The sequence below is a fragment of the Dialister invisus DSM 15470 genome (assembly GCF_000160055.1).
GTDB lineage: Bacteria > Bacillota > Negativicutes > Veillonellales > Dialisteraceae > Dialister > Dialister invisus.
On sequence record NZ_GG698602.1, the window covers coordinates 1 to 230,686 of the forward strand.

The 230,686-nt window shown below is 40.0% G+C and carries 214 protein-coding genes, 5 tRNA genes, 1 rRNA gene, 2 other RNA genes, 1 pseudogene, 1 riboswitch and 1 other annotated feature (1 of these 225 cut by a window edge); of the genes and pseudogenes, 175 read left to right on the top strand and 48 right to left on the bottom strand.

The annotated features are described in order from the left end of the window. The first annotated feature begins 116 nt into the window (after nt 1–116). From rrf to alr, 9 genes and pseudogenes are all read left to right on the top strand, one after another. Nucleotides 117–232 (top strand): 5S ribosomal RNA (gene rrf, locus GCWU000321_RS00005). Nucleotides 233–549: 317 nt separating this feature from the next. Next, complete coding sequence (locus GCWU000321_RS00010; protein ID WP_040381010.1) at nt 550–2,628, top strand: TonB-dependent receptor plug domain-containing protein; 2,079 nt, start codon at nt 550–552, stop codon at nt 2,626–2,628. Then, on the top strand, nt 2,628–3,563 hold the full coding sequence (locus GCWU000321_RS00015; protein WP_050754506.1) for an ABC transporter substrate-binding protein: 936 nt from the start codon (nt 2,628–2,630) through the stop codon (nt 3,561–3,563). Before GCWU000321_RS00010 ends, GCWU000321_RS00015 begins: the two co-directional genes overlap by 1 nt. Further along, complete coding sequence (locus tag GCWU000321_RS00020) at nt 3,560–4,954, top strand: radical SAM protein (RefSeq protein ID WP_007069004.1); 1,395 nt, start codon at nt 3,560–3,562, stop codon at nt 4,952–4,954. The genes GCWU000321_RS00015 and GCWU000321_RS00020 overlap by 4 nt, the downstream gene beginning before the upstream one ends. Before the next feature lie 8 nt (nt 4,955–4,962). Beyond that, nucleotides 4,963–5,480, top strand: a pseudogene (locus tag GCWU000321_RS09760) (flavodoxin family protein). A 133-nt stretch (nt 5,481–5,613) separates the two neighbouring features. Continuing rightward, the gene (locus GCWU000321_RS00030) at nt 5,614–6,507 is read left to right on the top strand and encodes an EamA family transporter (RefSeq protein ID WP_040381015.1); all 894 of its coding nucleotides are present in this window, start codon (nt 5,614–5,616) and stop codon (nt 6,505–6,507) included. Nucleotides 6,508–6,590: 83 nt separating this feature from the next. After that, nucleotides 6,591–8,387, top strand: a complete 1,797-nt coding sequence (gene lepA, locus GCWU000321_RS00035; RefSeq protein ID WP_007069008.1) for a translation elongation factor 4 — start codon at nt 6,591–6,593, stop codon at nt 8,385–8,387. Then, nucleotides 8,380–9,519, top strand: coding sequence for a radical SAM family heme chaperone HemW (gene hemW, locus GCWU000321_RS00040; RefSeq protein WP_040381016.1), 1,140 nt, complete (start codon nt 8,380–8,382; stop codon nt 9,517–9,519). Before lepA ends, hemW begins: the two co-directional genes overlap by 8 nt. 129 nt (nt 9,520–9,648) lie before the next feature. Next, the gene (alr, locus tag GCWU000321_RS00045; protein WP_040381017.1) at nt 9,649–10,749 is read left to right on the top strand and encodes an alanine racemase; all 1,101 of its coding nucleotides are present in this window, start codon (nt 9,649–9,651) and stop codon (nt 10,747–10,749) included. A 129-nt stretch (nt 10,750–10,878) separates the two neighbouring features. On the opposite strand, the gene GCWU000321_RS00050 is transcribed toward alr, so the two are convergent. Next, nucleotides 10,879–10,953 (bottom strand) — tRNA-Arg (locus tag GCWU000321_RS00050). A 393-nt stretch (nt 10,954–11,346) separates the two neighbouring features. Between GCWU000321_RS00050 and GCWU000321_RS00055 the strand changes: the two genes are divergently transcribed. The 17 genes from GCWU000321_RS00055 to GCWU000321_RS00135 all read left to right on the top strand — a co-directional run bounded on the left by GCWU000321_RS00055 (nt 11,347) and on the right by GCWU000321_RS00135 (nt 32,265). After that, a tRNA-Lys gene (locus tag GCWU000321_RS00055) sits at nt 11,347–11,422 on the top strand. Between the two features lie 191 nt (nt 11,423–11,613). Next, nucleotides 11,614–13,122, top strand: coding sequence for a threonine synthase (thrC, locus tag GCWU000321_RS00060; protein WP_007069011.1), 1,509 nt, complete (start codon nt 11,614–11,616; stop codon nt 13,120–13,122). Then, nucleotides 13,115–13,822, top strand: coding sequence for a TVP38/TMEM64 family protein (locus tag GCWU000321_RS00065; RefSeq protein WP_007069012.1), 708 nt, complete (start codon nt 13,115–13,117; stop codon nt 13,820–13,822). The genes thrC and GCWU000321_RS00065 overlap by 8 nt, the downstream gene beginning before the upstream one ends. A gap of 278 nt (nt 13,823–14,100) precedes the next feature. Continuing rightward, on the top strand, nt 14,101–15,462 hold the full coding sequence (locus GCWU000321_RS00070; RefSeq protein WP_040381019.1) for an ISLre2 family transposase: 1,362 nt from the start codon (nt 14,101–14,103) through the stop codon (nt 15,460–15,462). 143 nt (nt 15,463–15,605) lie between these two features. Next, entirely contained in the window at nt 15,606–17,237 is a 1,632-nt protein-coding gene (locus GCWU000321_RS00075; protein WP_007069014.1) for an ATP-dependent nuclease, read from the top strand. A gap of 108 nt (nt 17,238–17,345) precedes the next feature. Then, nucleotides 17,346–18,311: an aspartate carbamoyltransferase catalytic subunit gene (locus GCWU000321_RS00080; protein ID WP_007069015.1), complete on the top strand. Its 966-nt coding sequence runs from the start codon at nt 17,346–17,348 to the stop codon at nt 18,309–18,311. Then, a complete protein-coding gene (locus GCWU000321_RS00085; RefSeq protein ID WP_007069016.1) occupies nt 18,295–19,584 on the top strand; it encodes a dihydroorotase in 1,290 nt (429 codons plus the stop codon). The genes GCWU000321_RS00080 and GCWU000321_RS00085 overlap by 17 nt, the downstream gene beginning before the upstream one ends. Further along, entirely contained in the window at nt 19,581–20,645 is a 1,065-nt protein-coding gene (gene carA, locus GCWU000321_RS00090; RefSeq protein WP_007069017.1) for a glutamine-hydrolyzing carbamoyl-phosphate synthase small subunit, read from the top strand. Before GCWU000321_RS00085 ends, carA begins: the two co-directional genes overlap by 4 nt. Further along, nucleotides 20,642–23,845, top strand: a complete 3,204-nt coding sequence (carB, locus tag GCWU000321_RS00095) for a carbamoyl-phosphate synthase large subunit (RefSeq protein WP_007069018.1) — start codon at nt 20,642–20,644, stop codon at nt 23,843–23,845. Before carA ends, carB begins: the two co-directional genes overlap by 4 nt. Nucleotides 23,846–23,847: 2 nt before the next feature. Next, nucleotides 23,848–24,612: a dihydroorotate dehydrogenase electron transfer subunit gene (locus tag GCWU000321_RS00100; RefSeq protein WP_007069019.1), complete on the top strand. Its 765-nt coding sequence runs from the start codon at nt 23,848–23,850 to the stop codon at nt 24,610–24,612. Further along, the gene (locus GCWU000321_RS00105; protein WP_007069020.1) at nt 24,609–25,520 is read left to right on the top strand and encodes a dihydroorotate dehydrogenase; all 912 of its coding nucleotides are present in this window, start codon (nt 24,609–24,611) and stop codon (nt 25,518–25,520) included. The genes GCWU000321_RS00100 and GCWU000321_RS00105 overlap by 4 nt, the downstream gene beginning before the upstream one ends. Nucleotides 25,521–26,021: 501 nt before the next feature. Beyond that, nucleotides 26,022–27,050: a DNA polymerase III subunit gene (locus tag GCWU000321_RS00110; protein WP_007069021.1), complete on the top strand. Its 1,029-nt coding sequence runs from the start codon at nt 26,022–26,024 to the stop codon at nt 27,048–27,050. Continuing rightward, nucleotides 27,038–27,880 (top strand): PSP1 domain-containing protein, encoded by an 843-nt coding sequence (locus tag GCWU000321_RS00115; protein ID WP_007069022.1) that lies wholly within the window; start codon nt 27,038–27,040, stop codon nt 27,878–27,880. The genes GCWU000321_RS00110 and GCWU000321_RS00115 overlap by 13 nt, the downstream gene beginning before the upstream one ends. Further along, a complete protein-coding gene (locus GCWU000321_RS00120; RefSeq protein ID WP_007069023.1) occupies nt 27,873–28,622 on the top strand; it encodes a tRNA1(Val) (adenine(37)-N6)-methyltransferase in 750 nt (249 codons plus the stop codon). The genes GCWU000321_RS00115 and GCWU000321_RS00120 overlap by 8 nt, the downstream gene beginning before the upstream one ends. Beyond that, nucleotides 28,600–29,475 (top strand): 16S rRNA (cytidine(1402)-2'-O)-methyltransferase, encoded by an 876-nt coding sequence (rsmI, locus tag GCWU000321_RS00125; protein WP_007069024.1) that lies wholly within the window; start codon nt 28,600–28,602, stop codon nt 29,473–29,475. The genes GCWU000321_RS00120 and rsmI overlap by 23 nt, the downstream gene beginning before the upstream one ends. Before the next feature lie 73 nt (nt 29,476–29,548). Further along, nucleotides 29,549–31,492 (top strand): methionine--tRNA ligase, encoded by a 1,944-nt coding sequence (gene metG, locus GCWU000321_RS00130; RefSeq protein ID WP_040381022.1) that lies wholly within the window; start codon nt 29,549–29,551, stop codon nt 31,490–31,492. Continuing rightward, nucleotides 31,492–32,265, top strand: a complete 774-nt coding sequence (locus tag GCWU000321_RS00135; protein ID WP_007069026.1) for a TatD family hydrolase — start codon at nt 31,492–31,494, stop codon at nt 32,263–32,265. The genes metG and GCWU000321_RS00135 overlap by 1 nt, the downstream gene beginning before the upstream one ends. Before the next feature lie 77 nt (nt 32,266–32,342). On the opposite strand, the gene GCWU000321_RS00140 is transcribed toward GCWU000321_RS00135, so the two are convergent. Further along, nucleotides 32,343–32,927: an SGNH/GDSL hydrolase family protein gene (locus tag GCWU000321_RS00140; protein WP_007069027.1), complete on the bottom strand. Its 585-nt coding sequence runs from the start codon at nt 32,925–32,927 to the stop codon at nt 32,343–32,345. Between the two features lie 193 nt (nt 32,928–33,120). Between GCWU000321_RS00140 and glpX the strand changes: the two genes are divergently transcribed. The 5 genes from glpX to sfsA all read left to right on the top strand — a co-directional run bounded on the left by glpX (nt 33,121) and on the right by sfsA (nt 38,438). Beyond that, entirely contained in the window at nt 33,121–34,086 is a 966-nt protein-coding gene (gene glpX, locus GCWU000321_RS00145; RefSeq protein ID WP_022027139.1) for a class II fructose-bisphosphatase, read from the top strand. Between the two features lie 125 nt (nt 34,087–34,211). Further along, complete coding sequence (gene lepB, locus GCWU000321_RS00150; RefSeq protein WP_007069030.1) at nt 34,212–34,766, top strand: signal peptidase I; 555 nt, start codon at nt 34,212–34,214, stop codon at nt 34,764–34,766. A 115-nt stretch (nt 34,767–34,881) separates the two neighbouring features. Beyond that, nucleotides 34,882–36,126 carry an LL-diaminopimelate aminotransferase gene (locus GCWU000321_RS00155; protein ID WP_040381647.1) on the top strand — a complete coding sequence of 415 codons (1,245 nt, stop codon included), beginning with the start codon at nt 34,882–34,884 and terminating at the stop codon, nt 36,124–36,126. A gap of 4 nt (nt 36,127–36,130) precedes the next feature. Continuing rightward, nucleotides 36,131–37,237 (top strand): redox-regulated ATPase YchF, encoded by a 1,107-nt coding sequence (gene ychF / locus GCWU000321_RS00160; protein ID WP_007069032.1) that lies wholly within the window; start codon nt 36,131–36,133, stop codon nt 37,235–37,237. A 52-nt stretch (nt 37,238–37,289) separates the two neighbouring features. Beyond that, nucleotides 37,290–38,438, top strand: a complete 1,149-nt coding sequence (gene sfsA / locus GCWU000321_RS00165; RefSeq protein ID WP_040381027.1) for a DNA/RNA nuclease SfsA — start codon at nt 37,290–37,292, stop codon at nt 38,436–38,438. Between the two features lie 39 nt (nt 38,439–38,477). Here sfsA and lgt read toward each other — a convergent pair whose 3' ends face one another. Further along, entirely contained in the window at nt 38,478–39,266 is a 789-nt protein-coding gene (lgt, locus tag GCWU000321_RS00170; RefSeq protein WP_007069034.1) for a prolipoprotein diacylglyceryl transferase, read from the bottom strand. Between the two features lie 77 nt (nt 39,267–39,343). Here lgt and GCWU000321_RS00175 point away from each other — a divergent pair, with 77 nt between their 5' ends. After that, entirely contained in the window at nt 39,344–40,738 is a 1,395-nt protein-coding gene (locus GCWU000321_RS00175) for a glycosyl hydrolase family 18 protein (protein ID WP_050754507.1), read from the top strand. 136 nt (nt 40,739–40,874) lie between these two features. After that, the gene (gene leuS, locus GCWU000321_RS00180; protein WP_040381650.1) at nt 40,875–43,343 is read left to right on the top strand and encodes a leucine--tRNA ligase; all 2,469 of its coding nucleotides are present in this window, start codon (nt 40,875–40,877) and stop codon (nt 43,341–43,343) included. 109 nt (nt 43,344–43,452) lie between these two features. On the opposite strand, the gene GCWU000321_RS00185 is transcribed toward leuS, so the two are convergent. After that, nucleotides 43,453–44,343, bottom strand: coding sequence for a fumarylacetoacetate hydrolase family protein (locus tag GCWU000321_RS00185; RefSeq protein ID WP_007069037.1), 891 nt, complete (start codon nt 44,341–44,343; stop codon nt 43,453–43,455). 156 nt (nt 44,344–44,499) lie between these two features. Between GCWU000321_RS00185 and GCWU000321_RS00190 the strand changes: the two genes are divergently transcribed. The 14 genes from GCWU000321_RS00190 to rnpB all read left to right on the top strand — a co-directional run bounded on the left by GCWU000321_RS00190 (nt 44,500) and on the right by rnpB (nt 57,350). Beyond that, complete coding sequence (locus GCWU000321_RS00190; RefSeq protein ID WP_007069038.1) at nt 44,500–46,188, top strand: glutamine--tRNA ligase/YqeY domain fusion protein; 1,689 nt, start codon at nt 44,500–44,502, stop codon at nt 46,186–46,188. An 8-nt stretch (nt 46,189–46,196) separates the two neighbouring features. Beyond that, nucleotides 46,197–46,856 (top strand): hypothetical protein, encoded by a 660-nt coding sequence (locus GCWU000321_RS00195; RefSeq protein WP_007069039.1) that lies wholly within the window; start codon nt 46,197–46,199, stop codon nt 46,854–46,856. 113 nt (nt 46,857–46,969) lie between these two features. After that, a complete protein-coding gene (locus GCWU000321_RS00200; RefSeq protein ID WP_007069040.1) occupies nt 46,970–47,398 on the top strand; it encodes a flavodoxin in 429 nt (142 codons plus the stop codon). Between the two features lie 59 nt (nt 47,399–47,457). Beyond that, nucleotides 47,458–47,892, top strand: a complete 435-nt coding sequence (locus tag GCWU000321_RS00205) for a flavodoxin domain-containing protein (protein WP_007069041.1) — start codon at nt 47,458–47,460, stop codon at nt 47,890–47,892. 46 nt (nt 47,893–47,938) lie between these two features. After that, on the top strand, nt 47,939–49,108 hold the full coding sequence (locus GCWU000321_RS00210) for a pyridoxal phosphate-dependent aminotransferase (RefSeq protein ID WP_007069042.1): 1,170 nt from the start codon (nt 47,939–47,941) through the stop codon (nt 49,106–49,108). Between the two features lie 119 nt (nt 49,109–49,227). After that, on the top strand, nt 49,228–50,343 hold the full coding sequence (locus GCWU000321_RS00215) for a hypothetical protein (RefSeq protein WP_007069043.1): 1,116 nt from the start codon (nt 49,228–49,230) through the stop codon (nt 50,341–50,343). Nucleotides 50,344–50,387: 44 nt separating this feature from the next. Further along, nucleotides 50,388–51,179, top strand: a complete 792-nt coding sequence (locus GCWU000321_RS00220) for an undecaprenyl-diphosphate phosphatase (protein ID WP_022027125.1) — start codon at nt 50,388–50,390, stop codon at nt 51,177–51,179. Nucleotides 51,180–51,250: 71 nt separating this feature from the next. Then, nucleotides 51,251–51,982, top strand: a complete 732-nt coding sequence (locus GCWU000321_RS00225; RefSeq protein WP_007069045.1) for an ATP-grasp domain-containing protein — start codon at nt 51,251–51,253, stop codon at nt 51,980–51,982. Nucleotides 51,983–52,077: 95 nt separating this feature from the next. Further along, nucleotides 52,078–53,871, top strand: coding sequence for a DNA primase (gene dnaG, locus GCWU000321_RS00230; protein ID WP_007069046.1), 1,794 nt, complete (start codon nt 52,078–52,080; stop codon nt 53,869–53,871). A gap of 36 nt (nt 53,872–53,907) precedes the next feature. Next, the gene (gene rpoD / locus GCWU000321_RS00235) at nt 53,908–55,047 is read left to right on the top strand and encodes an RNA polymerase sigma factor RpoD (RefSeq protein ID WP_040381029.1); all 1,140 of its coding nucleotides are present in this window, start codon (nt 53,908–53,910) and stop codon (nt 55,045–55,047) included. A 52-nt stretch (nt 55,048–55,099) separates the two neighbouring features. After that, a tRNA-Ile gene (locus GCWU000321_RS00240) sits at nt 55,100–55,176 on the top strand. 59 nt (nt 55,177–55,235) lie between these two features. Then, on the top strand, nt 55,236–55,931 hold the full coding sequence (locus tag GCWU000321_RS00245) for a tRNA (adenine(22)-N(1))-methyltransferase (protein WP_022027121.1): 696 nt from the start codon (nt 55,236–55,238) through the stop codon (nt 55,929–55,931). Continuing rightward, nucleotides 55,916–56,962 carry a Nif3-like dinuclear metal center hexameric protein gene (locus GCWU000321_RS00250; RefSeq protein WP_007069049.1) on the top strand — a complete coding sequence of 349 codons (1,047 nt, stop codon included), beginning with the start codon at nt 55,916–55,918 and terminating at the stop codon, nt 56,960–56,962. The genes GCWU000321_RS00245 and GCWU000321_RS00250 overlap by 16 nt, the downstream gene beginning before the upstream one ends. Before the next feature lie 40 nt (nt 56,963–57,002). Further along, nucleotides 57,003–57,350, top strand: an RNA gene (rnpB, locus tag GCWU000321_RS09315) — RNase P RNA component class A. A gap of 117 nt (nt 57,351–57,467) precedes the next feature. Here the strand turns inward: rnpB and putP are convergent. Beyond that, nucleotides 57,468–58,958 (bottom strand): sodium/proline symporter PutP, encoded by a 1,491-nt coding sequence (putP, locus tag GCWU000321_RS00255; RefSeq protein ID WP_007069050.1) that lies wholly within the window; start codon nt 58,956–58,958, stop codon nt 57,468–57,470. Between the two features lie 94 nt (nt 58,959–59,052). Next, on the bottom strand, nt 59,053–60,213 hold the full coding sequence (locus GCWU000321_RS00260; protein ID WP_007069051.1) for a tRNA(Met) cytidine acetate ligase: 1,161 nt from the start codon (nt 60,211–60,213) through the stop codon (nt 59,053–59,055). A 135-nt stretch (nt 60,214–60,348) separates the two neighbouring features. On the opposite strand from GCWU000321_RS00260, the gene GCWU000321_RS00265 reads away from it, so the two are divergent. The 42 genes from GCWU000321_RS00265 (at nt 60,349) to GCWU000321_RS00470 (ending at nt 99,870) form a co-directional block, all read left to right on the top strand. Continuing rightward, on the top strand, nt 60,349–60,930 hold the full coding sequence (locus GCWU000321_RS00265; RefSeq protein ID WP_007069052.1) for a hypothetical protein: 582 nt from the start codon (nt 60,349–60,351) through the stop codon (nt 60,928–60,930). A gap of 17 nt (nt 60,931–60,947) precedes the next feature. Beyond that, nucleotides 60,948–61,214: a DUF4321 domain-containing protein gene (locus GCWU000321_RS00270; RefSeq protein ID WP_007069053.1), complete on the top strand. Its 267-nt coding sequence runs from the start codon at nt 60,948–60,950 to the stop codon at nt 61,212–61,214. 64 nt (nt 61,215–61,278) lie between these two features. Further along, the gene (gene radC, locus GCWU000321_RS00275) at nt 61,279–61,962 is read left to right on the top strand and encodes a RadC family protein (protein ID WP_007069054.1); all 684 of its coding nucleotides are present in this window, start codon (nt 61,279–61,281) and stop codon (nt 61,960–61,962) included. Between the two features lie 40 nt (nt 61,963–62,002). Continuing rightward, the gene (locus GCWU000321_RS00280; RefSeq protein WP_022027115.1) at nt 62,003–62,344 is read left to right on the top strand and encodes a hypothetical protein; all 342 of its coding nucleotides are present in this window, start codon (nt 62,003–62,005) and stop codon (nt 62,342–62,344) included. Between the two features lie 223 nt (nt 62,345–62,567). Further along, the gene (locus tag GCWU000321_RS00285; protein WP_007069056.1) at nt 62,568–63,194 is read left to right on the top strand and encodes a MotA/TolQ/ExbB proton channel family protein; all 627 of its coding nucleotides are present in this window, start codon (nt 62,568–62,570) and stop codon (nt 63,192–63,194) included. Continuing rightward, the gene (locus tag GCWU000321_RS00290; RefSeq protein ID WP_007069057.1) at nt 63,191–63,610 is read left to right on the top strand and encodes an ExbD/TolR family protein; all 420 of its coding nucleotides are present in this window, start codon (nt 63,191–63,193) and stop codon (nt 63,608–63,610) included. Before GCWU000321_RS00285 ends, GCWU000321_RS00290 begins: the two co-directional genes overlap by 4 nt. A 13-nt stretch (nt 63,611–63,623) precedes the next feature. Continuing rightward, nucleotides 63,624–64,439 carry an energy transducer TonB gene (locus GCWU000321_RS00295; protein ID WP_156777718.1) on the top strand — a complete coding sequence of 272 codons (816 nt, stop codon included), beginning with the start codon at nt 63,624–63,626 and terminating at the stop codon, nt 64,437–64,439. 132 nt (nt 64,440–64,571) lie between these two features. Beyond that, the gene (gene cobI, locus GCWU000321_RS00300) at nt 64,572–65,279 is read left to right on the top strand and encodes a precorrin-2 C(20)-methyltransferase (RefSeq protein ID WP_040381032.1); all 708 of its coding nucleotides are present in this window, start codon (nt 64,572–64,574) and stop codon (nt 65,277–65,279) included. Nucleotide 65,280: 1 nt separating this feature from the next. Next, the gene (locus GCWU000321_RS00305; RefSeq protein WP_007069060.1) at nt 65,281–66,660 is read left to right on the top strand and encodes a cobyrinic acid a,c-diamide synthase CobB; all 1,380 of its coding nucleotides are present in this window, start codon (nt 65,281–65,283) and stop codon (nt 66,658–66,660) included. Next, complete coding sequence (cobO, locus tag GCWU000321_RS00310; protein WP_007069061.1) at nt 66,657–67,208, top strand: cob(I)yrinic acid a,c-diamide adenosyltransferase; 552 nt, start codon at nt 66,657–66,659, stop codon at nt 67,206–67,208. The genes GCWU000321_RS00305 and cobO overlap by 4 nt, the downstream gene beginning before the upstream one ends. A gap of 89 nt (nt 67,209–67,297) precedes the next feature. After that, entirely contained in the window at nt 67,298–68,527 is a 1,230-nt protein-coding gene (locus GCWU000321_RS00315; RefSeq protein ID WP_007069062.1) for an aspartate kinase, read from the top strand. A 79-nt stretch (nt 68,528–68,606) separates the two neighbouring features. Further along, the gene (locus tag GCWU000321_RS00320; protein WP_007069063.1) at nt 68,607–71,534 is read left to right on the top strand and encodes an insulinase family protein; all 2,928 of its coding nucleotides are present in this window, start codon (nt 68,607–68,609) and stop codon (nt 71,532–71,534) included. Continuing rightward, a complete protein-coding gene (gene gluQRS, locus GCWU000321_RS00325; protein WP_007069064.1) occupies nt 71,534–72,472 on the top strand; it encodes a tRNA glutamyl-Q(34) synthetase GluQRS in 939 nt (312 codons plus the stop codon). The genes GCWU000321_RS00320 and gluQRS overlap by 1 nt, the downstream gene beginning before the upstream one ends. Nucleotides 72,473–72,702: 230 nt before the next feature. Beyond that, nucleotides 72,703–73,134, top strand: coding sequence for a division/cell wall cluster transcriptional repressor MraZ (gene mraZ, locus GCWU000321_RS00330; RefSeq protein WP_040381033.1), 432 nt, complete (start codon nt 72,703–72,705; stop codon nt 73,132–73,134). Between the two features lie 14 nt (nt 73,135–73,148). Then, nucleotides 73,149–74,081 (top strand): 16S rRNA (cytosine(1402)-N(4))-methyltransferase RsmH, encoded by a 933-nt coding sequence (gene rsmH / locus GCWU000321_RS00335; protein ID WP_007069066.1) that lies wholly within the window; start codon nt 73,149–73,151, stop codon nt 74,079–74,081. A 21-nt stretch (nt 74,082–74,102) separates the two neighbouring features. Continuing rightward, nucleotides 74,103–74,474, top strand: a complete 372-nt coding sequence (locus tag GCWU000321_RS00340; protein WP_007069067.1) for an FtsB/FtsL family cell division protein — start codon at nt 74,103–74,105, stop codon at nt 74,472–74,474. Nucleotides 74,475–74,576: 102 nt separating this feature from the next. Continuing rightward, nucleotides 74,577–76,076: a UDP-N-acetylmuramoyl-L-alanyl-D-glutamate--2,6-diaminopimelate ligase gene (locus GCWU000321_RS00345; RefSeq protein ID WP_007069068.1), complete on the top strand. Its 1,500-nt coding sequence runs from the start codon at nt 74,577–74,579 to the stop codon at nt 76,074–76,076. Between the two features lie 3 nt (nt 76,077–76,079). Beyond that, nucleotides 76,080–77,459 carry a UDP-N-acetylmuramoyl-tripeptide--D-alanyl-D-alanine ligase gene (locus GCWU000321_RS00350; protein WP_007069069.1) on the top strand — a complete coding sequence of 460 codons (1,380 nt, stop codon included), beginning with the start codon at nt 76,080–76,082 and terminating at the stop codon, nt 77,457–77,459. Nucleotide 77,460: 1 nt separating this feature from the next. After that, on the top strand, nt 77,461–78,423 hold the full coding sequence (mraY, locus tag GCWU000321_RS00355) for a phospho-N-acetylmuramoyl-pentapeptide-transferase (protein ID WP_007069070.1): 963 nt from the start codon (nt 77,461–77,463) through the stop codon (nt 78,421–78,423). Nucleotides 78,424–78,498: 75 nt separating this feature from the next. Further along, nucleotides 78,499–79,845, top strand: a complete 1,347-nt coding sequence (murD, locus tag GCWU000321_RS00360) for a UDP-N-acetylmuramoyl-L-alanine--D-glutamate ligase (protein WP_040381034.1) — start codon at nt 78,499–78,501, stop codon at nt 79,843–79,845. A gap of 11 nt (nt 79,846–79,856) precedes the next feature. After that, the gene (gene murG, locus GCWU000321_RS00365) at nt 79,857–80,972 is read left to right on the top strand and encodes an undecaprenyldiphospho-muramoylpentapeptide beta-N-acetylglucosaminyltransferase (protein ID WP_007069072.1); all 1,116 of its coding nucleotides are present in this window, start codon (nt 79,857–79,859) and stop codon (nt 80,970–80,972) included. After that, entirely contained in the window at nt 80,969–82,378 is a 1,410-nt protein-coding gene (murC, locus tag GCWU000321_RS00370) for a UDP-N-acetylmuramate--L-alanine ligase (RefSeq protein WP_007069073.1), read from the top strand. Before murG ends, murC begins: the two co-directional genes overlap by 4 nt. Beyond that, nucleotides 82,362–83,297 (top strand): D-alanine--D-alanine ligase family protein, encoded by a 936-nt coding sequence (locus GCWU000321_RS00375; protein WP_007069074.1) that lies wholly within the window; start codon nt 82,362–82,364, stop codon nt 83,295–83,297. Before murC ends, GCWU000321_RS00375 begins: the two co-directional genes overlap by 17 nt. A gap of 234 nt (nt 83,298–83,531) precedes the next feature. Beyond that, nucleotides 83,532–84,188, top strand: coding sequence for a cell division protein FtsQ/DivIB (locus GCWU000321_RS00380; protein WP_273011921.1), 657 nt, complete (start codon nt 83,532–83,534; stop codon nt 84,186–84,188). A gap of 132 nt (nt 84,189–84,320) precedes the next feature. Continuing rightward, on the top strand, nt 84,321–85,346 hold the full coding sequence (gene ftsZ / locus GCWU000321_RS00385; protein WP_022027096.1) for a cell division protein FtsZ: 1,026 nt from the start codon (nt 84,321–84,323) through the stop codon (nt 85,344–85,346). A gap of 56 nt (nt 85,347–85,402) precedes the next feature. Continuing rightward, nucleotides 85,403–85,894 (top strand): transcriptional regulator NrdR, encoded by a 492-nt coding sequence (gene nrdR, locus GCWU000321_RS00390; protein WP_022027095.1) that lies wholly within the window; start codon nt 85,403–85,405, stop codon nt 85,892–85,894. Beyond that, a complete protein-coding gene (gene gmhA, locus GCWU000321_RS00395; protein WP_007069078.1) occupies nt 85,881–86,456 on the top strand; it encodes a D-sedoheptulose 7-phosphate isomerase in 576 nt (191 codons plus the stop codon). The genes nrdR and gmhA overlap by 14 nt, the downstream gene beginning before the upstream one ends. 2 nt (nt 86,457–86,458) lie before the next feature. After that, on the top strand, nt 86,459–86,974 hold the full coding sequence (locus GCWU000321_RS00400; protein WP_007069079.1) for a D-glycero-alpha-D-manno-heptose-1,7-bisphosphate 7-phosphatase: 516 nt from the start codon (nt 86,459–86,461) through the stop codon (nt 86,972–86,974). Between the two features lie 8 nt (nt 86,975–86,982). Next, nucleotides 86,983–87,972 (top strand): glycosyltransferase family 9 protein, encoded by a 990-nt coding sequence (locus tag GCWU000321_RS00405; protein WP_007069080.1) that lies wholly within the window; start codon nt 86,983–86,985, stop codon nt 87,970–87,972. A gap of 94 nt (nt 87,973–88,066) precedes the next feature. Beyond that, nucleotides 88,067–88,837: a TrmH family RNA methyltransferase gene (locus tag GCWU000321_RS00410; RefSeq protein ID WP_420919630.1), complete on the top strand. Its 771-nt coding sequence runs from the start codon at nt 88,067–88,069 to the stop codon at nt 88,835–88,837. Nucleotides 88,838–88,908: 71 nt separating this feature from the next. Beyond that, on the top strand, nt 88,909–89,784 hold the full coding sequence (locus GCWU000321_RS00415) for a ChbG/HpnK family deacetylase (RefSeq protein WP_007069082.1): 876 nt from the start codon (nt 88,909–88,911) through the stop codon (nt 89,782–89,784). After that, nucleotides 89,781–90,236: a hypothetical protein gene (locus tag GCWU000321_RS00420; protein ID WP_007069083.1), complete on the top strand. Its 456-nt coding sequence runs from the start codon at nt 89,781–89,783 to the stop codon at nt 90,234–90,236. Before GCWU000321_RS00415 ends, GCWU000321_RS00420 begins: the two co-directional genes overlap by 4 nt. Next, nucleotides 90,233–91,519, top strand: coding sequence for a homoserine dehydrogenase (locus GCWU000321_RS00425; protein ID WP_007069084.1), 1,287 nt, complete (start codon nt 90,233–90,235; stop codon nt 91,517–91,519). The genes GCWU000321_RS00420 and GCWU000321_RS00425 overlap by 4 nt, the downstream gene beginning before the upstream one ends. 1 nt (nt 91,520) lies before the next feature. Next, nucleotides 91,521–92,459 carry a homoserine kinase gene (gene thrB, locus GCWU000321_RS00430; protein WP_007069085.1) on the top strand — a complete coding sequence of 313 codons (939 nt, stop codon included), beginning with the start codon at nt 91,521–91,523 and terminating at the stop codon, nt 92,457–92,459. A gap of 33 nt (nt 92,460–92,492) precedes the next feature. After that, a tRNA-Pro gene (locus GCWU000321_RS00435) sits at nt 92,493–92,569 on the top strand. Nucleotides 92,570–92,641: 72 nt separating this feature from the next. After that, nucleotides 92,642–93,505: a zinc metalloprotease HtpX gene (locus GCWU000321_RS00440; RefSeq protein ID WP_040381666.1), complete on the top strand. Its 864-nt coding sequence runs from the start codon at nt 92,642–92,644 to the stop codon at nt 93,503–93,505. Nucleotides 93,506–93,518: 13 nt separating this feature from the next. After that, nucleotides 93,519–93,935 (top strand): nucleoside-diphosphate kinase, encoded by a 417-nt coding sequence (gene ndk / locus GCWU000321_RS00445; RefSeq protein ID WP_007069087.1) that lies wholly within the window; start codon nt 93,519–93,521, stop codon nt 93,933–93,935. Nucleotides 93,936–93,949: 14 nt separating this feature from the next. Next, nucleotides 93,950–94,453 carry a cob(I)yrinic acid a,c-diamide adenosyltransferase gene (locus GCWU000321_RS00450; protein WP_007069088.1) on the top strand — a complete coding sequence of 168 codons (504 nt, stop codon included), beginning with the start codon at nt 93,950–93,952 and terminating at the stop codon, nt 94,451–94,453. A gap of 155 nt (nt 94,454–94,608) precedes the next feature. Next, on the top strand, nt 94,609–96,960 hold the full coding sequence (locus GCWU000321_RS00455) for an endonuclease MutS2 (RefSeq protein ID WP_156777719.1): 2,352 nt from the start codon (nt 94,609–94,611) through the stop codon (nt 96,958–96,960). Between the two features lie 80 nt (nt 96,961–97,040). Then, a complete protein-coding gene (locus GCWU000321_RS00460; protein WP_007069090.1) occupies nt 97,041–97,403 on the top strand; it encodes a hypothetical protein in 363 nt (120 codons plus the stop codon). An 18-nt stretch (nt 97,404–97,421) separates the two neighbouring features. Next, the gene (locus GCWU000321_RS00465; RefSeq protein WP_007069091.1) at nt 97,422–98,252 is read left to right on the top strand and encodes a DegV family protein; all 831 of its coding nucleotides are present in this window, start codon (nt 97,422–97,424) and stop codon (nt 98,250–98,252) included. A 16-nt stretch (nt 98,253–98,268) separates the two neighbouring features. Then, a complete protein-coding gene (locus GCWU000321_RS00470; RefSeq protein WP_040381036.1) occupies nt 98,269–99,870 on the top strand; it encodes a DAK2 domain-containing protein in 1,602 nt (533 codons plus the stop codon). Between the two features lie 201 nt (nt 99,871–100,071). On the opposite strand, the gene fba is transcribed toward GCWU000321_RS00470, so the two are convergent. Continuing rightward, nucleotides 100,072–101,004, bottom strand: a complete 933-nt coding sequence (gene fba / locus GCWU000321_RS00475; protein ID WP_007069093.1) for a class II fructose-1,6-bisphosphate aldolase — start codon at nt 101,002–101,004, stop codon at nt 100,072–100,074. A gap of 265 nt (nt 101,005–101,269) precedes the next feature. Between fba and GCWU000321_RS00480 the strand changes: the two genes are divergently transcribed. The 11 genes from GCWU000321_RS00480 to GCWU000321_RS00530 all read left to right on the top strand — a co-directional run bounded on the left by GCWU000321_RS00480 (nt 101,270) and on the right by GCWU000321_RS00530 (nt 109,994). Then, nucleotides 101,270–101,761 carry a YajQ family cyclic di-GMP-binding protein gene (locus GCWU000321_RS00480; RefSeq protein ID WP_007069094.1) on the top strand — a complete coding sequence of 164 codons (492 nt, stop codon included), beginning with the start codon at nt 101,270–101,272 and terminating at the stop codon, nt 101,759–101,761. A 34-nt stretch (nt 101,762–101,795) separates the two neighbouring features. Then, nucleotides 101,796–102,896: a cobalt-precorrin-5B (C(1))-methyltransferase CbiD gene (gene cbiD / locus GCWU000321_RS00485; protein WP_244835019.1), complete on the top strand. Its 1,101-nt coding sequence runs from the start codon at nt 101,796–101,798 to the stop codon at nt 102,894–102,896. After that, nucleotides 102,881–103,507, top strand: a complete 627-nt coding sequence (cbiE, locus tag GCWU000321_RS00490; RefSeq protein WP_007069096.1) for a precorrin-6y C5,15-methyltransferase (decarboxylating) subunit CbiE — start codon at nt 102,881–102,883, stop codon at nt 103,505–103,507. Before cbiD ends, cbiE begins: the two co-directional genes overlap by 16 nt. Further along, the gene (gene cbiT, locus GCWU000321_RS00495; protein ID WP_007069097.1) at nt 103,507–104,088 is read left to right on the top strand and encodes a precorrin-6Y C5,15-methyltransferase (decarboxylating) subunit CbiT; all 582 of its coding nucleotides are present in this window, start codon (nt 103,507–103,509) and stop codon (nt 104,086–104,088) included. The genes cbiE and cbiT overlap by 1 nt, the downstream gene beginning before the upstream one ends. Before the next feature lies 1 nt (nt 104,089). Continuing rightward, entirely contained in the window at nt 104,090–104,866 is a 777-nt protein-coding gene (gene cobM / locus GCWU000321_RS00500) for a precorrin-4 C(11)-methyltransferase (RefSeq protein ID WP_007069098.1), read from the top strand. Then, nucleotides 104,863–105,924 carry a cobalt-precorrin 5A hydrolase gene (locus GCWU000321_RS00505; RefSeq protein WP_007069099.1) on the top strand — a complete coding sequence of 354 codons (1,062 nt, stop codon included), beginning with the start codon at nt 104,863–104,865 and terminating at the stop codon, nt 105,922–105,924. Before cobM ends, GCWU000321_RS00505 begins: the two co-directional genes overlap by 4 nt. A gap of 29 nt (nt 105,925–105,953) precedes the next feature. Further along, a complete protein-coding gene (gene cobJ, locus GCWU000321_RS00510) occupies nt 105,954–106,643 on the top strand; it encodes a precorrin-3B C(17)-methyltransferase (RefSeq protein ID WP_007069100.1) in 690 nt (229 codons plus the stop codon). Next, nucleotides 106,640–107,440, top strand: coding sequence for a precorrin-6A reductase (cobK, locus tag GCWU000321_RS00515; RefSeq protein WP_007069101.1), 801 nt, complete (start codon nt 106,640–106,642; stop codon nt 107,438–107,440). The genes cobJ and cobK overlap by 4 nt, the downstream gene beginning before the upstream one ends. Further along, on the top strand, nt 107,427–108,086 hold the full coding sequence (locus GCWU000321_RS00520) for a precorrin-8X methylmutase (RefSeq protein WP_007069102.1): 660 nt from the start codon (nt 107,427–107,429) through the stop codon (nt 108,084–108,086). The genes cobK and GCWU000321_RS00520 overlap by 14 nt, the downstream gene beginning before the upstream one ends. A 169-nt stretch (nt 108,087–108,255) precedes the next feature. Then, nucleotides 108,256–109,209, top strand: a complete 954-nt coding sequence (locus tag GCWU000321_RS00525) for a FecCD family ABC transporter permease (protein ID WP_050754536.1) — start codon at nt 108,256–108,258, stop codon at nt 109,207–109,209. Continuing rightward, on the top strand, nt 109,209–109,994 hold the full coding sequence (locus GCWU000321_RS00530) for an ABC transporter ATP-binding protein (protein WP_007069104.1): 786 nt from the start codon (nt 109,209–109,211) through the stop codon (nt 109,992–109,994). The genes GCWU000321_RS00525 and GCWU000321_RS00530 overlap by 1 nt, the downstream gene beginning before the upstream one ends. Nucleotides 109,995–110,078: 84 nt before the next feature. Here the strand turns inward: GCWU000321_RS00530 and GCWU000321_RS00535 are convergent, their stop codons facing one another. Next, complete coding sequence (locus tag GCWU000321_RS00535; protein ID WP_007069105.1) at nt 110,079–111,008, bottom strand: ABC transporter substrate-binding protein; 930 nt, start codon at nt 111,006–111,008, stop codon at nt 110,079–110,081. Between the two features lie 102 nt (nt 111,009–111,110). Next, entirely contained in the window at nt 111,111–112,100 is a 990-nt protein-coding gene (locus GCWU000321_RS00540; RefSeq protein WP_007069106.1) for a sirohydrochlorin cobaltochelatase, read from the bottom strand. A gap of 373 nt (nt 112,101–112,473) precedes the next feature. Here GCWU000321_RS00540 and GCWU000321_RS00545 point away from each other — a divergent pair, with 373 nt between their 5' ends. From GCWU000321_RS00545 to rpmA, 27 genes are all read left to right on the top strand, one after another. After that, entirely contained in the window at nt 112,474–113,508 is a 1,035-nt protein-coding gene (locus GCWU000321_RS00545) for a rod shape-determining protein (protein ID WP_007069107.1), read from the top strand. Beyond that, the gene (gene mreC, locus GCWU000321_RS00550) at nt 113,508–114,425 is read left to right on the top strand and encodes a rod shape-determining protein MreC (RefSeq protein ID WP_007069108.1); all 918 of its coding nucleotides are present in this window, start codon (nt 113,508–113,510) and stop codon (nt 114,423–114,425) included. Before GCWU000321_RS00545 ends, mreC begins: the two co-directional genes overlap by 1 nt. Then, nucleotides 114,418–114,909 (top strand): rod shape-determining protein MreD, encoded by a 492-nt coding sequence (gene mreD, locus GCWU000321_RS00555; protein ID WP_007069109.1) that lies wholly within the window; start codon nt 114,418–114,420, stop codon nt 114,907–114,909. The genes mreC and mreD overlap by 8 nt, the downstream gene beginning before the upstream one ends. After that, nucleotides 114,909–116,774: a penicillin-binding protein 2 gene (gene mrdA, locus GCWU000321_RS00560; protein ID WP_007069110.1), complete on the top strand. Its 1,866-nt coding sequence runs from the start codon at nt 114,909–114,911 to the stop codon at nt 116,772–116,774. The genes mreD and mrdA overlap by 1 nt, the downstream gene beginning before the upstream one ends. A 2-nt stretch (nt 116,775–116,776) precedes the next feature. Then, nucleotides 116,777–117,631, top strand: a complete 855-nt coding sequence (locus GCWU000321_RS00565) for an AAA family ATPase (RefSeq protein WP_007069111.1) — start codon at nt 116,777–116,779, stop codon at nt 117,629–117,631. Between the two features lie 3 nt (nt 117,632–117,634). Further along, nucleotides 117,635–118,750: a rod shape-determining protein RodA gene (rodA, locus tag GCWU000321_RS00570; RefSeq protein ID WP_040381045.1), complete on the top strand. Its 1,116-nt coding sequence runs from the start codon at nt 117,635–117,637 to the stop codon at nt 118,748–118,750. Nucleotides 118,751–118,761: 11 nt separating this feature from the next. Further along, a complete protein-coding gene (locus tag GCWU000321_RS00575) occupies nt 118,762–120,657 on the top strand; it encodes a TIGR03960 family B12-binding radical SAM protein (RefSeq protein WP_007069113.1) in 1,896 nt (631 codons plus the stop codon). Further along, nucleotides 120,623–121,333, top strand: a complete 711-nt coding sequence (locus tag GCWU000321_RS00580) for a TIGR03936 family radical SAM-associated protein (protein WP_040381046.1) — start codon at nt 120,623–120,625, stop codon at nt 121,331–121,333. Before GCWU000321_RS00575 ends, GCWU000321_RS00580 begins: the two co-directional genes overlap by 35 nt. 33 nt (nt 121,334–121,366) lie before the next feature. Then, nucleotides 121,367–122,785 (top strand): Rne/Rng family ribonuclease, encoded by a 1,419-nt coding sequence (locus GCWU000321_RS00585; protein ID WP_007069115.1) that lies wholly within the window; start codon nt 121,367–121,369, stop codon nt 122,783–122,785. A gap of 10 nt (nt 122,786–122,795) precedes the next feature. Beyond that, nucleotides 122,796–123,131 (top strand): thioredoxin family protein, encoded by a 336-nt coding sequence (locus tag GCWU000321_RS00590; protein ID WP_007069116.1) that lies wholly within the window; start codon nt 122,796–122,798, stop codon nt 123,129–123,131. A 141-nt stretch (nt 123,132–123,272) separates the two neighbouring features. Beyond that, nucleotides 123,273–123,524: a type B 50S ribosomal protein L31 gene (locus GCWU000321_RS00595; RefSeq protein ID WP_007069117.1), complete on the top strand. Its 252-nt coding sequence runs from the start codon at nt 123,273–123,275 to the stop codon at nt 123,522–123,524. Between the two features lie 144 nt (nt 123,525–123,668). Further along, the gene (gene prfA / locus GCWU000321_RS00600; protein WP_007069118.1) at nt 123,669–124,751 is read left to right on the top strand and encodes a peptide chain release factor 1; all 1,083 of its coding nucleotides are present in this window, start codon (nt 123,669–123,671) and stop codon (nt 124,749–124,751) included. Beyond that, entirely contained in the window at nt 124,741–125,607 is an 867-nt protein-coding gene (gene prmC / locus GCWU000321_RS00605; protein WP_007069119.1) for a peptide chain release factor N(5)-glutamine methyltransferase, read from the top strand. The genes prfA and prmC overlap by 11 nt, the downstream gene beginning before the upstream one ends. Nucleotides 125,608–125,609: 2 nt before the next feature. Next, entirely contained in the window at nt 125,610–126,644 is a 1,035-nt protein-coding gene (locus tag GCWU000321_RS00610) for an L-threonylcarbamoyladenylate synthase (RefSeq protein WP_040381047.1), read from the top strand. A gap of 111 nt (nt 126,645–126,755) precedes the next feature. After that, nucleotides 126,756–127,214: a ribose 5-phosphate isomerase B gene (gene rpiB / locus GCWU000321_RS00615; RefSeq protein ID WP_022026863.1), complete on the top strand. Its 459-nt coding sequence runs from the start codon at nt 126,756–126,758 to the stop codon at nt 127,212–127,214. Then, nucleotides 127,199–127,759, top strand: a complete 561-nt coding sequence (locus GCWU000321_RS00620; protein ID WP_007069122.1) for a TIGR01440 family protein — start codon at nt 127,199–127,201, stop codon at nt 127,757–127,759. Before rpiB ends, GCWU000321_RS00620 begins: the two co-directional genes overlap by 16 nt. Then, entirely contained in the window at nt 127,756–129,003 is a 1,248-nt protein-coding gene (glyA, locus tag GCWU000321_RS00625; protein WP_007069123.1) for a serine hydroxymethyltransferase, read from the top strand. The genes GCWU000321_RS00620 and glyA overlap by 4 nt, the downstream gene beginning before the upstream one ends. A 266-nt stretch (nt 129,004–129,269) precedes the next feature. Continuing rightward, the gene (locus GCWU000321_RS00630; protein ID WP_007069124.1) at nt 129,270–130,358 is read left to right on the top strand and encodes an efflux RND transporter periplasmic adaptor subunit; all 1,089 of its coding nucleotides are present in this window, start codon (nt 129,270–129,272) and stop codon (nt 130,356–130,358) included. 2 nt (nt 130,359–130,360) lie between these two features. Further along, on the top strand, nt 130,361–131,077 hold the full coding sequence (locus tag GCWU000321_RS00635; protein WP_007069125.1) for an ABC transporter ATP-binding protein: 717 nt from the start codon (nt 130,361–130,363) through the stop codon (nt 131,075–131,077). Further along, a complete protein-coding gene (locus GCWU000321_RS00640) occupies nt 131,074–132,288 on the top strand; it encodes an ABC transporter permease (protein ID WP_007069126.1) in 1,215 nt (404 codons plus the stop codon). Before GCWU000321_RS00635 ends, GCWU000321_RS00640 begins: the two co-directional genes overlap by 4 nt. A gap of 167 nt (nt 132,289–132,455) precedes the next feature. Then, nucleotides 132,456–133,592, top strand: coding sequence for an acyl-CoA dehydrogenase family protein (locus GCWU000321_RS00645; protein ID WP_007069127.1), 1,137 nt, complete (start codon nt 132,456–132,458; stop codon nt 133,590–133,592). A 561-nt stretch (nt 133,593–134,153) separates the two neighbouring features. Continuing rightward, the gene (gene pheS / locus GCWU000321_RS00650; protein WP_040381676.1) at nt 134,154–135,167 is read left to right on the top strand and encodes a phenylalanine--tRNA ligase subunit alpha; all 1,014 of its coding nucleotides are present in this window, start codon (nt 134,154–134,156) and stop codon (nt 135,165–135,167) included. Nucleotides 135,168–135,182: 15 nt separating this feature from the next. Further along, entirely contained in the window at nt 135,183–137,654 is a 2,472-nt protein-coding gene (gene pheT / locus GCWU000321_RS00655) for a phenylalanine--tRNA ligase subunit beta (protein WP_007069129.1), read from the top strand. 127 nt (nt 137,655–137,781) lie between these two features. Beyond that, nucleotides 137,782–138,282, top strand: a complete 501-nt coding sequence (gene speD, locus GCWU000321_RS00660) for an S-adenosylmethionine decarboxylase (RefSeq protein WP_007069130.1) — start codon at nt 137,782–137,784, stop codon at nt 138,280–138,282. A gap of 89 nt (nt 138,283–138,371) precedes the next feature. Then, nucleotides 138,372–138,445: a sequence feature (ribosomal protein L21 leader region), on the top strand. Between the two features lie 16 nt (nt 138,446–138,461). Beyond that, nucleotides 138,462–138,770, top strand: a complete 309-nt coding sequence (gene rplU / locus GCWU000321_RS00665; protein WP_007069131.1) for a 50S ribosomal protein L21 — start codon at nt 138,462–138,464, stop codon at nt 138,768–138,770. Further along, complete coding sequence (locus GCWU000321_RS00670; protein ID WP_007069132.1) at nt 138,770–139,096, top strand: ribosomal-processing cysteine protease Prp; 327 nt, start codon at nt 138,770–138,772, stop codon at nt 139,094–139,096. The genes rplU and GCWU000321_RS00670 overlap by 1 nt, the downstream gene beginning before the upstream one ends. Nucleotides 139,097–139,101: 5 nt before the next feature. Beyond that, on the top strand, nt 139,102–139,386 hold the full coding sequence (gene rpmA / locus GCWU000321_RS00675; RefSeq protein WP_007069133.1) for a 50S ribosomal protein L27: 285 nt from the start codon (nt 139,102–139,104) through the stop codon (nt 139,384–139,386). Nucleotides 139,387–139,780: 394 nt separating this feature from the next. Here the strand turns inward: rpmA and GCWU000321_RS00680 are convergent, their stop codons facing one another. The 3 genes from GCWU000321_RS00680 to GCWU000321_RS00690 form a co-directional block, all read right to left on the bottom strand. Beyond that, the gene (locus tag GCWU000321_RS00680) at nt 139,781–141,502 is read right to left on the bottom strand and encodes a DUF4127 family protein (protein ID WP_040381048.1); all 1,722 of its coding nucleotides are present in this window, start codon (nt 141,500–141,502) and stop codon (nt 139,781–139,783) included. Nucleotides 141,503–141,614: 112 nt separating this feature from the next. Further along, nucleotides 141,615–141,703, bottom strand: a tRNA-Ser gene (locus tag GCWU000321_RS00685). A 12-nt stretch (nt 141,704–141,715) separates the two neighbouring features. Beyond that, nucleotides 141,716–142,171 carry a nucleoside deaminase gene (locus GCWU000321_RS00690; protein ID WP_007069135.1) on the bottom strand — a complete coding sequence of 152 codons (456 nt, stop codon included), beginning with the start codon at nt 142,169–142,171 and terminating at the stop codon, nt 141,716–141,718. A gap of 143 nt (nt 142,172–142,314) precedes the next feature. On the opposite strand from GCWU000321_RS00690, the gene GCWU000321_RS00695 reads away from it, so the two are divergent. The 27 genes from GCWU000321_RS00695 to GCWU000321_RS00820 all read left to right on the top strand — a co-directional run bounded on the left by GCWU000321_RS00695 (nt 142,315) and on the right by GCWU000321_RS00820 (nt 173,218). Further along, nucleotides 142,315–142,761, top strand: a complete 447-nt coding sequence (locus GCWU000321_RS00695) for a hypothetical protein (protein WP_022026873.1) — start codon at nt 142,315–142,317, stop codon at nt 142,759–142,761. A gap of 217 nt (nt 142,762–142,978) precedes the next feature. Further along, nucleotides 142,979–144,982: a single-stranded-DNA-specific exonuclease RecJ gene (recJ, locus tag GCWU000321_RS00700; protein WP_007069137.1), complete on the top strand. Its 2,004-nt coding sequence runs from the start codon at nt 142,979–142,981 to the stop codon at nt 144,980–144,982. A gap of 227 nt (nt 144,983–145,209) precedes the next feature. Beyond that, on the top strand, nt 145,210–147,375 hold the full coding sequence (locus GCWU000321_RS00705) for a RelA/SpoT family protein (RefSeq protein WP_211204399.1): 2,166 nt from the start codon (nt 145,210–145,212) through the stop codon (nt 147,373–147,375). A 1-nt stretch (nt 147,376) separates the two neighbouring features. Beyond that, on the top strand, nt 147,377–147,826 hold the full coding sequence (dtd, locus tag GCWU000321_RS00710) for a D-aminoacyl-tRNA deacylase (RefSeq protein ID WP_040381051.1): 450 nt from the start codon (nt 147,377–147,379) through the stop codon (nt 147,824–147,826). Nucleotides 147,827–147,861: 35 nt separating this feature from the next. Further along, the gene (locus GCWU000321_RS00715) at nt 147,862–148,497 is read left to right on the top strand and encodes an MBL fold metallo-hydrolase (RefSeq protein ID WP_007069140.1); all 636 of its coding nucleotides are present in this window, start codon (nt 147,862–147,864) and stop codon (nt 148,495–148,497) included. Between the two features lie 2 nt (nt 148,498–148,499). Next, nucleotides 148,500–149,552 (top strand): AI-2E family transporter, encoded by a 1,053-nt coding sequence (locus GCWU000321_RS00720; RefSeq protein ID WP_040381055.1) that lies wholly within the window; start codon nt 148,500–148,502, stop codon nt 149,550–149,552. An 11-nt stretch (nt 149,553–149,563) separates the two neighbouring features. Further along, nucleotides 149,564–150,025, top strand: a complete 462-nt coding sequence (locus GCWU000321_RS00725) for a Fur family transcriptional regulator (RefSeq protein WP_390888852.1) — start codon at nt 149,564–149,566, stop codon at nt 150,023–150,025. Nucleotides 150,026–150,139: 114 nt separating this feature from the next. Then, complete coding sequence (gene hisS / locus GCWU000321_RS00730) at nt 150,140–151,399, top strand: histidine--tRNA ligase (protein WP_040381056.1); 1,260 nt, start codon at nt 150,140–150,142, stop codon at nt 151,397–151,399. Nucleotides 151,400–151,449: 50 nt separating this feature from the next. Then, nucleotides 151,450–153,252, top strand: a complete 1,803-nt coding sequence (gene aspS, locus GCWU000321_RS00735; protein ID WP_007069144.1) for an aspartate--tRNA ligase — start codon at nt 151,450–151,452, stop codon at nt 153,250–153,252. A gap of 118 nt (nt 153,253–153,370) precedes the next feature. Beyond that, nucleotides 153,371–153,549, top strand: a non-coding RNA gene (gene ssrS / locus GCWU000321_RS09325) — 6S RNA. Nucleotides 153,550–153,603: 54 nt separating this feature from the next. Beyond that, a complete protein-coding gene (locus tag GCWU000321_RS00740; RefSeq protein WP_040381687.1) occupies nt 153,604–154,908 on the top strand; it encodes a replication-associated recombination protein A in 1,305 nt (434 codons plus the stop codon). 143 nt (nt 154,909–155,051) lie between these two features. Further along, a complete protein-coding gene (locus GCWU000321_RS09765; protein ID WP_420919631.1) occupies nt 155,052–157,253 on the top strand; it encodes an FtsK/SpoIIIE family DNA translocase in 2,202 nt (733 codons plus the stop codon). 38 nt (nt 157,254–157,291) lie between these two features. After that, entirely contained in the window at nt 157,292–158,329 is a 1,038-nt protein-coding gene (locus GCWU000321_RS00750; RefSeq protein WP_007069147.1) for an ABC transporter substrate-binding protein, read from the top strand. Further along, nucleotides 158,330–159,691, top strand: a complete 1,362-nt coding sequence (gene rimO / locus GCWU000321_RS00755) for a 30S ribosomal protein S12 methylthiotransferase RimO (protein ID WP_040381057.1) — start codon at nt 158,330–158,332, stop codon at nt 159,689–159,691. Beyond that, entirely contained in the window at nt 159,688–160,938 is a 1,251-nt protein-coding gene (locus GCWU000321_RS00760; RefSeq protein ID WP_007069149.1) for a CinA family nicotinamide mononucleotide deamidase-related protein, read from the top strand. The genes rimO and GCWU000321_RS00760 overlap by 4 nt, the downstream gene beginning before the upstream one ends. Nucleotide 160,939: 1 nt before the next feature. Next, nucleotides 160,940–162,010, top strand: a complete 1,071-nt coding sequence (gene recA, locus GCWU000321_RS00765) for a recombinase RecA (protein WP_007069150.1) — start codon at nt 160,940–160,942, stop codon at nt 162,008–162,010. Further along, a complete protein-coding gene (locus tag GCWU000321_RS00770) occupies nt 161,976–162,440 on the top strand; it encodes a regulatory protein RecX (protein ID WP_007069151.1) in 465 nt (154 codons plus the stop codon). The genes recA and GCWU000321_RS00770 overlap by 35 nt, the downstream gene beginning before the upstream one ends. 94 nt (nt 162,441–162,534) lie before the next feature. Next, nucleotides 162,535–163,056 (top strand): CtsR family transcriptional regulator, encoded by a 522-nt coding sequence (locus tag GCWU000321_RS00775; protein ID WP_244835021.1) that lies wholly within the window; start codon nt 162,535–162,537, stop codon nt 163,054–163,056. 1 nt (nt 163,057) lies between these two features. Beyond that, nucleotides 163,058–163,549 carry a UvrB/UvrC motif-containing protein gene (locus GCWU000321_RS00780; protein WP_007069153.1) on the top strand — a complete coding sequence of 164 codons (492 nt, stop codon included), beginning with the start codon at nt 163,058–163,060 and terminating at the stop codon, nt 163,547–163,549. Nucleotides 163,550–163,591: 42 nt separating this feature from the next. After that, nucleotides 163,592–165,997, top strand: a complete 2,406-nt coding sequence (locus tag GCWU000321_RS00785) for an ATP-dependent Clp protease ATP-binding subunit (RefSeq protein ID WP_007069154.1) — start codon at nt 163,592–163,594, stop codon at nt 165,995–165,997. Nucleotides 165,998–166,077: 80 nt separating this feature from the next. Then, nucleotides 166,078–167,478 carry a DNA repair protein RadA gene (gene radA / locus GCWU000321_RS00790; protein WP_007069155.1) on the top strand — a complete coding sequence of 467 codons (1,401 nt, stop codon included), beginning with the start codon at nt 166,078–166,080 and terminating at the stop codon, nt 167,476–167,478. Nucleotides 167,479–167,590: 112 nt separating this feature from the next. Further along, nucleotides 167,591–168,697 carry a PIN/TRAM domain-containing protein gene (locus GCWU000321_RS00795; RefSeq protein WP_007069156.1) on the top strand — a complete coding sequence of 369 codons (1,107 nt, stop codon included), beginning with the start codon at nt 167,591–167,593 and terminating at the stop codon, nt 168,695–168,697. After that, nucleotides 168,687–169,865 carry a 2-C-methyl-D-erythritol 2,4-cyclodiphosphate synthase gene (gene ispF / locus GCWU000321_RS00800; protein ID WP_007069157.1) on the top strand — a complete coding sequence of 393 codons (1,179 nt, stop codon included), beginning with the start codon at nt 168,687–168,689 and terminating at the stop codon, nt 169,863–169,865. Before GCWU000321_RS00795 ends, ispF begins: the two co-directional genes overlap by 11 nt. Then, nucleotides 169,858–171,318, top strand: coding sequence for a glutamate--tRNA ligase (gene gltX / locus GCWU000321_RS00805; RefSeq protein ID WP_007069158.1), 1,461 nt, complete (start codon nt 169,858–169,860; stop codon nt 171,316–171,318). Before ispF ends, gltX begins: the two co-directional genes overlap by 8 nt. A gap of 220 nt (nt 171,319–171,538) precedes the next feature. Next, the gene (locus tag GCWU000321_RS00810) at nt 171,539–172,177 is read left to right on the top strand and encodes an amino acid ABC transporter permease (protein ID WP_007069159.1); all 639 of its coding nucleotides are present in this window, start codon (nt 171,539–171,541) and stop codon (nt 172,175–172,177) included. Nucleotides 172,178–172,179: 2 nt separating this feature from the next. Next, nucleotides 172,180–172,917, top strand: a complete 738-nt coding sequence (locus tag GCWU000321_RS00815) for an amino acid ABC transporter ATP-binding protein (protein WP_007069160.1) — start codon at nt 172,180–172,182, stop codon at nt 172,915–172,917. 100 nt (nt 172,918–173,017) lie between these two features. After that, entirely contained in the window at nt 173,018–173,218 is a 201-nt protein-coding gene (locus GCWU000321_RS00820) for a cold shock domain-containing protein (protein WP_007069161.1), read from the top strand. A 118-nt stretch (nt 173,219–173,336) separates the two neighbouring features. On the opposite strand, the gene GCWU000321_RS00825 is transcribed toward GCWU000321_RS00820, so the two are convergent. Beyond that, the gene (locus GCWU000321_RS00825; RefSeq protein ID WP_040381062.1) at nt 173,337–174,461 is read right to left on the bottom strand and encodes an IS256-like element ISDin1 family transposase; all 1,125 of its coding nucleotides are present in this window, start codon (nt 174,459–174,461) and stop codon (nt 173,337–173,339) included. A gap of 416 nt (nt 174,462–174,877) precedes the next feature. Here GCWU000321_RS00825 and hpf point away from each other — a divergent pair, with 416 nt between their 5' ends. From hpf to GCWU000321_RS00920, 19 genes are all read left to right on the top strand, one after another. Continuing rightward, entirely contained in the window at nt 174,878–175,411 is a 534-nt protein-coding gene (gene hpf / locus GCWU000321_RS00830; protein ID WP_007069163.1) for a ribosome hibernation-promoting factor, HPF/YfiA family, read from the top strand. 133 nt (nt 175,412–175,544) lie between these two features. Beyond that, nucleotides 175,545–177,989: a preprotein translocase subunit SecA gene (gene secA / locus GCWU000321_RS00835; RefSeq protein WP_040381064.1), complete on the top strand. Its 2,445-nt coding sequence runs from the start codon at nt 175,545–175,547 to the stop codon at nt 177,987–177,989. 41 nt (nt 177,990–178,030) lie between these two features. Next, nucleotides 178,031–179,138 (top strand): peptide chain release factor 2 gene (gene prfB, locus GCWU000321_RS00840; RefSeq protein ID WP_374043407.1). Its coding sequence is split into 2 segments (ribosomal slippage): nt 178,031–178,099 and nt 178,101–179,138, totalling 1,107 coding nucleotides; the frame shifts between segments, so codons are not numbered across the junction. Nucleotides 179,139–179,170: 32 nt separating this feature from the next. Further along, complete coding sequence (locus GCWU000321_RS00845) at nt 179,171–181,204, top strand: DUF5693 family protein (protein ID WP_007069166.1); 2,034 nt, start codon at nt 179,171–179,173, stop codon at nt 181,202–181,204. After that, nucleotides 181,191–182,282 (top strand): polysaccharide pyruvyl transferase CsaB, encoded by a 1,092-nt coding sequence (csaB, locus tag GCWU000321_RS00850; protein WP_007069167.1) that lies wholly within the window; start codon nt 181,191–181,193, stop codon nt 182,280–182,282. Before GCWU000321_RS00845 ends, csaB begins: the two co-directional genes overlap by 14 nt. Nucleotides 182,283–182,285: 3 nt before the next feature. Beyond that, complete coding sequence (locus GCWU000321_RS00855; RefSeq protein WP_022026899.1) at nt 182,286–183,119, top strand: transketolase; 834 nt, start codon at nt 182,286–182,288, stop codon at nt 183,117–183,119. Further along, nucleotides 183,119–184,051 carry a transketolase family protein gene (locus GCWU000321_RS00860; RefSeq protein WP_007069169.1) on the top strand — a complete coding sequence of 311 codons (933 nt, stop codon included), beginning with the start codon at nt 183,119–183,121 and terminating at the stop codon, nt 184,049–184,051. Before GCWU000321_RS00855 ends, GCWU000321_RS00860 begins: the two co-directional genes overlap by 1 nt. Nucleotides 184,052–184,053: 2 nt before the next feature. Continuing rightward, a complete protein-coding gene (gene ftsE, locus GCWU000321_RS00865; RefSeq protein WP_007069170.1) occupies nt 184,054–184,740 on the top strand; it encodes a cell division ATP-binding protein FtsE in 687 nt (228 codons plus the stop codon). Next, on the top strand, nt 184,733–185,617 hold the full coding sequence (gene ftsX / locus GCWU000321_RS00870; RefSeq protein WP_007069171.1) for a permease-like cell division protein FtsX: 885 nt from the start codon (nt 184,733–184,735) through the stop codon (nt 185,615–185,617). The genes ftsE and ftsX overlap by 8 nt, the downstream gene beginning before the upstream one ends. Before the next feature lie 3 nt (nt 185,618–185,620). Then, a complete protein-coding gene (locus tag GCWU000321_RS00875) occupies nt 185,621–186,757 on the top strand; it encodes a murein hydrolase activator EnvC family protein (protein ID WP_040381066.1) in 1,137 nt (378 codons plus the stop codon). 23 nt (nt 186,758–186,780) lie between these two features. Then, nucleotides 186,781–187,905 (top strand): S41 family peptidase, encoded by a 1,125-nt coding sequence (locus GCWU000321_RS00880; RefSeq protein ID WP_169303242.1) that lies wholly within the window; start codon nt 186,781–186,783, stop codon nt 187,903–187,905. Nucleotides 187,906–188,041: 136 nt separating this feature from the next. Next, the gene (gene obgE / locus GCWU000321_RS00885) at nt 188,042–189,358 is read left to right on the top strand and encodes a GTPase ObgE (RefSeq protein WP_040381700.1); all 1,317 of its coding nucleotides are present in this window, start codon (nt 188,042–188,044) and stop codon (nt 189,356–189,358) included. After that, entirely contained in the window at nt 189,352–189,642 is a 291-nt protein-coding gene (gene yhbY / locus GCWU000321_RS00890; RefSeq protein WP_007069175.1) for a ribosome assembly RNA-binding protein YhbY, read from the top strand. The genes obgE and yhbY overlap by 7 nt, the downstream gene beginning before the upstream one ends. After that, nucleotides 189,629–190,765, top strand: coding sequence for a glutamate 5-kinase (proB, locus tag GCWU000321_RS00895; protein ID WP_007069176.1), 1,137 nt, complete (start codon nt 189,629–189,631; stop codon nt 190,763–190,765). Before yhbY ends, proB begins: the two co-directional genes overlap by 14 nt. Nucleotides 190,766–190,906: 141 nt before the next feature. Next, the gene (gene nadD, locus GCWU000321_RS00900; protein ID WP_022026903.1) at nt 190,907–191,518 is read left to right on the top strand and encodes a nicotinate-nucleotide adenylyltransferase; all 612 of its coding nucleotides are present in this window, start codon (nt 190,907–190,909) and stop codon (nt 191,516–191,518) included. Further along, nucleotides 191,515–192,087: a bis(5'-nucleosyl)-tetraphosphatase (symmetrical) YqeK gene (gene yqeK / locus GCWU000321_RS00905; RefSeq protein WP_007069178.1), complete on the top strand. Its 573-nt coding sequence runs from the start codon at nt 191,515–191,517 to the stop codon at nt 192,085–192,087. The genes nadD and yqeK overlap by 4 nt, the downstream gene beginning before the upstream one ends. After that, nucleotides 192,084–192,977 (top strand): LCP family protein, encoded by an 894-nt coding sequence (locus tag GCWU000321_RS00910; RefSeq protein ID WP_007069179.1) that lies wholly within the window; start codon nt 192,084–192,086, stop codon nt 192,975–192,977. The genes yqeK and GCWU000321_RS00910 overlap by 4 nt, the downstream gene beginning before the upstream one ends. A 14-nt stretch (nt 192,978–192,991) precedes the next feature. Beyond that, nucleotides 192,992–193,345 (top strand): ribosome silencing factor, encoded by a 354-nt coding sequence (rsfS, locus tag GCWU000321_RS00915; protein ID WP_007069180.1) that lies wholly within the window; start codon nt 192,992–192,994, stop codon nt 193,343–193,345. A gap of 1 nt (nt 193,346) precedes the next feature. Next, entirely contained in the window at nt 193,347–194,222 is an 876-nt protein-coding gene (locus tag GCWU000321_RS00920) for a CvfB family protein (protein ID WP_040381706.1), read from the top strand. A 65-nt stretch (nt 194,223–194,287) separates the two neighbouring features. Here GCWU000321_RS00920 and lexA read toward each other — a convergent pair whose 3' ends face one another. Then, nucleotides 194,288–194,923: a transcriptional repressor LexA gene (gene lexA, locus GCWU000321_RS00925; RefSeq protein ID WP_156777721.1), complete on the bottom strand. Its 636-nt coding sequence runs from the start codon at nt 194,921–194,923 to the stop codon at nt 194,288–194,290. Between the two features lie 248 nt (nt 194,924–195,171). Here lexA and GCWU000321_RS00930 point away from each other — a divergent pair, with 248 nt between their 5' ends. Further along, nucleotides 195,172–195,435, top strand: a complete 264-nt coding sequence (locus GCWU000321_RS00930; protein ID WP_156777722.1) for a LysM peptidoglycan-binding domain-containing protein — start codon at nt 195,172–195,174, stop codon at nt 195,433–195,435. A gap of 90 nt (nt 195,436–195,525) precedes the next feature. Here GCWU000321_RS00930 and GCWU000321_RS00935 read toward each other — a convergent pair whose 3' ends face one another. The 22 genes from GCWU000321_RS00935 to dapF all read right to left on the bottom strand — a co-directional run bounded on the left by GCWU000321_RS00935 (nt 195,526) and on the right by dapF (nt 218,252). Then, complete coding sequence (locus GCWU000321_RS00935; RefSeq protein WP_007069184.1) at nt 195,526–196,518, bottom strand: site-specific integrase; 993 nt, start codon at nt 196,516–196,518, stop codon at nt 195,526–195,528. 158 nt (nt 196,519–196,676) lie between these two features. Continuing rightward, a complete protein-coding gene (locus tag GCWU000321_RS00940; RefSeq protein ID WP_007069185.1) occupies nt 196,677–197,957 on the bottom strand; it encodes an amidohydrolase in 1,281 nt (426 codons plus the stop codon). A 10-nt stretch (nt 197,958–197,967) separates the two neighbouring features. Beyond that, nucleotides 197,968–199,212 (bottom strand): adenosylhomocysteinase, encoded by a 1,245-nt coding sequence (locus GCWU000321_RS00945; protein ID WP_007069186.1) that lies wholly within the window; start codon nt 199,210–199,212, stop codon nt 197,968–197,970. After that, nucleotides 199,205–200,260: an S-methyl-5-thioribose-1-phosphate isomerase gene (mtnA, locus tag GCWU000321_RS00950; RefSeq protein WP_007069187.1), complete on the bottom strand. Its 1,056-nt coding sequence runs from the start codon at nt 200,258–200,260 to the stop codon at nt 199,205–199,207. Before mtnA ends, GCWU000321_RS00945 begins: the two co-directional genes overlap by 8 nt. Beyond that, nucleotides 200,257–201,051 (bottom strand): S-methyl-5'-thioadenosine phosphorylase, encoded by a 795-nt coding sequence (gene mtnP / locus GCWU000321_RS00955; RefSeq protein ID WP_007069188.1) that lies wholly within the window; start codon nt 201,049–201,051, stop codon nt 200,257–200,259. Before mtnP ends, mtnA begins: the two co-directional genes overlap by 4 nt. Continuing rightward, nucleotides 201,048–201,914 (bottom strand): Hsp33 family molecular chaperone HslO, encoded by an 867-nt coding sequence (locus tag GCWU000321_RS00960; RefSeq protein ID WP_040381068.1) that lies wholly within the window; start codon nt 201,912–201,914, stop codon nt 201,048–201,050. Before GCWU000321_RS00960 ends, mtnP begins: the two co-directional genes overlap by 4 nt. 146 nt (nt 201,915–202,060) lie before the next feature. Next, nucleotides 202,061–202,702: a ribulose-phosphate 3-epimerase gene (gene rpe, locus GCWU000321_RS00965; RefSeq protein WP_007069190.1), complete on the bottom strand. Its 642-nt coding sequence runs from the start codon at nt 202,700–202,702 to the stop codon at nt 202,061–202,063. Nucleotides 202,703–202,727: 25 nt separating this feature from the next. After that, nucleotides 202,728–203,594 carry a ribosome small subunit-dependent GTPase A gene (gene rsgA, locus GCWU000321_RS00970; RefSeq protein WP_007069191.1) on the bottom strand — a complete coding sequence of 289 codons (867 nt, stop codon included), beginning with the start codon at nt 203,592–203,594 and terminating at the stop codon, nt 202,728–202,730. 4 nt (nt 203,595–203,598) lie between these two features. Further along, nucleotides 203,599–205,455, bottom strand: a complete 1,857-nt coding sequence (gene pknB, locus GCWU000321_RS00975; RefSeq protein ID WP_007069192.1) for a Stk1 family PASTA domain-containing Ser/Thr kinase — start codon at nt 205,453–205,455, stop codon at nt 203,599–203,601. After that, entirely contained in the window at nt 205,455–206,204 is a 750-nt protein-coding gene (locus GCWU000321_RS00980; protein WP_007069193.1) for a Stp1/IreP family PP2C-type Ser/Thr phosphatase, read from the bottom strand. The genes pknB and GCWU000321_RS00980 overlap by 1 nt, the downstream gene beginning before the upstream one ends. 99 nt (nt 206,205–206,303) lie before the next feature. Further along, complete coding sequence (rlmN, locus tag GCWU000321_RS00985; protein ID WP_007069194.1) at nt 206,304–207,341, bottom strand: dual-specificity RNA methyltransferase RlmN; 1,038 nt, start codon at nt 207,339–207,341, stop codon at nt 206,304–206,306. Further along, nucleotides 207,331–208,695, bottom strand: coding sequence for a 16S rRNA (cytosine(967)-C(5))-methyltransferase RsmB (rsmB, locus tag GCWU000321_RS00990; RefSeq protein ID WP_007069195.1), 1,365 nt, complete (start codon nt 208,693–208,695; stop codon nt 207,331–207,333). Before rsmB ends, rlmN begins: the two co-directional genes overlap by 11 nt. After that, nucleotides 208,676–209,623, bottom strand: a complete 948-nt coding sequence (fmt, locus tag GCWU000321_RS00995) for a methionyl-tRNA formyltransferase (protein WP_007069196.1) — start codon at nt 209,621–209,623, stop codon at nt 208,676–208,678. Before fmt ends, rsmB begins: the two co-directional genes overlap by 20 nt. Next, on the bottom strand, nt 209,616–210,080 hold the full coding sequence (gene def, locus GCWU000321_RS01000) for a peptide deformylase (protein ID WP_040381069.1): 465 nt from the start codon (nt 210,078–210,080) through the stop codon (nt 209,616–209,618). Before def ends, fmt begins: the two co-directional genes overlap by 8 nt. Before the next feature lie 28 nt (nt 210,081–210,108). Further along, nucleotides 210,109–212,484, bottom strand: coding sequence for a replication restart helicase PriA (gene priA / locus GCWU000321_RS01005; RefSeq protein WP_007069198.1), 2,376 nt, complete (start codon nt 212,482–212,484; stop codon nt 210,109–210,111). A gap of 190 nt (nt 212,485–212,674) precedes the next feature. Beyond that, nucleotides 212,675–213,859, bottom strand: coding sequence for a methionine adenosyltransferase (gene metK / locus GCWU000321_RS01010; RefSeq protein WP_007069199.1), 1,185 nt, complete (start codon nt 213,857–213,859; stop codon nt 212,675–212,677). A 54-nt stretch (nt 213,860–213,913) separates the two neighbouring features. Next, nucleotides 213,914–214,017: riboswitch (SAM riboswitch) on the bottom strand. Between the two features lie 111 nt (nt 214,018–214,128). Then, nucleotides 214,129–215,328 (bottom strand): bifunctional phosphopantothenoylcysteine decarboxylase/phosphopantothenate--cysteine ligase CoaBC, encoded by a 1,200-nt coding sequence (gene coaBC / locus GCWU000321_RS01015; RefSeq protein WP_007069200.1) that lies wholly within the window; start codon nt 215,326–215,328, stop codon nt 214,129–214,131. A gap of 50 nt (nt 215,329–215,378) precedes the next feature. After that, on the bottom strand, nt 215,379–215,579 hold the full coding sequence (rpoZ, locus tag GCWU000321_RS01020; protein WP_007069201.1) for a DNA-directed RNA polymerase subunit omega: 201 nt from the start codon (nt 215,577–215,579) through the stop codon (nt 215,379–215,381). Next, nucleotides 215,576–216,217 carry a guanylate kinase gene (gene gmk, locus GCWU000321_RS01025; RefSeq protein ID WP_007069202.1) on the bottom strand — a complete coding sequence of 214 codons (642 nt, stop codon included), beginning with the start codon at nt 216,215–216,217 and terminating at the stop codon, nt 215,576–215,578. The genes rpoZ and gmk overlap by 4 nt, the downstream gene beginning before the upstream one ends. Before the next feature lie 6 nt (nt 216,218–216,223). Next, nucleotides 216,224–216,499 (bottom strand): extracellular matrix/biofilm regulator RemA, encoded by a 276-nt coding sequence (gene remA / locus GCWU000321_RS01030; RefSeq protein ID WP_007069203.1) that lies wholly within the window; start codon nt 216,497–216,499, stop codon nt 216,224–216,226. 10 nt (nt 216,500–216,509) lie between these two features. Next, complete coding sequence (locus tag GCWU000321_RS01035) at nt 216,510–217,400, bottom strand: YicC/YloC family endoribonuclease (protein ID WP_007069204.1); 891 nt, start codon at nt 217,398–217,400, stop codon at nt 216,510–216,512. 24 nt (nt 217,401–217,424) lie between these two features. After that, nucleotides 217,425–218,252 carry a diaminopimelate epimerase gene (gene dapF / locus GCWU000321_RS01040; protein WP_040381070.1) on the bottom strand — a complete coding sequence of 276 codons (828 nt, stop codon included), beginning with the start codon at nt 218,250–218,252 and terminating at the stop codon, nt 217,425–217,427. Nucleotides 218,253–218,392: 140 nt separating this feature from the next. On the opposite strand from dapF, the gene GCWU000321_RS01045 reads away from it, so the two are divergent. Then, nucleotides 218,393–220,114, top strand: a complete 1,722-nt coding sequence (locus tag GCWU000321_RS01045) for an Rqc2 family fibronectin-binding protein (RefSeq protein WP_007069206.1) — start codon at nt 218,393–218,395, stop codon at nt 220,112–220,114. 93 nt (nt 220,115–220,207) lie between these two features. Here the strand turns inward: GCWU000321_RS01045 and dapA are convergent, their stop codons facing one another. The 12 genes from dapA to nusB form a co-directional block, all read right to left on the bottom strand. Continuing rightward, nucleotides 220,208–221,116, bottom strand: a complete 909-nt coding sequence (gene dapA / locus GCWU000321_RS01050) for a 4-hydroxy-tetrahydrodipicolinate synthase (protein WP_040381071.1) — start codon at nt 221,114–221,116, stop codon at nt 220,208–220,210. Nucleotides 221,117–221,155: 39 nt separating this feature from the next. Further along, entirely contained in the window at nt 221,156–222,190 is a 1,035-nt protein-coding gene (locus GCWU000321_RS01055; protein WP_007069208.1) for an aspartate-semialdehyde dehydrogenase, read from the bottom strand. 10 nt (nt 222,191–222,200) lie between these two features. Further along, a complete protein-coding gene (gene dapB / locus GCWU000321_RS01060) occupies nt 222,201–222,992 on the bottom strand; it encodes a 4-hydroxy-tetrahydrodipicolinate reductase (protein WP_007069209.1) in 792 nt (263 codons plus the stop codon). Nucleotides 222,993–223,084: 92 nt separating this feature from the next. After that, nucleotides 223,085–224,749 (bottom strand): DNA repair protein RecN, encoded by a 1,665-nt coding sequence (gene recN, locus GCWU000321_RS01065; RefSeq protein WP_007069210.1) that lies wholly within the window; start codon nt 224,747–224,749, stop codon nt 223,085–223,087. 8 nt (nt 224,750–224,757) lie between these two features. Further along, entirely contained in the window at nt 224,758–225,213 is a 456-nt protein-coding gene (gene argR / locus GCWU000321_RS01070) for an arginine repressor (RefSeq protein WP_022027069.1), read from the bottom strand. 231 nt (nt 225,214–225,444) lie between these two features. Next, entirely contained in the window at nt 225,445–226,317 is an 873-nt protein-coding gene (locus GCWU000321_RS01075; RefSeq protein WP_007069213.1) for an NAD(+)/NADH kinase, read from the bottom strand. Beyond that, complete coding sequence (locus GCWU000321_RS01080) at nt 226,314–227,141, bottom strand: TlyA family RNA methyltransferase (RefSeq protein ID WP_007069214.1); 828 nt, start codon at nt 227,139–227,141, stop codon at nt 226,314–226,316. Before GCWU000321_RS01080 ends, GCWU000321_RS01075 begins: the two co-directional genes overlap by 4 nt. Nucleotides 227,142–227,193: 52 nt before the next feature. Then, nucleotides 227,194–228,072, bottom strand: a complete 879-nt coding sequence (locus GCWU000321_RS01085) for a polyprenyl synthetase family protein (RefSeq protein WP_156777724.1) — start codon at nt 228,070–228,072, stop codon at nt 227,194–227,196. Then, on the bottom strand, nt 228,047–228,289 hold the full coding sequence (gene xseB / locus GCWU000321_RS01090) for an exodeoxyribonuclease VII small subunit (protein ID WP_007069216.1): 243 nt from the start codon (nt 228,287–228,289) through the stop codon (nt 228,047–228,049). The genes GCWU000321_RS01085 and xseB overlap by 26 nt, the downstream gene beginning before the upstream one ends. Then, complete coding sequence (gene xseA, locus GCWU000321_RS01095; protein WP_007069217.1) at nt 228,270–229,379, bottom strand: exodeoxyribonuclease VII large subunit; 1,110 nt, start codon at nt 229,377–229,379, stop codon at nt 228,270–228,272. Before xseA ends, xseB begins: the two co-directional genes overlap by 20 nt. Next, a complete protein-coding gene (locus tag GCWU000321_RS01100; protein WP_007069218.1) occupies nt 229,357–230,316 on the bottom strand; it encodes a tRNA (adenosine(37)-N6)-threonylcarbamoyltransferase complex transferase subunit TsaD in 960 nt (319 codons plus the stop codon). Before GCWU000321_RS01100 ends, xseA begins: the two co-directional genes overlap by 23 nt. Then, on the bottom strand, nt 230,309–230,686 hold the 3' portion of the coding sequence (gene nusB, locus GCWU000321_RS01105; protein WP_007069219.1) for a transcription antitermination factor NusB. 24 nt of this gene lie beyond the right edge of the window; the window shows 378 of its 402 coding nt (coding positions 25–402); its start codon lies beyond the right edge, outside the window; the stop codon is at nt 230,309–230,311. The genes GCWU000321_RS01100 and nusB overlap by 8 nt, the downstream gene beginning before the upstream one ends.

A 230,686-nucleotide genomic window follows, 5' to 3' on the forward strand; every position in this document is an offset into this window, starting at 1 on the left:
CAAGGCTTGGAGCGACATAAAACTAATAGGTCGAGGTCTTAACTTAGGAACACCGAGACAAGCGAATAACTTCAGGACTTCTTCTATATGGTTTTGAGAGAACAGACTCTCAGAGAAACAGTGGCGACAGCTGTGAGGATCACCCGTATCCATGCCGAACACGGAAGTTAAGCTCACAAACGCCGAAAGTACTTGGCCGGAAGCGGCCCGGGAGGATAGGAAGCTGCTGATAAAGGAAAAGACACTTACAAATGTAGGTGTCTTTTTTCATATGCCGGGGCTTCCTATCCGTACGGGTTACCCGGGATAGGCGGAGAACATCTTTTGAAGGAGCGAAGGGACGCGAAAATAAAAATTGACTCACAAACTCATGTATGTTAATTTGATATTAAATAAATAATATAAAATCATAAAAGAACTGACAATAAAATCATGAGAGGATTTACATACAGATATATGAAAAAGGAAGGGGTGGTTTTACTTGTCTGTTTGTGGGGATGGGAGTTCTATAGTATTTTATTTAAGCATTTAAAGGAAAGAGGAGTTTGTATGAAACAGGGAATGAAAAGTATTTTAGTTGCTGCTGTTGTGTTGTCTATTTCCAGAGGAAGCTATGCTGCTGAGTATCCTCATTATTATGAGTTGCCTGGGGTGGTTATAACAGCGACTCGCACGAAGAATACAATAGAAAAGGTACCTGCATCAATGCAGGTGATTACTGAAGCGGATATCCGGAGAAGTGGTGCTCACAGTATGCGGAATTTACTTACAGATTTTGCAAATATTTTTCAAAAAAGCAAAGTTCGTGGTGGCGGTCATGATATTATTATTCGCGGTATGAGTACGGATAAATCTCTTATTATGATTAATGGACGGCGTGTGGCTAATGAAGCGGATGCGAGCGGTCTTGGAAATGCTATGGCACTAGATCGTATCAATTTAAGTAATGTGGAAAGGGTAGAAATTGTCCGTGGTCCCTCAAGTGCTCTTTATGGCTCGGAAGCGATGGGAGGCGTGATAAATATTATTACAAGGCCAAGTATGAAAATATCTCTTGTTACTGGATTGGAACAGACTTCAAATGATACGAGCCATTGGTGGCATGCGGATACAGGAAGAATCGGAAAGTTTTCTTCTACTTTTGATATGCGGTTTAATAAAATCCGCAGAGATATGGAACCGGAAGCAACGGAGTCCAATTCTTATGGAACGGCACAGACATATAACGCATCTTTAAATTATTATTTTAATAATAATAATTATATTAATGTGTGGGTTGATTATTATAGTCAGAATTTAGAAAGCGACAGCGGAAATCCGATGTTAAGGGAATTCCCTGTATATATGGGAATGAAGAAACTTTCCGGACAAGCGATGATTTCTGGTGATGGGATGAAAAGGTATAAACAGCAGAATTATGGAATCAGCTGGAACGGGAAAACAGATCGGAATGATTGGCAATTGCGCGCATATATGAGCAAGTTTGATTGGGATAGCAAAAGAAATCAAAAAGTAATCAAGGCAATTCCTGGTGCTGATAGGTTGTCTAAAATGGCTTATGGAGCTGTTTTAAAAAAACAGTATAATACATATGATTTTAATTATAATTTTCATAATATATGGGCTATAGATGGGAGAAACACGATTTCTTTGAATGAGCACCATCGTTTGACTTTTGGTTCGGAATATGTTCGCGAGAATATATCTGGTACCGATTTAGGGGTTAATGGAGATGGTATCAGTGAGTTGACTGAAAATGGAATAACGAAGAATCGTTCCAGAAAATCTTTTTCTACATATGCCGGCTATATCCAAAATGAAATGGAATATGGGAAATGGTTTATTGTTCCTGCAATTCGCTATGATCATCACAGTATTTATGGCAGTCATGCATCTCCGAAATTAGGGGTGACTTACAGCGCAAATGAAAATTTTCGTGTGAAAGCCAATTATGGCAAAGGGTTTAAGGCGCCCACGGTATTCCAGCTTTTCTATGATTTGGACAGAATGATGGGAACGACATGGGTGCATCTTACTGGTAATTCAAATTTGAAGCCAGAAGAGTCTACCAGTTGGGATTTGGGGATTGAAGCAAAGTTTGGAAAAGGGTATGGTTCAATTACATACTTTGACAGTGATGTGAATAATCTGATTAATAGCCGATTTGTAAAAATAGAAAATAATGGACATCGCCTGTATCGTTATGAAAATGTGAATACTGCCCGTATCAAAGGTGTGGAAAGCACGTTGGGATATAAATTTAATGATGTATTGGAATTTAAAGTGACCTCTACATGGTTGAATGCCAAAGATACGACAAAGCATATTGATTTGACACAGAGGGCAAAATTATCTCAAGTGTACCAGTTTATTTATGATGACCATAAAGATAAGGGATGGAGTGCGATGCTTTGGAATCAGTTTGATTATAAATTTGTAACAGATGCAAATGGTGATGGTATGCCTGATGATAAAAAGAGTTATAGTTTGACCAGTTTTGTGCTTACAAGGAAAATTAACAAAGATACTCGCATTTATGGCACGGTACAAAATGTTTTTGGAAAGAAAGACACAAACTGTGACTTGGATGGACGTTTTTGGTCGATAGGATGGGAGCATACTTTTTGATGAAAAGAAATTTTCTATTTAGCTTTTTTATAGTGGCTGAGGTTATTTTATCCAGTGGCTGTGGAACCCAGCAGGAAATTCCCAAAACTACGGCTTTTTATCAAGTAGTTGACAGCGCGGGGCGTACAGTGGAATTGGAAAAGAAGCCAGAACGGGTAGTGCTTTTGGCGACTGCTTTTCCGGAAATTCTTCTTGCTGTAGATGGTGATTTTGAAGCATGGGCTAATAATCCGAGTATAAAAGAACCTGCATGGGCAAGGGGAAAAAAGACAGTGGGATATGTGTACGATATCAACATAGAATCTGTTGTTGCAATGAACCCGGATCTTGTGGTTGGGCTGGTCGGACTCCATAATAAATTGGAAGCTGTCTTCAAGACCAATAACATACCTTTTCTGCTTTTGTCTCTTTCGCGTTATGAAGATGTGGAAAATGCGATACAAGTACTTGCAGATAGTACAGGACATCATGAGAAAGGGATAAAAGTGGTTACTGCGATTCGAGAACGTATGGCGATAACGGAAAAGAAAATGCCTGATAAAGGACTTACCTGTGCAATTCTTCATGGAACGGCGCGATCGTTAACATTTGAGGGGGAAGAGACAATTGCAGGAGAGACTGCAAAACGTCTCCATATTAGTAATGTTTTTGCTGGTATGTTTATAGATGGTACTAATATGGTGCCTTTTAACTTAGAGGCATTGGTAGAAAAGAACCCAGATATCATTTTTCTAACAACAATGATGCTGCCGGGAAAAGAGGAAGAAGCTTTTAAAGTTTTTTTTGAACAGCCTGCCTGGGCAGGTTTAGAAGCGGTGCAAACGGGAAGGGTATATTTTCTGCCACAGAATTTATTTTTGTCCAGTCCTGGAATTCATTATCCGGAAGCATTGGAAATAATGGCAAATCTTGCATATGAGGGGGATTTGGAATGAACCATTTTGAAGAATATATTGCTGAATGGTATGATACGATTCCTGAAGGAGGTGGTACTGCAGCAAGTCCATGGAAGATCGAATGGAACGATGTTCCCTATAAAGAGCGGGATACAAGACCTTTGTCCCGGTTAAAGGTACTGGGAGCAATGAAGGAAGTTTTATTTAATGGTACACCTACGCAAAGGGCAGCAGTTTACATCCATATTCCTTTTTGTCGTTTATCATGTACCTATTGTTCTTTTTTCAAAAAGAAGGGAGATAATAAGGCACAGCATGAATATGTGGAGCTTTTACTGAAAGAACTGGAATCACTGTCCGATAAGCCTTATGTTAAAAAATCAAAAATATCTGCCGTCTTTTTTGGTGGTGGTGCACCGGGCATCCTTTCAGCAGGAGATATGGCGGATATACTTTGCGCTATAAAGAAAACGTTCCTTTTGGCAGAGGATGCGGAAGTCACCATGGAATCAAGTTTGTCGGATATGACAGAAGAAAAGATGGACGTGGCCATAGCTGGTGGGGTAACCCGTTTCAGCTTTGGCATACAGTCATTTAACAGCCAGGTAAGAAATACAGTTGGTCGGCCTTATTCACGAGAAGAGGTGCTGAAACAGCTTTCCATTTACTCAAAGAAAAAAGCAGATATCATTATTGATCTAATTTATGGTTTGCCCTATGAAACAGAAGAAACGATGCGTCAGGATATTCGGGATGCCGCTGCTTGCGGCATTGCTGGATTAGATTTATACAAGCTTCAGCTTCTTCCTGATTCTCCTTTGGGGAAATCTTTTGCAGCAGCAGGAAAGTGTTTGATAGAATCGGAAGTACAGGTCTTCTTTCAGGTAGCGGAAGAAGAATTGAATGCGATCGGGGCAGAGAATATTTCCTGTTCTCATTGGCGGATGAAACAATCCGAAAGAAATTTGTACAATACAATTGCTTCTGGCAGTGATGATCTTTTTGCGATTGGAATGGCCTGCGGCGGACGAATCGGAGGGGTCAGTTTTATGAAACCTATTCCTGATGCTATGTATCATTCTGTGGTTAAGATGGGAATGTATTGCCCTATGGCAGCAGAAAAAGAAGGGAAATACCATGCTTTCTTTTCCGCACTTCAATCAGCAGGAAACCGGGGAATTATTGATTTATCTGCTTTAGAAGAAATGTTTGGATTGCCTGTTGCAAAATTATTGATGCCGCTTTTCCAAACTTGGGAAGTTTGGGGGCTTTTGGAACTGATAGAAAATCAATGGAGAATGACATCACCCGGAAGATATTGGTATCGTACAATGACACGTCTTATACTCCGTGCAGCGGATTACATGTGTTTTGGATTACCAGAAAATACCAAGAAAGCAGATTGGCACGGCATGATTAATATGAAGTAGGAGGGAATATGAAGTTTTTAATTGTATATTCCAGTAAAACAGGGAATACAAAAAAGGTGGCAGAGGCTTTGACACGGGTTGCACCAATAGGAAGCGAAATTCATTCCATAGAAGAGGCGGGAGATGCTGATGGATTTGATGTGATTTTTGCAGGGTACTGGTTAGATAGGGGCGGTGTTGATGAAAAGATGAAGAAATATCTGCGTACATTGCATAAAAAGAAGATTGTCCTTTTTGAAACAATGGGGCAGACTCTGAATCGGAGCATGCTATTATAGGATTTGCCAATGCAGCCATGGTTTTGCCTGAAGGAAATACAGTAATTGGTGTTTTTGCTTTACAAGGTGAAATCAATCCTGCATTGTTGGAAACAATGAGAACCATGGGGATAACTACTCCCCATTGTGGGCCAGAAATGGAAAAATGCGCGGCTCAAGCGGTGGGGCATCCGAATAAGGTGGATTTGGAAAAGGCGGAAACCTATATGAAATCTTTTTCAGAAAAATGTCAAAGGTATTTTGTCTAATAATAGCCAATGAAATAGTACTAAACAAAACTGTTTTCCTGACATCCTTGCAGGAGAACAGTTTTTTGTTAAAATTAAAGAATAAATTTAAAAATAAGTTTGTGCGTGTATGTTTGATACGCAAGGAGACGCTATGAAATTCTTTGCAGTTTTTTTAGTGGTAATTGCCGGAACCATGTGGGCGGGAAGCGGGCTTGCGGCCCAGCATTTTCTTGCACATAATGATCATACCGCTATGGACCTGACTGTTTTCCGTATGATTTCTACGGCACTTATTATTTTCGTGATTGCTTTTATGCGGGGAACCTTGGGGCGGTCTATGCGGATACTTAAGGAATATCCTACATTATGGATCAAACTTATTTTTTACGGTCTGGGGCTCATGCTTATGCAGCATACTTATTTTGCGGGAATTGGTGCGGGAAACGCGGCTGTGGCTACAGTGATTCAGTATATATGCCCCGCACTTGTTATCTGCTGGGTGGCTCTGCGAAGAAAAAAGGTACCGGGGATGGGTGACATGTTTGCTGTAGTGCTGGCGGTAGGAGGTGTATTTCTTCTGGCGACAGGGGGAGATCCCCGGACATTGTCTGTTCCTGCGGAATGTATCTATTACAGTATTTTGTCCGCCGTATTTTATGCTTTTTGTTCCATTTATCCAAAGCAATTGATGATGACACTGGATAATTCATTTCTTCTTATGTTCGGCATGCTTTTCGGCGGTATAATGGGGTATATGGCTGATCCTGTTACTGATTTAGGCACGTTCTTTCATGATGATGTACTTTTTGATATGTTTATGATTATTATTTGCGGTACGGTTATCGCCTTCATTTGCTATAATGTCGGACTTGCATGGTTGACTGAAGAGCAGACATCAGTGACCGCGACCGTGGAACCGGCCGTTTCTGTCATCGCATCCTATTTCCTTTTTGGAACGACGTTCGGTTTGTTTGAAGGAACAGGGATCATTATGGTTTTACTTGCTATTCTTATGCCGGTCATGAGAAAATGGCATGGAAATTAGTTTTCCCCGCTTTGAGGTTCTGCTATAATGTGTACTGAATGAAATACGAATAATTGTCGATAAATAACCATGCAGGAGAGACTATGGATACGAACCATATCAGGAATTTTTCTATTATTGCCCACATTGATCACGGCAAGTCTACACTGGCGGACCGTCTTATTGAGATGACGGGAACCGTGCAGAAGCGCGATATGGAAGCGCAGATACTGGATACAATGGAACTGGAACGGGAAAGAGGTATCACGATTAAAGAGCAGTCTGCCCGTTTAATGTACAAATATAAAAATGGAGAAATGTATGAGCTGAATCTCATTGATACTCCGGGGCATGTAGACTTTAACTATGAAGTGTCTCGAAGCCTTTCTGCCTGTGAGGGAGCCATTCTTATCATTGATGCGACACAGGGCGTACAGGCGCAGACTTTGGCCAATGTATATCTGGCGCTTGATAATAATTTGGAAATTATCCCGGTTGTTAATAAAATTGATTTACCCAGCGCCGATGTGGAACGGGTAAAGAAAGAAGTGGAAAATGTTATCGGGCTGGATATGTCAGAAGCGGTTCCAGTAAGTGCTAAAACCGGTCTTAATGTAGAGAATGTGCTGGAGCGGATTGTGGAATTAGTTCCGCCGCCGGAAGATCGTTCCGATAAACCGCTCCGCTGTCTGATTTTTGATTCCATCTTCGACCCTTACAAAGGTGCTATTGCTTATGTCCGTATTATGGATGGGGAGATCCGGCCAGGTATGGAGATAAAGATGATGTCTTCAGGGAAAGTGTATACGGTTACAGAAGTAGGATACTTTACGCCTCTTCCCAAAGTTACTGCTGCTTTGACCTGTGGATCTGTGGGATATGTAGCAGCGAGCATAAAAAATGTAGGAGACTGTGCAGTAGGTGACACAATTACATCCGCTGGAAATGGTGCCAAAGAACCTCTTCCCGGATACCGTAAGGCGCTGCCTATGGTTTTCTGCGGCCTCTATCCTATTGAAAGTAAAGATTATGATCAGCTGAAGATGGCATTGGAAAAGTTGCAGCTCAATGATGCAGCGCTTGAATATGTGCCGGAGACGTCACAGGCACTTGGTTTCGGATTTCGTTGCGGTTTCCTCGGGCTGCTCCATATGGATGTTATCCAGGAACGTCTGGAACGGGAATATAATTTGAAATTGATTACAACGGCACCGTCGGTTATCTATCATGTATTCAAGACAGACGGGGAGATGATAGCCGTGGATAATCCGGCGGAATTGCCGCCTATGACAAAAATTGAGCATATAGAAGAACCGATTGCCAAGGTAGAAATACTTGTGCCTTCTGACATGGTGGGTAATGTAATGGAATTGGTGCAAAATCGTCGTGGTGAATTTCAGACGATGACTTATCTGGATGAAACACGTGTGGATTTATCTTATAAAATTCCGTTGGCGGAAATTATTTTTGATTTCTTTGATAAGTTGAAGTCGGCAACGAAGGGGTACGCTTCTTTGGACTACCAGATTTCCGGTTACCAAAAAACAGATGCCGTTAAACTGGATATTCTACTGAACGGGGATCTTATTGACGCGTTGTCTATTATTGTCCACAAAAGCAATGCAGCATCCCGTGGTAGAGTATTGGCGCTCCGCTTGAAAGACATTATTCCGCGCCAGCAGTTTGAGGTGCCGATCCAGGCAGCGGTAGGAAGTAAGATTATTGCAAGAGAAACGATTAAAGCTTATAAAAAAGATGTCCTCGCCAAATGCTATGGCGGTGACGTAAGCCGGAAGAAAAAGCTTCTGGAAAAACAGAAGGCGGGGAAAAAGCGTATGAAACAGGTGGGAAGCGTAGAAATTCCCCAGGAAGCCTTCATGGCGGTATTAAAAGATGACTGATTCCAAAACGCTTGGCCTTTACTTACATATTCCATTCTGCCGAAGCCGCTGTCATTATTGCGGCTTTTATTCTGTAGGCAGTAAATTGACAGACAGTTTCCTTGATGCATTGGCGCAGGAAATGGAAAATAAAAGCAAACTTTTTGAGGATAAACTTTGTGATACGGTTTATTTAGGCGGAGGGACACCCTCCGTGTTGTCCGGAAATCAATTAAAAAGCATTATAGAAGCATTGCACCGATATTTTCATATCTATGAGAATGCAGAAATTACGATGGAAATGAATCCTTGCGATATGACGGAATCATATTTAAAAAATGCTTTGGTACAGGGGGTCAATCGTATTTCTGTGGGGGTACAGACTAATCGTGATGAACTTCTTGTAAAAATTGGGCGCCGCCATACGGCTGCTGAGGCGGAGAAAGCTGTCAATCGGGCATTCAAACTCGGTTTTAGAAATATCAGTATTGATTTGATGTGCGAACTTCCCAGGCAGACAGTGGATGATTTTGAAAAGACATTAAAGTATGCTGTTCACTTGCCGGTTACTCATATGTCGGTATATAGTTTGATTTTGGAGGAAGGAACGAGATTTTCCCAAATGGCGTCGCGCGGTATTCTGGCGCGTCCGTCAGAAAATGACAGTTGGGCAATGTATCAGGCGATGTGTCGGATACTTCCTCATTACGGATTTGAGCGGTATGAAATTTCCAGTTTTGCGCGGACAGGGTTTCAATCTGCCCATAACAGGAAGTATTGGAAATTAGAAGACTATTTAGGGTTGGGGCCCTCTGCCTGTTCCCGCATTGGGCATGAACGGTGGGAAAATATTTCTAACTTAAGGCTGTATGAAGAGCGGTTGGCGGCAGACGAGCCTGTAGAAGAAAAAATTTCTCTTTCCCCAAAAGAAGAAATGGAAGAATTTGCATTTCTTGGACTTCGTATGAAAGAAGGCATCAATAGCAGGAAATTTTATCAGCGGTATGGGAAAGAAATAATGGAAGTTTATGGCAGTGTGGTGAAAAAGCTGGTGAAAGAAAAGATGATTTTCCTGAATAATGGGAACATTCAAATGACCTATAAAGGGGCGGCACTTGGAAATTATGTGTTTGAACAATTTCTTTTGGATTGAATCTGTTGGCAGGGAAGTATCCCTATCAGTTTTATTTTGTGAATGTTTTTACTTTTTACAGTTAATGTTTTTACTTTTTACAGTTATTGCATTAAAATAAAAAGAACTTACTAAAAAGGAGGGAGCCACATGCCGGTATCATACATGGAAATTGATTTAAGAGCGTTTCGTCACAATCTGCGGGTTATCCGCAGCCATTTAAAAAACGTACCGGCGCTTGCTGTAATCAAAGCAAATGCTTATGGACATGGGGCGGTAGAGTGCCTGCGTGCAGCTTTAGAGGAAGGCTGCGTCGGTGCTGCGGTAGCCCGAGTGGAAGAAGGCCGTGTCGTTAGGGCATCCGGTTTTGATTGTCCGGTTTATGTCCTTGGGCTGCCGCTTCCGGAAGAAATGTCCGTGGGTGTTAATGAAGAACTTATTCTTCCTGTTGATGATACGACTAATTTGGAGGCGTTGGAGATAGCCGCGTCCACTTTAAAAAAAATGGTGGAAGTGATGCTTCCTATTGATACGGGAATGAATCGAATCGGTACACATGCAAAAGATTTATCTGCCTTTCTGGAAAAATTAAAAAGATATCCCCACCTGCATATTCATGGGTTGTTTACCCACTTGGCAACAGCTGATGCAAAAAATAAGAGTAAAACGTATAAACAACTGGCAGAATTTGAAGAGGCCCTTTCCGCTATGCCGTCATTGGAGAATTTGGTTATTTCCGCAGCAAGCAGCGCAGGGGTCGTGGATATTCCTGAAAGCTGGTACAATCTGGTGCGCCCGGGGATTATCCAGTACGGGCCTTCTCCCTCAAATACAATGCTGAATTATCTGGATTTAAAGTATATGATGACTGTAGTAAGCCATATTACCCATGTGCAGGTGGTGCATAAGGGAGAAACCGTAGGGTATGGTGCTACATATACAGCAGGAAAGGATATGAGAATCGCTACGATTCCTATCGGATATGCAGACGGATATCCCCGTGCACTTTCTAATAAAGGAGCAGTTCTTATTGGAGAGAAACGCTGTCCTATCGTGGGGCGTATCTGTATGGATCAGCTTATGGCGGCTGTTGATGATACCGTAATGCCTGGTGATGAAGTCGTTCTTATCGGAAAACAGGGGGATGAAGAAATTAAAGTGGATGAGCTGGCAGAACTGGCCGGTACAATTCATTATGAAATTCTTTGTGGGCTAAGACGGATTCCACGGATATTTATTGATGAAAAATGATTATAAATACTGATTGATGAAATAAAAAAGAAGGCGCATTATTAATTTACGACCTTCTTTATGTGCTATATGCCGACATTTAGCGTTTTGTGCAACTTTATGATTATAACGAGAATGTTTTAATATAAATGGAGCGCCTAGAGGGATTCGAACCCTCGCACCTGGTTCCGGAGACCAGTGCTCTATCCCCTGAGCTATAGGCGCCTGACGAAAGACATTATAGCATATTCGCTGAGTTTGCTCAATTGCGTGGCGCTAAAATTGAATGGATCGGAAAATATTTCTTTTGATGCTGCCGCAAGAACTTATTTGGAGGGGGAATATCGGAAGAATTGATGAGTGCTTATAAACGGGAATTAGCTCATGTTTATAGGATGGCAAGTGCTAAAAGGATGCTGTTTATAAAGCGTAAAGGCACTCATTAAAAAATGGTGCTGAATGAGTGCAGCCGTGATATGCGCGGAGATATTGGTGAACTGAAAAAGAAGTATGGAATCTACTATTGATGATTATTTTACAATTTCGGATAATGCCGGAATACTTGAAGAAAAGCGTTTGACAGGATATAATCGTGATGATATAATGTTTTTCGTTGACGGATCATTAGCTCAGTTGGTAGAGCACCTGACTCTTAATCAGGGTGTCCGGGGTTCGAACCCCTGATGATCCACCAGACATGATACCCGAGGTTATGATGGCTTCGGGTTTTTGTTTTTTCATAATTTGTTGGAGTTTTTAATATCTTTGTAAAAGGTTTTGGCAAAGTTAATAATTGCTGCGGAGGGATTTGCGAAGGAAGGGGTCTTTCTGCATTTATGCAGCAGGTATGATAGAATATAAAAAATATTTCGGAAGAGGTGCGGTATGAGATACAGAAGTACACGAAGTGAAGAAAAAATTTCTGCGCCCCAGGCATTGCTTCAGGGATTGGCAAAAGATGGCGGGCTCTATGTTCCTGAAATGCTGCCGGCGCCTTTTATTGAATATAATTCTTTAAGGGATTTGTCATATAAGGAATTGGCCAGCTTTGTTCTTAAACGTTTTTTGACAGATATTCCTGAAAATGATTTGAAGAAACTTACAGATGCGGCCTATACGGGAACATTTGACGCAAAAGAAATTGTGCCCGTAAAACGTATGACAGATGCTTTTTCTGTGGCGGAAATGTTTTATGGCAGGACTTGTGCTTTTAAGGATCTGGCGCTTTCTTTGTTCCCTTATCTGCTTGTATGGGCAAAGGCGCAGGAAAATGATGGAAAGCAGATTTTAATCTTAACGGCTACTTCAGGTGATACAGGGAAAGCAGCGTTAGAGGGATTTCGTGACATTCCCGATATCAATATTATGGTATTTTATCCGTCTGATGGAGTGAGCCCTCTTCAAAAGGATCAGATGCAGAAGCAGTCCGGTAATAATGTAAGGGTGGCAGGTATTGATGGTAATTTTGATGATGCCCAGAGTGCATTAAAACGCATTTTTATGAGTGGCTTGAGAGAAGAAGCATCAGAAAAGGGTGTTTTGTTTTCCAGTGCTAATTCGATTAATATTGGCCGGTTGTTGCCGCAGATCATCTATTATGTATGGATCTGGCTTCAGTTGAGAAAGAACCATTCGATTGGAGAAAATGAGCGGTTTAATGTGGTAGTTCCTACAGGAAATTTTGGAAATATTCTGGCCGGGTGGATGGCAAAAGAAATCGGTGTTCCCCTTGGACAGCTGATTTGTGCTTCCAATGAAAATAAGGTACTTACAGATTTTTTCGAAACAGGCGTGTATGACATCAATCGCGAGTTTTATCTGACGGAATCACCATCTATGGATATCCTTATTTCTTCTAATTTTGAGCGTTTCCTGTACTATGTACTTGGTTCTGCTGATAAAGTGGCAGCAGCCATGAAAGCATTGAACAAGGAAGGGCGATATGCGGTATCGGAAGAAGAATTAGCAGACGCTCTTGGTGAAATTACAGGAGGATGGGCCTCTTCCGAAGATATGAAACGGGCGATAAAAGCAGTTTACGAATCTTATGACTACCTTATGGATCCTCATACTGCAGTGGCTTATGCAGTTTATCACAGACTTCGTTGCGAAGGGAAGATAGAAAGACATTCTCATACAGTCATCATCAGCACAGCACATCCATATAAATTTCCCGGTATAGTAGCGGAGATTCTCGGTTTAGATGAAACAGGTACACCCTATGATGTTCTTCGGCGTATTGAAAAGAAAACAGGGATTCCTATTCCTTTTCAGTTGGGAGATTTAGAAATGAAGGAAAAACGTTTTATCGATATAATTGGAAAAGATGATGTGGCTGATGCAGTTAGTGAATACATGGATGATATTATGAATATAAGGATGCGAAATGAATAAGGCGGATTTGGAAGAGAAGCAGGAAAGACGGATGCGTTATGGATTCTTGGCACTTTTGCTTTTGGTGTTGGGAGGGATCCATTTTATGGATCCTGCTTTTTATCCAACAGTTTATCAACTGTCCAAAAGTGGAGATTTGGGCGGTACTATTACCTATTTAAGAGGGTTTGGTGTTTATGCCGTTTTTGTCAGTTTTTTTATTGATGTCGTTATCAATATTGTTGGATTTCTTCCGTCTATTTTTATTTCTACTGCCAATGGCCTGATTTTTGGTTTGTTTTGGGGGACGATGATTTCATGGCTGGCAGAAACATTAGGCGTCATGATTTCTTTCTGGGTTATGCGTGTTCTTTTCCGAAGTCTGGCAAAGCGGGTGATTGAACAGAGTAAGACTTTAACTGCTTTGGATTCCTACGATTCTTGGCAGGCGGTGGCGGCAGCGAGAGCGATTCCTTATATGCCCAATGGCCTTGTCACAGCAATCTGTGCTTTATCCGGCATGTCATTTCGCTCTCATATGGCGGGTAGTTTGCTTGGTAAGTTGCCGTCAGTGGCACTTGAGGTGATTGTCGGGCATGATGTGGTCCATCTGGGGGAACATTCTTTGCGTCTGACTATCATTATTATTGTTGTTTCCGCCGTGTATGGAGCCGTATGGTGGTATATGAAAAAGAGGAAGCAGAGGGAGAGGGATATATAAATTTGTTTTAAAGCAATCTAAATGAAAATTGAATTGAACTGTAAAAGCCAGACATCCTTTAAAGGTATATAAAATAATATTGAGACAATGAAAAGTTTTCTTTGATTAACTGCTGGCAGTTTGCGAACTGTGGCTTCATATTGATCATAAGAAGACTTTTTGATATTTTAGCTGTAAGTTGGTATAAAGTTTTAGTGGGTGTTTTATACAGTAGAAAAGAAGATCTCTTTTGCAATACAATAAAGTTGCTAATTCAAGAAAGAAAAGAGGTCTTCTTTATGAATATTATAGAACTTGAACCGTATCTTAGTCCAATAGAAGATGAGATTTCTGAAATACTTCTTAAGGACATCATCAAAAAGGAAATCTTACACACTTCCATGAGTAAAATCATGAACTCTATCAACCGGATCCTAAGTAGGATAGGAGCCACTGTAGCCAAAAAGGTGTTGGAAGGATTAGATGAACGAATTTATGAACAAGAGAAAGAAACGAAAAGATACCGGATAAAAGCGAAGAATAAGGCAAGAAACCTTGTCACCTCTTTTGGGGAAATTTCTTTCAATCGGAGATATTACGAAGATAAACAGACAAGAACCTATGTAGCACTGTTAGATCAGATCCTCGGCATTCCTGCCTATGCAAGAGTAGAAACCTCCTGTGCGGCGGCCATGATTACCAATGCAACCAAGGAATCCTATGAACAGGCGGCTGCCCACTCTACCATAGCCGCCGTATCAGGACAGACTGTGAGCAATTGCTTGAAGAAAATGGGACATATAACAGGAGAAGAACTCCCCTATCCGGAAAGAGAAAGCAGCGCAAAAACAATCTATATAGAAGCCGATGAAGACCATATTTCTATAGCGAATGGACAAAATCGTGAAATGAAACTGGCCTATGTATATGAAGACAAAGTGGAAGTATCAAGAAACCGAAGGAAGACTGTCGGATTAAGAACCTTTGTCGGCTATGAAAAAGCGGGACGATTCTGGAGCCGTGTAGCACAATATATTTACAGGACCTATGACTCCGACGTGAAGATATACCTTATTGGCGATGGAGGGAACTGGATAAAAGCCGGGCTGGATATACTGGACAACTGCACATACATATTGGACCGGTTCCATTTAGAAAGATATATACGCCAGATAGGGAAAGAGAATATAAAAGTGATCAAACGGATTCACCATGAGCTAAGAGAAGATGACTACGAAACCTTTAAGAAAGAAGTAGAAATCCAAATAAGGATGCATGCGGAACGGAAAGAAGTCATAGAGAAAAGCTACGTATATATGAAGAGAAACTGGGAATATGCAGTAAACAGCATGAGGCATCCGGAAATAAAGAGCAGCACAGAAGGCCATGTAAGCTCAATCCTTGCAGCAAGACTGACAAGCAGGCCAATGGCGTGGAGTGAAGAATGCTCAAACACGATAGGGCAACTGAGAGGGTGTGCGGCCAGCGGAGGTAACGTACGAAACTATATAGAAGAAATACTGGAGAAGAAAAGCCATGCTCATACACAAGCCATACAATTAAGAAAGAATGGAATGGAACGAAAGAGAGGGAATAAATATATGCTGCCTGCCGGGATTGGAAAGTGCCAAATACCGGTCTTTAAGGAACTATTTGGGTAACGGATTTGATTATTGGAATTGAGAGGGATTTTGTGAAAGAGATTTTTACCCACAACAACTTGACACCGTCCCATGCAAAGGCAGGTGTAACGGTGAATTAGGAAAATGGTATAATAAAAAAGGAATTTAAGGCAGGTGAGGATATGTATATTTCTGATGTGAGGATTGAGAATTACCGTACATTCCAAGATGTGACATTTCATTTTGACAGTCGTGCCAATTATATCGTTGGAGATAACAATATCGGGAAGTCCAATTTTTTAAGTTTTTTAAAAACAGTTACTCATGGATATGGATTCCGGGAAGCGGATTTTCTTGATGAGAATAATCCGATACGTGTCTTTTTTACTCTTTCCTCTGCAGATATGGGAACAGGGGAATTTGCACATATCGAACTTCGCCAGTTAGTGAGCGAAGTGGTACCGACTCTGATCAATTCTGATACGGGCGAACGATTACCGCTCGAATATATGCGCTGTCTGTTTTATATTGATTATGCCTTAGATGATGTGCCGCGCAACATGGTTACGGATGAAGAGCTTCTACAGATATCTTCCTTATATAAGGATTATCTTTCTGCAGGAGAAGAGACGATTCGAGAGGCGGAAGAACTTTTGGCAAAAAAAGGGCTTCCGGTCAGCTTACCGTCCGATCCTAACTTGGCAGTGGTTAAAATATTGAAAGTTATTTTCACATCAGATAAAGATGCGGCACCGTCCGGTTTTACAATTCGTTTAATGTTTGCGATTGCCTCACATCTGTTGGTTCAGCTTGTGGAAAAAAGAAACAGTAAAGCAATTCCTTTTGAAAATATCATTGTATACAATAAATGGGGAAAACGATTTTTTCCCTTGGTGTTAAGCATCGATGAACCCGAATTGCATCTTCATCCATATCTGCAGAGAGCGGTATTGGCCTTTTTGCAGTCCATTTTAAATAATGAAGAACCTTTTTTTAAAAAACTGATACAAAGAACATTAGGGGTTGACGGACTTGACGGGCAGCTTTTTGTAGTAACTCATTCCACAGATTCTCTGGTAAATGACTATCGGCAAATCATCCGTTTATATTGGAATGAAGAAAAGAAAGTACAGGTGTCTTGCGGAACTACTTTCCATTTCAACCGTGAAATAGAGAAGCATTTGATAATGCATTTTCCCGAGGTTAAAGAGGCACTGTACTCGCGGTGTACTATTTTAGTAGAAGGTGAAACAGAGTATGGTTCGTTTCCTTATTTTGCGAAGACTTTAGGCATTAATTTTGATTATTATGGAATCTGCCTGATCAATGCCCGTGGTGAAAGCTCTATTACAAAAATTTCCCAGTTGATCCGACGTTTTCATATTCCTACAGTTTGTCTTTATGATAAGGATGTAATGGTTGAAAATCCGAAACCTTATGTTTTTTATACTGACTATATTTGTTATGAAATGGATGTGGTACAGGCTTGTATATCCAGTGGGAGTATTGGCGTTTTGAATCGGGTGATACATTCTGTGGAAGACAGTTCCGATGTGGTAAATTCTTCTCTTGTGAAAAAAGCGGGACAAAAACTTGGCATGGCTCGTGGTTCTTATCCGCCGAGAAAGCTGTCTAATATTTCGAAACGGGATAATCGTTCACTGCAGTTCTACTACTTTGCCTGGCTTTATGGAAATAAAGGGGTCATTGTTGGAAGAGCTATTGGTGAATTTTTAACAGGGAAGGAAATCCCGCCTGCATTTAAGACTGTGATTGAAGCAGCAGTTTCTTATTCAAAGGGAGAAATACTTTAAGGGAAACGGATTCACCAAAATTTAATCGAGTTTATGTTGAAAAAAAGAGTTTGATATTTTAGAATCATAAAGATAACTATTTAGCTGTTTTAATTTAAGGAGGCCGGAATGGGTACAGTTTCGCTACAAGGCCGATCAATTTTAGGGCTGGAAGATTTTAAAGCTGGAGAGATTGAACGGGTGCTTGATGTGGCGGCACAAATGAAAAGAATTGTGTTGTCCGGGAATAAGAAAAAGGATTATCTTAAAGGGAAATCTATTGTTACCGTATTTTCCGAGGCTTCCACCAGGACGCGCAGTTCTTTTGAACTTGCCGGCAAGTATTTGGGGGCGGATGTTGTTAATATTACAAAGAGCGGCAGCTCAATGACGAAAGGTGAAAGCCTGCGTGATACATTGCTTACTGTTTCGGCAATGGGAACAGATGCGGTGATTATTCGTAATTCGTCAGAGGGGGCCGCTCTTTTTGCATCCAAAGTAAAAAGCCCGAAGGTAAAGACACCTTTGATTTTTAATGCAGGTGATGGGGCGCATGAGCATCCCAGTCAGACGTTACTTGAACTTTTTACACTTCGTGAAGCGGGAAAGAAGATCAAGGAAATGAAGTATGCAATTATTGGAGATATTCTTCACTCCCGCGTGGCGAGGAGCGATATTTACGGATTTACGAAATTAGGTGCGGAAGTTCATTTAACAGGACCGCGTACATTGGTGCCTAAAAAGTTAGAGGCCATGGGAGCGATTGTGGATGATAAATTGGAAGATGCTTTAAAAGACGCTGATGCTATTAATATCCTGCGCATTCAGCTTGAAAGAGCAGCAGGCGGTTTTTTCCCGACTACCCGTGAATATGCCCGCTTGTGGGGAATTAATCGGGAACGCTTAGCACTTTGCAAACCTGATGTGGCAATCATTCATCCGGGACCGATGAACCGGGGAATAGAAATTTCTCATGATGTAGCTTATGATGAACAGTCTTGGATTCAGGAAGAAGTGCGGAATGGCGTTGCAGTACGTATGGCATTGTTATATTTAACGCTGACGGAGGGAAAAGACATTGAAACTGATTATTAAAAATGGAACCATTATAAATCCTGTCCATCATCAACATGAGAAGGGTGATGTGGTGATTGAAGATGGAAAAATCGTGTCTTTGGGAGGCATAGCTGATGTGTCCGGCGCAGAAGTATATGATGCGGAAGGTTTTTTTGTAACGCCCGGCCTGATTGATATGCATGTCCATCTTCGTGAACCTGGGCAGGAAGCAAAAGAAGATATCCATACAGGAACACAAGCAGCCGCCGCAGGTGGGATCACTCATGTGGTGACAATGGCAAATACAAAACCGGTTATTGATAATATGGCTGTCCTTCGGGCAGTACAGAAGCGGGTTGAAGAGGATGGTGTAGTAAAAGTCAGCATTATCGGTTCCGTATCGAAGAGACTGAAAGGGGAGCAGTTGTCTGAAATGGGGGATTTATCTGCTGCTGGCGCGGTGGCGTTCTCTGATGATGGACATTATGTGGAAAATGCCAATTTCATGCGGCGTGCGATGGAATATGCAGGGCAGCTTGGAAAAATGATTATCGACCATGCAGAAGATATGACGATGTGCGGTGATGGATTTATGAATGAGGGTATCATTTCTTATCAGATGGGAGTGGCTGGGAGGCCGGCTGTAGGGGAGGATATCGCGGTGTCGCGAGATTTGCTCCTTTCACAGTTAACGGGATGCCATATCCATATTGCTCACGTAAGTTCCGCAAAAGCGGTGGAATTGATTCGAGATGCAAAAAAGAAAGGGATTGATTGTTCTACAGAAGTGACAGCGCAGCATTTATATTTCACTGACGATTATTTGAAAAATTATGAATCCGCTTTTAAGATGGCGCCTCCTATACGGACGGAAAAGGATCGGCAGGCATTGATTAACGGACTGCTTGATGGAACGATTGACGCTATTATGACGGATCATGCGCCTCATGCTGACGAGGAAAAGGATGTGCCTTTTAACTGCGCGCCGAATGGAATTGCAGGGCTGGAAACATCTTTGGCATCAACATTGACCGTCCTTTATCATACCGGTAAGATGTCTATCGATCGCATTGTCGAACTGATGGCGGTTAATCCTGCGAAACTTCTCCATATTTCCGGTGGTGTGCTGGAAGAAGAAGGAACAGCGGATATAACTGTTATTGATCCTGACAAAGAGTGGGTAGTCCGTGGAAATGAGTTATATACAAAGTCTCTCTTTACGCCATATGAAGGGATCAGCCTGAAGGGAAAGGCTGTTCTTACGATAGTGGATGGGGAGATTGTTATGAAAGGAGGAAAGGTGGTTAAATGAGGGGCCTGCTGGTTTTAGAGAATGGCGTTCGATTTAAAGGGGATTTGTTGGGGTCAGCAGAGGGAATTGGCGAACTTGTTTTTAATACGGGAATGACAGGATATCAGGAATGTTTTACCGATCCTTCTTACGAAGGGCAGATTCTTGCGTTGACGTATCCCTTGATTGGCAATTACGGCGCTAATAATGAATTTATGCAGAACAGCAAACCTGCAGCTACTGGGTATGTCTTGGATCAAATTACGATTCATCCGAGCAATTGGGAATGTAAAGAAACAATTGCTGATTTTATTGAAAGATATAATGTGCCGTGTCTCTACAATGTGGATACTCGTGCAGTTACCCGTGCCGTACGAAAATACGGTGTCATGAAAGCGATTATTGTCAGAGCCGATACTGATGAAAAAATAATTCAGGAGAAATTGGCGAAAGAGCTTCATCGGGATCAGGTTGAAAGAGTAACGGCTGATAAGCCTTATATCTATGGTCATGGGACACATAAGGTATCTTTGCTTGATTGCGGTCTTAAGAAAAACATCTTAGTCAGCCTTGCTAAAAACGACTGTACTGTAACCGTATATCCCTGCCATACCACTGCAGCAGAAATGCTTGCGGATAACCCTGATGGTATATTTCTGAGTCCTGGTCCGGGGGATCCTCTCGATGTACCTTATGTCATCAGTACGGTTAAGGAATTGATCGGGAAAAAACCGATTTTCGGCATCTGCCTTGGTATACAGATGCTTTCTCTGGCATTGGGAGCGCATACTTTTAAGCTGCCTTTCGGGCACCGCGGATCAAATCATCCGGTGAAAGATCTGCGTACAGGGCGTGTCTATATTACCAGTCAAAACCATGGGTATGCTGTTTCTGATGAGGAACTGCCGGAATGTATAGAAGTGACCCACAGAAGTGTCAATGATGGAACGATTGAAGGGTTCTGCCATAAAACTCTGCCGATTCAGGCAGTACAGTACCATCCGGAAGCATCACCGGGACCGACGGATAATTTTTACCTGTTTAAAGAATTTGTAAAGGCAATGGAGGATGCAAAAAGATGACAAAAAAGAATGTAAAGAAAGTCTTAGTCATTGGTTCCGGTCCTATTGTCATCGGGCAGGCAGCTGAGTTTGACTATGCGGGAACGCAGGCTTGCCGTTCTTTAAAAGAAGAAGGAATAGAAGTTGTTCTTGTCAATAGCAACCCATCAACCATTATGACAGACGTAGATATTGCAGATCGTGTATATATTGAACCGATTACGCTGCCTTTTGTAACGGAAGTCATAAAAAAGGAACGGCCTGACGCGCTGCTTGCCACCTTGGGCGGGCAGGTCGGCTTAAATATGGCGGTGGATCTTTCAGAGGCAGGCGTCTTAGAAAAATATGGTGTGGAATTGCTTGGCTCTTCACTCCATGCTATCAAGCATGCGGAAGATCGTGAGCTGTTCAAGCGTGCGATGAATGAAATCCATCAGCCTGTTCCTGAAAGCGGTATTTTTGATGAACTGGAACCGGCAGTAACTTTTGCTGATAAAATCGGCTATCCTGTTATTATTCGTCCTGCATATACGCTCGGGGGCACAGGCGGTGGTATCGCTCATGACCGCTATGAAATGGAGGAAATTTCCAATCGTGGTATTAAATTATCCCCTATTAATCAGATTCTGGTAGAACGCAGCGTGGCTGGTTGGAAAGAAGTGGAGTTCGAAGTGATGCGTGACAGTGCAGATAATTGCATTATTGTCTGTGCTATGGAAAATATCGATCCTGTCGGCGTCCATACAGGAGACTCCATCGTTGTGGCGCCGACACAGACACTAACAGATGGTCAGTACCAAATGTTGCGTACCGCTTCTTTAGATATTATTCGTTATCTCCAAATTGAAGGCGGCTGTAATGTGCAGTATGCGCTGGATACGAAAACAAATAATTACTATGTAATCGAAGTGAATCCCCGTGTCAGCCGTTCTTCCGCGCTGGCATCCAAGGCGACGGGCTATCCGATTGCGAAAGTGGCGGCGAAGATTGCTTTGGGGATGCATCTTGATGAAATCACGAATAGCATTACAAAGCGTACGAAAGCATGTTTTGAGCCGTCTATTGATTACATAGTCGTTAAATTCCCCCGATGGCCTTTTGAAAAGTTTACCCTGGCGGATCGTTCAATTGGGACGCAGATGAAAGCCACTGGGGAAGTCATGGCACTTGACCGTACTTTGGAAGGGGCTCTGTTGAAGGCACTCCGGTCATTGGAGGTAGGAGAAGGTTACCTTCACTTGAAAAAATTAGATGGGCAATCCTTATATGATATCCGTTGTCTTTTGAGTCGAATTGATAATGAACGTCTCTTCGTCCTGGCAGAAGCACTTCGTCGTGGTATTGAACCGGAAGAGATCAATAGGATCACCAAGATCGATTTGTTCTTTATTTACAAAATCCAAAATATTATCAGGATGGAACGCCGACTGCTTAAGGAAGGGCTGACGGAAGAAACATTAAAAGCGGCCAAACGCATACAGATGCCTGACCCGGCTATTGCCCACTTTGCAGAAATCTCCATAAAAGATGTAGAAAACTTCCGGAAGAAATTTAATTTGCATCCTGACTATAAAATGGTAGATACTTGTGCCGCTGAGTTTGAATCTTACACTCCTTATTATTATTCTACTTATAGCAGTGAAGATGAGGTGAAACCGCAGGGAGAAAATGCGGTCATTGTTTTTGGATCCGGACCGATCCGTATCGGACAGGGAATCGAATTTGACTATTGCTCTGTTCATGCTTCCTGGGCATTGCGAGGGGCGGGGAAGAAATCTATTGTTATCAATAATAATCCTGAAACTGTATCTACGGATTTTGATACATCAGACTCTCTGTATTTTGAACCGCTCTCGGAAGAAGATGTACTGGAAATTATTGAAAAAGAAAAGCCGGAAGGCGTTATTTGCCAGTTTGGGGGACAGACAGCAATCAATTTAGCAACGCCTATGGCAAAAAGGGGAATCCGTATTATTGGCTCCTCTAATGAAAGTATAGATATGGCGGAAGACCGTGAACGCTTTGATACACTTATGGGACAGCTCGGTATAGCAAGACCGAAAGGCTGTCTTGTAGAAAGTGTGGAAGAAGCTATGGAAAAAACGCAGGATCTGGATTATCCGCTTATTGTACGGCCCAGTTATGTGCTTGGCGGCCGTGCGATGCAGATCGTTTATGATCAGGCTGAACTGCGCCAGTATCTGAAGGAGGCCGTTGTAGCTTCTCATGAACATCCGGTCCTTATTGACCAGTACATGGTTGGCCGAGAAGTAGAAGTGGATGCGATTTCTGATGGTATTGATGTATGCATCCCGGGAATTATGGAACAAATTGAACGTTCCGGTGTTCATTCCGGCGATTCTATTGCTGTTTATCCGCCTCAGCATCTAACACAGGAAACGATAGAGACTTTGACCGATTACACACGGAAAATTGCGCGAGCGATGAATGTTAAGGGCCTTATCAACATTCAGTTCATTGTTGTCGGTAATAAAGTTTATGTTATTGAAGTGAATCCGCGTGCCAGCCGTACGGTTCCCTTCATGAGCAAGATTACAGGAATCAACATGGTGGAGCATGCAACGCGAATTGCGCTTGGCGAATCTTTGGAATTGCAGGGACTGCCGCTGGGTCTTGTTCCTGATAAAAATTATGTAGCCGTTAAAGCACCGGTATTTTCATTCTCTAAGTTGGGACTTGTGGAAATCAAGCTGGGACCGGAAATGAAATCAACCGGTGAGGTTATGGGAATCGGGCATACATACCAGGAAGCACTCTATAAAGCCGTTGTTGCCGCAAATCTTATGATTCCTGCCAAAGGAAATATTCTTATTACTGTTAGTGACAGGGATAAACCGGAAACGGCGGAACTGGCAAAGCGATTTGTAGAACTTGGTTATCACCTAATCAGCACGTCCGGTACAGGCGAGTATTTCAAGAATCGCGGTATTCCGGTAGAAATAATCAGGAAGATTCATGAGAAGGGAGAAAACTGTGAGAAGTATTTGAAGTCAGGAAAGGTAGACATGGTACTGAACACTATTTCTTACGGAAGTCAGATTGAACAGGAAGGCTACGACCTGCGGCGCATTGCGGTCGAATTGGCGATTCCCTGTCTTACCTCTTTGGATACGGCAAGAGAAGTACTCCGTGTTATGGCAGAGGCGGCCGGTGAAAACCAAAATGTAGAAGCCATCCAGGATTATATCGGGGAGAATTAATTATGGCCGGTTATGTAGAAAAGGGTGTTATTCGTCTTCATGAAAAAGTGGGGCATGATATCTGGAGAATGCAGATTGAACTTCCACAGACTGCTAAATCGGCACTGCCAGGACAATTTATTCATATAAAAATTAACGATCCCAGCAAATTGTTGCGGCGGCCTATTTCTATCGCAGGCATTGAACCGGGAAAAGGCCTTGTGGAAATTATTTATCGAATTGTTGGTAACGGGACGGAAGCCATGGCTCATATGAAAATAGGGGATGTTGTTGACAGCCTTGGGCCATTGGGAACCTCTTTTTCCATGGATAAAGGACATATTGTAGGGGTTGGCGGTGGTGTAGGAATCGCACCGATCCTTTTCATGGCACGTTGTGCAAAACGGGGACAAATGACAGTTGTCATCGGTGGAAGAAATAAAGAAGAAGTATTCTGGAAAGACCTTTTCCCTAAAACTTTGAAACAATTAATTGTAACAACAGATGATGGTTCTTATGGGATTAAAGGATTCTCCGTATCTGTTCTGCCTGAACTTTTTGCAGAAGAACGGGTAGATGAGGCCTGTATCTGCGGTCCCGGTATCATGATGAAAACAGCGGCGCAAATGGCAGCGGATGCAGGAATATACTGTGAGGTTTCCATGGAACGCCGGATGGGCTGCGGCACGGGAACATGCTTGGCGTGTGTTTGCGATAAAGCTGACGGCGGGCATTACAAAGTCTGTCTTGACGGACCGGTATTCAATGCACAGAAGGTTTGCTTATGAGTACTGATCTGAATGTGAATTTCCTTGGTATAAGGATGAAAACACCTATTATTGCGGCGTCAGGGACTTTTGGATTTGGCGTGGAATACAAGGATTACATGGACTTATCCCAAATTGGAGCAATTTCCTGTAAAGGGATTGCTATTACGCCTTGGGACGGTAATGAAGGCGTTCGTATCGCAGAAACGCCATCAGGGATACTGAACTGCATTGGCCTCGAAAATCCCGGTACTAATGTTTTTAAGAAAAGGTATCTGCCTGAGTTAAAAAAGTACGACGTACCGGTGATTTGTAATATTGTAGGAAAGAACCCGGAAGAGTATGGCATGGTTGCAAAAGCATTGTCTGTGGAAGGCGTAGATGCTTTTGAAGTCAATATTTCCTGTCCGAATGTAAAATGTGGAGGGATTGCTTTTGGTTCTGATCCCCATATGGCGGCAGAAGTGACGAGAGCCGTAAAAAGAAATACTGATTTGCCTGTCATCATGAAACTGTCTCCCAATGTGACGGATATAGTTTCTATAGCCAGAGCGGTAGAAGATGCTGGGGCGGATGCAGTGTCGCTCATAAATACGCTTCTTGGTCTTGCAATTGATGTCAAAACGCGGAGGCCGATACTTGGTAATGTGACTGGCGGATTATCAGGCCCTGCGATAAAACCTGTGGCGCTTCGTATGGTATGGCAGGTGGCACATGCTGTTCACATCCCTGTTTGTGGAATGGGGGGGATCATGACTGGTACTGACGCAGTGGAGTTTATGATGGCCGGTGCGGATACTGTGCAGGTGGGAACAGCATCATTGGCAAGTCCCTATGCAATTCCAAAGATCACTGATGAATTACGTATGTGGTGTGAAAAAAATAATATTTCTGATGTAAATAGCATAGTAGACACGTTACAAGTCTGAAAGAGGTGACAGAGGGATATCTTTGCCACCTCTTTTGATAGGCTAAAATATAAATTTATTTTGATGATATATTACACATGGACATCATATGTAGAGGAAATTATGGAAAAGTCATATTTGGTGTAGATGAAGTTTTCTTCCGCAATGAACAGATATTTTAATGTACCTATGAAAACGGTTCTTCGTCAAAACTTACGTGGAATTTCCATAAGAGAGAAGATCGTGATGTTACCCATATCACTGAAGGATAAATTACTTCCGACAGGAATACCGTATAGAATAGAGGAAATTAAAATTTTATACTGAGAAAAACGCTATACTAATTATTCAACACTATTCTTGTTGATACATGATATATAAGGGAGATTAATTTTATAAAATATCAGGAGAATAAAGTATATGTTTTATATGCGGGGAACATATAAGTTCCTGTACTTTTGCTATGTTCGGGTTTAGATGATAAAATAATAAAATAAGTTTTTATAGGTGTGGGATATCAGAATGAGCCAATTTCTTACTCACGTATATGGACAGGAAAAATTAAAAAGGGAGCTGAAGCTTTTGATGGAAAATCATAGGTTACCGCATACTATGATTTTTTACGGTGATGATGGGCTGGGAAAAACAACAGCTGCTTTTGATTTTGCAGATTTTCTCACGGGGGCATCTGAAAAAATATGGGTGGAAATTAAAAAGATAAAAAGCAGTAAAAATGAAAAGCTTCTGGAAAATCTGAAAGGAGACCGTGTTTGGTATATCCGGCCGATGGGAATGGAACTTAAAATTGACCAGTTCCGCGCCTTTATGGAGGAAATGGCTTCCTTTGATGAAAAATTGCGTGTATGTATTATTGATGATGCGCAGAAAATGAACCAATACGCGGCGAATTCTTTCCTGAAAACCTTGGAAGAACCGGTAGAAAATCTATATTTTATTCTTGTTACTTCTGATATAAATGCACTTTTACCGACGATTGTTTCACGAGGGGAAAGATTTCCTTTCTTTCCGTTAATGGAAAATGAGTTTTATTACTTAGTGGAGACAGTGGCTGAAGAATTTAATTTTGACGGGACAGTAGGGAAGGAAACAGCGTTCAAGGTTTCTGAAGGTAATCCTGGCGTTGCTAAAGATCTTTGTGGTGAAAAAGGGATGATGCAGTTGGACGTGGCCATGAGGTTTTGGGAAACAGTCACAACATCTTCAACAGCATTTTCTTCTTTATCCGCATGGACATTTAAGGAACGGGAGGATTTTTTGGTTTTGCTTCGATGGGTTATTATCATCGGACGGGATCTCATGATTGGCGCTGAAACTACCGATGATCAGCTGGAGAAATGTATGCAATGGTCTGATCGGGAGAAACGGCTGTTGAAATATTGGACTGACGGCCGTGCGATAGAGGCATTAGCTGTCTTGCAAAAAGCAGAATCGGCGTGCCGGCGTTATATCTCTACTAAAAATATATGGGATATGATTTTAATTCAATTACAGCACATACAGAAAGGCGATTATATATTATGGAACAGGTAGTGGGGGTTCGTTTTAAAAAAGCTGGTAAAATTTATTATTTTGCGCCTAATGAATTACATTTACAAATTAATGACGGGGTTATCGTAGAAACATCCCGTGGTATGGAATATGGGTACATCGTAACGATACCGGCGGGAGAAAGAGTATACGAGGATAATGGACCGCTAAAACCGGTTGTTCGTAAAGCAACTGTAAAAGATATGGTACAACTGGAGCGAAATCGGGAAAGAGAGAATTCGGCTTTTGCTGTTTGCATTGAGAAAATTGAAAAGTTCAAGGTACCGATGAAACTCTTACGTACAGAATATACTTTTGACAGAAGCAAGATTGTATTCTTTTTCACAGCAGAAGGCCGCGTTGATTTTCGTGAATTGGTAAAAGAGTTAGCTTCTGTTTTTCATACGCGCATTGAATTAAGGCAGGTGGGGGTCAGGGATGAGGCGAAACAGGTCAGCGGTATTGGTTCCTGCGGAAGACCGCTTTGTTGTGCGACTTATTTGGGGGAATTTGCCCCGGTTTCTATTAAAATGGCAAAAAACCAGGGATTATCTTTGAATCCTGCTAAAATATCCGGCGTTTGCGGGCGTCTTATGTGCTGCCTTCGATATGAAAATGACCAGTATACAGGAGATCATTCACGAAAGAAATGCTGCTGCGGCGCGCAGGAGTCCTATAAAATGTTTCGTGTCGGGATGAAAGTTATCACTGACGAAGGTGAAGGACAGGTTGTCTATGTAAATCTGCAAAAACACAGTGTGAAAGTACAGTTGGAAGGAGGACGGACGAAAACGATGCAATGGGATGTGGTGGAACCGGTGGAAAATGAATAATTGGGTTTTAAATGAGGGAGAACGGCTGGATGATTTGGTTAGGGGCGATATGAAAATTATCCAGAGGCCGGATCAATTTTGCTTCTCCTTGGATTCCATATTGGCAGCCCACTATGTTTCAATTCGCAAAAAAGACAGGATTGCCGATTTGGGAACCGGTACGGGAGTTATTGCGCTCTTGCTTTCCGCACTTGGCGGTGAAGATATTACTGCGTTTGAAATTAATCCGGTAATGGCGGATTTAGCTCGTAGAAATGTGAATGGGAATAACAAATCAGATTGTATAAAAGTCGTGGAATATGACTGCAGGAATGTAAAGAAGATTTATCCGACGGGAAGTTTTAACTCTGTTGTGGTAAATCCGCCTTATCGGGAAATAGGAACCGGTCGAATGAACCATTGCGAAGGTGTAGCCAGCGCCAGTTATGAATTAAATGTAACCTTGGAAGATATTTTTCATACAGCACAGTATCTTTTGAAATATGGCGGCCGTCTGACTATGATCCACCGTGCGGATCGTTTAGTCGATTTGATTACGCTTGGCCGCAGGTACAAAATGGAAGCCAAACGGATACGCCCCGTATATGCCCGAATAGGCGCTTCGGCAGTTCGTGTCTTACTGGAGTTCAGATATGGTGGACATACGGAATTAATCTTGGAACCGCCGTTATTAATCCATAATACTGATGGATCTTACACACAGGAGATTATGGAGATATATGGGAAGAAAACAAATGAATGAGGTGGAAGCGGGTACATTGTACCTTGTGCCTACTCCTATCGGAAATTTATCTGATATGACAGAGCGGGCAGTAGGCATTTTACGGCAGGTTGATTTAATCGCGGCAGAAGATACACGACACACAAGAATATTACTGAATCATTTTCAAATTTCCGGGCATGTGGTTTCCTATCATGAACATAATAAAAAAGAATCTGGCAATAAATTAATTGAAGCATTGAAAAGCGGTCGTTCCGTGGCTCAGTGCAGTGATGCAGGAATGCCTGTCATTTCTGATCCTGGGTCAGATCTGGTACGGCTTGCCATAGAGGCGGAGATTCCTGTTGTGCCTTTACCGGGACCTAATGCGGCATTGACAGCGTTAATAGCATCCGGACTTGATGCCCGGCAGTTTGCGTTTATTGGCTTTTTGCCTAAAATTAACGCAAAGAAAAAGAAGTTATTGTTTGATATGTCTCATATACCGGTTACTTTAATTTTTTATGAAGCCCCCCATCGGTTGAAAGAAACATTAGAGACGTTGATACGGGAATTGGGAAACAGGAAAGCGGTTCTTGCAAAAGAGCTGACAAAAAGATTTGAAACCTTTAAAAGAAGCATGCTTCAGGAATTGTTGGATGACTTAGAAACGGAAACACCACGTGGAGAATATGTTATTCTTGTGGAGGGATGGAATGAAATTTCTGCGGAAGAAAAGGAACAGAAAACTGGCTGGCGTGAAGAGGCAGTATCTTTTGCGCTGAAGATGCCGTTAAAAGAAGCAGCAAGGCAAGTATCTTTTAAACATCATTTATCTCGTCGAGAAGTGTATCAGTACCTTTTAAATCAAAAAGAAGCTGATGCGAATAAATGATTTGGGAAATAATTGCTCCCGGTTATATAATGGAAAATACAAGGAAATAAAGACTTTTACAGGGGGAGTTACAATGACAGAAAAACCAAAATACTATATCACAACGCCGATTTATTATCCAAGTGCCAAACTTCATATCGGACATACATACTGTACGTCCATTGCGGACAGTATGGCACGGTTCAAACGCCTTGATGGATACGAGGTGATGTTTCTGACCGGTTCTGATGAACATGGGCAGAAGATTGAACAGAAAGCGGAAGAATCTGGAGTTACGCCGATTGAGTATGTGGATAATATTGTTGCTCTTTTCAAGCAGCTTTGGAAAGAACTAAATATTTCCAATGATGATTTCATCCGCACAACGGAAGAACGTCACCGTGAAGTGGTGCAGATGCTTTTTCAGCGTGCTTATGACAATGGAGATATCTATCTTGGGAAATACGAAGGATGGTACTGTATTCCTGATGAAACTTTCTGGCCGGAAAATAAGCTGACACCGGAGCATCTTTGCCCTGACTGCGGACGACCATTGCAACGTATCAGTGAAGAGGCCTATTTTTTTAAGATGTCAAAATACGCGGATAGATGGATGAAGTTTATCGAAGAAAATCCGGATTTTATCCAACCTGCATCTCGGAAAAATGAAATGATTCAGTTCGTTAAGGGCGGCCTGGAAGATCTTTGTGTGTCACGAACCAGTTTTACGTGGGGCATTCCTGTACCATTTGATCCCAAGCATGTTGTTTATGTGTGGTTTGACGCGCTTGTTAACTATATAACGGCAGCGGGTATTATTGATAATCCTGAAAAATTTAAAAGATTTTGGCCGGCTGATGTTCATTTGGTAGGGAAAGAGATTGTCCGGTTTCATTCTATTATCTGGCCAATTATGCTTATGAGTCTCGGGATAGAGTTGCCGAAAAAAATTTATGGTCATGGATGGCTGATTGTTGACGGAGAAAAAATGTCCAAGTCTAAAGGAAATGTAGTGGATCCTATTCCCTTGCTGCAAGAGTTCGGCTCAGATGCTATTCGCTACTATCTTTTAAATGATATTCAGTTGGGACAGGATGGTAATTTCAGTAGAGAAAGGCTTATCAACCGTATTAACTCAGATCTTTCCAATGATCTTGGCAATTTGCTCCACAGAAGTTTATCCATGGTGGAAAAATATAGAAATGGGGTTCTTGTGCATGGTGACGCGTCTGTTGATCCCAGCATAAGAAAAGTATCTGCAGAGATCGAAAAAAATGCAGAAGCTACTTTACAAAAGTTTCGAAATGGAATGGATAATTGGAAAATCAATGACGCTATTAAATCGGTATGGACCTTTATCCGTTCATTAAATAAATATATTGATGTGACGATGCCTTGGGTACTGGCAAAGGATAAAGCAAAAGATCCTGCACTTGATGCTGTGCTTTATCATCTTTGCGAGGGTATGCGTTTTGTTTCTCTCATGGTAGAGCCTGTGATTCCAATTGCTGCGAAAAAGATTTGGTCGCAGTTGGGATTGGTTAATTTTGAAAAAGCAAACTATAAAGACTTGGTATGGGGTGGTATTGTTGATGGTACAAAAGTTGCTAAGGGACTGCCTATTTTCCCGCGTATTGAAGTAGAGAAAGAAGACTTGAAAGCGGAAGTAAAGTTGGAGAGAAAGCTCAATGTGAAGAAAACAGAAAATGACACAAGTGTTTCACTCATTACAATGGATGATTTTTTAAAGACGGAATTGCGTGTTGCAGAAATATTGACGGCAGAAAAAATTGAAAAATCAGAAAATTTGATCAAGCTGACAGTGTCCTTAGGCGAAGAAATTAGAACAGTTGTCAGTGGTATTGCTAAATACTATAAACCGGAAGAACTTGTCGGCAAGCATGTGATTTTTGTGGCGAATCTTAAACCGGCGAAGTTGATGGGGATAGAATCGCAGGGGATGGTTTTGGCAGCGTCCAAAGATAATGATCTTGTACTTCCCTTCGTTGATATGCCTGCGGGCAGTTGTGTGAAGTAATGGAGCTTTTTGATACTCATGCGCATGTGTATGACAAACGTTTTGATGATGATAGGGAGCAAGTTCTGTCAGACGTATTTGCACATTTAAAATATGTGGTTTGTCCTTCTGAAAATTTGGAAACGAGCAGGAAAACGACAGTTCTTGTAAATAGATATCCCCGGCTTTATGGAGCAGTCGGTATTCATCCTCATGAAACCTGTCATGCGACGGAAGACAGCTTGCAGGAGCTCGAATCTATGGCGCGAGAAAATCATAAAATCGTTGCTATCGGTGAAATCGGTCTGGATTATCATTATTTCTATAGTGATAAAGAAATGCAGCAGAAATGGTTTCACCGACAGATAGAATTGGCAGGGAAGTTAGATTTGCCGATAATTATTCATGACAGAGATGCGCATGGCGATACACTCCGGATTTTGCGGGAACATAAACGGGATTCTCTGCGGGGGATACTGCACTGTTACAGCGGCAGTTTAGAGATGGCCAAAGAATTCATTCGTTTGGGGTTTTATATTTCCTTTGCGGGACCGGTAGTATTTCCTAAAAGTACCAAACTGAAACAGGTGGCTAAAGGAATCCCTTTGAATAGATTGTTAATTGAAACGGACAGTCCTTACCTGGCACCACCGCCACATAGAGGAGAACGGAATATGCCGCGTAATGTAATTTATGTGGCGGAAGAAATTGCACGGTTGAAAGATTTGAGCGTGGAGGCTGTTGTTTTTCAGACAACGACAAATGCCTGTAACATTTATAAAATTGAGCAATAAATATAAACAAGCCGCTTTGTGCGAATCAAATCGCCAGGCGGCTTTTGCATGGGGAAAGTATGAAAGTGGCAGATTAATTATATGGACATATAAGGGGTAGCGATATCCGCAAATTTGGAATATCCCTTTTCATTGGGATGGATACCATCGGAATACCAGGCATTATCAAGAGGGAAGGCAGTTGAAAAATCAATAAAGAGAATATCTAAGTCAATGCAATTTGCTTTTAAAAAGCTCCCATAGTCTTTCAAATATTTATTATTTTTCGTAAAAGCAAAGTGCGTCTGCCATCCTGTGGTAATGCTGAGTGGTGTCATTAAAGGAGGGATACCGATGCAGAGAGGGATTTTCTTATTAAGTTTATTAATCTCGGATAACATCATTTTTTCCAAATGAGTTACTCTGATTCCGGAAAGTATGTCGTTGGTACCACCCATCATAAAAAACAATGTATTTTCATGGGGGCTGCTTAGAAACAGAGAGAGGGAATCAAAAATGTCTTCAAGTCCTGCACCGCATAAACCGTGATTGTAGTATTGGATGGCAGGGCAGCGTCTGGAAATTTGGTAAATCCAGCCATACTGCGGTAAGGTGCCGTATCCTGCAGTAAGACTGTCCCCAAAGAAATGAATTGAGTTTGCATTTTGAATATCCCAGTCCATGATGCTCCTCCCATGTTATATGACTAATGATAGAAATAGCAAGGTCCTTTTGTCAAATCGGCAAAAGGTTAAAAACCGTTTGCTATATGCAAAGATAATAGTCAGATTTCTTTTTAAATGGCTGCTTCATGGAGCTTTCAAAAGTGATATAATATTTCAAGATGGAAGATAGTATACTATTATGGAGGCTGTAATGGATAGACAATTATCATTGGAGTTTGCACGTATTACAGAACAAGCTGCATTGAAAAGTGCGCGGCTCGTAGGATTAGGTGATAAGGAGGGCGCCGACCAGGCTGCTGTTGATGGTATGCATGAGCAGTTTGCTTTAACGCCTGTTTCCGGTACCGTGGTCATTGGCGAGGGTGAGATTGATGAAGCCCCCATGCTGTACATTGGTGAACATGTAGGACAGGGTGGAGAAGAAGTGGATATTGCGGTGGATCCTGTAGAAGGAACAAACCTTGTAGCGAAAGGAAAAAATGGTGCTATTGCTGTTCTTGCTATCGCTCCTAAAGGGTGTCTGCTTCATGCTCCGGACATGTATATGCAGAAAATCTGCGTGGGTCCTCGTGCGAAGGGGAGGATTGATATCCGTGCCTCGGTTACTGAAAATCTTAAAAATGTGGCAGATGCGATGGGACGTGAAGTTTCCGATCTGACGATGGTTATTTTGGACAGGGAACGCCATGAAAAGATTATTCGTGAAGCGAGGGAAGCCGGGGCCCGCGTATACCTGATTACTGACGGAGATGTAGTGCCTTCTGTCGACTGCGGTATCCAGGGCAGCGGCATCCATATGGTTATGGGGTCGGGCGGAGCGCCGGAAGGTGTTTTATCCGCAGTAGGATTGAAATGTCTTGGCGGTGATATGCAGGCAAGACTGCTTCCGCAGACGGAACAGGAGATCCAGCGGCTGCACACAATGGGGATTGATGATCCCAATAAAGTGCTGACATTGGATGATTTGGTAAAAGGAGATGACTGTATTTTCGCGGAGACAGCTATTACAGACTGTGCTATGCTTCGCGGTGTCCGTTTTTTTGGCGGCGGGGCAAGGACAAGTACTTTAGTTCTTCGTTATAAGACCGGTACTGTCCGTTTTATTGATACAGTTCACCGTTTTGGAGAGGATAAACCCGGTGTAAGAATGTTTTAATAACAGTATATTAGAAGAACCCTCGACAAATGCTTATGATGTTCAAGTGAGGCGGGGGTTTTTATATGGAATTTTTTTATTGTTTGCAGTAAAATATATTGTATTACAGATGAAAGGGGAGACTTATGCACGAATTGTTTGATTGGATTTATTCTATCGTGGTCGCTTTATTTTTAGCGATGATTATCCATATATTTCTTTTTGTCCCTACCAAAGTGGCAGGTTCATCCATGTATCCTACGTTAGAGGATGGACAGTATTTAATTGTTTCCAAGTTAGGGCATGTTTTCCGTCAGACACCTGATTATGGTGAGATTGTTATTATTGACAGCCGTACGCAGAGAATGCGGTCGTGGGCGGATGATTTATCTGAACCTGCTTTAAACTACGTGGCGCTTTTCAGCCGAAGCGGTCAGGGACACAATGTTTGGGTAAAGCGTGTGATCGGTAAGGGCGGGGATAAGCTGGAGTTTCATGATAATGCGGTATACAGAAATGGCACAAAATTGAATGAACCCTACATCAATGGCGTGATGGAGTTCTCAATGCCCGGTTCGTTTACGGTGCCCGAAGGAACAATTTTCGTTATGGGCGATAATAGAAATCATAGCTCTGACAGCCGATTTATCGGGCCGATTCCAATTGACCACGTACTTGGAACTGTAGTGGTTGAGTTATGATGGAAGACCGTTTCCTGGAAGCAGGAGCGGTTTTTATTTGCGACAAAGGATAGGAGTATTATGTTATAATAACTTATATTTTATGTTCAATGATGGGGAATGAGGGGTGATTATTTTGGCACATTGCAATGAAAATTTTAATGATTTGCAGGGAGCGTATTTGTTTGCAAAAATAAGAAAGGAACAGGAAACATACAAAGCGAATTACCCGGATGCTGATATTATCTCTCTTGGCATTGGTGATGTAACGCAACCGTTAGTTCCGGCTGTTGTTGAGGCCATGATGAAAGCTGTTGCGGAAATGGGAGAAGCGGAAACTTTCCGTGGTTACGGTCCGGAACAAGGATATTTATTTTTGCGTGAAGCTGTTGCCCTGCACGATTTCAAAGACAAGGGATGTGATGTTTCACCGGATGAAATTTTTATTAGTGATGGCGCAAAATGTGATATAAGTAATATGCAGGAAATATTTGCCACGTCGGATATTGTGGCAATTATGGATCCTGTATATCCAGTGTATGTGGACAGTAATGTTATGGCGGGACGAAGTGGGAAATTTGTGAATGGATCATATGAAAAATTTGAGTACCTGCCGTGTTATGAAGAATGTGATTTTAAAGCAAACCTGCCATCCCATGATCCCATGATTATTTATTTATGTTCACCCAACAATCCGACAGGAACTGCATTAAATAAAAAGGAATTAACTGTTTGGGTGAAGTACGCAAAGCAGACTGGATCAGTTATCTTCTTTGATGCTGCCTATGAGGCATTCATTACGGAAGACATTCCGCATAGCATTTATGAAATTGAAGGGGCCAAAGAGGTGGCAATTGAGTTCCATTCATTCTCTAAGACAGCCGGATTTACAGGGGTACGCTGCGGATATGTCGTTGTCCCGAAAGAATTGAAGCTGGAAACAAAGTCAGGGGGATTAATCAGTGCAAATGAACTTTGGTATCGCCGACAATGTACGAAATTTAATGGATGCTCTTATGTTGTGCAGCGCGGGGCGGAAGCTGTATATACAGAAGCCGGACAAAAGCAGATACAGAAGACTTTGGGGATATACAGAAAAAATGCCCTGGCTATTTTGGCAGGGGTAAAAGAAGTCGGGTTACGGGCTTCCGGTGGAATAAACAGCCCTTATATATGGGTGTCTGTACCTGATGGAATGAGCAGCTGGGATTTTTTTCACTTCCTTCTTCGGGAAGCGCAGGTTATATGTACGCCGGGATCAGGATTCGGTCCATGCGGGGAAGGGTATGTCCGTCTGACCGCATTCAATACATCGGAAAAGACGGCAATGGCTGTGAAACGTTTGAAAACTGCTGTTAAAAAATATACAAATAAAGGATGAAGATATGAGCACAAATTTACAGATCGGTATTGTCGGGCTTCCTAATGTAGGAAAGAGTACGCTTTTTAATGCGATTACAAAAGCAGGTGCGGAGGCGGCCAATTTTCCTTTTTGTACTATTGAACCTAATGTGGGTGTTGTGGAAGTGCCGGATCATAGAATTTATGATTTGGCAGGTATATTTAATCCGAAAAAAACGACGCCTGCATTTACCCGTTTTGTGGATATTGCAGGGCTGGTGGCAGGAGCATCGAAGGGGGAGGGGCTGGGGAACCAGTTTTTGAGCCACATTCGTGAAACCGATGCTATCGCTCATGTTGTCAGATGTTTTGATGATGAAAATATCACTCATGTAGAAGGCGGAATTAATCCTGTTCGTGATATGGGCATCATTAATACAGAATTATGTCTGGCGGATCTGGAGAGCGTCGATAAGAAAAGAGTGAAGACTGCCAAGTTGGCTCAGGCGGGGATAAAAGAAGCAAAAGCGGTTTTACCAATTTATGAAAGGGTTTTTCAGGTTTTGCAGGAGGGAATACCGGCAAGAACTTTGGATTTAGCTGAGGATGAACTGGCGGTTCTTAAGGAATTAAATTTGATTACATTGAAGCCGGTTCTGTATGTATTGAATACGGCGGAAGATGATATTGCGAATCCCATAGATAATCCTTATGTGCAGGCGGCAGCAGCGCAGGCGGAAAAAGAAAATGCCAAATGGGTACCTGTTTCAGCAGAGATTGAGCAGGAAGTATCGGAATTGGAAGAAGGGGAAGCCAAAGCGTTTCTGGCTGATTTGGGAGAAACGGAACCGGGATTGAATCGTTTGATTCGTACGGCGTATGCAATGTTAGGCTTGATTAATTTCTTTACTGTAGGTGAAGATGAATGCCGTGCATGGACGGTTCATTCTGGGACAAAGGCGCCTAAAGCTGCGGGGAAAATTCATTCCGATATCGAACGTGGATTTATTCGTGCGGAAATCATTACCTATGATGAATTGATAAAATGCGGTTCTTTTGCAGCTGCCCGTGAAAAAGGACTGCTGCGGGTAGAAGGGAAAGAATATATTATTAAGGACGGAGATATCGCGTATTTCCGCTTTAATGTATAGTGGTAAAATAATTGAGCCTCCGATAAGGGGGCTTTTTTGCGGAGAAGTACTAATGAAGAAACTTTATGGAAATATTGTCACCGGTGCATTTGTTATGCGGATGAACAGATTTGTAATTCATGCGGAGATAGATGGGAGAATGGAAATCTGCCATATGCCTAATCCCGGAAGAATGAGAGAGCTTTTATTTCCGGGGGTCAAAATGTATTTTGTAAAAAGCAGGAATCCCTTGAGTCGCACGGCATATCGTGTTATCGGCGTGGAACGTGATGGAGAAGTTATTCTTCTGGATACATCTAAGTGTAATGATGTGGCGCATTACTTAGTGAGCCGTCATCTGATTGCTGGTTGGGAAGAATATTCCGTAGTACAGCGAGAAGTCACAATGGGTGACAGCCGATTTGATTTACTGCTGGGAAATGAAGCGACAGGAGAAGTATTTCCTGTAGAAGTGAAATCGTGTACTCTTTTTGGCGAAAAGGGGGCAATGTTTCCTGATGCAGTCACTGCAAGAGGAAAGAAACATGTTGATCATCTTGGGCAAATAGGACAGATCGGACGCGCAGGCATATTGATCCTTGTGCAATGGAATCGGGCAGAATGGTTTTTGCCTGATTTTCATACGGATATTGAGTTTGCAAAAGCATTCCGTGTTAATATGGAGCGTATTGATTGGAAGGTGGCAGCGCTTCATTGGACACCTGAATTTGATTATCCCGATCATGTAAAGCTTCTTCCCACTTCCATAAAGGCCTTGGATGAGGAGATGGGAAATTGTGGTGACTACTTACTGATACTTTATTTGGATAAAGACAAATTAGTGGAAATAGGAACCAAAGGGATTATGAACTTCCCTCAGGGGTATTATGTATATATCGGGTCCGCAAAGAGAAATTTAGAACAGCGGATCAGACGGCATCGTCATCTGAGAAAGAAAATGCATTGGCATATTGATTACTTACGGCAGGAGTCTGAGTTTATCGGTGTTATTCCGATTAGAACAAAGCGCGATTTTGAACATCTTTTGGCAGCGGCCATATCTGATATTGCAGATTGGGAAATTAAAGGATTCGGCTGTACGGACTGTTCCTGTAAATCTCATCTGTTCGGTTTTTATGAGAATCCTCTGCATATAAAAGCATTTACAAAGATTGAAGAAAATTTTGAAATCAATGTATTGAACTCTTATTTTGATGCGTAAGAAAAGTGCCGATTGATGTGAACTGGCACTTTTAAAGTTTTATTCAGATATACCACTTTTGCTCTTGCATTCAAAATGGAAATATAGAAATAAGATGAACGCTCCGGCAAAAGCAGTCAGACTGGTAAGTTGTGCACTTTTTAAGCCGAGAGCGAGTGTTCCGTAATCGCCTCTGTAATTTTCAAGGAAGAAACGAAGAAGAGAATAAAGCATAATATAGAGACAAAAGGTGGTTCCTTCTGCTCGTGTTTTGCATCCATACCAGAGAAGCAAAACAAAAATTAAAAGATCTCCTTGGCATTCCCATACTTCTGCCGGCCAAAGCGGTTGGGCTCCATATGTATGATAAGCAAGAGTTGTGTCAGGATAGAGCAGTCCGAAATCTTGTCCAGTGGGATGTCCAAAAGCGTCTCCATTCATAAAATTGGCGATACGTCCGATAGCCTGTCCTAAAATAATTCCCGGTGTGACAGTATCAGCAAAGGGAAGAACTGGGATCTGATGTTTCTTTAAATAAAAATATGCGGCAATACACGCAAAAATAATGCCGCCTTGGATAGCCATCCCGCCTTGCCAGATATAGGGGATTTCCAATAGATGATTATGATAGTATTCCCAATCAAAAAAGAATACGTCCCAAAGCCTTCCGCCAACGATTCCTGCAAAAGCGATGACAAGTCCTAAATCAAACATGTGGGATTCCCATCCCCGCCTGTCTTTTTTTAGTAAGAAATAAGCGGTAATACATCCTGATATGATACCCAGAGAGAAGAAGATCCCGTATAAGCGGATAGGGAAATTACCGATAAAAAATAAATATTGATGCATAATTGGCCTCACTCAATTATAATGATAACAATATTATTTTATTATACTCTAAAAAAATGAAAACAGGTGGGGTTTTTATGTTTAAGATTTTATTCGCAGGATTGTTGTTTCTTATATTTACACAAAATATTTACGCCTTTACGAAGGTGAATGTGAAATATAAAGAAGTGAGTGAGACTGCTTATGAAGAAGGTGAACAGATATTTACGAGACCGTATTTCCTGGAAAAAGGAAATCAATGGAAGATTATAGAAAACGGGAAGAAAATCTATGCAAAAGTTAATCTGGGAATACATGAGGATCCAGTTGATGTAGAATTGCCATTGACGGAAATTAGAGGGGAGCCCTATATTAATTTTACGTTTTTTTCTAAACAGGCAGGTTTTGAATATATTTTTGATAGAAAGAAAATGGAAATATGTGCAAAGGAATATAAAGCGGAAGAAAAATCACAGAAAAATAAAAGGATCATTCTTATGTGGGATCCGGACTTGATATTTGATACGAGTAAAAATTATTTCACGGAACATGTGGGAGAAAGAGTTTTAGCGCCCACATGGGGTGGCTATAAGGATATGAAAGAAATACCGCTATCGCTTTCATATCTGCAGGAAGCCAAACGTGCAGGAATGAAGATTACACCGCTTTTACATAATGACTTCGACTTACAGGAAACAAAGAAACTTCTTCATGATTCGGGAGCAGTTCAAAATCTGGCAAGACAAATTACTGCGACAGCACTGGTTTATGATTTCGATGGATGGAATTTGGATTTTGAAAATATGGATGAGGCGGATAAGTTTTTATATACGAAATTTATTAAAACAGTATCTGAAAAACTTCATATGCATGGAAAGGAAATTTCCGTTGATATTACGGTGAACAGTAATAGTCCGAACTGGAGTCTCTGTTATGATCGTAAAGGAATGGCAGCCTATGTAGATTATGAAGTGATTATGGGATATGACCAGACGCCGGGGAGAAGTCGATATTCCGGGCCAGTATCGTCCTACTCATGGCTCAAACATCATATTGCTATGCTTTTAAAACAGGTGCCTAATAATAAACTGGTGCTGGGGTTACCTTTTTATACACGCATTTGGACGGGAAAAGAAGGGCAGGCGGCTTCTTCCGTCCTTATGATGAAGCAAATCAAAAATTTGTTGGGGCAGAATAATATCGGATTGTTTTGGAACCCTGAAGATCGCCAGTATGTAGGGATATGGGAAGAAAATGGACAGACGAGAAAAGTTTGGTTTGAAGAAAGACGCTCTTTGCAAGAAAAGGTTTCCTTGGCACATGATTATAAACTGGCAGGACTGGCATTTTGGCGATATGGTTTTGAAACAGAAGATATATACGATCAGATAGAAGGTGCATTTCTGAATAAAAAGGATGAATCGGTCAGGTATAAGAACAGAAGTGAAGATATACTTATCAAATTCAGGGAGAGGCTGAAAAGGGCGCAGTGAATACTTGCTCATTCAGCGGGAATCATCCGTGAAGTAACGGGCAGTTTGTTTGACGTTAATATGCTAAAAATATATAATATTGGATAACGGTTTTAGAAGAAATTTCTTTGATAAAATGCTCATGGAAGGTGACGGTATGCAGGGGAAATATATTCCACAGCAAATTGAAAAAAAGTGGCAGCAGATTTGGGAAGAGACGAAAGCATTTGAGACTCATTTTGATCCGAATAAAAAGAAATACTATGTTCTTGAGATGTTCCCGTATCCTTCGGGCAATCTTCATATGGGGCATGTGAGGAATTACTCTATTGGTGACGTGGTAGCCCGCTTTAAATCCATGCAGGGGTTTAATGTTATTCATCCGATGGGATATGATGCTTTTGGCATGCCGGCGGAAAATGCCGCTATCCAGCATGGAATTGCTCCGGCTGAATGGACATATGCGAATATTGAGAATATGACGCGTCAGCAGAAAGAGCTCGGGCTTTCTTATGATTGGGAAAGAGAAGTCCTGACTTGTCGTGAAGATTATTATAAACATACGCAGAATCTTTTTGAGATTTTTTATAAGAGGGGGCTTGCGTATAAAAAGGAAGCAAAAGTAAACTGGTGTGACCATTGTCATACGGTTCTTGCAAATGAACAGGTGGAAGAAGGGAAGTGCTGGCGCTGTAAGAATCCAGTTGTTAAAAAAAATTTGTCTCAATGGTTCCTGAAAATTACAGATTATGCAGATCGTCTGCTTGCTGATTTGGATCATATGCCCGGTTGGCCGGAACGCGTAAAGATCATGCAGCGCAACTGGATTGGCCGTTCTATCGGGACACAGTTCTTTTTTCATGTGGATGGCATGGAAGATACAATTCCTGTTTACACTACTCGTGTAGATACAGTATATGGTGTTACCTACATAGTGTTAGCACCTGAACATCCTCTGGTAGAAAAGTTAATTTCCAATAATCCTGAAAAAGAAAAGATTCAGGCATTTATTCAGGAAATCAAAAATCAGAACGACATCGACCGCACGTCTGAAGATACACCTAAATTGGGAATGCCCACAGGCAGTTATGCTGTGCATCCGCTTACAGGCGAACGTGTGCCGATTTGGATTGCCAACTATGTTCTTTATGAATATGGTACAGGTGCAGTTATGGCAGTTCCCCAAGGTGATCAGCGTGATTGGGATTTTGCGAAAAAGTATAATCTTCCCGTAAAAATCGTTATCCAAAATAAAGCTCATGACCTAAAACTTGATAAAATGGATCAGGCCTACTGTGAAGATGGGGAGCTGGTCAATTCATCAGAGTTTGATGGCCAGCTTTCCGCGGAAGCAAGAATCAATATTACGAAAAAATTAGAGAAAATGGGAATTGGTGAAGAAAAGGTCAATTATCGCTTGAGAGATTGGCTTATTTCTCGTCAACGCTATTGGGGATGTCCGATTCCGATTATTAATTGCCCGCATTGCGGCAGCGTACTTGTGCCGGAAGAAGAACTGCCGGTTGTATTACCTGAAGATGTCAATTTTGTTGCCGGTGCTACATCGCCTCTTGAAACAAGTGAAAGTTTTCTTCATTGCAAATGTCCGAAGTGCGGAGCGGATGCCGTTCGTGAAACGGATACAATGGATACTTTTATTGATTCATCATGGTATTTCCTGCGGTATTGCGATCCGCATAATGAACAGGAACCGTTTAGTAAGGGTAAAACAGACTATTGGATGCCGGTGGATCAGTATATCGGCGGTATTGAACATGCGATTCTTCATTTACTATATTCCCGTTTCTTCATGAAAGTATTGCAAGACGAGGGGATGGTTGATTATCCGGAGCCGTTTACCAATCTGCTGTGCCAAGGGATGGTGCTCAAGGATGGCGGGAAGATGAGTAAATCCGTTGGTAATGTGGTGAGTCCGGAAGAAATCGTTGGAAAATATGGAGCGGACACGGCCCGGCTCTTTATTCTTTTTGCCGCGCCGCCGGAAAAAGATTTGGAATGGAGTGATCAGGGCGTAGAAGGCTCTTATCGATTCCTAAAACGTGTTTGGACGATTGTTGGCAAGTATCAGGAATTGGGAAAAGAATTAAAAGGAATGTTATCACCTGATGAGGTGGCTCTGCGTCGCCGGCTGCATCAGTCTATTGCTAAAGTTACAGAGGATTTAGATGGGAAATTTGCCTTCAACACGGCTATTAGTGCGATTATGGAACTCGTAAACGAGATGTACAGGTTTGGAGAAAAGCACAGTACGATTGAAGACAGTTTTGCAAAGGAACTGCTTCGTGATTTGTTAATTCTGCTTGCGCCTTTTGTTCCACATATTACGGAAGAACTTTGGCAGGGTATCGGAGCGGAGGAAGTCAGTGTACATGCTGCAGCATGGCCAAAGGTTGATGAGGCTGCGCTTGCCGTAGATTCATTGGAAATGGCAGTGCAAATTAACGGCAAGGTTCGCACAACAATAAAAGTACCTGTTGACATGGATAAGGATAGTATCGAAAAACTTGTGAGAGCATTGCCGGAAGTACAGAAATTTACGGAGGGTAAGATAATTATCAAATGTATTGTGATTCCCGGAAAAATTATAAATATTGTCGCTAAGTAATCAGCGGTACAAAAAAGTGATGCCTCAAGTTAAAAACTCAGTTTGTGCAATTCCGCAGAGGGAAAGCCTTGAACTGAGTTTTAATCATTTTAGATATTTACTTGATTACCTATTTTACTGGGTTACGGAGTGTACCAATGGGGTCAATCGTAATTTCCACAACATCTCCGGGACAAAGGAATTTTGGCGGGCTAAAACCCATTCCGACACCTTCCGGTGTTCCAGTGGCGATGATATCACCTGGAAGCAATGTCATGCCGGAAGAAAGAGTAGAAATCAGTTTGGCAACAGAAAAGATTAAATCCGTAGTATTGCCTTCCTGGCGAAGTTGGTCATTTATTTTTGTGTAGATTGTGAACGGAAACGGCCAGCCGCCAATGAGGACAGTGGGGCCTATGGGGCAGAAAGTATCCAGGCTTTTTCCTCGGAACCACTGGGCGTGGGATTTTTGTAAATCTCTGGCGGTTATATCGTTGATGATGGTATAGCCATATACATATTTCAGAGCATCTTTTTCGAGGACATCAATGCACTTTCTGCCAATGATTACACCCAGTTCACCTTCATAATCAACCTGGGATGTCACATCCCGATGAAGATCAATTTCTTCATTTGTACCGATGACAGAAGTGGTTGCTTTTGTAAAAAAAATGGGATGCAGCGGATTTTTCGCATTTGTATTTTTTTCGAATTCCTTGACATGGGACTGGTAGTTCTTTCCTACACAGAAAATATTACGTTTTGGATAAAAAGGAACTGCGATTTCTACCTCTGATAAAGAAACAGGGGGGATAGACTGATCTTCTTTGTTCATTTCCAGTACTTTCGCAAGGTTAAGCAGTCCTTCATCGCCAGTTTCAATAAATTCATCCATCGTTTCGCCTAAGGGAATGAAATAAGTTTCTTCCAACAGTTCAGCGGGAATAATGGACTTGCTGTCTTGTGTAAGGACGCCCCATTGGCGGAGGCCCTTATGATTATATGAAATAAGTCTCTGCATAGATATCCCTTCTTTCTGTTAAATTATGGCTATTATAACATAAAAGTAAGTGAGTTATTCATATTTTATTTCACAAAAATAGTATCTATGGTAGAATGAATTTGTGCCAATTATTGAAATCATTCTTGATTTTAGAAATAAACAGAGGGATAAGTAATGGAAGAAAGACAAGAAGCGGCCAATTTTATCGAAGCAGAGATTAACAAGGATATTGCTAATAATGTATATGAAAATGGACGGGTATTAACGAGATTTCCTCCGGAACCTAATGGGTACCTTCATATTGGACATGTGAAAAGTATTTGCCTTAATTTCGGCCTTGGTGAAAAATATCATGGTGAAACTAATGTACGTTTTGATGATACCAATCCTGCCAAAGAAGAGGTCGAATATGTTAATTCGATTTTAGAAGATATAAAATGGCTCGGATTCAAATGGAAAGAACCCGTACATTATGCATCTGACTATTTTCCGCAGCTTTATGAATTTGCCTGCAAATTGATTCGTATGGGATTGGCTTATGTAGATGACCAGACCAGCGAGGAAATTCATGATACCCGCGGTGATTTTTTACATCCCGGTAAAGAAAGCCCATGGCGTAACCGCAGTGTGGAAGAAAATCTGCAGTTATTCCAGGAAATGAAGAATGGAAAATATAAAGATGGGGAAAAGGTTCTTCGTGCCAAGATTGATATGTCGGCACCCAATGTGGTTATGAGAGATCCGGTTATTTATCGGATTCTCCATTCTACACATCACCGTACAGGCAACACATGGTGTATCTATCCGCTCTATGATTTTGCGCATCCTCTTTCTGATGCTATTGAAGGAATTACCCAATCTATCTGTACGTTGGAATTTGAGGAAAGACGCCCTTTATATAATTGGTGTCTTCAGGCATTTGACGGGAAGGAAAAACCGAGGCAGATTGAATTTGCGCGATTGAATGTGACTACAATGATTACGAGTAAGCGTAAACTGCGTAAGATGGTAGAATCGGGTGTTGTCTCCGGATGGGATGATCCCCGTATGCCAACTATCAGCGGCATCAGAAGAAGAGGATATACGCCGGAATCTTTACGACGCTTCTGTGAATTGATTGGTGTGGCTAAGGCAGATAATGTAGTAGATATTTCTTTTTTAGAATACTGTATTCGTGAAGACCTTAAGACTAAGGCGCCTCGAATTATGACTGTTATTGATCCTGTTAAAGTTGTTCTTACGAACTATCCTGAAGATAAAATGGAATATGTAACGATTGAAAATAATCCGGAACAGGAAACTATGGGAACACGGCAGGTTCCTTTTGGCAGAATTATTTATATTGAACGGGAAGATTTTATGGAAACGCCGGTGAAGAAATTTTTCCGTATGACACCGGGAAAGGAGGTTCGGCTTAAAGGGGCATACATTGTGCACTGTGATGAACTTATTAAGGATGAAAAGGGTAAACTCAAAGAAATTCATTGCACGGTTGATTTTGATACACGCAGTGGAACACCCGGTGCAGATCGTAAAGTGAAGGGGACGCTTCATTGGGTATATGCTGATACAGCAGTTGATGTGGCAGTGCGTCTGTACGATTATCTGATTTCCCCGGATGATGTAGATGATGGCCGCGATTTCATGGAAAAGGTGAATACAGATTCACTTGTAGTAATGAATGGCAAGGCTGAACCGGTAATTAAGGAATATGATGTAGGAAGCCGTTTTCAGTTTTTACGCAAGGGATATTTTATTATTGATAAAGACAGTACAAAAAAACAGATTGTGTGCAATCGGATCGTCGGGCTTCGGGATACTTGGGCTAAGTTGCAAAAAATAATGGGGAAGGGAAACGGATAAGGGAAAATATGAGATATAGATTATGGCTTAGTATATTATCTGTGATATTTACGGTATCACTGACAGCTAATGTTTCAGCGGAAAAATGGGAATTACCTGATATTGGAAAGATGGAGGTGCCTCCGCATGTTCATTTTGAGGAAGGCGAGCAGTCTGCTTTACCTTTTTTACAGGATAAAGGGATAAAGCTGTATTTTACGCGGAAGGGAGCAGTAAGTGGAAGATATTATACGATGACTTATTCCAATCCCCCTGATTTTTCCTATGGCTGGGCAACCAGCCAAAAGCTGGGAGTTCCCTTTTTATTGGAGATAGGAGAAATCACACATAAAACAGATTCTATAGAGAAGCAGATGGATATCATTGCGGGGCATTTGAATAAGTGTATTATGGAAAGTGGTGCTGTTTATACAGGAAAAACACCTTTGGTGCGGATAAATGATAAGAAGAATCCTCGCTGGGAAGGATCGTTTGAGATAAGAATAAAAGAAAAAGATATCGTTTATCATGAAGCATATCAAGTTGTACTACAAAATGACGGTTATTTCATTTCCTTAGGAATTATCAATTCTGACGCGGAGCAATTTGAATTAACCAGTTCTTTACGGGAGATGATGGGGAAAAGGAAAATTGTCAAGCAGAAGAAATTGCTTGATTTAAAAAAGTAGATTTTGGAATAAAAATTTGTAATAAAAAGTGGCAAATTGACAAGGCATGTTTTGATAAGTAATATAAAGAGGTAGTAATTCATTATGTAAGAATTTGACAGGAGGAGTTTTACATGGCAAAGGTAGCAATCGTATATTGGTCCGGCTCCGGAAATACAGAAGCTATGGCACAAGCAATTGAAAATGCAGCAAAGGATGCGGGTGCAGAAACCACATTGAGCTTTGTAAGTGATACTACTGCATCTGATGTGGCAGCTTTTGATCGTATTATTCTTGGCTGCCCGGCGATGGGGAATGAAGAGTTGGAAGAATATGAATTTGAACCATTTTTTGCTGAACTGTTGCCACAGCTCAAAGGTAAAATAGTTGGTATTTTTGGTTCTTATGCGTGGAATCAGGGCGATTGGATTGTGACGTGGAAGCAGCGTTTGAATGATGCAGGTGTTGAACTTATATCCGAACCGGTTAAGGCTTACAGCTATCCTGATGATGAAGCACTGGCTGCTTGTGCCGCTTTAGGAAAAGCGGTGGCGAATGCGTAATTAAATCGTATTGAAGAGGCGTCTTAAGAGAGGCGCTTCTTTTTTACATAGGGGGACTTATGGGAAGTAAAGTTGCAATTATTTATTTTTCAGCAACAGGGAATACAGAAGCGATGGCAGAGGCCGTGGCCGTGGGAGCTCGTAATACGGGAGCTGAAGTTTTACTTGCTCCCGTTTCAGATGTAGATCCTATTGAAATTGGTAATACCTGTCATCACATTATCTTAGGGTGTTCAGCTTGGGGAGTCGAAGTGATTGAGGAGATGGAAATGAAGCCATTTTGTGAGAAGTTGAAACCTTATTTAAAAGGGAAAGAAATGGGGGTTTTCGGCTCTTGTGGCTGGAGCCGCGGCGCATGGCTGAATTCCTGGTATAATGAGCTTCATTTCGCAGGGGCGCATTTTGCTGCCAAACCGGTTTTAGCTTATGGATATCCTGATGAAGAGGCTCAGAAGAATTGTGAAGCTCTTGGGGCAGCGGTTGCTAAAGCATAATGACTGTATTGTATAAAAGATGATAATTACTAAAGGTGGGATTTGAATGGAATGGAATAATAAAATTTCTGAAAATGTACAGGCAGTTCCTTTTTCTGGAATTCGTAAATTTTTTGATCTGGCAAGCACAATGAAAGATGTTATTTCTTTAGGTGTGGGAGAACCAGATTATGCGGCACCTGATAGAGTTATTGACGCATGCATTGAAAGTCTGAAAAACAAAGAAACTTCTTATACCTCAAATTGGGGTCTTTTGGAACTTCGCGAGGAAATCAGCGGCCTTTTTAAAAAGCGTTATGGATTGGAATATGATCCAATGAATGAAATTATGATTACCGTTGGTGTATCGGAAGCTATTACTGTTGTCATGCAGACGATCCTGAATCAGGGAGATCAGGTTTTAATGCCTGACCCTGCCTATCTCGCGTATCCTGCATGCGTAAGATTGGTTGGAGGGACACCTGTTCTTGTACCGACATTTTCTGATGATGAATTCAGATTAAGAGTGGATAAGTTGGAGGAAAAACTGACGACCAAGACGAAAGCGTTACTGATCGGTTATCCAAACAATCCAACGGGGACGGTAATGGATCAGGCAGCTCTTGAAGAAATTGCGGCATTTGCCCAGAGGCATGACTTGATCGTAATTTCAGATGAAATTTATTGTGACCTGACTTATGAGGGGAAACATACCTGTTTTGCTTCCATCCCCGGTATGAAGGAACGCACTCTTGTCATGAATGGGTTTTCAAAATCTTATGCGATGACAGGATTACGTATTGGCTATATTTGCGGACCGAAAGAAGTCATGCAGTCTTTGTACAAGGTTCACCAGTATGAGATTTTATGTGCTGCATCTACCAGTCAGTATGGAGCAATCGCTGCGCTGAGGAAATGTGATGAAGATGTAAAAGTGATGTTCGATGAATATAAGATTCGCAGAAAGATAGTGTATGATGCTCTCGCGAAAATGGGGCTTAAAGTATTTAAGCCGAAAGGGGCCTTCTATATTTTTCCGGATATCAGCTGTACTGGAATGAACGATGAAGAGTTTTGTGATAGGCTGCTGATGGAAGAAAAAGTGGGAGTGGTTCCTGGTACTTGTTTTGGGCTGCAGGGGAAAAATCATATTCGTATTTCCTATGCGGCAAGTCGAGAAAATTTGACAGAGGCGATGAAACGCATGGCACATTTTGTGACAAAATATAAAAAATAAAGTGTTGGTAAAAGAGGGGGGACGTGATTGTGCCTCCCTTTTTATTTTGTTTCTTGACAGAATAGTGATGCGAACTTCATAATAAAAAATATGTAAAATTATTGGACAGGAGAGATCTGATGAGGTATGAATCTTTGCAGAAAATGACTGTGATAACAGGGCTGCTCGTATTTTCCTTGGGAATATGTTCTTATGCGGAAGATAAGGTATCCATGATGAAAGAAGCCTCTCTGCCGAAAGAAAAAGCTTCCGAAGTAAAATCGGGAAACGTATCAGATGATAAGGAACGAGTATCTTTAATGGCGGTGGATGGGCATCCGTTAGATGATGATGACTTTATACTCAGTAATGTTAAAATGGGAGATGAACCGGAGCGTATATTTCGTCTTAATGGAGTTCCTGACATGGTTTCCCATGGAACTATTAGTGATGAATATCATTGGAAGAATGCAGGGCTTACTGTAGTAGTGAATAGGAAATTACCTTATGCTTATGTGCAACGAAAAGATGTACAGCTGAAAAAAGGGGAGGGATTTTCCGGGGTCTCGCGTCTTTATATAGATGGCAAAGCAGCGATCACCAAAAGAGGTATCACGGTGGGGTCCTTGAGGGAAAATGTTTTGCGGGCATATGGTGCACCTGAAGAGGTCTTATGGGATGGTACAGACAAATCATTTTATTTTATTTACAAAGCAGGGCAAAAAAAGATTAAGTTCATCATAAAGGGAAATAAGGTAAAGGCATTTCAGTTTTCTGTTGAGGATTCGGGAAGAGCTGCCGGGAGTTTCCAGTCATTGACGCAAAAGATGAGGAAAGACGGACTACTTCCGGATAAAGACTTTGGGATCGCCGGGTTTAAACTGGATACGAAATTTAGGGCTCATTCGTGGGATACATGGCAAAGGAAAATGTCTAATCCCAAAGAAGATGTGTGGTATTTTTCCGGATATGCTGTTCGCGCTACGGCGAGATCGGGAATAGTACAGGGGTTGTTCCTGACGGATTCTGATATGGTGACCACTCGAGGCATAACCTTGGGAGATGATTTAGAAACGGCAGAGTTAATTTATGGGGCGCCGTATAAGGTAGAAATGGATACCTCGTCAGGGCATCTGAGAACTTCCTACATATATTTTTCGAAGGATAAAAGAAATATATTGATCTTATTTCTTACAAAACAAAAGATAGATGGAATCGTTTCTGCAAAGAATCCACAGTTTAGTGAAAAGAAATAGATTGCAAGTAGATTTTGTATGGTTATTGTGAAGAGGTTATATAAGTGTACGAGTATTTTTGTGCGTTAATTATTGGGATTGTTGAAGGTTTAACAGAGTATATTCCTGTGTCGAGTACGGGACATATGATCATCGTTGGGAATATGATTAACTTCACAGGTGAGCTGGCCAATGTTTTCGATGTATTTATCCAGCTTGGCGCCATTTTATCCGTAGTTGTCGTATACCGACAGAAGTTTCTTTATATACTGGATACCCATCATTGGTTTAGAAAAAAAGGTCCATCTTTGATGAATCTGGGAATTGCCATGCTTCCCGCCTGTGTTTTAGGCTATCTGTGCCACGGTATGATTAAACAATATCTGTTTGGTCCCAAAACCGTTATCATCGGTCTTGTTATTGGAGGCCTTTTCATGATTTTTGCGGAAAAGAAGAGAAAATACTTTTTGGTTGAAAATATAGATCAGATTACTTCACAACAGGCATTTAAAATAGGCCTTTTTCAATGTCTTTCTCTGTGGCCGGGGTTTTCCAGAAGCGGAAGCACTATTGCCGGAAGTCTTTTAGTTGGCGTATCAAGAAAAGCGGCTGCCGATTTTTCCTTTATTATGGCAGTTCCGTTGATGTGCATTGCATGCCTGTATGATTTGATAAAGGTGGCAAAATATTTATCTATGGGTGACTTTGGCATTCTATCAGTGGGATTTATTACGTCTTTTGTTGTTGCATACGTTTCTATTCTTTGGTTTTTGAAGTTTTTGGCTACATCGACTTTGACAGGTTTTGCTTTCTATCGTTTTATTGTAGCGTTTGTTGCGCTAATTTACTTTTGGTGAAACTTGCCCGCTTGCTTTGAACATGTTATCATTAATCCCATAGCGGTAAGATTTTAGTTTGGAGAAAGTTCATGAGAGCATTTATTCGTATTCAGCATTCTGGAGACTTCTATGATCAGAATTGCTATTCTGTTTATCATGGATGCTCTAAATTGGATATTCCCATTGTTAGGTATAAAGCAATATATTCAGTGACGGATAATGCACCGACAGATTTGGTCGTTGGTGCTTTTTCGGATGTGAAGGTTGCGTTAGAGCGGTTAGGTGTAATTTTACTGCCGATTGATTATCCGGATGAATTATTACCTTTTACAGGAAGAAAAATTTGGAAATCGACACTATTTACGATTACCAGTCATCCCGATTATTGGCATGTGTTTGTAAAGCCGGTAGAAGATGTAAAACGTTTTCGCGGAACGATTTTAGATAAATCGGAAGATTTGATTAAATTAGGCGGCGGACTTGAAGATATTGAAGTATGGTGCAGTGAAAAGGTAAATTTCCTTGCTGAATGGCGCATTTGGATTTTAGATGGGAAAATTATAGGTATAAATCCGTATAGAGGCAGATGGGATTTATATCCTGATCCTAAAGTGCTTCAACAAGCTGTCAATGCTTATCATTCCGCGCCTCGTGCATATGCTCTTGATTTTGGGATTACGGATAAAAGAGAAACTCTTTTAGTAGAAGTAAGTGATGCATATGCTTTGAGCAGTTTTGGCCTCGATTCCGTTTTATATACTAAAATATTAATAACTCGTTGGCAGGAACTGACATCTACAATTAAAATTTCTGTTGAATAAAGGATGCTTGATTTTACGGAAAGGAGAAACGCTGACAAATATTTCCTTGTCAGTTTTTTTGTCTACTTTCTGCTTTTTATAGATAAGGAGGAACTGTGAGAAAATTTAATAATGAGTTCCTTCAGCGGGTAAAAGACAGCACAAATCTTATTGATGTAATACGTGCTTACGGAATTGATGTAAAAAAGAAGGGAAGTAGATATTGGGCATGCTGCCCCTTCCACCATGAGAAAACGCCCTCCTTTTCTATTTCACCTGAAGATGGATTTTATTATTGTTTCGGTTGCCATGAATCAGGTGATTCCATTAAATTCATAGAGAAAATGGATCAAATTACATTTCCTGATGCTGTAGAACGTTTAGCCGAAATGGGGCATGTGGAATTGCCGCCGGATGAAATATCCGAAGAAGATAAAAGAGAAGCAGCACTGGTTCATAAGTTGTATGAAGTAACTGAACTTGCGGGAAATTATTTTCATAACTGCCTGTTGCGGACAAATATAGGAAAAGACGGGCTGGCTTATTTTAAAAAGAGACATTTAGATGATAAAACCATCGAAACATTTAAGCTGGGTTTTGCTCCACCCGAATGGGAACGGCTTTATTGCGATTTTACCAAAAGGAAACACATAAGTCCGGATATTTTACTTCAAGCGGGGCTGGTGGGCCATAAGAACGGAAAATATTATGATACTTTTCGCAATAGATGCATGTTTCCTATTATGGACTTAAAAGGAAGGATTGTTGCATTCGGCGGCAGAATTATGCACAGTGAAGAAAGTGCTGCCAAATATTTAAATTCTCCGGAGACGGTTATATTTAATAAACGCAGGTTGTTATTTCCCATCTATCAGGCACTTCCTGAAATTCGGCGGAAGCGTCAGGCAATTATGGTGGAAGGTTATATGGATGCCATTTCTTTACATGCTCATGGAATTAAAAATGTGGTTGCATCATTGGGAACAGCCTTTACTGTTGAGCAGGCAAGGCTCTTAAAAAAGTATGCTGATGAAGTTATTTTCAGCTATGACATGGATGCTGCCGGACAGAATGCGACACGTCGTGCGCTTGAGATAGCCGGTTCAGTAGGGCTAAAATTAAGAGTAGCACTGCTTGGGGAAGGAAAGGATCCTGATGAATTTGTAAATCTTCATGGCGGAGATGAATACCTAGAAGTTATTGATCAGGCAGTACCTGCTCTTGACTACTTATTTCAGGCTTTGCGGACTCAATATGATGGTGCCACTTTAGAAGGGCAGCAAAAAATTTTAAATGAAATGTTTGCAGTTCTTACAGTACAGGATAATACATATCAATTCAATTCGTTTATCAGGAAGATGGCACGTACGCTTCATATGGATGAAGGCCTTATACGCAGTGAGGCAATTCGGTATACGAAGAAAAATAATTCCCATGTATATATATCACCCAATGTATATGGCGAGGAAAGAACTGGTACCGTCAGCTCCAATGATGGGCGTCAGCGAAGGCTGGAACAGGAACTGTTGAAGTACTGTTTAGTTTCACATATATTGCCGGAAGGCTTTGATAGTTTGGAGAAGTATTCCTTTGCCGATGAATTTATTGGAAGATTATATGACGTATTGAAGCAGGCGGGCAAAGGAAATATTACTGTAGAGTATGCAGAGGCACGGTTGGAACGATCTGATCTGGAACAGTTGGCACAGCTGATGATGACAGATTATCATGGTGTGGCAGAACCATATGAAGAGTATATCCGCCCTATGCGTAAAATTTATCTGCAGAACGAGTATAAATTTCATACACAGCGGGCGGCGGAATTAATGGAGAGTGATCCGCAAAAGGCAAAAGAAGAGCAGTTAACCTGTATTCGATTAAGTGAGGAAATTCGATTGATCGGCGGGTGAAAATGCAGTATGAAATTTATGATAAAGGGGGGGCTTATGAAGAAGAAAAGGCAAAATTTAGAGCTTTGGATGGGAGAACTGAGAGATAAGGTAAGGAAAGATGGGACAATTTCAAATAAAGATATCATGCTTTTCTTTACCGAAAAGAATCTGGGACAGGATGATCTTTCAGCGGTATATGAGCTGCTTCATGAAAGCAATATCGACATCAATTTCGATGAAGATGCATCCGATGAGGACCTGGAAATTTTAGAAGATGAAGAAACAGATGATGAAAAGGATATTGTCGAAATTTCTGATGTCATGAATACTTCTGATTCTATAAATATAGATGATCCGGTAAAGATGTATTTGAAAGAGATTGGAGCTATTAAGCTCCTTACAGGATCACAGGAAATAGAGCTTGCCAAGTTAGTGGAAAAAGGAAGCTTTGATGATGCAACTGGTCGGGATAAGATGGCTGCTGATGAGGCGAAAAAAGCGCTTTCTGATGCGAATTTAAGACTTGTTGTTTCTATTGCAAAAAAATATCTTGGCAGAGGACTGCAGTTCTTAGATTTAATTCAGGAGGGGAATTTGGGGCTCCTCAAAGCTGTAGATAAATTTGATTACACCAAAGGTTTTAAATTCAGTACATATGCAACATGGTGGATAAGGCAGGCAATTACGCGGGCTATTGCGGATCAGGCGCGTACGATCCGCGTACCTGTCCATATGGTGGAGACTATCAATAAGTTAAATCGTATTTCTCGTCAGCTGCTTCAGGAGAAAGGCCGGGAGGCTACCAACGAAGAGTTGGCAAAAGCCATGGGAGTAAGTGTTGCGAAAATTCGGGAAGTAAAAAAAATTGCCCAGGATCCCATTTCGCTGGAAACACCAATTGGAGAAAAAGAGGACTCCCATTTAGGCGACTTTATTGAAGATCATGAGGCAATTGCTCCCGATGATGCGGCGGGTTCCATTTTACTTCGGGAACAGATTGATGAACTGCTGCGAGAATTGACAGATCGTGAACGACAGGTACTTGAACTCCGATTTGGATTAAAAGATGGAAGGCCACGAACTTTGGAAGAAGTAGGAAAATATTTTGATGTAACCCGGGAGCGTATCAGGCAAATTGAGGGGAAAGCATTAACAAAACTGAAGAAGTCTGCAAAATCATTGGCCAATGTATAGAAGTATTGACGGTATTCCTATTTGCTGATAAAATATCATGTATTGGTGAAGGGGGCCTATAGCTCAGTTGGTCAGAGCCGGCGGCTCATAACCGCCTGGTCCCAGGTTCGAGTCCTGGTGGGCCCACCAATAGATATTTAAGGTTGAGCTCAATGCTTGGCCTTTTTTGTTACAGAAAAGGAATTGGAATGAAACTTACACCTCGTCTGCGGGCTGTAGCGGGATTGGTTCCATGTGGTTCGTGTATAGCTGATATAGGGACAGATCATGCGTATGTACCTATTTCTTTGATTCATAACGGAAGAATTAAATATGCTATAGCGGGAGATATACATGCAGGTCCTGCGCAGCGGGCTCGGGAACATATAAAGAGGGAAGGTCTTTCAACGAAGATTAAGGTGCGCGAAGGTGCCGGATTATCTATTTTGGAAGAGGATGAAGTAGATGGTGCGGTGATCGCAGGGATGGGCGGATTTATGATTCGTGATATTTTAAAGCAGGAATATGTTATTGCTGAAAGTATTAAGTGGTTTATCCTGCAGCCACAAAACCATACATCCGATTTATATATTTGGCTGCAGCAAAATGGATATAAAATTGAACAGGAAGTTCTTGCTGAAGAAGGAACGCAGCTTTATGAGATCCTTTATGTGACACATGGGCATATGGACCCTTTTTCAGAGATAGAAGCTGAAATAGGAGTTACTGAGAGCCGATATAAAGATAAACTCTTTGTTAAACATTTGAAAAAACTTATCAATCAAAGAAAAATGATATTGAATGGCATTGATATTGAGAGTGCAAATGTCGTAAATACGGCAAAGTACCAAAAGGCATTAACGGATGAGGCTATTCTGGAGGAGATATTATGGAGATTTATGTAAAAGATATTATGCAATTGATGGAAGATTGGGCACCCTCCTCATTGGCGGAATCATGGGATCATCCCGGTCTTCAGGTGGGAAATCCGAATCAGCCTGTACATAAAATTCTGGTAGCTTTGGATATGACCGAACTGAATATATCCTATGCAATTGATCATGGAGTGGATATGGTCATATCGCATCACCCATTTTTATTTAAACCTATTCATGACATAGACCTTTCCACTTGTAAAGGACGAATGATTGAAAACTTGATCAGACATCGGATCACTTCTTTTGCAGCACATACCAATTTAGATTCAGCAGTACAAGGCGTAAATGATGCATTGGCTGAAAAATTGGGATTACAGGAATGCAAGGGATTTGTTCCGGTAATGACGTATTCATCTTATAAGTTCACTTTATACATAACTGCTGCGCATGCTAAATTATTGAAGAAGAAATTAGATAGTTTAAGAGGGAAAGATATTGAGAGCTACTATGTTGTTGATGATGCAGATGATTTTACAGAAAATATACGAGTCGAATTCCGCGTGCCCGGTCAGTTGGTAAAACAGGTGAAAGATATGATTTCATCTTTAGATAAATCAGCTAAATATGATGTATATAAGCTTGTAAATCATGGTTATAAGGAAACCATGGGGCGTATCGGAAAGTTTCCGTTCCCTATGTCGGTAGAGGAAGCGCTCTCTTATATAAAGAATAAATTGGAGATTCCTGTATTGCGGTATGCCGGTAATAGGGATCGTTTGGTAGAAAAAATAGCTATCCTTGGCGGGGCAGGTGCCGAGTTTGCAGGGGTGGCAAAATCAATGGGGGCAGATCTGTATTTGACGGGGGATTTAAAATACCATGAGGCACAAGATGCGGCGATGAATGGATTAGTTATCGCTGATGGCGGGCATTTTTATACGGAACGTGTGATTATTCCGTACTTAGCAAAACGTTTGCGTGATGAATTTAAAACCCGTGGTTGGAATGTTGGAGTTTTAGAAGATGTTAGGGCAAAAGATATATTTCATTGTGTATAAAAGTTGAAATAAGATATACAGGATGGTATACTGTTACTTGCGAGCAGGAAAGATGATTGCGGGCCGAAAGGCGTGAGGAAAGTCCGAGCTTCGCAGGGCGAGATGCCGGATAACATCCGGCGGGGGCGACCCTAGGGACAGTGCCATAGAAAAGAAAACCGCCGTGAATAACGGTAAGGGTGGAAAGGTGCGGTAAGAGCGCACCAGCAGGCGGGAGACCGTTTGGCTTGGTAAACCCCATCTGAAGCAAGACCGAATAGGGAAGGAATGACGTTGCCCGCTGACCTTCCGGGTTGAGTCGCTTGACCGATAAAGTAATTTACTCGGCTAGACAGATAATCATCACCATGAAAATGGTACAGAACTCGGCTTATTGATTGCTCGCAAAAAAAATAAAGGATCGCTTTTAGCGGTCCTTTTGTATTACAAAAAAATATGACAATTTGACAATGTACTTTGAGGGTAATAAATTGTGTTATTCGTAATGAGATTTGTATTCAATCAATTATTTTTCATTGGAAAGAGATACTACTTTATTAAAGTTATTCAAAATTGTTTGTGATGGTTTTTCATCCATAAGGCTGATTAAAATGATAGAGATTGTAGAAAAGAGAAATCCTGGGATTAATTCATAAAGACCAAACCAGTTAAACTGTTTCCAAATGAGGACGGTGATGCCGCCAACAATGATGCCGGCATAAGTTCCTTTTAAAGTCATACGTCTCCAGTAAAGTGAAAGGAGAACGACTGGTCCGAAGCAGGCGCCAAATCCTGCCCATGCATAAGATACTATGGAGAAAATATAACTGTTCGGGTCGGACGCAAGATAGATTGAACATAGGGAGATTAACAAAACCGTAACACGGCTTATAATAATAAGCTCTTTCTCAGAAGCATTTTTATGGAAGAAGGGCTGATATAAGTCTCTTGCTACAGCAGAAGCCGTTACGAGAAGCTGAGAAGAGGCGGTACTCATAATTGCTGCCAGTACGGCCGACCATATAAGTCCCGTGATGAACGGAGGGGAAAGTGTTTCCGCCATAATGATGAATACACGTTCAGCATTGGCATTTTCGAGAGGCATAGGCAGGTAGGCTTTTCCTACGATACCAATAGCAACAGCGAAAGTCAGGGACAAAAGAACCCAGGACACCGCGATTTGCGTAGACTTTTTTAATTCTTTCGGATTGCTGATTGCCATAAAGCGGACTAGGATATGGGGCTGCCCAAAATAACCGAGTCCCCAGCCCAATGAGGAAAGAATCATGATAATAAGGGACATTCCTCCCAGTGATTCAGGGAAAAAGGAGAAAAAGTCTTTCCCTTCTCCCGCGAGAGAAGCCATTGTCGGTGCTGGCCCGCCTAATACGATCGTTGCGGCAATAGGGATATATATGACGGTGAAGAACATCATCGTTCCCTGAATGAAATCTGTCATGCTGACAGCGGAGAATCCACCTAAAAAGGTATAAAATACGACAACAAACGCTCCAATAAGAAGTGCGGTAAAATAGGGCAGCCCCAAAATTGTATTAAAAAGTTTCCCTGCAGAAACGAATCCGGAAGACGTATAAATAATAAAAAATAATATAATAAAAAGCGCGCAAATAAAGCGAAGTCCGCTTTTGTGATCTTCAAAACGGTTGGAAAGGTAGTCGGGAATTGTTAGGCTATTATTGGCTACTTCTGTATAATGGCGGAGTCGTTTAGAAGTCAGTACCCAGTTTGCCCAAGTGCCTACTATTAGTCCAAATCCGGTCCAAAATGCGGAAAGTCCATTCAAATAGGCAAAACCAGGAAGTCCCATAAGCATCCATCCGCTCATGTCAGAGGCTTCAGCACTCATGGATGTCACCCACGGGCCGAGTTTGCGGTCACCTAAAATAAATTGAGATAATTTCTTTTGTCGGCGTGAGTAATAAATGCCAATCCCCATCATGGCGGCTAAATAGAGCATGAATGCCGCCAAAATTCCCATATTGTTCTGCAAATTCATATACAGAAGCCCCCTTCTATTCTGCAGTTATAGCTTATATCTATTATATTGTTTATTCATGATACTGGATAAGAAAAATAATGTAAAGTATCAATTACCTTATAACAGGTGAATGATAGAAATCCAATCTGCCAGTTCTGTATGATTTATTTTTCATGCAATAGGATTGGATATCGGTTGCCCGCAAATCGATGTTAAAAGACTCTAAGGCCTTTTCTTCTTGAAAAGTACGCAGAGCTTTTGCTGCGCCTGTGATTACAGGGAGATTTGATTTGTTGAGGATAAAACTTTTTGTGTTTCTCAAAGCAAGGAGCCTGGCATATTTGGGGAAAGAGGAATGAGAAAAGGGAGAAGGTACCAGTTCTGATGAAAGTAAAAGCGATGCTGCAATTCGTTTAAGACGGCTATAAAGGTAGCGCTTGCTTTTTATTGCCTCAAATACATCCGGAAGAGACGCCTGCTGGATTTCTTTGTACCATTTATTTTCTAACCCTTCAGAAAAGAGCCGGGAGTCTCTCAGTGACTCTTTTTTTGTTAGCCGCCCTAATAATAGACATGCGTCTTCGTAACGGGCGTAAGAGAGAATATGCCCTGTGTTCATAAGGGTATGGATTTCAGTTTGTATTTGTTCAGGAAGCAGAGGATAAGACTCGCCTGCTATAAAATGCTTTCTGGCAGTTGTGGCAGAGGCGGGATAATGCGTATTTCTTTCTATGACGATAAATGATAAAGGCAGGTTTTGCTTTAATGCGGCCTGTACATAAAGGAATCCAAGCAAATTATTGGGGCGTGTTAATTCTCGTGAGATTTCAGGATATCGGATTTCCATGGATTTGGTGACAGCAGAGGCGTAAGAAAGTCCCTTTCCTAAAAATTGGTGAAAATATAGATTGAAATCGGGCTGCAGGGACCATTGCGCAGCGTTATAAAGTGTATCCGAATTTAAGGATTCAGCGCCAAAAGCAATATGGGTACACCCCATATTGTGAAGCAGTGAAACCGATGAGGCAGCAAATTTGTCGGCGCTTTGCAATACACAAAGTACAGGAAGTTCGATTACGGCATCCACACCAAACATAAGAGCCCATTTTGCACGTGTCCATTTATCAAAAATAGCAGGTTCTCCACGCTGTACAAAAGAACCGCTCATCGCGGAAATTATAGGAGCGTCCGGAAATAAATTTTTAAGGCTCCGGAGCATATGGGCATGGCCGCTGTGGAAAGGGTTCCATTCAGCAGTAATTCCAATATACATGATGTACCTCCAATGTATTTATTGACTATTTTACCATAAGTATGTGGGATTTCCTGTAATCAGGGGAATGGCATATGCTATAATTATTTAATGAAATAATAAATCGGGATAATTTTATTTATAGAAAAGGAATAAATGGATATATATCATTTTGTTCAGAGGAATAGTTTAGGTTTTCTTATATGTTTTGTCCTGCTTTTGTCGGGGTGTAGCGGTAATAATGTGAGAGATAAGTTTGTCTTTGGGAAAAATAGAATTAGTTGCAATAATACAACTATTACAGTATTAACACCTTTTGAACTAATTGCAAATGGAAAACAGGCGGAAATCTCAGACAGAAATGCTGATAAAATAATGGCAGAAGGGCATAATCAACATATACGCATCTTTGTTATGGGGGATAAGAATACAATAAATGAGAGCATATCTGCTGCGGCAGAAAGTGCAGAAACCCTTTTGCGGAACAATAAGCGAGTTACTAATTTGAAGGTAGAAAAAGCCGACGATAAATTTAATAATGAAGACGCTAAAGTTTTGAGATTCTCTTATGTGGAAAAAGCAAGAGAGGAGAAGACTGCACTAACGGTTAATGAATATATTTTTTTACAGGATGAAGTTATTTGGCGTGTAATTTACCAATATCGGACAGAAGATCCGATTGGGAGAGAACTCTCCGCACAGCTGGCAGGGAGAATACAGATTGGGGCAGTATTTTAGGAAATGGGGGAAATGTGATGCGTTTCGGTGGACACGGATTATTTTCTTTGTTACTCTTTTTGGTATGCGGAGCTTTGATTGGTGGGATTATTGGGCAAGTGCTCAGCCAGGTCAGCTTATCCGGAATGATACCGTATTTGACGAAAACATATGAGATTTTTGATTTTAAGGATATTTATTTGAATTTAGCGGTCATAGATGTTCATTTTGGTATCCGATTTGCGCCCAATTTAATTAGTATTTTCGGGATACTTTTGGCAGCTTGGGTATATAAAAGATTTTAATGAATTTATTGTTATTACCCGGTCTATATTATGTTATTTTGGCCGATCAAAGGAGGGGCTATAAATGATGATTAAAGAAATGCGGAGCGAAGATAAACCGCGCGAAAGATTTGCCAAGGCTCCCGATACGGCTAGCATGGTAGATTTGGTTGCTATCCTGTTGCGAACCGGTCGCCATGGGTGTTCTGTTATGGATATGGCGCAGGAAGTGGTAGAGCAAATTCGGTTGTCCACGGATGTCAATGGATTTGATAATTTGGATTGGCGGGATTTAATCTCTGTGAAGGGTGTTGGACAAGATAAAGCGATTACCGTATGTGCAGCAGTAGAGTTAGGGCGAAGGCTGGCGCAGTTTCATAATAAGAAACAGTTGGAGAATTTTAGTTTCCCCGAAGCAGTGGCATCATATTTTATGGAAAAATTAAGACATGAAGATCAGGAACATTTCATTGTCTGCTTTTTAAATACCAAGAACAGATTGCTTGGATATAAAGAAATTTGTGTGGGAAGTTTGGATGCTGCGCCTGTGGATATAAAGGAGGCTATGAGATGGGCTCTTCGCTTTAAGGCCCACGGTATGATACTCGTACATAATCATCCGTCAGGATATCCGGAACCTTCAGATGCGGATATTAATTTAACGAGACAATTTAGAAGGGCTACTTCGTTTTTTGATATACGGTTATTAGATCATGTTATAATCGGTGATGGAGAATTTGCCAGTTTAAACAAAAATGGACTGGTATAGAAAACATAGTTTAAGAATTGTAATTAAAGGAGTGCATATTATGGCAGATAGGGAAAATGAAAAGAAATATTCCGCGGAGACGAAAGGGTATACGGATAAGATTTATGAAGTAAGGTTCATGCCGGTACTGGAAAGGAGTGAGTATCAAGCTGGACCGGAACGTGAGGGACTCATTAAGTTACAAGGAATTATGGAAGAAAAAGATTTCGAGAAATATATTAATAATGGATTAATCCGTATTACACAAGATGGCGATCGGCTTATGATGATCAGCAAGAGTGAAATGTATCGTTCCATGCTTATGGGGAAGTTTTGGAGTTCCATTTGCGAAGCTTTTGGTGTAGATGATTTTCGTGTGGTAAGCCAGACAAACGGATATTAATGATATTAATAATAAATATTAATAATGAGGGAGGGGTGCTTAGTCCCTTCCTTTTTTCATTTGTTCTTGACTTATATAAAATTTACATTAATCTATAATGATAGAAATTATGATATAAAAGGAAAATATTTGACTAGAATATATGTAAATGCTATTCTTTTTGTAATAAGTTTTATATACACTCTTTTATTAATTTGTGAATAAAGTGTATGGTTGCTAAAATGTGAATTGGGAGGATGTTATGTATTTTTTGCACTTATTTCATGCTGGCGGATTTATGATGTACCCGCTTTTACTTTGTTCGATTATAGTTGTGGCGATTTTTTTTGAAAGATATAGATACTATTCTTCCCATCGTTCTGATACAGAAAGGTTGTCAGCGGTGATGACTGACAGCTTGGACCGGGGAGATATAGAAGGATTAAAAGACGCTTTAAAAGCTGATGGTGGAATTCCGGCCGGGGTCCTTCTATCTGCAGTCAATGTATATGGAACTAAAGCACATCAGGCGACAATTATTGAAGGCGCTGCAGCACATGCGGCAGGTCTTTTGAAAAATTACCTGAATTATCTGGATGTTATTGTGACACTTTCCCCTTTAATGGGATTGCTTGGCACTGTTATCGGAATGATAGGTTCCTTTGATGTCTTGTCCACTGCGGATGGTCAGCCTTTTGCTATTACCGGTGGTGTTGCGGAAGCATTGGTGTGTACGGCAACGGGTTTATTCGTTGCCATTATAGCGTTAATTGCTTATACTTACTTATCCCAGCAAGTTAGCCACTATATTTCTTCTATAGAAAAATTATCTTCTGTTTATCTTGCAATAGCGGAAGGTAAAGAAAAATGAGATTACAACAACTGGATGTAGATAAAAAGCCTAAAATAATGATTATCCCCATGATTGATATCATATTTTTCTTACTTGTTTTCTTTATGATGAGTATGTTAACCATGGTGGTGCAAAAATCAATTAGTTTAAATTTACCGCAAACGGTGACTTCGAAATTGGATATAGAAAAGGCCTTACCGGTAGCGGTTACTTCAGATGGGCAGATTTACGTAGAGCAGGAAAAGATTCCCCGTGAAACGTTCCGCAGAAGAATGGAAATTGAAAAAAATAGAAATCCGAATTTGAGTATTGTTCTTCGGGCGGATACGAAATCAGAACATGGGGATTTCGTATTTGTTCTGGATCAATTGAAATCGGTGGGAATTAGTAAGATTGGTATTGCAACGGAAGCAAAATCACAGAGTAAGGAATAAGGGGGGCGGCGCTATGTTTACATCTAAATACAGATGGATGGCTGCCTTTGGAACATCTATTGCTTGTCACGTTGTAGTGTTTGTTGTGATTGGGGTGGTTGTGGCACTATTTCCTTCTGCTCCCGTTGATAAAGGACCTATTGAGGTAGATTTGGTTTCATTATCTGGCGGCGGCGGTGGCGGCGGCGGAAGTCCTGATGCAGATAATGGCCCTGCCATAGCGCCACCTTCAGCCGAACCGACAGAAGTTGCACCGCCTCCTCCGGCTCTGGCAGAAGATATGCCGGAAGATGCCATGAATGATGTTCATGAAATTGCTGATTCAGTAACAGAATCTAAAGAGGCTGCAACAAAAGACAATATGGGGAAGCAGGTTTCCGGAGAAGGGGAATCTTCAGGAAATCGTGGGTTTGGCAGCGGTACGGGTTCCGGAGGCGGTCATGGATCTGGACATGGCACCGGAACGGGGTCAGGTACGGGTTCCGGCAGCGGTACAGGTTCCGGTGGTGGAAATGGTTCAGGAGCAGGAACCGGTAATGGTGATGGAAATGATGGCATCACCATGGGTCCGCAAATATTAAGCGCACCATCTCCTTCTTATCCTGAGTCGGCTCGTGCGTCAAATGTAGAGGGAACGACGGTGGTCGGTCTTATCATCAGCGTTAATGGTAATGTGACAAGTGCCTGGGTTGAATCATCATCAGGAAACAGCATACTTGATCAAACTGCGGTGAATGCCGTTTACGGATGGCAATTTGTTCCTGCAAAGCAAAATGGAGTAGCTGTTGAAGCGCAATCACGAGTCCCAGTATCATTTACACTAAAGTGATTGTTATATATGGTTTTGGTAAGTGTAGGAACTAATCTGTGGAGATTTCATATTTTCACAGATTTTTTTTAAAATAGATGATAGAATAGGAATCGTATAGTATATTCTAAAATTTTTATGAGGAGGATAGTTATGTCAAAGGGGAAGTTATATGGAATCGGTGTGGGACCGGGAGATTCCAAACTTTTAACTGTAAAAGCGGTAGAAACGATTCGAAATGCGGATATGATTATTACACCAAAAACAGAAAAAAAAGAAGACTCTGTTGCCTATCATATTGCAACTCCCTATATTTCAAAAAAAGCGGAAATCTTACCTCTTGTGTTTCAAATGGTAACTGATATGGAAGTTGTATCGAAACAGTGGGAAGAAAATAGAAGAATTATTGAAGAAAAGTTAGATGAAGGAAAAAATCTGGTTTTTCTTACTTTAGGTGATCCGATGCTGTATAGTACATATATGTATATTTTCCGGGCATTAAAAAGAACAGAATATACTGTGGAAACGATTCCGGGGATTCCTGCTTTTTTAGGAATTGCTTCTTATATCGGAATGCCGGTGACCGAATGGGAAGAAAACGTACTGATCATTCCTGCAACTGCAGATCCTGAAAAAATTGACAGAGCACTTTCCGCTGCTGACAATGCGGTAATTATGAAGGTGTATAAGAAGTTTGCATTTATCCAGGAAGAACTGCGTAAGCATCACATGATAAAGAATGCGGTCATGGTATCACGCGCGGGTTTGCCTGATGAAATAATAGAGCGGGATCTGGATAGTTTGCCTTCAGATTATCGACCGAATTATTTAAGTACAATTATTGCCAAACGAGGGAACTGATATGACGGAGTTTATACGACCTCGGATTATCGTTGCAGGTACGAACAGCGGTGTCGGGAAGACAACGATAGTGACCGGCCTTTTATCATATTTTAATAGAGAGGGGTACAGAGTCCAGCCCTTTAAAGTGGGGCCTGACTATATAGATCCCGGGTTTCATGCGGAAGCGGCAGGACATAGCTCTTATAACCTGGATACATGGATGACACCTCCAGATAAGTTAAATGAGACCTTTATTGCTTTATCTAAAAATGCAGATATATCAATTATAGAAGGGGTTATGGGTCTCTATGATGGAGGGGAGGATGGAATCAGCAGTACTGCCGCCATTGCAAAACAGTTAAATGCGCCGGTCATATTGGTATTGGATTGTAAATCCGTTGGGTACAGTATCGCGGCTACAGCGTTAGGCTTCCGTGAATATGATAAGGGAGTAAATATCGTCGGGGTCATATTGAATCGCCTTGGTTCCGACCGCCATGAGGCGATGGTTCGAGAAGTTATGGGAAAAATTCATATGCCTGTATTTGGCGCGTTCCATCGGGATGATGCATTAAAAACGCCGGAACGCCATTTGGGACTGACACCTGTTACGGAAGTAGAAACACGAGTGTTAATTAAGCATATGGGGGAGGCTGTCAGTAGATGGGTAGATACGGATGCCTTCCTGAAAGCAGCGCAGCAGGCACCTTCTATGTTTGTAGACGTACGGAATGATTTTTCAGCTAAGAAACGGGTTTGTATTGCCGTGGCGAAAGATGAAGCGTTTTCTTTTTATTATCCGACAAGCTTAGAATATCTTGAAAAAAATGGAGCAAAAATTATTGAATTTAGTCCTCTTCGGGATAAAACTGTACCGGAAGCGGATGGCCTAATCTTTGGCGGCGGCTTTCCGGAGATGTTTCTGCAGCAATTAATGGGGAACATTTCCATGAAGGAGTCTATACGCCGGTGTGCTGAAAGAGGAATGCCGATTTATGCGGAATGCGGCGGATTGATGTATCTTTGCAAGGCTATACAGGGATTTAATGGAGAATGTTATGAAATGGCGGGAATTGTGCCGGCTGTTTGTAAAATGCAGAAGAGTCTTCAGCGCATTGGCTATGTGAAAGGGGAAACGCTTTTATCTAGTATTATTGCTGATGCGGGTGATACTCTGAAAGGGCATGAATTTCATTTTTCTACTTTAGAATACGGCGAAGGGTTTCCCTGGGCATATAATCTTCAGGGATCCCGACAAAAAGAGGGGCATTTGGAAGGATATAGCAATAAAAACATATTGGCATCATATCTGCACCTTTCTTTTGATGGGAATCCCAAAGCTGGAGAAAAGTTAATTGAATCCTGCGAGCGTTATCATTGTAGCAAGGAGGGAAAATGACAGAACAAAAGGGCTTGATCCTTATTAATACAGGAACGGGTAAAGGGAAAACCACAGCGGCGTTAGGTACTGCAATCCGTGCTTGGGGTAATGGACAAAAAGTTCTTATTTTACAATTTATTAAAGGTGCATGGAAATATGGTGAACTTAAAGCAATTGAAGCATTGGAAGCATGTAATGGAAATATAGAGATTCGACCTATGGGTGATGGCTTTGTGTTTCACAATCGCAAAGAGGATGAAGCTGCTTATCAGAATAAAAAAGAGTTGGCAGCCAGGGCTTGGGAAACTGTTGTTGATGAAGTAATGAGTGATAGGTGGGATTTGGTTGTTTTAGATGAGGTTAATTATGCGATTCATTTTGAGATGCTTGAACCGGAAAAACTTTTAAAACTTATTAAAGAACGGCCTCCGCGGTTAAATATGATTTTAACCGGGCGCTATGCCAGGCCGGAGATTATTGAAGCTGCTGATACGGTAACCGAAATGACTTTAATTAAACATGCTTTTCAAAATGGGATACATGCACGCAAAGGTATAGAATTTTAAATCGGCTGCAGCAAGATAAATTCCTTTACATAGATTAAAATGCATGATAAAATCTCTAAATAAATATAAAAGTAAATGAGGGATGCGGAATGGCACTCTATGTAAAAAAGTTTGGCGGATCATCTGTTGCGACAACAGAAAGAATGAAGAATATAGCATCGCGCATTCTTCGCGAAAAACATGATAATGATAAGATTGTTATAGTAGTTTCCGCCATGGGTGACAGTACGGATGATTTGCTGGCGTTAGCTGGTCAGGTTCCATCATTGAGACATGGCCGAGAGATGGATATGTTGCTGTCTACAGGAGAACAGGTCTCGATCTCTCTTTTGGCGATGACCTTCAAAAGCTTAGGAGCACCTGCAATATCTTTGACGGGGATGCAGGCAGGAGTTTTTTGTAGCGGGACACATGGCAAGGCGCTGATTGACGATATAAAACCGGAAAGAGTATTTTCTGAGTTAGAGAAAGGGAATATTGTCATTGTTGCAGGTTTCCAGGGGGTGTTGCCGAATGGAGATGTTGCCACTTTGGGGCGCGGTGGGAGCGATGCAACAGCAGTTGCCCTAGCCGGTGCAATGCATGCGGATGTGTGTGAAATTTTCACTGATGTAGATGGTGTTTATTCGGCGGATCCCAGATACTGTCCGCATGCTGTAAAAATGCAGGAAATCACGAATATAGAAATGCTGGAATTGGCACGTCTTGGCGCAGGCATTATGCAGCCGCGCAGTGTTGAATTAGGGATGCATTACCACATACCAATTCATGTCAGATCTACATTTACGGACGATGAAGGAACAATTATCCAGGAGGAATGCGTCATGGAAAGAAAACGCCAAATTATTAAAGGTGTTGCGCAAGATACACATACGGCCAGGATTTCTGTATTAAACGTGAAAAATGTTCCCGGTGTTGCGCATATGGTGTTTGAAGCTCTTGCTGATGAACATATTGATGTTGATATGATTGTACAAAGTGTGCAGCGGTCTAATGATGATCTGACCGACATTATTTTTACTATTACCGATACGGATTTAGAGGATGCGAGGCGTGTTCTTGGCGAATTGCAGTCGCAAGAGAAATTGACGACTATTATTTATGATGATAATATGGCGAAAGTATCTATTGTGGGTGCAGGCATGCTCGGTACGCCCGGGGTTGCTGCAAGAATGTTCGGCGCACTGGGAAGGGTCGGCGTTAATATCTTGATAGTTAGTACATCAGAAATTAGCGTATCCTGTCTGATTAACCGGGACGATGTGGCAAAAGCTATACAGGCTATCCATAAAGAGTTTTGGGGAAATAAAACGGCCTGATCGTTAGACTATTTAGAAAGCACAGGATAAAATTGCCTGCGCTTTTTCTATTAATGATGAAATAATATGGAGGTTGACCATGAAATGGAATAATGGAGATGTAGTGCATGGATTCAATATTATGAAAGTGGATCATGTTGAAGAGGTAAATTCTGATGTATACATGATGGAGCACATAAAATCCGGTGCAAAATTAATGTATTTAGATTCAGCAGATGATAATAAGGTTTTTTATATCTGTTTCCGCACGACACCGGACAATTCAAAAGGAACGCCGCATATTATGGAACATTCTACTCTTTGTGGCTCAAGAAAGTTCCCTTTAAAAGAACCCTTTGTGGAACTTGCAAAAGGCTCTTTGAATACCTTTTTAAATGCCATGACTTGGCCTGATAAAACTATGTATCCTGTTGCCAGTAGAAATTCTACAGATTTTCATAATCTGATGGATGTGTATTTAGATGCGGTGTTTTATCCGGACTGTTTGCAGAATCCCCAAATACTGATGCAGGAAGGATGGCATTATGAACTTGATAAGAAAGATGGAGAACTTACCTATAATGGGGTTGTTTATAATGAAATGAAGGGAGCACTTTCTTCCCCTGATGCATTATTGAACAACGCTGCGATGGAAAAGCTTTTTCCTGATACGACATACAATGTAGAGTCAGGGGGAGATCCAGACGTTATTCCTACTCTTTCATTCCGTGAGTTTACTGATTTTCATCGTCGTTTTTATCATCCGTCAAACAGCTATATTTATTTATATGGGGATATGGATATAGAAAATACCTTAAAATATATTGATGAAGAGTATTTATCAGCTTTCGATAGACGGTGTGTCTATTCTGAGGTGGGAACACAGAAAGCGTTTGCCAAACGTGTCATAACAGAAAAGAATTACAACATAGCAGATGGAGAGAATATCGCTAATAAAGCGATTCATGCTTTATATGCTGCTATGACGGATTGTATGACAACAAAAGAGTCATTGGCCATTCGGATATTAAATTATGTATTGATTGATATGGATGGCGCTCCGTTAAAAAAAGCTCTCCTTGATGCGGGTGTTGGAAGTGATGTGTCGGGAGCTTACGAGGATAGTTATAAACAGCCGGTCTGGTCTATTGTTGTGACCGGTTCGGAACCTGAACGGCAGGGAGAATTCTCACAAATCGTAGATCATACACTTAGAAAACTTGCGCTTACGGGGCTTGATAAAAAGATGTTGACTGCCGCATTGAATCGTACGGAATTTATTTTAAGAGAAAACGATTATCAGGGGAGGCCTAAAGGCTTGTTTTACGGAATACGGGCTATGGATATGTGGCTATATGACCGTGATCCAATAGAAGCTCTGCGGTATTACGATGATATAAATGGATTAAGGAAAGCTATTGAAACGGATTATTTTGAAGGCCTGCTTCTAAAATATCTTATTAAGAATTCTCATCAGGTATTGATTACCATGAAAGCTAAAAAAGGGATTGATGAAAAGAAAAGAATTGAAGTTGCGGAACAACTGGACGCCTATAAAAAAAGCCTTTCAGAGAATCAGATTACGGATATCATAGAAAAGACACGGGTATTAAAAGAGCGACAGGCATCTGTGGATTCAGAAGAGGCTTTGACTGCTATTCCTCTCCTTCGACGGGAAGATTTAAATCGTGAAATTGAGAATGATGAAATCGAGAATGGCAGAATTGAGGAAATCCGTCATTTTCACTATGACATCAATTCAAACGGTATTGTTTATCTAAATTTATATTTTAATTTAGAAGGATTGTCAAAAAAGGATATCTTTTATGCCAATATATTGACAAGACTGCTATTATCGATGAATACCGTAAATTATGAATATTCTGAATTGGTTAGACAGTCTAATGCGTATACTGGAGGAATTAACTTTCAAGTGGGGTCGATCAGTAATATCGATTCAGATCAAAAATGCACGCCGTATTTAATCGTAAAAGGAAAAGCACTCGTATCTAACGCAGACAAAATGGTTCGACTGCTGAAAGAGGTAATCCTGCATACCGATTATACTGACAAAATTCGGTTAAGAGAGATTTTAATGGAAGAAAAAGCAAATTGGGATATGACAGCGTTTGCCCGCGGACATACTCTTTGTATAAGCCGATTATTATCTTATTTTTCTGAAACAGGTAGATATTCAGAGACGACAGGGTTGTCTTATTATTATTTTTTGAGTGATGTGGTTGCAAGATTTGATGCAATTAGCGATGAAATGATTTCTTGCTTGCAACGGCTGGCAAAACAAATTTTTACACGGCATAATCTTTTTATTCATACAATTGGATCTGAAGAAGAAAAAACGGCAGTCAATAAGTTTTTACCTGAAATGGTTTCAGAAATGCCCGAAGAGCTGGGCCCTGCCAACCGAGAAACGACCTGCTCCAACGTAGTAATAAATGAGGCTTTTCAAACAGCAGGTAAAGTACAGTATGTAGCAAAAGGCGGAAATTTTAAAAGACATGGTTTTGCGTATACTGGAGCACTCCGGGTGATGGAAACTATTCTTCGATATGAGTATTTGTGGAAAAAAGTAAGAGTCCTTGGTGGAGCATATGGAGCGTTTACCCAGTTTATGCGAAATGGTAATGCCGTTTTATGTTCTTACCGTGATCCTAATTTAGCGGAAACTTTAAAAGTTTATGAGGAATTGCCTGACTATTTAAGCGCACTCGTCTTATCTGAACGCGAGATGACCAAGTATGTTATTGGGACGATGGCTGCTGAAGAAATTCAATTGACACCATTTATGAAGGGAGAAAGAGCTTTAGCATACTACCTGACAGGGAATACACGAGAAAGCCGAAGGAAGATAAGGGATGAAATTGTTAACTGTACAATTGACAATATCAGAAGTTTAGCACCGCTTGTCAGAAGTGTGATGAATGATCCTTATATTTGTGTAATGGGAAACGAAGAAAAAATAAGACAAAATAAAGCGCTATTCACATCTATTCTGTCTATGCCGAAGTGATGGGGATAAAAACAAGATTTGCACCAAGTCCAACAGGTTATTTGCATTTGGGAAATGTATGGGTGGCGTTTTTAAACTGGTTATGGACGAGGCAAAATAAAGGGCGAATTATTCTGCGAATAGAGGATATCGATCAAAGCCGGTGCAGGGCAGACTATATCTCAGCAATTAAAGAAGATTTATCTTGGCTGGGGTTAGATTGGGATGAAGAACCCGGGCATGCATATGCATATGGAGAGCCTATACAAAGTAAACGGTTCTCTATATATGAGGGTATTAAGAAGCGGTGGGAAGCTGAAGATTCCATATACCCTTGCTTTTGTTCGCGGGCAAGAATACATGATATATCGTCAGCTCCCCATTTAGGGGAAAACAAACCTATATATGACGGGCATTGTCGAAACTTATCATGGTCAGAACGGGGACAAACCGACAAAGAGCCATCTTGGAGAATCCGCATGAAAAAGCAAGAAATTTCTTTTTGTGATATGTTCTGCGGGAATCAGATAAAGACTTTAGAAGAGGGGAAAGATGATTTTATTATTTTTCGGGCAGATGGTGCCGTATCATATCAATTGGCGGCTTCTGCGGATGACGGGATAATGCAGGTAACTCATGTTTTCAGAGGAAATGATCTATTGTCTTCAACGTTTTATCAAATTTATCTTTTGAGAAAGCTTGGCTATCAAATTCCCTTATACGGACATTTACCTCTGCTGGTAGATAAGTATGGTATACGTTTGTCTAAGAGGCAAGGCGGAATTACCATTCGGGAACTGAGGGCAAACGGGAAGTCACCTGGCGAGATTATAGGTAGGATGTTATACTGGTCTGGCGCAGTGAAAACGCCACTGTCTGTAAATGCGAGGGCGGCTTTGATAAATATTCCGTTTAATACATGTACCAGGCTGGGTAGTGCGTATATCGTAGCAGAATAGGAAACGTGATGAAAGAGATTTTCATCACGTTTTTTTGTGTGAATTTTATTCTGTTTTACACAGTATAAAGACAAAATGGGAGTTAAAAATGTCTGGCATTATTAAAGCGAAGAAAGAGATGGTAGGAAATATTGGTGAATAATAGTTATATGAGAATAAATGTTCCGGATTGTATATAAGTGGGGGATTGTGGTAGAATGTGGCTAAAAGTGGAGGGAGGTGGAAGAATCATGTTTATGTCAGAATATTCGCACAGTATAGATTCGAAAGGGCGGATGATTCTTCCTGCCAAATTCCGCGAAGAATTGGGGGATCATTTCGTTTTAGCTCCAGGGTTGGATTCCTGTCTCTGCATCTATACGATGGAACATTGGAATAATCTTATTTCTAAGTTTGAGCAAATGTCGGCAACACATCAAAATGTAAGAAAGGTAAAAAGATATCTGATTGGAAAAGGAAGTGAAATGGAGTGCGATAAGCAGGGGCGGATATTGATTCCTGCACATTTAAGGAAACTTGCTGATTTAAAAAAAAATGCAAGAATTATCGGTGCGGGAAGCACGATTGAAATATGGGATCCTGAGCTTCTTGATCGGGATTTAAATGAAGAAGAATCTATTACCGATTTGGCGGAATCGTTAGAACTTCCTCTGAATTTCTGATATAAGAGGTATCTATGAAATTTAGCCACACTACTGTTTTGCAAAATGAGATGGTTAGTCATGTATTGACGAATACAAACGGTACTTATGTGGATTGCACATTGGGCGGTGGAGGCCATTCTTTGGCTCTTGCTGAAGGGCTTTCAAATCTTGGCTGCATAATTGGTGTAGATCAGGATGGGGAGGCTATTGAGGCGGCTAAAGAACGGCTCCGTGGAGCCCAGTGTAAATTTATATCAGTAAGAGACAATTTTTCTAATATCAATGGAATTTTAAAAGAGAATGGAATAGAAAAAGTTGATGGTTTTATTTTTGATTTAGGGGTATCATCGCATCAGTTGGATGATGGAGCCCGTGGATTCTCATATATGAATAATGGAAAACTTGATATGAGAATGGATCAAAGGAACTCGTTGACTGCATATGATGTGATAAATACATATACGAAAGAGCATTTAAGAAATATTATTCGTGATTACGGGGAAGAACGTTGGGCGAGTCGTATTGTTGATTTTATAGATAGAGCCAGGATGCGCAGACCAATCTCTACTACAGAAGAACTTGTCCATGTCATTAAAGCGGCAATCCCTTCTGCGGCAAGAAGAGATGGACCGCATCCAGCGAAAAGGACTTTTCAGGCCATTCGCATTGAAGTAAATAATGAACTTGGTATTTTGCGAAAAGCCATGGAGGATTGCATAAATCACCTGAATAAGGGAGGACGGTTAGGAGTCATCACTTTTCATTCATTGGAAGATCGTATTATCAAAAATACCTTTAGGGACATGTCTAAAGACTGTATTTGTCCGTCGGAAATTCCGATTTGTATATGTAATCACAGAAGACAGGTCAGAAGTGTGGGGAAAGCAATAAGGCCGTCCCCGCAAGAGGTTAAGGAGAATCCAAGAGCACGAAGCGCTGTGCTTCGTGTGGTGGAAAAAGTGTAATAAGGGATAGGGGAAGTTCAAATGACATCACAGAATGTGAATATGATGAATTATATATCTGAAAACGTAGCAGTAGCAGGACAAAGTGGCGTCATTGAACGCAGGAACTTTTATCAAGTATTTATAAGCCTTTCCTTATTATTTATTCCTGTGTTGGCATTGTATTTTTTTTCGGGAATGAATGCACAGCAAGAATATAAAATGCAAGTTCTTCGTTCTGAAGTAATTTCTATTGCAAAAGAAAATGCAACTTTACAGCTGGATGTTGCCAAGCTTGAAGCACCGGCAAGAATCCAAAATATTGCGGAAACACAACTTGGTATGCAAGTTGCTACAAGTGCTATTTATGGACGTATGGAGACAGAAGGCGGAAAGCAGAAAATAAGAGATTGAGTTAATAGCGGCCCTCATAGGACCGCTATTGTGCTTGTATATAAATTGTTATACTATATAAGGCAATGTACAGGATTATGATGACAAGTAGAAGGTATTGGTGTGAAGCAATTAATTGATTTATTAAAGGCAACTCCTATCGAGAGAATGGAAGGTAATTCCCAAGTTAGAATAATTGATGTAACTGCGGATTCCCGTGCGGTAGAAACAGGAAGTTTATTTTTCTGTTTGCGTGGAGAACACGTAGATGGACATAATTTTGCAAATATGGCGGCTGAAAATGGAGCGGCAGCTATTATTGCGGAAAAGAAAATCGATGTGGCCTCAGATGTTACAATTATCTATGTTGCCGATACACGGAAAGCGATGGAAGATATAGTTCCATATTTTTTTGACTATCCCTCTAAAAAAATGAGAATGATTGCTTTGACGGGAACAAATGGAAAAACTACAACAACCCATGTTATATCCCATATCCTGCATCATGTCGGATATAAAACCGGTGTCATTGGAACGGTGCATGCTTTGATTGGGGATAAAGAGATCCCGACACATAATACAACACCGGATGTTATAGATCTGCAGCGTATTTTGTATCAGATGCTGAAAGAAAATGTAACCCATGTTTGTATGGAAGTATCTTCTCATTCATTAGTTATGGGGCGTGTTATCGGATGTGAGTTTGATACAGCGGTTTTTACAAATCTGACAGAAGATCATTTGGATTATCATAAGACTATGGATAATTATGCCAAGGCAAAATCCATCCTTTTCAAAATGGTTTCTGACAAAGATCAGATTAAAGATGGGAAATCGGCATGGATTAACAGTGATGATCCATATGCAGCCGTAATGAGTAACGCAATTTCAGACCCGGATTTTTGCCAAGTATCAACTTATGGCTTTAATGGTAATCCCGATCTAAAAGCAAGTGATGTTCATTTTAGCGGAAAATCCTCATCGTTCAAAATTCAGCTTGGTGAAAAAAGATACGTTATAAAAACTAAGCTTATCGGCCGTTTCAACGTATATAATGTAATGGCAGCTATTGGTGCAGCTCTGTCAGAAGGTGTGGATATCAAAGACATACAAGCTGCTCTTTCTGATTTCGTATCAGTGGCAGGACGGTTTGAACTTATTGAAGAAGGGCAATCTTTTTCCGTCGTCGTAGATTATGCACATACACCGGATGGGTTGGAAAAAATATTAACAACTGCGAAAGAGATTGCGAAGGGGCGTCTTATAACCTGTTTTGGCTGTGGCGGAGACAGGGACAAATTGAAACGTCCTATTATGGGGCGCATCGCTGCCAATTATTCTGATGTTGTTGTTATTACTAGTGATAATCCAAGAACAGAAGACCCGGAAGAAATTATTAGGGAAATAGCTGCCGGGGTACAGGATATTTCCCAACATAAGAGTAATTTACTTTATAAAACGGTAACTGACAGGCGTGCTGCCATACAGTATGCTCTGTCGATAGCACACAATCAGGATATTGTATTGATTGCGGGTAAAGGGCATGAAGATTATCAGATTTTGAAAGATAAAACGGTTCATTTTGATGATCGTGAAGAAGTAAGGAAGGCATTAAGAGGTTAGGAAATGGCATCATTTACGCTGGGGGAAATTTTAAAGGCAGTTAGTGGTGTTTTACTGCAGCAGGGGAGCCATGAATATTGTACAGGGGTAAATACTGATACACGCACTATTTCTCCCGGAGAACTTTTTATTGCTTTGCAAGGGAATACATTTGACGGACATCATTTTTTAAATGATGCATGTATTAACGGTGCATCAATGGTCATTATTTCCGAAAGATCTTCTTTTAAGGCTGTTCCTCGAACAGTTTCCGTTATCCTGGTAAAAAATACCCAAACAGCCCTGGAAGCATTAGCACATTTCTATCGGATGAAGTTTGATATTCCAGTGGTGGCGGTAACGGGATCTAATGGAAAAACGACGACAAAAAATATGATTGCGGCTTTAGTTGCTTCCAAATTGAATGTATGTGCAACGCAGAAAAATTTTAATAATGAAATTGGACTTTCGTTGACTCTTTTATCCATGACGCCGGAAACAGAAGCGTGCGTGGTGGAAATGGGAATGAGAGGTCTTGGGCAAATTGCAGAACTGTGTCGAATTGCAGCGCCTACTATCGGTGTTGTAACAAATGTAGGGACTTCGCATATAGGAATTTTAGGGAGTCAGGAGAATATCGCGAAGGCGAAGGGAGAGCTAATTGAATCACTACCTGATAAGGGGATTGCCATATTAAATGAAGATGATCCTTATGTAATTAGAATGGGCGATACTTTTAGCGGAAATATAATAGGGTATGGAGTAAATGGGAATTATACTGTCCATGGGAGTAGAATTCAATATGAAAATAATTGTACCAAATATGTTTGTACCTGCTTTGATGAGGCATTTAAAGTTAAGCTGAATATGCTAGGTATTCATAATGTATATAATGCATTGGCGGCTACGGCAACGGCAAGAGTGCTTGGGATTGATGTAAATCGTATTCAAAAAGCACTTTCTGAGTTTTTACCTGGAGCGCAAAGACAGTTTTTCACAGAGATTAATGGCGTAACTGTGATTGATGACTCTTATAATGCCAATCCATTATCAATGGAGATGGCTTTTCATGCTATGCGTCAGGTCAATGGAAAGCATTATTTCCTTGTGTTAGGGGATATGGGAGAGTTGGGGGAAAAAGAGGAACAATTTCATTATGAACTGGGGAAAATAGCCGCAAATATAGGGTTTGACGGAATGATTACGGTGGGGAAGCTTAGCCGCCATATAGCTATGGGGGCTCGCGATGCGGGAAAAACGAACATCATGGAATGCACAACTTGTGAGGATGCTTGGCAGAGATTACAAAAGATGATCCAGTCTGGAGATGTTGTTTTAGTCAAAGGATCCCGTTACATGCATATGGAAACGATACTGGAACTTTGGAGGAAATCTTTAAATTAAGATGGAATTTACTTATATACTTTACATGGGGGAAGCAATTGCATTAACAGTTATGCTTGGGGTAATTGCAATTCCCCTCGCACGAAAATATAAGGCGCAGCAGTCTATTCGAGAAGAAGGACCCAAATCGCATCGCTTAAAGGCGGGAACTCCCACAATGGGGGGGCTATTTGTGTGCTTGTCTGTAGTTCTTGTCGTTATTTGGAACAGATTGGCAGACCCATCGGTACTTTGGCTCCTGTTTCTGACTTTGGGACATGGCTTGCTTGGTTTTTTAGACGACTTGATAAAAGCGGAAAAGAAAAGGAATTTGGGGTTAACCGCTAAGCAGAAAATCGCGGGACAATTGATTTTAGCGGCCTTTTTTTGCTGGGGATGTGTAGAGACGCTTCATCTGCCATATTCAATCTCAATTCCATTCTCATCAATGGAGATCGAGATTGGAGCGCTGTATTATATTTTTGCAGTATTGGTTGTTGTAGGGGCTTCCAATGCAGTGAATCTGACTGATGGGCTGGATGGCTTGGCTTCAGGATGCAGTGTTGTAACATTTTTAGCTTATTCAGTTTATTGCTATGTAAACGGGATACATGACATTGGTTTGTTTTCTGCAATCTTAGCGGGGGGCTGTGTGGGATTTTTATTTTTCAATTATCATCCGGCTGAAATTTTCATGGGAGACACCGGCTCTTTGGCTTTAGGAGGGGCAGTTGCAGGAATTGCCATAGTGACAAAAACCGAATTGCTTCTCATTTTTTTAGGGATGGTTTTTGTGCTCGAAGCACTTTCTGTGATTTTACAGGTTGTATCTTTCCAATTAACAGGAAAACGAATATTTAAAATGAGTCCACTTCATCATCATTTTGAGCTTTCCGGCTGGAGTGAAGTTAGAGTGGTTTGGTCATTTTGGATTTTTGCTTGCATTATGGCATGTGTCACACTCATGATTTCATTTAAAGCATAGAAAAATATAGACATATATTCATGCATTAAAGTGAAGCAATAAGTGTAGTAGTTGTTTTTATTTGAGGCGGTAAAAGTGAAAAATGTATTGGTGATTGGCGCAGGGATTAGCGGCCTAGGGGCAGCGCATGTATTGCTCAGACATGAATGTAATGTTATTGTTTCAGATTTAAAAGACAATATAAAAGATAAGAAAGAAAAAGAAATACTTCAATCGTTTGGGGTCGTATTTGAATTTGGCATGCAATCTGTTGAGTTACTGGATGGAATCGATACGGTTGTGGTTTCACCAGTTATTTCTGCTGAGAATATAGTCGTGATGGAGGCTTTTAAGCGTAGAATTCCTGTAATTAGCGAAATTGAACTGGCATATAGAGTAACGAAGGCTCCTATATTGGCGGTTACCGGTACAAATGGGAAAACAACTACAACAACTTTACTCGGCAGCATGATAGGCCATTCATCAATACCTTTTGCAGTAGCAGGAAACCTAGGAATTTCACTTAGCCGTGAAGCAGAATTGGTAGCTGAAGATGGAGTGATTGCGGCAGAGGTATCCAGTTTCCAGCTGGAGTTTATTAAAGATTTTTGCCCTAAGGCAGCAGTGATCTTGAATATTACTCCAGATCATATAGAACGTCATCATACGATGGAAAGATATGTGGCAGCAAAAGCAAGAATTTTTGAGAATATGGGAAAGGATAATTGCTTGTTATTAAATGCGGAAGATGAATATACTCCGATACTGATGAAAAAAGCTAAAAATACTACTGTATGTTTGTTCAGTATAAGCCGTGATGTAGAAGAAGGCGCCTGTCTTAACGGAGCAGACTTGGTGATTAAGCGAAGGGGGAAAGTTCTTAAGGTGGCAGGTATAGATGAATTGCAGCTGACAGGAAATCAGAATTACCAGAATGTCTTAGCAGCAGCATTTTTAGCATATGAAGGTGGAATCCCGCTTGAAGCCATTCATGATGGAATAATTGAATTCAAAGGCTTACCGCATCGTATCGAATTTGTTCGAGAGCTGGATGGAGTTTCATATTATAATGACTCAAAGGCAACAAATACAGATGCGGCGATTAAGGGAATGGAAACATTCAATCGTCCAATCATTCTTATTGCAGGCGGATATGACAAGCACACAAAACTTGATAAGTTTATGAAAACGGTGAAAGCGCGTGTCAAATGTTTGATTTTGTTAGGCAATGCAGCAGCAAGATTTAAAGATGAAGCAGAGAAAGCCGGGATAAAAACTATTGTTTTGGCTGATGATATGCGGGGCGCTGTTGAAAAAGGGAAATCCATTGCCTGCAGCGGGGATGTTGTATTGCTGTCTCCGGCATGTTCAAGTTTTGATATGTATGCTAATTATGAAGCGCGAGGCTTTGATTTTAAAAAGATTGTAAACAGGCTGAAGTGATGGGAGTATAGATGAAACGTATTATTTTATCCGGAGGCGGAACAGGTGGACATATTTATCCGGCAATTACGATTGCCCGCGAGATTCTAAAAATAGAAGAAGCAGAGATTTTATTTATCGGAACTCCGGATGGGATGGAGTCTAAAATTATTCCGGAAGAGGGATTTGCTTTTGCATCAATTCCGGTTTCGGGATTAAAAAGGAAAATCACATTTGATAATATAAAAATTTTAATGCAGGCAATACATAGTTTATTTAAAGCAAAAGCTGTTTTGAATAAGTTTAAACCTGATATTGTGATTGGAACGGGCGGATATGTGTGCGGACCTATTTTAATGGCTGCAGCATTGAGCCGTATTCCGACTCTTATCCAAGAGCAAAATGTGATTCCCGGTATTACAAATAAAATTTTAAATCGAGTGGTTGATAAGGTTGCCTTAGGCTACGAAGAAGCGAGAATACGCTTTCCCAAACCGGAAAAATGTATTTATACGGGGAATCCGATTAGGCCGGATGTAGTATCTGCACAACGGGCGGAATCCAGGAGAAAACTAGGGATATCACCTGAAGTGTTTATGGTAGTAATTACCGGCGGCAGCCGTGGTGCAAGAACGATTAATCGTGCAATGATTAGTGTACATGAACATTTTAAGGGAGATAAAGGAATCTGTCTTTATCACATAACAGGGAATCTTGAATACGATAAAATTGTTCGAGAGTTAGGACTTACAGACGGTAAGTCCTTTGGGGAAGGCAGTCGGATTATTAAGTATGAGTATGATATGCCGGCGGTATTAGCAGCTGCGGATCTAATTATCTGCAGGGCGGGGGCAGTGAGTCTTGCGGAACTTGCTGCACGGGAACTCCCTTCTATTCTGATACCATATCCCTACGCGTCAGGAGATCATCAGACATTCAATGCAAGAGTTTTTGTTAAAGCTGAGGCTGCAAAAATGATTGCGGATAAGTATGTGACTGAAAAGGAACTTATTCAGGATATTAATGATTTCAGACACCAGCCTGAAACCTTGGAACGGATGTCTGAAGCAACAAAAAAGATTAAAAAGATCTATGCAGGGGCAGATATTGCGCAATTGGCGCTTGAAATGACGGAGAATAAGAAATGATGGAATTGGAAAATTATCATGCGTTTCATTTTGTTGGGCTTGGCGGTGTGGGAATGTGTGCGCTTGCCAGAATCTTAATTGAAAAAGGTATTACTGTTTCTGGTTCTGATGTGTCGGATTCAGCTGTTTTACAGGAACTTAGGAATAAAGGAGCTGCCGTCTTTATTGGGCATAAGCGGGAAAATATAAACAATGCGGATGTACTGGTAGTTTCTTCAGCCATTGGCATGGATAATCCTGAGCTGCAGGAGGCCAAAAGTAGAGACCTGCCGATTTTCCATCGATCTGATGTATTGGCGGCCATTTTCAAATGGGGAAAAGGCATTGCAGTAGCCGGTGCACATGGAAAATCAACCACGTCAGCAATGATCGGGCAGATTTTTCATGTGGCAAAGATGGATCCTACAATTGTTTTAGGCGGATTCACGGATTATCTTAAAGGAAACTCATGTTTGGGACATGGTGAACATATCATCGCGGAAGCTGATGAAAGTGATGGCTCCTTTTTAAAATTCGCTACGTTTCTTTCTGTAGTAACTAATATAGAGGATGATCATTTAGACCACTATGGGACAGTAGAAAATATAAGAAAGGCCTTTGTTGAGTTTCTTAACCATGTTACTTATAAAGATGGGGGAGCAATTGTTTGTATCGATAGTGAAGGTGTACAGGCTATACTGCCGCAAATAAAGAAAAAGGTTATTTCTTTTGGCATAAATGATTCTGCTGAATATCGTGCGGTGAATAAAAGATATAAAAAGCAGAATATGCTGTTTGATGTGTATCACTATAAAGAAAAACTTGGAACGGTATCTTTGCAGATTCCAGGGATTCATAATGTCAGAGATGCTTTGGGAGCCATTGTGGTAGCATTATATTGTGGAATTTCTTTTGAAACAAGTGTAAAAGCGTTATCAGTGTTTTCCGGCGTTAAGCGTCGGTTTCAGACAAAAATGAAAGAGCATGGGGTTTGGATCGTAGATGATTATGCCCATCATCCGACTGAAATAGCAGCAACGTTAAAAGCAGCCAAAGAGATGGGAAGGCATCGAGTTATTTGTGCATTTCAGCCACATCGATACTCTCGGACAAAATTGCTGCAAGAAGAGTTTTCAGAAGCATTTATTGATGCTGATGTCTTGTTTTTTACTGATATTTATGCAGCCGGTGAATCCCCTATTCAGGGAATAGATGGAACATTGATTCCAAATCTTGTGAAAAGGCGGTTCCCGGATAAACCAATTAATTACGTGAAGAATGTAGAAGATTTGCCCAAAGAGCTTTATAAGGTCATCAAACCTGATGATATGCTGATTACTATGGGCGCAGGGAATATATATATGGCAGGCGAAATGCTTGCGAATCTTATGAAAGGAAAGGGGTTATCCAGTGATTACAAAAAATAATACAGTAGCTGTTTTAATGGGAGGCGTATCTCGTGAGGCGGATATATCCAGGAAAACAGGAACGGCTATTCTTCAGGCGCTGTTGTCTTTGGGGTACCATGCGGTAAAAGTTGAATATAATCCGTCTTGTGTCCTTAAACAGCTTAAAGCAGTCGGGGCGGAAGTTGTTTTTATTGCACTTCATGGGAAATATGGGGAAGATGGAACAATTCAAAGTATACTTGAGTTAAGCAAGATTCCGTATACAGGATCGGGAGTTTCCTCAAGTGCTATTACGATGGATAAGATTATCAGCAGTAGAGTTTTTAAAGATGCCGGTGTCCGGATGGCTTTTTCAAAACCGTATTATTTAAAAAACGGAATTGATACCGTGGCGGAATCCATTGAAAAGAATTTTAAGTTTCCAGTTGTGTTGAAACCGGCATGTGAGGGATCTACGATTGGGCTCGAAATTGTTTATGAAAAAGAGAAATTAAAAGAGGCATTAAAAAGAGTGTTTGCCATTGAATCCAGAATTTTGGCAGAAGCTTATTTAGATGGAAAGGAATTTACCATAGCGGTCCTGAATGGTAAAGCTTTGCCGATTATTCAGATATGCCCTCATTCAGGACAATATGATTTTCACTCTAAATATACGAGTGGTGCAACCGATTATATAGTACCTGCACCATTGCCGGGAGCCGCGGCTGATGAAATGACTCGTATGGCGATTTTAGGATATGAGGCTGCAGAGTGCAGCGGGGTGGTCAGATTTGATTTTCGCACCGATAAAAGAGGAACGCCTTTTCTGCTTGAAGCGAATTCTATTCCGGGAATGACGGAGACAAGTCTTGTACCTAAGGCTGCTGCGGCAATCGGTATGGATTTTCCGTCTTTGTGCGAAAATATTTTGCTGAAAGCTGGTGTTGGTAAAGTATAATACGTGTCAAGGTGGTTTAGAATCATGGGTGAAAAGAAAGCTTTTAAGAAGTTCCCAAAGAAGCAGCACATAAAAAATGACACCCCATCTGTTCAAGAGAGGGTTGAGGAAGTTTATGATGATGGCCGAGTGCTGTTAAAAGAGAAACCTCATAGAAACGGCAGGCATCCAGTATCCTTTTATGGAGCCGGAAAAATTAGAATGTATGCCATGTCAGTGTTTGCGTTATTTTTTATGATATTTTTAACACTGCTATTATTTCCGATACCCTTTGGGCAAATCCAGATCTCGGGAACACGGAGCATCACGTTGGAAGATGTCCTGTTTGAGGGAAATGTTTCCACACCGATTAATATATTGCAAATTAGCACAACTAATCTAGAGGAACGGCTTACCCATGATATTCGAATTCAAACCGTTAGGGTGAAGAGGAGCTCGCCTTTCACCATTTCTGTGGAGATTACGGATAGAAAAGTAGTGGCTGTCATGCAGGGGGAATATGCCTACATATTTCTGGATAAAGAAGGAACAGTCGTTCAAACAGAACCGTCTATTAAAGGAATGGTTTTTCCAATGATAACAGGAAAGAAATTGGGAAATGTCCTTCTTGGGGATAAACTCGATGATGCACAAATCCATACAGCATTAGAATTCATTAACGGGCTTACTGAAGACGGCATCAAAATATTTTCGGAAGTGAATGTGGGAAATACGGATAATCTGATGGCCTATACAAGAGGTGGGATATCCGTCCATTTAAAGAATGGAACGGATATGGAAAAAAAGGCGGCGCTTGCGGAAAGTATGGTGAACGATGTCAAGGCGAGAGGATTGTCTGTTGAGTATCTGGATGCCAATTTGGCAGCACCCTTTATTAAATTGAAAAGGTAGTGTAATATTTTGGGAACATATACAATATATATGGCGAATCTTTTCAAAGTATTGTAGAATATAAAATATATTATTATGAAACAAATTGAACATAATTGTAGTATATCGCAAGTACCAGAAGGAGGAGCGAAAATGGGAGATTCTGAAATCGCAAAAATTAAAGTCATCGGTGTAGGTGGCGGTGGAAATAATGCCGTTAACCGCATGATTGAGGCAAATATATCCGGTGTAGAATTTATTGCTGTAAATACGGAGCTTCAAGTGTTGAATCAGTCCAATGCACCGACAAAGATACAGATTGGCGAGAAGCTGACACGCGGTCTGGGGGCAGGCGCTAAACCTATTGTTGGTGAACAGGCCGCAGAAGAGTCGCGTGAAGATTTATCAAAAGCCCTTAGTGGTGCCGATATGGTATTCGTTACCGGAGGAATGGGGGGGGGCACAGGAACCGGTGCGGCTCCTGTAGCAGCTCTTTGTGCCAGGGAACTTGGCGCATTAACCATTGCCGTAGTTACAAAACCGTTTAGTTTTGAAGGTAAGGTTCGTATGAAAAATGCACTGGAGGGCATTGAGAAGTTAAAGGGAAATGTAGATGCCATTTTGGTTGTTTCTAATGATAAATTACTTCAGATTTTTGATAAAAAAACACCATTGAGAGATGCATTTAAAACGGCTGATGAAGTGCTTCGTCAGGGGATTCAGGGGATTTCTGATCTGATTACTGTCCCCGGGGTTATTAATCTTGACTTTGCAGATGTCAGGACGATTATGAGTGATCAAGGTGAAGCACTGATGGGAATTGGCATGGGGACAGGTGATAATCGTGCAAGCGATGCGGCAACCATGGCTATTAACAGTCCGTTATTAGAACGTAGCATTGACGGTGCCAAAGGTATTATTATCAATATCACGGGAAATGAAGATCTCGGGCTTTTTGAAATCAATGAGGCGTCTCAGATTATAACGGAAGCCGCCGACCCTGATGCAAATATTATTTGGGGAACATCTGTCGATTCGACACTTGATAATGATACCGTTAAAATTACGGTTATTGCAACAGGATTTGAAGAAAGAGCAAAAACTGCGGCAGGAACCAGTACGTTTAGAGGCAGCATTCATACACCCGGTATTGCGGTTCCTGAATTTTTGAAAAAATGATAGTAAGCAGGGCCACACCGCAATCGCAGTGTGGCTTTTTTTGTAAGGAGAATGTTATGAGATGTCCTTTTTGCAGCAGTCTTGATACAAAAGTGACTGATTCACGTGATACAGATGATGGTGCGTCTATTCGCAGAAGGAGGCAGTGTTTATCTTGTAATCGTCGGTTTACAACCTATGAAACTGTTGAACAAGCACCATTACGCGTAGTGAAGAAGAACGGATCCCGTGAAATGTTTGATAGGAATAAGTTGAGAAATGGCCTTGTCAGAGCTTGTGAAAAAAGAAATATTTCATCCCGTCAGATCGAAGAAATCGTTAATTCTGTAGAACGAACTGTCAGAAATGAATTGAAACAGGAGGTTCCTACTGAAGTTATCGGTAATCTTATCATGGAAGAACTGCGTAAATTGGATCAGGTTGCCTATGTCCGCTTTGCATCGGTATATAGGGAGTTTAAAGATTTAAGCAGTTTCATGAGCGAACTCGAAACGCTAATGAAAAATGGTAAAACAGAAGGAACCGATAGTAAAAATGATCAAAATTAATACGATAGAAACGTGTTTTAATGCTCACGAAGAAACTTTATTGGCAACGAAAAAACTTTTCCCTGTAATTCGCCAAATGGCTGAAATATGTCAAGATGCAATGATAACCGGACATAAGATTCTTATCTGTGGTAATGGCGGCAGCGCTGCTGACGCGCAGCATATTGCTGCGGAGTTTATTGGAAGGTTTCATAACGAGCGGCGGGCGCTTCCTGCAATTGCCCTTAGTACAGATACATCTATCTTGACATCTATCGCAAATGACTATAACTATTCCCAAGTTTTTTCCCGGCAGGTACAAGGACTTGGGCGCGCTGGAGATGTATTCTGGGGGATATCCACCAGCGGAAATAGCGAAAATGTGAATAAAGCGATTATAGAGGCTAAAAACAAGAGGATGATAACTATTGCCTCAACTGGTAAGACTGGAGGGGAGATGGTTGATACTTGTGATGTTGCACTTGTGATTCCCAGTGATAGTACGGCGAGAATTCAAGAAATGCATATATTATGTGCCCATATCATTTGTCAGTTGATTGATGACCTTGATTGGGGTAAATAATAATGCGTATTGGGAAAAAGGCGATACTTTTTGATCGGGATGGTGTTCTTAATATTGATTCCGGATATGTATACCGATATGAAAATATCCGCTGGATTGATGGTGCGAGAGAAGCGGTTGCCCGGTTAACGGAAGAGGGATGGCTTTTGTTTGTTGTTACCAATCAAAGCGGTGTGGCGCGTGGTTTCTATACGGAAAAAGATGTGATGAAACTGCATAAACAAATGAATAAAGAATTTAGGAAATATGGTGGAAATATTACTGAATTCTTTTTTTGCCCACATCTGAATGGTGCAGAAATTTCCCGCTATAACATGGACTGTAACTGCAGGAAACCTAAGCCGGGGATGATTTTACAGGCGATTAACAAGTATGGGTTGATTAAAGAAAACACATTTTTGGTCGGTGATAGCAGAAGAGATATAGAAGCAGCAGCCCGTGCGGGTATAAAAGGTTTTTTATTTGAAGGGGATAATTTAAATCTTTTTCTGAAAAATATTTTTCGGGAAAAAGGATAACTAGATAGATGAAAGATTACAAAAATATACTGGTTATTAAAATGAGCTCATTGGGGGATATAATTCATGCATTGCCTTCACTTTATGCTTTAAGGGAGCTCTTTCCAGATGCGTGCATTACCTGGGCGATACATGAAAGTTTTGCGAAGATACTTCCGGGAAAACCGTGGATCGACAATGTATATGTTATTGATCGAAAACGAATAAAGAAAATAAATTATTTGCTCCAGGTAAGGAAGGATTTGCATAAAAAACAGTTTGATCTTGTGATTGATTTGCAAATGATTGCGAAGAGCGAATTAATTTCATTTCTAACGGGCTGTCATGAACGGATTGGCTATAATGATGCACGGGAATGCAGTGGATTATTTAGCCGTGCCATTTCCGGCAAATATAAAAATGGGCATATCATTGAACAGCTTTTAGATGTAATACGTTACTTGGGATGGCAGGGAAGCGGAATCCATTTCCCGCTCCATGACTACAAAAATGAATTGTCAGTTGTGAGAAAAAAGCTTTCTGAGGCAGGTGTAATTGGGAAATATGTACTTCTTGTGCCTGGAACAAGAGGTGAAAATAAAAAGTGGCCCATTGGATATTGGGGAGAGCTGGCAAAACGATTGGCCAAGAAGGGAATTTTCTGTATTATATCCGGAACTGTGGGTGAAAGGCCTATGGCAGATGAAATCCGCAGGATAGCACAGTCGAAATATGTAGTAGATTTCATGGGTAAAACAAATTTATTGGAATTGATAGCATTGGAAAAGATGGCTGCTGTCCATGTATCATCGGACACAGGACCGCTCCATATTGCCAATGCTGTTGGAACTCCTATTATTGCGTTATTTGGCCCCACGCCTCCTTATCGAAACGGTCCCTATGGAAATCGTTATAGTGAGGTTCTTTTAGCGGAAAATCCCGGCCATGGAGTTACAAATATGGGTACAATTTCAGTAGAGGCTGTTTATGATTCATGTATGAAAAAACTATCGTTGTGAATTGTTTGTGCATCAGATTGTTGGAGAAACAAGTGATGTATAAGGAGAAATTTGGTTGGAGCATATCACAAGCAAAAACAACCGCTGGATCAGATTGGCAATCCGTCTCAAACAAAAAAAGTACAGGGATAAGAATAAAATGTTTCTGATGGAGGGGCTCCGTAATGCGGAAGATGTTCAGAATCAAGAGATAAGTGATATTGTATGCCTGGTTCAGTCGGAAAGAGCAGAGAATGGATCAGTGCAGCACATTTTTGAACGGGGGGAAAATCTGCACTGGCTATTTTGTGAAGTTGAAGAACCGCTGATGCGTTTAATTTCGGGTACAGAAAATGGACAGGGAATCATCTTATTGGTGAAACAGCCATATGTTATGGATTATCCCCAGTTATTAAATGGTTTGCATGGTAAATATGTTTTGTTGGATACAGTCCAGGATCCCGGAAATGTTGGGGCGATTATCAGGACGGCCGCCGCGGCTGGGTGTAGTGGAGTTCTTTTGACAAAGGGGAGTGCAGATCCATATTCGGAGAAAGTGGTAAGGAGTTCTATGGGCAGTATTCTTAGACTTCCGATATATCATGATTTGGACATAGAATTTTTAAAAGAAATTAAATCTTTTTCGAAGGTTCCTTTTATTGGAACATCACTTAGTGCTTCCCAAAATTATCGCCATGCCAAGTTTGTGACAGAGGGGGTTTTTATCTTTGGAAATGAAGGAAGTGGAATAAGTCCGGAAATATTAGACTTGACGGATTGGAATGTGTTTATCCCTATGGCAGGTACTGTGGAATCATTAAATGTTTCTTCGACAGCGGCAATCATTTTATTCTATTATTTAGATGATAATGAATTTAATAATTAATAGTATTTAGTAGAGTTTGGACATATTAATTCAAAAATGCTTGATTATAGTGTGTACGATTGAAAGGAAAGATGATGAAAAAACAGCTGATAATTAATGCCGATGATTTTGGGATACATGAGGCTGTGAATCTTGCTGTTTATAGAGGTTTTGAGTCAGGGATTTTAACCAGTACTTCGATTATGGCAGGTGGGGATGCTTTTTCCTCAGCGGTGAGGCTATCTCGCGAAATGGGAAATATTGGGATAGGAATCCATCTAACCTTGGTAGGAACACTGACAACAGTTTTACCTGCTGAAGAAGTTCCGACGCTAACTTGGGAGAAAGGAGTCCTTTGTAAAGATTATTTAGAATTAATTCTCCGAGATATGAAAGGCCTTATTAGTCTTGATGACGTTTACAGGGAGTGGGATGCACAAATCCGTAAGGTTCTTGATGCAGGAATTTCGATTACGCACATTGATGGGCATCAACATCTTCATATGTGGAATAAATTTTTTCCTATTGCCCTTGCATTAGGGAAGAAATATAAAATTCCATGTATGAGAGTACCTGATGAAAGCTTTTTTTTTGATATAAGCGCAAAAAATATTTTACGATCAATGGCAGGAACCGGATTGGCCTTTATTGCCCGAAGGCATAGAAGTGTATTAAAGCAGATGAATGTGAAAACGAATGATTATTTTTACGGAATGCTCTACGGGGGACATTTGACGGAAGATAGAATAATCAATTTATTGAGCAGGGTTAAGTCTGGCGTTACAGAGATTATGTGCCATCCTTCATCGAATGAACAGGAAATGGATAGGCAATTTCGGTGGGGATATCATGGGGAATCGGAACTACAGGCATTATTATCGACAACGGTAAAGGAAAAGATTGATGAAGAGAGTATTGATTTAATATCTTATCGGGATGTGGCAATAGAAGGGATTTCTGCAAAATGAAAAATAATGAAAAGCAGTTTTATTTGGTGGATTTTCAAGTATTACCGGAAGCAATAAAAAAAACAATTCGCATTAAAGAATCTTTGAAAAATGGAAGGGTGAAGACAATAAATGAAGCATTATCTGCGATGAATATAAGCAGGAGTGCTTATTATAAATATAAAGATCATGTGGAACCGGTAACGGGAGCCGTTAAAGAACGCAGTATCACATACTTTATAATGATGCAAAATGATTTTTCTCTTTTAAATAAAATAATGAGAAAAATAAAAAAGGAAAATAATGATGTGCTATCCATAAATAGCGGGGTAGCTTTTGGCGAAAATGTTCCGACTATAATTTCATTTAAGACAAAGATGACCCTGGCGGATATAAATTTATTGGCAGAAAGTATTCGCAGGATTAAGGGGATCATACGAATCGTCGTTTCAGAAGAGGAAGGTAGCCGATGAAAAATATAAATATCGCTTTACTCGGATTTGGTACGGTTGGAAGCGGTGTGGCAGAAACGATTAAGAGAAATTCCGACATTATCAAAGAGCGGCTGGGCGTGCATTTATTGATAAAATATGTTCTGGTTCGAGAGGTAAACAAATATACTAAATTTCCCGTATTGAAAGATATTCATTTAACCGATAACTTTTCGGAGATAATAGAAGATGAATCCCTGGATATCATTGTTGAAGTGATGGGAGGGATTACCCCAGCCAAGGAGTATATTTTCAGTGCATTGGAGCATGGATTGAGCGTCGTCAGCGCAAATAAGGATTTAGTAGCTTTATATGGCCCGGATATTATCCATAAGGCGATTGAGAACCATGTAAATTTCAGTTGTGAGGCGAGTGTCGGCGGAGGAATTCCTATTTTGATGCCACTCCATCAGTCACTTGCAGCAAATCAGATTGAAAGTATCGTGGGCATATTGAATGGAACAACAAATTATATATTGTCACAGATGACAGAAACCGGTGTCAACTATGCAAACGCATTGGCAGATGCAAAAAAACAAGGATTTGCCGAGGCTGATCCGACAAATGATGTGTGTGGTTTTGATGCGGCCAGAAAACTTGCTATTTTATCCTCTATTGGATTTAGAGCTAATGTAACCTTTGATGATGTTTTGGTGGAAGGCATTGAAAAGATAGATAAAAGTGATATTCAATATGCGAAAGATATGGGATATACAATTAAACTTTTAACGGTTGCGCTCAGACAGGAAAATGGGATTGCACTAAACGTTTATCCGGCCTTTTTGCCCGATAATCATCCATTGTCTTCAGTAAAGGGGGCATATAATGCGATTTATGTAACTGGAAATATTGTTGATGATGTTATGTTTTATGGCAGAGGAGCCGGCGCATTACCTACGGCAAGTGCAGTGATGGGGGATGTTATCAGCACGGCACAGCATATATTGAATGGATCAACAGGAACCGGCATGATAATGACTGATACAAAAAGAATTCCATTTTATTCATCATTAAAACTTCAAAATTCATATTATTTTCGTTTAGATGTTGATGATGTTACCGGTGTGCTTTCTCAAATTGCGGCGGCTTTCGCAGAAAATGACATCAGTATTTGCGAAGTCGTCCAAAAACGAAAAACAAAAGGTTTGGCGGAGTTGGTGCTTATTACGGAACTGGCGAGCCGGGAAAGCATATTGCAGGTGGAGAAAGCTCTCCAGGTACTTCCTTGTATGCGTAAGGTTGCTAATGTGATAAGGGTTATGTGAGATGAAAATACATAAGAAATACGGTGTGCGTGTCCCTGCAACTACGGCCAATATAGGAAGCGGATTTGATACGCTGGGAATGGCGCTTGGATTATATAACGAAGCTTATTTTACGCCTGTAAATGAGTTATCACTTATGAAGTCTCATATTGATATTCAAGGAGAAGGTGCCGGCAAGATTAAACATGGTGCTGATAATATGGTTTTACAGGCCATGCAGGCAGTGGCGGGAAAAGTAGGAAAGGAAATTCCCGGCGGTGAACTGAAGCTTATTAATCAAATTCCTTTGGCACGAGGAATGGGAAGCAGTTCTGCAGCACTTGTTTCCGGCGCGTATCTTGCCAACCAATTGTGCGGAAACGTATTAAACAGACATGAAATCTTAAATATCGTTACTGAATTGGAAGGTCATCCTGATAATGTTGCTCCTGCTATTTTTGGTGGATTTTGTTTCTCCATTGTTAAAGATAAATTTGTTCTTACGGAGCAGTGGAAAATCCCGGACACTTGGAAGGCGGTCGTTGCTGTTCCCGATTTTGAACTTAGAACAGAAGATGCACGGTGTGCATTGCCGGATACTTATTCCAGAGAGGACTTAGTGCAAAACATAGGGGCGGTTTCCTTTTTAATGGCAGCTGTTATGATGCGGAGAGGTGAATTACTGAAGGTAGGATTGGCGGATCGTATCCATGTACCTTATCGTTTGCCATTAATCAGTGGGGCTGAAGAGGCGATGAAAAATGCTGATAAAAAAGGATGTTACGGTGTAACAATAAGCGGATCCGGTCCGACGATTATTGCTTTCTCTTCAGCGGAGAAAGCATATGAAATTGGTGCTGCGATGGTAGACGGATTCAAGCTGCATCATGTAAAATCAAAATTTATGGTTTTGGATTTTGATCAAGAGGGCGTACGGCTAATACAGCTTGACAATTACTGATAACATGTGTATTGTATATAACGTAGTAAATGTCGGGACGTAGCTCAGTTTGGTAGAGCGCTACCTTGGGGTGGTAGAGGTCGCATGTTCGAATCATGTCGTTCCGACCATTTTTATTGCATGATATTATTCTAAAAATAAGCTTTTTTGAATAAGTATTTGTTATAAAGCGAGGTTTTATGTTGAATAGAGTAAAATCAGTCATGCTTATGACACTGCTCGGTTTGATTCTGGTATCAGCTGGCGGATATGTGGGCGGGCAAAATGGGGCGACAATGATGTTTATCATTGCTCTCATTTTAAATTTTTACAGTTATTGGAATTCTGATAAAATAGTGCTGAAAGCATATAATGCAAAAGAGTTGTCGGAGAATCAAGTGCCGGAATTATTTTCACTGGTAAAAGGATTATCAAGAAATGCGGGAATCCCTATGCCGCGATTGTATATTATTCCCACAGAAATTCCGAATGCTTTTGCTACCGGCCGGAATGAAAATCATGCCGCTGTGGCTGTGACAGAGGGATTAATATCGTTGCTTGACAGAGATGAAATTGCGGGTGTAATCGGTCATGAATTGTCCCATATCCGTCATCATGATACACTTATTATGACCCTGGCAGCTACCTTTGCGACTGCTATCAGTTATCTTGCGCAAGCCGCACAATGGGCCGCTATATTTGGAAGTGGACGTGACAGCGAAGGAAGAAGTAATAATCCATTTGCGTTGATTGCTACCATTATTATCGCTCCTTTAGCTGCATCACTGGTTCAAATGGCATTATCGAGGTCACGAGAATTTATGGCAGATGCTTCCGGGGCAGAAATAAGCGGTAAGCCTTTAGCGCTTGCCCGTGCATTACAGAAATTGGACAGTTATTCACGTCAAAAAGTTATGCCTTATGCAAAACCGGCTTCCTCTGGATTATTTATTATCAATCCGCTTGCGGCTGTTGGCGGTTATGCAACATTGTTTTCTACGCATCCTTCTACAGAGGAGCGTGTTAAAAAGCTGCATGAAATAGCAGCCCAAAAGAATTTATTCTAAGGAGGATAATAGTATGGCTAATGTAGAGAAAACTCTTGTATTGGTGAAACCGGATGGTGTAAAAAAACACATTTGCGGTGAAGTAATTTCTCGTTTTGAGAGAAAGGGACTCATTCTTCATTCCGTAAAAATGATACAGGTTCCGGAAGAATTAGCGAAAAAACACTATGCAGAACATGCAGGAAAAGGCTTCTTCAATGATCTGATTTCTTTTATTACATCCGGACCTGTATTGGCAATGGTTATTGAAGGGGAAAATGCAGTAGCAGCCGTCCGTCAGATTAATGGCGCAACAGATCCTATTAAGGCAGTCCCGGGGTCTATCCGTGGTGATTTTGCCACTTCTATTGATGAAAACGTTGTTCATGCATCTGATGCTCCGGAAACTGCAGCAAGGGAAATTGCTCTGTGGTTCCCTGAATTAAATTAGCAGGGAGGGCTGTTATGGCAAAAGTTTATACTCGTACCGGGGATAGAGGACAAACCAGTCTATATACCGGGGAACGTGTGTCCAAAGGAAGTCTTCGCGTTGAAACGTATGGCACAATTGATGAGGTAGACTCTGTCTTAGGAAGCGCTCGTGCTTTTGTTGTTCATCAGAATGTAAAAGAAACCATTTTTAAGATTCAGAAAGATCTTTGGCTGCTGATGGCGGATGTTGCCAGTCTTGGGAAAGAACCTAATATTGGCAGTGATCATGTGAAAGACTTAGAGCAGACTATTGATAAGTATACGGAAGAATTAGAACCTTTGGATCATTTTTTGGTTCCCGGAGAAACACAGGGGGCCGCGTTTCTTGATGTAGCCCGTGCCGTAGTCCGTCGTGCTGAGCGGAGTATGTGGAGACTTTCTGAAACGGAAGAGGTTCATGAATCGGGGATTCGCTATCTTAATCGGCTTTCTGATTTATGCTTTACTTTGTCCCGTTATGAAACAGAAGTGAAGTAAAAGTTATTCGATAAATATGCTAAACTAAGAGGAGATATTCGGATTGATGGGTATCTCCTCTTATGTTTTTCATTAAAATTTATATTCGGAACAGAAGATATTTAATGGATATTATAATACGAATGAATTTTGTTAATATTTTGGAGTGTTACAGGATGGAACAAGATATATTGCAGATTCTTGAATTTAATGAAATCAGGCGTATGCTTGCCCAATTATGCCCTTCTTCTTTATCAAAAGCAAAAGCTATGGATCTGCAGCCGTCTTCGGAACCACGGATAATTGCAGAACATCTGCAGGAAACGGAAGAGGCTTCAATTTGTTTGCAAAAAGAGATATCATCACCCTTGGGAGAGGCCTATGACATCATTCCATTTATAGATAGGGCGGAGAAAGAAATGATACTTCTTGCTGGAGAGTTTATGGAAATTTCTTCATCGCTTGAAACCTATCAAAAGATGCATGAGTATTTTAGTGGGGAAAGACATTTACGCTATCCGATTTTGGAAGAAAAAGCGTCTTTAATCCTTCCCTTGGATGGTTTGCTCAACAGAATCCGGCAGGTTTTTGATGATAAAGGCGATATACGGGATAAGGCATCTATGAAGCTGTCCCGTATCAGAGGAGATATAGAAACAGTTAAAAGCAGGATACGGAAATCTTTCAGGCAGATACTGCATGATAAAGATACCGCATTATACCTGCAGGATGCGATTATTACACAGCGCAACGGGCGGTATGTAGTGCCTGTCAAAGAAGAGTATCGATATAAATTTGATGGAATCGTTCACGATCGTTCCTCTACCGGGCAAACACTCTTTATGGAGCCGATGATTTCCGTGCGTCTGAATAATGATCTTATTGAGCTGATACTGGCAGAAAAGCAAGAAGTGATGGAGGTTCTGAGGGAGCTTACACGGCAGATCAAAAATAATAGTGCAGTTATTCGAAAAGATTGCCATATTGTTTCGGATATGGAGTTTATCTTTGCGCGGGGACAATTGGCGCTTGCCATGAATGGAGTTCGGGCGACTTTCTCAGCTGCCGGTATATTGGATTTAAAGGACGCGAGACATCCATTGATTCCTGCGGATAGAGTTGTTCCTATTTCGCTTACATTAGGGAAAGCTTTCAAAATACTTGTCATAACAGGTTCCAATGCCGGCGGGAAAACAATTGCTATCAAAACGGTGGGCATATTGGCATTGATGAATCAATCAGGTTTATTTATCCCTGCTGCAGAAGGCTCAATGATGCCTGTATATAACCACATTTATTCGATTATTGGTGATGACCAGAGTATTCAATATAATTTATCGACTTTCTCCAGCTATATTACGCAGTTGGTTTCATTTCTACCTTATGTGAATGAAAAGGATCTTGTACTTTTAGATGAATTGGGAGCAGGGACGGATCCAATTGAAGGTGCCATGTTGGCACAGGCGGTTACGGAATATTTGGTAAACAAAAATGTGAACTCTATTATTACGTCACATTTTAGCGAGATGAAGAAGCTTGCCTATGAATTGTCAGAAGTTGAAAATGCGTTTGTTGAATTTGATAAGGAAACGTTATCACCGACTTATCATTTGATTATTGGAGTTGCCGGAAACAGCAACGCATTTAATATCTGTCGGCGGCTTGGTATGCAGGAGAGTATATTGAATCGGGCAGTTGGGCTTCAGCAAAGATCACCTTTTCATAATATGGAGATGGTGATGAATCATCTAAATGAGCAGCGAAAAGAATTGGAGCAGGAGAAAGAATCTATCCGTATCATTCGGCAAGAGTCAGACAGAGTAAAAGCTCAATTGCAGGAGGAGCAGGAGGAGTTTTTATTGAAGAAAAATGCCATACTGTCAAAAATGCGGGAAGAATCCTCTGATATAAAACGTAATTTGAGGATTCAGGCTGAAAAAATAATTAGAGATGTTAAAAAGGCATCAAGTCTCGATAAAGATGCTTTTATGAAACATGTGGGAACTACAAGAAGTGCCATTGAAAATATGAAGATTCCGGAGAGTCGGTCGAAGCGGGGGCTTGTTGCTAATGAAATCAAACGGGGAGATATTATTTATATAGATACGTTAGGCAGTAATGGAAAGGTGATTTCTGTAACTGGTAAGAAAATCACGGTTGCCTGTGGAGTAGCCAATATATGTGTAGATATAAGCCATTGTTTTGCTGCAGAACAGTTGGTGAAGATGATTCCACAAAAAATATCACACCAAAAGAAAAATGTATCAAATTTACGACATGAGGAAGTAAGTACATCGGTAAATGTGATTGGCAAAACTGTATATGAGGCAATTCCTGAAATAGATAAATTTTTAAATGATTGTATAATGGCGGGAGTTTCCCCTGTGCAAATCATTCATGGAAAAGGGACGGGAAGCTTGCGGAAGGGAATTCATGATTACTTGAAAACGCTTCCGTTTATAACTGATTTTCGGATGGCAGAACCTCAAAATGGAGGAGCAGGCGTTACAGATGTATATTTTAATTGATTCATATGCTTGACCAAATGTTTATGTAGATATATATTTAAATACAGTGGAAAGTTGTATAAAAATATGGGCAGGCAAATATGTTTAATTTACCGGAAAAGTTTGTAATTGTAGATGGTTATAGAATTCCCGCGGACAAAGCAGAAGAGTATAGAAAAACAAAGGAACGGATGGAAAAAGAAGCAGAGAAGTTTTTCAAAGGCTTTTGTGAAATTGTAAAGAAAGAGCCTCTTCTTGATCTTTTAGGACATGGGGTTGTTGGATATTCTTCTACGGGGGAACAGTTGGCTCGAATTTCTTTAGATCCCTTTGAAATTTCAGCTATGAATGTCGCTTTAGGCCGTAACAAATTGAAAGAATATATCCTTGCCACCAATGGATATGATGAATATGCATATCAGCAGCTATTGAAAGAATATAAAATAAGGCACGAAAATAAATAACAGGAAGGATTGTATTGTATGATTCATATCATTGCGGACAGCACATCTGCTATTCCTCAAGAAATGTTGTCTAAATATTCAAATTTGCATGTTATCCCTCTTAGTTTATCTATTAAAGGAGAGTATATTCCTGAGAATGAAGCAACAATCAGGCAGGTTATTGAATACTCTGAAAAGACAAATCAAGCAATACCTACAAGCCAGCCGAGCACGGGAGATTTTTTAAATGCATTTAATTTGATTCCCGAAAAAGATGACATTATTGTTTTATGCATCACAACTGCAGTCAGTGGTACATACAATGGTGCGGTTTTGGCTGCAAAACAATCTGGAAGGGGAAATATATCAGTAATTAATACCAAGACGACGGCTGTTGGAATGCTCCAAATGGTTCAGGATGCTTTGGAATTCATTGAAAGTGGCAATTCTTTTGCAGAAATCACGGATAAATTGACGGAAGTTGCTGAACATATGAGGACAACTTTTACTGTGGATACCCTGGATTACCTTCGTCGTGGAGGAAGAATTGGTAAGGCTGCGGGGTTAATTGGAAGTATATTAAAGATAAAACCCTGTATTTATCTAAATAAGAACAATGAAGTGGATGTTTTGGACAAAGTGCGTACAAGGAAGAAAGCGGTAGCCAGTTTAATAAAGTACTTAGATGAGAATGCTCCTTGCAAACGTATCGGTATCGTCCATATTGAGAATCCGGAAGGCGGAAAAGAATTACAGTCTATCGTTCAGGAAAAATATCCTGATATTGATGTCACTTTGACGACAGGGACACCAGTATTGGCTTGCTATTTAGGACCGGGACTGGTAGGTATTATTTTTGAGAGCGCCTGAGATGGGGGAGAATTGCATGTATACGATTATTGATGGTGGTTGTTTTAAGAATATGCTGATTGGCGCATATCAGATGTTTGAACAAAAATATGAAATATTAAATCAGCTGAATGTTTTTCCTGTTCCTGATGGGGATACAGGAAATAATATGCTGAATACGCTGAAATCGATGTATAGTATGATCAGTGATGTCAGTGCGGATGAGCCGGTAGGTATGATTGCGGAAAAGGCTTCCGCCGGTGCAATTATGGGGGCAAGAGGGAATTCCGGTGTTATCCTTTCTCAGATTATTCATGGGATAAGCCGTGGATTACGTGGTAAAAAGACAGCATCGGGAACCCAAATGGGAAAGGCTTTTCAGTATGGTATTTTATATGCTTATCGTGCAGTAACCAAGCCGGTAGAAGGGACTATTCTTTCCGTTGCAAGAGGAATTGCCAAAGGAACATATGAAGTGATCAGGCAGGAACCTGATTTCAGCAAGGTTTTGGAGTCTGCCATTGGTCATGGCAATGATGCTTTGGCAAAAACGCCGGAGCAGTTAAAAATCTTAAAAGATGCAAATGTTGTCGATGCTGGAGGACAAGGTCTGATATTCTTCCTCATAGGATGCCTTAACGGATTGACCGGAAAAGTAAGCGAAGTAAATTTGGAGATTAAACCGGTAATCAGTCGGTTGGAAGCAAAAGGAGAATCTTTTTCTATCGAGTATCCATACTGCACGGAGTTTATTATCAGTCCTTGTAAATTGGCGGCAAAAGAAATACGCCAGAAATTGGGAACCTGGGGTGAATCTATGATTGTGGCGGAAGGAGATAATCTTATCAAAGTCCATATTCACGCCCAACGGCCGGGGCATGTTTTAGATATGGCTGCCTCTTGGGGGACATTGCATGATATTAAATGTGACAATATGGTTGACCAGTTTCATAAAAATAAAGAAAAGCAACAAGATGAACCTAAACGTCCGTTAGGGGTTTTAGCAGTTGTATCCGGTGACGGTTGGACAGAATTATACCAAAAACTCGGTTGCGATGTTGTATCTGGCGGGCAGTCGATGAATCCTTCCGTTCAGGAATTGAATGCAGGTATAGAAAATGGAAGGTATGATAAATATATCCTATTGCCTAATAATAAAAATATTATTTTAGCGGCACAGCAACTCCAGAAAATGCTTGGTGAGAAAATACACATCGTGCCATCTGTTAATCCTATGGAAGGGTTAGCTGCTGCGATGGCATTTATGGATAATATCGGTATTGAGGAAAATTTGAATGAAATGTCAAAGAGAGTGCAGCAGATAAAAACAGGAATGATTACTGCTGCAGTGAGGGATAGCCTTATTGGGGATATTGTTATCCATAAGGGGGATTACATGGGGATAACAAAAGGTCACCAGATTTTTACAGAAAAAGATTTCAATAAGTGTTTTCGGAAGTTACTGGAATCCCTTATTGATGAAGATACGGGTGTGGTTACTGTATATTATGGAAAAGATATGTCGAAAGATGCATGTGGTCGTGAGTTGGCAGCAGTGGAGAAAATTTATTCAGATATAGAGTTTGAGATGTATGATGGCGGACAACCGCTATATCCGATGTTTATTTCAGCAGAATAATATATTTTGAGAAATTTAAAACGGTGCAGTGATTTATATCACACATAGCACCGTTTTCTTGTAGTATAAGATCTTTTTAACTAATTGGGTTATAGGACATTTTGTGTTGATTTTAATACCGATGAAGTTAGACATTGTCTGGCTTCATCGGTATTAAAATCAACACGTTCTGTCCTATAACCCCAGTTTAGAATGAAGATATTAAATGGTATTAGCCGAACCCACAACAGCTTCGATTTTATGCATGACCATTTGCCTTACAGCCTCTCTTGCCGGTTTCAGGTATCCGCGGGGGTCAAAATTTTCCGGATTTTTAAATATGCTTTCTCGAATAGCGGCTGTCATAGCAAGGCGGATATCTGTATCAATATTAATTTTACAGACGGCCATCCGGGCAGCCTTACGGAGCATCTCCTCCGGCACACCTTTGGCACCTAAGACTTTTCCTCCAAATTGATTACATTTTTCTACGAATTCAGGGATAACCGTAGAGGCGCCGTGGAGAACGATCGGATAATCAGGGAGCAGTTGGCCGACTTTTTCAAGACGTTCATAATCAAGATAAGGTTCTCCACTATATTTATAAGCGCCATGACTTGTGCCGATAGCGATAGCGAGTGAGTCGCAACCTGTCAGTTCAACAAATTCTGCCGCTTGATCGGGATCGGTAAAAATAGCATCTTTGGTGTCAACACTGACCAGATCTTCTACACCAGCTAAACGTCCCAGCTCAGCTTCTACTACGACGCCTTTATCATGGGCATAAGCTACGACTTCTTTTGTAATACGTACATTTTCTTCAAAAGAGTGTTTAGAGCCGTCGTACATAACAGAAGTAAATCCGCCATCAATACAGGCTTTGCAAATCTCAAAAGAGGAGCCGTGATCAAGGTGGAGCGCGGTGGGAATTTCAGGGTAGTCCTGAAGAGCAATTTTGATAAGCCCGACGATATACTCTTGACCTGCATAATTTCGAGCACCTTCTGATGCTTGGAGAATAACAGGAGATTGTTTTTCTTTTGCGGCTGCCATAATTCCTTGAATGATTTCCATGTTATTGACATTGAATGCGCCAATTGCATAATGACCATCATATGCTTTTTTAAACATTTCAGTAGTTCCTACAAGTGGCATCTTAAATACCTTCCTTTCCTTATCGGAATAAAATTATATAATAAAATACTTTATTTTATTATACTGTACTGAGGATATGATTTCCAGATGAAAGCATTTATCATTTAAATAGGGAAAACGTATATTGAATAATGTAAATGTGATATACTAAAAGTGTTAAAACATTCTTTCTTTTAAAATATAATTCTTTGTGGTATGGTAAGATAATTAGTAATTTATTCTTTTTATTATTATGGCATGTTAATGATTTATCAAGGAGACAATTATGGCTAAAGATTATTCTTTTGATGTGGTATGCCGTACTGATTTACAGGAAGCCGCAAATGCGGTGAATCAGGCCTCTAAGGAAATTGGTACGCGTTATGATTTCAAAGGAAGTAAGAGTTCGGTATCTTTTGATGGCAGTTTAATTACTCTCATAGGGGATGATGATTTTAAGCTGCGTCTTGTTCGTGAAATCGTTAATGGGAAGTTGGTAAAGCGAGGTATTTCTTTGAAAAATATAGAAGAAAAGAAAAAGGAATCTGCTGCGGGTGGTACCGTAAGGCAAATGCTTGAATTAAAGAACGGTATTTCTTCAGATTTGGCAAAAGATATTGTAAAACGGATTAAAGGATCGAAAATCAAAGTGATGGCTAAAATTAACGGGGATGAGCTTCGTATAAGTGGTAGAGATAAGGATGATTTGCAGGCTTGCATTGCATTTTTAAAACAAGAAGATATTCCTGTAGATCTGCAGTTTGTAAATTATAGATGAAGGGACATTCTATATATTTATGAATACAGAGGAAATGATGGGGAAGGTATTGCGGGAGGGGTATACAACCGGTGCAACAGCAACGGTTGCAATGAAGGCTGCAATTCTTGCCATTAAAGGAGAATTTCCCAAACAGGTAACGGTTTTATCGCCGCAGCGTACAGAAATTACACTGCCGGTGCAAAGCGCATCCGCTGAAAATAACATCGGGACAGCAACTGTATTGAAAGATGCTGGCGATGATTTGGACTGTACGAATGGAACTCCGATTGTGGTGACAGTGGAGTTGACTGATAAGTCAGGAATGGAACTGCGAGCCGGCAAAGGTGTAGGCACAGTTACTCGTCCGGGGCTGCAAGTGCAGGTTGGTCGCCCTGCTATTAATCCGGGACCGCAAATTATGCTTAGATACGTGTATGAGGAATTGATTGCCCCGGCTCATGGCTGTATCGTGACAATTAGCATTCCTAAGGGGGAAGAGTTAGCAAAACAGACCCTGAATCCCGCACTTGGAGTGGTTGGCGGAATTTCTGTTTTAGGAACTACGGGAATCGTTAAACCGATGAGTGAAGATGCATATAAAAGGTCGTTGGCCCCCCAGGTTCCTGTAGTCTGGGCCAGCGGGATCCGTACGGCGACTTTATGTCCCGGACGAATTGGTGAGCATGCAGCACAAATTATGGGAATACCTAAAGAATCGATTATAGAGACAAGTAATTATATCGGCTATATGATGGAACAATGTGTAGCTAAAGGTTTTGAAAAGATGCTTCTTATAGGGCATATGGGGAAATTGGTTAAAGTGGCGTCCGGAAGCTTTCATACATATAACCGGAACAGCGACGGACGGATGGAAACGATGGCAGCTTATGCGGCGATGAACGGAGCTGCTCCTGCCATAGTTCGTGAAATTATGGAATGCAATACTACAGATGGTGCGGCGCTTATTATTGCCCGAGAAGGCTATGACATGATTTATGGGCAGATGGCGGAACGAGCACAGGTTCGTGCGGAAAGGTATATTTTTGGCAAGGCCAGGGTAGGGATCGTTTTTGCGGGGTTGGATGGCACTGTTCAGGCTGTAAGCAGTCGGGCAAAAGAGATTTTGGAAGAGGAAAAATGGAACATACATTAATAGTAGCGGGGATAGGACCGGGAAGTAAAGAGTATATCCTGCCGAAGGCGTTGTCCGTAATTGAAAAGGCCCGCTACTTGGTCGGTGGACATCGTGCCTTGTCTGATTATGGTCATGCGGGGCAGGAAATGTATCCTATCACAGGAAAACTTTCTCTGCTTGCCGATTGGATGGAATCCGCACTAAAAAAAGATGATGTAGTTGTCATGGTGAGCGGAGATCCGGGATATTATAGTTTATTACCTTGGTTAAAAAAACGGTTTGCAGGAAATCCTATAGAAGTGATTCCGGGAATTTCATCGGTGCAGTCTGCATTTGCACTTATTACTGAACCCTGGCAGGGGGCATTATGGCTGTCATTTCATGGGCGTATCCCTGATGATGAGCAGCTGAGGTATGAAAAAGGGAAGAAAATGGCTTTCTTGACAGATCATGAACATAATCCGTCATATATCGCCAAATATTTAATAAAAAAAGGATGGCCAAAAGAAACTCGGGCCGCTGCTTGCGAACATATTTCATATGAAAATCAGCATATAAACACCGGTATGCTGAAAGAGATCACGATGCTGGACGGTTTTGGTGAATCTGTATTGGTGGTGATGGGATAATGTACACATTTGGAATTAATGATGAGGAATTTATAAGGGGAAAGGTGCCGATGACAAAGGCGGAAGTTCGCGCGATGATTATGGTTAAGGCACGGATTGCCCCTGAAGATACAGTGGTTGATATCGGTGCAGGAACTGGATCGATTACCGTTGAAGCAGCTCTTTGTGCAAATAAGGGGATTGTATATGCCATAGAAATGAATCCGGAAGGGATTGATTTAATTAAACAGAATGCAGAGAAGTTCGGTTGTAGGAATATCTATCCTGTTTTAGGAAGCGCGCCGGAGGCAATGGCGGAACTTCCTATGACGGATGTAGTAATTATCGGTGGTTCCGGTGGAAATATGCATGAAATTTTAAATAAGGCAACTAATATTTTGCGACCGGACGGACGAATCGTTCTGACTTCAGTTACTGCAGAGACGACGGGTGAAGTGGTGAATGAGTTCAAGGACAGACCGTTTACGTTTGACGGTTTTCAAATGCAGATTAACCGTTTAAGAAAGCTTGGCAGATATCATTTATTCAATCCGATGAGTCCAATATTTATTTTTACTGCTATAAAAAAAGAGGAGGTTTAATATGGCAAAAATTTATTTTATCGGAGCAGGTCCCGGAGATCCTGAATTAATTACAATAAAAGGTCAGCGGATTATTGCAGAGGCTGATGTAATTATTTATGCAGGTTCTCTTGTTAATCCGGAAATATTGAAATACGGAAAGAAGGATGTTCCCGTTTATAACAGCGCCATTATGAATTTAGATGAAGTGCTTAAGGTAGAATTAGAATCGATGCATAAAGGGAAAACGGTAGCACGTGTACATACGGGGGATCCTGCTATTTATGGTGCTATTCAGGAACAAATGGATGGGTTGCGTGCGGCAGGCGTGGCAGAAGAACAGATGGAAGTTGTCCCCGGGGTGAGTTCCTTTTTGGCAACAGCGGCAGCTCTCAAACAGGAATATACGCTTCCGAATATTTCCCAGACAATTATTATTACGCGTATGGAAGGCCGTACGCCTATGCCTGAAAAGGAAAAACTCTCTATGCTGGCACAGCATCAGGCAACGATGTGTATTTTTCTGTCTATCCAGGGAATCAATACAGTTATGTCGCAGCTGAAGGATGGCGGATATCCCGGAGATACACCGGTGGCGATTGTGGTTCGCGCTACTTGGCCGGATCAGAAGATTCTTCGTGGAACAATTGATACGATTGCTGATGTAATCCATGCGGAAGGTGTAGTACGGCAGGCAATGATTGTCGTTGGCCGTGTACTGGATACAGATTATGAGTTATCCAAATTATATGACAGCAGCTTTACGACTATGTTCCGTCAGGGAACCGATAAAAAATGAGGTATGCGATCATTTCCGTATCTGCAGAGGGGGCACGGCTAGGCCTTAGATTAAAAGCAACTCTAAAGGGAGATATCACATTATATGAGCATCAGGAATGTGCAAGCGGTGCGGAAGCCAATTATTTTAAGAAAACGGCAGCATTGACTTCTGAAATTTTTGGAAGGTATGATGGCCTGATTTATATCATGGCAGCCGGGATTGTGGTACGTTCTATCGCAGCCCATGTGGTGAGTAAGGCAAGTGATCCGGCCGTGCTTTGTATGGATGAATGTGGTAAGCATTGTATCTCCTTATTATCCGGACATTTGGGGGGAGCCAATAAGTTGACGCGTGAAGTCGCGGCAGCAATTGGTGCTGCCCCTGTCATCACTACGGCAACGGATGTGCATGAAAAAAGAGCGCCTGATGATATAGCCAGAGAGCTCATGATGCGCGTTGAACCGCTGGATACATTGAAACCCGTTAACAGCGTTATAGCTGCCGGGAAAAGATTTTCCTGGTTTCTGGATTATCAGGTGGAGGGGGCTAAATCTATACGAAAAAGGCTTCTTGATATAGGTATATCTTGTGCCAGCAGTGATCTGATAAATGAAAATGAGTTTGATGCCTGTGTAATTATCACGGAAAGAAATGTAAAATGTTCTAAGCCTTATGTGTACTTACGGCCTAAAAACTTATATGTTGGTATAGGATGTAAACGGGGAACTTCGGAAGCATTCATTAAAAAGGCCTTTTATGCAGCCTTGGAAAAGATAAATGTTTATACATATCAAGTGGCTTCATTGTCCAGTGTGAATCTTAAAGCCGATGAAAAAGGATTACTGGATTTTGCGAAACACATAGATAGGCCGATTCACTTTTATACAGTTGAAGAGCTAAGAGAAACGGAAGCAGAAAATCATATTGAGATATCAAAGTTTGTAGAAAAAACGATTGGAGTAGGAAACGTATGTCAGTCAGCAGCATTAAGAGAGTCCATGGGGGGGAAGACGCTTCTTCCGAAAACAAAATTTGCCAGTGTGACAATTGCTATTGCGGTGGGATTGTCCGTGTAGTTGGAATTGGGCCTGGACATGAAGCGGAAATGACAGAAAAAGCGATAAATGCTATTCAGGAATCCGATATTATTGTAGGGTACAATACATATATTACCCTCATTAAAGACAGGATTGCCGACAAAGAAATTGTAGGAAATGGGATGCGGCAGGAAGTGGATCGATGCCAGAAAGCAGTTGATTTAGCTATGGAAGGGCATAAAGTTGCGGTTATTTCTTCTGGAGACCCGGGCGTTTACGGCATGGCTGGACTTGTACTTGAACTTATTCAAAAAATTCCTGAAGAAAAACGTCCGAAGTGTGAAATTATTCCGGGGTTGACAGCTGCCAATACAGCTGCTGCAGCTTTGGGAGCTCCGTTGATGCACGACTATGCGGTAATCAGTTTAAGCGATCTGATGACGCCTTGGGAACAAATACAGAAACGGGCAAGCCTGGCAGCAGAAGGAGATTTTGTTATTGCCATTTACAATCCTAAGAGCCGTGGCCGTACGACCTATTTAGATCAGATTCGAAATATAGTCCTGCAATTCAGGAAACCTGGGACTCCGGTAGGGATTGTGAGAAAAGCAGGGCGTCCGGGAATGAATTGGACAATCAGTACTTTGGAGAAATTGCCTGAAGAAGATGTAGATATGCAGTCAACTGTTATTATCGGGAATAGTAACTCTTATATTGCTGATGGACATATCATCACTCCAAGGGGGTATAAGCTTTGATCTGGATTATTTCGGGAACGCAGGACGGCCGTGAGATAGGAGCGAAACTGGCAGACCGGGAAATAAATAAATCCCCGGAAAAGCGGCAGGAAATTCTTATGACTGTAGTAAGCCAATATGGTAAGGTATTAGCTGCCCACAAAGGGATTGATGTTGAAGTAGGGCGGTTCAAACAAGAGGACATGGTACGAATTATTAAGGAGAAGCATATAATCTTGATTCTTGATGCCAGCCATCCCTATGCGGCGATTGTGTCTGAAACAGCACGGAGTGCATGCAAGGCGGCTGGTATTGACTATGTACGGTTTGAACGTCCTGAGATTTTGCTTCCCGATTATGATAAACTTTATCATGCCAAGGATGAGTTTGAAGCAGCAGGCATGGCAGGAAAACTGGGGAAAAGTGTTCTTTTGACGACAGGATCTAAGACTTTATCAGCATTTGTCCATTCGGCGGCATTGAAGGGAAAGAAAATATGGGCAAGGGTGCTTCCTGTATCAGGAGTTATTAAATTGTGTGAGGATCTGGGGATGAAAGCCAAGCATATCTTAGCAATACAGGGGCCATTCTCTTATGAAATGAATTTGGCAATGATTCGTGATTACAAGGCTGATGTAATGGTTACTAAGAACAGCGGGCTTGTTGGCGGTAGTGACACAAAGCTTAGGGCGGCGATGGATGCGGGAATATCTGTAATCATTATTGACAAGCCTGCAGCTGATTTATCGGGCTTTCCTGTATTCTCGACACAGCAGGATATTTTAGATTATATGGAGGAATATTATGGATTTCATTAAGAACCCAAGAGCTATTGAAGAAAAGAGCATGGATCTGATCGATCCTTTTGTCAGTGATATAGATTTAACCTCAGAAGAAATTACTGTTTATTCACGTATGATTCATGCGTCCGGTGATGTGGACTATGGTCATCTGATTGCGACCAGCAAGGGGGCTGTCGCGGCGGGCATTGATGCTCTTGCGAAGGGATGTAATATTTATACTGATGTAAATATGGTAAAAGCGGGTATTAATAAGAATGCTCTGTCTGTATTGGGAGGAGAGGTGTTTTGCCGCGTATCCGATCCGGAAATCGCAAAAATTGCCAAAGAAAAAAATATAGCCCGCTCCATGGCTGCAATGAATTCTTTTGGGGCAGATTTAAACGGCTCAATTATCGGAGTGGGGAATGCACCGACGGCTCTGTATGAAGCTATTCGCATGGTGGAGGAAGACGGGATTAAACCGGCATTGATTATTGGCATTCCTGTTGGATTTGTCGGCGCGGCGGATTCTAAGGAACAACTTGTTAGAAAAGCTCCTTGTCCATTTATTACAGTAAGAGGAACAAAAGGGGGCAGCTCTATTGTTGCCTCTGTCATAAACGCATTAATGTTTAATCTTGTACAAAGAGATCACATGCTTTATGTACAGGGAAGAAAATGATGTTTTGTTATATTAATAAAACCTTGACAGAGTGAACAGAAGTAATAATATGATGATATACAGATTGGTTTTTATTGCTTTTTGTTTATGGTTATATTGCATGACTTTGTAGGAGGAACTGTTGGGTAAAGAATCGGATGCGGGTAAAACTAAGACACTACGGCTTATCATGTTAGGGGGATTTTTTTGCTTTACTTGTTGTGCAATGGTGGGAAGTCTTTTGTTTGGTTCAGCAAATATTTCATTTCAAACGATTTTACATACATTGATAGGGAATGTCAGTACAACGGATGAAATGGTTATTTGGAATATCCGTTTTCCAAGAAATATAGTTGGTGCATTAGTGGGAGGAAATTTGGCAGTTTCCGGTGCCATTCTTCAGGCGGTTATGAAAAATCCTTTAGCAGATCCGGGCATTGTAGGTGTATCCAGCGGAGCCGGTTTAGCAGGAGTTATTATGCTGATTTTTATGCCGGAAGCATCTCTGTTGCTTACTCCAGTGGCTTTTATCGGTGCTATGTTGTCCGCATGTGCTGTATATTCATTGGCGTGGAAAAATGGAATCAGGCCGACACGTATTATATTGGCCGGTGTAGCGGTCAGTGCATTTTTGGGGAGTGGCATTTCTGCACTTTTGGTTTTCTACTCTGATAAAGTGCAGGGAGCTCTTTTGTGGATGGTTGGCGGACTCTCGGCAAGAAGCTGGCCTCAAGTAGAGGCGCTCTTCCCATATACGGTTTTAGGACTCATTTTTGCATTAGCTGGATGTAAAGCATTAACAATTCTCAGCCTTGGAGATGAAACAGCAAGAGGGCTTGGTGTGCCGGTAGAAAAAGTACGATTTTCTATGACAGCAGTGGCGGCTTTATTAGCGGCAGGTGCTGTCAGTATAGCGGGACTTATCGGGTTTGTAGGACTTGTAGTTCCCCACATTGTCCGTCTCATCGTTGGAACGGATTATAAATATGTAATTCCCGGATCCGCTATACTGGGGGCAGGAGTTCTTGTTTTCTGTGATACATTAGGGCGAATACTTTTTTCACCGGTTGAGATTCCTGCAGGGATTATTATGGCCTTTCTAGGAGCTCCGTTTTTCCTGTATCTGTTAAGGAGGAGTTCATAATGGGGGATATAGCAATAAAAATATCGGATGTCCATTTGGCTTTTGGGAAGAATCGGGTTCTTAGAGGGGTGAGTGGGCAGATAAAAAAGGGGAGTATTGTCACTTTTCTGGGGAGAAATGGATGTGGAAAGTCGACGCTCTTAAAAATAGTGACAGGTAATTTAAAACCTGATGTAGGACGGGTTGAAGTAGCGGAAAAAGAGTTGAGTAGCTTTCATACCAATGAAATGGCCAGACAAGTAGCATTTTTACCGCAGGTGCATGAGATACCAAAGGATATGACTGCTGAAGAGCTGGTTTCATGCGGGCGATATCCATATCAACATTGGTGGACAGGCGTATCAACTCATGATAGAGATGTTATTCGAAGCGCGATGCAAAGAACGAATACTTTGCACTTAAAGGATAGATTGGCTGCCAACCTATCCGGAGGGGAACGTCAGCGGATTTGGATTGCAATGGCACTTGCACAAGAACCGAAAATTTTGATTCTTGACGAACCTACGACTTACTTAGATATCTGTCATCAGTTGGAAGTGCTGGAGTTGGTATCAAAACTTAATCGGGAAGAAAATATTACCATCATTATGGTTCTTCATGATATTAATCAGGCAGTACGATATTCTTCAGAAATTTTTGTGCTCGAAAATGGAATTATAGAAAGACAAGGAACTCCTATTGATGTAATGACTCATGATGCAATTGCAGATATTTTTGAAGTTGATGCAGATGTGGAAATGCGAAGAGGGCGGCCCAGTATTTCCATAAATGGATTACTTGATTAACGGATGTATTAAATTGAATACAATAAAAAACAGACTTGCAGAATGTGCTTTCAACTATTCTTACAAGTCTGTTTTTTATGAAAATTATTGGTGATATGCCAGATCAAGAAGTTGGTTCATTGCTTTTGGTGTGTTGACTCCGGGGTTCATAAGAAATAAATCAGAGGGAAGGAAATAAACTCGATTGTTTTTCACGGCTTGGATATTCGCCCAGGCCGGATTATCACGCATTTGCTCGTCCATTTTTTTGTTAATTTCTTCAGCCTTACCCATTGTTACTACAAAAATAATCTCCGGATCATCTGCGGAAAGTTGTTCCAGCGAATATGGAACTGTTTTTGTATCCAAGTTTATTTCTTTATGAGACAGAAGAACGTTATTCATCTTTAAACGTTCTGCCATGGACGCACAGATTGATTTCGGCGTTTCCGCCGTGACCGCCTTGCCGGTGGCCCTAAGTATGGCAATTTTTGCAGGTACATACTGCGAAGCATCTTTTTCCACTTTTTGAATATCCGCTTCATATTTCTTAATTATCTTATCGGCTTGTTCCGGTCTTCCATACACTTGTCCCAAAAATTTCATAAGTGGAATATTGTCATTGATTCCATCATAGTTGATCAAAAGATAAGGAATTTTATTGCTCTGAAGGAGTGATTCTAATTTCCCATTTTGCCCTTTTTCACCGAGAACGAGATCAGGATTAAGTTCTACGAGCTTTTCCATATTTATATGAGAAACTTGTCCCAATTCAGGTAAAGCTTTTGCAGAATCCGGTATGGGACTGGAAGTAGTCGGCCGAGCCAATGATGTTCCGCCAATCGCATATGCCATATTAAGCAGAGGAGCACTTAGTGTAACAATTCGCTTCGGTTGCGACTGCATGGTAATGCTTTGCTCTTTATAGTTGTAGATACTGGCGGAAGGATTTGCTGATTTTTGTAGCGTATTCCCGCAACCGGCGGCAGTAAGGCCTATGGCAGCAGCAAGAATAGCAACTTGGACCTTCTTCATGATAATCTCCTTTAGTTGTAATAGAAAAGAAAACCTCCGTCGAAAATGACGGAGGAATTTTTATATCAAAGAGTATTCCTCTCTTTAATATCTTATCACAAATTACTTCTTGAATGCAGCAAGGGCCTCATCAGCACGCTGTATGTACAGGGCACGAACATTTTCATTTTCCCCAAGACCGTGAATATAAGTATTTACTTTAAATCCTGCTTTTGTAAGAATACTCTTATGGCTATCTGGATCATCGCCTGCCATGTCATTGTTTGCGTGATCACCGGCGACCATCATAATTGGCATAAGGGTGACATTCTTAAACCCTTTTGCTTTTAGTTTCGGAATGACATCATCCAGATTTGGACGACCTTCAACAGAGTAAACAAATACATTATTCATCCCTAATTTTTCTATACGATCCTGAATGACAGAATAGTAAGCATTGCCCGGATGTGGTGTACCATGTGCCATAATAAGAGTAGCATCTTCTTTTCCCATAACAGGGAACTGGCTCTTTACTGCATTCAGGAAATCAACAACCTGATCCGGTTCCCCTTCTGTACCCTGGAAATACATGAGTGGGGTGGCAAGAGAGAGTTCTTTGAATTTAGACATCTGCATTTTTGTGATAATCGAATCATAGCTGTATTCCATGCCCGGGATAACATCCAAAGATACAACAGCAACACGGGTATATCCTTCAGCTTTAAGCTTGCTAAAAGCTTCTTCCGGAGTCATCTTCTGGATACCTTCTTTTGCTTTAACTCGATCAATAATGATGTGAGATGTATATGCTTCAAAGACCGGGATATCAGGATGAGCTTTCTGAATAGCTGCTTCTACAGCATCAATTGTTTTCGCACGGGTATTAGCAAAAGTAGTACCAAATGTCATAACAAGAATGGCATCCTTGTTTTTCAGATTCTGGAGATCCGGGTTTGAATGGTGCCATACACCGATGGTGGAAGCTTCTCTGAGTGCTGGAGTAACGTCTTTTACTTCAGCATTCAATTCATAAGCACTCGCAGAGAAACCCACACCAAACACACATAATGCTGCTACTGAAGCGGACAGAATTGCTTTCATACTTTTCTTCATGAATATCACTCCTTAGTAAAATACCTGCATAACAGGTTAATCGTCAGTTTTTATTACCACAAATAAGAAATTTCCCTTAAACTTATTTTTGGTTTTATAAAAACTGCACTTTTTAAGATATATTATATATTAATACACGAAAGACACTAAGTCAATTAAAAACTGTTTACATTACCATAAATCTAGAATAAATTCAAACAAGAGTATAAGAATCATGCGAGCCATACTTGTATGGATATGATTTACTGTGAAATGGATATGATTTACTGTGAAAATGTATTATATAATATATTATGTAGAAAAATAAGAGCTCACTTCTTGGTTTAAACATATGGTACAATATATGTCACAATAATAGGAAAGGCTGTATTGGATGAAAGTATTTTCAGGCATTAATGATAAATTAGGAATAGATATGGGGTCTTCTCAAATCCGTATTTATTCCGATAAAAGGGTGATTTTGGAAGAAGCAAGCTGTGCAGCTTTAGAAGATAATAGCGGAAAAATCTTGGGGTTTGGCACAGATGCCATTATACGTAGTCATTCTTCTAGTGGAGATTGCCGTATCGAATGGACTATTAGGAATGGGATTATGGTGGATTATGAAATAACGAAAAAGATGCTTCGTTATTTTATTAATAAAGCTATTCGGCATTCCGTTAGCCGCCCCACAGTTATGATGGCAACACCCTGTGAAATCAGTTCCGTTGTTCGACATGCATTAGTGGATGCGCTTGCACATGCGGGGGCACAGCAAATATTTTTATTGTCAGCACCCGCTGCGGCGGCTATTGGTGCTGGTGTAATTATTGATACGCCAGAAGCTGTTTTATCCACTGTTATTGGCAAGGATGTTACAGACTGCGGCATTTATTGTGCAGGCGGAGTTGTTGAAGAACATGGGATTTCTTTCGGGGGGAAAACCATTGATGAAGGTATCCGCAGGTTTGTCCAGGCGAAATATCACTTGATGATCGGAATGACACAGGCGGAACAGTTGAAACGGGAATGGATATCGGTGGTACATACCGGAGAATCTCGTACGTTTACCATTAGAGGAAGACGTATAGCTGACGGCGTTGAAATTATACTGGAGTTAACTGAACGAAATTTATCACCGATTATGCAGCGTATTTTGCAGCCGGTCGTACAACTGATAAAGAAAGTGATGCGTGCGGCAACACCTGAAATGGCTGAAGATTTATTGAAAAATGGTATGATTTTATCTGGGGGGACTGCGAAATTATCCGGAATAGATGAGTGGATTGCTTCACAGATAGGGGTTCCTGTTTTTGTGGCGGATGAACCGGAAAATGTGGTGGCCAAAGGCTGCTGTTTGGCATTAGGCAATGCAGTTAGATTGCCGATGCTTGTGGAAAGTGGCGAAAAATATTACGGAGGGATATAATGATCTTTTTTGGAAAGAGAAAGATTTTATTAACCATCTTTATTTTTATCTTGATGGCATTAGGTGGATGGTTTTGGCGCCATCGGGAATCGGTGCCCTTTGTCTCTCAACCACTGTCTACTGCGGTAACACCGTTTCAGTATAGCATGAGTCATACGGCAACTTGGGGAAAAATTGGAATAAAAATTATAGATCAATCTTTTAGCAATTGGAGTGATTTGGAGCGCCTGAAAAGAGAAAATGAAAGCTTGAAAGCAGAGCAATCTCGATACAGTGGAATTCTTGCGGAAAATATTCGGTTAAGACACCTCCTTAAATTCAGAGAGGGGTATACGCAATTTAATCTGCTGGGTGCATCTGTAATTGGTCGGGATTACGGGACATGGACAAATACCATGGTTATAGATTGTGGTGTAAATCAAGGTTTGAAGAAATACATGCCTGTTATAGTGCCGGAGGGCCTTGTGGGTTTTGTCAGTGAAGTATATACGGAATCGGCAAGAGTACAGCTCCTTATTGATCCCAGAACGATGGTAGGGGGCATTATTCAGCGGCCGGCTTCTCGTGTAGCCTCAATGGTATCTGGAAATACAGGGAAATTAGGGGTTTTGTCTTTTGTAAATATAGTCAAAGAAGATGATGTTATAAAAGGGGATGTGGTTATTACCTCTGGGTATGGAGGTGTATATCCCAAAGGTTTGGTCATCGGAAGCATTCAGCAAGTTACGGATGATTCCGGGAAGCTATCTTTAGATGCAGATATTAAACCCGCTGTGGACTTTGGTCATTTGGAAGAGGTCTTTGTTATTATGGATTCTATCCGTAAAACACTACCACAGAATATTGATACGGAAGTTATTCAGCGTGAGCCCCCAATGAATCCTAACCTTCATCAAGCGGGAGCTGAAAATGAATAAAGAATTATTAATCGGGTTATGTATATTTTTTTCTATATTACAGGGATCTGTCATTCCATTTTTCTTTGACGGGATATCGCAACCGGATCTTTGGCTCGTCTTTATTATTATTTCTGCGATGGTGTTTCCAGTTAAATATGCATATGTACTGTCTATAGTTGGTGGATTGGTGCAGGATTTAATTATTGGGAATTTTTTTGGTCTGCATCTGCTGGCCTATATAGTGATTACCTTTATTTTTGTTAAATTTGTCAAAGGGAAATATAATCGCAATTGGTATGTTTCTGTAATTTCCGTAATCGTGGGCTCTTTAGCATTTATGGGTATTTCCACGCTGGTAATGTGGATTGCCGGTGTACCGTTGGTATCATTTTTATACTTGCTTTATATTGGAGTTCCTTTTATTGGATATAATGCAGTATGTGCATTTTTACTGCATCGACCATTATGGTATTTTAAAATTGAGGGAGAATCTCGGTGGTAATGAAAAGACGTGTACCGGGAATACTTGAAAATCTGTTGAAAAATAAGGAAGAAACGCGATATGCAAATTTAGCATATGTGTCAATTGTTTTGTTGACAATTTTGAGCTTTCGTTTATTTTTTATGCAGATCATAGAGGGATCTTACTATAAACAAGAGGCGGATGGGAATAGAATTCGGACTTTACCGATTATTGCTTCAAGAGGAGTAATGTATGACAGAAATGGAATCTTAATGGTAGGCTCACGTGCTTCATACGGCATAACAATGCCCGTAGATCGAAAGAAGAATAGCCTTCCGGAAACAGAGCTGCGAAATCTGGCGAATCTTTTGAAAACATCACCGGCCATGTTACAAAAAAAGATAGAGGATAATAAAGCTATTTTTGGTGCGATTTATCTTGCTAAAGATGTAAGCCTTGATGTGGCGACGGAAATTGAAGAAAAGAAAAATGATTACCCGGATATTGAAGTGGAAGTCCAGCCGGTAAGAGTGTATCCTTTTGGAAATGCCGGTGCTCAAATGCTTGGGTATGTAGGGGAAGCAGGTCCCGAAGATGTAGATAAAAACGGTAGACCTTACGCATCAAGCACATTGATAGGAAGGGCTGGTTTAGAATGGCAATACAATCAATATTTAGAAGGTACAAACGGGTCTAAAGTAATAGAAGTGAATGCTGCAGGTCAGCCGGTAAATTATACAGGCGGTGCAGCTGCCATATCGGGAAATAATATAAGATTAACCGTAGATTCTGCTTTACAGCGTGCGGCTGAAAATGCGGTGGAAGCGCAGGTAAACATTCTCCATGGAATGGGGATATTTCCTACTGGAGCATCTGTTGTGGCAGTAGATCCCAATAGCGGCGCCATATTAGCAATGGTGAGCTGGCCAAGCTTTGATCCAAATCAGTTCAGTCGTGGTATTTCTTCCGAGGAATGGGATAAAATCATCAATAATAAAAACCATCCTCTGCAAAACAGAAATATCTCTTCTATGTATCCGCCGGGATCAACTTTTAAAGTTATTACCGGCGCTACTGCATTGGAGGCGAAGATGGTCACGCCTGAAGAAAAGATATTTGATAATGGAAGGCATTGGCTTATTGATAAAAGAAATTCTGAAGGAGAGGCTTTCGGTTGGGTAGATTTTTATGATGCCATGGCAAAGTCTGATAATGTATATTTTTACGAGATGGGACGGCGCGTAGGCATTGACCGATTGGCGGCTATGTCTCGTGATTTTGGCCTGGGGCAACTGACGGGAATTGACTTAACTGGCGAAGTCGAAGGGAATGTGGCCAGTGAAGAATATAAAAAAAAGATATTTGGTCAAGATTGGTATTTAGGGGAAACTTTTGATGCGGCTATTGGACAAAGTTTCACTCTGACGACTCCTCTGCAGATGGCAATGGTTTATTCGGCGCTTGCAAATGGAGGATTTAAATATCAACCATATTTAGTAAGCCGTGTGGATCATTTGGATGGTACGCCGAAAAAAATCTTTTCACCTAAACGTATAGGCAGCTTACCATTGTCAAAAGCTACTATGGATGTGGTTTGTGAAGCTCTCCGCCGCGTTATGCAAAAGGGCGGTACTGGTGGAAATTTATTTGAAAATTATCCGATTTCTATTGCGGGGAAGTCCGGCACAGCAGAAACAAATGGGTTGGATAATGGGTGGTTTATTGCTTACGGTCCTTTTGAGAAACCGGAAATCGTTATTGCATGTATGTTTGAACATGCCGGATTCGGTGCTGATTCTGCTGCGCCGGTAGTAAAAAAAGTGATGGATGCGTATTTTCATTTTGGCGAATATGCATTTGCAAAAGATAGAAGTGGTGCAGTTTTGAGAAAGAAAGGCAATTGATAATGACACAAGTGCTATCTGTGATTTCTGGCAAAGGGGGAGTAGGGAAAACCCTTTTAACGGCTGCTTTGGGTATTCAGCTATCAAGAATGGGGAAAAAGGTTCTTTTAATTGATGGCGATATGGGACTTCGGAATCTGGATTTGATTCTGGGTGTAGAAAATGAATGTTTTTACAATATATGGGATTTAGCACAGGGGAAATGTTTTATAAGGGATGCGATTCTATCCATTGATGAGAATTTATATTTTCTTTCCGCTTCACAAGGTGAAACTTGGGAAGAAATATCTTCTGACGCTATAAATACGGTTTTGGAAGATATAGATGAAATTTATGATTTCATTCTTATCGATTGTCCGGCAGGAATAGGAGCGGGAATAAAGTTCGCGGCTAAGATTTCTGATTTTGCAATAATAGTTTTAGCACCATCCTGGGCATCGAAGCGGAATGCAGAAAAAATGATTTTGATGATGCCGGAGAATGTACATTCCTACATTGTGTTGAATCAATTTAGCGAAGGCAATGATAAGATTAGTTTTGAGGAAATGATGACATGTATTGATGAGGACATATTTGGAGGAGTAATCCCCTTTTCACGGATTGCGACACAATTGTCACATTATGGAGAATTGCAAACATATCGCAATGACTGTGCATTTGCAGATGCCTTACAATGTGTGATAAATGTAGTTTTTAAGGGACGGGAATATCCCATATCCCGATGGCGATATATACTCCATGCTGCAAAAAAGGAAAATGGTGTTGCTTTGAAAGGTAGCGAATCTATCTTAAAAAAACGTCCGATATTTTCTTGGGATCGGAACAGAATGGCGTATAAATGGCGCCATAGGAGATAATTTATGAATCTAATCCGTTATTTAAGAAGAGTTGACAGTACGTTGTTTCTGACAGTAATCAGTTTGGGCATTATTTGTCTAATGATCATTGGAAGTGCGACTCATGCCAATGTACATGGATATCCGGAACGGTATGATTTTATTCTGAAACAAGGAATATTTCTTGTTTTGGGGATTATCATATCAGGATTTACATTGAAATATGACTATCGCATATTATACAAATGGGCTCCAACTTTATTCGTGATTAACGCATTGTCATTGATAGTGGTTAAATTTGCGGGAACAAGTGCATTGGGGGCACAACGGTGGATACAGATCGGATCATTTACTTTACAGCCGTCTGAATTTGCCAAATTATTTATGATTATTTGCCTGGCGCGATTATTATCAAACCGTAAACAGGAATATAAAACATGGAGAAGCCTGCTTCCTGTGGCAGGATTGATGACACTTCCGACATTTCTGATTTTCATACAGCCTGATTTAGGAACGAGTTTAGTGTTTTGTGCCATCACTTTAGGAATGTTGTATATTTGTGGATTGAGTATAAAATTGGTGAAACAGGCATTAATCGGATTATTAGTCATCTCACCTATAGTTTGGTTCTTTGTTCTCCACGAATATCAAAAAATGAGGCTTCTTGTTTTATTTAACCCCAATGTGGATCCATATGGCTCGGGATATCATGTGATTCAATCAAAAATTTCGATAGGCAGCGGTGGATTTATAGGACAGGGATTATTTTCTGGAACGCAGAGCCAATTGGATTTTTTACCGGAAAATCATACAGATTTTATTTTTTCTGTTATTGGTGAAGAATTAGGCTTTGTAGGCTCGATTTTTGTTATATTTCTATACTTTTTATTACTATACAGGACGTTAGTTATTGCAAAATCTTCCGAAGATATTTTCGGCAGTCTTTTAGCTTGCGGCATTTTTTCTATGTGGTTATTCCAAGTGTTTATCAATGTAGGAATGACACTTGGAATCATGCCTGTTACAGGGATTCCTCTTCCCTTTATGAGTTATGGTGGAAGTGCATTGCTTATGAATTTATTTTGTGTCGGAATATTAATGAACGTTTACCTTCGTCGCAAGAAAATGATGTTTGAGTAGGGAGAATGTCTATGAATCCTGTAAAAATTGATCCGGTTTGGTTGATGCATGTACAAAAGCCGGCAAGATATATCGGGGGAGAATGGAACAGCATCGTTAAGAACCATGATTCTATTGATGTAAAGGTAGCATTGGCTTTTCCTGATGTATACGAAGTAGCTATGAGTCATTTGGGGCTTAAGATTATTTATAGTGTAATCAATTCAAAATCCTATGCTTTGGCAGAGCGTGTATATGCGCCATGGATAGACATGGAAAAGATGATGCGTGAAAGAGGAATACCTCTGTTCTCTTTAGAAAATAAGTGCCCTATACATGATTTTGATGTATTGGGATTTACTATGCCCTATGAGATGAGTTATACGAATGTGCTGAATATGATTGATCTTGCGAAAATCCCCGTGTTGTCTAAAGATCGGAGCGACAATGATCCGATTGTAATCAGTGGGGGACCTTGCGTTTATAATGCGGAACCTATGTGTGATTTTATTGATGTATTTTTTATTGGTGAAGCAGAAGAGTCTATCTGTGAGATGCTGGAATTGATTCGGAATTGGAAAAAAGATGGAAAACCGGGGGGGCGGAAAGAAATCATTAGAAGAATGGCTGCGATAGAGGGGTGCTATGTGCCGTCATTATATGAGGTCTCTTATTATGAAAATGGTATATTCCGTTCTATAAGTCCTATAATTTCTAATGTACAATTCCCTATACAAAAACGTGTTATTTGTGATATGGATCGTGTTCATATAGATGATAAACCGATTTTACCGCATATTGAGATTGTTCATGACCGCGCGGTGCTTGAAATGTTTCGCGGTTGCAGCAGAGGATGCCGATTTTGCCAGGCGGGGATGATCTATAGACCTGTACGGGAAAAAACAGAAAAGCGTTTGCAGGAATTAGCGGACACCTTAATCAGACGAACAGGATATAATGAAATTTCATTGATGTCACTCTCGTCAGCCGATTATTCCCGTCTTCCGGAGCTTGTGGATCACCTTCTGGAAACCTTTAAAAATCGCAGAGTCAGTGTTAGCCTTCCTTCGCTTCGTGTAGATAGCTTTTCTATCGATATTGCAAAAAAAGTGCAGCAGGTTAGGAAGAGCGGGCTTACACTGGCGCCGGAGGCAGGGACACAAAGGTTGAGAAATGTAATCAATAAGGGGGTGACAGAAAAGGATATCATGGGCGCCTGTGCAAATGCTTTTAGAAATGGATGGAGCAAAGTTAAGTTATATTTTATGATGGGATTGCCGACAGAAACGGATGAAGACTTAGCAGGAATTGCGAGCTTAGCGCTTCGAATAAAAGATCTCTATCATGAAATTCGTGGGAAATATGATTGTCGTGTAACTGTCAGTGTGTCAAGTTTTGTACCAAAACCCTTTACACCTTTTCAATGGATGCCACAATGCAGTGTGGCGGAAATTGAAAGAAAACAGCAATATTTAAAGGATTTGTTCAGAGACAAGCATATTAAGTACGCTTATCATGATGCGAAAACCGGATATTTGGAAGCGGTACTTGCAAGAGGTGACCGTCAATTGGGGAAAGTAATTTTAAAAGCATGGAAAAAAGGATGTACATACGATAGTTGGACGGAATTTTTCAATTATGATAAGTGGATAGAATGTTTCCATGAATGTAATATAGATCCTGATCTTTATGCAAATCGTCCTAGAAATGAATTTGAGCAGGAACCTTGGGATCATATCGACTGTGGCGTAACAAAAGACTATCTTAGAAAAGAATGGAAAATGGCACAAAAAGGTTTGCTTACCCATGATTGCCGGCATCTGCCGTGTAATGGCTGTGCTGTATGCCCATTGTTGGATGTGAAGCTGATCGATCATAAGGAGGACGTACCCGGTGAAAAGGCTGTTTTTATCTATAAGCAAGGGTGAAGAGCTCAGATTTTTAGGTCATTTGGATATGCTTCGTACCATGGAGCGAGCTGTGATTCGCTCCGGAATTCCTATTGCTTTTTCTGAAGGATTTAATCCTCATATGAAGATAGCCTTTGATGCAGCACTTGGAGTAGGAGTGACGGCAGATCCTCTGTATTTGGAAATGAAATTGGAAAAAGATTTTTTACCCGAAAAAGTTTCTGCACTACTTACCCCGCAACTGCCCAAAGGGGTCATGCTTCATAAAATCAAAGAAGTCGGCCTTGACAGTGGGAAACTTGTTACATTTCTAAATGAAGATGTATATGAGATGGAAGGTCCGGTTGATAGGAAAAAAGATATTTTACAAACAGAGAAAAATATTGCAGAGTTTAACGCATTAGATTCCTTTATCTATGAACGGGTTACTCCTAAGAAGGTAAGGCAAATGGATGTGAAGCCCATGATTATTCAGCCGATGAGAGTGAAGATACAGGGGAATCGTGTATATCTAAATTTTTCTCTTGCCCGTTCTCAGTCAGGGAGTGTACAACCTAAAGATATATGGAAAATGTTGGCAGAATTTTTTAATATGCCATGGATACCGGATGCCTTTATTTGCTCAAGAACCGGAACGTATTATTATGACGGCATTCGGAGAATTACACCTTTTTCTGAAGGTATATTTTTTTAGGATTTAGTTTGATAAAGAATCAATGGAGGATAAATGAATCGAGTTATTCTGTCTGATAGTACTGATGAAACGATTCTTGCGGTGACTAGGCAGCATAAATTAGTTGATTTAGAAATAGAACAGCAGATTAATACAGAAATAGTCGGATGTATTTATAAGGGAATTGTCAAAAATATTGTGCCTGCAGTAGATGGTATTTTTGTGGACATTGGAATTGGCAAAAATGCTTTTTTGCGAAGAAAGGATTTACTCAATGAAAAGAGATTTCCGACCGAAGGAAGCCCAATTCTTGCACAGGTTATTAAAAGTGATACAGATATGAAGGGCGCCCTTATTACAGAAAAGATCAGTATGTTGGGAAAGTATGCGGTGACATTGTCAGGAACGGGTTATATAGGCGTTTCTAAAAAGATTAGGTCAGAATCCGTTCGTAAGAGGTTAAAGGAAATAGGAAAAGAAATATGTGCTGAGCATATGGGACTAATTATAAGAACTGCGGCTGAAAACGCGGATATGGATGAATTCAGAAAAGACATTACCCGTCTTAAAGAAAATTGGGATATTATCCAAAAACGGTTCCGGATGGAAAAGTCACCAACACTCCTGTATAGAGAAAGTGATATTATAGTCAAAGCACTTCGTGATTATGTTAATAAAGGAACGGAAATCCTAATTACTGATAACAGAAAGATATATGAACGAATTTGCAAATTAAATGAGAGCGAGCATACGATTGAGCCCGACAAGATATCACTTTATAAAGAAAGGATGCCGCTTTTAAAGAAAGAGGAGATTGAAGAACAAATACATCTCCTATTTAAACGCCGGGTAGAATTACCTTCGGGTGGATCGTTGATTATTGAAGACACAGAAGCTTTGACCGTGATTGATGTGAATTCCGGTGCGTTTAACCGGCAGGGGATTCCACATGAAGAAGCTGTGTACTTGATTAATCAAGAAGCTGCTATTGAAATTGCTCGACAGGTTCGGCTTCGCGGTATTGGCGGTATGATTTTAATTGATTTTATTGATATGCAAAAAGAAAATCAGAAAAAGGATATAGTCGGAATACTGCAACGCGAATTAAAAAAGGATAAAGTAAAATCCATTGTCTGCGGTATGACATCTTTGGGACTGGTTGAAATGACACGAAAAAGAACTACTCACAGCTTGATAAAGAATTATTGTGATATATGTCCGATTTGTAATGGTACAGGCCATATTTTATCGGTACAATCGGTAATTCAGCAGATCCACCGGGAACTGGAGACGGTAAAACGATATGGCGGAGCTCGGGATCTGGTAATCCGATGTCACCCTGAAGTAGCAGCACGGCTTAAGGAAGAACAGAAGGCGGGATATTTTATGAAATATTTTAACAGGGAAATTATGATTGAAGAAAATGATCATTTAAATCGTGAAGTATATAGTGTATTATCTTCATTAAAATAACGGAGGGGAAATGGTTACAGAAATTCATTCAGAACGGGATTTTGAAAGAGAAGTTGTGGAGAAAAAAGGGTTTACTCTACTTGCCTGCAGGGCGGCATGGTGTAGATATTGTAAGGTAATGCTGCCGACAGTAGAGGCCGCCGCAGAAGATTTCAAAGGGCAGATGTCTTTTGTGTCTATGGATATAGATGAGATGGAAAATTTAGCAGAACCGTTAGGGCTGGTAGGTGTACCAACCTATTTGATTTTCAAGGATGGAAGAGAAGTAGGCCGGATTATTGGATATAATCAGAAAAAAACGTTTTATGATGAAGTGGATAAAATTTTGGGTAATAAAGAGAAATAAATACCCTCGTATAGGATATTCTTTGAAATTAGAAAAGTGGGAAATGGGTTATATAGAATATATTGATTTTCCTTGCATTCCCCGTTTTCATTTGATATAATAACAAGGAATTATTTCTAATAGTGAAATGAGGTGCAACAAGTGAAAAAGGAAATACATCCGGATTATCATCCTGTCGTGTTCCGCGATATCGGTGCTGACTATTCCTTTCTGACCCGTTCTACAGCAACATCTAACCAGACTGTAAAGTGGGAAGATGGTAATGAATATCCGCTGATTAATATTGATATCAGCAGTAAATCTCATCCGTTCTATACTGGACAGCAGCGTTTTGGAAAAGCTCGCGGTCGTATTGAAAAATTCAATAGGCGTTATGGGAAAACAGCAGAATAAGATGAAGAGCAGGGTCGTGATGCCCCTGTTTTTTATTGCTTTTTTGCGTGGCAAATTCTGTGATATACTTGTTACGGTAATGTTTTATAGTGGTTATATTATGATTATGTCAAAGAATTAAAGCTTTTATTTGCAGGAGATACAATGCAGACAAATAAATTAGATGCCATGGAAGCGCGGTTTCGCAGTCTTGAAGATCAATTAAGCGATCCATCGGTAATTTCCAATCAAAATAAATGGCGGACACTTTCTAAGGAACATTCCGATCTTGGGGAAATTGTAACACTATATCGTTCATATAAAAAGGTAGATAAGACTTGTAAGGAAGCAGTGAATATTCTGGAGGATAAATCCCAGTCTGACCTTCATGAGCTTGCTAAAGAAGAACTTAAAGAAGCTGAGAAAATGAAAAACGAATTAGATAAACAAATTCATTTCCTTCTGATTCCCAAAGATCCGAACGACGGTAAAAATGTTATTTTAGAAATTCGTGCAGGAACAGGCGGTGAGGAGGCTGCCTTATTTGCAGCGGATCTCCTAAAGATGTATCTGAAGTTTGCTGAAAATAAAGGTTGGAGAGTGGAATTGGCCGATGCAAATGAAACAGATTTAGGCGGCTTCAGAGAGGTTACCTGTATCATTTATGGTAAAAATGCTTATTCTTTATTGAAGTTTGAAAGTGGAGTGCATCGTGTACAGCGTATCCCGGCGACAGAAAGTCAGGGGAGGGTACACACCTCAGCTGTTACGGTAGCGGTTTTGCCGGAAGTGGAAAATGTAGATATTGATATTAACAGAGACGATTTAAGGATAGACGTTTATCGTGCATCTGGTGCAGGCGGACAGCATATTAATAAGACCTCGTCGGCAATACGCATTACACATATTCCGTCAGGGATGGTGGTGACCTGCCAGAATGAGCGGAGCCAGCGCCAGAATAAAGAAAAGGCATTGCAGATTCTAAAAGCCCGGTTATATGACCGAGCTGTGCGGGAATCGCAGGATAAGACAGCGGCAGATAGAAAAGGACAGGTGGGTTCTGGGGATCGGTCTGAACGTATACGTACCTATAATTTTCCACAGGGGCGGGTAACGGATCATCGTGTTAATGTCAGCGTTTATCAGCTGGATAATTTTTTAAACGGAAATATGGATGGTATTTTAGATGTACTTATAGAGGCGGATTTAACAAAGCGTATGAAAGAGGGCGAGGGGAGTGGCCGATAATTCTGTCTGGACAATCAAGAAGATCTTGATTTGGACTACCGGGTATTTCGAAAAACACGGAATAGATTCAGCAAGGCTTGACTCAGAGATTTTACTTTCACATGTATTGGGAAAAAGTAGGATTTATTTGTATACGGAGTTTGAACGAATTCTAGCCGCAAAGGAATTGGCACTTTTTAAAAAATATATACAAAAGAGGATTGAAGGATTTTCTGCTGCTGCTATCATTGGCAAAAAAGAATTCATGGGGTTAACGCTTAAAGTAAATGAACAGGTTCTTATTCCGCGTCCGGATACGGAAACATGGCTGGAAAAGGTAATTCAATACTACAGGAATGAAACAGGCCTTAAGGTGGCAGATCTTGGAACGGGAAGTGGGGCAATCCTTGTTGGATTCTTATACTATTGCAGAGATGCGGTTGGTGTAGGTGTTGATATTTCTACAGAGGCATTAAAAATAGCGGAAGAGAACGGTCAGAACTTAAAACTAACGGATCGTGTGGAATGGAGACAAGGCGATTATCTAAAGGCTTTTGATGAAGAGGATATCTTTGATGGTATTTTTAGTAATCCTCCATATATTCCGACTAAGGATATAGGTGGACTTCCGGGGGAAGTAAAACATGAACCGCGATTGGCTCTTGATGGAGGAACTGACGGTCTTTATTTTTATCACCTTTTAGCGAAAGGCGCTGCGGAACATCTAAAGCCTGGAGGATTTCTTGCTGTTGAATTCGGTATTGGACAGGCTACAGATATTTTAGAGATGTTTCGGAAATCAGCACAGTATGAAGATTTCGAAGTCATCAAAGATTATGGCGGTATAGAGCGTGCTCTGTATTGCAGAAAGAAGTAAAGATGATTACAAAGAAAATAATAGTGGATCAAAGCTATTATAATGATAAGGTAAAAAGGCTTGGTGAAGTCATCCGTGCCGGCGGACTGGTGGCATTTCCCACTGAAACGGTATATGGTCTTGGAGGGAATGCACTGGATAAAGAGGCTGCTAAAAAAATTTATATGGCCAAAGGACGGCCGTCTGACAATCCTCTGATTGTGCATGTGGCAGATATATCTGAGGTCAGTACATATGTAAAACGGATATTGCCGTTAGAAAAAAGGCTGATGGAAGCTTTTTGGCCTGGTCCTCTAACTATCGTATTTCCGAAAAAAGATATTGTTCCTATGGCAACTTCTGGTGGATTGCGGACAATTGCTATTAGATGTCCTGCTCATGAGGCTGCGAGAGCATTGATTCGTGCAGCCGGTGTGCCTATTGCAGGTCCGAGTGCAAATATCTCAACAAAACCAAGCCCTACAACGGCGGATGCTGTTCTTCATGATATGGATGGAAGAATAGAATTTGTGATTGATGGCGGTGATTCCTTAATCGGATTGGAGTCTACCGTAATCGCGGTCGAAAACGGGAAAATAATCATATACAGACCGGGAGGGATTACACGGGATATGTTGGAGGCATTCGCTCCAACAGAACTTGATACTGCAATTACTGCCGAACAGGAGCATCCAAAGGCTCCGGGAATGAAATATAGGCACTATGCCCCTTCCGCACCGTTAACAGTTTATGCCGGAAACATAGAAGCCGTTGAGTCTGAAATTTTGTCATTTGCAAATAAGGGCAAAGGGAAATTTGGCTTTTTTGTCAGCCAAGAAACAGCGGAAAAAATTCCTGCTGGAAATATTATTTTTGTCTGGGGAAGACGGGGGAATAAAAAAGAATTGGCACATAATTTATTTCAGGGACTACTATTCTTCAATAACCATCCTGTTGACCACATTATCGGCGAAGGTACAGATGGTGGAGGGATTGGTATGGCAATCATGAATAGATTGACGAAAGCGTCCGGAACTCATATCATAAATATGAATTAAAAACACATCTTAAGCAAAAATTTATAGCAGTCCCCATTTACATATTGCGCAAGGTAATAGGTGGATGGTGTTAAGTGTGTAATAGTTATTCATGAAATGGGAGAGATTTTTATGCGAGTAGCGATAGCGAGTGATCATGGCGGATACCGGTTAAAGGAGCGGTTGAAAAAATATTTGAAAAATAAGGATATAGATTGTATAGACTGCGGAACAGATAGTGAAGATTCTTGCGACTATCCTGATTTTGCACAGAAAGCATGCGGTCTTGTCCAAGCCCAAACAGTCAATTTTGCGATTCTAATTTGTGGGACAGGAATTGGAATGAGCATTGCTGCAAATAAAATGATGGGTATTCGTGCCGCGCTTTGCGGCGATGAATTTTCAGCTCATTATACAAGAGCACATAATAATGCGAATGTACTGACTCTTGGAGCAAGAGTTATAGGAGAGGGTTTGGCAGAAAATATTGTTGATATTTTTTTAAACAGTTCTTTTGAAGGCGGAAGACATGCCAGGCGTATAGATAAAATTACAGAAATTGAAAGGATGAAATCATGTACGAATCTTTAAAGCGAGAAGCAGCCGAAGCTTTTGAAGAGTTATGCGAGTCCGGAAATTTAAAGCGAGGAAACTTGATCGTTATTGGCGGCTCATCAAGCGAAATTCGCGGCGGACATATTGGAAAAGATAGCTCTTATGAAGTAGGCACGGCGGTTGTTTCAACCTTGATTGAAAAGGCGGATGAAAAAGGTTTGCATCTGGCATTTCAATGCTGTGAACATTTAAATCGTGCACTTATTATAGAGCGAAAAATTGCGGATGAATTAGGCTATGAAGAAGTAACAGTAGTGCCATGGCTTCATGCAGGTGGTGCATTTTCTACAAATGCTTATTATACATTTAAAGATCCGGCAGCGGTCCTTCAAATAAAAGCAGATGCTGGATTAGATATAGGCCTCACTATGATTGGGATGCATCTGAAGCGGGTTGCGGTTCCTGTGAGACTTAAAAATAATAAAATTGGTGAAGCATTAGTGGTTGCTGCTCGGACCAGACCACCGTTGATTGGCGGGGAGCGGGCCCATTATAGAAGGGAAAAGGGGGTAAAAGTATGATAAATTATCATTTGAAAGACGGAGATAAAGAGGTCTATGCGATTATACAAGAGGAATTAAATCGACAGAGAAACAAACTGGAAATGATAGCCTCTGAAAATATAGTAAGTTATGCGGTGATGGAAGCACAGGGCAGTGTCCTTACCAATAAGTATGCGGAAGGATATCCCGGGAAACGCTATTATGGCGGTTGTGAGTATGTGGATAAATTAGAACAGCTGGCAATCGATCGTGCAAGAGAGCTTTTTGGTGCCGATCATGTAAATGTACAGCCTCATTCTGGTTCACAGGCTAATTTTGCTGTTTATTACGGATTGCTTAACCCTGGTGATACGGTTTTAGGGATGAATTTGACCGATGGCGGACATTTAACACACGGCAGTCCTGTCAATGTATCTGGAAATTATTTTAATGTACTTCCTTATGGTGTTAGAGAAGATGATGAACTTTTAGATTATGACGCTATGGAAAAATTGGCAAAAGAAGTACATCCCAAAATGATTATTGGAGGAACTTCTGCCTATTCACGTATTATTGATTTTGAAAGAATGGCTGCTGTTGCACATGAAGTTGGCGCATTACTGATGATTGATATGGCACATTTTGCGGGACTGGTTGCAGGGGGAGAATATCCAAGTCCGGTGCCGTGGGCCGATATTGTTACAACGACAACGCATAAGACTCTTCGCGGACCGCGAGGAGGGATTATTATGTGTAAGGAAGAATATGCGAAAGCGATTGATAAAGCTGTTTTCCCCGGCATGCAGGGGGGACCGTTGGAACACGTCATAGCAGCGAAAGCGGTCGCCTTTGGGGAAGATCTCTCACCGGCATTCAAAGAATATGCGAAGCAGGTAAAGAAAAATGAAAAAGTTTTATCTGATGAGTTGCAAAATCGTGGAATTCGTGTAATTTCTGGTGGCACTGATACACATGTGCTGTTGGCGGATATGAGAGCGATTGGAATTACCGGCAAGACAGCGCAAACTGTTCTTGACGAAATTGGCATTACCGCAAATAAAAATACGATTCCTTTTGAAACATTATCTCCTTTTGTAACAAGCGGTATTCGTCTTGGATCTCCTGCCTTGACTACAAGAGGGTTTGTTGAGGAAGATTTTAAAGAAATTGCGGATATTATCAGTACAGTGGTTAAGAATACCGATAAAGATGAAGTCAAAAAATCATGTGCTGAAAGAGTGTCAGTTCTTTGTAAAAAATACCCACTTTATGATGAAATTTAGTTGATGGTGCGATATTGAAATAAATTCTTTATGGTATAAGCCTGGTCTAGTTATTAGTTATCGATATAACAACTGGATCAGGTTTCTTTTTCGTCTTATTTACTTAAAAGGGTGGTAGGAAAATAATCTTATTTTGATATCAATAGCTTTTTTTATCAGATGGAGGATGATAGAATAAATATTATCGATATGTATGCTGGTATTTTGCTCACTTTTTGTGGATGAGAAAATAAGATTCTTAATGTGAATAGATATAGGAGGTTCTTATGAATAGAAAATTTCTGATGATTATACTGATTATTTTTCTTATTATAGGTGGGGGCAGTTACTGCCTTTATAATTGGAATAGCCAAGAGAAAAAAGATACTTATACGCTGGGGAAAGTAAGTCGTTCTGATATCGGAATGATTGTTGATGCGACAGGTACCATCAAGCCTGTTAACAGTGTAAAATTATCCGCTACTGCTTCAGGCACATTGGAACATGTTTATGTAAAACAAAATGAGACTGTTACCAAAGGGCAGATTTTAGCAACTATTGAATCGAAATCCTTAACATCTACAATGGAGCAGGCGAAAAATACATTGGAGAATAAAAGGTCATATTACAATCGCTTGAATAGTCTTTATGAGCAAGGCGCTGTTGCATATCAGACCATGGATGATGCGAGATTATCTTATTTGAACGCACAGGCAGCTTATACCAAGGCACAAGCTGATGTTAATGACACAGTGATTACCTCGCCCCTGGATGGAGTAATAATTGGTGAACCGATGCAGGAAGGTGAAACCGTATCTCAGGGATTGTCGAGCCAAATGGTCATTGTTACAGTAGCAGATCTCTCAGCCATGAAAATAGAACTCTTGGTAGATGAAACGGATATCGGAGAAGTTGCCATTGGACAGATAGTATCCTTCACGGTGGATGCTTATCCAGGAAGGATCTTTCATGGAACAGTCAGTGATATTTCCAAAAAAGAATATTCTTCCTCTTCCACTTCATCCAGTTCTTCAGTTGTATATTACACCGTCTATGTATCAATTAATGCGGATGAATTATCCGGTCTCTATCCGTCAATGACAGCTCGTGCAGAAATTATGGGAAGAGAAAGTAAAGATGCATTGGTTATTCCGGTGACTGCACTTCGGAGTGATGCGACAGGTTCCTATGTATACGTAAAAGATGGAAATGATGTGACTAAAGTATATGTTAAAACCGGAATTACGACAGATAAAGAGGTAGAGATTATTTCCGGGTTGAATGAAAATGACCAAATTGTTGTCAGTGGGACTGTGAGCCAGGAAACCTCATCTACTCGAGTGGCTAAATCACAACATGGGGGACCGGGGTTCTAATTATGAAAGAGAAAGAAACAGCGGCGGAAGAGACCGTTATAAAATTAGAACATATATGTAAAAGCTATTACATCGGAACACAGGAGGTTCCGGTATTAACTGATATTCAGCTGACCATCAATAAAGGATCGTTTATATCTATTATGGGACCATCAGGAGCCGGAAAATCCACACTGATGAATATTCTTGGATGTCTGGATAGACCTACAAAAGGTTCTTATCAGTTAGACGGGGAAGAGGTTGCTACTTTAGATGACGCGAGACTTGCTTTTACACGAAATCAAAAGATAGGATTTGTATTTCAAAGTTTCAATCTATTACCTCGGTTATCTGCGTTGGATAACGTGATTCTTCCCATGATTTACGGAAATGTATATAAAAATGAAAGAAAACAGCGGGCGCAGAGAATGCTTGAGGCTGTTGGTTTAGGAGATCGTATACACCATATGCCTGCTGAAATGTCAGGAGGACAGCGCCAGCGTGTTGCGATTGCCCGTTCACTTATTAATGATCCTTCTATAATCATGGCAGATGAACCAACCGGCAATTTAGACAGCAAGTCAACAAAAGAAGTCATGGAAATTTTTTCAAATTTATATCAATCCGGGAAAACGGTTATCTTAGTGACTCATGAGTTAGGCGTGGCTAATTATGCTGAAAGACATGTAATTCTTTCTGATGGACATATCAGTAAAGATATAAGAGGAAAATTAGAATGACAAATATTTATTTTGAAAGCATACTGATGGCTTTTGACTCAATTTTCAGTAATAAAATGCGATCGCTTCTGACGATGTTGGGAATTATTATTGGTGTAGCAGCTGTAATAGCCTTGATGTCATTGGGATACGGCGTTCGTGCGGATATTGAAAATAATATCGCAAGTCTTGGTTCCAATCAGATTACTATTATTCCGGGAACATCAAGAAAGCCTGGGGTTAGACCTGCAGCCGGTTCTATGCAAAGTTTGACTTATAAAGACTATCTGGCAGTCAGGAATTTACCTAATGTATCTAACGCGGCACCATTAGTAAGTAACAGCTATGTAGTAGTCAGTGGTAATAAGAATTGGACAACAAATGTTTATGGTGTAACATCGGATTATTTATCTATTTCTGATTTGAAAATAGCGGAGGGACGCTATTGGAATGAACAGGAGTATACTGGCCGCGAACGAGTCTGTGTAATTGGTAAAACGGTAGCAACAGGCCTTTTTGGATCAGAGTCACCGGTCGGGCAAAAAATTAGAATTAAAGGGAATCCGTTTACAGTTATTGGCGTGTTGGAAAGTAAAGGTTACTCATTCATAGATCAGGATGATCGGATACTCAGTCCATTTACCACTGTTCAGGAACGTATGATGGGGATTACTTATGTAAGCAGAATTGTACTTACTGCTGATGACAGTAATGTTTTACCACAGATTGAGGCGGATGTAACTAATTTGCTTCGGACCCGCCACCGTATTGTTATTGGTAAAGAAGATGACTTTAACATTCAGAACTCTCAAGATTTACTTGAAACTATGGAATCAACTACACAGACTTTAACTGTTTTTCTTGGAAGTATAGCTGCAATTTCCCTTTTGGTCGGTGGTATCGGAATTATGAATATTATGCTGGTATCTGTGACTGAACGTACCAGGGAAATTGGTATACGAAAGGCGATTGGTGCGACTTACCATATGATTATTGTCCAGTTCTTGATTGAATCCATTACGGTAAGCATTGCCGGTGGTTTAATTGGAATTATTGTAGGTGTGTCGATAGCGCTATTGATTCCACACATAGTCGGTATGTCTTCTGTTATCTCTCCTCTGCCGATTATAGGATCTTTCCTGTTTTCGGTTATTATTGGTTTAGTTTTTGGATTGTATCCTGCGCAGAAGGCAGCAAAACTAAATCCAATTGACGCACTACACTATGAGTAAAGGCGCATTGCCGTATGTACAGGCATCAGACCTTTTACTGAGTTATAATACTAAGTTATAATTTTGTAAGAATATTACTCTGTTAAATATTGAAATGGAAAAACGTTATTTATCTGCTATAATAATAAACGATGTTTCAGCGAATCTTGTGTATTGGGGAGGAATAGATGGATTTTTCAGTAGATGTAAAACAACAGGAATTAATAGCCCTGGCGAAAACAATTGCCGAAAAAGAAATTGCGCCGCGTGCTCTTCGGATTGACAAAAGCGGAGTCATGGATGAAGAGTTGCTGGAGATTCTGAAGGAATCCGGAATGACACAATTGTCTGTGCCGAAAGAATATGGCGGAGCAGGGATAGATTTGCTGACAGGTGCTTTAATCAGTGAACAATTATCAAAAGGATGTGCCGGTGTTGCTACAATTTGTGCAGCAAATTCTCTGGCGTCATTCCCTATTCTTTTTGCGGGGAGTGATATGCAGAAGAGGGATTTATTTGACTGTCTAAACCGGGGAGGAATGGCATGTTTTGCGTTAACAGAGCCCGGAGCAGGCTCTGATGCAGGAGCGGTTTCCTGTCGTGCTGAAAAAGTTGAAGGCGGCTATATTTTAAATGGGACAAAATGTTTTATCACAAATGCTCCTATTGCTGACAAGATTACTCTTTTTGCCAATACAAGAGAAGGAGGCGGAATCAGAGGTCTTACTGTATTTCTTGTAGATGCTGATACAAAAGGAATTTCCATTGGCAAAGAAGAGGATAAGATGGGGATCCGTGCTTCAGCGACGGCTGAAGTTATTTTTGAGGACTGCTTTGTACCGGATTCTGCGCGAGTAGGAAAAGAAGGACGCGGATTTATGATTGCTATGCAGACGCTGCAGATGTCACGTCCTGTTGTTGCGGCTATTTCAGTTGGGATTGCCCAGGCTGCGATTGAGGCTGCTGTGGCATATTCTCACCACAGAAAACAGTTTGGCGTAAAAATTGCAACTTTTGAAATGGTGCAGCAGATGATTGCCGATATGGTTATGAAAACTGAGGCGGCCAGAATCCTTACTTATAAAGCATGTGTTGCACAAATGAATAAAGATAAAAAAGCCGGATTATATTCCGCCATGTCAAAGTGTTTTGCATCGGATACAGCAATGGAAGTAACAACGACTGCCGTACAAGTTATGGGAGGTAATGGTTATTCCAGAGAGAACCCGGTGGAAAAATATATGCGTGATGCAAAAATTATGCAGATTTATGAAGGTACGAATCAGGTACAAAGGTTAGTTATTGCTAATGAAACAACATTTTAATCATACTTAATTATTAGTGAATCAAGGTATTATTGCAGCATCTTGACATTTATATTCATGATGCTACAATAATTTTATATTATCATTTGTAATGATGAAGAGAGGTTTTCTTTTAATCCATTCAGGGAGTCGGTGATAGTGGGACACCGGTGGGATAGGGATTTCCATTTCACTTCGGAGCATTCTGCTGAATAGAGTAGGCTGAACGTAAAGCTGCGTTAAAGTTTTCAAGTGAGAAATCAGGGTGGTACCGCGAAATGAACTTCGCCCCTTTAGGGGGGGAGTTTTTTATTTTGGATTTTTTTAGTTTTTTTGAATGTTAAAAAAGAGATCATCTGTAACGTGAAGGGGGAATGAAAGATGGCTGAACTGGAGAAACTACGGGTAAAGGCACTGGGGCTTCTCAATAATTGCCGAGATAATATTGCGTCAAAAGAAGCATCTGCAGCAATAAGAAGTCAAATGGTAGGAATTCTTGGTGATTTGAAGAAATACCAAGGGGAAGAAAAATTTTCGTTGAACGAGATTACGGAACGAATCCAAACGTATATTATCGAATTTATGAAAGACGAATTAAAGAGATTAAAATCTGATGCAGAGGCACAGATTCGTATATGCATTGATGAAAAAGAGCTTCAGGATACTAAAGTGGCATTTCTCGGAAAAAGAGGGAAATTAACGTCTATTCTCCGCGGGATGAAAGATTTATCCGAATCGGAACGCCCTGTTATGGGAGCTCTTGCCAATACAATCAGGGAAACGGTTGAGAAGCAATTCACCGAAAAACTGGAAGAATTGAAAGCAAAAAAACTTGAAGAAAAAATCAGAAGTGAAATAGTTGATATAACACTTCCTGCACGTCACCAAAGGTCAGGACATATTCATCCACTTGATAAGGCTTTACGTGAAATTATGAAATCATTTATTCGAATGGGGTATTCTGTAGAAGAGGGCCCTGAGATTGAAGAAGATTTTTATAATTTCGAGTGCTTGAATTTACCTAAAGACCACCCTGCCCGCGATATGCAGGATTCATTTTATATTACTCCTGAAATTTTACTTCGTACTCACACATCTCCTGTGCAGGTTCGGACACTTCGAAAGCATATACCTAATTCACCAATCAGAATGATTGCACCGGGAAAAGTTTTTCGGTGGGATAATGATGCAACCCATTCTCCAGTATTTCATCAGGTAGAAGGATTGGTTGTTGATAAGGGCATTAAATTTTCTGATTTAAAAGGGACTTTGGAAATATTTCTGAAGGATTTGTTTGGGGCTGATACAAAAATTCGTTTTCGTGCGAGTTATTTTCCTTTTACAGAGCCTTCAGCAGAAGTTGATATTTCCTTTGCTTCCAGAACACATTCTGAAAGTAATGATCCCGATTGGCTTGAAATACTTGGCTGCGGTATGGTGCACAACATGGTTCTGAAATTAAATGGATATGATCCAAACATTGTAAGTGGGTTTGCTTTTGGTATGGGAATTGAGCGCATTGCTATGTTGCTTTATGGAATTGATGATCTCAGAAATTTCTATGAAAATGATATCAGATTCTTGGAACAGTTCTGATCGGGAGGAGAGAAAATGAATGTTTCTTTAAAATGGTTGGGAACGCTTGTTGATATAAAAGGTCTTGATCCGGAAGAAATGGCAGAGACTCTGACGATAGATGGAATACCAGTTGAACGTGTCATTTATCCTGGGAAAGGGATTAGTGGGGTTGTTACCGGAAAGATCTTATCGGTCGAAAAGCATCCTAACGCAGATAAGCTGGTTATTTGCCATGTGGATGTTGGCAGACCAGATTCCATTCAAATTGTAACGGGGGCAAATAATGTAAAGGAAGGATTGATTGTTCCCGTAGCATTAGATGGAGCGCATGTGCCTGCAAAACATGATGCTGGAACCCCTGGCGGACTAAAGTATGGTGATATAAAAATCAAAGCGGGTGAACTTCGTGGCGTGAAATCGGCAGGAATGATGTGTTCCTGTAGTGAACTTGGTTTGGACGAGAATTTATTCCCCGGTGTCAATAAGGAAGGAATTATGATTCTTCCTGCAGATACGCAAGTGGGGGTCGACTTTCATACTTTGTATGATTTGGATGATGTGATTTTTGAAATGGAATTAACTGCTAATCGTGCAGATTGTTTTAGTATGATTGGAATGGCGCTTGAAGTAGGTGCTGTTTTCAAAAGAAAAGTAACGCTTCCTTTTATAAATGTGGCTGAAAGTGGAATGCCTATCCAGGGGCGTGCTGCTGTACATATTTCTGATGCTAGATATTGTAAACGTTTTTGCGGACGTTTGATGGAAAATATAAAAATGGGTCGTTCTCCGATGTGGATGGAGAACCGTTTGCGCAGTAATGGAATTCGACCAATCAATAATATTGTGGATGCAGCGAATTATGTTATGCTTGAAATTGGACAACCGCTCCATACTTATGATTATGATAAAGTAGAAGGAAATGAATTGACCTGTCGGTTTGCAGGTGAGAAAGAAAACTTAAAAACTCTGGATGGCGTTGAACGTATTTTGCATCATACGGATCTTGTTATAGCAGACAAAGCAGGAAATCCTGTTTGTATTGCTGGCGTAATGGGGGGACTTGACTCGGAAATTACTGATAAAACAAAGAGTGTATTTCTGGAAGCGGCAGTGTTTGATAGTGCTTCGGTGCGAAGAACGTCACGGCGGATAGGTCTGCGTTCCGAAGCTTCCGGTCGATATGAAAAAGGAATCAATCCCGCAAGAACAGAAATGGCAATTAATCGGATTTGCCAGTTGCTGATAGAGCAAGGTGCATGTACCGTTGCTCCGGGGCTGTTGGACGAATACCCCATCAAATCAGAACCGCAAATTATCAATACCACAATAGATGAAATTAATGACTATATCGGGATCAAATTAAGTAAAAATGAAATGATTGACATCCTTGAGAGTCTCCACTTTTCAGTGGCGGAAGATAATGGGAAAATACGCGTAACAGTTCCTGATTTCCGTATGGATTTGTATGGAATGCCGGATCTAGCGGAAGAGGTAGCACGTGTATATGGATATTCTAATATACCGATTACCACACCATGGAGCGCGGTCACCAAGGGGATTATGAGTCCATCGCAAGAAGTTCTTTTCAAGGTTACTGATATTCTTGTGGAGAATGGATTATCTCAAGTTGTTAATTACAGCTTCATGGATAAGAATGATTTGAAAAAATTGAATTTCCCTGAAGATAGCAGCGTGTATAATGCTATTTCAATCATGAATCCAATCTCGGATGAATATCCAGATATGAGAACATCATTGCTGCCCGGGCTAATGCATACTCTGCAATACAATCTTTCAAAGAAAAATGATCAGGTAGCTATCTTTGAATATGGACATATTTATGAACCTAAAAGATTTCCATTAGATGAACTTCCCAAAGAATATAGTCTTATTTCAGGACTTATGTGTGGAGGGCCTGCAGAAAATGGATATCCTAATGATCAGAGAGAATATGATTTCTTTGACATCAAGGCAGTTATGGAGAATGTTCTCTCAGCATTATCTATTCGTGATTATAAGATCAGACGTACGAATTATCCTGTTTTCCATCCCGGAGTATCAGCAGAATTTGTAAAAAATGATGTGATTCTTGCACGATTTGGTGAATTACATCCGGCAGTGCTTGATAAATGGAATATAAAAAGAATAGTTTACGGATTCACGATTTCCCTGCCGGATATTATGATTTTTGCAGGAGCTGCGACTAACTATAAAAAAATTCCAAAATTTCCTTCTGCGGAAAGAGATCTTGCGGTTCTTGTACCGGAACAGTTATCAAATGAAAATATCGAAAATATTATTCGGCAGGCTGGGAATAAACATCTGGAAAAATTATATCTTTTTGATCTTTATCAGGGAAAACAGGTACCGGCCGGATTTAAATCTATGGCGTACCGATTGAGTTTCAGAGCGTCAGATCGAACTTTAACTGATGCGGAAGTAGATAATTGGATTGAAACAATCGTAATAAGCTTAGGGAAAGTAAACGTGGTTCTTAGAACATAAGACATGAAAAAAGAAAGCGGTTATTGGCTGTTTTCTTTTTTCATATCTTATTATGTATTTCCAGTTTCTGCAAAAAAAGATGGTATTTGTTATAATGAGGTAAATTTTTGATTGAGGGAAAATAATTATGAGTGATTATGTAGGAAAACATCTTCTTGTAGATTGCTATGGGTGTAAGAAGGAAATACTCTTATCCTCAGCGGAGATCTTAAATACAATGTCTGATAGTGCGGTATATCTAGGGCTTAATGTGGAAGATACTTATTTCCATGATGGTGAAGAAGAAATCACGGTATCTGCCTATGGTCCACGATCACATATTTGTATTCATGCCTATCCGGATATGGGATATGTAGCAATAGATATCTATAGTTTTGATCCGGAACTTATTCCGGCAAAAACCATGAAAGCCATCCGTGCATTATTGAAACCGGAACGTATTCGTGCTACTTCTGTGAAACGAGGGGATATGAGTGCTATTACGGATATGAAACCGATAACAGAATCTAAGACAACTGCATTACGTAAGTTTAGAAATACAGGAAATCGAATCAATAAGGCCGGAAAGAAGGTGGCACATTATATTGTTCAGAAACGCGAAAAAAGAGATGGATTAGGTCCGGAATGAGGAGAAGAGTATTACGCTCAATAAACGGTAGGTTTTCGTTTGACACCAGTTCTGTTTCTTAGTATAATAATTAAGTCATTGTACAGGGTGCTGTGATGCAACCGCTCGTAACCGGCCCAGTAAATGCTTTGTTATGAAGCTGCCGTATACGGCGAGTATAGTATGAAGGAGGTGCACACGTGTACGCAATCATAAAAACAGGTGGAAAGCAGTACTGCGTTGAGGAAGGCAAAATTATTACTGTTGAGAAACTGGATGTAGCTGCAGGTGATGAAGTAACTTTTGAAGAAGTTCTTCTTATATCCGGTGATGCGGTTAAGATTGGACAACCAACTGTTGCGGGGGCTAAAGTTACTGCTAAGGTTCTTGCACAGGGCAAAGAAAAGAAAATCCGTATTTTTAAGTACAAAGCAAAATCCAATTATCGTCGTCGCCAGGGACATCGCCAGCCATTTACGAAAGTACAGATTGAAAAAATTGAAGGCTGATGATTACCGTTACTATGTATCTGAGTGCCGGAGAATTCTGTAAAGGGTTTACAATTAAAGGTCATGCCGACAGTTATGTCGGAGATAGCCAGTATGATCTTGTTTGTGCGGCTGTATCCGCAGTCACGCTGACATGTGCATTGGGACTTCGTGATATCCTTGGAAAACAGGGCACTTATGATTCTGAGAATGGATTTATGAGTGTAAACATTGCAGATAAGGCTGATGAGCAATCAGAACTTCTTGTAAAGACAATGTTGCAGGGACTCAAAATGATTCAGGAAAAATATCCTGATACTATTAAATTGATAAATGTAAAGGGGTGAATTACATGTTACTGTTTGACCTTCAGTTATTCGCTCATAAAAAAGGCGTTTCCAGTACAAAAAACGGTCGTGATTCTAATGCACAGCGTTTAGGAACCAAAATGCATGATGGTATGATTGCAAGACCTGGCAATATTATAGTTCGTCAGAGAGGTACCCACATCCATCCAGGTTTGAATGTAAGGTTGGGAAAAGATGATACACTTTTTGCCGTTGCAGAAGGGAAAATTCATTTTGAACGCCTTGGTCGTGATAGAAGACAAGTTAGTGTATATCCAGTAGAAAAATAGTTACAAAAAGCATCGGTGAAATATCCGATGCTTTTTCGTATATTGAAATGAGAGTTTCAGGGTGAGATAGGACATTTTGGTTGTGTCAATAATTTTTCGCGAATTCAGAAATACCTTCGGTAATATCAAATTAACCGATACTTTTCTGTTCTTGAACTCACTCCTTTTTCAATTCAAACAGGTGCTGCAAGTTAAGGTAATGTTTGTCTTTCCATTTTGATCCGGCAACATGATAAAGTCTGGCCTAAACGAATATTAGGAAACTTCACTTATATGGAAAAGGTACAGATTAGTCGTCTCATGATTGACCTGTTTAATGGATCGTTGGGTTAAGATAAAAGCCTGATAACAGATTAAAATGATTGTATCTGTTATCAGGCTTTTACATGATTAATTAATGAATGATAATTTGTGAAGCATTTTTTTCCGAATCATTGGATATAGTATCTTTCTTTAGGAGTCCGTTTTTCCCTTTTACTGCAGATTCTTTTTTAGACTTTTCTTCAGCAGTTTTCTTTTTTTGTTCCTCTTCAAATCTTCTGTATTTTTCTGCAGCAGTCAGATAAAGCGGATATTTGGGAGTGTTGGAGACAAGTGCATTAATTTCAAAAAAACGGTTCCAAGGGAAATCAGCAGAGATAGTTCGGGGATTTAAGTTTAACTTTTTCTTAGCAAAATCTTGCAGAGATGCAATCATTTCTTCTTTTACTTCCGGCGTAATTTTCCCCTTGGTATGTTTACTTTCCGCAAAGCGGATAATATCTTTTCGTACGTTGGCTTGATAGGCCCAGTTATCAATATATTGCTCTGTAAGCATGTTTTTATGATCCTGTGGTGTCATATATGGGGCGAGAATAGCCTGTGCAATTGCGTATCCGATAGTATTGCTTGCTGTATTCCAACCGTTATAGGAAGATACTTTATACAGTAGATTATTTTTTACTATGAGATTCATAAGAGTGTTGTCAGATCCATTAGCGAAATATACATCCACAATAGAAAGGCTGATACCTCGATCGATAGTGGATTTTATTTGTGTTATAAAGTCCGTAGTGCTTTGTTTCATCATTCCAAAGTTGCTGAATTGCCCGGATTCTCCTGTGGAAAGAAGCGGGGTATTAACCGCAAGCATGATGTCCGGTGACTGCTTTTGTGAGATGCTGCCGCCAACAGCATGAATATGCTCAGCAATGGTTTTTCCTATCGGTTGATTTTCATAAGACGGGATAGTATCTTCACCGCGTCCCAAGGGATAGAGAATACCAAAAGTTGGATGGAGTTTATTGCTTTCCACATGGTAGCGTGCGATAAGGAGCAGAGCGAGTTGATCGGCGCCGGGAAACGAGCCAAAAATATTATTTTTTAGCGTAGTGGTATCTTTCTCCTGATAACGTGCTTCCATGTTTGTCTGAGAATTTTTGCTGTTATCGTCATGACCTTCACAAAAATAAGCAAATACACCATTTTTTGCATCTTTTAAGAGCTGCTTATTAATTAAATTATTTTTTGTGCGTCTGCGGAACCAATCTTGAAGATATTCGGTAGGAACTGTCAATTTTAAGGAAAGTAATTCTGCCGTTTCTTCTGCAGTAATGGAATTGGTATCTTGTTTATCCTGTAAAGCCGCTATACGATAAATGTCTGTACCGTAATCACTGTAATAATAAGGCTCTACTCCGCCACTGGATGCATAAGGGGTTCGCATAATAGTGCCAAATGCATAAAGCGGAATATTTGGATGGGAAATATGTAAATTGCGTATTTTATTTTCTCTGTATTGAAGTGTTTTTAAATCTTCATTATGTTTGCGCGAATCAACCAATCCACCATAAATTAAGGTGTCAGTAGATAAAATGGCAACATCAGCCTGGTCAATATTCTGATCAATCCATGTCCAGATTCTTTCAGGGAGACCTTGATAACTTTTACCTGAAAGGAAAGCCTTCGGGGGAGTGAGAACTGTATATCCTGCTTTTTCTGCTGTAGAAACAGTATAGGCAAAACTGACCGGCCTATCATCTTGCGGTACAAACAGAATTGTTTTGGCAAATGCGGTATTTCCGCAAAATGACAGGGAAAGTACGGTAACAGCAGTAATTAGTTTATGATGAAACACGCTGAATCCTCCTATTTTAATGACGATCAATTTATTATAACATTAGTACTATGTATATGTAAAAAAATATATAAAATAAAAAAGAGCTACTCTCATAGAAAGAAACTCTTTATGGCGGAGCGGGTGGGATTCGAACCCACGGTACATTGCTGTACAACTGATTTCGAGTCAGCCTCGTTATGACCACTTCGATACCGCTCCATAATACAATTATCACATGGATAAATGACGTTTATCATCGAAAAATTCATCCATTAATTGTTGACATTCACTTTGGCAAACTCCGCGGATTACTGAAACCGCATGGTTAAAGGGATTTTGCACAATACGAAATTTGGAATCAATTCCTCCATACCACGGATTGGGTGCACCATAGATAATCGAGGAAAGATGAGCATTTACCGCTGCTCCGGCACACATTGGACATGGCTCTATGGTAACATAAAGGCTACATCCAGTCAAACGCCAGTTTCCTAATATCGCAGAAGCTTTTTTTATGGCAAGTATCTCTGCATGGGCAGTGGGATCGCTCCTGTTTTCACATTGATTGTGCGCAGCAGCAATCACAGAGTCATGCAAAACTATTATGGCACCGATAGGGATTTCTCTGGAAGTGAGAGCCTTTTTTGCTTCCTGCATCGCTAAGGACATATAATCATAGTGGTTCATCTGAGACCTCTTTGGAGAATATATTTGGAATATATTCAGTATACTATATGTGAGTTAAAGATTTACGGTAGAAAAAAATGTATGTACAGTATAAAATGAAAGAGAGTTAAAAGTTTGAATTCTTAGTTATGGAGGATTTTGAAATGGCAGAAGAAAAAAGAGTAAATCTAAAGGCGGCAAAATTCCAGAAATATTTGGATGATAATAAGCTTACTTTTTTCCGTCGAGATGCATCTAATGATGAAGCGGATACAATTGTGTTCCAATCTAATATTCAGGTGGAGGGACAGACACTGCCGGTTATAATTATTACTGACAGTACGATTTATACGATTATTCGTGTGCAGGTTGGTGCAGGACTTGTTAAAGAAGACAATCATGTTAAGTTTGGCGAATATCTGAATGGATTGAACAGAAGTTATAAAGTATTTAAGTATGTGGTTGCGGAGAATGGTGCTGTATTTCTAGATGCTTGTCTGCCAAGTACAAATGAAAGTTTTGATCCGGAAGTTGTACGTGTAGTTTTGGATGTTATTGTGGATCATCTGAATCAGGAGTATAAGAATATCATGAAAGAGGTCTGGAATTGATATATTCATCCATAGAATAAACAAATCAATGTCTCCTTGAATTTATACAATATTCAGGGAGATATTTTATTTACAGTGAAACGTAAAACATTAACGGCAGTTCTTGCTTTTTAGAACTATTCTATGGGAATCTCTTTTTTGATAATGATAATATAATATAGAAAATGAGAATAAAAAATGATAGAATAATGAAAATAAATGAATTTGGGGATATATTATGACACCAGAGAAAATAAAACCTCGTTGGGTATTTCGTGGGGCATCATCAGAAGAGAAGGTTGCTGTCCCTGACTTTTTCAATTTAAATAATATACCTGAGGGTACTGCGCGTATTATGATGCGTCGCGGTATTTCCACGGAAGAGAAATTAACGCATTTTTTATATGATACATTAGACAATCTGTCTGATCCTTTTCTTATGAAAGGCATGCAGCAAGCAGTTAGACGCATTATTCAAGCAATTGATTTAAAAGAAAAAATAGTTATTTATGGGGACTATGATGTTGACGGTATTACGTCTACATCTATTTGTGTAAGATGCCTGCGAAAATTGGGGGCAGATGTAAATTTTTATATTCCGTTGCGCGAGGAAGAAGGCTACGGTTTAAACCGTGACGCTATAAACAAATTGTCCAAAGAAGGAGTTTCTCTTTTAATTACTGTAGACTGCGGTATTAGTTCTGCAGATTTAGTGGCAGAAGCGCCACAGTCTTTGGATATTATCATCACGGATCATCATCAGCCGCCAAAGGTATTGCCTGATTGTGTAGCTGTATTGAATCCACATCAGGAGGACTGTCCTTATCCATATAAGGAGTTAGCTGGATGCGGAGTAGCATTCACTCTTTGCCGCGGTATTTATAAAGAATTATATAATGAAGATTATAAGGAAAATATAGAATTGGTAGCGTTGGGGACTATTGCGGATGTGGTATCTTTAACAGGGGAAAATCGGATACTTGTCAAAGAAGGTATGGCACGTTTTCTTTTGACTCCTATAAAGGGTTTATCGGCACTTCTCCGTATTACCGGTCTTGTGAATGAAGATACGAAAGAAATTCTTCATGCGGATTACATTTCTTTTGGGCTTGCACCACGATTGAATGCAGCCGGTCGTATTACTCATGCGAAATATGGTGTGGAATTGATGACTACTGAGTCTGGGGAGGAGGCTGAAGCACTTGCACAGATATTATGTGACACCAATATCGAGCGGCAGCATATTGAACGTGAGATTTATGAAGAGGCGTTGCAGCGGATTGCTGAACTGCAAATTCAAGATGATCTGGTACTTGTTATTGACGGAAAAGACTGGCATCCCGGTGTTATAGGAATTGTAGCATCGCGTATACTTGAGTTATATCATCGTCCAGTATTGGTTATAACAGTCAGGAATGGAGTTGGAAAGGGGTCTTGCAGAAGCATTTCCGCTTTTAATATACATGAGGCTTTGGAAAAAATGGCAGGATTTCTTATCCAGTATGGTGGGCATAAAATGGCAGCAGGTTTCAGCATTCCTGCAGAGAGAATTTCCGAGTTTAGGAAGCGGATTAATGATTACGCAAAAGGGATTATAACTGTGGATGACAGGATACCTGTACTGGAATTAGAAGAATCTTTACCTTTGGATGAAGTAAATATAGAATTTATTCGCTCATTAGATTTGTTAGAACCTTATGGCAGCGATAATCCTAAGCCTCTGTTTGCCAGTTTCAGGGTTTTTGTGGAAACTGCCCGACGAATAGGAAATGATCGTAAACATTTTAAGTGCAGATTATCACAAAATCGTGAACCAGTAGAAGCTATTTTTTGGGGGATAGGAGATAAAGACCCCTGTTGCCCGGGAGATATTGTAGATATTGTATATGAACCGGAAATTCATGATTGGTACGGTGAACATGTCCAGTTGATCTGTAAAGATATCAGACCGGTAAAAGACTATTTTTTAACCAGAGATTTTCTGATCGATGTGTTTGTTCGTCTAAGAGAATTGATTCCTAATAGTAAATCTGTGGCTGTATTTGAGATACAAAACAGATTAAAACGGTCTTTTGAGGGGAAATATAGCAGGCAGTGTTTATGTACCGCCTTGTCAGTGTTTGAAGAGTTGAATATACTATATCGTTTCAATAGGAATGGCGTTGGCTATTACCAGAGAAAGGTTATAAATAAAAAACTTGATTTATTATCATCGTCTATTTATAGAAAATATAGAAAATAAGGAGTTGGGATTACGTGAGTGATAGAAGAGGGACTCTTAAGCAGGCTATTACGAATATAGTTGACCATCAAGATATTTTGTCGCGCAATTTGAATGAAGAGTCACTTCGTACTGACGCATCAGCGTCAACCTTAGCTGAGTTTTTAATTCATCAGGATGAATATATAAAGATTGAATCAGGTAAAAAAGATTTTTCGATTGAAACGAGCCATGAATATAACAAATTGATGGAGAAATTAAAGACATATATTCATGAAACTCAAAGCATGGAAACCATCCGGCATGCGTTTGAAATCGCGCAAAAGGCACATGAAGGACAGATTCGCGCTACTGGAGAACCATATATTATTCATCCGTTAGCAGTGGCATATATTCTGGCAGAGTTGGAAATTGATGCACAAGGGATTATTGCAGCTCTTCTTCATGATGTAGTAGAAGATACTGCGTATACGCTGGAAGACATCCGCCGTATTTTTGGGGATGAAGTTGCTTTTATAGTGGATGGGATTACAAAATTGTCACAGTTCCATTATAAAGACAAAGAAGATCAGCAGACGGAAAATTTTCGAAAAATGTTTTTGGCTATGGCGCAGGATATTCGTGTAGTAGTTATAAAATTAGCCGATCGTCTTCATAATATGCGTACACTTGGAATTTTTAGACGTGAAAAACAGATACGCATCGCAAAAGAAACCATGGAGATATATGCCCCTTTAGCCCATCGCCTGGGTATTTATAATATCAAATGGGAGCTGGAAGATTTATGCTTTCATTATCTTCATACTGAGGAGTATTATGATCTTGTCCGACAAATGCGGCAGAAACGCAAAGCTCGTGAAGAAATCGTAAATGACACTATGGAAGTGCTTCATCAAAGTATAAATGATGCGGGCATTAAAGCGACTATTACCGGTCGTCCCAAACATTTTTATAGTATTTATAAAAAAATGAAACGAGATAATAAAGATTTATCTCAAATTTATGATTTATATGCAGTGCGTGTAATCGTAAATACAATTCCTCAGTGTTATGCGGTTCTTGGAATTGCGCACTCCCTTTGGAAACCATTGCCTAATCGGTTTAAGGATTATATCGCTGTACCTAAGCCCAATATGTACCAATCTCTTCATACAACTGTAATCGGTACAAAAGGACAGCCTGTCGAAATACAAATCCGTACTTGGGAAATGCATCATATTTCAGAATATGGTGTAGCCGCCCATTGGAGATATAAAGAAGGGAATAAAGCCGGGACAAAAGATTTTGACCAAAAAATCAGTTGGCTTCGTCGGCTTTTGGAATGGCAAGATACTTCCAATTCAAAAGAGTTTTTAAACGCTTTAAAGTTAGATGTATTTTCTGATGAGGTTTTTGTTTTTACTCCCAAGGGTGATGTTATTAATTTGCCTAAAGGATCTATTCCTATTGATTTTGCCTATCGTATTCATACAGAAGTCGGGAATCACTGTGTAGGGGCAAAAGTTAATAATAAAATTGTTCCGCTTGATACCAAATTAAAAAATGGGGATATCGTTTCAGTGATTACAGCAAAAACCGGAAAACCAAGTTATGATTGGATTAATATGGTAGGCTCGACCGAGTGTAAAGCCAAAATCCGAAGCTGGTTCAAGAAAGAATACAGACCTGAAAATATAACACATGGGCAGGAACTTCTTATAGCGGAAACAGAACGGCAAGGATATAGATGGAAAGAAATTACGTCTAAGAATCACCTGGATGATGTGCGGAAATATTTTAACAATATTTCAAAGGATGATCTTTTTGCTGCTGCGGGATATGGTGGCCTTTCAGTAAAGACTATCGTACTTAAATTGATTGATCTTTATAAAAAAGATCTTAATGAACAGAAAATCACCGGGTTAAAGACTTCAAAAGATTTTGAAAACTTAAGAATGCGGAGCCTAAAAAAAAGGGTAAGCAATGGAATTCTTGTAAAGGGAGAAGATGGATTGGTAGTTCATTTATCCAAGTGTTGTAATCCTGTTCCCGGTGATGAAATCATTGGTTATGTTACACGCGGCAGAGGAGTATCTGTTCATCGTACAGATTGCCCTAATGCAATTAATCTTTCGGACAAAGACAGAACCATTGAAGTAGAATGGGAACAGGAAACCAGCGGTATGTTTTTAGTTACGATTGAAGTTATTGCCTATGATCGGACCGGTTTAATGGCCGATATTTTGGCGGTATTAATGGAACTGAAGCTTTCTGTTTCTACAGCTAATGTAAAAGTTGAGAATACAGGGATGGCTGGAATGAATTTGGGAATACAGATTAAAGATTTGCAACAATTGGAATTTATCATGACAAAAATACGTCGTATAAAAGGTGTTCATTCAGTTCATCGTATGCGTTCTTCTCGTGGAGGATAATATGAGATCTGTTATTCAAAGATGTAATTGGTGCAGAGTACTTTCTGAAGGGAAGGTGTGTGGAGAAATAGGTAAGGGGCTGGTTGCCTTGCTGGGTATTAAGCGTGGAGATACGGAAGAAGATGCATTATATATATCTGATAAGATACTGCATTTAAGAATTTTTGAGGATGAAAATAATAAGATGAACCTGTCGCTTTTGGATACGAAAGGAGCGCTTATGATTGTGTCACAGTTTACCTTATATGGAGATTCCAGACATGGGCGTCGGCCAAGTTTTACTGAGGCGGAACTTCCAAAACAGGCGAGTAGGCTTTATGAACATGTGGTGCGGAGCTGCAGGATAGAAGGAATAAAAGTAGAAACCGGAAATTTTCAGACATATATGCAGGTAGCACTTGAAAATGACGGTCCGGTTACTTTGCTTCTTGATTCGAAAAAACTTTTTTGACACTTATCACAACTTCAATTTGGGAGGGAATTTGCATGAAAATAACCTATCTTGTCCTCGGTCCCTTTATGACCAATACATATATCATATATGATGAAAATACAATGGATGCTGTCATAATTGACCCCTCCTTTACTCCTGAAAATATTATTCGTGCAGTAGCTCAGCTAAAAGTGAATGTTAAAGGAATCTTTCTGACACATGGACATGTAGACCACATGGCCGGACTTAACAAGTTAAAAGGAGTTTATAAAGAAGCCCGTGTATATATGAATATCAATGATAAAGAGTATTTATCGGATCCTAAAAAGAATCTTTCTGATTCATTCCCTCAGCCAACGATTTGTAAAGCAGCAGATTATTGGGTAAGTTATAGAGAGCATATAAAAGTAGGAAAACTTGATTTTACCGTGTTGGATACATCGGGACATACTCCCGGAGGAATTTCTTTTTACATGGAAAAGGAAAAGGTTGTTTTTACCGGAGATTCCCTTTTTCGAGAATCTATTGGACGTACGGACTTTCCCGGTGGAGATATAAAAAGGCTTTTGCAGACCATTAGAAAAAATCTTTTTTCATTATCCGATGAAGTAATTGTTTTGCCTGGACATGGGGAGGCAACAAGCATTGGATATGAGAAAAAACATAACCCGTTTTTGGTCGGAGGTTGATGATGAAAAGAACCGCAGAATTTTGGATGCGTGTTTCCATAACTTTATTTTTTATATTACTTGCGCTTTCAGCGCCGATTATTTTTTTCCCGTTCGGAATATCTCTTATCCTATCTATTTTGCTTACACCGCTTGCTCAAAAATTATATAAATGGATAAATATGACCGGGATAAAGAATATCCCTTATGATATTCCGATTATTATATCTTTTGGTATATTTATCGGAATTATATATCTGATTGCAATTCATATTTTTGTACCATTCATCACGGAGTTAAGAGCGTTTACAAGAAGTATTCCTGCTACATTCTCTGCATTGCAGTCAGCAATTCCCGAGTTGGAAGCAGCTTATCATTTGAGTTTGCTTCCTGCGGAGGCGCAAGGTTTCATTGCAAAAATGATTCAAGAGATAGGGGAATATACATTGAGACTTGCACAATTCAGTTTGTCAGCAATATTTTCTTTTGCCAGTACAGTAATTGAATTGATTGTTGTACCTTTTATTACTTTTTACATGATGAAGAAGGGGAGAACGTTTTCCAATAAGTTTGCTGAACTTTTTCCGGAAAGGTATCATGCACACATAAAGAACTTGTTTAAGGAAATTCATTTTGTTTTAAAAGCATACATACATGGACAACTTCTACTGTCGGTACTCATGGCGTTCCTTGTTTTTATTGGAATGTGGATTATGGATATTCCATATCCATTGGTTATTGGACTTCTTGCCGGGGTTGTGGAGATGGTGCCAATCATAGGTCCAATTATTGGGGCTGTCCCGCCTATACTTCTCGGTCTTTTGCAGGGAAGCAGTGTTATGATTCAAGTTATTATTTTCTATGTGGTTGTACAACAGTTAGATTCTCATTTTATTATGCCGAAACTTATGGGATCGATTATTGAAGTTCACCCAGTGGCAATTATCGCAGGAGTGCTTATCGGCGGAAGCCTAAAAGGAATATTGGGGATGATGATAGCCGTCCCTGCGGTGGCAGTTCTTCAAATATTATTACGCCATATGTGGTATTACGATAGATATAAAGTCTTGCGCTAATGGAGGGTAAAATGAAAAAATCAGCAGTAATGAATACGTTAAAGAAAAAGATTCGTGAACATAAATATAAGTTTACGACACAGCGCCAGGTTATTTTACAGGCATTCCTCGAAAGCAAAGAAAACCATATGTGTGCGGAAGATGTATATGAATTTGTTCGGGATAACAATCCGGAAATAGGGCTTGCAACCGTATATCGTTCGCTTGAATTGTTTACATCACTTGAGCTCTTAAAAAAATTGGACTTTGGTGATGGCAGAAGTCGTTATGAATTAAATGACCACAATTTGGCACATTCGCATTATCATTTAATTTGTCTTAAATGCGGAAAAGTGATTGAGTTTTCCTATGATTTTATGAATAAAATGAAAGAAAAAATAAAGAAAGGAAATGGATTTGCTATTGTCGATTATCAGTTAAAATTTTATGGCTACTGCGCTGATTGTGAAAGAAATGATAAAACTGATAAATGATTTATTTGCGTATATATATATATAATGTTAGAATTATTGCGTTAATGCCCATTTGAATTTTGAGGCATTACTTGATAAGTATTCTTTTATGAGAATAAAGAGGTGTTGAGGATCTTGCAGGCATTAAGAGGTACACAGGATATTCTGCCTGATAACATCTATAAATGGAATCATGTAGAATCCGTTATTAAGGAATTATGTGCTCTCTATGGGTATAGTGAAATTAGAACTCCTATGTTTGAGGATACAAAGTTATTTCTTCGTGGGATTGGTGATACTACGGATGTGGTAGCAAAGGAAATGTATACGTTTGAAGACCGGGGAGGACGATCAATTACGTTGCGGCCGGAGAACACCGCAGCCGTAGTCAGGTCCTATCTTGAACATAAATTGTATGGAGATCAGCAGGTACATAAGCTGTTTTACATTGGATCAATGTTCAGGTATGATCGTCCGCAGGCAGGGCGATATAGAGAATTCCACCAGTTTGGAGTGGAAGTTCTTGGAGCATCGTCCCCAGCAGCAGATGCGGAAGTAATAAACCTCGCTTATACGCTGTTTAAAACGCTCGGGCTTAAAGAATTGGAACTTCATATTAATTCTATTGGAGACTATAAATGCAGGCCCATATATAGACAGAAATTAATAGAGTTTTTTGAAGAAAAGGAAGATCAGCTTTGTGATGACTGCCAGGCTCGCCTTCATAAAAATCCACTCCGCATCTTGGATTGCAAAGAAGATAGCTGCCGACGTGCCTCTGCTGGTGCACCGAAAATAACAGATTATCTTTGTGATGAGTGCGAGAAAAAATTCGAGGCGGTAAAACGATATCTGGCAGCATTGGAGATCCCTTATTTAGTTGATTCCCGTTTAGTGCGGGGGCTTGACTATTATACAAATACTGCGTTTGAAATTCAGTATCCGCCATTGGGAGCCCAAAGTGCGATATGTGGCGGTGGTCGTTATGATGGATTGGTAGAGGATGTGGGTGGTCCATCGACACCAGGAATAGGATTTGCTGTGGGCCTTGAAAGACTGTTGCTTGCGCTGGAAATGCAAAAACTGATTCCAGAACCGGCAAATCGCAAGAAAGTATATATTGTGACACTAGGGGAAGATGCTGTTGTGGAAGGCATCAAGATACAGCAACACCTTCGTGACAAAGGTGTTATTGCGGAAATTGATTTGCAGGATCGCAGTATAAAAGGACAAATGAAACAAGCCGGTAAAAATAATGCGGAATATACAGTAATTATCGGTGCTAATGAGATGGAGAAAAAAGAAGCTGCCGTAAAAAACATGGAAAACGGAAAGCAGCAGGATATTCCATTTCTCAAAGTATCTGATTTCATTACAGGGTCGAGCAGACAGTAAATAACTGCAAAATATTTTATATTATTAACGTTTTAAAGAGGTGCTCAAATATGGAAACAATGGCAGGTATGCACAGATCCTGCGGATGCGGCAGAGTTACAGAAAAGGATTGCGGAAAAGAATTAACCTTGGCAGGATGGGTAAATACCCGTCGGGATCATGGTGGATTGATTTTTATTGATTTACGGGATAGAAGCGGCATTGTACAGGTTGTCATGAGTCCACAATATGGAGAAGACGCGTTTCATAAAGCGGAAGATGTGAGAAGTGAATATGTATTGGCGATAAGAGGGATTGTTAGAGAAAGAAGTCCTGAAACCGTCAATCCTAAAATGCAGACAGGAAAAATAGAAGTGGTTGTTTCAGAAATGCGTGTTTTAAATAAAGCTAAGACACCTCCTTTTTATGTTGAAGATGGAATTGATGTAGATGAAACCGTAAGGCTGAAACATCGTTATATTGATTTGCGCCGTCCTGAAATGCAAAGGAATTTGATTATGCGCCATAAAATTGTTCACGAAATGAGACAATTTTTGGATGCACACGATTTTCTTGAAGTAGAAACTCCGATCTTAACCAAAAGTACGCCTGAAGGTGCGCGCGACTATTTGGTACCAAGCCGTGTTAATCCTGGTAAATTTTATGCATTGCCTCAATCACCGCAGCTTTTTAAACAGCTTCTCATGGTATCCGGATTGGAAAGATATTTTCAGATAGCGCGTTGTTTTCGTGACGAAGATCTTCGTGCAGATCGCCAGCCGGAATTCACACAGTTGGATATAGAATTATCCTTTGAAGATCAGGATTTTATCTTGGACTTAATGGAACATATGATGCAGAGAATTTTTAAAAATGTCCTTAATGTGGATATTCAGATTCCATTTAAGCGTATTACTTGGGATGATGCCATGAATCTATATGGTTCCGATAAGCCGGATCTTAGGTTTGATATGCATTTTTATGATATTTCGGATTTACTTCGAGACACCGGTTTTAAAGTATTCCGTAATGTACTTGATAACGGTGGGATTGTAAAGGCGATTACCGTGAAGGGGGACGCCGCAATTCCCCGCCGTGAATTGGATGGCTTAGTGGATTATGTCGGGAATTATGGCGCGAAAGGGCTTGCATGGATCGGTCTTAATAAAGATGGCAGCTTGAAATGCCAGATTACTAAATTTCTCGGAGAAGATAAGATCCGCGAAATTGGTAAATTCTGTGAAGCGGAAAATGGAGATCTTATTCTCATTATTGCAGATAAGCCAAAAGTTGTCGCCCAGGCGCTTGGCGAACTCCGCCTCGAAATGGCGCGCCGTATGAATCTCATTGATGAAAATGAATTCTGCTTCCGCTGGGTAACTGATTTCCCGATGTTTGAATACAGCGAAGAGGATAAACGCTGGGTTGCAGAACATCATCCCTTTACTGCTCCGCGTGATGAAGATGTCCAGTACTTGCTTACTGATCCTTCAAAAGTATATGCTAAGGCCTATGACATGGTTTTAAACGGAGTTGAGGCAGGTGGCGGTTCACTTCGTATTTATCAGGAGGAACTGCAGGAAAAAGTTTTCAAGGCGATTGGGATAACACACGAAGAAGCACAGGAAAAGTTTGGGTTCCTTTTGGATGCTTTCCGCTATGGTGCGCCGCCGCATGCAGGGATTGCCTTGGGACTTGATCGGCTTGTAATGCTTATGCTTCGTTTAGGATCCATCCGTGATGTTATTGCATTTCCAAAAACACAGAGTGCTATCGATCAAATGACACAGGCACCTTCAGAAGTTGTTGATATGCAGTTAAAGGAGCTGCATATCAGAGTAGATGTTAAAAAAGAAAAGAATTTATTAATTTAATTTATACCTACTGCAAAACGCATTTGTCATTTTGAAGAAAAAGACAAATGCGTTTCTTGTATGATGATGGCAGAAACTTGTAAAACAGAATACTTTTTGCTACACTAATATTAAAGATAAAACCCTGCTGTGCACGTGTCGCTTTATATTTTGAACCAACACCTTTAAAAAGGGAGTTCAGAATCGATTTGTGGATTCAATGCCCTTCTTCAGGGACTGAAGGAACAGGTCATGAGGACACCCACCTGCATCTATGCAGACTCAAAATACAGCATTAAACGACATGGTGGGGTCATTAAATGCAATGCCGCTAAGGTTTACTTGGCGGCTTATTCTTATGGGGAAGAAAAGATGGAATCATTATTTGACATATCAGATGAATCAAACGCATATGCTCCGCTGGCGGATCGAATGCGTCCGGAAATACTTGATGATATCATAGGGCAAGACGAGTCTGTAGGGAAAAACTCTTTCCTTTATAAAATGATAGAAAGAGATACAGTACCATCTCTTCTTCTCTTTGGGCCGCCCGGATGTGGAAAAACGACAATTGCATCTGTTATTGCAAAGATGACTAAGTTCAAATTTTTAAAATTAAATGCGACTTCCAGCGGAGCTAAAGAAATTCGCGACATCGTTCCCGCTGCCCAAAAAGAATTGCAGTACTATGGAAGAAGAACTATTGTATTCATCGATGAAGTTCACCGATTTAATAGGGCACAGCAGGATTTATTACTGCCTTATGTGGAAAATGGGACTTTCATATTGATTGGAGCAACTACGGAAAATCCTTATTTTGAACTAAACGGTTCGTTACTGTCCCGGATAAGATTGATTCATCTTAAACCGCTTAGCATCGATTCAATCGTCCTTATCCTCCAAAAAGCGCTTACAGATAAAAATAAGGGATTGGGCATGCATGATTATCATGCGGATGAAATAGTTCTTAAAAATATTGCTGCATATGCGGCAGGTGATACTAGAATCGCGTTAAACTTATTGGAGCAGGCTACAACAAGTTTGCCATATGGCGGGGTACTGACTGAAAAAGAAGTACAGGGGGTTGCCGGGGAACAAATGTCCGTGTATGATAAAAAAGGTGATTATCATTACGATATTGCTTCCGCATTTATTAAGAGCATGCGTGGAAGCGATCCCCAGGCAGCTCTTCACTATCTGGCAAGAATGATTGCAGGGGGAGAAAAAACCTCTTTTATTTCACGGAGAATTATAATCTGTGCGGCAGAAGATGTTGGATTAGCGGATCCCGATGCTCTTCGTGTGGCAGTGTCGGCAGCACAGGCGGCGGAAATGGTTGGATTCCCGGAAGCGCAGATTATTTTGGCGGAAGCAGTATTATATATTTCTCTTGCTCCTAAAAGTAATAGTACGGTTGTCGGTATTTCTGCTGCGATGACAGATATTGCAAAGAAGAGTAACTGGTCTATTCCGCGGCATTTGAAAGATGCACATTATAATGGAGCGAACAGGCTGGGATACGGAATAGCTTATAAATATCCACATGCATATGGGGGATGGGTTAAACAGCAGTATCTGCCTGATGAACTTTGTTCTGCTGTGTATTACCGCCCTGTATTGAATGGTGCAGAAGCGGAGATTGTAAAAAGATGGAATAAAAGGATGAATAAGGAGTAGGAAGGTTTACCGAACTGATGAAAAAGAAAGTACATATTGCACGCGAAAAGAAAAAAGGCCAGGGGACGAATAGAGTTGAAATCACGGGAATTGTTATGATTCTTTTGGGTTTCTTTGTATGTCTCAGTTTAGGCGGCTATGGCATGGGAATTGTGGGAAATCTGCTGCGGAATGGATTTTATGTACTCTTTGGAGTGGCCTCATTTGGGGCGGCCCTTGTTCTTATCTTTACGGGAGCAGTATACGTATTGACAGGACATGCGCCAAATATGACACGTCGTCTTGTTTTTTCTTTAATTGCCGTATGGATAATTCTAGCCGGCTATCATCATCATATGCTCCCTGCCGGTAGTAACTTTTCAGTAGCTTCTTTTATGACATATGGAGGAATGTTTTGTGGGATCCCGGTGGGCATAATACGTTTTTTAGCGGGAAATATAGGGACGACAATCATTTTGACCGGTTTGTTTGTCATAGATATTTTACTGTTAACACATTGGTCAGTTTCAAACGGTGCTAAAAAGGTTGGGGAACAAACTGAAAAAAGGATTGGTCATGTTAAAGCGAGAATACGTGAAAAGCAGGAAGCATATCATAGCGCCCGTAATGCGGCGGAAAATGCAGGAGAACAATATAATTTAACAGATTTTATTTTCCATAAGCCTACCATTAAAAATATAAAAAAAGATGATACGGAAGATCTTCCTGTTAATGTATTTTCTCCTGCTGATGAAAAAGGGAAACCTGTATGTGGTGAAGCAACAGCCCCAACTGTTTCCGAGAATGCACAGATTTTATTGCCTGAAGATAATATTGATATGCTGGAAGGACATAAAGTCTGCGAAGAAAATACAAATGATATTAAAATAAATAGTAAGGCAGACATGCCTGAAGCAGAGAAAAATAATTTTTATTCATTTCCACCTCTGTCTCTTTTAAAGGAGGGAGAAAGCTCCGGCAGTTTGGAAACGAATGCTTATGGAAAAGCGAATCGTCTTGAGACAACATTAAAAAGCTTTGGTGTAAATGCCAAAATAGTTCATGTAAGTATAGGACCTGCTGTTACACGTTATGAACTTGAACCTGCTCCGGGGGTACGCGTATCTAAAATAGAAGGTTTGTCGGATGATATAGCGCTTCAGCTGGCAGCCACCAGTATCCGAATAGAGGCGCCCATCCCCGGGAAATCTGCAGTAGGGATTGAGATTCCTAATGCCAAAACGGCTGCAGTATCATTGCGGGAAGTTCTTTCCAGCAATGCTTTTCAAAAAGGGAAAGGAAAGATACTTGTGGCATTGGGAAAAGATATTGCAGGGAAGGTAGTGATTACTGATCTGGCTAAAATGCCGCATCTTTTGATTGCCGGGCAAACCGGAAGCGGAAAGTCGGTTTGCATCAATACCATAATTACCAGTATTCTCTATCATAGTCTTCCTGAAGATGTAAAATTAATCCTGATCGATCCCAAAGTGGTTGAGCTATCCATATATAATGGGATTCCTCATTTGCGCACGGAAGTCGTTACGGAGCCCAAGAAAGCAGCGGGTATCTTAAATTGGGCTGTAACAGAAATGGAAACCCGTTATCGGTCTTTTGCGGAAAAAAATGTTCGTGATATTAATGGATTTAATAAGCAAAATCCTGAAATGAAGATGCCATTCATTGTCGTTGTGATTGATGAGCTGGCAGATTTGATGATGGTGGCAAAGGACAGTGTGGAAGATGCGATTTGTCGATTAGCACAAAAAGCAAGAGCTGCGGGGATTCATCTTGTTGTAGCAACGCAAAGACCTTCTGTGGATGTTATTACAGGCCTAATTAAAGCAAATATCCCCAGCCGTATTTCGTTTGCTGTCTCATCACAAGTGGATTCCAGAACCATTTTAGATAAAGCAGGCGCAGAAAAACTTTTAGGTAAAGGTGATATGCTTTTTAATCCATCCGGTGCATCGAATCCTATACGCATACAAGGAGCATTTATTTCCGATGAGGAAGTGGAGGCTGTCGTTTCTTATGTAAAGGAACAGTGCATCCAGCAGGATGTCATAGTATCTGATGAGACAAAAATAGATTTATCAGAGTGGGAACCTGCTGTTTCTTCAGATTCAGAGGAGCCGAAAGATGAATTATTGGCAGAAGCGTCAGAGTGGGTGGTTGATACCCAAAGAGCATCTGTTTCCGCATTGCAGCGAAGGTTTCGAATCGGCTACACTAGAGCAGGAAGATTAATGGATACCATGGAATTAATGGGAATTGTAAGTAAAGCTGATGGTGCAAAACCGAGAACGGTTTTAGTTTCTAAAGGGCAATTAAAAGAGTTATTTCCGGATCAAATAGAAAATTGAAATAAATAATATATTATCAAATAAGGGAGCGACAACCTTTGCGGAGATTAATACCGGTTATATCATTTCTTATATTAGCTTCTACTGCTTTTTGGGGAATTTTACAATATGCAAAAATCCAGGAAGATTTGAAAAAGCAAACATCAGTCAAGGCGCAAACTATTAAAATTTGTACTGATTTACAATCCAATATTTTAGATGAAATCGGTAAAGAATTTTATGCGGAAACCGGATTTCAAATAGAAATTATACGTATGACAGCGGAACAATTAGGCAGTAATGGGCATCAGGGGATTGGCGAGGCTGATATATTTTTAACATCTCAGACCAATTTGGAAGAATTGAAAAAGAATAAGGCATTACGCTCCTATTCTTCAGAATCGACAGACACTGCTTTAGAACAATTTAAGGATTTCGAGGGGACTTGGACGGGAATTTGGTTAGATCCGATTGTTTTTGTTGTTAATAAAGAATTTGCGGCCAGACATTCTCTGCTAAATTATAATTGGAACAATATAATGACTTCACCGCAGATCCGATTGTCCATGACGGATTTTATTGCGGCAGATATGGCGGAAGATTTGCTGTTATCTATGGCAGAACACTTCGGGATTACAGAGGCACTTTACCTTTTGTCTGAGGGGAACTCCCATATTGTACAATATGGGAAATATCTTTCGACGCCATCAAGGATGGCAGGTATGGGAAAGTGTGATATCGGGATATCCAGCTATAATGAGGCTATGCGGGCACAAAAAGAAAATCTTCCTCTACAAATTATGTACCCTACGGATGGAACTTCCTGGTATTTATATGGTATAGGGCTTTCTGCCGACAGCAAAGAGCCCGAACTTGGTCAAAAACTTATGAATTGGTTGTTGACGCCTACGCATTATAAAAAGGTCATGCAGGATAACGGTTGTTACTTTATTTATGTTAATGACAGCACATTGCCTGCTGATACAAACGGAAATCCTTTAAATTATTGGGAATTAGAGAAGAAATATGTTGATGAGGGGAAAAAAATACTATTGAATGAATGGATAGAACAGGTTCGTTTCAGGAGGATTTCATAATTGAATCGTAAATTGGGAGTTATTAGCTTAGGATGTTCCAAGAATTTGGTAGATACTGAAATGATGGTTGGTATTTTAGCAAAAGCCGGGTATGAATTAACTGAGGATTTAAGCACTGCGCAAATCATTATTATCAACACATGCACATTTATTGATCCGGCAAAGGAAGAATCAATTCAGACCATTTTGCAGGCAGCCAGATATAAAAAGGAGGGAGTTTGTGAGAGACTTGTCGCTGCCGGGTGTCTGACACAGCAATATAAGGAAGCATTGGGAAAAGAAATACCGGAAATCGATATTTTTATAGGTACTGATTCATGGCAACATATTTTAGAAGTTGTCCAAGAGTCCTATATTCATGGCAATAAAAAGATATATAGATTCGATACCGCTCCCTGTGAACATGAAGAACTTATTCCGCGGCAGCCGCTGACTCCACCTTACAGTGCGTATATAAAGATTGCGGAAGGATGCAGTAATGGTTGCACGTTTTGCTATATTCCCTATGTTCGTGGCGCGATGAGAAGCCGCTCCATTCCATCTGTTGTACACGAAGTCAAACGGCTTTCCAGTGAAGGTGTCCGTGAGTTTAATTTAATTGCGCAGGACTCCAGTTTCTATGGCAGAGATTTAAATGATGGAACAACACTTGCAAGGCTATTAAAAGAACTTGTAAAAATTGATAATGTGAAATGGATTCGTTTGTTTTATCTGTATCCAACGTATTTTGATGATGAACTTTTAGAAATAATTACTAAAGAAGAAAAGATCTGCAAATATGTAGATATTCCTTTACAGCATATAAGTGATTCCGTATTAAGACGAATGCATAGACGTGATTCTTCCCAAAGCATCAAAAAGCTATTGAAGAAATTACGAAATACCACACCGTATATAACAATTCGGACAACCCTTATGGTTGGGTTTCCCGGAGAAACAGAGGCAGATTTTAAAGAATTGCTTACATTCATCAAGGCAGTGAAATTTGATAATATGGGGGCATTTACTTATTCAGCACAAGATGGGACACCAGCAGCCCGTATGGTCGATCAGGTTACAGAAGAAATAAAAGAAAATCGATATCACGAGTTAATGGCGGCTCAAGCAGAAATTTCTGAAGAAAATAATCGGAATCTGATTGGAGTTGATACAGAAGTATTGGTGGAAGAATTATTAGATGATGGATGTGGAAATCTTCAGGCTAAAGGCAGAGCATCTTTCCAAGCACCTGAGGTAGATGGTAATGTTTACATAGATCACCCTGGCGATTTACGGCCGGGTGACTTTGTTAAGGCGCATATTATAGATGGATACGCATATGATTTGATTGCGGAGAGAATAACAACAGATAGAGGTATATGATGATTGTTGAAATCATTACTACCGGCACAGAATTACTGCTGGGAGAAATTGATAATGAGAACAGCAGATGGTTGGCGGTTTTTCTGAATCAGCACGGATTTACAGTAGCTTATATGACTACGGTGGGGGATAATGCTATGCGGATGAGAAATGCTATGGAAATTGCATTGTCTCGGGCAGATATAGTAATTACATCCGGCGGGCTGGGTGCGACACAAGGAGACATTACGAAGCGCATCGGGGCAGAAGCTTTAGGTATTCCTTATATATATTATGAGGATCAGAATAGCCGTCTTAGGGATTATTATGAACGAGAAAGGCGAGTATATTCTAAACTCCTATCGCGACAGGCATGGTTCGGAGAAGGTTCCTGCATATTTGAAAATCATGTTGGTTCAGCTAATGGATCTGCATCTATTAAAAATCATAAAGCACTAATTCATTTACCGGGACCACCATTTGAAATGAAAATTATGGCAGAGAAAGAGATGATGCCGTGGCTTGAAAGTAATTTTGGACCGCAAGGTATTATTTATTCTGTTATAGTAACTATAACAGGGTTGACAGAGACAGAAATTGAATCCCGTATAATGGATCTAATTAAGGCGCAGGAAAATCCGACATTTGCTTTATTGGCAAGGCCGGGATATATTGCGCTTCGTATGACTGCGCATGGAAGTACTATACAAAATGCGCACGATTTGATCACTCCGTTCTTATTGATTATAAAAAAGCGGCTTCCTGTATCAGAGTATCATGTTGAATCTGATATTAGGAGTGATTTGGCAGAATTATTGATTCAGTATAAAATGACAATGAGCGCCGCTGAATCATGTACCGGTGGTATAGTTGGAAAGTTAATGACAGATTTGCCCGGAAGTTCTGACTACTTTAAGGGGAGTGCTGTTACTTATTGGAATGATAGTAAAGAGGAGATTCTCGGTGTTTCAAAAAGTACACTGGAAAGAGATACTGCTGTTAGTGCTGGTGTAGCTGGTGAAATGGCCGAAGGTAGCAGACGACTTTATAATAGTGATGTGTCGGTAGCCACTACCGGATATGCCGGTCCGGGGAATGGAATACATGGGGAGAGTCCTGGTCTTGTATTTATAGCTGTTTCAGGAAAATATGGAACAAAAGTCTATGAAGAACATTTTATGGGGAATCGTGAGAGTATCCGTTATGGCGCAGCAGATAAGGCATTATATTATGTTCTGCAGTATATTAAATTAAATAAAGGAGGATAAAATGACAGTAAAAGTACAGAATACGGACATGAACTCAGAACGTCAAAAGGCTCTTGAAAATGCAATGCATCAAATTACCCGTGAGTTCGGAGCCGGTGCAATTATGCGATTAGGCGATATGAAGGGAAAATTGGATACAGAGGTTATTCCGACAGGTTCATTAGCTCTGGATATTGCAGTAGGGGTTGGCGGATATCCTCGGGGAAGGGTCATAGAAATTTACGGGCCGGAATCTTCCGGAAAAACGACATTAGCATTACATGCCATTGCTGAAGCACAAAAAAATAATGGTGTAGCGGCATTTATTGATGCGGAACATGCCTTGGATCCCGTATATGCTCATCATTTGGGTGTCGATACGGAGCGCCTTTTGATTTCTCAGCCGGATAGCGGAGAACAGGCATTAAGTATCTGTGAGCAGTTGGTGCGGAGCGGAGCGGTGGATATGATTGTTATTGACTCAGTAGCAGCTCTTGTTCCGAAACAGGAAATTGAAGGAGATATAGGTGATCAATCTGTAGGACTTCAAGCCAGATTGATGAGCAAAGCGCTTAGAAAATTAACCGGGATTATAAGTAAATCCAGGACCATCGTGATATTTATCAATCAGATTCGTGAGAAGGTTGGTATTATGTTTGGTAATCCTGAAACCACTACTGGTGGCAGAGCGCTTAAGTTTTATTCTTCTATACGGGTAGAAATCCGTCGCGGTGAAGCTATAAAAAATGGGACAGATGTGGTGGGAAACCGTACTCGTGCCAAAGTTGTAAAGAATAAAGTGGCTCCGCCTTTTAAAACAGCTGAGTTTGATGTGATGTATGGAGAAGGTATCTCAAAAGAAGGAACGTTACTGGATCTCGCAACTAATATGGATATTATTCAAAAGAGCGGGGCATGGTACTCCTATAAAGGAAATCGTATAAGTCAGGGCCGTGAGGCAGCAAAGGCTTTTTTAAGAGAAAATCAGGAAATCGCTGCGGAAATTGATAAGATTATTAGGGATACTCTGGTGGTAGAACCGGAAAAATTTAATGTGGATGTTATTGCAAAAAATAAAGATGCAAAAGAGTAAAACAGCGTATGAAGCGGCCTTGCATTTACTGAAGTATCGTGGACAGAGTACTTATGAATTGCGTAAAAAATTAAAAGACAGGGAATATCCTTTGCGGGAGATAGAAGAAGCTTTATCGAAACTTTTACACTATGGATATGTAAATGATTTGGATCTTGCTGAAGATTTGTTTAACTTATATAAGAGCAAGAATGCTTATGGAGATGTTTATATTCATAAAAAAATGAAATTGCGAGGCCTTTCCATAGACCGACATTTGACTTTTGATGAAGAATATGCGGCTGCACTTATCATTATGAAAAATAAAGTGAAAGTTTTACCAGCTTTAAAGCATAATTATAGAAGAGCTGCGGGCATATTATATCGTCGGGGTTTTCAAGGATCAGTGATTACCAGTGTTTTGCAAAATTTAAGAATTTCTGATTTTTAGCTTTTTAAAAGCCACATGAAAGAAATATCCTTTTTCCATGTGGCTTTTACTATTTAACATATTGACTTTTTGACTTTTGAGTAATAAAATAGATTTGGTAAAAAGAAAAGGAGCCTATCATCAAATGACAAATTCCATTTTAGCGGATAGAATTGAACAATTTATATTAGAAAGGTTGGGAAAGCAGTCTTCTGATGAATTACTTTTACGGCGTAAGGATGTGGCTGATCTTTTGGAATGTGCCCCGTCACAGGTGACATATGTAATCAATACACGATTTTCATCAGATAATCGATTCATGGTAGAGTCAAGACGAGGAAGCGGCGGATACATTAAAATTTCCATGCGAGGTGTAGCGGAAAAAGATCACGAAATAGTCTCGCATACGGTCTCTGAAAAAAAAGGGGAAACTGATAAAAATGATATAGAATTGGTTGAAAGCAATTTTGAAGGATATTTTAATATGCTTCTGAAATATAATATCATTTCACGCCGTGAATATCACATGATTAAAGTATTAATGCGGACAATGCTTGAATTTTGTCCGCCGGAAGATCGGCAAGATGCTGTAAGAACTATAATACATCAGACAGAGTGGACTTTGAAAGGAGAATAAAATGTTTTGTGAACATTGTCATGGAAGAGCAGCCAATGTACATTTGGTAAGAATTATTAATGGTAAAAAAAGTGAATTACATCTTTGCAATGAATGTGCAAAAGGAGAACGTTTCAAGCAAACTGAAAACTTATTGAATTATTCAATGCCTTCTATTTTAGGAAAAAGATTATTTGATATATTTCCACATTTTTATAAAGATAATAATGGGAGCATTTGTGATGTCAGAAAAGTAGCATCTGATGGATTAAATCTGTCAAAGGGACTGTTTCATGGAAACCAGGATTATAAATCTTTTAGAGAAGAACTCAGACCCTTGTTCAGTCATAATCTGACCAAAAATGAACCGGGCTTAAAGGAAGAGTCAATAAAAGACGAAAAGCTGGCTGAATATGAAAAACAATTAAAATCAGCTATAAATTCGGAAGATTTTGAGCAGGCGGCTAAGCTGCGTGATCAAATACAGGCATATAAAGCACAAAATGGAATTTAAAAGAAAAATTATGATAATCAAACATGTAAGGAGGGAATTTGGATGGAAAATAGGTACACAGACAGCGTAAAGAATGCATGGAAGTTTGCTGCAGAGGAAGCCTCTAAGCTTGGTAGTGAATATGTAGGGACAGAACATCTTTTAATAGGTATTTCAAATGAAAAAGACAGTGTGGGCGGAAAGATTTTAAATTCGTTGGGACTTACAGTAACAGCACTGGAAGAATTCCTGCAGGTGTATAACGATTCAGTTTTTTTCAGAAATACGGACCTTTATATAGCACCTCGTACAAAGCGGGTTCTTGAAATGGCTGTCGAAGAGGCCAATGAACTTGGCAATAATTATGTCGGAACAGAACACTTATTGCTGGCCATTATTCATGAAGGCGGCGGATTGGCGATCCGCATATTGGAGCAGTTCAATGTAACAGGAGGTAAATTGAAGCGTGCTTTTGAACAATTTATGTCGGAAGAAAATGATAGTGAAAAGAATGAAAATCTTGGCGACTTGGGAGAATTTGCTGTTGATTTGAATGAAAGGGCAAAACAGGGAAAAATCGATCCTGTTGTTGGGCGTCAGACTGAAATTAACCGAGTTATTCAAATTCTCTCACGGAGAAATAAAAACAATCCGGTTCTTATTGGCGAACCGGGCGTGGGGAAAACTGCGATTGCAGAAGGTTTAGCACAGCGAATTATCAATAATGACGTTCCCGAAATTTTAAAAAACTGTAGAATCATTTCTTTAAATATGTCTTCCGTGGTAGCGGGAACAAAGTATAGAGGGGAATTTGAAGAGCGGTTAAAAAAAGTCTTGGAAGAAGTAAAGAAACATGAGAACTGGATTCTGTTTATTGATGAATTACATACTCTTGTAGGTGCCGGTGCAGGGGAAGGTTCCATGGATGCTGCTAATATTATGAAACCTGCCCTTGCCAGAGGAGAGATTAGATGCATTGGCGCGACAACATTGAAAGAATATAAGAAATATATTGAGAAAGATGCAGCTCTTGAACGCCGCTTCCAGCCTGTAAAAGTGGGAGAACCTACTCCTAAGGATACTATTGATATATTAATGGGACTTCGCGATAGATATGAAGCATTCCATAAAGCAAAAATTACGGATGAGGCTATCAAAAAAGCGGTAGAGTTATCTTCTCGTTATATTACCGATCGTTTCCAGCCGGATAAAGCAATTGATGTTATTGATGAAGCCGCAGCTAAGGTTCGTATGGAGGCTTCTTCTACACCGGACGATTTGAAAAAAAAGGAGGAGGATCTTGCCTCTGTCCAGAAAGAGAAGGAAGCCGCCATATCTGCTCAAAATTTTGAACGCGCTGCCATATTAAGGGATCAGGCAAAAGAGCTATCCGGACAAATTGAAAAGATGAAGGGAGAATGGAAAGGCGGTGATCATGAGCATTTAGTTGTTACAGAAGAAGACGTAGCTGAGGTGGTTGCCAAGTGGACAGGTGTCCCCCTTCAGAATCTGAAACAGAAGGATTCTGAACGTCTGCTTCATTTGGAAGAAGAACTTCATAAACGTGTTATTGGGCAGGAAGATGCCGTAACTGCTGTTGCCAAGGCAATCCGGCGCGCCAGAGCAGGGATGAAAGATCCGAAAAGACCTATTGGTTCGTTTCTGTTTCTTGGTTCTACTGGTGTTGGTAAGACAGAATTGGCAAGGGCGTTGGCAGAAACTATGTTTGGCAGTGAGAAGAATATGCTTCGCTTTGATATGTCTGAGTATATGGAGAAACATGAAGTATCGCGCCTTGTTGGGGCACCTCCAGGATATGTAGGATATGAAGAGGGCGGGCAATTAACGGATGCCGTTCGCAGGAATCCATATAGTGTCATTCTTTTTGATGAAGTGGAAAAAGCACATGCAGATTTCTTTAATATCTTACTACAGGTACTTGATGATGGACGCTTAACAGATGGGCAGGGACGTACCGTTGATTTTACAAACTGTGTCATTATTATGACAAGTAATCTTGGATCAGGATTGTTACGCGGCAAAGAGAAGAAATTGGGCTTTATTGATAAGAATGAAGACAAGAAAGATTTTGAAAGTGCAAAAGCCATGATTTTAGATCAGGTCAAACATACTTTTCGACCTGAATTTATTAACAGGATTGATGAGATTATCGTTTTCCATCCGCTGACTACAGAAAATCTATCAGAAATCGCAAAACTCCTTTTAAAAGCAGTTGAAAAGAAATTGGAACATCTTCATTTGAAAATGGATGTTTCTGAAAAAGCTCGCAATCATTTGATTGCAGACGGTTCTGATTTTGAATATGGTGCACGGCCTTTGAAAAGAACTATTCAAAAAGAAGTGGAAGATGAAATCTCTGAATTATTATTATCAGGAAAGCTGAAAGGGAAGAGTACCATCCATGTAGATGTTGGTGAAAAAAACAATCTGGTGTTTAATGCAGACTAAGGCTTATCGGTAAAAAGTAGTATAATGGGCATAGGGACGATCTCTATGTCCATTTTATATTGCGGGAGAGATTGACGAATATGAACTCAAAAACCAAGACAAAGTTTATATGTCATAATTGTGGAGCAGAAACGCCTAAGTGGATGGGTAAATGCCCCAATTGTGGAGAATGGAATTCATTAGAGGAAAAAATAGAAGAAAGTATTCCCAAAAGCATACGAACGTTATCTTTTCAATCCGGAAAAGAACCTACCAGTTTAACTGATATAGAAATAAAAGATACAGATAGAGTGAAATTGGGAATAACAGAATTAGATCGTCCATTAGGAGGCGGTATAGTCTCCGATTCCGTTATTCTTTGGGGTGGAGAACCGGGAATCGGAAAATCAACTCTTATTTTACAAATATGTGATTCATTTACAAAGATGGGAAAAACTGTACTATATTGCAGTGGTGAGGAATCAGATATACAGATTAAAATGAGAGCAGAACGGCTTTCTGTAAATACAGAGGAATGTTTTGTTTTTGCTGAAAGCAATTTAGAAACAATTCTTGCCGAGGTAGATAAACTACATCCGGATATGGTTATTATTGATTCTATACAAACCACTTATCTTCCTAACAGTTCTTCAGCAATGGGGAGTCCGACACAAATCAGGGACTGCACAGCAATACTTGTAAAGATGGCTAAAGAATCAGGGATTATCGTAATGATTATCGGGCACGTTACAAAAGAGGGAAATATTGCGGGTCCGCGTATATTAGAACATATGGTAGATGTGGTTTTTTATTTGGAAGGAGATAGAAACTATCAATTTCGTGTGCTTCGTACTGTGAAAAATCGATTTGGTTCTACATCTGAATCAGGACTCTTTGTAATGGGGCGGAAAGGATTGAAAGGGATTGATGATCCGTCTAAGTATCTTCTAAAAGGAATACAAGAAGCTCCTGTATCTGGAAGTACAGTTGCTGCCTGCATGGAAGGCTTACGTCCAATCTTGATTGAGGTACAGGCACTTACAGTCCATTCCGTACTGGCAGTTCCGCGTAGAATTGCATCTGGTTACGATTTTAATAGATTGGTTATTTTACTTGCCGTACTGGAAAAAAAGGGGAAAATTCCATTTTCTGCTGATGATGTATATCTCAATGTGGCAGGTGGCTATAAATTAAAAGAAACAGCAGCGGATTTATCAGTAGCACTGGCATTATTTTCCGTAAAGTATGATATACCTTTGAAAAAATTCTGTATGGCTTTAGGTGAAATTGGATTAACCGGTGAAATCCTCCCTGTTTCTAAGTTAAGCTTACGACTCAAAGAGGCGGTTAAAATGAATTTTACTGAATTTGTCCTCCCTGCGAGGAATCAGGAAGAGGCTGAAAACTATTTTAAAGATAATCACCGGGAGGAATTACTCTCGCATGTGGTATTTATAAATCATTTGGAAGAGGCGATCCATTTTTTTAAATCACAGGTGTGAGATAAGAGAAAGGTTTGTTTTTCAATCCGTTATGATTGTGCTATTATAATTAAAATGTGTAAATGTAGTATTTCAGAAATCATTTTATGGAAACTAAAGAGGAATTTATAATATGCCGGAAAAAGTATTAAAGGCCATATTTATTCTGCTTTTTTCTGTATTGGGAATAGTGTTGTCTACCCAGACGGAACCGTTGCTTACCGCAGTCATTCCTAAAAACGTTTTGACCGAGACAATTTTGGGAATTACAATTTTATCATTGGGTGTCATGCTGATAGGCGGAATTTTAGGTGCACTTGTAGGACGAGTCATTTCGGGCTATTTGATTAGCAGTTTGTTTGCCTTTACATCCCGAGTCGAAAAATCACTGCTGCTTATATCGACACAGGATCTTATAATTGGTACTTTAGGATTATTTGCAGGGCTTATTATAGCTAATTTAGTTGGATTGGCGTTTGGCAGTATTCCATATATAGGTCCTTATGTATCTGTGGCTCTCAGTATAATTTTGGGATATATCGGAATGCACCTGACAATTTCCAAAAAGGCCGAAATTGCAGGATGGTTTCATTTCAAGGCAGAATCTGGTACAAAACAGAAAAAGAAAAAAGTAGGGAAACTGCTTGATACGAATATTATTATTGATGGACGTATTTTGAATATTTATCAGTCTGGTTTTTTAGAGGGGCCAATCATCGTTCCTGTTTTTGTGCTGGAAGAATTACAGAAAATTGCTGATTCAGCAGATGTATTGAAAAGAAATCGCGGACGTCGGGGATTGGATATTCTTAATCAGATAAAGAAGAAAAGCAAAGATGAACTGATTATTTTGACGGAAGATTTTGAGGAGATTAATGAAGTTGATTCTAAATTAGTAAAACTAGCGAGAACTCATGGCTATAAAATTATTACTAATGATTATAATCTAAATAAGGTTGCGGAATTACAAGGGGTTGCAGTATTAAATATCAATGAACTTATTATTGCATTAAAACCGGCTGTTATTCCGGGGGAAGAAGTGTATGTCCAATTAGTAAAAAATGGCAAGGAAGAAGGACAAGGTGTAGCGTTTTTAGATGATGGGACAATGATCGTGGTCGAAAATGGGAGCCAATTTATCGGACAGGAAATACCTGTTATTATTGCATCCGTCTTGCAAACAAAAGCCGGACAAATAATTTTCGCAAAAGCTAAATTAGAGAGTGGATATGATGAATAGCCTTATCTTAGTAGCGGCGGGAGAGGGAACCCGTATAGGCGGCTCAATAAATAAACTGCTTATGGAGATGCATGGACATCCTTTAATCTGGTATACCTTTAAAAATATTTTAGACAGTAAACTACTAGATGAAATCGTCATTGTTGTGAAAGATACTGAAAAAAGTCAATTTCAACAGATTCTTTCAGAATTTAAACATGCCATTCCGATTAAATGGGGACAAGGTGGAAATACGCGTGTAGATTCTGTCATCAATGGAATTTCTCAAATATCTTCTAAATCGGAGAAACTCCTGATTCATGATGGAGCGCGTCCATTGGTCGGCGGAGACGCGATAGATCAAATTCTTAACAAGCTGGGGCCTGCGCATCCAGCCGTCATTTTTGCTCTTCCCTGTATAGATACAATGAAGGAGATAAACGATGAACAAGTGAAGAAAACGGTAGACCGTTCGAAACTTTATCGTGCCCAGACACCGCAAGGGGTGCTTACGGCTTTGTACAAAAAAGCCTTATTGCAAATAAAGTCATTAAAGAATATAACAGATGATTCCTCGATATTTGAGGCGGTAAAGATTCCGGTCACAATTATTCCCGGACGCGAGAACTTTTTTAAAGTAACCACGACGGAAGATTGGAACCGCTTTAGCAATATGATATATCCAAGCAAAATACCAGCTTACATCAGAGTCGGAGAGGGGTATGACATCCATCGTTTTGAGGTATCTCGCCCTTTATTTTTGGGTGGAATAAAAATTGCTGATTCTGGTGGATTATCGGGGCATTCCGATGCGGATGTTCTGATTCATGCGATTATGGATGCATTGCTGGGAGCTGCAGGACTACCTGATATAGGCCACTTTTTCCCTGATAGTGATGTCCGGTTTGATGGGGCATGCAGTTTGGAATTACTTAAACAGGTAAGTCGGCACATTACGAAACAAAATTATTTGATTGGTAATATAGACAGTACTGTTATTGCAGAAAAACCCAAAATATCCGAGTATATAGAAGCAATGAAAGCCATAATGTCTGCTGCGTTAAATATTTCAAAAAATCAAATCAATATAAAGGCTACGACGAATGAAAAATTAGGGGATATTGGCCGCGGGAAAGGTATTGCGGCACTTGCATCAGTCATATTATTCAGGAGGGAATATAATGAATAAAGAATTTAAAGTCCGTTTTGCTCCAAGTCCTACCGGTCCATTTCATATCGGCGGAGCAAGATCTGCATTATTTAACTGGTTAGTTGCCCGTCATCAAAATGGGAAGTTTTTAGTGCGTATTGAAGATACAGATCTGGCCCGTTCCACAAGAGAATCTGAAGAAAATATAAAAAAAGCGATGAAATGGCTTGGTTTGTATTGGGATGAAGGTATTGACGTAGGTGGTGAGAACGGACCTTATCGACAGACAGAAAGACTTCCACTTTATAATGCAGCTGTTCAGCGTCTCCTTGAGGAAGGGAAAGCTTATTATTGCTATTGTTCAGCGGATGAATTGGAGGAAAGCAGAAAGGAGCAGTTGAAGGAAGGGAAAACACCTATATATAATAACCATTGCAGCCATTTAACCGAAAAACAGATCGAACAATATAAGTCGGAGGGACGTAAACCCGCAATCCGCCTTCGCGTTCCTAAAGATGGTGTATTTGCGTTCGATGATATGGTTCGCGGGCATGTGGAATTTCAAGCAGCTGGTGTAGGTGATTTTATTATTGTTAAATCAGACGGAATCCCCGTTTATAATTTTGCGGTAGTCATTGATGACGCATCTATGGGAATTACCCATGTTATTCGTGCAGAAGAGCATTTATCTAATACCCCGCGTCAAATTGCTATATATCAGGCACTCGGATATGAAATCCCAAAATTTGGACATATATCTCTTATTCTCGGATCTGACCACAAAAAAATGAGCAAACGTCACGGAGCGACTTCTGTGGATGAATATCGTAAAATGGGATATCTTCCGGATGCAGTGGTTAATTATCTGGCTCTTCTTGGCTGGTCGCCTAAAGGTGAACGGGAAATTTTCAGCCGGGAGGAACTCATTTCGGAATTTTCAATGAAACGTGTTTCTGCTAATGATGCAGTATTTGATATCGAAAAATTAAATTGGATTAATTTCCAATATATGAAGAAGTTATCGCCTGATGAACTTTTCCAGGTAGCACTGCCGTTTCTTGTTGAAGCGGGATATGTATCATTGCCGCTTTCTTTAGAAAAGGAACAGTGGCTGAAAGATGTTGTATGGTTCGTCCGCGATCATTTGTACTATGGAGCACAAACGCCAGAAAATGTAAAAATATTTTTTGAGACACATCCTAAAATTACTGATGAAGAAAAGATTTCTATTATGAAACAGGAAAACAGTGCCGTACTTATCCGTCAATTTGCTGATGCATTGGACGCATTGGATCCCTTTGATGAGGATTCCATTAAAAAGTGCTTTTCATTCTTGATGAAGAAAACCGGAATTAAGGGAAAAGCGGCATTTGAACCTATAAGAATTGCGTTGACCGGAGAAACACATGGCCCTGGCTTATATGCTATGATTGCTTTATTTGGGAAGAAGAAATCCGTACAGCTTTTAAAAGACAGCCTCCAATATTGTTAAAATGTGATTTAAACTATTTCTGAAAAATATTTACCGGAATTTACCAGAAATTTTTATCTGATAACCAAGACCTCCGAATGGGGGTCTTAGTTTTAATCTGAAAGGGTTTTACTTTTACGAAACGGATATGAACAGGCTATTGACGCTTGCTTGGATAAATTATACAATCATACAAATATCTATACATGTACGAAATAATATTAGGGGAGTTAATATTTAAATGGATTTTGAACTTATACAACGTGCATTGCCAATTCTGCTTATGGGTGCGGGGGTAACAATAGAAATTACTGCATTCAGCGTAGCAATAGGTTTTTTTATTGGTCTCTTTGTTGGAATTGCCCGTATATCGCAGTTTAAAATATTACGAATAATGGCAGCGGTTTACGCGGACTGTATACGTGGAACACCATTGCTGGTACAGATCTTTTTGATTTACTTTGCATTGCCCATGGCAATCGGTCAGCGGGTAGAACCTTTTATCGCAGCAGTCGCGGCTTGTGGAATAAATAGTGGTGCTTACGTTTCTGAAATTTTTCGCGCAGGAATTCAAGCCATTGATGTGGGACAAATGGAAGCTGGACGTTCATTGGGCCTCACCTGGTGGCAAACTATGCGTTTCATTATATTGCCACAAGCATTTAAAAATATTTTACCGCCTTTGGGAAATGAATTTATTGCAATGTTAAAAGATTCTTCTCTGGTGTCTGTTATCGGATTTGAGGAACTCACAAGACGCGGTCAATTGATTATTGCACAAACCTATGGTTCATTTGAAATTTGGATGACCGTAGCAGTTTTATATTTAATAATGACAATGGCGATTTCAAGGATTGTAGCATTTCTGGAAAAGAGATAATTATGGATGAAGAAAAATATATTATCGATATAAAGCATATAGGTAAAAAGTTTGGAAATTTAACTGTTTTAAAAGATATAAGTAGTAAAATCAAGAAAAATGAAGTAGTTGTCATTATAGGCCCTTCCGGTTCGGGAAAAAGCACTTTTTTACGATGCCTTAATGGATTGGAAACCGTTACATCAGGAGTTATTACTTTTGACGGGATGCCCTTGGATGGAGAAAAGCATCTTAATATTGTACGTACTGAGGTAGGAATGGTATTTCAAAAATTTAATTTATTTCCACATATGTCAGTGATACAAAATATTATGTTGGCTCCCATGAAGGTTCGGGGAATAAGGAAAGAAGAAGCCTATGAAAGAGGAATACAGTTACTTCGCAAAGTTGGACTTGAAGATAAAGCAAAATATAAGCCAAACCAATTGTCAGGAGGTCAGCAGCAACGCGTAGCCATTGCGAGAGCGCTTGCGATGAAACCAAAAGTTCTTTTGTTCGATGAGCCGACTTCTGCACTGGATCCGGAAATGGTTCATGAGGTGCTGGATGTCATGAAAGAAGTGGCGGAAGAAGGTATGACTATGGTAGTTGTTACGCATGAAATGGGCTTTGCCAAAGAAGTGGGTACAAGAATACTCTTTTTGGACAGCGGGATGATTTTGGAAGAAGGAACTCCGGAGGAGATTTTTAAAACCCCGAGAGAAGAAAGGACAAAATCCTTCCTGGCTCAAGTATTGTAAGGTGAAATATTATTTATCATTGACTCTATCTATGATTTGTGGTAATGTTAATTCGTGTCCGAATGGGGCAAAGTAGTAATATTTTTAGGAGGAACATTTTATGAAAGGTACAGTTAAGTGGTTCAGTGCAGACAAAGGCTTCGGCTTTATTGAAAGAGAAGAAGGCGGCGACGTTTTCGTTCATTACTCTGCAATTCAGACAGAAGGATTTAAAACACTGAGTGAAGGTCAGAAAGTAGACTTCGATATCATTGATGGTGCAAGAGGTCCTCAGGCTGCTAATGTAAAAGTGGTAGACTGATCACTTACTGAAGCGATAAAGCGTAGGTTTTTGATTCAAAAAGCAGGATCGAATTTTGATTCTGCTTTTCTATTGCCATTTAGTAAATTTTGGGTTATAGGACAGAACGTGTTGGTGGTTAATCCCAAAAACAAGCAGGAAATGAATCGGATTTATGTAATTCTGACCACACAATAGCATCTCCCCATGTGGGAATTGAATCCTCTAATTGGGATCGTTCATTCATCGCTTTATACAGTTTAGAAATGCTTCTGTCAGTGGGCATTACCTTTAGGATTTCAGATGCAGAAAGCGGTTTCGGTGTGTGGAAGTAACACCACCAGAAAACCGCTTTTATGCGTCTTTCAATGGACATCCCACGATGGTTTCTAAGCATCGTTCTTAATTGTGCATTTATTCCGCCTTCTATACGGTTATTTGTCGATGGTAGTTCTTCTCCATAAGACAACGATTCATCCAAATAGGTAAATAATGTGTTTTGCCGTACTAATCTGACCAGTGACCGCTCGGCCTTTAGTAAACGTTCATGCATAGGGCGAAGTTTGCCTTTTTCATCTTGTGTCATTTCACTAAGAAAGGTCTTATGCTTTATTCTCCAGTTTATCAATCGGGTTACCCAATGACCTGCTTGCTCCATGTCTTTTATCATCAGCAAATCCTTTGCTATCATGTACATCTCAATGCCGGCAATGGTTTTAGGACTACCGGTTGTGTATCTCTTTACCTGGATGAATGCATGGAAAGTACAACGCTGCAACTTAGCCTTGGGCCAGACTCTTTTTAGTGCTTTCCGGAAGCCGTGGCCTCCATCAGAAACGACCATAGCGGGAGCCGCAATTCTCTGCATCAATGCTTCCCAGGCTCTGGAATTCTCATAGCGGCACAAATACCATCCAAGCACATATCTTTCATTACAACAAATAAGGATACATGCTTTTCTTCCTAAATAAATCCCATCCACATATATGACATTCATCGGACTCTCAATTTTAGGCTGCATAGGCCATATTTCCCAAAATTTAGAGGTTTTCCTTCGAAAACCACGACCGTTGCCAGGCATGGATTTTTGCACATCCTTACCAAACAACCACTGAATAAAGTGCTTAAAATCATGAACCGTCTTATTAATCGGATTCACAAAGACAGAATGACATTCTTTGCAGTACCACCGTTGCCTTCCTGTACGAGTTTTACCATATTTTGAGCAAAAGAAACCGCAATATAAACACCTAACTTGTTTCATAAGGTTCTCCTTTTAAAATAAACATATTTTAAAAAGATATAACCCTAATTAAAGCAGTCATAGCAATCATTTTCGGATTTTTTACCAACTCATTTTGTCCACCCTTTATCTTCTTAGGAAAAGGATAAAATACCGATGAAGCCAGACAATGTCTAACTTCATCGGTATTAAAATCAACACAAAATGTCCTATAACCCTAAATCTACACAGTTAATGTTTGGAGAGCATTTTATAAATAATTGGTATAATTAGCAGCAATTGTAATTTTCATTTTACATTCGTATCAAATACATTCAAATATCTAATAAAATAGACATCTAACCGATTATTATCAATTTGAAAATTTAGAGGAATATACTATAATAACTATAAAGGGCAGTACATAAATTGCTCATTCGTGAAAGGGGGATTCATTTATGGAATTGACAGTTAGAGGGAAAAATCTTGAAATCACAGAAGCTTTACGTACTTATGTAGAAAAACACACCGGAAAGATACAAAGATATTTTGATAAACCGATTAAAATTAATGTACTCCTTAGAATTTCAAACATGACTAAAACCTGTGAAGTAACTGCATTTGTAGATGGTGTTATTCTTCGTGGTGTTGAAAAATCTGATGATATGTATAAGTCTATTGATTTGGTTTTTGACAAGGTTGAACGTCAGATTCACAAATATAAAACCCGTTTGGCCAAACGTTTTAAAGAATCTAATGTTCTAAACAAACAGTTTGTCAGTGAGAAAGAATCCGTACCAGGCGAGAGTGAATTTGAGATTGTCAGACAAAAGCGTTTTACTATTAACCCAATGTCTCCGGAAGAAGCTATTTTACAAATGAATTTATTAGGGCACAATTTTTTTATGTTTTTTAATTCTGAAACAGAAGCGATGGCTGTCGTTTATCGCAGAGATGACGGAAAATACGGTTTAATTGATGCTGCAAAATAAGAATTAAATGAAGTGATTGAAAAAGGGCGGTTTTATCCGCTCTTTTTTGACTATATGTCTATGTTTTGCTAAAATATACTAGATATTCGTGTAAATGAAAATTGTTTTTGCTGGTAGGATAAGGAGTATTTTAATGTTCAATAAGTTTTTTGACCGCTTATTTAACGGTTCTAATGAACGTGATATAAAGAAAATGCGGCAGCTTGTGGAAGAAAAAATCAACCCACAGGAATCAGCATTGAAGAAACTGAGTGATTCTTCTTTGGCAAATAAGACTAATGAGTTTAAGGCACGACTTGCAAAAGGTGAGACTTTGGATGATATTCTGCCAGATGCATTTGCTGTCATAAGAGAAGCTTCCCGCCGTGTGTTAGGAATGAGGCAGTTCGATGTCCAGCTTATCGGCGGTATTATTCTGCACCGTGGCAACATTGCAGAAATGGGTACGGGAGAAGGCAAGACTCTCGTCGCTACGGCACCGGTATATTTGAATGCATTAGAGGGCAAAGGGGCTCATGTTATTACTGTCAATGACTACTTGGCTAAGCGTGATAGTGAATGGATGGGGCAAGTATATAAATTCTTAGGATTATCGGTTGGCCTTATTGTGCATGATTTGGATTTTGAACAGCGAAAAATTGCTTATAATTCAGATATTACTTATGGGACAAACAATGAATTCGGGTTTGATTATTTACGTGACAACATGGTAAGCAGTTTGGATCAAATGGTACAGCGGCCTCTCCATTATTGCTTAATTGACGAAGTAGATAGTATTCTCATTGATGAGGCACGTACGCCGCTTATTATTTCTGGCCCGGGCCAAAAATCTACAGATAATTATTATGTGATGTCTAAATTAGTTCCTCAACTTAAATTAGGAGAGGATTATACCATTGATGAAAAACAGAAAACTGTTGCACCGACTGAAGCCGGCGTGTCAAAAATGGAAAAAATGCTTAAGGTCGATAACCTTTATGATACAGATAATCTGGAACTGAATCATCTTTTTGTACAAGCACTGCGCGCACAGGCCATGATGGAGCGCGACCGTGATTATGTCGTTAAAGATGGAGAAGTTGTTATCGTTGATGAGTTTACAGGACGATTAATGTATGGCCGCCGGTACTCCGACGGACTACATCAAGCTATAGAAGCAAAAGAAGGATTGCAAGTACAACGTGAAAGCCAAACCTTAGCAACGATCACATTTCAAAACTATTTCAGAATGTATGATAAACTGGCAGGCATGACTGGAACGGCAAAAACAGAAGAACAGGAATTTATTAAAATCTACGGGCTTGAAGTTTTCCAAGTTCCTACCAATAGACCTGTCCAACGAAAAGATCTGCCTGATGTTATTTTTAAGACGAAACGTGGCAAATACAGGGCAGTTGTCCGTGAAATTGAAAGGCGCCACGCTACCGGGCAGCCAATGCTTATCGGTACAACGTCTATTGAGCAGTCGGAACAACTGAGTCATATGCTGAAAGAGGCTGGTATTGTCCATAATGTATTAAATGCGAAATATCATGAATTAGAAGCACAAATTGTAGCACAGGCCGGGCAAAAAGGCCAAGTTACTATTGCCACCAACATGGCCGGTAGGGGAACTGATATTGTTTTAGGTGAAGGAGTATCCGAGCTGGGAGGTTTGGCAATCATCGGTACAGAACGTCACGAAAGCCGAAGGATTGACAATCAGCTGCGCGGACGTGCCGGCCGCCAGGGAGACCCCGGTTCCAGTCAATTTTTCTTGTCACTTGAGGATGACTTGCTCCGCATTTTTGGTGGAGATAACATCAAGAAGTTCATGGAAAAAATGGGACTGGAAGAGGATGAAGAAATCAGAAGCAGTATGGTTTCAAGCGCTATCCAGAAAGCCCAAAAGCGGGTAGAGGAAAGAAACTTTGATATCCGAAAATATGTGCTTGAATATGATGATGTTATGAATCAGCAGCGTAAAGTTGTTTATGAACAACGTCGTAAAATCCTTGAAGGCCAGGATATGAAAGACCAAATTTTAAATATGGTAGACATGCTTATCAATCATGGACTGGAAACATATGCGAATCCGAAGCTTTATCCGGAAGAATGGGATTTTGATGCACTGATAAAATATTGTGAAAAGTATTTTCTTGCCCCCGGTGAAGTTAAACTTGATGAAATTGAGAATATGAGCCGCGAAGAAATTGGGCGGAAACTTATGGATATCGCGCATGAAACCTATGAAGCAAGGGAAAAATCTATTGGATCTTCCATGATGCGTGAATTGGAAAAGGCTGTCATGCTTAAGGTTGTTGATTCCAAGTGGATGGAACACTTGGATGATATGGATATGTTGAAAGAAGGAATTGGACTTCGTTCATATGGGCAGCGAAATCCGATTGTTGAATATAAGGTGGAAGCATTTAATATTTTCAGTGAAATGCAGCAGTCTATGATTGAAACAATCATTTTATATCTCTATCATATTCAAATCCAATTTACACCGAGTCCGGAAAATGATGCTCCTTCTAAAAAAGAAAGAATTGATTCTTCTGTGAATAATTCTGAAGTGAGCGAAAATGATAAATGATAATTTTTAATAGATAAAACTGAAAGCGAGATGATTAACAGATGTTGGAAGATTTGAAAAAAACATTGACAGAACTGCTTGAACATGAAAAAGAAATAAGGGATTCACTTTGACTTACCTCAATTAGAGGAGAAAATTAGAAGTTATGATGTAGAAATGAGTGATCCGTCTTTTTGGGAAAACGGAGACCATGCGAAAGAAATATCTCAAAAAGCTACTGAAGCAAAAGCTGCTTATGACACGTATACCCGCCTTTTTGCACGTGCAGAGAGCATAAAAGAATTACTCGATATGGCCATTGAAGAAAATGACCAGGACATGGAAGGTGAACTGGAAGAAGAGATCAATGAGCTAAAAGATATATTAGACAAGAAGGAAATAGAACTGCTCCTAAACGATGAGTACGATGCGAATGATGCAATTATTACTTTTCATGCCGGGGCAGGTGGCACGGAAGCACAGGACTGGACTGAAATGCTGATCCGCATGTACATTAAATGGGCGGAGTCGGAGGGGTTTGTGCTGGAAGAATTGAACATGCTTCCCGGAGATGAAGCGGGTGTCAAAAGTGCAGAGTATATGGTTCGCGGGAAATTTGCCTATGGTTTATTGAAATCCGAGAAAGGCGTTCACCGCTTAGTTCGTATTTCTCCTTTTGACGCGGCAAAGCGGAGGCATACCTCTTTTTCTGCGGTTGATGTAATGCCTGAAATTGGTGACGATATAGAAATTGATTTGAATATGGCTGATGTACGTGTTGATTACTATCGTGCAAGCGGTGCAGGCGGTCAGCATATCAATAAAACAAGTTCTGCAGTGCGAATGACACATATTCCCACGGGAATTGTTGCAGCCTGTCAAAATGAACGTTCCCAGTTTCAAAATAAAGAACAGTGCCTGCGTTTGCTGAAAGCAAAATTGTTTGAACTGGAAATGCAGAAACGCGAACAGGTAAAAAAGGGGATTGAAGGTGAACAGCAGGCCATTGAATGGGGAAGTCAAATACGTTCTTATGTATTCCAGCCGTATACATTGGTGAAGGATAATCGTACCGGTATCGAAACGGGAAACATTCAATCAGTTATGGATGGAGGATTAAACCCATTCATTGAGGGATTCTTGAAGCATAAGAAGTTTAATAATGCGTAGTCCTTATCCCCGATTAATTTGAAGGATTGATTATGATAAAAACTTATCCGCATAATATATTTAAGATATTGGCCGCAATAATACTTCTCGGGGTAATAGCGGCGGGATACATTTCATGGCAGCGATACAATGTAGAAGCTCATGCGACTACTGTTGAAATGGTTTATGATTATAACAACATTTTAGAAAGCGCGTCTGTCGAAAGTACATCTGCAGATGAGCTCTTTTCCCTGTATAAAAGAAGTGGCATTACATCATTGGCTGTATATGATGAAACGCCGAAAAAACTTGCGGATCATGGATATATTGCAGTATATCATGGCTCAGAGCTTATATTGCATATGTCTAATCCGCTTATTCGTGGAAATCGTATTTATATTGCATCTACGAATACTTCTGAGGGTATAGAATATTTTGACGAACTCAAAGGGCAATTGAAACGTCTTTTAAGAAAAGATGATTTTCATATTATTCATTTAAACAACGAAGAATTGCTTGAAATAAATGCCAACTATGAACGCTTTTTAAATATGCCGCTTGGTATATTTAAGACTACTGTAAAAAAGGTGGAACAAACCGGATTATACATAGTTCTTCGGCCGATGAGTGTTCCACATGCAACTCGTGAGGACATAGATCAATTTTTTAGTGTGGTTGATTCATCGGGAAAGATTAGTGCCATACTTTTCCAAGGAAAAGAAGCACTTGGTTACCCGGCACAATTGGAATATTTGTTGGGCGGACTCAAAGAGCGCCATTTACCTGTCGTTTTAATTGAAGCACAAAACCAACTCGGGTTTGAACGGCAGGACGGAACTTTAACATTGTCCAATAAAGACGGCTATAATACTGTTCGTTTATATGCGATGTCTAAAGATGAATTGATTAAACTGGATCCTAAAGAAGCCGCATCACGTTTCTATGTCAGTACCATAGAACGTAATGTCCGGATGAATTTATTCCCTTCATATAAGTTTGCTGCCAATGGAGAAACTTTATCAGAGACAAATGCGCGATATATACACGATGTGACAAACCGGTTGGAAAAACATGGGTTCAATATCGGAAAAGCTTCCGTGATGGAGCCTTATTTCCCATCACGGATACTCCGAGCTGCATCTATAGCTGGAGCAGCCTCTCTTTGCGTGGTAGCAATTCTTTTAATTGTACCTTTTTTAGTTAAGTATGCATGGCCTATAGAAGTCATAGTATTCCTATTCACGCAGACCTTATATTGGACTGGTTATGAGGCCATTCTTCGGCAAGCTCTTGCATTGGGATGTGCGGTTGGTACACCTGTTATCGTGATGTCTTTATTTATGGATTATTGCGTGCAGAAAAAACAAAGTGCTTTTAAAAATATCGGATGGGGACATTTATTTATTGAAGCTGTATTGCTGCTTTGGGGATGCGGAATATTATCCTTAATTGGAGCAATTTATATCAGCGGGATCTTAAGTGATATCCGATTCTTTTTGGAGATGAATATCTTTAGGGGCGTTAAGTTAACTTTTATACTGCCTCTTATTTGTGTTTCTCTTATTTATATTCAAAGATTCCCGTTTTTTGGCAAAGTAGTTGTAACTGATAAAGATTTCATCGGTTTTGTAAAGAAATTTTGCCAAATTGACATTAAATTAGGCGTATTGGCACTTATCAGCCTATTGGGGATTATCGGATTTATATTTATCGGGCGCAGCGGAAATAATGGGGCACCTGTACCTTCGTTTGAAATTTCATTAAGACGTTTTCTTGAAGATATTATGTATGCCCGCCCACGGGAAAAGGAATTCCTGTTCGGGCATCCAGCCATTTTAGCATCATTGGCTGCACTTTATCATCGGTGGCCACAAATTTTACATTATTTTTTAGTTATTGCGATAACAATCGGACAGGGATCCATGGTTGAAACATTTGCTCATATGAGAAGTCCTTTTATCTTAAGTCTAATTAGAGGTATTGATGGATTAGTCGCAGGAACAGCAGTAATGATTATCGTGTTAGCCGGACTCATTATTCTGACACATATAACCGAGTTTTTCGGAGAACGTTATGGAAAAGAATAATATTGTAATTTCCGGATACTATGGATTTAGCAATGCCGGAGATGAGGCCATGTTGTTTGCTGTTCTTCGTGCATTGCATTATGATCCAAAACGTATGCGAATCACTGTTATATCCGGTAATCCCAGACGTACAGAGAATACATTTCGCGTTCATGCGGTATCCCGCTTTGACGGATATTCGATTTTGAAAAGTGTTTATCAATCCGATTTGTTAATCAGCGGCGGCGGAAGCCTGCTTCAGGATGTGACAAGCTGGAAAAGCATGATGTATTACCTGAGTATTATAGGGATGGGAATATTTTTCCGAAAGAAAGTATTTCTTTACTCCCAAGGAATAGGACCGGTCAGATATCATTGGGGACGATGGATTTTGCGTACAGTAATGAACCATGTTGATGCTATAACCGTCCGTGATAGTGAGTCAAAATTTTTTTTGGAACAACTTGGTGTAAAAAACAGGATTTATTACACTGCGGATGCAGTCTTATCCCTATCTCCGGTACCGCATGATATAGGAAGAGAGATTTTAAGAAAGAATCATATTCCCACGAATAAAAAATTGATAGGCATTTCCATTCGGCGGTGGATGAATACTGAAGTATGGACGAAGCAACTAAAAAACTACATTATCAAAATAAACGGGAAAGAAGAATATAATTTTGTCTTCATTCCCATGCAGTTTCCGGAAGACTATAAAACAGCAAAAGAATTCTGTGATAAAATCCCACACACGTTCATCCTTTCCCATTCATATGGAACGGAGGAGTTAATGTCCCTTATTGGGAATTTGGATCTTCTTATTGGAATAAGGCTTCATGCCCTGATCTTTGCGGCTTTAATGCATGTTCCTTTTATTGGTATTTCCTATGATCCGAAAATAGATAGTTTCCTGCAGGCAGTCAATGAAAAAGCAATATTTGGATTAGATGATTTTGATGAAGACAAGTTGTGCGTAAAATCTTCCCGATTATTAGCTTTGCCTAAAGCGGCCTATAATTGGGAAGCTGTAGATATACTCAGAAATAAAGCATGCGAAACAATAAAAATCTTAGAAGAAGTTGCTCAACCAAGGGGGTAAATGATGAATCAACTAACCATGAAAGAAATAAAGTTTCTTAATGAAAAAGCAAAAAATATCAGAATCGACATTTTAAAGTCCATTACAAAGGCAAATTCTGGGCATACCGGCGGCTCTCTTTCTATTGCGGATCTACTGACATTACTTTTTTTTCATGAGATGAATATCAATCCGGCAAATCCCAAGATGGAAAATCGAGACCGTCTGGTCATATCCAAAGGACATGGTGCTCCGGCATTGTATGCTGCTTTAGCGGAGAAAGGATATTTTCCTAAAGAAGAAATGGATTTTTTGCGGCAGATTAATCATATGCTGCAGGGACACCCCGATATGAAACATACCCCTGGTGTGGATATGACAACCGGATCATTGGGACAGGGATTTAGCGCTGCTTGCGGAATGGCACTGGCTGCCAAAATGGATCATGCGGATTGGCGTGTTTATACTATATTGGGAGATGGTGAGCTTGAAGAGGGGCAAATTTGGGAGGCGGCGATGTATGCGGCTCATTACAAATTAGATCATCTGACCGCTTTTATCGATAATAATGGATTACAGATTGATGGAGCTATCACGGATGTAATGTCATCACTTCCCATTGATAAGAAATTCAGTGCTTTTGGATGGCATGTTATTACTGTGAACGGGCATAATATGGCTGAGCTCCATAACGCAATTGAAGAAGCAAGAAATATTAAAGGAAAACCCACAATGATAATTATGAAAACAGTTAAAGGAAAGGGGATTCCCGAAATAGAAGGGAAAGCATCCTGGCATGGAAAAGCACCTTCAAGTGAAGAATGTGAGCGTTTTGTGAAAATGCTGGAGGCGGAATAATGGGTAAAGCGACACGTGATGCATATGGTGAAACTTTAAAAAGATTAGGAAGCACTCATCCTGATATCGTAGTTTTAGATGCGGATTTATCAGAGTCTACAAAAACATCCATATTTGCAAAAAAATTTCCTGATAGATTTTTTGATACAGGTATTGCCGAAGAAAATATGATTGGTATCGCTGCAGGCCTGGCAACGACAGGAAAGATTCCGTTTGCTTCCACCTTTGCCGTATTCGGTGCAGGCAGAGCCTACGAACAGATTAGAAATTCCATATGTTATCCGAATTTAAATGTAAAAATAGCTGTAACCCATGCCGGATTAACGGTGGGTGAAGATGGCGCTACACACCAGATGTTAGAAGATATAGCGCTAATGCGTGCATTGCCCAATATGACAGTTATAGTTCCGGCCGATGCCGCAGAAACAGAAGCGGCTGTAAGATGGGCAGCGGACTATAATGGGCCGGTATATATCCGTATGGGAAGAGCCAAATGTGATGATATCATGGATCCAAAGGTAATTTTTTCTCCCGGAAAGAGTGTTGTACTGAAAGACGGACATGATGTGGCTATCGTTGCTTGTGGGATTATGGTGTCTAAGGCACTTCGTGCTGCTGAAAGTTTAGAAGGAAAAGGGGTATCAGCCCGTGTAATTAATTTAAGCTCTATTAAGCCGATTGATGTCAAAACAATCATAAAAGCCGCGAAAGATACCGGTGCAATCCTTACTTGTGAAGAGCATACAATTATGGGGGGATTAGGAAGCGCAGTGGCGGAAGTGGTTTGCAAAAATAATCCGGTTCCAATGGGAATGGTTGGTACCGAAGATACTTTCGGTGAATCAGGAAAAGCAGAAGACCTTCTTGAAAAATATGGACTTACTGTTAAACATATTGAAGAAGAAGCTATTCGTCTCTTAGAGAGGAAATAAGAATGATTACTTTTGAAAATGTATCCTTGCAATATGATGCCAGACATACGGCGCTTCGTGATATAAATATACAAATCGGTAAAGGTGAATTTGTTTTTGTTGTTGGGCCAAGCGGTGCAGGGAAATCTACTTTTGTTCGAATTATTACTCACGAACTTGTTCCGGAACAAGGTACGGTGTTTGTTAATGGATTAAAAATCAATGACTTAAAACAAAGTAAAGTCCCTTATTATCGTCGTACTTTGGGAATTGTTTTCCAGGATTTCCGACTCTTAACGGAAAAAACTGTTTTTGAAAATATTGCTTTTGTTTTGCGGGTTACCGGAGCTAAAAGTGCGGAGATCCGTGAAAAGGTAAATCGTGTACTTGATCTGGTCGGTCTTAAAGGCCGAGCAAATGAACTGCCCACCAAACTGTCCGGAGGAGAGCAGCAGCGAGTTGCCATTGCAAGAGCTCTTGTCAATCAACCCGTACTTTTAATTGCCGATGAACCTACGGGGAATCTTGACCCTGTAACTTCTGAGGATATTATGAAGCTTTTTAATGAGATTAACCATATGGGGACAACTATTATCATGGTTACGCATAATAAAGAGCTGGTTAATTCCATGCATAAACGCGTTGTCAGCATAGAAGAAGGACATATAATAAGTGACGTAAAAAAAGGAGGTTATGATCTCCATGTTTAGTTCTTTAAGATATTTTTGGAGTGAAGCTTTCAAGTCGTTGTTTCGCAATCAATTCATGGCGATTGCCTCTGTACTTACCGTAACTGTATCTATGTTCATACTGGGCGGTTTTCTTTGCGTAGTGTTAAATATCAACCACATGGCATCCTACCTTGAAAATCAGGTAGAAATGACTGTCTATTTAAAAGAAGGTCTCCGGACAGAACAGGTTATGGATGTCGGCGCCCATCTCAAAAAACTTCCCGGCATAAAAGAAATCAGTTTTACGAATAAAGATCAGGCCATGGCAGATTTTAAAGAGCGCATGGGAAATCAGTCCGCTTTGCTGGATTCTATCAACGGGAATCCGCTTCCCGCCTCTTACCAGGTGTCATTTTATTCTCCGGATGAATTAAAAGCGGCAGTAGATATCGCTAAAACTTATTCATCGGTTGATGCAGTCCAATATGGACAAGATATCATTGACCAACTTTACAAAATTGCACAAATTATCCGTATAAGCGGGATTATGCTTATTTTATTTCTTGCCGGGGCAGAGTTATTTATTATTTCCAATACGATCCGTTTAACAGTTTTCGCGCGGCGTCGTGAAATACAAATTATGAAATATGTGGGGGCAACAAATGGGTTTATTCGTTGGCCGTTCCTTTTTGAAGGAATGATTATCGGTTTTATCGGTTCAAGTATCGCTTCACTTATTTTGTGGCTCGGATATAATGTCATATTGGATGAAATTGCTGAAGCAGGTTTAGTCTTTATTCCTTTAATATCACTATGGCCATTTATGATGTATGTTGTACTTATTCTGATGGCCGCCGGAATTCTGATAGGTGGATCAGGAAGTGCGATTTCGTTGCGTAAATATATGAAGGTCTAAAACATGAAATATAATCGTTGTATGTCGGCAGCTTTAATTTCTGCAATACTTTTTGGAGCTGTCACGCCTGTTGCTGCTGATGAGTTGAATGACAAACTCCAGAATTTACAAGATCAAATAGATGAATCTCGTGCCAAGCAGCAAAGCTGGCAGGAGGTCATCAATGAAATAGCAGGGAAACTTCGTACTATACAAATAGAATTGGATGAAGCAAATCGAAAACTCAAAGCCATTCAGGCAGAACAGTCAGCCGTCAATTTACAGATAAAACAAACGGAAGAAGAGATTAAAAAAGCGGAAGCTTACCTGAAACAGCGCCAGGAAATTCTAAATAAGCGTGTACGGTCTATCTATATGTATGGACAATTAAGTTACCTTGAGGTAATTACCGGGGCAAAAAGTTTCAGTGATTTTGCGAACAGACTTGAACTTTTAAAACGGATCATTCATTCGGATTTTAACCTTATTATCGAAATACAGAAACAAAAAGCAGTAATCGAAGCGAAAAAAGCTGAACTTGAAGAACAGAAAGCCCGTTTGGATGCATTGGCGGCGGAAGCACAAAAGGCTCAAGATGAAGTTGTTGCAAAAAAAGCACAGCAGCAAAAAATCATGGATGAGGCAAGAAGTGAAAAAGAAGCTGCAGCACAAATGGAGGCAGATTTGATTGCTGAAAGTAATAATGTCCGTGAAATGATTCAAAACAGAATCAGGCAGCAGCAATCCGGTGGTATAGATACTCCTGTTGTACATGGAACGGGCGTCTTTATCTGGCCTTGTAATGGTCCGATTACCTCACCATTCGGATATAGGACGCATCCTATTTTCGGAACAACTATTTACCATGCCGGAATTGATATCGGTGTAGATTATGGAACACCAATCCATGCAGCAGATGGTGGTACGGTCATAGCGGCAGAATGGTATGGTGGATATGGTAATGCGGTTATTATTGATCATGGAAATGGATTGCAGAGCTTGTATGGGCATAATAGTTCATTAACCGTATCTGTCGGTGAAACAGTTTCACAAGGGCAGATTATCGCTTATGCCGGATCCACAGGCTATTCCACAGGGCCTCATTGCCATTTTGAGGTTCGTCAAAATGGTGAGGCAGTTGATCCCATGGGTTATTTATAATGCTCAAGTTTGTTTTGAGAAATATGAATAAGATTCTGTTTTGGCTTGGATCTGTCATACTCACTGCTATATTGCTTGTTTTGGGCAGCTTGTACATGTTTACAGACTCTCCTTCTTCATTGATGAAATTTCTATTTACATATCAGGCTGTTAAAGAAAATTATTTTCATGAAGTAACTGATGACGTGCTTTTTGAAGGAGCTTCAAACGGGATGGTTTCCGCTCTGGATGATCCTCATTCAATGATTCTTAGCGGGGATAAATATGAAAGTTTCATGCAATCTACCAGTGGCGAATATGGTGGAATCGGTGTAGTTATAGGTGCCGATCGGAAGAATGTTACCCGGATTATTTCTGTGTTTCCCGGTAGCAGTGCGGAAAAAAATGGTTTACAGTCCGGAGATATTATTAAGCGGGTAAATGATGAAGATGTTTCAGCACTAAGTTTATCGGAAGTTTCTGACCGGGTCCGCGGAGAAGCGGGAACGAGAGTATCCCTTCTGGTTGAGCGTGAAAATGAAGAAAAATTATTTTGGGTTGAACGCTCAAATGTTTCCATGCCAACAGTGCAAAGCCGTCTTATAGATAAAAACATAGGCTATATTCATATCTTTTCATTTGCAAAACATACAGATGAAGAATTTGAAAAGCAATTGGCAAGCGTAAAGGCGCAGGGAGCTGATCGGTTAATTATCGATCTTCGGATGAATCCGGGCGGATTGGTTGATACGGTGATATCCATCATGAATCAGATATTAACCAAGGGCAGAGTTCTCAGCTACCACACCAGAAATGGCGATGACAGAACCTTTGATATCACCGGTATAGAAACTCCGCTACCGATGGTAATTTTGATTGATAGAAACAGTGCCAGTGCCTCTGAAATCTTGGCTGGTGCAGTGCAAGATAAAAAAGAAGGAATTATCATTGGTGAAACGAGTTATGGCAAAGGAACCGTACAATCCGTTATCCAAAATGGGAATAAGTCAGCGTTGAAAATTTCTATTGCAGAATATCGCACAGCTGCCGGGCGGATTATTGATAAAACAGGCATCACCCCTGATATTGCCATAAAGCAGACCGGACATGTTTTTAAGCAAGAAGATGACAACGTTCTTAAAAAAGCAATAGAAGTTTTATCTCAATAAGCTGGAAGCTGCGAGCGAAATCATAGTAATAAATTTCGTTTACAGCTTTTATCTTCATGGGAATCCTGAAAATATGACAGATAAAGTATCTTTCGGGTATAATAAAAATAATCAGTTATATAACAATGAGGTACTTATGTTTATAGACAAGGCAAAAATTATTGTAATTTCCGGTGCCGGCGGAGATGGTATGGTTTCTTTCCGAAGGGAGAAATATGTTCCCCGCGGGGGACCAAGCGGTGGCGACGGCGGTAAAGGCGGATCCGTTTTTATAAGAGCAACTCCTGAATTGAATACGCTTATGAATTTCCGGCGTAAACGAAAATTCGCCGCTGCAAAAGGTGAGAATGGCGGTGCCAAAGAAATGTTCGGCAAAAGCGGAGATGATATTTTTATTGACGTACCGCTGGGAACAATGGTATATGACCAAAGCACAAATGAACTTTTGGCAGATATAACACATGACAAACAAGAAGTTCTCATCGCTAAGGGAGGGAATGGCGGACGTGGAAATTCCCATTTTGCAACCAGTGCTGTACGAGCTCCTGCTTATGCAGAAAAAGGAGAACCTGGTGAAGAGAAAGAGATCCGCCTGGAATTAAAAGTACTTGCGGATGTAGGATTACTTGGATTTCCCAGCGTAGGCAAGTCAAGCTTGATCAGAAAGGTCTCCGGCGCCCGGCCGGAAGTAGCGGCTTACCACTTCACGACTTTGACACCCAGTCTCGGTGTCGTCAATCTTGATGAAATCAGATCTTTTGTAATGGCGGATATTCCGGGATTAATAGAAGGCGCCAGTGAAGGCACTGGTCTTGGGTATGAGTTTCTTCGCCATGTAGAACGAAGCAAGGTTCTGATTCATGTTCTTGATGCTGCCGGAAGCGAAGGACGGGACCCGTATAAAGATTTCCATATCATCAATAATGAGTTAGAAATATATAGTCCTGCTCTTGCAGCAAAAAAACAAATCGTGGCTGCTAATAAAATTGATTTGATTGCAGAAAGTAATATATTGCAGGAACTCCGCCGGAAAATAGAAGCAGAAGGCTATCAATTTTTTCCTATCTGTACATTAACTGGAGAAGGAATTAACCCTCTTTTGGAGGCTGCTTGGAAAATATTACAGGAAACACCTGCTGTGGAATTTGCACCAACGGAAACGACAATTATATATGAATCACCGAAAAATGAGTTTATTATTGAACAAGATCAGGGAGTATTTTCAATAAAGGGGAAACGTGTCGAAAAATTGATTGCCATGACCGATTTTGATAATCCGGTATCTTTGCGGCGTTTCGAAAGAGCCTGGAAATTTATGGGACTTGATAAACTTTTGAAAAAAGAGGGTATTCAAGAAGGTGATACCGTGAATCTCTATGGTGTAGAATTTTCTTTTTCGGACAAGAAAGGATGCTCTGATATACCGGGTGAAAGTGAGGGTAAATCATGCTGACTGGCAAACAAAAACAATATTTAAAAAGTACTGCAGTAGATTTTTCGGCTGTAGTTCAAATTGGTAAAGAGGGAATTACGGATAATGTAATCAACAGTGTAACCGAAGCACTGGCTGCCAGAGAATTAATTAAAGTTAAAATCAATCAGAATTCTGCCGAAAATATCCGTAAGGCAGCAAAACTCCTTTCGGAAGAATCGGGATGTGAAATCGTACAGATTATAGGAAGAAACTGTATTCTTTTCAAGCAGAAGGACAAAAAATCTCATTATGATCTCCCCTGAGAATATCGTAAAAGCTAAAAAGAAAAAACGAATAGTCATTAAGGTGGGAACAAGTTCCCTGACACAGCCCAATGGTAAAGTAAATATTTATTTTATTGATCATTTGGCACGACAGATTTCTGATTTAAGTAATAGAGATATGGATGTTATTCTCGTATCTTCCGGTGCGATCGGTATCGGCATACCGGTATTGGGGTTTGAACATAAACCGAATTATCTTCCTTATAGGCAGGCATGTGCTGCAGTTGGACAGAATATTTTAATGGGTCTTTACGGCAAATGTTTTCACGATTACGGTAAAACCGTGGCACAACTTCTGATGACAAAAGGAGATGCACTAAATACCAAGCGGTATATGCATATGAAAGGAGCGCTTTCCGCATTGCTGGAATTAGGTGTAATTCCTATCATTAATGAAAATGATGCGGTTACAGTAGATGAAATAAAAATAGGAGATAATGATACCCTTTCCGCTATTGTCGCCAGTGTTGCAGAAGCGGACCTGCTCATTCTTCTTTCTGATATCGAAGGACTATATGATAAAGATCCCCATGAGTTTGCAGATGCGCACTTAATACATGATGTACCCCATTTTACCAGGGAGCTTTTCAATGTTGCCGGTGGCGCCGGTTCTGCCCGCGGTACCGGTGGAATGTATACTAAACTGCTTGCAGCAGAAATATGTGTACATTCCGGTATAGATATGGTTATTGCCAAAAGTGATGCAAAGGAAATTTTACAGCGTATCATATCTGGGGAATCCATAGGTACTTTTTTTCATGCAGAAAATGTCCATCCACAAATGAAGCGAAGAGAAATCATTATCGGCTCAAACGTGAGAGGAAAAATATTTATTGATAAAGGCTGTAGTGAAGCTATATTAAACAAAGGTTCCAGTTTGCTTGCTATCGGTATTACAAAAATAGAGGGAATCTTCTCCGAGGGGGATGCAGTTTCCTTATTTTATGAAAACCATGAGATTGCACGAGGAATTTCACATTATGGAAGTGTTGAGCTGGCTCAAATCAAAGGCCTTCATACGAAAGAAATGAGAAATGCACTGGGCACTCCGCCACCATATGATACCGTTATTCATAGAGATAATCTATTGGTAATGCGTTAAAATGAATTTGACTTATAAGTTAAAGCGCTTGATATATTATTATATGTATACGCCAAAAGGAAAATTTGAACTCAGTCATATACGAAGTCTATTTCTTTTCATTTTGATATGTGTAATTATTTTGGAAGTGATATTGTATTTATGGCTAAACGCATAGGTGTATTTGGCGGTTCTTTTAACCCGTTACATATAGGACATCTCATTGTTGCAGAAGCAGCCTGGCAGGAATTTAACTTAGAACAGGTTGTATTTGTGCCAACCGGTGACACTCCTCACAAAAATATGCACCATATCAGTAAAATAGATCGCTTTGAAATGGTAAAGATGGCAATAAAAGAAAATCCTCACTTTTCTATTTCGTCTATAGAAATAGAACGAAAAGGTCTTTCTTATACGGTGGATACTATTAAGCAGCTACACGCTGAATGGGGAAGTGAATATGATATATATTTCATCGCCGGAACGGATGCCGTCGCTGATATGCCAACGTGGAAGTATAATGAGGAATTACTTGATTCCTGTCACTTTATTTGTGCAAGCCGCCCAAGTTCTGAAGAAAGGATAAAACAAGCTGTTGCTTATTTTGGGAAAAAAGGCTGCGAAAAAATTCATTTTCTGCGTACACCTGAATTGGAAATATCATCTACTATTTTACGGAAGTGGATTGCTTCAAATCGTTCTGTAAAATATATGATTCCCGATTCGGTTATCCAGTATATTAATATTCATAATCTTTATAAGGATGAAGAATGAAACTAACAGATATAAAGAAGGACTTAAAAAATAGATTGTCTGAACGGCGGTATGTTCATTCGGCAGGAGTTGCCGCTTCTGCCTATATACTGGCTGAGAAATACGGATATAATCCAAAAAAAGCGGAATTGGCCGGTTGGCTCCATGACTGTGCAAAAGAAATGAAACTTGAAGAAATGCAGGATATCATTGATGAACAAAATCTGCAAGTCGATGAATATATGCGTTCGAGTCGTGCCCTTTTGCATGGACCGGCTGGAAGTATCATGGCAAAAACTATTTATGGAATAAAAGACAGAGATATCCAAAATTCCATCTTTTTCCATACGACAGGACGTCCTCAAATGGAACTATTGGATAAAATAATTTTTTTGGCAGATTATATAGAACCGAGTCGTGATTTTCCCGGCATAAATATTATCAGAAGAAATGCTCAAAAAAATTTGGATACAGCCGTCTTGTCCGCTTATGACGCAACAATCCGTCACTTATTGGACCAAAAAGAGTATATCTATGAATTAACCTTTTTGGGCCGCAATGATTTAATTAAACACATGGGAAATAAATGAAGAAACAGAGGAACATAAAAAGAAAAAGTAAAATTCGCTATGGAAAACTCTTCCTGTTTATAAGTGCGTTGGTTACCGTTTTATTTTTGTTATCTATGGCAATTTTTCGCGGAATTCATTATATTTTGAACGATTTTCATGGGGAAGATAATCCCAAACCAGTATATTACCTCCTTGTAGGAACAGATGCTCAATCTACAGCCCAAGCAGATTTTGTCATGATTGCATCTATCGATAACAATTCTAAAAAGGTAACGCTAATCTCAATTCCGGGAAACACCAAGATTGGGAAAGATGAAAAAAACAATATGACATTGAAATCATCTTTTTCTGAAGGAAATGGGGAAGAAATACAAAGTGCGGTAGAAAATTTATTGCACATTAGAATTAGTCAATATGCAGTATTTGATTACCATGCCTTCAAAAATTTAATTGATAAAACCGGTAATATTGAACTGTATGTAGAAAGGCCCATGTCACACGATGACGAAAACGGCGTTTCAGATATTTGGCTGCACAGGGGATATCAGTCACTTGATGCGGAAAAAGCTTTATCCTATATGCGTTATATAGATGCTTTTGATGGCGAGATCGGTCGCATCCAACGGGAAGAGCGCTTTATTAAAGCAATGATTAGCCAAATGCAGAAAAACTTTTCCTTTGTAAATTGGCTATATGCAAAGTATTATTGGAAGGCGGCAGAAACAAATATAACCTCATCGGATGCAGCGTCTATTGCCTATGAATTAACTAAAATTCCTATAGAAGACATACGTTTCATCATATTGCCGGGGGAAATGCGCAGAATAGATAAACAAAATATATGGATAGCAAACCCGGTGGAAATACAAAAAATTATTGGTGTAACTCTTGGACAGAGTAATGAGTAAGGAGAATATAAATTATGGAGAAAACGTTAGAATTAATTTGTGAAGCACTATCAAATAAAAAAGGGGTATTGATTAAAGTATTGGACGTAAAAGATTTGACATCTATTGCAGACTATTTCATTATTTCATCTGTAATGAATAAAAAGCAGGCCCAGGCATCAGCGGATGAAGTGGAAGAAAAACTGGAAGAAGCCGGAATTAAAGCCATTCGCAAAGAGGGTTATCAGGAAGGGAACTGGATTCTCATGGATTTTGGAGATGTTATTGTTCATATATTTACCGATGAAGAGCGTCAGCATTATGACTTTGATTCACTTTGGAAGGATGCGCCTTCAGAGGATTATTCGCAAAATAAAAATGATAAATAAAATGATAAGCCCTGAAATAAACGTTCCTGCTCTGAAAGAAAATTCCATTGTAGAGCTTCCTGTATCCCGCATCGTGTCTTTTGGCGCATTTTTATCAGCACAAACAGGAAATAATGCCGATGATATCCTATTACATAATGGACAACAAACGTCTGAGATTAAAGAAGGTGATATCGTCAAAGTTTTTCTATATCACGATCCTAAACATCGCCTTACTGCAAGCATGAGACTTCCCAAACTTGAAATAGGGGAGGTCGGGTATGCAGAAGTCATTATGACTACTCGTTTTGGTGCTTTTGTTGATGTGGGAACCGAACGCGGGATATTTCTTCCTTATTCAGAAATGATTGAACCAGTTCAAAAAGGGCAGAAAATTTGGATAAAACTGTATGAAGATAAAACGGGACGTCTTGCCGTAACAACACATGTTGAAGAAGATATCAGACGTTTGGCACGTCCTTGCAAGGAACTCAACGTGGGTGATAAAATAACCGGAACTGTCTATAACATAACCCGACAGGGAATCTTTATTATAACAAGAGAACGGTGGATAGGATTCTTACATAACAGTAACATAAATACAGTTATCAAATTAGGCCAGGAGCTCATCGGAAGAATTACCTTTATTCGTGAAGACGGACATGTCAACATTTCTCTCCGCCAAACGAAAGAAAGGGAAATGAATCACGATATGGCAGTATTGATTGATTGTATGAATCAACATAATGGACTATTGCCATATACAGATAAAAGCGATTCTAAACTTATAAAACTCAATTTGAGGATGAGTAAGTCTGCATTCAAAAGAGCAGTAGGACATCTTCTGAAAACTAATCAAATCATAATGACTGAAGGTAAAATTCGATTAAAAAGATAACAAAAAAAGATGTGCCTGCAACAATCCGCAGATACATCTCTTTTTTGGTTATAAACAGGTGGCAATCAATAATGCCTGTATAAACCAATAACTTTCCCTCGAATCTTTACGTCTCGCGAAATAATCGGTTCATAATCATCATTTTCCGGTTGTAAACGAATATGATCAGCTTCGCGGAAAAAACGTTTAACCGTTGCGTCATCATTACCGACTAATGCCACTACGATATCACCATTACGAGCAGTTTCCTGTTCAGCAACAATCAAATAATCACCTTCTTGAATACCAGCGTTAATCATACTGTCTCCGCGGACAACAAGCATAAAACAATTAGTATCACTGCCAACCAATTCTGCAGGCAATGGAAAAACAGTCTCAATTTGTTCATCTGCGAAAACGGGATCACCGGCACGAACTGCACCGACCATAGGCATGGGAAGCATTTTCTTTCTATGCCAGGCCTGATCATTGATTACTTCAATAGCACGTGAACTGGATGGATCTTTTTTGATCATACCTAAATCAGAAAGACGTGACAAATATCCATGGACGGTGGATGTAGAACGCAAGCCAACTGCTGTACAAATTTCACGAACCGTGGGGGGAAATCCGTCCTCCCATGTCTTTTTGCGAATATAATCCAGTATGCTTCGTTCTCGAGTTGTTAATTCTCTTTGGAGACCTAATTTCTTGCCCAAGATTGGATACTCCTTTCACCTTTCATTTTAATATCAGGTAATTCTATAATATTTAATTTAATTATAACGTAATAAAATTAATAAATCAAACAAAAGTTCACCCTTATTGCGTTGTGGAGGAAAAGTTAGGGCTAATAACAAATCAAATATAGATTCCCTATTGACCAAACATTTATTCTGTTATATTATTTATACAGAAAATATGTTCTACAAAAATATGTTCTGTTTTGAGAGCAAAGGGGAAAATGATTATGGGTAAAGTTTTATTTTTATTTATCACAGCGGTCTTATTATGCGGTTGGGGAGTCAATGCATCAGTTCTATCGGACAATTATGTCTATAAAGAAATTATTATTAAAGAGAATGATACCTTATGGGATATAGCGGCAAAGGAAACCGATAACCGCATGGATATCAGAGAATACATATATACAGTTAAACGGTTAAATGCTATAAAAAATTCAGGTAACTTAGTTCCCGGTCAAACAATACGTTTGCCAATGATATCCAAGTAATTATATATGGAAAGCCAAGAACGCATGTTCTTTTGACATTTTGTGCTGTCATATGAACATACGTTCTTTATTTTTTTGAAATAAGAAGTCTCATCCTTTATCGTTCTTCTGAAATATCATTGTAATCGGGTTATTTGTAAATAAATCAGCTTCATTAATATAGTGCCGTACCATTTCAACAGAACGATGACGTGTCTGTTTCATAATTAGACGTTCTTCTACACCGTGAAGTGCTGCATAAGTTGCAAAACCGTGTCTTAAACTATGAGCACCATATAATTCAACAGGCAGGCCGATAAGCTCGATATATTTCTTTACAAGCAAATTAATACTTTTATCACTTAACCTGTGGGATGAAAGCCTTCCGTTTTTCAGGATTCTTCTGAATAATGGCCCGGAAGTAATTTGAGTCTCTTGAATCCATTTATTAAGAGCAACAATAGCGCACATATTAGGATTCTTTAAGTAGGGGATACCGACCTGTTGCCCGACTTGTTCCTGATCGGTTTTAGAATGTTTTAAGGTGACAATAATTCCCTGTGGATATCTGGTGATGTCTTCAAAATCCAAGCCGGAAAGTTCACTTCTTCTAAACGCCCCCAGGAAACCTAAGAGGAGAATCGCCTTATCCCTTATTCCTGACAGGCTGTCAGTATCTATGTAAGAAATCATTTGCTCCAATTCTTCCCAGTAAATAGGAGTCTTACCCTTTTGCATAGCACCCTTCGTCCGTGTAAGACCAATCATTGTTTCCCTGACAATCCAGACTCGACAGGGATTTTGTTCAGAAAATCCGGCTGCATTATAATTTTCTGAAATAGCGCTTATGCGACGTCTGATTGTAGAAATTTTTGCATAATCAGCTAAATCATTAATATAATTTACAATCGTTTCTACGGTGGCAGGGAAGGCCGATACCTTATGATATTTACACCAGTCACAAAAATCATTCCAGTCTGATTCATAAGCATCAACGGTATTTACCGCTTTTGTTTCGGAGAGCGTTTCTTTACTTTTATCAGACAGTCTTAAATTATCTTTTGTCTGGATGATATTCCGTAAATAAAAATGTTTTTCAGGCACTTACATTCCTCCATATATCAAAATAATATAGCCGTTTTAGTTCCGATAATTTAATGTTATCGGAAGTAAAGTTGCGTAAAGAGAAAATATACCCGTTTCCATCAGATCCAATATATTCTCTTTATATTTAATTATGGTTACGTAATATTTAATTATGGTTACGTAAAAGAATACAATTCTTTTGTAACACGAGATACTTCAGCAAAAACTCGTTCAGTATCAATTGTAAGAAGCTCTTTGTTCCGCATAACAAGATTTCCATTAATCATTACAGTATCTACATCCATAGAATTTCCAGCATATGCAGCCAAAGATATACTGTCAAACCGTGGATGCCAATGAAAACCGCTTTGATCTATTAAAATAATATCTGCAAGATATCCCGGTTCTAATTTACCTAAATTATCATATCCAAGACACTTAGCACCTTCTATGGTCCCCATATCAATAGCTTCCTTTGCAGTAACCGCAAAGGGATCATAATTATTTGCTTTATGGATAAGCGCAGCCAAGCGCATTTCCGCAAACATATCCAATTTATTGTTACTGGCCGCACTATCCGTCCCAAGACCGACAGTAATTCCAGAATTTCTCATCTTTATAACTGGTGCAATACCAGACGCCAATTTTAAATTACTCCCCGGATTATGTGCGACACAGACATGTTTTTGAGCCATGATCTTTATATCATTATTGTTAACATGTACACAATGTGCTGCCAATATAGGCCGTTCAAAAAGCCCAAGATTATCCATCAAAGCAATTGGTGTTAATCCATATTCTTTCAGGCAATTATCAACTTCTCCTTTTGTCTCACAAAGATGTATATGGATTGGAATGTTATATTTTTCAGCTGCATCTCTAACTTTCTTTATATACTCCGGTGGACAGGTATATGGCGCGTGTGGGCCAAGCATCACCTTAAATCGTCCATCACCCGCTCCATCCCATTTCTTAAAAAGTTCTATGTTCTCCTGTAGAGCTGAGGAAGCGTTAGGACTGACACCGGCAAGCCCTCTTGCGAGATTCCCACGCATTCCCGCTTTCTCAGCAGCTTCTCCACAGGCATTCATAAACATATACATATCACAGAATGATGTTGTACCGCCGCGAATCATTTCCGCAAATGCAAGCATACTTCCCCAATAAACAATATCATCATTTAAGTGTTCCTCTACCGGCCATATTTTATTTTGTAGCCAATCCATCAGTGCCAGATCGTCAGCATAACTTCGGAATAAGGTCATTGCTACATGGGTATGCGTATTTACAAGTCCCGGTAAGGCAAGCATATTTTGGCCATCAATGACTTCGTTATAATCCTCATTTCGGGGATGCTTGGGAAATTCCCTAATCAATTTTCCATCGACTACAATATTACTATGTTCATGGATTTCTCCATTTTGATATAATGCGACATCTTTTAATAAAATAGACATGTAGCCCCCCTCAGTCTAATCCCAGGTATTCCTTTTGTTTATCAGATAAAGTATCAATCTCATATCCCATAGATTTCAATTTGATTTCTGCTACTTTTTCATCTAATTCTCTCGGGAGTAGGTACAATTGGGGCCGCAGTTCTTTTTCATGTTCACAAAGGTATGAAACAGCCAATGCCTGCATAGCAAAAGATAAATCCATAATTTCCACAGGATGACCATCCCCTGCTGCCAGATTAACCAATCGCCCTTCAGCCATTAAATAAATGGTATTCCCATTAAGAAGAATATATGCTTCGATATTTTTTCTTGCTTCATAATGAGAGTCAGAAATACGCTCTAAATCCTTTCGGCTGACCTCGCAATCAAAATGTCCGGCATTCGCACAAATTGCACCATCTTTCATTTCCATAAAATGTTTTTCCGTAATAATGTCTATGTCACCGGTAACTGTTAAAAAAATATCTCCATATCTTGCTGCCTTTTTCATAGGCATTACCTCAAAGCCGTCAAAAACTGCTTCAATTGCTTTAATTGGATCTACTTCTGTAACAATAACATGGGCGCCCAACCCTTTAGCACGCATAGAAACGCCCTTTCCACACCATCCATACCCCGCTACAACAACGGTTTTTCCTGTTACTGTTAAATTGGTACTGCGAATCACCCCGTCCCATACAGATTGTCCTGTCCCATATCTATTATCAAATAAATACTTACAATAAGAATCATTGACTGCTATCATAGGGAATGCCAATTTATTTTCTTTTTCCAATGCCTTTAAGCGATATATGCCGGTCGTTGTTTCCTCAGATCCACCAATCAGATTCTTTTTTGCGTCTGTTCTGTTGGAATGAAGTAAATGAACCAGATCCCCACCGTCATCAATGATAATATGCGGCATATGATCTAGCGCCTTATTCAGGAACATGGTATATTCCTCGTCAGTACACCCATGCCATGCGTAAACAGTTATACCCTGATTTACGAGACCTGCAGCAATCGGATCTTGTGTAGATAATGGATTACTTCCGGTCACGATGACATCCGCGCCCGCAGACTGCAGCGTAAGTGCCAAATATGCCGTTTTTGCCTCCAAGTGAATGGACATTACAATGGTCTTTCCTTTTAATGCCTGATTATTTATAAAATCTCTTTTCAGTGCATTCAATGCCGGCATAAATTTTCCCACCCAGCGAATCCGTTGAAGTCCTTCTTCGGCCAAAGATATGTCTCGAATCATAGAATCATTCATATTTTAAACTCCTTTCAAACTGTTTGATAGATATATAGTAAGGCGCCTTTAATGCCCCTTTTTCGGTAATAATTCCTGTAATCAGTTCATTTGGTGTTATATCAAATGAGGGATTGTAAACAGGAATATTCTTAGGTGCGATATAAATCCCCTGAACCATACGAACTTCATCAGGATTTCTTTCTTCAATTGGTATATCCTTACCGGAAGAAATGGAAAAATCAAATGTAGAAAATGGCGCTGCTACATAAAATGGAATCTGATGATATTTACATAGTACAGCAATTCCATATGTCCCTATTTTATTAGCCGTATCTCCATTACCTGCAATTCGATCTGCCCCTACGATTACAGCATCAATTTTTTTTCGTTTCATTACATCTGCTGCCATACTATCTGATATAAGACGGACAGGAATCTGACTGCTTACCAACTCGACTGCTGTCAGCCTTGCCCCTTGGAGCAGTGGTCTTGTTTCATCGACATAGACACAAGATAGTTGACCATGCTGATGCAGACGTGTGATTACACCCAAAGCAGTTCCGATTCCTGCGGTCGCCAATGCTCCAGCATTACAATGCGTCAGTATTTTCAAATGCTTTTTACCCTTAAAAATATCTGCGCCCTGATCAGCAATTCGGCTGCATATTTCTTTATCCTGCCTTTCTATTTCATTTGCTTTTCTTAGCAGCGCTCCATAAATATTTTCCAGTTTTGTGTTTTTAAAAACTTTAATCATTTCATCAACTGCCCAAAATAGGTTAACTGCTGTAGGTCTCGCCATTTTCATTGTGTCGGCAGCATATAAAAATCGCTTTTCAATTGTGGCGATATCTTGACAATCTCTTGATAAATTCTGATAAGCCAGAAGCATTCCATAAGCAGCGGCTATACCAATAGCGGGAGCTCCCCTTACGACAAGATTTTTTATGGCATCAGCCACCTTTAGGTAATCACTATATTCCAGATATACATATGTTCCAGGCAAACGTGTTTGATCAAGCAAATACAGTTTATTATCTTTCCATTCCAAGGAATGTATTATCATAAGCAGAATCCCCCGAAATCCTTACCTGCATGACGGCACTCACAATCAAGCGTTGTATCAAAAGATTCGCAAATCATCATCGTAATTTTACGAAAGCTTTCGATATTCCGATCCATGCACTCAACGACCTCTTTATGAGTAAGTATCGTCGGTGAAATTCCCGCCGCAAAATTGGTAACCATTGAAATAGTCGCATAGCACATTTCCGCTTCTCTTGCCAATTGGCACTCCGGTACATTGGTCATTCCTACCACATCTGCTCCCCAAAGCCTAAATGTCTTTATTTCCGCCGGAGTCTCAAATCGTGGTCCTTCCGTACATATATATGTACCATTAGGATGAATAGTAATTTCATTTTTCATTCCAGCTTGAATAATCACATTCCTTAAGGTTTGACAGTAAGGATTTGTCATATCAATATGAGCAACACCACGGAATTCTCCATCAAAGAAAGTTCCATTCCTTGATTTCGTCATATCTAAGAACTGATCAATCAGTACAAGTTCGCCCGGTTTATATTCCGGGTTTAAAGAGCCTACCGCAGTAGTTGAAACTATGGAAGAAACTTCTAACATTTTTAACGCGTATATATTTGCACGATAATTTATTTTATGCGGAGGAATAGTATGCCCTGTACCATGCCGAGCTAAAAATACGATTTCTTTCCCCTTAAAATACCCAATTTGACAAGCCGCTTGTCCAAAAGGGGTATTTATTATTTCCGAACGAATATCGGATAATATCCCGGCATCATACACGCCGGTACCACCAATAAATGCCAGTTTATTCATTGCGTTATACTTCCTTCCTTCTGAAACCAATGTTGAAGCGTCTCTCTTGATATTTTTCGGATCTTACCACAATAATGACATGAAATTTCAATATATTCGTCTTTCAGCAAAGAAACTCTTTCAGATTTCGGCAATGCCACAAGCGCCGTTTTTATCCGTTCTTCCGAACACGTACAGCAAAATGCGACCGGTGCCTCTTTAATTATTGAAAACCCGCCTTCTTTTATAAGTGTTTCCAATTCGTGCCCCTGGAATAATCCTTCCTTGGAAAATAAATGGTTTCTATTTCTGAAGTATTGAGTGAATTTTTTCTTATTCCCTTCCGGCAGCAGCTGGGCAAAAATACCGGCGGCACGCGTTATTTTTTTCTCCGGTGATACAGCTGCTGTAACAAAAATGAAAGATTTTATTTGGTCAGACTGTTTTAAATATTGTCCAAGGCATTCAGAAATATTACCAAAAGATAAATTTATACGGCTACTATAAGGAGTCCGTACTAAGGAATATCTTGTAACGGTAAGTTGTGCTTTATCACTGATGAGGAGCTTTTCATTATGTGATGTCACCGGAAGATTATCATCAGCAGTGTCCACATAACCACGTATAAAATACCTTTCATAGGCATCAGCATGAATAGATCCCAAAATAGAATTTGTTTGCCAAAGAATACTGATTCCTTCATGATTCTTAAAATCCGTCGCAAGTACAGATGTACCGGCCAGAATTTTCCCCATAATCACTGCTGTTAAAGTAGGCAGATGATGTAACTCCTGTACCTTTGCGGCAGCAGAAGAAACATCAGAAACAGTTATACGAATTCCTGACATGCTTAAATAATGTTGAATTGTATTAATTTTAATCAATTTTCTCTCCGGATATCTTGAATATTTGAACAAATTTAGATATCAAATCTTTGCATCATATGTTTATTTTACAACAAAATCAATGAGAACAAAAAGCGCACAGCCTATAAAAACAGACTATGCGGATAAAATACGGAAAGAAAACCCTATGAACGCAGTACATCAATCGCTTTTTTTCTATCAGCCGCGCCAAACACGGAGGAACCGGCTACAAGAATATCTGCGCCTACGTCTTTAAGCAAAACAGCATTAGCAGAAGAAACTCCTCCATCCACTTCGATGGGAATTTGAAGATTTAAATTCTTCATCATCTTTTTTAATACTTTTATTTTATCTAAAGTATAGGAAATGAACTTCTGACCGCCGAATCCCGGATTAACGGACATAATAAGTACAAAATCTAAAAGAGGCAATACAAGTTCCAAAGCAGACAGTGATGTGCCAGGATTAAGCGCAATACCCGCTTTAATTCCACGAGACTTTATATCGTGAATAGTACGATCCACATGAATCACCGCCTCCTGATGAAAGGAAATCATATCAACACCAATTTTTCCAAGTGAATCAAAATAATATTCAGGATGATATGTCATTAAATGAACATCAAATGGCAGCAACGTGACTTTTCTAAGTGACTGAATGACCGGTGGACCAAAAGAAATATTGGGTACAAAGGTACCGTCCATGACATCAAGATGAACTAAATCAGCACCACCCGTTTCAATATCTTTCAACTCACATTCTAAATTGGAAAAATCTGCGGCAAGGACCGAGGGAGCAATCTTCATAATTTTTTCTCCTGGCAAAATCAAATCAATACTTTTTGGAATACTTCAATTTCTGAAATATTTGTAAATAGGACTCATATCTTCTTTTTTGAACAACCCCGTCTTCTATAGCCTTCCGGATAGCACACTTCGGCTCGGAAATGTGCCGGCAATTATTAAAATAACATTTCCCTAAGTAAGGACGAAAGTCTTTAAATAAAAAACCTAATTCATCAATATCCAGTAAATCTATATCTAGAAGCGTATACCCTGGGGTGTCCATAAGAAATACTCCCGTCTTAAATGGCACTAATTCTGCATGCCGGGTTGTTGCCCGCCCCTTTCCTGTATAAGCGCTGACTGCACCAGAGGTAAAGTATGACCGCCCTAAAAAATAATTTAGAATACTGGACTTTCCAACTCCAGACGGTCCGGAAAATACGATGATACGACCTCGCAAAAGTTTTTTTAAATCGTCAAGGCCATCTTGAGTATATGTAGATGTATAAACACAGGGATATCCCGCTTTTTCATATTCTTCACATACTCTTTTGGCAGAAACTTCATCCAAATCGCACTTATTGATGCAAATCACAGGAGGCATATTCGCATTTTCCGCAAGTAATATCATTTTATCAAGAAGACCGCGATTAAGATCCGGTGTACAAATGGATGACACCAGTACGAGTTCATCTACATTTGAAACCGGCGGCCGATATAACTGATTCTTTCGTTTATAAACTTTTGTAATGACTCCCTCGAACCCTTTATTGGCTTCATATTCTACATGATCGCCCACTAATACATCGGTCTTTTTCTTCAATGCTCCGCGTGAACGGCAGCGAGTCAGTACCTGATTATTTCCCAATATGGTAAAATATCCGTTTTGATCTTTCAGGACAGTCCCTTCCATAAATTTATAGCTCCCGATCTTGGACTATATTTCCATCAATAAGTACCTGAACCTTAACATTCCCTATCCCTGATACAGATTGATTAACTGTACTTCCCGGTTTAACCTGCTGATCATAGGAGACTGATTTACCATTATCATCAATTATATAGATAACCACATGGCGTGAATTGCCGTTTTTAGGAATAGTAATATTAACGCTCCCTGTTTTTTTCTGCGTTTTTTCTTTTTTCCCGATAGTAAGATTTACGGAAGATTCATTCGTAGATACGCCACCGGTGGGATTTTGCGCCAAAACAACAGCAGAATCATCTGCAGCAACCCCGTCAGAAGATGAAATAGTTCCTAATGTAAGATGTACGGAATCCAATGCATTTTTTGCATCTGCCAATGTCATACCTACCAAATTAGGAACATTTACCGGTTGGCGCAAGTTAATAACAATATTGACAAGTGTTCCTTTTGCCACTTTCGAGAAAGACTGCGGGCTCTGAGAGATAATGATTTCGGCCGGCTGGGATTGGTCACTACCATTTTCAACAGCCCCTAAAGCAAGATCCAGTTTTCCTAACCGTTCTTTTGCCTGATCTAAAGTAAGCCCTTTTAAATCAGGAACCAAAATAACAGCTCCACCTTTGCTGACTGTCAGATGAATGATCCTCTGTTCTTTTACACTTGCTCCGCCAACCGGTGTTTGGGATATTACCTGTCCGGCCGGAATATCATCACTGGCAATTTCATCAATGGAAAACTTAAGATTCATTTCCTTCAGTGTCTTTTGTGCCACTTCCACAGGCTCTCCGACAAGCATTGGTACCGTTACATTTGAGGTACTCCAAAAATTTCCAAAGCTAAAAAATGCCCACAAAAAACAGGAAATAAATAAAAGCACCATTGCGATCCAAATATACTTTTGAGGGAAATTTGTAATCAGATGAGAAAGCTTACCTTCCGTCTCTGTTCGTGCAATTTTTTCTGTTTTTTGTGCAATTGGTTTCGTCATCGCAGCAAACTCGGGCTGTGCAGGTTTATAAATGGACGTAGTAAATCCCTGCGCCATTTTTAACTCAGAAATAAAATCAGAAACAGAATTGTATCTCTTATCAGGATCTTTCTGCAACGCGGTCAAAACGCATTCTTCCAGCATGGGCGTAATGGCAGGATTAAATTTAGTTGGCCGTGGTACTTCTCCGCGCATATGCTGCAGTGCAATACTGACTGCTGTTTCACCTTCAAACGGTAAATGGTGTGTAAGCATTTCATAGAGCACAACACCTAAAGAATAAATATCTGTTTTCTCTGTAACTTTATCCCCAGCCGCTTGTTCTGGTGATAAATAATGAACAGATCCCAAAATAGATTTTTTATCAATTACTGTTGCAGAATTGATTGCTCGTGCGATGCCAAAGTCAGTCACTTTCACCTTACCGGTTTCAGTCAGAAGAATGTTATGCGGCTTAATGTCGCAATGAACAATACCATTCTCATGGGCTGCTTCAAGTGCGCTGCCGATTTCAACAGCAATACGTACAGCCATATCGACAGATATACTGCTGTGATCTTGAATATATTGTTTAAGGGTCACCCCTTCGACATACTCCATAACAATATAATGTACTCCCTGATCATCCCCAACATCATATATCCCCACAATATTAGGATGTGTAAGTTTCCCCGCAGACTGCGCTTCATGTCGAAAACGTACAATGAAATCATTGTCTTCTGCAAAACTGCTATGAAGCACTTTTACAGCAACTACCCTATCAAGTAATAAATCGGTAGCCATATAGACATCTGCCATGCCCCCCGAGCCTATTTTCTTTTCCAATTTATAGCGATTGTCAAGTGTTTTACCAACCATTAGCCTTCTCCGCCTTTTCTACCCCAGTAGTCAATTAATATAAGAGATACATTATCTGCCGCACCTGCATTATAAGCGGCATTGAATAAATGTTCTCCGCAATTCATTAAATCTTCTTTGGTAAAATTTCTATATTCCGACAGAATTTTTGCGATATGTGTATCATCCACCATCCCTGTCAATCCGTCAGTACAAAGCAGTATTAATGTATTATTTTTTAACCGGATTGTACCTGTATCCACTTCTAATGCCTTCTTGATTCCCACAGCACGGGTAATTTCATTCTTCCGTGGATGTTCATGCATTTCATCCTCGGTAATCTTGCCTTTTCTTAGAAGTTCCATAACAAAAGAATGGTCTGTTGTCACTTGCTGGAGAATTTCTTTATGATAAATATATAATCGGCTATCTCCGACATGTGCCCAACTCAGCACATTATCATTGATACCTACTGTAATCATGGTTGTTCCCATACCATCAAGTTCAGGTTTCTTCATTTTTTCGGTCAGAACAACTTGATTTGCATGCAAAATAGACTCCTTCAAGAGTCCTTCTGAAATTTTTTCCAAAGGTACATTCTTCAAGAAGCCGGTTCCACTTTCAACAGCAAGCCTACTGGCCACTTGACCACCTACGTAGCCTCCCATGCCATCCGCTAAGATAAAAACGGGACCGGAACAATCCGAAATACTGTCTTCATTTACTTTGCGAATCAGTCCGACACGGGAATCGCCGTATGCAATAAACATAGATGCCAGATTCTTTCTATAACTCAAATACAATAAATGCTATTTACAATTCATAGTAGCATGTTGAAAAAACACAGTCAACAAAAGCCTTTAAGGATACTAAGTGACACTGTTTAAATATCTCCGTTTTAACTGTCCGCAAGCCGCTTGTATTTCATCCCCCATTTGTTTGCGCACAGTCGTTTCCTTTCCTTTTTTCAGCAAAATATCCTGAAATCGTTTGATTTCTTTCCATTCTGGCGGATACAATTTAATATGCTCTGTACTGTTGATAGGGATTAAATTAATATGGCACGGCATTTTACCTATTAAGCGGCAAAGTTCTTTTGCGTTTTCCACACTTGCATTCATATCCTTGATAAGAATATATTCAAAAGTGACCCTTCTCTTTGTTTTCTTAAAGTAATATTCTGCCGCACTCACTACATCTTTAATTCTAAAATTTTTACTTATAGGAACCAAAACATTACGAATCCGATCATTCGGCGCATGCAAAGAAATAGCAAGGGTAATAGGGATATTTTCATCAGCTAATCGATAAATTTGAGGTACGATCCCGCATGTAGAAATAGTTATATTACGATAACTGATATTCAATAGTTCAGGATCATTCGCAAGATGGATAAAATGCAAAACCTCTTTATAATTAGTAAGCGGTTCCCCTGCTCCCATCAGAACGATGGAATGGAACGGTATATCGTAAAGTTCTTTAAATGCATACATCTGTGCAAGAATTTCTCCTGCCGTTAAATTTCTTTCCAACCCTTTTCTTGTGGAAGCGCAAAATATACATCCCATTGCACAGCCGACCTGGGTGGAAACGCAAATAGAATTTCCATAATGGTGACACATACAAACGGTCTCAACCAAGGAGCCATCTTTTAATTTAAGAAGTAATTTTATAGTCTTTTCATCATCGGATTGAGCCCGGCTTATAATGACCGGCTTATCAATCTGTCCGTTCTCTTTTAACCAGTCTCGCATTTTCTGCGAAAACTGAGTCATTTCATCAAAATGGAATATATGCCTTTTGTATAGGTAATCTCGTAATTGCTTTGCTCTGAAACGGGGAAACCCGTTTCCCACAACCCATGTTTCTAGCTCCTGCAAATTTAGTCCCCATATATTACGCTTCATGAGATACCTTTCTTAATTTTGCCACAAAAAAACCATCACTTCTGACTAAATCAGGATAAAGGGTCATCATCCCATTTAAAGATTTTCCCAAAACGGGAAAGTTAAATTCTTCCGGCGCAAACTCCGAATGTAAAGAAAGAAACTCATTAATAATATGTTCGTTCTCATCAGGATTAAGTGTGCAAGTACTATAAACTAATACGCCGCCTGTTTTTGTATATTTAGCCGCCTGCTCAATTAATTGTTTTTGTAATGGTGGAAATACGGATAAGTCACTTTCCTTTCTTCTCCACCGAAGTTCCACCTTATGTCCTAAGACCCCTAATCCTGAACAAGGTGCATCTAAAAGGACCTTATCATAAGTTTCATACAGGAATGGTAACGGTTTGACGGAATCTCTTACCTCTGTATGGATAATAGATATTCCCAAACGTTTTGCATTGTCTTTTATCAATTTGACTTTATGCGGATAAACATCCCAAGCGTCAATACTGCCTCTATTTCCCATCAACGCTGCTATATGCGTTGTTTTACTTCCTGGCGCCGCACACATATCAAGAACATGGTCTCCTGCATCCGGTCCAAGTACTTTGGCAGGAATCATGGAAGATGCCGTCTGTATATATATAAGTCCTGTCTGCAGAAACTCTGAAAACAGAATATCCGTCCCCGCTTTTATTGCCAGTGCTTCCGGCATATAAGAAATATCTCCTACACTTATATTTCTTAATTTTAACTGTTTTTTGATATCATCCGTTTCTATTTTAAGCGTATTTACTCTAATGCATGTGTCCGAAATAGTATTAAAGGCTTTCAGAATCTTTTCAGATTGTCCCATACCGTATTCTTTTTCAAAAAATCGAATCAGCCATTCAGGTTGGTTATAGATTAAAGATTCATAAAAGACACGGTTGGAAGTTCTATCCGGCAACGTAAGTGATCCCCTTCGGCGAAGAAAATTTCGGAGAACTCCATTAATAAATTTTACATTTCCGATATGAGTTACTTTTTTTGCAATTTTTACTGTTTCGTTGACAGCTGCAGACTCAGGGATACGATCTAAAAAGACAATCTGATATATCCCAAGGGCTAAAAGAATACGTACTGCAGGATGAATTTTAAACATCGGCCGGTCACTTATCAAACTGATCATCCAAAGGCAATAATTATATTTACGACAAACCCCATAAATAAGTTCCGTCAATAAATGTCGTTCTTCCTTTTTTAAAGGGCACCACCGCAAAATACTCTGAATCGTTAAATTAGCGTAAGCATTTTTTTCAAAGATTTCATAAAGTGCCTCAAATGCCAATGTTCTCGCTGATTTTATTTTTTCAGTACTCGAAGCAATCATTGGTTTTTACCTGATATCCATTGATAAAATCAATCGTTTTCATTCGCTTATGATTCTCCGGTTGAACCATTGTTAAGTATATGATTCCATGCGTCGCAGCAACACCTATATTCCCATCTTTTAAAGAAACAACAGTTCCCTTGGGGATTGCAGCGGTATTGCTGTTCTCATAAAAAGCAGCATGGATTTTTATCCGTTTACCATGAAAATAGGTGTATGTCCCCGGGGAAGGATACATTCCTCGAATAAGGGCATCAATAACCGATGCCTCTTGCTCCCAATCAATATGCCCCATCTCTTTTGTAACTTTTTCCGCATAAGTTGCTTTCGCATGATCTTGCGGTTTCGCACCAGCCATACTTTCAGGTAGATTCTTCAAGACATAGAGAAGCTCTTTCGCCCCCAACACGGAAAGTGATTCAAATAATTCACCCGCTGTCATATGCGGCAGGATTTTCAATGGAGCCATACGAATGATATCGCCTGTATCCATCCCGGCATCAAGTTTCATGATACTGATACCAGTCTCACTTTTACGGTCTATAATAGCCCTTTGTATAGGGGCAGAGCCTCTATACTCCGGCAAAAGAGAGGCGTGAATATTAATCGCTCCATAAACGGCGGCATCTATAACTGCGACCGGAAGAATTTTTCCATAAGCCACTACAATAATAAGATCTGGCTTTAATGCAGCCAATTCCCGAATAGTATCTTCACTTTTAAAAGTCGTCGGTTGGTATACCGGGATATTCTCTTCCATTGCTAATTTTTTTACATCAGAAAAAGTTATCCTGTTCCCTCTTCCATTTATTTTGTCAGGCTGAGTATAAACAGCAATAGGTCTATATCCATTTTCACACAGTGTTTTTAATTGCACAGCCGCAAAATCAGGTGTTCCCATAAATATAATCCGATATGGATTACTCATCAGACGCTCCTTTATGCAACGAGTTTGCCTTTTCGATAAAAAGAATCCCATTCAGATGATCTGTTTCATGTTGTATACAACGTGCCAGAAGTCCCGTTGCTTTCTTTTGCTTTCTTTTCCCATGAATATCCTGATATTTTACAGTCACATTAGCATAACGTTCTACTTCTCCATACCAATTTGGAACAGACAAACAACCTTCCGTATCAGTTACTTTCTCATCTCCGTCAGGAGTCCATCTCGGATTAATATAAGCTTCAAATCCGGATTCTCCATCATCAGCAACAAAAACACGTTTTGAAACAGCAATTTGCGGTGCTGCCAATCCTACTCCGTTAGATTCATACATTGTCTTTTTCATTTCATTAACTAAGAACTTCAGTTTCTTATCAAATGCGGTAACAGGCATTGCAACAGACTTCAAAATCGGATCGCCTGCAGTAATTATTTTACTCAATTCATTTCCCTTCACTTTCACTAAAATATTATAGGGGATCTACATCTATAATTATATCATTTTCCTGAAATATCTTAGAATTCTGCATGGAAAGCTTCAAACGCCTTAGTGTTTTTCCTTTTATAAGCAAGGAAACATTATATATATTTCTTACCTTTTTGACAGGTTCATCATAAGGCGGTGTTACAGAAATATAATCCGGTATGCCAGGCAGCATTTCCCGAATATAACGATAAATCTTTTCTGCATGATTTCTGGCGATACTCTCTTTTTTATTAAAACAGGTGATTTTCATCAGCCTGGTAAACGGCGGATAATGGAGAGTTCTTCGATATTCCAATTCCTGCTGATAAAAAGCATCATAGTCCTGTTTTGCAGCAGTTAATATAACATAGTGTTCTGTATTATATGTTTGAAGAATGACTCGTCCCTGTTCCAAATTCCTGCCTGCCCGCCCCGCACATTGTGTAATCAGATTAAAAGTCTGTTCTGCTGCAAGATAAGTAGGCATATTCAAGGTGCTATCCACAGAAAGGATCCCTACAGACTGCACGCCCGGTATATCATGTCCCTTGGCTACCATCTGTGTGCCGAATAAGATGTCAAATTTTCCATCTCGAAAATTGGATAATATTTTTGCGGCGCTATACTTCCTGGCAGTACTATCTACATCAAAGCGGCAACATTTCGCTTCCGGAAGTAATTTTTTCAAATCCTCTTCAATCCGCTGTGTTCCCCATCCTAAATATAATATATCTTGAGAACTGCACACAGGACACTGCCTGGGCAAAGGAAATATACTCTCACAATAATGGCAGTTCAATCGATGTTTATCTTTATGATAGACAAGCGGAACATCACAATGGGTGCATTTGAATACATATCCGCAATGTTTACACATCAAAGTCGGTGCAAAGCCTCTTCGATTCAGCAGCAGAATCGCCTTATGATTCTTTTGAACCGTATCTCTCAAAAGATCAATCATCGGTCTTGATAAGTTGGTCGCATGTCCTATATCTGCTTCGCTCCGCATATCATAAACATATATTTGAGGCAGTGGTGTTCTATGAACACGTTGCCGCATTTCCAGCAATTCAATCTTCTTATTTTTAGCCGCAAAAAAAGTAGTAACAGAAGGTGTAGCTGCCCCAAGAACAATAGGGCAATTATAAATGACAGCCATTACCTTTGCCACATCTCTGCCATTATAGCGGGGAGTCTCCGTTTGTTTATAAGATGAATCATATTCCTCATCAACAATAATAAGTTTCAGATTCTTAAACGGCATGAAAAGGGCAGAACGGGAACCAATAATAATAGAACTTTCTTCATTTGCAATTCTTTGACGATTATTATACCGCTCACCTTTACTTAAATTACTGTGCATAAAAACCACTTTATCGCCAAAGTAATCGGCAAAATAAGAAACCATCTGGTTCGTCAAAGCAATCTCAGGTACTTCGAGCAGCACTGTTCCCCCTGCTGCAATCGCACTCTCCGCCGCGCGGAGATAAACTTCCGTCTTCCCACTTCCTGTTACACCATAAAGGAGTATACCCTTGTATCTTTCCTCATTAACAGCACCGATTATATATTCTACCGCATATTTTTGTTCCGCCGTTAGTTTACGTGGGTTGTCACTCTTTTTGTTTTCCACAAGCGAAAACGTTTTCTTCCCTCGATAAAATAGATGTCCATTGCCATTCCTGCAAAAGCGTCGAATAACATCCCGTGAAAAGCCCGCTGATATCAGGCTTGAAATCGAATCCTGCCCGATTTGACACAGATGCGACCATAAGGCTTTTTGTCTTCCCCCTCTTTTCATGGACTCCGATTCCGATTTGTTATTAATGGCTAACCATTCTTCCAATGGTTCTTTATAGACTTTTTGCAATAATTCTGTTTCTTTTATAAATCCTTTCGCAAGATATCGGTTACAACGAGTTTTACCCAAAACTAAAACCGCGTCTTCTTTCGAAATGATTTCAACAGAGATATCGATCAGTCCCCATATATCCTCACATTCCGGAATTTCCTTCCAATTAATCTCATATAAGACCTCTGTTCGTATTCCTTTTTTATCAATAAGAAAAAGACGAAGAGCATCTATCAATGTGCACATATAATATTGTGAAATCCATTTTGCTGTTTTAATCATTGCATCCGTAAACCAAGGTACTGAATCAATGGCATCATAAATTTCCAGCAACTTGTAAGAAATATGAGAGAATTCCTCTTCATGACATGATAGAATAATTCCTTCTTCCTGCTTGCCGGCAAACGGTACTATGCACCGCCAGCCGGAACCCACATAACTGAGATGATCCGGGATTTTATAAGAAAATGTTTTGTTTAAATGTTTCGAAGGCCGATTAATTAATATCTCCGCAATTGTACCAATCATCGATCATTTTCCTTATTTCGTGACTCCTAAAGAAACTCTTTTATATCGATATAAAACGATGTCTATATATTATCATAAAATGCTATCCTTATTCATTATTTATTTTAATGCGGCAGGATATTTTTCACGACAATAAAAAACTTCTTTGGATAAAAAACGATTCTGTCACCACAAAGAAGTTTCTCAAAAATTATATCCCAACTTGTCTTTTCAATGATTCCGCCTTGTCTGTATGCTCCCACGGTAAATCTATATCATCTCTTCCAAAATGTCCATATGCTGCAGTCTGTCTATAAATCGGATGACGTAGATTAAGCATATCAATGATACCGGCAGGTCGAAGTTCAAAATTTTCCTCAACCAGATTTACGATTTGTTCTTCATCAATTTTCCCTGTTCCGAATGTATCGACTAAAATAGATACCGGACGTGCTACACCAATTGCATAAGCCAATTGAATTTCACATTTATCCGCAAGACCTGCTGCCACGATATTCTTTGCCACATAACGCGCAGCATATGCTGCTGAGCGATCCACTTTTGTCGGATCTTTTCCGGAGAAGGCACCGCCGCCATGGCGAGCCATTCCGCCGTAAGTATCAACAATAATTTTCCGTCCAGTGAGTCCCGCATCTCCCTGCGGCCCACCAATAACAAAGCGGCCTGTCGGATTAATCAGGTATTTTGTATTTTCATCAATAAATTGGGCCGGTAAGACGGCTTTTATCACATGCTCAATCATATCTTCTCTGATTGCTTTCTGTGTAATATCCGGCGCATGTTGCGTTGAAATAACAATCGTATCAATACGCACCGGTTTCCCATCAATATATTCTACGGTTACTTGTGTTTTCCCGTCCGGTCTGAGATATGCGAGTTGTCCATTTTTCCTGACTTCTGCTAAACGGCGTGAAAGTCTGTGTGCAAATGCAATAGGAAGAGGTAAAAATTCAGGAGTTTCATTGCATGCATAACCGAACATCATTCCCTGATCGCCGGCTCCGATATCATAAGAATCCGCTTTAGCTTCCTTTGATTCCAGAGAACGATCCACCCCCATTGCGATATCAGGAGACTGTTCATCCAGAGAAATCAGAATCGCACAGGTTTCACTGTCAAATCCATAACTTGCATCAGTATACCCGATGTCCCCAATCGTTTTGCGAATCACCCGTGGAATATCCACCTTGGCATCAGTTGTTATCTCGCCAAACACATGCACCTGCCCGGTTGTGACAATGGTTTCACAAGCAACACGCCCATTGGGATCCTGCTCAAGAATAGAATCCAATATAGCGTCTGAAATCTGATCAGCTATTTTATCCGGATGCCCTTCTGTAACAGATTCTGACGTAAATAAAACTTTTTTCGGCATATTTTTATCCTCCGATTATGTAAAATAAAAATTCCTCCGCGCAGGGAGGACTTCCTCTCATCTGCCAGCAAATGCTGATGGAATTAGCACCTTTTCCCTATATAGAATGGTTGCTGCAGCATCATGGGGCCAAATCCCTCCGCTGCTCTCGATGAGTATTATAAAATTTATTATATCATATCATTGAAATTAATCAATAGAGTTTACAACAAAGGTATCTCCTACGATTTACGCAGTTCAAGAACAGGATGTCTTCTCTTATTAAATAATCAATTACATTTTTCCGCAATTTTCTCTATGATGATTTTTCCTAATTCTTCTTTTGCCATTTTAGGGTATTGCTGTAATGTACCATCTTTATATAATATGGCGGCAATATTAGTCGTTACATTAAATCCTGCGCCGGGCATTGCCACATTATTGGCAATAAGCATATCTAAATTCTTTCTTTCCACCTTGTTTCGACCATGGGCAATAACATCATTCGTTTCTGCTGCAAAACCAACAAGGAACTGGTGAGTCTTTTTTTGCCCCAGATCAAAAAGAATATCCGGATTAAGCGACAGGTGAATCATAAGATCATCATTTTCTTCTTTTTTAATTTTTTGATTCGCCGCAGCAATCGGTCTGTAATCTGAAACTGCCGCTGCCATAATGACTATATCACTTTCTTCATAGAGACTCTTCATTGCCTTATCCAATTCACGGGCATCCCGAACATAAATCATTCTAACATCTTCCGGCGCGGGCAGTGCTTCCGTACAACTTACCAGAACCACGTCAGCTGCTTCTATTGCAGCGGCCCTGGCGATAGCATAACCCATCCGTCCGCTGGAACGATTTCCTATATAACGTACCGGATCAATATTCTCTTTTGTCCCACCCGCGCTTATGACTACACGCTTCCCCTTTAACAACTGCCTTCCCGATAAAATTCGTTCAATCCGGAAAATAATTTTTTCCAGCGAAGGGAACCGGCCTTTACCGGAAGCATTACATGCCAAGTGTCCGCTTTCAGGTTCTACAAATATATAGCCAAGTTTGCGCAACTTTTTAATATTCTCTTGGACAATAGGATTCTCATACATGTTTGTATTCATGGACGGAACAAAAATAACCTTTGCAGTTGTCGCCATAATTGTTGTCGAAAGCATATCATCAGCAATTCCATTGGCTATTTTCCCAATGATATCAGCTGTTGCAGGAGCAATAACAAAAACATCCGCTAATTGGGCAAGCGAAATATGCTCTACATCCCATTTGTTGATATTGGCAAACATATCGACAGTAACATCATTACCTGAAAGTTCTCCGAATGTAATAGGTGTAACCAATTTTGCTGCATGTTCAGTCATAATGCAATGTACATCTGCACCGCGCTGCCTAAGCTGGCTTACAAGTCCAGCCGCTTTATACGCCGCAATACCGCCGCAAACTCCTACGACAATATGCTTATTTATAAACATCATAAAAATCCTTTCAGTAAGGTGAGTAAGAAACAAGTAATTACACCGTAAATTTATTTTTTATTTTCATAATAAGAAATCTTATCGTGATATATCTCTTCAAGCGCCACAGTCACCGTTTTTTTCCCTTTATCATCAAGTAATGCCGGAGATCCATCCGTTAATTCTCTCGCTCTCAGGGCAGCCAATGTGACAAGGGTATATTTTGTATCAACCTTTTTCACAAGAGCATCAATTGCTGGATAACACATCATTTTAAAGGAACCTCCTTATTTATATACTGCTGAAAAATTGTTTCTATCTGATTCTGATTCCTGGATAGTTTACATCTTTCTGCCTCTATAATTGCGCAGGTTTTATGAACTGCATCCTTCAGTACATCATTTACGACTATGTAATCATATTTATGCGCCATAGATAATTCACCGGTGATTTGAGCCAAACGCTTTTGGATGGTATCTTCCGAATCTGTCCCTCTGCCGTGTAAACGCGCTGAAAGCGTCCTTAAGGATGGTGGAACTATATAAATAAAAACACCTTTAGGATATCTTTCCTTAACCTGCATAGCACCTTGGATATCAATTTCAAGCAAAACTGATTTTCCTCTTTCAATTAGATCAAGAACACTTTTCTTTGGTGTTCCGTAATAATTGCCGTATACACATGCATACTCCAAAAAGGCCTCTTCTTTTATCAGTCTTTCAAACTCTTCCTTTGATCTGAAAAAGTAGCTGACCCCCTCTTCTTCCCCCACTCTTGCCGTTCTGGTTGTCATAGAAATGGAATAATTCAATTCAGGATAAATATTTCTGATTTCATTGCAAATAGTGCCTTTCCCTGCTCCCGACGGACCGGAAACGACAAGCAGAATTCCCTCATCCTTTTTCCCCATATACCTTTACCCCTCATCAGCCGCTTCCATAATTGCCGTTTCCTTATTCATTAAACGGTGAGAAATTGTTTCAGGCTGAACGGCGGAAAGAATAGTTTGCCCACTGTCCATAATCAAAACTGCCCGTGTTTTTCTCCCGTAAGTAGCATCAATCAGCTCGCCTTTGTCTCGGCAGTCTTGAATCATTCGTTTGACCGGTGCCGATTCTGGACTGATAATTGCAATAACTCTGGTTGCCGCTGCCATGTTTCCAAAGCCTATGTTAATAAGCTGAACTCCCATTATTATCTCCTTATTCGATATTTTGAACCTGTTCCCTGATTTTCTCCAATTCTGTTTTGATTATTATAACACAGTCAATCACACTGATGTCATTGGCTTTTGATGCGGTTGTATTGATTTCCCGGTTAATTTCCTGGAGCAGAAAATCAAGCTTCCGTCCTATAGGTTCCGTACTGTCTAAAGCGGCAGCGAACTGATTTAAATGACTCTCAAACCGGGTAAGTTCTTCTGTATAATCCGTTTTTTCAGAATAAACAGCGACCTCTTGCAATAAACGTGTCTCATCCCAAGCATTCCCACTGTCTTCCAATAATTTGATCATGCGGCTGCGAAGTCTTTTTTCGTAATCCTCTACAATGATATTTTGTTTACTTTTCAGATACAGAAGTTTTTCCTTCAATAAATCAATTCTTTTATTTAAATCAGCCGCTAAATTTTCTCCTTCCCGACGCCTCATTTCATTCACTCCAGCTAATGCGGCAGATACAGCCTCGCGGGCAAGAGAAATCAATTCTTCATCAGTAATGGATTCTATTGCTACATGAAGAAAAGGAGCCGGCAACGACAAAAGATCGGAAACTGAAGGTTTCCGGCACCTGATCCCATCCTTATGCCTCAGCATGTGAAATACGTCCAAATAAGCAGATAAAAGGTCTTCATCTAAAGAAACATGAATGTTTTTTCTGCTTCCGTCTGATGTGAATATGAGATTAACGTATATCTTGCCCCGGTGTACCTGTTCTTTGATTAAAGATTTTATGCTTTCTTCCGCGGCTGCAGAAAAATGGTCAGTACGTATATTTAACTCAAGAAATCGATTGTTAACAGTTTTTATTTCAGCCGTTACTATTCCCTTAGTACCAGTTGCCGTACCATGCCCGAAACCGGTCATACTCTTCATACTTTACGCCCCTTTTCCAAATAATTAAATGATATATTCACCCTCAAACACTTTTTCTGCCGGTCCTGTCATAAATACATGCGCAGAACTATCACCCTCCCATGAAATATGAAGATTTCCTCCGTCAAGAATAACCTCTGCTTCTCCTTCTACAAGTCCATTCAGGATTGCAGCAACAACAGTCGCACAGGTTCCTGTACCACAAGCCATCGTAACACCAGTACCACGTTCCCATACACGCATGCGCAGCAAATTTTTTTTCAGGAGCTGCGCAAACTCCACATTTGTTTTTCGAGGGAAATGAGCATCTGCTTCTAATCGGGAACCGATTTCTTCAAGCGAAATTCGATCAATATCGTCAGTAAAAATAACACAATGTGGATTCCCCATTGATACACAAGTAATACGGTATGTATGCAAGTCATTTGTAAGTTTCCGGTTCACCACCATACCGTCACCAAATCCTGTCACAGGAATCTCACTGCTGTTTAAATGCGGCACGCCCATGTCGACACGAACCTTTCCATCCGGAAGCAGTTCAGGGAATAAAATCCCTGCACCGGTTTCTACGGAAAAATGATGCTTTGATACCAGCCCCAGCTCATGAGCCCACTTGGCAAAAGCACGAATACCGTTACCGCACATTTCTGCTTCACTTCCATCACTATTGAAAATTCTCATCTGAAGCGTTGCCTTTTCCGAAGGAAGAACAAAGATTATTCCATCGGCACCTATACCAAAATTTCTGTTACAAATAGAAACACATTTTTTTACCACCGGCCGGATATCCATTGTCATTGCATTGACAAAAACAAAATCATTTCCACAGGCCTGCCATTTCGTAAAATGCATAAACCCCTCCTGCATATCATTCATTAGTTTTTTATTTTAACATCTATACTAAACAGAGTCGAGCATATTTCTACAGAAAACAGGCTATCCTCCCCAATGGATTATGCTATACTGATTCAGAACAAGAAAGGAGTTATTTCATGCAAATTGACAGTGCAGTTCTTTACATATTCAGAAAAGAATTGGCAGCTAAAATCATACCGGCACAGGTCCGCCAAATTCATCAAATAGATAACCGGATTATTGACATAGAACTATTTCGTTCATACGAAAAACCTATACACTTAATTTTTGACACTTACCGCCCTTTAATCTACATCACCGAAAACCTAAAAAAGGACACCGGATATATGCCCTCTCAAACATTTTGCATGACATTGCGTAAACAGCTGGAAGGCTCCAGGCTTTCATCCATTGAACAACCGGATTTTGATCGGTTCTTAAAATTTAATTTCGATCGTATAGAAGCAGGTGGGAAGATTATTACCAAATCCCTCTGTATGGAATTAATTCCCTCGGCACCCAATTTAATTTTAACAGAAGATAATGTAATTATTGATGCCTGTCTTCGAGGGAAAAAGATGGAACGAATTCTTGCACCGGGAAAACCCTATGTCCGTAATTCATATGCAAGCAGAAATAACTTTCTTCTTTTCTCAGCAGAAGAAATCCTCCAAATATTGAAATTCGGTCAATTGCAAGATTCTTCAGTTCAGCAGTGGATTTTTGATACGTTTAATGGCTTCAGCAGCTTTTTGGCAGAGGAATTATTTTCCCGAACAAAAATTAAAGCTGATCTGCCACTAAATCATCTAAACGAGGAAGAGTCCATTATCCTGGCAAATGCAATTTACGATATGGCGCAAGAGATCTTAAGTGCAAAAGCTCTTTATATTTACAAGAAACCAAATAACAAAACCTGGGCAACGCCCATTACGCTCTCTGCGGGAGAACCCATCAGAAAAATTTCTGCTGACAGATGGATTCGTGAAGAACTGCAAAAAGATGGCGGCATTCTCTCTGCTGAAACTTCACAGATGGCCCAAAAGATATCCTCTCTCTTAAAAAAAGAGACCAGAAAGATGAATAAGATAAAAGATGAATTGAAAGAAACGAAAAAAACGGAGACCTATAAACTTTGGGGAACACTGCTTTCCATTTATGCGTATAAAAAACTTAACGGAATGCATGAATTGACAGTAAGCAATGTTTTTAATGAACCTCCGACAGATGAGAGCATCCCTGTCAATCCGCTTTTATCGGTAAGTCAAAATAGTCAGTTATATTTTAAAAGATATTCCAAAATGAAGACAAGATTGCAAGTCGGACAGGATAAATTAAATGAATGTTTTGCAAAAATCCGCTATCTGGAAAATATTTCTTATTTCCTTGAGAATATAAAAACAAAAAATGAACTTATTCAATTAAAGGATGAATTAAAAGATTCCGGAGCAACTATTCAGCGTCACTCTTCCAGGCAGAGAAAGAAAGAAAAAGAACCTTCTTTCATCTCACTGACTATAGATGGATTTCATGTCCTCCTCGGAAAAAATAATGTACAAAATGAATACTTGACATTTCACAAAGCAGGAAAAGAAGATTTGTGGTTTCATGCACAAGCTCTTCCGGGATCCCATGTTGTTCTAATAACCGAAGGACAAGTTATTCCTAAGGAATTAATTGCAAAAACAGCTGCACTGGCTGCCTTCTACAGCAAAGGAAAATCATCCGGAAAGGTTAATGTTGACTATACTCGTATAAAATATGTCAAAAAGATTCCCAACAGTCCCCCCGGACTGGTCAATTATACCCACCAATCTACTGTCACTGTAATTCCGGAAGATTTCAAAATATCCATATAAGCACTTATAAAAAAACGGCCTGTTATAGGAAACCTCAATATGACAGACCGTTTTTATCATATACAATTGTAGCGTAAAGTTTTATGATTCCTTTTATAGAAGAAATCCGTAATTCTCTAATAGAGTCCGCACATGTGACTCTTCTTCTTTTGTCGGGGCAACCATGGGAAGCCGGAAATTTCCGCCCGGTTGTCCAATTAAATTAACAGCAGTCTTAACGGGAATAGGGCTTGCAATAAAAAACATTCCTTTCATAATCGGATACATTTTCAAATGCAGTCTCCGCGCGGCAGCCAAGTTTCCTTTTTCAAAAGCGTCAATCATAGAAAGAAGATCCTCTCCGATCACATGGCTCGCCACAGAAATAACACCTACACCGCCTGCTGCTAAAACAGGCAAAGTAAATGCATCATCTCCACTGTATATCATGAAATCATCTGGAAGCAGAATCTTTTCCTTTGTTACCTGATCCCAATTCCCGGCAGCATCCTTCACGCCTACTATATTGGGGCAAACATCTGTCAACCGTTTGATTGTTTCCGGTTGGATACTAACACCGACACGCCCCGGTACGTTATATAGAATAATTGGCAGTTCAGTAGATTCCGCAATGGCTTTAAAATGTTGATACATCCCCTCCTGCGTCGGTTTAACATAAAATGGAACAATAACCAGAGCCGCATCTATCCCTGTTTTTTCTGCTGCTTTTAAAAACTCGATTGTTTCCTTCGTCCCAATGGTGCCTGCATTCCCTATAACAGATACTCTCTTTTCTGTTCCATTTTTACCAACCGCATCAACAATCATCTTATACAGCTTTAGTTTTTCTTCACTGGACATGGTCGCACCTTCACCGGTTGTTCCACCGACAAGAATTCCTTCAGATCCATGATTAACTAAATATTTAGACAAAGAAGATGCGCCTTCATAATTTACATCTCCATTTTCTTTAAATGGAGTAATCATTGCGGTTATAACTCGTCCAAACTTTGCTATTGCCATGATTTTCCCTTCTTTCTGTATAAACTGCTGTCCTATCAACTAAAACATATCATGAGCAATCATATATTCTGCAATTTGTAAGGTGTTTAAAGCAGCTCCTTTTCTGATCTGATCCCCGCAAACCCACAGATTGATTCCCCTTTTATTATATAGATCCTTTCTAATTCTTCCTACTGCCACATCGGTCTTATTAGATGTATCCAGTGGCATAGGATACACTTGTTTTTTTATATCATCTACAAGAACTACACCGGGAAATGATTTCATTGCCTCTTTAATCTGTTTAGTCGAAAGAGAAGCAGCAGTCTCAACATAAATTGATTCTGCATGGCTTCTTATAACAGGTACTCGAACTGCGGTCGGCGTAATTGCAATATCCTCATCATGAAGAATTTTACGGGTTTCATTGACCATTTTCATTTCTTCTTTGGTATATTCATTATCCAAAAATATATCAATCTGCGGTATTAGGTTATAGGCAATCGGGTAGTGTTTAGGAAGGCTGACAGAGGGAAGAATCTTCGGTTCATATACAGTCCCTTTTGATACGGCTTCTGTTTCCCCGTAAAGTTCGTCAATTCCTTCTTTCCCTGCTCCTGATACGGCTTGATAGGTGCTGACAATAACACGCTTTATAGGAGATAAATCATAAATCGGCTTCAACGCCATAAGCATGATAATTGTAGAGCAATTGGGATTAGCAATAATTCCCCTATGCTTTTCTATATCTTCCGGATTAATTTCAGGGATAATCAGCGGCACTTGGGGATCCATTCTGAACGCACTTGAATTATCTATTACTACAGCGCCGCGCCTTACTGCTTCCGGTGCTAATACTTCACTTACTTTGCCGCCGGCAAACAATGCAATGTCAATATCCTTGAAAGAATCGGGTTTTGCCTCTTCTACAGTATATTCCTCACCACAAACCATTAACTTTTTACCGGCAGATTTGGCAGATGCCAAAAGTTTGAGTGAAGCAAATGAAAAATTTCTTTCTTCAAATAAACGTATAAATTCCTGACCAACAGCACCTGTTGCTCCTAAAACAGCTACATGGGGCAATTTGTTCATTACAAACACCTCACTTTAAATAATTTTCAAGACCATAAACAAGCCCTGGAATTTTCATAACTTTATGACATGCAAGCATTACTCCCGGCATAAAAGACTTCCGATCAAGCGAATCATGTCGGATCGTAAGTATTTCCCCATATCCCCCAAAAAGTACTTCCTGATGAGCGACATATCCTGGAAGCCTTACACTATGAATCGGAATATCTTCATACTTGCCACCTCTTACCCCCGGCAGGCCTTCTTTTGTTTCATCTTCATCGGGATGCAATGTACGGGCTGCAGCAATTTTTTCTGCTGTCAATTTAGCCGTTCCGGAAGGCGCATCAAATTTATGATTATGGTGAAGTTCTATAATTTCAGCATTAGGAAAATATTTAGCTATTTCTTCAGATACTTTCATCATTAATACCGCACCAAGAGAAAAATTAGGGGCAATCAGGCAATGAGAACTATTTTTATCGCAAATAGCAGACAAACTTTTTCTTTCTTCCGTTTTCAAGCCAGTTGTGCCAATAACCATATTTATGCCAGCTGCAAGAACCGTCTGTGCATTTGAATAAATAACTTTAGGTGAAGTAAAATCAACGACTACATCAGGCTTACCACTAACAAAAGCTTCTTCCAGGCTTCCATAAATCTGTATTCCTTTATATCCAATACCCACGACGTCCCCAATATCCTGCCCCGTACATTTAGGATCTACCGCTCCGCAAAGGATAAGCCCTTCTTCTTTCTCAATAGAACGAACCACTTCACTGCCCATCCTGCCGCTGGCACCGTTAACCAGAACCTTTATCACTACAGTCCCCTTCTTTCTATTTACTACCCCAAAATAATATAATTACATCTGTTATTAAATTATAAGAATCGTAGTATAAACAAAAGGAGAAGTCAATCATCAGATAGTATTTTTTGCATTTCCAATGCTGATCGAATCGCGTTTTCTGATTTAGACATTCCTGAAATCATTTGAGCAATATTTTCTACTTGCTGCCGCCCATCTAAAAGCATGGCCTTGGAAGATGTCTGCCCGCGGCTAGTGATTTTTTCAATTTTATAATAGCGTCCGGGAATACTTGCAGTCTGCGGCAAATGTGTAATAATAAGCACCTGCAGATATTTTGACAAAATTTTTATTTTTTTTGCAATCTGTATTCCTATTTTTCCGCTGATTCCCACATCAATTTCATCAAAAACAAGAGTTTGTCCTCTCATCAACCGTGAAATTACGATTTCTATGGCTAATGCAATTCTCGATAGTTCTCCTCCTGAAGCGGTTTCTTTCATAGAACGTAAAGATTCTCCCCTATTAGCAGAAAAATACAGCTCCATTTCTTCAACACCCGATGATACAGGTGCCGCTGCGGGGATTAAATGTAAAGTCATCCTTGGATCATCCATCCCCATATCTTGCAATAAAGATATGATCTTTTCCGTAAATTCACAGCCTGTAAGAATACGTTGTCGATTTAGTGCTTCCGCCTTTTTCATCACCGCTTCTGTCAATAATTTGTATTTTTCTTGCATCTCTTTATTTTCATAAATGAGATTTTTAAGGCTGGTACATTCTTTCTCTGCATTCTCTTCATAATGAATTACATCTGCCAATGTAGGGCCAAATTTTCGCTTCAACCCTATCAATATGTTGCTTCTTGATTGCAGTTCTGATAATTCTTCATCTGAAAAATCCGCAGCGGATATATAAGTATCTAATTTCCCTTCTATATCTTCTAATGAATATAATACCGTTCTCAGTTCTTCATCTGTTTCCTTCATTTCTTTATCATAACGGGATGCCGTTGATACCGCTTTAGATGCTGATGCCAATAAATCTCGGGCACCACCTTCATCACTGAGAGCAGAAAGAGCTGCTTTTACGGAATAGATAATTTTTTCATAATTTTGCAAAATGGAAAGGCGTCTATCTATTTCTTCATCTTCCCCGTTTATGATATTAGCCGTCCGAATTTGCTCTAATTCCCATTCAAGAATATCAATACGTCGTTCATTTTCCTGCCTATGCGCATGAAATTCCTCTAAATTTTTTTTAGTTTCTTTCCATTCCTGATATATATGGTCATATTCATCACGGAGCGTTGAGATTTCAGGCGTAAACCTGTCAATAATCCTCCTGCAATATTCAGAAGAAAGAAGTTCGATAGCATCATTTTGTTCATGTAGACGAACCAGTTTTCTGCCGATAAATTCCAATTGTTTTACAGTACAGAAATCTCCATTAATCGTGCAGATTCCCCGACCGGACCGATTTAATTTTCGAGTAATAATAATCTGTGAATCTGCTGCATCAAAGCCAAATGATGATAAAATAGAAACTATTTCATCATCAGCAGAAAAAACGCCTTCCACTTTAAAAAATTCTGCACCAGTACGAATCAAATCGGTCCGTGCGCGTCGCCCCAAGAGTATCGCAAGCGCATCAATCAAAATAGATTTACCGGCTCCCGTCTCTCCGGTAAATACTGTCGCACCATCAGTTAATTCAATAATGGTATCTTCAATAATTGCAAAATTAACAATATGTAAACTTTGAAGCATATTTCCTCCTATGCTTTCAGAAGCTCCTGTATTTTTTTCTTAAACAGCTCCACATCATCCGGATTTCTCATGATAAGGAGAATCGTATCATCTCCTGCAAGTGTTCCCATAATCTCACTATATCTGGTCTGATCGATAGCGGCTGCTACGGATTGTGCCGATCCCGGCAATGTATGAATCACAATTAGGTTCATGCTGCTTTCAATTCCGATAACCGCTTCTTGGAAAAGAAATGATGTATGGTTCTTAGACATGATCCCCGGTTTCTCTGTGGACAGAGCATATCGATAATGACCATCTTTATATGGGATTTTAATAAGCATGAGATCTTTGATATCTCTTGAAACGGTTGCTTGCGTGACAATAATCCCCTCTCTCTTTAGAGCAGCCGCCAGTTCTTCCTGTGTTTCAATAATCTGATGCTGTATAATTTCTTTTATTTTCATGCTTCTATATCTTTTCATCGCATATCCTCCTACACCTTATTTCATATAGATCTTTATTAACAGTTTATTGATTTATTTTATAGTATTTAATGCATAAGGTCAATAAATATTGCATAAAAATAAAACCCTTAACTTGCTTGCTTATGACTATCAACAGATTCCGTTAACTGTCAAAAATGTACAAATAGCACAGAAGCTTCCTATCTGTGCTATTTGTACATTTATCTGATAATTGACCTTTAATCGGAATCAGGATTTCTTCATAAGTTTACCGGAAAGCGTACCCCAAAAATCATGATCAAAGAAACGAACAAAACGAATAGGTTTACTAACTCCCTGTACAAGCAGGATATCATTCGTTTTTAGTTCGTAACTCCCATTACCGTCTGCTGATATATATAGAATATGTTCCCGTGATGGCAATGTAATTTTTACGATATCCTTTTCGGATAATACGGATGCAAATCGTGACAAAGTGTGGGGACATATCGGAACTACCATCATCTGCTTTACGGAAGGAGACAGGATTGGTCCGCCGCAAGAAAATGCATATCCCGTAGAGCCGGTTGCTGTCGATATAATCAAGCCGTCGGCAGGATACTGTTGTGCAAAAATATCATTGATATACAGGTTGACTCTTACCATTTTGCCAATTTGTGCACGACCGATTACGATATCATTTAAAACATCAGGCAGAAAAGTTCTTGTGCCATCAGCATGCAATATGCAGGAACTCAAAAACATACGATCTTCTAAAACATATTTTTGCGATATAATCTGATCCAATCGCTCTTCCACGTCAGACTGGCGTATTGAATTTAAAAAACCAAGTTCTCCCAAATGGATACCGATTAAAATAACAGAGTAATCTGAAAAAGCCTTAGCAGCTTCTAAATATGAACCATCACCCCCAATAGAAAGAATATATTTTAAATTTTTGCCCATCCAGTTTGTGCTTTTATACCGGTCTTTATCAATAGCTATATCCCGTGACTCAAAACCGCCTCGTGCATACTCAGCCACATAATATTCAATATGTTTGGCTTGAAGAATCGAAATCAACTTGCCCCAAAAAGTATAAAGTGCTTCCTTTCCCATATTAGGAAATATACCGATCTTCATGACATTTCTCCTTTAAATACCTGATGTGCTTCTTCTACTATATCGTGAATAATATCTGTATTCACCATAGACCGTTCCGGCCTATCTTTCTTCAGTAATGCTAAAAATTCAATATTCCCGGATCCGCCTTTAATTGGTGAATATGTTATCCCCCATACGTGGAATCCTTCTGTTTCAAATGCTGACAAAGTATCCCTTATTACGTCTTCATGGATATTCTTATCACGAATAACTCCGCCCTTTCCAACCTTTTCTTTCCCCGCTTCAAACTGCGGTTTAATCAGAATAACTACGGATCCCTCCGGTTTAAGTATAGAATGTACGGCCGGCAGAATTTTTAATACGGAAATAAAAGAAATATCAGTCGAAATGAAATCTACTTTTTCTCCTATCATATCTTCAGTTACCTGTTTGATATTTGTTTTTTCCAAATTAATTACATGAGGATTAGTACGTAATTTCCAATCAAGCTGATTGGTTCCCACATCAATAGCATACACTTTGGCAATGCCGTTTTGAAGCGCACAATCGGTGAATCCACCCGTGGAAGCGCCGATATCAACCATCACAAGATTTTTTAAATCAAGATGAAATTCTTTTATCGCCTTTTCCAGTTTATATCCCCCACGCCCGACATATGGCATAACATGCCCTTTAATTCTGAGTCTGACATCAGACGGTATCTTCGTTCCCGGTTTATCAACAGGAACATCATTCACCAGAATAATTCCTGCCATAATATGCCGTTTCGCATTTTCCCGGGTTTCAAAAAAACCTCGTTCTACCAAAAGAACATCCAGTCGTTCTTTTTTTACTTTATTCATATCTTTTATTCCTTTATCTGTTGTACATCAAAGCAAATACTGCGCAAGAAACTTATTTTCTCCGGCAAAGGATCATTTCCGGCAGCTCTCTCAACGGCTTAAATTCTTCTCCGAAAGCCCCCAGGCTCTGTACAGCAGCAACAGCTTCCTTCCGTGCTCTCTGTTGTGCCTGATGTTTCCCCAAAAGCGTCACATAAGTGCATTTATGTTCTGAAATATCCTGTAATGGAACTTTCCCCATTTCCTGAAAAACTCCATTGAAATCCAAAAGATCATCCGTAATTTGAAATAGAAGCCCTATATGCTTTCCATATGTATGAATCGCTTCCTTATCATTTTTAGAAAGCCCAGCAATTTCTGATGCCATATCCAAGGAAGCGCATATCAGTTTACCTGTCTTACATTGATCTAAAAACATTAATTCTGACAGAGAGAGTGTTTTACCTTCTGCCCCTTTATCATGTGCCTGCCCTCCTACCATTCCAGCAGGACCTGCCGCGGCTGTTAAAATTTTTATCAATGCTATACGTTTGAAAAACGATATATTGTTTTCACAGGCAAGGAGTTCAAAAGCATAGGTTAAGAGCCCATCTCCCGCCATAGTTGCAATACCTACCCCATATTTTTTATGATTGGCCAACTTTCCCCGCCGATAGTCATCATTATCCATGCCCGGTAAATCGTCATGAATGAGTGAATATGTATGAACACATTCCAATGCGCAGGCCACATTTATATATAAATTCGAATCCACACCCAATATATCTAGAAGTACCAAAAATAAACAGGGGCGTATCCGTTTTCCCCCTGCCATTAAACTATATTGCATAGATGCGTATAATGAATCATGTGCCGGATCTGACGGCATAAGAAGACATTCCAATGCATCATCAACTAGTATCTTCTTATTTACCATTATTTCTTTTATCACGCGTTTCCTCCCCTTGCTGGATTAATTTTTCTATTTCAACAGAAATATCATGTATATCTCTCTCGGTTTCTTTCAATATAGTAAGACAAGCCATTGCTGCTTCTGTCCCCTTTTTATATTGGACAAGCATTTCTTCCAACGGTGTCTCTTCCTTCTGCAGTTGAGACACTACAGAACTTAATTCTTCCATGCAATCTTCAAATTTCTTTTCCATCATCTGCTCCTTTTATATGTTTACTGCAGATAAGAATATCTTCCATTCCACACCTTGAAAGAAACTGCATTCGCTCTAAAATATCCAATTTTTTATTGCTGATAACCTTTTTTAGTTTTCGATCCAGTATAATCCAATTATATAAAATATCCTTACGTACAGCAGTTACTTTTCCACTTTGTGCCAATATGTTAAAGATAGTTAAAGTATGCTGCAATTTAAGCTTGGATATATTCAGCTTGTCTCGAATAATTTTCTGTAAAACCAAGTACAAGCATATTATACGCTCTTCAATATATTTTTTATCAGGGACAGCAATTTCCGCTGCCTGCGTTGGCGTAGAGGCTCTCACATCAGCGGCCAAATCAAGTAAAGTCACGTCTGTTTCATGTCCTACTGCAGATATAACCGGTATCTTAGAACAGAACACTGCATCCAATAAAACTCTTTGATTAAAAGGTGTTAAATCCTCTTCCGCGCCGCCGCCTCTAGCAATAATAAGAATATCCGGCGGCTCTGTCTCTTCATTTGCCCTAATAACCATTTCTGCCATATCGGCCGCAGCATTCTCCCCTTGCACCGTTGTACTGTATAAAGAATATCTTACTGAATTATTCCGTAAAAATCCCGTCCGTATAATGTCATGGATGACCGCCCCTGACGCTGATGTAACAATTCCTACTCTAAAGGGGAATAAAGGTAATCTTTTTTTCTTTTCAATATCAAAATATCCTGAAGCTTTAAGTTCTTTCTTCAGCATATCCAATTTCTCCAAAATCGGACTCTCAGTAGAAGAAAGGATTCTATCCACCTGAAAAATCGGTCTACCGCTTATTTTGTCATATTTAATATTTCCAAGAATAAGAATTTCCGTCCCATTCTTAATCCTGCGTCCAAGAAACGCGCTTCTCATTTTCCCGATACGGCAGGTAATACGAGACTCTTCATCAATTAAAGAAAAAAATATGACCCCTGAAAAATGAAAGTGTAAATTGCTGACAGTTCCCGATATGGTTATATTTTTAAAAATATAATCTTTTTGAAGAGCACCTGCTACAAGGCTGCTGCATTCACGAACCGAGTAGACTTTCATATGTATACCTCATAAATGCTCCGAACGCATTTCCTGTCGCATTGTCACTGCTATACTTCACTTCTGCGAAGCATGGATGCAAAGATTTATGCCTGCATATTTCCGTAATACTCTTTCGCAGATACCCATTGCTCATTACTCCGCCGACTGCGATAAAGGTTCTCCCTTCTATAAAGCCATTATATGAGTCCAAGACTTTATGTAATGACTTGCCAATAGAGGAAAAAACGCCATAAGCAATATCTTCTGGCGTATAACGCTTAGTTTGTATATCACGCTGTACCTGCGCTTCCGGGCCGGCAAAACTGAATCCATTTTTAACATTTGCTACCGGTACTTTATATAATTGCTGATGTTTCATTGCTAATCGTTCCATAGACGGGCCTGCAGGAAAAGGCATTCCTAAAGAAACACCTACACGATCAATGAATTGTCCGGCGGTAATGTCCGCAGAATGAATCAGATCCACAATTTGCATAATATCCTTTTCCCATTCCACTGAAAGAACATCTTGTGTCCCCCCGGAAAGATGCATCATATAAAAAGGTGTTCCCCATATTTCAGGCATATTTTGAATGGCTGCCAATGCATGATTTTCCTGATGACTGAATTCGAAAACAGGTACACGTAGCACATGAGACAGCGACTCTGCCATACCTTTGCCGACAAGAAAAGCGGGCATGTAAGAATCTGCCCGCCGACGTGGAAATACTGATACGCCGATACCATTAATCTGATCAATCCATGGCTCTAATTGTCCCAAAATCACAGGGAGATTTCTGACATGCTGGAATACCATTTCTGACTGGGATAACCCTCTTTTTCCAGCCTTTACAGATAAAATAATGCGTGACTCTCCCACTATACCTTCAGTACTGTCATATACAGCCGCAGATGTCGTATAGCAGCTTGTATCAATACCAAGGAATTTAGCCATTTTTTTCACCTGTTACCGCACTTAAAATTCCATTGATAAAACGATAGGAATTTTCACCGCCATAAACTTTCGCAAGTTCAACAGCTTCATTGATGATAACTTTTCTATCCGCCTTATCCTCATAAGTATAATTAAATTCGGCAATCGCTATCCGCAAAATATTTTTATCTACAATATTTAACTGGCTTAATGACCATTTTTTTAAAAACCTGACAATCTCCCCATCGATCTCATCCCGATGCAGCTGCACCTGTTCAACTAAAAAATCAGAAAAGGATTTTCCTTTCTCAGATAAAGCATCAGAGATATCTGCTGATAATTCTGCCGTATTAGGATTTATCTCCTTTGCATATAAAACTTTTAATGCATG

Bases quoted from the DNA above. Each gene is read 5' to 3' on its own strand.
- GCWU000321_RS00520 (WP_007069102.1), top strand. From the start codon at position 107,427: ATGGATTTCATTAAGAACCCAAGAGCTATTGAAGAAAAGAGCATGGAT.
- GCWU000321_RS00540 (WP_007069106.1), bottom strand. From the start codon at position 112,100: ATGAAGAAAAGTATGAAAGCAATTCTGTCCGCTTCAGTAGCAGCATTA.
- GCWU000321_RS00940 (WP_007069185.1), bottom strand. From the start codon at position 197,957: ATGTCTATTTTATTAAAAGATGTCGCATTATATCAAAATGGAGAAATC.
- obgE (WP_040381700.1), top strand. From the start codon at position 188,042: ATGTTTATAGACAAGGCAAAAATTATTGTAATTTCCGGTGCCGGCGGA.
- GCWU000321_RS00455 (WP_156777719.1), top strand. From the start codon at position 94,609: ATGGAACAAGATATATTGCAGATTCTTGAATTTAATGAAATCAGGCGT.
- mtnP (WP_007069188.1), bottom strand. From the start codon at position 201,051: ATGAATAAACTGGCATTTATTGGTGGTACCGGCGTGTATGATGCCGGG.
- GCWU000321_RS00200 (WP_007069040.1), top strand. From the start codon at position 46,970: ATGGCAAAGGTAGCAATCGTATATTGGTCCGGCTCCGGAAATACAGAA.
- GCWU000321_RS00590 (WP_007069116.1), top strand. From the start codon at position 122,796: ATGGTTACAGAAATTCATTCAGAACGGGATTTTGAAAGAGAAGTTGTG.
- GCWU000321_RS00315 (WP_007069062.1), top strand. From the start codon at position 67,298: ATGGCACTCTATGTAAAAAAGTTTGGCGGATCATCTGTTGCGACAACA.
- GCWU000321_RS00695 (WP_022026873.1), top strand. From the start codon at position 142,315: ATGGCAGAAGAAAAAAGAGTAAATCTAAAGGCGGCAAAATTCCAGAAA.
- GCWU000321_RS00105 (WP_007069020.1), top strand. From the start codon at position 24,609: ATGAGTACTGATCTGAATGTGAATTTCCTTGGTATAAGGATGAAAACA.
- glyA (WP_007069123.1), top strand. From the start codon at position 127,756: ATGATAAATTATCATTTGAAAGACGGAGATAAAGAGGTCTATGCGATT.
- GCWU000321_RS00715 (WP_007069140.1), top strand. From the start codon at position 147,862: ATGAAAATAACCTATCTTGTCCTCGGTCCCTTTATGACCAATACATAT.
- cobO (WP_007069061.1), top strand. From the start codon at position 66,657: ATGACAGAACAAAAGGGCTTGATCCTTATTAATACAGGAACGGGTAAA.
- ispF (WP_007069157.1), top strand. From the start codon at position 168,687: ATGATGAATAGCCTTATCTTAGTAGCGGCGGGAGAGGGAACCCGTATA.
- GCWU000321_RS00320 (WP_007069063.1), top strand. From the start codon at position 68,607: ATGAAATGGAATAATGGAGATGTAGTGCATGGATTCAATATTATGAAA.
- fmt (WP_007069196.1), bottom strand. From the start codon at position 209,623: ATGAGTAATCCATATCGGATTATATTTATGGGAACACCTGATTTTGCG.
- alr (WP_040381017.1), top strand. From the start codon at position 9,649: ATGCCGGTATCATACATGGAAATTGATTTAAGAGCGTTTCGTCACAAT.
- rpiB (WP_022026863.1), top strand. From the start codon at position 126,756: ATGCGAGTAGCGATAGCGAGTGATCATGGCGGATACCGGTTAAAGGAG.
- mrdA (WP_007069110.1), top strand. From the start codon at position 114,909: ATGAAAAGACGTGTACCGGGAATACTTGAAAATCTGTTGAAAAATAAG.
- GCWU000321_RS00640 (WP_007069126.1), top strand. From the start codon at position 131,074: ATGACAAATATTTATTTTGAAAGCATACTGATGGCTTTTGACTCAATT.
- GCWU000321_RS00480 (WP_007069094.1), top strand. From the start codon at position 101,270: ATGGCTAAAGATTATTCTTTTGATGTGGTATGCCGTACTGATTTACAG.
- GCWU000321_RS00015 (WP_050754506.1), top strand. From the start codon at position 2,628: ATGAAAAGAAATTTTCTATTTAGCTTTTTTATAGTGGCTGAGGTTATT.
- lepA (WP_007069008.1), top strand. From the start codon at position 6,591: ATGGATACGAACCATATCAGGAATTTTTCTATTATTGCCCACATTGAT.
- rpe (WP_007069190.1), bottom strand. From the start codon at position 202,702: ATGAAGATTGCTCCCTCGGTCCTTGCCGCAGATTTTTCCAATTTAGAA.
- GCWU000321_RS00350 (WP_007069069.1), top strand. From the start codon at position 76,080: ATGGCATCATTTACGCTGGGGGAAATTTTAAAGGCAGTTAGTGGTGTT.
- GCWU000321_RS00565 (WP_007069111.1), top strand. From the start codon at position 116,777: ATGACACAAGTGCTATCTGTGATTTCTGGCAAAGGGGGAGTAGGGAAA.
- mreC (WP_007069108.1), top strand. From the start codon at position 113,508: ATGATCTTTTTTGGAAAGAGAAAGATTTTATTAACCATCTTTATTTTT.
- cbiT (WP_007069097.1), top strand. From the start codon at position 103,507: ATGTACACATTTGGAATTAATGATGAGGAATTTATAAGGGGAAAGGTG.
- GCWU000321_RS00175 (WP_050754507.1), top strand. From the start codon at position 39,344: ATGTTTAAGATTTTATTCGCAGGATTGTTGTTTCTTATATTTACACAA.
- GCWU000321_RS00945 (WP_007069186.1), bottom strand. From the start codon at position 199,212: ATGAATGATTCTATGATTCGAGACATATCTTTGGCCGAAGAAGGACTT.
- pheS (WP_040381676.1), top strand. From the start codon at position 134,154: ATGAAAGACGAATTAAAGAGATTAAAATCTGATGCAGAGGCACAGATT.
- GCWU000321_RS00450 (WP_007069088.1), top strand. From the start codon at position 93,950: ATGGCAAAAGTTTATACTCGTACCGGGGATAGAGGACAAACCAGTCTA.
- priA (WP_007069198.1), bottom strand. From the start codon at position 212,484: ATGATTGGTACAATTGCGGAGATATTAATTAATCGGCCTTCGAAACAT.
- xseB (WP_007069216.1), bottom strand. From the start codon at position 228,289: ATGATGGAAAAGAAATTTGAAGATTGCATGGAAGAATTAAGTTCTGTA.
- GCWU000321_RS01045 (WP_007069206.1), top strand. From the start codon at position 218,393: ATGCAAATTGACAGTGCAGTTCTTTACATATTCAGAAAAGAATTGGCA.
- GCWU000321_RS00290 (WP_007069057.1), top strand. From the start codon at position 63,191: ATGAGATTACAACAACTGGATGTAGATAAAAAGCCTAAAATAATGATT.
- mtnA (WP_007069187.1), bottom strand. From the start codon at position 200,260: ATGATAATACATTCCTTGGAATGGAAAGATAATAAACTGTATTTGCTT.
- GCWU000321_RS00305 (WP_007069060.1), top strand. From the start codon at position 65,281: ATGACGGAGTTTATACGACCTCGGATTATCGTTGCAGGTACGAACAGC.
- GCWU000321_RS00785 (WP_007069154.1), top strand. From the start codon at position 163,592: ATGGAAAATAGGTACACAGACAGCGTAAAGAATGCATGGAAGTTTGCT.
- recJ (WP_007069137.1), top strand. From the start codon at position 142,979: ATGACACCAGAGAAAATAAAACCTCGTTGGGTATTTCGTGGGGCATCA.
- lgt (WP_007069034.1), bottom strand. From the start codon at position 39,266: ATGCATCAATATTTATTTTTTATCGGTAATTTCCCTATCCGCTTATAC.
- mraY (WP_007069070.1), top strand. From the start codon at position 77,461: ATGGAATTTACTTATATACTTTACATGGGGGAAGCAATTGCATTAACA.
- thrC (WP_007069011.1), top strand. From the start codon at position 11,614: ATGAGATACAGAAGTACACGAAGTGAAGAAAAAATTTCTGCGCCCCAG.
- secA (WP_040381064.1), top strand. From the start codon at position 175,545: ATGTTCAATAAGTTTTTTGACCGCTTATTTAACGGTTCTAATGAACGT.
- GCWU000321_RS00205 (WP_007069041.1), top strand. From the start codon at position 47,458: ATGGGAAGTAAAGTTGCAATTATTTATTTTTCAGCAACAGGGAATACA.
- GCWU000321_RS00460 (WP_007069090.1), top strand. From the start codon at position 97,041: ATGTTTAATTTACCGGAAAAGTTTGTAATTGTAGATGGTTATAGAATT.
- cobJ (WP_007069100.1), top strand. From the start codon at position 105,954: ATGACAGAAAAAGCGATAAATGCTATTCAGGAATCCGATATTATTGTA.
- GCWU000321_RS00010 (WP_040381010.1), top strand. From the start codon at position 550: ATGAAACAGGGAATGAAAAGTATTTTAGTTGCTGCTGTTGTGTTGTCT.
- GCWU000321_RS00380 (WP_273011921.1), top strand. From the start codon at position 83,532: ATGATATTTTTAACACTGCTATTATTTCCGATACCCTTTGGGCAAATC.
- GCWU000321_RS00740 (WP_040381687.1), top strand. From the start codon at position 153,604: ATGGAATCATTATTTGACATATCAGATGAATCAAACGCATATGCTCCG.
- hpf (WP_007069163.1), top strand. From the start codon at position 174,878: ATGGAATTGACAGTTAGAGGGAAAAATCTTGAAATCACAGAAGCTTTA.
- recN (WP_007069210.1), bottom strand. From the start codon at position 224,749: ATGCTTCAAAGTTTACATATTGTTAATTTTGCAATTATTGAAGATACC.
- GCWU000321_RS01080 (WP_007069214.1), bottom strand. From the start codon at position 227,141: ATGAATAAAGTAAAAAAAGAACGACTGGATGTTCTTTTGGTAGAACGA.
- fba (WP_007069093.1), bottom strand. From the start codon at position 101,004: ATGCCACTTGTAGGAACTACTGAAATGTTTAAAAAAGCATATGATGGT.
- xseA (WP_007069217.1), bottom strand. From the start codon at position 229,379: ATGAAAGTCTACTCGGTTCGTGAATGCAGCAGCCTTGTAGCAGGTGCT.
- GCWU000321_RS00855 (WP_022026899.1), top strand. From the start codon at position 182,286: ATGAATCAACTAACCATGAAAGAAATAAAGTTTCTTAATGAAAAAGCA.
- GCWU000321_RS00185 (WP_007069037.1), bottom strand. From the start codon at position 44,343: ATGCAGAGACTTATTTCATATAATCATAAGGGCCTCCGCCAATGGGGC.
- GCWU000321_RS00425 (WP_007069084.1), top strand. From the start codon at position 90,233: ATGAAAAATATAAATATCGCTTTACTCGGATTTGGTACGGTTGGAAGC.
- GCWU000321_RS00585 (WP_007069115.1), top strand. From the start codon at position 121,367: ATGAATCGAGTTATTCTGTCTGATAGTACTGATGAAACGATTCTTGCG.
- murG (WP_007069072.1), top strand. From the start codon at position 79,857: ATGAAACGTATTATTTTATCCGGAGGCGGAACAGGTGGACATATTTAT.
- GCWU000321_RS01075 (WP_007069213.1), bottom strand. From the start codon at position 226,317: ATGAAGATCGGTATATTTCCTAATATGGGAAAGGAAGCACTTTATACT.
- GCWU000321_RS01035 (WP_007069204.1), bottom strand. From the start codon at position 217,400: ATGAAGAGTATGACCGGTTTCGGGCATGGTACGGCAACTGGTACTAAG.
- putP (WP_007069050.1), bottom strand. From the start codon at position 58,958: ATGAATTTGCAGAACAATATGGGAATTTTGGCGGCATTCATGCTCTAT.
- GCWU000321_RS00705 (WP_211204399.1), top strand. From the start codon at position 145,210: ATGGAGAAATTAAAGACATATATTCATGAAACTCAAAGCATGGAAACC.
- lepB (WP_007069030.1), top strand. From the start codon at position 34,212: ATGCACGAATTGTTTGATTGGATTTATTCTATCGTGGTCGCTTTATTT.
- GCWU000321_RS00645 (WP_007069127.1), top strand. From the start codon at position 132,456: ATGGATTTTTCAGTAGATGTAAAACAACAGGAATTAATAGCCCTGGCG.
- GCWU000321_RS00875 (WP_040381066.1), top strand. From the start codon at position 185,621: ATGAAATATAATCGTTGTATGTCGGCAGCTTTAATTTCTGCAATACTT.
- GCWU000321_RS00190 (WP_007069038.1), top strand. From the start codon at position 44,500: ATGGAAGAAAGACAAGAAGCGGCCAATTTTATCGAAGCAGAGATTAAC.
- GCWU000321_RS00525 (WP_050754536.1), top strand. From the start codon at position 108,256: ATGTTAGGGGGATTTTTTTGCTTTACTTGTTGTGCAATGGTGGGAAGT.
- rpmA (WP_007069133.1), top strand. From the start codon at position 139,102: ATGTTACTGTTTGACCTTCAGTTATTCGCTCATAAAAAAGGCGTTTCC.
- carA (WP_007069017.1), top strand. From the start codon at position 19,581: ATGAGGGGCCTGCTGGTTTTAGAGAATGGCGTTCGATTTAAAGGGGAT.
- GCWU000321_RS00415 (WP_007069082.1), top strand. From the start codon at position 88,909: ATGATGAAAAAACAGCTGATAATTAATGCCGATGATTTTGGGATACAT.
- GCWU000321_RS00030 (WP_040381015.1), top strand. From the start codon at position 5,614: ATGAAATTCTTTGCAGTTTTTTTAGTGGTAATTGCCGGAACCATGTGG.
- proB (WP_007069176.1), top strand. From the start codon at position 189,629: ATGATCTCCCCTGAGAATATCGTAAAAGCTAAAAAGAAAAAACGAATA.
- mraZ (WP_040381033.1), top strand. From the start codon at position 72,703: ATGTTTATGTCAGAATATTCGCACAGTATAGATTCGAAAGGGCGGATG.
- GCWU000321_RS00780 (WP_007069153.1), top strand. From the start codon at position 163,058: ATGTTTTGTGAACATTGTCATGGAAGAGCAGCCAATGTACATTTGGTA.
- GCWU000321_RS00405 (WP_007069080.1), top strand. From the start codon at position 86,983: ATGAAAGATTACAAAAATATACTGGTTATTAAAATGAGCTCATTGGGG.
- rpoD (WP_040381029.1), top strand. From the start codon at position 53,908: ATGAAGAAGAAAAGGCAAAATTTAGAGCTTTGGATGGGAGAACTGAGA.
- ychF (WP_007069032.1), top strand. From the start codon at position 36,131: ATGAGCACAAATTTACAGATCGGTATTGTCGGGCTTCCTAATGTAGGA.
- rsmB (WP_007069195.1), bottom strand. From the start codon at position 208,695: ATGATTGCTTCGAGTACTGAAAAAATAAAATCAGCGAGAACATTGGCA.
- radC (WP_007069054.1), top strand. From the start codon at position 61,279: ATGATGATTAAAGAAATGCGGAGCGAAGATAAACCGCGCGAAAGATTT.
- GCWU000321_RS00575 (WP_007069113.1), top strand. From the start codon at position 118,762: ATGAATCCTGTAAAAATTGATCCGGTTTGGTTGATGCATGTACAAAAG.
- rsfS (WP_007069180.1), top strand. From the start codon at position 192,992: ATGGAGAAAACGTTAGAATTAATTTGTGAAGCACTATCAAATAAAAAA.
- GCWU000321_RS00465 (WP_007069091.1), top strand. From the start codon at position 97,422: ATGATTCATATCATTGCGGACAGCACATCTGCTATTCCTCAAGAAATG.
- GCWU000321_RS00270 (WP_007069053.1), top strand. From the start codon at position 60,948: ATGCGTTTCGGTGGACACGGATTATTTTCTTTGTTACTCTTTTTGGTA.
- dapF (WP_040381070.1), bottom strand. From the start codon at position 218,252: ATGCATTTTACGAAATGGCAGGCCTGTGGAAATGATTTTGTTTTTGTC.
- remA (WP_007069203.1), bottom strand. From the start codon at position 216,499: ATGGGAGTTCAGCTTATTAACATAGGCTTTGGAAACATGGCAGCGGCA.
- GCWU000321_RS00760 (WP_007069149.1), top strand. From the start codon at position 159,688: ATGATGATTGTTGAAATCATTACTACCGGCACAGAATTACTGCTGGGA.
- pheT (WP_007069129.1), top strand. From the start codon at position 135,183: ATGAATGTTTCTTTAAAATGGTTGGGAACGCTTGTTGATATAAAAGGT.
- GCWU000321_RS00810 (WP_007069159.1), top strand. From the start codon at position 171,539: ATGGATTTTGAACTTATACAACGTGCATTGCCAATTCTGCTTATGGGT.
- metK (WP_007069199.1), bottom strand. From the start codon at position 213,859: ATGCCGAAAAAAGTTTTATTTACGTCAGAATCTGTTACAGAAGGGCAT.
- GCWU000321_RS00215 (WP_007069043.1), top strand. From the start codon at position 49,228: ATGAGGTATGAATCTTTGCAGAAAATGACTGTGATAACAGGGCTGCTC.
- yqeK (WP_007069178.1), top strand. From the start codon at position 191,515: ATGAAACTAACAGATATAAAGAAGGACTTAAAAAATAGATTGTCTGAA.
- speD (WP_007069130.1), top strand. From the start codon at position 137,782: ATGAGTGATTATGTAGGAAAACATCTTCTTGTAGATTGCTATGGGTGT.
- GCWU000321_RS00265 (WP_007069052.1), top strand. From the start codon at position 60,349: ATGGATATATATCATTTTGTTCAGAGGAATAGTTTAGGTTTTCTTATA.
- gmhA (WP_007069078.1), top strand. From the start codon at position 85,881: ATGATCAAAATTAATACGATAGAAACGTGTTTTAATGCTCACGAAGAA.
- GCWU000321_RS00635 (WP_007069125.1), top strand. From the start codon at position 130,361: ATGAAAGAGAAAGAAACAGCGGCGGAAGAGACCGTTATAAAATTAGAA.
- GCWU000321_RS00930 (WP_156777722.1), top strand. From the start codon at position 195,172: ATGGGTAAAGTTTTATTTTTATTTATCACAGCGGTCTTATTATGCGGT.
- dtd (WP_040381051.1), top strand. From the start codon at position 147,377: ATGAGATCTGTTATTCAAAGATGTAATTGGTGCAGAGTACTTTCTGAA.
- GCWU000321_RS01100 (WP_007069218.1), bottom strand. From the start codon at position 230,316: ATGGCTAAATTCCTTGGTATTGATACAAGCTGCTATACGACATCTGCG.
- recA (WP_007069150.1), top strand. From the start codon at position 160,940: ATGACAGTAAAAGTACAGAATACGGACATGAACTCAGAACGTCAAAAG.
- leuS (WP_040381650.1), top strand. From the start codon at position 40,875: ATGCAGGGGAAATATATTCCACAGCAAATTGAAAAAAAGTGGCAGCAG.
- murC (WP_007069073.1), top strand. From the start codon at position 80,969: ATGATGGAATTGGAAAATTATCATGCGTTTCATTTTGTTGGGCTTGGC.
- GCWU000321_RS00295 (WP_156777718.1), top strand. From the start codon at position 63,624: ATGTTTACATCTAAATACAGATGGATGGCTGCCTTTGGAACATCTATT.
- mreD (WP_007069109.1), top strand. From the start codon at position 114,418: ATGAATAAAGAATTATTAATCGGGTTATGTATATTTTTTTCTATATTA.
- gluQRS (WP_007069064.1), top strand. From the start codon at position 71,534: ATGGGGATAAAAACAAGATTTGCACCAAGTCCAACAGGTTATTTGCAT.
- GCWU000321_RS00910 (WP_007069179.1), top strand. From the start codon at position 192,084: ATGAAGAAACAGAGGAACATAAAAAGAAAAAGTAAAATTCGCTATGGA.
- radA (WP_007069155.1), top strand. From the start codon at position 166,078: ATGAACTCAAAAACCAAGACAAAGTTTATATGTCATAATTGTGGAGCA.
- rlmN (WP_007069194.1), bottom strand. From the start codon at position 207,341: ATGAAGCGTAATATATGGGGACTAAATTTGCAGGAGCTAGAAACATGG.
- GCWU000321_RS00920 (WP_040381706.1), top strand. From the start codon at position 193,347: ATGATAAGCCCTGAAATAAACGTTCCTGCTCTGAAAGAAAATTCCATT.
- GCWU000321_RS00245 (WP_022027121.1), top strand. From the start codon at position 55,236: ATGAAACTTACACCTCGTCTGCGGGCTGTAGCGGGATTGGTTCCATGT.
- thrB (WP_007069085.1), top strand. From the start codon at position 91,521: ATGAAAATACATAAGAAATACGGTGTGCGTGTCCCTGCAACTACGGCC.
- rpoZ (WP_007069201.1), bottom strand. From the start codon at position 215,579: ATGATGTGTTATCCAGCAATTGATGCTCTTGTGAAAAAGGTTGATACA.
- GCWU000321_RS01055 (WP_007069208.1), bottom strand. From the start codon at position 222,190: ATGAACAAATTGCCCCATGTAGCTGTTTTAGGAGCAACAGGTGCTGTT.
- rsmI (WP_007069024.1), top strand. From the start codon at position 28,600: ATGGGAAGAAAACAAATGAATGAGGTGGAAGCGGGTACATTGTACCTT.
- GCWU000321_RS00100 (WP_007069019.1), top strand. From the start codon at position 23,848: ATGGCCGGTTATGTAGAAAAGGGTGTTATTCGTCTTCATGAAAAAGTG.
- ftsE (WP_007069170.1), top strand. From the start codon at position 184,054: ATGATTACTTTTGAAAATGTATCCTTGCAATATGATGCCAGACATACG.
- rsgA (WP_007069191.1), bottom strand. From the start codon at position 203,594: ATGGAAGGGACTGTCCTGAAAGATCAAAACGGATATTTTACCATATTG.
- GCWU000321_RS00980 (WP_007069193.1), bottom strand. From the start codon at position 206,204: ATGTTTATTGCATACGGCGATTCCCGTGTCGGACTGATTCGCAAAGTA.
- rsmH (WP_007069066.1), top strand. From the start codon at position 73,149: ATGAAATTTAGCCACACTACTGTTTTGCAAAATGAGATGGTTAGTCAT.
- GCWU000321_RS00195 (WP_007069039.1), top strand. From the start codon at position 46,197: ATGAGATATAGATTATGGCTTAGTATATTATCTGTGATATTTACGGTA.
- GCWU000321_RS00795 (WP_007069156.1), top strand. From the start codon at position 167,591: ATGCCGGAAAAAGTATTAAAGGCCATATTTATTCTGCTTTTTTCTGTA.
- cobM (WP_007069098.1), top strand. From the start codon at position 104,090: ATGGCAAAAATTTATTTTATCGGAGCAGGTCCCGGAGATCCTGAATTA.
- GCWU000321_RS00530 (WP_007069104.1), top strand. From the start codon at position 109,209: ATGGGGGATATAGCAATAAAAATATCGGATGTCCATTTGGCTTTTGGG.
- nadD (WP_022026903.1), top strand. From the start codon at position 190,907: ATGGCTAAACGCATAGGTGTATTTGGCGGTTCTTTTAACCCGTTACAT.
- ftsZ (WP_022027096.1), top strand. From the start codon at position 84,321: ATGGGAGATTCTGAAATCGCAAAAATTAAAGTCATCGGTGTAGGTGGC.
- GCWU000321_RS00725 (WP_390888852.1), top strand. From the start codon at position 149,564: ATGAAAAAATCAGCAGTAATGAATACGTTAAAGAAAAAGATTCGTGAA.
- GCWU000321_RS00080 (WP_007069015.1), top strand. From the start codon at position 17,346: ATGGGTACAGTTTCGCTACAAGGCCGATCAATTTTAGGGCTGGAAGAT.
- GCWU000321_RS00825 (WP_040381062.1), bottom strand. From the start codon at position 174,461: ATGAAACAAGTTAGGTGTTTATATTGCGGTTTCTTTTGCTCAAAATAT.
- ftsX (WP_007069171.1), top strand. From the start codon at position 184,733: ATGTTTAGTTCTTTAAGATATTTTTGGAGTGAAGCTTTCAAGTCGTTG.
- GCWU000321_RS00815 (WP_007069160.1), top strand. From the start codon at position 172,180: ATGGATGAAGAAAAATATATTATCGATATAAAGCATATAGGTAAAAAG.
- GCWU000321_RS00620 (WP_007069122.1), top strand. From the start codon at position 127,199: ATGTACGAATCTTTAAAGCGAGAAGCAGCCGAAGCTTTTGAAGAGTTA.
- argR (WP_022027069.1), bottom strand. From the start codon at position 225,213: ATGAAAAGATATAGAAGCATGAAAATAAAAGAAATTATACAGCATCAG.
- sfsA (WP_040381027.1), top strand. From the start codon at position 37,290: ATGAAGAAACTTTATGGAAATATTGTCACCGGTGCATTTGTTATGCGG.
- GCWU000321_RS00545 (WP_007069107.1), top strand. From the start codon at position 112,474: ATGAAAGTATTTTCAGGCATTAATGATAAATTAGGAATAGATATGGGG.
- GCWU000321_RS00400 (WP_007069079.1), top strand. From the start codon at position 86,459: ATGCGTATTGGGAAAAAGGCGATACTTTTTGATCGGGATGGTGTTCTT.
- GCWU000321_RS00535 (WP_007069105.1), bottom strand. From the start codon at position 111,008: ATGAAGAAGGTCCAAGTTGCTATTCTTGCTGCTGCCATAGGCCTTACT.
- GCWU000321_RS00250 (WP_007069049.1), top strand. From the start codon at position 55,916: ATGGAGATTTATGTAAAAGATATTATGCAATTGATGGAAGATTGGGCA.
- GCWU000321_RS00135 (WP_007069026.1), top strand. From the start codon at position 31,492: ATGGAGCTTTTTGATACTCATGCGCATGTGTATGACAAACGTTTTGAT.
- yhbY (WP_007069175.1), top strand. From the start codon at position 189,352: ATGCTGACTGGCAAACAAAAACAATATTTAAAAAGTACTGCAGTAGAT.
- cbiD (WP_244835019.1), top strand. From the start codon at position 101,796: ATGATGGGGAAGGTATTGCGGGAGGGGTATACAACCGGTGCAACAGCA.
- GCWU000321_RS00225 (WP_007069045.1), top strand. From the start codon at position 51,251: ATGAGAGCATTTATTCGTATTCAGCATTCTGGAGACTTCTATGATCAG.
- pknB (WP_007069192.1), bottom strand. From the start codon at position 205,455: ATGGTTGGTAAAACACTTGACAATCGCTATAAATTGGAAAAGAAAATA.
- GCWU000321_RS00120 (WP_007069023.1), top strand. From the start codon at position 27,873: ATGAATAATTGGGTTTTAAATGAGGGAGAACGGCTGGATGATTTGGTT.
- GCWU000321_RS00070 (WP_040381019.1), top strand. From the start codon at position 14,101: ATGAATATTATAGAACTTGAACCGTATCTTAGTCCAATAGAAGATGAG.
- GCWU000321_RS00880 (WP_169303242.1), top strand. From the start codon at position 186,781: ATGAATAAGATTCTGTTTTGGCTTGGATCTGTCATACTCACTGCTATA.
- glpX (WP_022027139.1), top strand. From the start codon at position 33,121: ATGGATAGACAATTATCATTGGAGTTTGCACGTATTACAGAACAAGCT.
- GCWU000321_RS00690 (WP_007069135.1), bottom strand. From the start codon at position 142,171: ATGAACCACTATGATTATATGTCCTTAGCGATGCAGGAAGCAAAAAAG.
- prfA (WP_007069118.1), top strand. From the start codon at position 123,669: ATGCAGACAAATAAATTAGATGCCATGGAAGCGCGGTTTCGCAGTCTT.
- hemW (WP_040381016.1), top strand. From the start codon at position 8,380: ATGACTGATTCCAAAACGCTTGGCCTTTACTTACATATTCCATTCTGC.
- GCWU000321_RS00720 (WP_040381055.1), top strand. From the start codon at position 148,500: ATGAAAAGAACCGCAGAATTTTGGATGCGTGTTTCCATAACTTTATTT.
- GCWU000321_RS00140 (WP_007069027.1), bottom strand. From the start codon at position 32,927: ATGGACTGGGATATTCAAAATGCAAACTCAATTCATTTCTTTGGGGAC.
- GCWU000321_RS00065 (WP_007069012.1), top strand. From the start codon at position 13,115: ATGAATAAGGCGGATTTGGAAGAGAAGCAGGAAAGACGGATGCGTTAT.
- GCWU000321_RS00630 (WP_007069124.1), top strand. From the start codon at position 129,270: ATGAATAGAAAATTTCTGATGATTATACTGATTATTTTTCTTATTATA.
- GCWU000321_RS00260 (WP_007069051.1), bottom strand. From the start codon at position 60,213: ATGTATATTGGAATTACTGCTGAATGGAACCCTTTCCACAGCGGCCAT.
- GCWU000321_RS00280 (WP_022027115.1), top strand. From the start codon at position 62,003: ATGGCAGATAGGGAAAATGAAAAGAAATATTCCGCGGAGACGAAAGGG.
- gmk (WP_007069202.1), bottom strand. From the start codon at position 216,217: ATGGGGAAAAAGGATGAGGGAATTCTGCTTGTCGTTTCCGGTCCGTCG.
- cobI (WP_040381032.1), top strand. From the start codon at position 64,572: ATGTCAAAGGGGAAGTTATATGGAATCGGTGTGGGACCGGGAGATTCC.
- GCWU000321_RS00115 (WP_007069022.1), top strand. From the start codon at position 27,038: ATGGAACAGGTAGTGGGGGTTCGTTTTAAAAAAGCTGGTAAAATTTAT.
- GCWU000321_RS00845 (WP_007069166.1), top strand. From the start codon at position 179,171: ATGATAAAAACTTATCCGCATAATATATTTAAGATATTGGCCGCAATA.
- rodA (WP_040381045.1), top strand. From the start codon at position 117,635: ATGAATCTAATCCGTTATTTAAGAAGAGTTGACAGTACGTTGTTTCTG.
- coaBC (WP_007069200.1), bottom strand. From the start codon at position 215,328: ATGATGTTTATAAATAAGCATATTGTCGTAGGAGTTTGCGGCGGTATT.
- GCWU000321_RS00820 (WP_007069161.1), top strand. From the start codon at position 173,018: ATGAAAGGTACAGTTAAGTGGTTCAGTGCAGACAAAGGCTTCGGCTTT.
- metG (WP_040381022.1), top strand. From the start codon at position 29,549: ATGACAGAAAAACCAAAATACTATATCACAACGCCGATTTATTATCCA.
- GCWU000321_RS00340 (WP_007069067.1), top strand. From the start codon at position 74,103: ATGACATCACAGAATGTGAATATGATGAATTATATATCTGAAAACGTA.
- GCWU000321_RS00110 (WP_007069021.1), top strand. From the start codon at position 26,022: ATGAGCCAATTTCTTACTCACGTATATGGACAGGAAAAATTAAAAAGG.
- GCWU000321_RS00470 (WP_040381036.1), top strand. From the start codon at position 98,269: ATGTATACGATTATTGATGGTGGTTGTTTTAAGAATATGCTGATTGGC.
- GCWU000321_RS09765 (WP_420919631.1), top strand. From the start codon at position 155,052: ATGGGAATTGTGGGAAATCTGCTGCGGAATGGATTTTATGTACTCTTT.
- nrdR (WP_022027095.1), top strand. From the start codon at position 85,403: ATGAGATGTCCTTTTTGCAGCAGTCTTGATACAAAAGTGACTGATTCA.
- dapA (WP_040381071.1), bottom strand. From the start codon at position 221,116: ATGGCAATAGCAAAGTTTGGACGAGTTATAACCGCAATGATTACTCCA.
- csaB (WP_007069167.1), top strand. From the start codon at position 181,191: ATGGAAAAGAATAATATTGTAATTTCCGGATACTATGGATTTAGCAAT.
- GCWU000321_RS00770 (WP_007069151.1), top strand. From the start codon at position 161,976: ATGTTATTGCAAAAAATAAAGATGCAAAAGAGTAAAACAGCGTATGAA.
- GCWU000321_RS00610 (WP_040381047.1), top strand. From the start codon at position 125,610: ATGATTACAAAGAAAATAATAGTGGATCAAAGCTATTATAATGATAAG.
- GCWU000321_RS00420 (WP_007069083.1), top strand. From the start codon at position 89,781: ATGAAAAATAATGAAAAGCAGTTTTATTTGGTGGATTTTCAAGTATTA.
- gltX (WP_007069158.1), top strand. From the start codon at position 169,858: ATGAATAAAGAATTTAAAGTCCGTTTTGCTCCAAGTCCTACCGGTCCA.
- GCWU000321_RS00860 (WP_007069169.1), top strand. From the start codon at position 183,119: ATGGGTAAAGCGACACGTGATGCATATGGTGAAACTTTAAAAAGATTA.
- aspS (WP_007069144.1), top strand. From the start codon at position 151,450: ATGGAAACAATGGCAGGTATGCACAGATCCTGCGGATGCGGCAGAGTT.
- carB (WP_007069018.1), top strand. From the start codon at position 20,642: ATGACAAAAAAGAATGTAAAGAAAGTCTTAGTCATTGGTTCCGGTCCT.
- GCWU000321_RS00670 (WP_007069132.1), top strand. From the start codon at position 138,770: ATGATTACCGTTACTATGTATCTGAGTGCCGGAGAATTCTGTAAAGGG.
- GCWU000321_RS00020 (WP_007069004.1), top strand. From the start codon at position 3,560: ATGAACCATTTTGAAGAATATATTGCTGAATGGTATGATACGATTCCT.
- GCWU000321_RS00075 (WP_007069014.1), top strand. From the start codon at position 15,606: ATGTATATTTCTGATGTGAGGATTGAGAATTACCGTACATTCCAAGAT.
- ndk (WP_007069087.1), top strand. From the start codon at position 93,519: ATGGCTAATGTAGAGAAAACTCTTGTATTGGTGAAACCGGATGGTGTA.
- cbiE (WP_007069096.1), top strand. From the start codon at position 102,881: ATGGAACATACATTAATAGTAGCGGGGATAGGACCGGGAAGTAAAGAG.
- GCWU000321_RS00210 (WP_007069042.1), top strand. From the start codon at position 47,939: ATGGAATGGAATAATAAAATTTCTGAAAATGTACAGGCAGTTCCTTTT.
- GCWU000321_RS00505 (WP_007069099.1), top strand. From the start codon at position 104,863: ATGAGGTATGCGATCATTTCCGTATCTGCAGAGGGGGCACGGCTAGGC.